Annotated in this window: 205 protein-coding genes, 5 tRNA genes and 1 pseudogene (2 of these 211 cut by a window edge); 120 read left to right on the top strand and 91 right to left on the bottom strand. The window is 67.1% G+C overall.

The annotated features are described in order from the left end of the window. Positions 1–291, bottom strand: partial view of a Crp/Fnr family transcriptional regulator gene (locus tag GQR91_RS03330; RefSeq protein WP_160146727.1) — the 5' end (the start) only. The gene continues 444 nt to the left of window position 1, outside the view; only the first 291 of its 735 coding nucleotides appear in the window; the start codon lies at positions 289–291; the stop codon falls past the left edge of the window. Positions 292–550: 259 nt separating this feature from the next. Between GQR91_RS03330 and GQR91_RS03325 the strand changes: the two genes are divergently transcribed. From GQR91_RS03325 to GQR91_RS03270, 12 genes are all read left to right on the top strand, one after another. Then, positions 551–1,624, top strand: coding sequence for a catalase family protein (locus GQR91_RS03325; protein ID WP_149681158.1), 1,074 nt, complete (start codon positions 551–553; stop codon positions 1,622–1,624). 164 nt (positions 1,625–1,788) lie between these two features. Beyond that, entirely contained in the window at positions 1,789–2,148 is a 360-nt protein-coding gene (locus tag GQR91_RS03320) for a hypothetical protein (RefSeq protein ID WP_149681157.1), read from the top strand. A 332-nt stretch (positions 2,149–2,480) separates the two neighbouring features. After that, positions 2,481–3,857, top strand: a complete 1,377-nt coding sequence (locus GQR91_RS03315; protein WP_235903851.1) for a methyl-accepting chemotaxis protein — start codon at positions 2,481–2,483, stop codon at positions 3,855–3,857. Between the two features lie 47 nt (positions 3,858–3,904). Beyond that, a complete protein-coding gene (locus tag GQR91_RS03310; protein ID WP_149681155.1) occupies positions 3,905–4,165 on the top strand; it encodes an STAS domain-containing protein in 261 nt (86 codons plus the stop codon). A 16-nt stretch (positions 4,166–4,181) separates the two neighbouring features. After that, entirely contained in the window at positions 4,182–6,380 is a 2,199-nt protein-coding gene (locus tag GQR91_RS03305) for a chemotaxis protein CheA (protein ID WP_149681154.1), read from the top strand. Next, positions 6,377–7,228 (top strand): CheR family methyltransferase, encoded by an 852-nt coding sequence (locus GQR91_RS03300; protein ID WP_149681153.1) that lies wholly within the window; start codon positions 6,377–6,379, stop codon positions 7,226–7,228. Before GQR91_RS03305 ends, GQR91_RS03300 begins: the two co-directional genes overlap by 4 nt. Next, positions 7,225–8,235, top strand: a complete 1,011-nt coding sequence (locus GQR91_RS03295; RefSeq protein ID WP_282957541.1) for a protein-glutamate methylesterase/protein-glutamine glutaminase — start codon at positions 7,225–7,227, stop codon at positions 8,233–8,235. Before GQR91_RS03300 ends, GQR91_RS03295 begins: the two co-directional genes overlap by 4 nt. Then, entirely contained in the window at positions 8,232–8,807 is a 576-nt protein-coding gene (locus GQR91_RS03290; RefSeq protein ID WP_235903850.1) for a chemotaxis protein CheD, read from the top strand. Before GQR91_RS03295 ends, GQR91_RS03290 begins: the two co-directional genes overlap by 4 nt. A 14-nt stretch (positions 8,808–8,821) precedes the next feature. Further along, entirely contained in the window at positions 8,822–9,187 is a 366-nt protein-coding gene (locus GQR91_RS03285) for a response regulator (protein WP_112381462.1), read from the top strand. Positions 9,188–9,210: 23 nt separating this feature from the next. Then, the gene (locus GQR91_RS03280; protein ID WP_112381461.1) at positions 9,211–9,645 is read left to right on the top strand and encodes a chemotaxis protein CheW; all 435 of its coding nucleotides are present in this window, start codon (positions 9,211–9,213) and stop codon (positions 9,643–9,645) included. Positions 9,646–9,689: 44 nt separating this feature from the next. After that, positions 9,690–10,709 (top strand): chemotaxis protein CheB, encoded by a 1,020-nt coding sequence (locus tag GQR91_RS03275; RefSeq protein WP_149681151.1) that lies wholly within the window; start codon positions 9,690–9,692, stop codon positions 10,707–10,709. Continuing rightward, positions 10,702–10,965: a hypothetical protein gene (locus GQR91_RS03270; protein ID WP_149681150.1), complete on the top strand. Its 264-nt coding sequence runs from the start codon at positions 10,702–10,704 to the stop codon at positions 10,963–10,965. The genes GQR91_RS03275 and GQR91_RS03270 overlap by 8 nt, the downstream gene beginning before the upstream one ends. 242 nt (positions 10,966–11,207) lie before the next feature. Here GQR91_RS03270 and gloA read toward each other — a convergent pair whose 3' ends face one another. From gloA to GQR91_RS03245, 5 genes are all read right to left on the bottom strand, one after another. Continuing rightward, entirely contained in the window at positions 11,208–11,729 is a 522-nt protein-coding gene (gene gloA / locus GQR91_RS03265) for a lactoylglutathione lyase (RefSeq protein ID WP_149681149.1), read from the bottom strand. Between the two features lie 11 nt (positions 11,730–11,740). Next, positions 11,741–13,123 carry an efflux transporter outer membrane subunit gene (locus GQR91_RS03260; RefSeq protein WP_149681148.1) on the bottom strand — a complete coding sequence of 461 codons (1,383 nt, stop codon included), beginning with the start codon at positions 13,121–13,123 and terminating at the stop codon, positions 11,741–11,743. Beyond that, positions 13,120–14,280 carry an HlyD family secretion protein gene (locus GQR91_RS03255; RefSeq protein WP_149681147.1) on the bottom strand — a complete coding sequence of 387 codons (1,161 nt, stop codon included), beginning with the start codon at positions 14,278–14,280 and terminating at the stop codon, positions 13,120–13,122. Before GQR91_RS03255 ends, GQR91_RS03260 begins: the two co-directional genes overlap by 4 nt. Next, positions 14,277–15,938, bottom strand: coding sequence for an MFS transporter (locus GQR91_RS03250; protein WP_112381455.1), 1,662 nt, complete (start codon positions 15,936–15,938; stop codon positions 14,277–14,279). Before GQR91_RS03250 ends, GQR91_RS03255 begins: the two co-directional genes overlap by 4 nt. A 128-nt stretch (positions 15,939–16,066) precedes the next feature. Then, positions 16,067–16,924: a peptidylprolyl isomerase gene (locus GQR91_RS03245; RefSeq protein WP_149681146.1), complete on the bottom strand. Its 858-nt coding sequence runs from the start codon at positions 16,922–16,924 to the stop codon at positions 16,067–16,069. A 92-nt stretch (positions 16,925–17,016) separates the two neighbouring features. Between GQR91_RS03245 and GQR91_RS03240 the strand changes: the two genes are divergently transcribed. From GQR91_RS03240 to GQR91_RS03220, 5 genes are all read left to right on the top strand, one after another. Beyond that, positions 17,017–17,107 (top strand) — tRNA-Ser (locus GQR91_RS03240). A 164-nt stretch (positions 17,108–17,271) separates the two neighbouring features. Continuing rightward, entirely contained in the window at positions 17,272–18,819 is a 1,548-nt protein-coding gene (locus GQR91_RS03235; RefSeq protein ID WP_149681145.1) for an FAD-dependent oxidoreductase, read from the top strand. A gap of 73 nt (positions 18,820–18,892) precedes the next feature. Continuing rightward, positions 18,893–20,068 (top strand): DUF47 family protein, encoded by a 1,176-nt coding sequence (locus GQR91_RS03230; protein WP_149681144.1) that lies wholly within the window; start codon positions 18,893–18,895, stop codon positions 20,066–20,068. A 15-nt stretch (positions 20,069–20,083) separates the two neighbouring features. Next, positions 20,084–21,097: an inorganic phosphate transporter gene (locus tag GQR91_RS03225; RefSeq protein WP_112381447.1), complete on the top strand. Its 1,014-nt coding sequence runs from the start codon at positions 20,084–20,086 to the stop codon at positions 21,095–21,097. A 465-nt stretch (positions 21,098–21,562) separates the two neighbouring features. After that, entirely contained in the window at positions 21,563–22,675 is a 1,113-nt protein-coding gene (locus GQR91_RS03220; protein ID WP_149681143.1) for a mechanosensitive ion channel family protein, read from the top strand. Here the strand turns inward: GQR91_RS03220 and GQR91_RS03215 are convergent. The 5 genes from GQR91_RS03215 to GQR91_RS03195 all read right to left on the bottom strand — a co-directional run bounded on the left by GQR91_RS03215 (position 22,663) and on the right by GQR91_RS03195 (position 30,416). Next, positions 22,663–24,762 (bottom strand): TonB-dependent siderophore receptor, encoded by a 2,100-nt coding sequence (locus GQR91_RS03215; RefSeq protein WP_149681476.1) that lies wholly within the window; start codon positions 24,760–24,762, stop codon positions 22,663–22,665. The two genes, GQR91_RS03220 and GQR91_RS03215, sit on opposite strands and share 13 nt — an antisense overlap. Positions 24,763–24,872: 110 nt before the next feature. Next, positions 24,873–26,285 carry an alpha,alpha-trehalose-phosphate synthase (UDP-forming) gene (locus tag GQR91_RS03210; protein ID WP_149681142.1) on the bottom strand — a complete coding sequence of 471 codons (1,413 nt, stop codon included), beginning with the start codon at positions 26,283–26,285 and terminating at the stop codon, positions 24,873–24,875. Further along, entirely contained in the window at positions 26,282–28,060 is a 1,779-nt protein-coding gene (locus GQR91_RS03205) for a glycoside hydrolase family 15 protein (RefSeq protein WP_149681141.1), read from the bottom strand. Before GQR91_RS03205 ends, GQR91_RS03210 begins: the two co-directional genes overlap by 4 nt. Then, on the bottom strand, positions 28,057–28,800 hold the full coding sequence (gene otsB / locus GQR91_RS03200; RefSeq protein ID WP_149681140.1) for a trehalose-phosphatase: 744 nt from the start codon (positions 28,798–28,800) through the stop codon (positions 28,057–28,059). The genes GQR91_RS03205 and otsB overlap by 4 nt, the downstream gene beginning before the upstream one ends. 326 nt (positions 28,801–29,126) lie before the next feature. Next, positions 29,127–30,416 carry a Gfo/Idh/MocA family protein gene (locus GQR91_RS03195; protein ID WP_149681139.1) on the bottom strand — a complete coding sequence of 430 codons (1,290 nt, stop codon included), beginning with the start codon at positions 30,414–30,416 and terminating at the stop codon, positions 29,127–29,129. A gap of 114 nt (positions 30,417–30,530) precedes the next feature. Between GQR91_RS03195 and GQR91_RS03190 the strand changes: the two genes are divergently transcribed. The 11 genes from GQR91_RS03190 (at position 30,531) to GQR91_RS03140 (ending at position 44,339) form a co-directional block, all read left to right on the top strand. Continuing rightward, the gene (locus tag GQR91_RS03190; RefSeq protein WP_149681138.1) at positions 30,531–32,057 is read left to right on the top strand and encodes an acyl-CoA carboxylase subunit beta; all 1,527 of its coding nucleotides are present in this window, start codon (positions 30,531–30,533) and stop codon (positions 32,055–32,057) included. Next, positions 32,054–32,860, top strand: a complete 807-nt coding sequence (locus GQR91_RS03185; protein ID WP_149681137.1) for a hypothetical protein — start codon at positions 32,054–32,056, stop codon at positions 32,858–32,860. The genes GQR91_RS03190 and GQR91_RS03185 overlap by 4 nt, the downstream gene beginning before the upstream one ends. Positions 32,861–32,870: 10 nt before the next feature. Then, positions 32,871–33,281: a methylmalonyl-CoA epimerase gene (mce, locus tag GQR91_RS03180; protein WP_112381781.1), complete on the top strand. Its 411-nt coding sequence runs from the start codon at positions 32,871–32,873 to the stop codon at positions 33,279–33,281. Further along, positions 33,278–34,060: an enoyl-CoA hydratase-related protein gene (locus tag GQR91_RS03175; RefSeq protein ID WP_149681136.1), complete on the top strand. Its 783-nt coding sequence runs from the start codon at positions 33,278–33,280 to the stop codon at positions 34,058–34,060. The genes mce and GQR91_RS03175 overlap by 4 nt, the downstream gene beginning before the upstream one ends. Positions 34,061–34,166: 106 nt before the next feature. Beyond that, a complete protein-coding gene (gene scpA, locus GQR91_RS03170) occupies positions 34,167–36,320 on the top strand; it encodes a methylmalonyl-CoA mutase (RefSeq protein WP_149681135.1) in 2,154 nt (717 codons plus the stop codon). Beyond that, positions 36,317–37,348: a biotin synthase BioB gene (gene bioB, locus GQR91_RS03165; protein WP_149681134.1), complete on the top strand. Its 1,032-nt coding sequence runs from the start codon at positions 36,317–36,319 to the stop codon at positions 37,346–37,348. Before scpA ends, bioB begins: the two co-directional genes overlap by 4 nt. Before the next feature lie 114 nt (positions 37,349–37,462). Beyond that, on the top strand, positions 37,463–39,454 hold the full coding sequence (locus GQR91_RS03160) for an acetyl-CoA carboxylase biotin carboxylase subunit (protein WP_149681133.1): 1,992 nt from the start codon (positions 37,463–37,465) through the stop codon (positions 39,452–39,454). A gap of 80 nt (positions 39,455–39,534) precedes the next feature. Next, on the top strand, positions 39,535–41,013 hold the full coding sequence (locus GQR91_RS03155) for an efflux transporter outer membrane subunit (protein ID WP_149681132.1): 1,479 nt from the start codon (positions 39,535–39,537) through the stop codon (positions 41,011–41,013). Further along, entirely contained in the window at positions 41,013–42,389 is a 1,377-nt protein-coding gene (locus GQR91_RS03150) for an efflux RND transporter periplasmic adaptor subunit (protein ID WP_149681131.1), read from the top strand. The genes GQR91_RS03155 and GQR91_RS03150 overlap by 1 nt, the downstream gene beginning before the upstream one ends. 43 nt (positions 42,390–42,432) lie before the next feature. Then, positions 42,433–43,131 carry an ABC transporter ATP-binding protein gene (locus GQR91_RS03145; protein WP_149681475.1) on the top strand — a complete coding sequence of 233 codons (699 nt, stop codon included), beginning with the start codon at positions 42,433–42,435 and terminating at the stop codon, positions 43,129–43,131. Further along, positions 43,131–44,339, top strand: a complete 1,209-nt coding sequence (locus tag GQR91_RS03140; protein WP_112381434.1) for an ABC transporter permease — start codon at positions 43,131–43,133, stop codon at positions 44,337–44,339. The genes GQR91_RS03145 and GQR91_RS03140 overlap by 1 nt, the downstream gene beginning before the upstream one ends. Here GQR91_RS03140 and GQR91_RS03135 read toward each other — a convergent pair. From GQR91_RS03135 to GQR91_RS03115, 5 genes are all read right to left on the bottom strand, one after another. Further along, a complete protein-coding gene (locus tag GQR91_RS03135; protein WP_149681130.1) occupies positions 44,308–44,931 on the bottom strand; it encodes a nucleotidyltransferase family protein in 624 nt (207 codons plus the stop codon). The two genes, GQR91_RS03140 and GQR91_RS03135, sit on opposite strands and share 32 nt — an antisense overlap. Continuing rightward, on the bottom strand, positions 44,918–45,841 hold the full coding sequence (locus GQR91_RS03130) for an XdhC family protein (RefSeq protein ID WP_149681129.1): 924 nt from the start codon (positions 45,839–45,841) through the stop codon (positions 44,918–44,920). Before GQR91_RS03130 ends, GQR91_RS03135 begins: the two co-directional genes overlap by 14 nt. A 92-nt stretch (positions 45,842–45,933) precedes the next feature. Next, positions 45,934–48,165, bottom strand: coding sequence for a xanthine dehydrogenase family protein molybdopterin-binding subunit (locus tag GQR91_RS03125; protein ID WP_375781590.1), 2,232 nt, complete (start codon positions 48,163–48,165; stop codon positions 45,934–45,936). 2 nt (positions 48,166–48,167) lie between these two features. Continuing rightward, entirely contained in the window at positions 48,168–49,148 is a 981-nt protein-coding gene (locus GQR91_RS03120; protein ID WP_149681127.1) for an FAD binding domain-containing protein, read from the bottom strand. Then, positions 49,145–49,681 carry a 2Fe-2S iron-sulfur cluster-binding protein gene (locus tag GQR91_RS03115; RefSeq protein WP_112381429.1) on the bottom strand — a complete coding sequence of 179 codons (537 nt, stop codon included), beginning with the start codon at positions 49,679–49,681 and terminating at the stop codon, positions 49,145–49,147. The genes GQR91_RS03120 and GQR91_RS03115 overlap by 4 nt, the downstream gene beginning before the upstream one ends. 115 nt (positions 49,682–49,796) lie before the next feature. On the opposite strand from GQR91_RS03115, the gene GQR91_RS03110 reads away from it, so the two are divergent. Both GQR91_RS03110 and GQR91_RS03105 read left to right on the top strand, forming a co-directional pair. Further along, positions 49,797–50,798, top strand: coding sequence for a glycerophosphodiester phosphodiesterase (locus GQR91_RS03110; RefSeq protein ID WP_149681126.1), 1,002 nt, complete (start codon positions 49,797–49,799; stop codon positions 50,796–50,798). After that, positions 50,799–51,077 carry a hypothetical protein gene (locus tag GQR91_RS03105; RefSeq protein ID WP_149681125.1) on the top strand — a complete coding sequence of 93 codons (279 nt, stop codon included), beginning with the start codon at positions 50,799–50,801 and terminating at the stop codon, positions 51,075–51,077. Between the two features lie 4 nt (positions 51,078–51,081). Here the strand turns inward: GQR91_RS03105 and GQR91_RS03100 are convergent, their stop codons facing one another. Beyond that, complete coding sequence (locus tag GQR91_RS03100) at positions 51,082–51,888, bottom strand: TIGR02117 family protein (RefSeq protein WP_311732262.1); 807 nt, start codon at positions 51,886–51,888, stop codon at positions 51,082–51,084. A 37-nt stretch (positions 51,889–51,925) separates the two neighbouring features. Here GQR91_RS03100 and GQR91_RS03095 point away from each other — a divergent pair, with 37 nt between their 5' ends. From GQR91_RS03095 to GQR91_RS03050, 10 genes are all read left to right on the top strand, one after another. Further along, positions 51,926–53,131, top strand: coding sequence for a DUF445 domain-containing protein (locus tag GQR91_RS03095; RefSeq protein ID WP_149681124.1), 1,206 nt, complete (start codon positions 51,926–51,928; stop codon positions 53,129–53,131). A gap of 97 nt (positions 53,132–53,228) precedes the next feature. Further along, positions 53,229–54,335 carry an ABC transporter permease gene (locus GQR91_RS03090; protein ID WP_149681123.1) on the top strand — a complete coding sequence of 369 codons (1,107 nt, stop codon included), beginning with the start codon at positions 53,229–53,231 and terminating at the stop codon, positions 54,333–54,335. Further along, positions 54,335–55,267 (top strand): ABC transporter ATP-binding protein, encoded by a 933-nt coding sequence (locus tag GQR91_RS03085; protein WP_149681122.1) that lies wholly within the window; start codon positions 54,335–54,337, stop codon positions 55,265–55,267. Before GQR91_RS03090 ends, GQR91_RS03085 begins: the two co-directional genes overlap by 1 nt. Beyond that, a complete protein-coding gene (locus tag GQR91_RS03080; RefSeq protein ID WP_112381424.1) occupies positions 55,267–56,229 on the top strand; it encodes an MlaD family protein in 963 nt (320 codons plus the stop codon). Before GQR91_RS03085 ends, GQR91_RS03080 begins: the two co-directional genes overlap by 1 nt. 8 nt (positions 56,230–56,237) lie before the next feature. After that, complete coding sequence (locus GQR91_RS03075; RefSeq protein ID WP_149681121.1) at positions 56,238–56,822, top strand: ABC-type transport auxiliary lipoprotein family protein; 585 nt, start codon at positions 56,238–56,240, stop codon at positions 56,820–56,822. A gap of 107 nt (positions 56,823–56,929) precedes the next feature. Continuing rightward, entirely contained in the window at positions 56,930–57,445 is a 516-nt protein-coding gene (locus GQR91_RS03070; protein ID WP_149681120.1) for a CinA family protein, read from the top strand. Between the two features lie 138 nt (positions 57,446–57,583). Further along, positions 57,584–58,162, top strand: coding sequence for an SRPBCC family protein (locus GQR91_RS03065; RefSeq protein ID WP_249042510.1), 579 nt, complete (start codon positions 57,584–57,586; stop codon positions 58,160–58,162). A 4-nt stretch (positions 58,163–58,166) separates the two neighbouring features. Next, a complete protein-coding gene (locus tag GQR91_RS03060; RefSeq protein WP_112381420.1) occupies positions 58,167–59,348 on the top strand; it encodes a zinc-dependent alcohol dehydrogenase in 1,182 nt (393 codons plus the stop codon). Between the two features lie 13 nt (positions 59,349–59,361). Beyond that, positions 59,362–60,147: an SDR family NAD(P)-dependent oxidoreductase gene (locus tag GQR91_RS03055; RefSeq protein ID WP_149681118.1), complete on the top strand. Its 786-nt coding sequence runs from the start codon at positions 59,362–59,364 to the stop codon at positions 60,145–60,147. A gap of 15 nt (positions 60,148–60,162) precedes the next feature. Next, positions 60,163–60,648, top strand: a complete 486-nt coding sequence (locus tag GQR91_RS03050) for a DUF4142 domain-containing protein (RefSeq protein WP_235903848.1) — start codon at positions 60,163–60,165, stop codon at positions 60,646–60,648. A 6-nt stretch (positions 60,649–60,654) separates the two neighbouring features. Here the strand turns inward: GQR91_RS03050 and GQR91_RS03045 are convergent, their stop codons facing one another. Further along, entirely contained in the window at positions 60,655–61,488 is an 834-nt protein-coding gene (locus GQR91_RS03045) for an HpcH/HpaI aldolase/citrate lyase family protein (RefSeq protein WP_149681117.1), read from the bottom strand. A gap of 85 nt (positions 61,489–61,573) precedes the next feature. Here GQR91_RS03045 and GQR91_RS03040 point away from each other — a divergent pair, with 85 nt between their 5' ends. From GQR91_RS03040 to cyoD, 5 genes are read left to right on the top strand one after another with little or no spacing between them, the layout of a single operon-like run. Further along, a complete protein-coding gene (locus GQR91_RS03040) occupies positions 61,574–62,002 on the top strand; it encodes a hypothetical protein (protein ID WP_149681116.1) in 429 nt (142 codons plus the stop codon). 38 nt (positions 62,003–62,040) lie between these two features. After that, the gene (gene cyoA, locus GQR91_RS03035; protein ID WP_149681115.1) at positions 62,041–62,910 is read left to right on the top strand and encodes a ubiquinol oxidase subunit II; all 870 of its coding nucleotides are present in this window, start codon (positions 62,041–62,043) and stop codon (positions 62,908–62,910) included. Then, positions 62,907–64,919, top strand: a complete 2,013-nt coding sequence (gene cyoB, locus GQR91_RS03030) for a cytochrome o ubiquinol oxidase subunit I (protein ID WP_211368560.1) — start codon at positions 62,907–62,909, stop codon at positions 64,917–64,919. The genes cyoA and cyoB overlap by 4 nt, the downstream gene beginning before the upstream one ends. Next, entirely contained in the window at positions 64,916–65,563 is a 648-nt protein-coding gene (locus GQR91_RS03025; RefSeq protein WP_149681114.1) for a cytochrome (ubi)quinol oxidase subunit III, read from the top strand. The genes cyoB and GQR91_RS03025 overlap by 4 nt, the downstream gene beginning before the upstream one ends. After that, a complete protein-coding gene (gene cyoD, locus GQR91_RS03020) occupies positions 65,560–65,970 on the top strand; it encodes a cytochrome o ubiquinol oxidase subunit IV (RefSeq protein WP_149681113.1) in 411 nt (136 codons plus the stop codon). The genes GQR91_RS03025 and cyoD overlap by 4 nt, the downstream gene beginning before the upstream one ends. A 7-nt stretch (positions 65,971–65,977) precedes the next feature. Here the strand turns inward: cyoD and treF are convergent, their stop codons facing one another. The 9 genes from treF to GQR91_RS02975 all read right to left on the bottom strand — a co-directional run bounded on the left by treF (position 65,978) and on the right by GQR91_RS02975 (position 80,540). Next, entirely contained in the window at positions 65,978–67,504 is a 1,527-nt protein-coding gene (treF, locus tag GQR91_RS03015) for an alpha,alpha-trehalase TreF (RefSeq protein WP_149681112.1), read from the bottom strand. Then, positions 67,501–69,270: a glycogen debranching protein GlgX gene (gene glgX, locus GQR91_RS03010; RefSeq protein WP_375781588.1), complete on the bottom strand. Its 1,770-nt coding sequence runs from the start codon at positions 69,268–69,270 to the stop codon at positions 67,501–67,503. The genes treF and glgX overlap by 4 nt, the downstream gene beginning before the upstream one ends. Before the next feature lie 182 nt (positions 69,271–69,452). Further along, positions 69,453–71,066 carry an alpha-D-glucose phosphate-specific phosphoglucomutase gene (locus GQR91_RS03005; RefSeq protein WP_149681110.1) on the bottom strand — a complete coding sequence of 538 codons (1,614 nt, stop codon included), beginning with the start codon at positions 71,064–71,066 and terminating at the stop codon, positions 69,453–69,455. Continuing rightward, on the bottom strand, positions 71,066–72,514 hold the full coding sequence (glgA, locus tag GQR91_RS03000) for a glycogen synthase GlgA (RefSeq protein ID WP_149681109.1): 1,449 nt from the start codon (positions 72,512–72,514) through the stop codon (positions 71,066–71,068). The genes GQR91_RS03005 and glgA overlap by 1 nt, the downstream gene beginning before the upstream one ends. Then, positions 72,511–73,773: a glucose-1-phosphate adenylyltransferase gene (glgC, locus tag GQR91_RS02995; protein ID WP_149681108.1), complete on the bottom strand. Its 1,263-nt coding sequence runs from the start codon at positions 73,771–73,773 to the stop codon at positions 72,511–72,513. The genes glgA and glgC overlap by 4 nt, the downstream gene beginning before the upstream one ends. Before the next feature lie 52 nt (positions 73,774–73,825). Beyond that, the gene (glgB, locus tag GQR91_RS02990) at positions 73,826–75,994 is read right to left on the bottom strand and encodes a 1,4-alpha-glucan branching protein GlgB (protein WP_149681107.1); all 2,169 of its coding nucleotides are present in this window, start codon (positions 75,992–75,994) and stop codon (positions 73,826–73,828) included. Continuing rightward, on the bottom strand, positions 75,991–78,423 hold the full coding sequence (locus GQR91_RS02985; RefSeq protein ID WP_149681106.1) for a glycogen/starch/alpha-glucan phosphorylase: 2,433 nt from the start codon (positions 78,421–78,423) through the stop codon (positions 75,991–75,993). The genes glgB and GQR91_RS02985 overlap by 4 nt, the downstream gene beginning before the upstream one ends. 95 nt (positions 78,424–78,518) lie before the next feature. Beyond that, entirely contained in the window at positions 78,519–79,829 is a 1,311-nt protein-coding gene (locus tag GQR91_RS02980; RefSeq protein ID WP_149681105.1) for an Nramp family divalent metal transporter, read from the bottom strand. Positions 79,830–79,910: 81 nt separating this feature from the next. Then, complete coding sequence (locus GQR91_RS02975) at positions 79,911–80,540, bottom strand: DNA-3-methyladenine glycosylase family protein (protein ID WP_149681104.1); 630 nt, start codon at positions 80,538–80,540, stop codon at positions 79,911–79,913. A gap of 60 nt (positions 80,541–80,600) precedes the next feature. On the opposite strand from GQR91_RS02975, the gene GQR91_RS02970 reads away from it, so the two are divergent. Further along, positions 80,601–80,918 carry a 2Fe-2S iron-sulfur cluster-binding protein gene (locus GQR91_RS02970; protein ID WP_112381775.1) on the top strand — a complete coding sequence of 106 codons (318 nt, stop codon included), beginning with the start codon at positions 80,601–80,603 and terminating at the stop codon, positions 80,916–80,918. Between the two features lie 40 nt (positions 80,919–80,958). Here GQR91_RS02970 and rlmB read toward each other — a convergent pair whose 3' ends face one another. Then, positions 80,959–81,720, bottom strand: a complete 762-nt coding sequence (gene rlmB, locus GQR91_RS02965; RefSeq protein ID WP_149681103.1) for a 23S rRNA (guanosine(2251)-2'-O)-methyltransferase RlmB — start codon at positions 81,718–81,720, stop codon at positions 80,959–80,961. After that, positions 81,720–83,324, bottom strand: a complete 1,605-nt coding sequence (locus GQR91_RS02960; protein ID WP_149681102.1) for a M20/M25/M40 family metallo-hydrolase — start codon at positions 83,322–83,324, stop codon at positions 81,720–81,722. Before GQR91_RS02960 ends, rlmB begins: the two co-directional genes overlap by 1 nt. A gap of 158 nt (positions 83,325–83,482) precedes the next feature. Between GQR91_RS02960 and GQR91_RS02955 the strand changes: the two genes are divergently transcribed. The 3 genes from GQR91_RS02955 (at position 83,483) to GQR91_RS02945 (ending at position 85,038) form a co-directional block, all read left to right on the top strand. Continuing rightward, a tRNA-Tyr gene (locus GQR91_RS02955) sits at positions 83,483–83,568 on the top strand. Between the two features lie 41 nt (positions 83,569–83,609). After that, positions 83,610–83,683, top strand: a tRNA-Gly gene (locus tag GQR91_RS02950). An 83-nt stretch (positions 83,684–83,766) separates the two neighbouring features. Then, a complete protein-coding gene (locus GQR91_RS02945; RefSeq protein ID WP_149681101.1) occupies positions 83,767–85,038 on the top strand; it encodes a methyltransferase family protein in 1,272 nt (423 codons plus the stop codon). A gap of 101 nt (positions 85,039–85,139) precedes the next feature. On the opposite strand, the gene GQR91_RS02940 is transcribed toward GQR91_RS02945, so the two are convergent. Both GQR91_RS02940 and GQR91_RS02935 read right to left on the bottom strand, forming a co-directional pair. Then, positions 85,140–86,513, bottom strand: a complete 1,374-nt coding sequence (locus GQR91_RS02940) for a glutamate--cysteine ligase (RefSeq protein WP_149681100.1) — start codon at positions 86,511–86,513, stop codon at positions 85,140–85,142. 45 nt (positions 86,514–86,558) lie between these two features. Then, complete coding sequence (locus tag GQR91_RS02935) at positions 86,559–87,302, bottom strand: 16S rRNA (uracil(1498)-N(3))-methyltransferase (RefSeq protein ID WP_149681099.1); 744 nt, start codon at positions 87,300–87,302, stop codon at positions 86,559–86,561. Between the two features lie 57 nt (positions 87,303–87,359). On the opposite strand from GQR91_RS02935, the gene ppk2 reads away from it, so the two are divergent. Next, on the top strand, positions 87,360–88,115 hold the full coding sequence (gene ppk2, locus GQR91_RS02930; protein WP_149681098.1) for a polyphosphate kinase 2: 756 nt from the start codon (positions 87,360–87,362) through the stop codon (positions 88,113–88,115). 6 nt (positions 88,116–88,121) lie between these two features. On the opposite strand, the gene GQR91_RS19090 is transcribed toward ppk2, so the two are convergent. Further along, on the bottom strand, positions 88,122–88,343 hold the full coding sequence (locus GQR91_RS19090) for a hypothetical protein (RefSeq protein ID WP_170295642.1): 222 nt from the start codon (positions 88,341–88,343) through the stop codon (positions 88,122–88,124). An 18-nt stretch (positions 88,344–88,361) separates the two neighbouring features. Here GQR91_RS19090 and ubiA point away from each other — a divergent pair, with 18 nt between their 5' ends. The 4 genes from ubiA to GQR91_RS19085 all read left to right on the top strand — a co-directional run bounded on the left by ubiA (position 88,362) and on the right by GQR91_RS19085 (position 91,971). After that, the gene (gene ubiA / locus GQR91_RS02925) at positions 88,362–89,270 is read left to right on the top strand and encodes a 4-hydroxybenzoate octaprenyltransferase (protein ID WP_149681097.1); all 909 of its coding nucleotides are present in this window, start codon (positions 88,362–88,364) and stop codon (positions 89,268–89,270) included. Positions 89,271–89,302: 32 nt separating this feature from the next. Continuing rightward, positions 89,303–90,649, top strand: a complete 1,347-nt coding sequence (locus GQR91_RS02920) for a TldD/PmbA family protein (protein ID WP_112381398.1) — start codon at positions 89,303–89,305, stop codon at positions 90,647–90,649. Further along, positions 90,642–91,421, top strand: a complete 780-nt coding sequence (locus GQR91_RS02915) for a 3'(2'),5'-bisphosphate nucleotidase CysQ (RefSeq protein ID WP_149681096.1) — start codon at positions 90,642–90,644, stop codon at positions 91,419–91,421. The genes GQR91_RS02920 and GQR91_RS02915 overlap by 8 nt, the downstream gene beginning before the upstream one ends. Positions 91,422–91,806: 385 nt before the next feature. Further along, the gene (locus tag GQR91_RS19085; RefSeq protein WP_162527070.1) at positions 91,807–91,971 is read left to right on the top strand and encodes a hypothetical protein; all 165 of its coding nucleotides are present in this window, start codon (positions 91,807–91,809) and stop codon (positions 91,969–91,971) included. 3 nt (positions 91,972–91,974) lie between these two features. Here GQR91_RS19085 and GQR91_RS02910 read toward each other — a convergent pair whose 3' ends face one another. Continuing rightward, a complete protein-coding gene (locus GQR91_RS02910; protein WP_149681095.1) occupies positions 91,975–92,700 on the bottom strand; it encodes a hypothetical protein in 726 nt (241 codons plus the stop codon). A 6-nt stretch (positions 92,701–92,706) separates the two neighbouring features. After that, positions 92,707–93,915, bottom strand: coding sequence for a toxic anion resistance protein (locus GQR91_RS02905; protein ID WP_149681094.1), 1,209 nt, complete (start codon positions 93,913–93,915; stop codon positions 92,707–92,709). A gap of 165 nt (positions 93,916–94,080) precedes the next feature. Between GQR91_RS02905 and typA the strand changes: the two genes are divergently transcribed. Next, a complete protein-coding gene (gene typA / locus GQR91_RS02900) occupies positions 94,081–95,922 on the top strand; it encodes a translational GTPase TypA (protein ID WP_149681093.1) in 1,842 nt (613 codons plus the stop codon). A 288-nt stretch (positions 95,923–96,210) separates the two neighbouring features. Continuing rightward, complete coding sequence (locus GQR91_RS02895) at positions 96,211–97,023, top strand: shikimate 5-dehydrogenase (protein ID WP_149681092.1); 813 nt, start codon at positions 96,211–96,213, stop codon at positions 97,021–97,023. Here the strand turns inward: GQR91_RS02895 and GQR91_RS02890 are convergent. Continuing rightward, positions 97,020–97,418, bottom strand: coding sequence for an EVE domain-containing protein (locus GQR91_RS02890; protein ID WP_149681091.1), 399 nt, complete (start codon positions 97,416–97,418; stop codon positions 97,020–97,022). The two genes, GQR91_RS02895 and GQR91_RS02890, sit on opposite strands and share 4 nt — an antisense overlap. A 130-nt stretch (positions 97,419–97,548) precedes the next feature. On the opposite strand from GQR91_RS02890, the gene GQR91_RS02885 reads away from it, so the two are divergent. Both GQR91_RS02885 and GQR91_RS02880 read left to right on the top strand, forming a co-directional pair. Continuing rightward, positions 97,549–97,935 (top strand): hypothetical protein, encoded by a 387-nt coding sequence (locus GQR91_RS02885; protein WP_149681090.1) that lies wholly within the window; start codon positions 97,549–97,551, stop codon positions 97,933–97,935. 77 nt (positions 97,936–98,012) lie between these two features. Next, a complete protein-coding gene (locus GQR91_RS02880; protein WP_149681089.1) occupies positions 98,013–98,273 on the top strand; it encodes a DUF3297 family protein in 261 nt (86 codons plus the stop codon). A 39-nt stretch (positions 98,274–98,312) separates the two neighbouring features. Here GQR91_RS02880 and GQR91_RS02875 read toward each other — a convergent pair whose 3' ends face one another. The 7 genes from GQR91_RS02875 to GQR91_RS02845 form a co-directional block, all read right to left on the bottom strand. Next, positions 98,313–100,169 carry an ABC-F family ATP-binding cassette domain-containing protein gene (locus GQR91_RS02875; RefSeq protein WP_149681472.1) on the bottom strand — a complete coding sequence of 619 codons (1,857 nt, stop codon included), beginning with the start codon at positions 100,167–100,169 and terminating at the stop codon, positions 98,313–98,315. 112 nt (positions 100,170–100,281) lie between these two features. After that, positions 100,282–101,088: a LytR/AlgR family response regulator transcription factor gene (locus GQR91_RS02870; protein WP_112381389.1), complete on the bottom strand. Its 807-nt coding sequence runs from the start codon at positions 101,086–101,088 to the stop codon at positions 100,282–100,284. Then, positions 101,085–102,206 (bottom strand): sensor histidine kinase, encoded by a 1,122-nt coding sequence (locus GQR91_RS02865; protein WP_112381388.1) that lies wholly within the window; start codon positions 102,204–102,206, stop codon positions 101,085–101,087. The genes GQR91_RS02870 and GQR91_RS02865 overlap by 4 nt, the downstream gene beginning before the upstream one ends. 102 nt (positions 102,207–102,308) lie before the next feature. After that, entirely contained in the window at positions 102,309–104,915 is a 2,607-nt protein-coding gene (locus GQR91_RS02860; protein WP_149681088.1) for a TonB-dependent receptor, read from the bottom strand. A gap of 207 nt (positions 104,916–105,122) precedes the next feature. Continuing rightward, positions 105,123–107,252, bottom strand: coding sequence for an NAD-dependent DNA ligase LigA (gene ligA / locus GQR91_RS02855; RefSeq protein ID WP_149681087.1), 2,130 nt, complete (start codon positions 107,250–107,252; stop codon positions 105,123–105,125). Positions 107,253–107,324: 72 nt separating this feature from the next. Next, positions 107,325–108,989 (bottom strand): DNA repair protein RecN, encoded by a 1,665-nt coding sequence (gene recN / locus GQR91_RS02850; RefSeq protein WP_149681086.1) that lies wholly within the window; start codon positions 108,987–108,989, stop codon positions 107,325–107,327. 357 nt (positions 108,990–109,346) lie between these two features. Continuing rightward, positions 109,347–110,297, bottom strand: coding sequence for an outer membrane protein assembly factor BamD (locus GQR91_RS02845; RefSeq protein WP_112381384.1), 951 nt, complete (start codon positions 110,295–110,297; stop codon positions 109,347–109,349). Between the two features lie 115 nt (positions 110,298–110,412). Here GQR91_RS02845 and GQR91_RS02840 point away from each other — a divergent pair, with 115 nt between their 5' ends. Further along, positions 110,413–111,237, top strand: coding sequence for a class I mannose-6-phosphate isomerase (locus tag GQR91_RS02840; protein ID WP_149681085.1), 825 nt, complete (start codon positions 110,413–110,415; stop codon positions 111,235–111,237). 45 nt (positions 111,238–111,282) lie between these two features. Here GQR91_RS02840 and GQR91_RS02835 read toward each other — a convergent pair whose 3' ends face one another. Then, positions 111,283–112,713 (bottom strand): S41 family peptidase, encoded by a 1,431-nt coding sequence (locus GQR91_RS02835; RefSeq protein ID WP_174236581.1) that lies wholly within the window; start codon positions 112,711–112,713, stop codon positions 111,283–111,285. A gap of 128 nt (positions 112,714–112,841) precedes the next feature. Between GQR91_RS02835 and GQR91_RS02830 the strand changes: the two genes are divergently transcribed. Then, positions 112,842–114,026, top strand: coding sequence for a glycosyltransferase (locus tag GQR91_RS02830; protein WP_149681084.1), 1,185 nt, complete (start codon positions 112,842–112,844; stop codon positions 114,024–114,026). On the opposite strand, the gene GQR91_RS02825 is transcribed toward GQR91_RS02830, so the two are convergent. From GQR91_RS02825 to yajC, 4 genes are read right to left on the bottom strand one after another with little or no spacing between them, the layout of a single operon-like run. Next, the gene (locus GQR91_RS02825; protein WP_149681083.1) at positions 114,008–114,379 is read right to left on the bottom strand and encodes an Mth938-like domain-containing protein; all 372 of its coding nucleotides are present in this window, start codon (positions 114,377–114,379) and stop codon (positions 114,008–114,010) included. The two genes, GQR91_RS02830 and GQR91_RS02825, sit on opposite strands and share 19 nt — an antisense overlap. After that, positions 114,379–115,359 (bottom strand): protein translocase subunit SecF, encoded by a 981-nt coding sequence (gene secF, locus GQR91_RS02820; RefSeq protein ID WP_149681082.1) that lies wholly within the window; start codon positions 115,357–115,359, stop codon positions 114,379–114,381. The genes GQR91_RS02825 and secF overlap by 1 nt, the downstream gene beginning before the upstream one ends. 16 nt (positions 115,360–115,375) lie before the next feature. After that, on the bottom strand, positions 115,376–116,980 hold the full coding sequence (gene secD, locus GQR91_RS02815; protein WP_112381381.1) for a protein translocase subunit SecD: 1,605 nt from the start codon (positions 116,978–116,980) through the stop codon (positions 115,376–115,378). Positions 116,981–116,984: 4 nt separating this feature from the next. Next, a complete protein-coding gene (yajC, locus tag GQR91_RS02810) occupies positions 116,985–117,323 on the bottom strand; it encodes a preprotein translocase subunit YajC (RefSeq protein ID WP_160146726.1) in 339 nt (112 codons plus the stop codon). Positions 117,324–117,516: 193 nt separating this feature from the next. On the opposite strand from yajC, the gene GQR91_RS02805 reads away from it, so the two are divergent. The 11 genes from GQR91_RS02805 to GQR91_RS19455 all read left to right on the top strand — a co-directional run bounded on the left by GQR91_RS02805 (position 117,517) and on the right by GQR91_RS19455 (position 130,940). Then, a tRNA-Pro gene (locus GQR91_RS02805) sits at positions 117,517–117,593 on the top strand. 286 nt (positions 117,594–117,879) lie between these two features. Further along, the gene (locus GQR91_RS02800; protein WP_149681080.1) at positions 117,880–118,479 is read left to right on the top strand and encodes a hypothetical protein; all 600 of its coding nucleotides are present in this window, start codon (positions 117,880–117,882) and stop codon (positions 118,477–118,479) included. Positions 118,480–118,828: 349 nt separating this feature from the next. Continuing rightward, positions 118,829–119,509 (top strand): hypothetical protein, encoded by a 681-nt coding sequence (locus tag GQR91_RS02795; RefSeq protein WP_149681079.1) that lies wholly within the window; start codon positions 118,829–118,831, stop codon positions 119,507–119,509. A gap of 1 nt (position 119,510) precedes the next feature. Next, entirely contained in the window at positions 119,511–120,152 is a 642-nt protein-coding gene (locus GQR91_RS02790) for a hypothetical protein (RefSeq protein WP_149681078.1), read from the top strand. Then, the gene (locus GQR91_RS02785; protein ID WP_149681077.1) at positions 120,149–120,547 is read left to right on the top strand and encodes a hypothetical protein; all 399 of its coding nucleotides are present in this window, start codon (positions 120,149–120,151) and stop codon (positions 120,545–120,547) included. Before GQR91_RS02790 ends, GQR91_RS02785 begins: the two co-directional genes overlap by 4 nt. A 69-nt stretch (positions 120,548–120,616) precedes the next feature. Then, positions 120,617–121,117 (top strand): hypothetical protein, encoded by a 501-nt coding sequence (locus GQR91_RS02780; protein WP_149681076.1) that lies wholly within the window; start codon positions 120,617–120,619, stop codon positions 121,115–121,117. A 204-nt stretch (positions 121,118–121,321) separates the two neighbouring features. Continuing rightward, entirely contained in the window at positions 121,322–121,990 is a 669-nt protein-coding gene (locus GQR91_RS02775; RefSeq protein ID WP_149681075.1) for a hypothetical protein, read from the top strand. Between the two features lie 14 nt (positions 121,991–122,004). Then, positions 122,005–123,171, top strand: a complete 1,167-nt coding sequence (locus GQR91_RS02770; protein ID WP_149681074.1) for a helix-turn-helix domain-containing protein — start codon at positions 122,005–122,007, stop codon at positions 123,169–123,171. A gap of 237 nt (positions 123,172–123,408) precedes the next feature. Further along, positions 123,409–126,582: an RNA-directed DNA polymerase gene (locus GQR91_RS02765; RefSeq protein ID WP_149681073.1), complete on the top strand. Its 3,174-nt coding sequence runs from the start codon at positions 123,409–123,411 to the stop codon at positions 126,580–126,582. 257 nt (positions 126,583–126,839) lie between these two features. After that, positions 126,840–127,742, top strand: a complete 903-nt coding sequence (locus GQR91_RS02760; protein ID WP_149681072.1) for an HNH endonuclease — start codon at positions 126,840–126,842, stop codon at positions 127,740–127,742. A gap of 261 nt (positions 127,743–128,003) precedes the next feature. Further along, positions 128,004–130,940, top strand: a complete 2,937-nt coding sequence (locus GQR91_RS19455) for a MobA/MobL family protein (protein WP_149681071.1) — start codon at positions 128,004–128,006, stop codon at positions 130,938–130,940. A 174-nt stretch (positions 130,941–131,114) separates the two neighbouring features. On the opposite strand, the pseudogene GQR91_RS19450 reads toward GQR91_RS19455, so the two are convergent. Next, a pseudogene (locus GQR91_RS19450) lies at positions 131,115–131,516 on the bottom strand (recombinase family protein); the annotation flags it as partial. 148 nt (positions 131,517–131,664) lie between these two features. After that, positions 131,665–131,916 carry a hypothetical protein gene (locus GQR91_RS02745; protein WP_149681069.1) on the bottom strand — a complete coding sequence of 84 codons (252 nt, stop codon included), beginning with the start codon at positions 131,914–131,916 and terminating at the stop codon, positions 131,665–131,667. A gap of 518 nt (positions 131,917–132,434) precedes the next feature. Here GQR91_RS02745 and GQR91_RS02740 point away from each other — a divergent pair. From GQR91_RS02740 to GQR91_RS02720, 5 genes are all read left to right on the top strand, one after another. Then, positions 132,435–133,754: an AAA family ATPase gene (locus tag GQR91_RS02740; protein ID WP_149681068.1), complete on the top strand. Its 1,320-nt coding sequence runs from the start codon at positions 132,435–132,437 to the stop codon at positions 133,752–133,754. 81 nt (positions 133,755–133,835) lie between these two features. After that, complete coding sequence (locus GQR91_RS02735; RefSeq protein ID WP_149681067.1) at positions 133,836–134,159, top strand: helix-turn-helix domain-containing protein; 324 nt, start codon at positions 133,836–133,838, stop codon at positions 134,157–134,159. After that, complete coding sequence (locus GQR91_RS02730) at positions 134,156–135,400, top strand: type II toxin-antitoxin system HipA family toxin (RefSeq protein WP_149681066.1); 1,245 nt, start codon at positions 134,156–134,158, stop codon at positions 135,398–135,400. The genes GQR91_RS02735 and GQR91_RS02730 overlap by 4 nt, the downstream gene beginning before the upstream one ends. Positions 135,401–135,448: 48 nt before the next feature. Beyond that, entirely contained in the window at positions 135,449–135,862 is a 414-nt protein-coding gene (locus tag GQR91_RS02725; RefSeq protein ID WP_149681065.1) for a hypothetical protein, read from the top strand. Between the two features lie 8 nt (positions 135,863–135,870). Beyond that, on the top strand, positions 135,871–136,872 hold the full coding sequence (locus GQR91_RS02720) for a hypothetical protein (RefSeq protein ID WP_249042509.1): 1,002 nt from the start codon (positions 135,871–135,873) through the stop codon (positions 136,870–136,872). Between the two features lie 330 nt (positions 136,873–137,202). Here the strand turns inward: GQR91_RS02720 and GQR91_RS02715 are convergent. Next, a tRNA-Val gene (locus GQR91_RS02715) sits at positions 137,203–137,277 on the bottom strand. Positions 137,278–137,337: 60 nt separating this feature from the next. Next, positions 137,338–137,715, bottom strand: coding sequence for a cell cycle two-component system response regulator CpdR (gene cpdR, locus GQR91_RS02710; protein ID WP_149681470.1), 378 nt, complete (start codon positions 137,713–137,715; stop codon positions 137,338–137,340). Positions 137,716–137,814: 99 nt separating this feature from the next. Between cpdR and GQR91_RS02705 the strand changes: the two genes are divergently transcribed. Next, positions 137,815–138,681, top strand: a complete 867-nt coding sequence (locus tag GQR91_RS02705; protein ID WP_149681064.1) for an N-formylglutamate amidohydrolase — start codon at positions 137,815–137,817, stop codon at positions 138,679–138,681. Positions 138,682–138,935: 254 nt separating this feature from the next. On the opposite strand, the gene GQR91_RS02700 is transcribed toward GQR91_RS02705, so the two are convergent. From GQR91_RS02700 to GQR91_RS02690, 3 genes are all read right to left on the bottom strand, one after another. Further along, the gene (locus GQR91_RS02700; protein WP_160146725.1) at positions 138,936–139,079 is read right to left on the bottom strand and encodes a hypothetical protein; all 144 of its coding nucleotides are present in this window, start codon (positions 139,077–139,079) and stop codon (positions 138,936–138,938) included. Positions 139,080–139,172: 93 nt separating this feature from the next. Then, on the bottom strand, positions 139,173–139,946 hold the full coding sequence (locus GQR91_RS02695) for a SapC family protein (RefSeq protein ID WP_149681063.1): 774 nt from the start codon (positions 139,944–139,946) through the stop codon (positions 139,173–139,175). Between the two features lie 56 nt (positions 139,947–140,002). Further along, positions 140,003–141,448, bottom strand: coding sequence for an FAD-binding oxidoreductase (locus tag GQR91_RS02690; RefSeq protein ID WP_149681062.1), 1,446 nt, complete (start codon positions 141,446–141,448; stop codon positions 140,003–140,005). 69 nt (positions 141,449–141,517) lie between these two features. On the opposite strand from GQR91_RS02690, the gene GQR91_RS02685 reads away from it, so the two are divergent. The 3 genes from GQR91_RS02685 (at position 141,518) to GQR91_RS02675 (ending at position 143,749) form a co-directional block, all read left to right on the top strand. After that, positions 141,518–141,958 (top strand): hypothetical protein, encoded by a 441-nt coding sequence (locus GQR91_RS02685; protein ID WP_112381355.1) that lies wholly within the window; start codon positions 141,518–141,520, stop codon positions 141,956–141,958. Between the two features lie 114 nt (positions 141,959–142,072). Beyond that, a complete protein-coding gene (locus GQR91_RS02680) occupies positions 142,073–143,500 on the top strand; it encodes a DEAD/DEAH box helicase (protein ID WP_149681061.1) in 1,428 nt (475 codons plus the stop codon). Positions 143,501–143,524: 24 nt separating this feature from the next. Further along, a complete protein-coding gene (locus GQR91_RS02675; RefSeq protein ID WP_211368559.1) occupies positions 143,525–143,749 on the top strand; it encodes a DUF1289 domain-containing protein in 225 nt (74 codons plus the stop codon). Between the two features lie 7 nt (positions 143,750–143,756). Here GQR91_RS02675 and GQR91_RS02670 read toward each other — a convergent pair whose 3' ends face one another. Together GQR91_RS02670 and GQR91_RS02665 are read right to left on the bottom strand one after the other, a co-directional pair. Further along, on the bottom strand, positions 143,757–144,386 hold the full coding sequence (locus GQR91_RS02670; RefSeq protein WP_149681060.1) for a glutathione S-transferase family protein: 630 nt from the start codon (positions 144,384–144,386) through the stop codon (positions 143,757–143,759). 47 nt (positions 144,387–144,433) lie between these two features. After that, positions 144,434–145,309 carry a dienelactone hydrolase family protein gene (locus tag GQR91_RS02665; RefSeq protein WP_149681059.1) on the bottom strand — a complete coding sequence of 292 codons (876 nt, stop codon included), beginning with the start codon at positions 145,307–145,309 and terminating at the stop codon, positions 144,434–144,436. 155 nt (positions 145,310–145,464) lie between these two features. Between GQR91_RS02665 and GQR91_RS02660 the strand changes: the two genes are divergently transcribed. The 4 genes from GQR91_RS02660 to GQR91_RS02645 are packed head-to-tail and all read left to right on the top strand — an operon-like array spanning position 145,465 to position 149,293. Continuing rightward, a complete protein-coding gene (locus tag GQR91_RS02660; protein WP_149681058.1) occupies positions 145,465–146,508 on the top strand; it encodes an enoyl-CoA hydratase/isomerase family protein in 1,044 nt (347 codons plus the stop codon). A gap of 13 nt (positions 146,509–146,521) precedes the next feature. Next, positions 146,522–147,298: an enoyl-CoA hydratase gene (locus tag GQR91_RS02655; RefSeq protein ID WP_149681057.1), complete on the top strand. Its 777-nt coding sequence runs from the start codon at positions 146,522–146,524 to the stop codon at positions 147,296–147,298. A 50-nt stretch (positions 147,299–147,348) separates the two neighbouring features. Continuing rightward, positions 147,349–148,227, top strand: coding sequence for a 3-hydroxyisobutyrate dehydrogenase (gene mmsB / locus GQR91_RS02650; protein ID WP_149681056.1), 879 nt, complete (start codon positions 147,349–147,351; stop codon positions 148,225–148,227). A 37-nt stretch (positions 148,228–148,264) separates the two neighbouring features. After that, on the top strand, positions 148,265–149,293 hold the full coding sequence (locus GQR91_RS02645) for an alanine racemase (RefSeq protein WP_235903886.1): 1,029 nt from the start codon (positions 148,265–148,267) through the stop codon (positions 149,291–149,293). Here GQR91_RS02645 and GQR91_RS02640 read toward each other — a convergent pair. The 4 genes from GQR91_RS02640 to GQR91_RS02625 form a co-directional block, all read right to left on the bottom strand. After that, entirely contained in the window at positions 149,290–150,270 is a 981-nt protein-coding gene (locus GQR91_RS02640) for a 2OG-Fe(II) oxygenase (RefSeq protein ID WP_149681054.1), read from the bottom strand. The two genes, GQR91_RS02645 and GQR91_RS02640, sit on opposite strands and share 4 nt — an antisense overlap. 74 nt (positions 150,271–150,344) lie before the next feature. Beyond that, positions 150,345–153,632, bottom strand: a complete 3,288-nt coding sequence (locus GQR91_RS02635) for a TonB-dependent receptor domain-containing protein (protein WP_149681053.1) — start codon at positions 153,630–153,632, stop codon at positions 150,345–150,347. Positions 153,633–153,813: 181 nt separating this feature from the next. Beyond that, positions 153,814–154,986: an acetyl-CoA C-acetyltransferase gene (locus tag GQR91_RS02630; RefSeq protein ID WP_149681052.1), complete on the bottom strand. Its 1,173-nt coding sequence runs from the start codon at positions 154,984–154,986 to the stop codon at positions 153,814–153,816. Positions 154,987–155,008: 22 nt separating this feature from the next. Further along, entirely contained in the window at positions 155,009–156,004 is a 996-nt protein-coding gene (locus GQR91_RS02625) for an alpha/beta fold hydrolase (RefSeq protein WP_375781586.1), read from the bottom strand. 92 nt (positions 156,005–156,096) lie between these two features. On the opposite strand from GQR91_RS02625, the gene phaR reads away from it, so the two are divergent. From phaR to hslU, 3 genes are all read left to right on the top strand, one after another. Next, on the top strand, positions 156,097–156,648 hold the full coding sequence (gene phaR, locus GQR91_RS02620; protein ID WP_149681050.1) for a polyhydroxyalkanoate synthesis repressor PhaR: 552 nt from the start codon (positions 156,097–156,099) through the stop codon (positions 156,646–156,648). A 115-nt stretch (positions 156,649–156,763) separates the two neighbouring features. Then, entirely contained in the window at positions 156,764–157,306 is a 543-nt protein-coding gene (gene hslV / locus GQR91_RS02615) for an ATP-dependent protease subunit HslV (RefSeq protein ID WP_112381765.1), read from the top strand. Positions 157,307–157,376: 70 nt separating this feature from the next. Beyond that, a complete protein-coding gene (gene hslU, locus GQR91_RS02610) occupies positions 157,377–158,675 on the top strand; it encodes an ATP-dependent protease ATPase subunit HslU (protein ID WP_112381341.1) in 1,299 nt (432 codons plus the stop codon). A gap of 75 nt (positions 158,676–158,750) precedes the next feature. Here the strand turns inward: hslU and GQR91_RS02605 are convergent, their stop codons facing one another. Genes GQR91_RS02605 through GQR91_RS02590 form a run of 4 tightly spaced genes read right to left on the bottom strand, consistent with a single transcriptional unit; the run spans position 158,751 to position 160,723 of the window. Beyond that, positions 158,751–159,116: a hypothetical protein gene (locus GQR91_RS02605; RefSeq protein ID WP_149681049.1), complete on the bottom strand. Its 366-nt coding sequence runs from the start codon at positions 159,114–159,116 to the stop codon at positions 158,751–158,753. Beyond that, on the bottom strand, positions 159,116–159,535 hold the full coding sequence (locus GQR91_RS02600; RefSeq protein WP_149681048.1) for a hypothetical protein: 420 nt from the start codon (positions 159,533–159,535) through the stop codon (positions 159,116–159,118). Before GQR91_RS02600 ends, GQR91_RS02605 begins: the two co-directional genes overlap by 1 nt. A 34-nt stretch (positions 159,536–159,569) precedes the next feature. Beyond that, on the bottom strand, positions 159,570–160,289 hold the full coding sequence (gene gloB, locus GQR91_RS02595) for a hydroxyacylglutathione hydrolase (RefSeq protein ID WP_162853747.1): 720 nt from the start codon (positions 160,287–160,289) through the stop codon (positions 159,570–159,572). Further along, positions 160,289–160,723, bottom strand: coding sequence for a VOC family protein (locus GQR91_RS02590; protein WP_149681046.1), 435 nt, complete (start codon positions 160,721–160,723; stop codon positions 160,289–160,291). The genes gloB and GQR91_RS02590 overlap by 1 nt, the downstream gene beginning before the upstream one ends. An 84-nt stretch (positions 160,724–160,807) precedes the next feature. On the opposite strand from GQR91_RS02590, the gene GQR91_RS02585 reads away from it, so the two are divergent. Continuing rightward, positions 160,808–161,524, top strand: a complete 717-nt coding sequence (locus GQR91_RS02585; RefSeq protein ID WP_149681468.1) for an SIMPL domain-containing protein — start codon at positions 160,808–160,810, stop codon at positions 161,522–161,524. Positions 161,525–161,638: 114 nt separating this feature from the next. On the opposite strand, the gene GQR91_RS02580 is transcribed toward GQR91_RS02585, so the two are convergent. From GQR91_RS02580 to GQR91_RS02570, 3 genes are read right to left on the bottom strand one after another with little or no spacing between them, the layout of a single operon-like run. Next, entirely contained in the window at positions 161,639–162,322 is a 684-nt protein-coding gene (locus GQR91_RS02580) for a tetratricopeptide repeat protein (protein WP_149681045.1), read from the bottom strand. Continuing rightward, positions 162,319–163,041, bottom strand: a complete 723-nt coding sequence (locus GQR91_RS02575) for an alpha/beta hydrolase (RefSeq protein ID WP_149681044.1) — start codon at positions 163,039–163,041, stop codon at positions 162,319–162,321. The genes GQR91_RS02580 and GQR91_RS02575 overlap by 4 nt, the downstream gene beginning before the upstream one ends. Positions 163,042–163,094: 53 nt before the next feature. Further along, the gene (locus GQR91_RS02570; RefSeq protein WP_149681043.1) at positions 163,095–164,489 is read right to left on the bottom strand and encodes a UDP-N-acetylmuramate--L-alanine ligase; all 1,395 of its coding nucleotides are present in this window, start codon (positions 164,487–164,489) and stop codon (positions 163,095–163,097) included. A 66-nt stretch (positions 164,490–164,555) separates the two neighbouring features. Here GQR91_RS02570 and GQR91_RS02565 point away from each other — a divergent pair, with 66 nt between their 5' ends. The 4 genes from GQR91_RS02565 (at position 164,556) to GQR91_RS02550 (ending at position 171,230) form a co-directional block, all read left to right on the top strand. Then, on the top strand, positions 164,556–165,371 hold the full coding sequence (locus GQR91_RS02565; protein ID WP_162853742.1) for an LD-carboxypeptidase: 816 nt from the start codon (positions 164,556–164,558) through the stop codon (positions 165,369–165,371). 143 nt (positions 165,372–165,514) lie between these two features. Beyond that, on the top strand, positions 165,515–167,515 hold the full coding sequence (gene thrS / locus GQR91_RS02560) for a threonine--tRNA ligase (protein WP_149681042.1): 2,001 nt from the start codon (positions 165,515–165,517) through the stop codon (positions 167,513–167,515). 118 nt (positions 167,516–167,633) lie between these two features. Beyond that, positions 167,634–168,167, top strand: a complete 534-nt coding sequence (infC, locus tag GQR91_RS02555) for a translation initiation factor IF-3 (RefSeq protein WP_112381333.1) — start codon at positions 167,634–167,636, stop codon at positions 168,165–168,167. Between the two features lie 258 nt (positions 168,168–168,425). Further along, positions 168,426–171,230, top strand: coding sequence for a TonB-dependent receptor (locus GQR91_RS02550; protein WP_149681466.1), 2,805 nt, complete (start codon positions 168,426–168,428; stop codon positions 171,228–171,230). Between the two features lie 33 nt (positions 171,231–171,263). On the opposite strand, the gene GQR91_RS02545 is transcribed toward GQR91_RS02550, so the two are convergent. Continuing rightward, positions 171,264–171,962, bottom strand: coding sequence for a glycine-rich domain-containing protein (locus GQR91_RS02545; protein WP_149681041.1), 699 nt, complete (start codon positions 171,960–171,962; stop codon positions 171,264–171,266). A gap of 127 nt (positions 171,963–172,089) precedes the next feature. Here GQR91_RS02545 and GQR91_RS02540 point away from each other — a divergent pair, with 127 nt between their 5' ends. From GQR91_RS02540 to gmk, 3 genes are all read left to right on the top strand, one after another. Then, complete coding sequence (locus tag GQR91_RS02540) at positions 172,090–173,694, top strand: ATP-binding protein (protein ID WP_149681040.1); 1,605 nt, start codon at positions 172,090–172,092, stop codon at positions 173,692–173,694. After that, positions 173,691–174,275: a response regulator transcription factor gene (locus tag GQR91_RS02535; RefSeq protein WP_174236579.1), complete on the top strand. Its 585-nt coding sequence runs from the start codon at positions 173,691–173,693 to the stop codon at positions 174,273–174,275. Before GQR91_RS02540 ends, GQR91_RS02535 begins: the two co-directional genes overlap by 4 nt. 79 nt (positions 174,276–174,354) lie before the next feature. Continuing rightward, positions 174,355–175,002, top strand: a complete 648-nt coding sequence (gene gmk / locus GQR91_RS02530; RefSeq protein ID WP_112381331.1) for a guanylate kinase — start codon at positions 174,355–174,357, stop codon at positions 175,000–175,002. 305 nt (positions 175,003–175,307) lie between these two features. Here gmk and GQR91_RS02525 read toward each other — a convergent pair whose 3' ends face one another. The 6 genes from GQR91_RS02525 to GQR91_RS02500 are packed head-to-tail and all read right to left on the bottom strand — an operon-like array spanning position 175,308 to position 179,147. Beyond that, positions 175,308–175,994 (bottom strand): ATP12 family chaperone protein, encoded by a 687-nt coding sequence (locus tag GQR91_RS02525; protein WP_149681039.1) that lies wholly within the window; start codon positions 175,992–175,994, stop codon positions 175,308–175,310. After that, positions 175,991–176,209 carry a hypothetical protein gene (locus tag GQR91_RS02520; protein WP_149681038.1) on the bottom strand — a complete coding sequence of 73 codons (219 nt, stop codon included), beginning with the start codon at positions 176,207–176,209 and terminating at the stop codon, positions 175,991–175,993. Before GQR91_RS02520 ends, GQR91_RS02525 begins: the two co-directional genes overlap by 4 nt. Continuing rightward, on the bottom strand, positions 176,206–176,874 hold the full coding sequence (locus tag GQR91_RS02515) for an HAD-IA family hydrolase (RefSeq protein ID WP_149681037.1): 669 nt from the start codon (positions 176,872–176,874) through the stop codon (positions 176,206–176,208). Before GQR91_RS02515 ends, GQR91_RS02520 begins: the two co-directional genes overlap by 4 nt. Positions 176,875–176,891: 17 nt before the next feature. Next, a complete protein-coding gene (locus tag GQR91_RS02510) occupies positions 176,892–177,986 on the bottom strand; it encodes an RluA family pseudouridine synthase (RefSeq protein WP_149681036.1) in 1,095 nt (364 codons plus the stop codon). Further along, positions 177,983–178,357, bottom strand: a complete 375-nt coding sequence (gene crcB, locus GQR91_RS02505; protein ID WP_162853741.1) for a fluoride efflux transporter CrcB — start codon at positions 178,355–178,357, stop codon at positions 177,983–177,985. The genes GQR91_RS02510 and crcB overlap by 4 nt, the downstream gene beginning before the upstream one ends. Before the next feature lie 55 nt (positions 178,358–178,412). Further along, positions 178,413–179,147, bottom strand: coding sequence for a hypothetical protein (locus GQR91_RS02500; protein ID WP_149681035.1), 735 nt, complete (start codon positions 179,145–179,147; stop codon positions 178,413–178,415). Positions 179,148–179,237: 90 nt separating this feature from the next. Between GQR91_RS02500 and GQR91_RS02495 the strand changes: the two genes are divergently transcribed. Next, positions 179,238–179,459: a hypothetical protein gene (locus GQR91_RS02495; protein WP_112381325.1), complete on the top strand. Its 222-nt coding sequence runs from the start codon at positions 179,238–179,240 to the stop codon at positions 179,457–179,459. 39 nt (positions 179,460–179,498) lie between these two features. Here GQR91_RS02495 and GQR91_RS02490 read toward each other — a convergent pair whose 3' ends face one another. The 3 genes from GQR91_RS02490 to GQR91_RS02480 form a co-directional block, all read right to left on the bottom strand. Next, positions 179,499–180,065 (bottom strand): glycine zipper 2TM domain-containing protein, encoded by a 567-nt coding sequence (locus GQR91_RS02490; RefSeq protein WP_112381324.1) that lies wholly within the window; start codon positions 180,063–180,065, stop codon positions 179,499–179,501. An 82-nt stretch (positions 180,066–180,147) separates the two neighbouring features. Next, the gene (locus GQR91_RS02485; protein WP_149681034.1) at positions 180,148–180,579 is read right to left on the bottom strand and encodes an OsmC family protein; all 432 of its coding nucleotides are present in this window, start codon (positions 180,577–180,579) and stop codon (positions 180,148–180,150) included. A gap of 77 nt (positions 180,580–180,656) precedes the next feature. Beyond that, on the bottom strand, positions 180,657–180,965 hold the full coding sequence (locus GQR91_RS02480; RefSeq protein ID WP_235903844.1) for a glycine zipper 2TM domain-containing protein: 309 nt from the start codon (positions 180,963–180,965) through the stop codon (positions 180,657–180,659). Positions 180,966–181,088: 123 nt separating this feature from the next. On the opposite strand from GQR91_RS02480, the gene GQR91_RS02475 reads away from it, so the two are divergent. Beyond that, a complete protein-coding gene (locus GQR91_RS02475) occupies positions 181,089–181,718 on the top strand; it encodes a trimeric intracellular cation channel family protein (RefSeq protein ID WP_112381321.1) in 630 nt (209 codons plus the stop codon). Positions 181,719–181,721: 3 nt separating this feature from the next. On the opposite strand, the gene GQR91_RS02470 is transcribed toward GQR91_RS02475, so the two are convergent. After that, on the bottom strand, positions 181,722–182,294 hold the full coding sequence (locus GQR91_RS02470; protein ID WP_149681033.1) for a GNAT family N-acetyltransferase: 573 nt from the start codon (positions 182,292–182,294) through the stop codon (positions 181,722–181,724). Then, positions 182,291–184,255: a signal peptide peptidase SppA gene (sppA, locus tag GQR91_RS02465; protein WP_149681032.1), complete on the bottom strand. Its 1,965-nt coding sequence runs from the start codon at positions 184,253–184,255 to the stop codon at positions 182,291–182,293. The genes GQR91_RS02470 and sppA overlap by 4 nt, the downstream gene beginning before the upstream one ends. A gap of 253 nt (positions 184,256–184,508) precedes the next feature. On the opposite strand from sppA, the gene groES reads away from it, so the two are divergent. Both groES and groL read left to right on the top strand, forming a co-directional pair. Next, positions 184,509–184,796 (top strand): co-chaperone GroES, encoded by a 288-nt coding sequence (gene groES / locus GQR91_RS02460; RefSeq protein ID WP_112381318.1) that lies wholly within the window; start codon positions 184,509–184,511, stop codon positions 184,794–184,796. 50 nt (positions 184,797–184,846) lie between these two features. Further along, positions 184,847–186,487, top strand: a complete 1,641-nt coding sequence (gene groL, locus GQR91_RS02455) for a chaperonin GroEL (RefSeq protein WP_112381317.1) — start codon at positions 184,847–184,849, stop codon at positions 186,485–186,487. A 124-nt stretch (positions 186,488–186,611) separates the two neighbouring features. Here the strand turns inward: groL and GQR91_RS02450 are convergent, their stop codons facing one another. Next, positions 186,612–187,655, bottom strand: coding sequence for a mannose-1-phosphate guanylyltransferase/mannose-6-phosphate isomerase (locus GQR91_RS02450; RefSeq protein ID WP_149681031.1), 1,044 nt, complete (start codon positions 187,653–187,655; stop codon positions 186,612–186,614). Between the two features lie 177 nt (positions 187,656–187,832). Between GQR91_RS02450 and GQR91_RS02445 the strand changes: the two genes are divergently transcribed. The 3 genes from GQR91_RS02445 to GQR91_RS02435 all read left to right on the top strand — a co-directional run bounded on the left by GQR91_RS02445 (position 187,833) and on the right by GQR91_RS02435 (position 192,126). After that, entirely contained in the window at positions 187,833–189,221 is a 1,389-nt protein-coding gene (locus GQR91_RS02445; RefSeq protein ID WP_149681030.1) for a TIGR03013 family XrtA/PEP-CTERM system glycosyltransferase, read from the top strand. A gap of 67 nt (positions 189,222–189,288) precedes the next feature. Then, a complete protein-coding gene (locus tag GQR91_RS02440) occupies positions 189,289–191,313 on the top strand; it encodes a tetratricopeptide repeat protein (RefSeq protein ID WP_149681029.1) in 2,025 nt (674 codons plus the stop codon). Between the two features lie 9 nt (positions 191,314–191,322). Then, positions 191,323–192,126, top strand: a complete 804-nt coding sequence (locus GQR91_RS02435; protein ID WP_149681028.1) for an ATP-binding protein — start codon at positions 191,323–191,325, stop codon at positions 192,124–192,126. Between the two features lie 189 nt (positions 192,127–192,315). Here the strand turns inward: GQR91_RS02435 and GQR91_RS02430 are convergent, their stop codons facing one another. Continuing rightward, on the bottom strand, positions 192,316–194,097 hold the full coding sequence (locus GQR91_RS02430; protein WP_149681027.1) for an ABC-F family ATP-binding cassette domain-containing protein: 1,782 nt from the start codon (positions 194,095–194,097) through the stop codon (positions 192,316–192,318). Positions 194,098–194,229: 132 nt separating this feature from the next. Between GQR91_RS02430 and GQR91_RS02425 the strand changes: the two genes are divergently transcribed. Genes GQR91_RS02425 through GQR91_RS02415 form a run of 3 tightly spaced genes read left to right on the top strand, consistent with a single transcriptional unit; the run spans position 194,230 to position 196,630 of the window. Continuing rightward, positions 194,230–194,541 (top strand): hypothetical protein, encoded by a 312-nt coding sequence (locus GQR91_RS02425; RefSeq protein ID WP_149681026.1) that lies wholly within the window; start codon positions 194,230–194,232, stop codon positions 194,539–194,541. A gap of 27 nt (positions 194,542–194,568) precedes the next feature. After that, complete coding sequence (locus tag GQR91_RS02420) at positions 194,569–195,243, top strand: response regulator transcription factor (RefSeq protein ID WP_112381310.1); 675 nt, start codon at positions 194,569–194,571, stop codon at positions 195,241–195,243. Between the two features lie 19 nt (positions 195,244–195,262). Beyond that, positions 195,263–196,630 carry a sensor histidine kinase gene (locus tag GQR91_RS02415; protein WP_149681025.1) on the top strand — a complete coding sequence of 456 codons (1,368 nt, stop codon included), beginning with the start codon at positions 195,263–195,265 and terminating at the stop codon, positions 196,628–196,630. Between the two features lie 36 nt (positions 196,631–196,666). On the opposite strand, the gene GQR91_RS02410 is transcribed toward GQR91_RS02415, so the two are convergent. Next, complete coding sequence (locus GQR91_RS02410; RefSeq protein WP_149681024.1) at positions 196,667–197,665, bottom strand: LLM class flavin-dependent oxidoreductase; 999 nt, start codon at positions 197,663–197,665, stop codon at positions 196,667–196,669. A 50-nt stretch (positions 197,666–197,715) separates the two neighbouring features. Then, positions 197,716–200,025 carry a S8 family peptidase gene (locus GQR91_RS02405; RefSeq protein ID WP_268878311.1) on the bottom strand — a complete coding sequence of 770 codons (2,310 nt, stop codon included), beginning with the start codon at positions 200,023–200,025 and terminating at the stop codon, positions 197,716–197,718. Positions 200,026–200,142: 117 nt separating this feature from the next. Here GQR91_RS02405 and GQR91_RS02400 point away from each other — a divergent pair, with 117 nt between their 5' ends. The 4 genes from GQR91_RS02400 to GQR91_RS02385 all read left to right on the top strand — a co-directional run bounded on the left by GQR91_RS02400 (position 200,143) and on the right by GQR91_RS02385 (position 203,384). Beyond that, positions 200,143–200,805: a pyrimidine 5'-nucleotidase gene (locus tag GQR91_RS02400; protein ID WP_112381307.1), complete on the top strand. Its 663-nt coding sequence runs from the start codon at positions 200,143–200,145 to the stop codon at positions 200,803–200,805. A gap of 3 nt (positions 200,806–200,808) precedes the next feature. Beyond that, positions 200,809–201,636 (top strand): 2,3,4,5-tetrahydropyridine-2,6-dicarboxylate N-succinyltransferase, encoded by an 828-nt coding sequence (gene dapD / locus GQR91_RS02395; RefSeq protein ID WP_149681023.1) that lies wholly within the window; start codon positions 200,809–200,811, stop codon positions 201,634–201,636. A gap of 87 nt (positions 201,637–201,723) precedes the next feature. Continuing rightward, positions 201,724–202,689, top strand: coding sequence for a class II fructose-bisphosphatase (gene glpX, locus GQR91_RS02390; protein ID WP_112381305.1), 966 nt, complete (start codon positions 201,724–201,726; stop codon positions 202,687–202,689). Continuing rightward, entirely contained in the window at positions 202,689–203,384 is a 696-nt protein-coding gene (locus GQR91_RS02385) for a CPBP family intramembrane glutamic endopeptidase (protein WP_235903883.1), read from the top strand. The genes glpX and GQR91_RS02385 overlap by 1 nt, the downstream gene beginning before the upstream one ends. Positions 203,385–203,603: 219 nt before the next feature. Here the strand turns inward: GQR91_RS02385 and GQR91_RS02380 are convergent, their stop codons facing one another. The 5 genes from GQR91_RS02380 to GQR91_RS02360 all read right to left on the bottom strand — a co-directional run bounded on the left by GQR91_RS02380 (position 203,604) and on the right by GQR91_RS02360 (position 210,220). Next, on the bottom strand, positions 203,604–204,365 hold the full coding sequence (locus GQR91_RS02380) for an ABC transporter permease (RefSeq protein ID WP_149681021.1): 762 nt from the start codon (positions 204,363–204,365) through the stop codon (positions 203,604–203,606). After that, positions 204,362–205,309, bottom strand: coding sequence for an ABC transporter ATP-binding protein (locus GQR91_RS02375; RefSeq protein WP_112381302.1), 948 nt, complete (start codon positions 205,307–205,309; stop codon positions 204,362–204,364). The genes GQR91_RS02380 and GQR91_RS02375 overlap by 4 nt, the downstream gene beginning before the upstream one ends. 31 nt (positions 205,310–205,340) lie before the next feature. Beyond that, the gene (locus tag GQR91_RS02370; protein ID WP_375781585.1) at positions 205,341–206,027 is read right to left on the bottom strand and encodes a DsbA family protein; all 687 of its coding nucleotides are present in this window, start codon (positions 206,025–206,027) and stop codon (positions 205,341–205,343) included. After that, positions 206,024–207,370: a M48 family metalloprotease gene (locus GQR91_RS02365; protein ID WP_149681020.1), complete on the bottom strand. Its 1,347-nt coding sequence runs from the start codon at positions 207,368–207,370 to the stop codon at positions 206,024–206,026. Before GQR91_RS02365 ends, GQR91_RS02370 begins: the two co-directional genes overlap by 4 nt. Positions 207,371–207,526: 156 nt before the next feature. After that, positions 207,527–210,220, bottom strand: a complete 2,694-nt coding sequence (locus tag GQR91_RS02360; RefSeq protein WP_235903843.1) for an Rne/Rng family ribonuclease — start codon at positions 210,218–210,220, stop codon at positions 207,527–207,529. A 518-nt stretch (positions 210,221–210,738) separates the two neighbouring features. On the opposite strand from GQR91_RS02360, the gene GQR91_RS02355 reads away from it, so the two are divergent. The 5 genes from GQR91_RS02355 to GQR91_RS02335 all read left to right on the top strand — a co-directional run bounded on the left by GQR91_RS02355 (position 210,739) and on the right by GQR91_RS02335 (position 217,394). Beyond that, positions 210,739–211,926: an N-acetylmuramoyl-L-alanine amidase gene (locus GQR91_RS02355; RefSeq protein ID WP_235903842.1), complete on the top strand. Its 1,188-nt coding sequence runs from the start codon at positions 210,739–210,741 to the stop codon at positions 211,924–211,926. 49 nt (positions 211,927–211,975) lie between these two features. Next, on the top strand, positions 211,976–212,917 hold the full coding sequence (gene trhO / locus GQR91_RS02350) for an oxygen-dependent tRNA uridine(34) hydroxylase TrhO (protein ID WP_149681019.1): 942 nt from the start codon (positions 211,976–211,978) through the stop codon (positions 212,915–212,917). Between the two features lie 45 nt (positions 212,918–212,962). Continuing rightward, positions 212,963–215,446, top strand: a complete 2,484-nt coding sequence (locus GQR91_RS02345; protein ID WP_149681018.1) for a penicillin-binding protein 1A — start codon at positions 212,963–212,965, stop codon at positions 215,444–215,446. Positions 215,447–215,536: 90 nt separating this feature from the next. After that, a complete protein-coding gene (prfB, locus tag GQR91_RS02340) occupies positions 215,537–216,664 on the top strand; it encodes a peptide chain release factor 2 (protein ID WP_149681017.1) in 1,128 nt (375 codons plus the stop codon). Between the two features lies 1 nt (position 216,665). Continuing rightward, entirely contained in the window at positions 216,666–217,394 is a 729-nt protein-coding gene (locus GQR91_RS02335) for a class I SAM-dependent methyltransferase (protein ID WP_149681016.1), read from the top strand. Here GQR91_RS02335 and GQR91_RS02330 read toward each other — a convergent pair. Then, positions 217,386–217,856 (bottom strand): JAB domain-containing protein, encoded by a 471-nt coding sequence (locus tag GQR91_RS02330; RefSeq protein ID WP_160146724.1) that lies wholly within the window; start codon positions 217,854–217,856, stop codon positions 217,386–217,388. The two genes, GQR91_RS02335 and GQR91_RS02330, sit on opposite strands and share 9 nt — an antisense overlap. On the opposite strand from GQR91_RS02330, the gene GQR91_RS02325 reads away from it, so the two are divergent. The 6 genes from GQR91_RS02325 (at position 217,855) to GQR91_RS02300 (ending at position 223,970) form a co-directional block, all read left to right on the top strand. After that, positions 217,855–218,649 (top strand): thymidylate synthase, encoded by a 795-nt coding sequence (locus GQR91_RS02325; protein ID WP_112381293.1) that lies wholly within the window; start codon positions 217,855–217,857, stop codon positions 218,647–218,649. The genes GQR91_RS02330 and GQR91_RS02325 overlap by 2 nt on opposite strands. Next, positions 218,646–219,116: a dihydrofolate reductase gene (locus GQR91_RS02320; protein WP_149681014.1), complete on the top strand. Its 471-nt coding sequence runs from the start codon at positions 218,646–218,648 to the stop codon at positions 219,114–219,116. The genes GQR91_RS02325 and GQR91_RS02320 overlap by 4 nt, the downstream gene beginning before the upstream one ends. 22 nt (positions 219,117–219,138) lie before the next feature. Further along, on the top strand, positions 219,139–220,065 hold the full coding sequence (locus GQR91_RS02315) for a bifunctional riboflavin kinase/FAD synthetase (protein ID WP_149681013.1): 927 nt from the start codon (positions 219,139–219,141) through the stop codon (positions 220,063–220,065). Between the two features lie 63 nt (positions 220,066–220,128). Beyond that, the gene (ileS, locus tag GQR91_RS02310) at positions 220,129–223,068 is read left to right on the top strand and encodes an isoleucine--tRNA ligase (RefSeq protein ID WP_149681012.1); all 2,940 of its coding nucleotides are present in this window, start codon (positions 220,129–220,131) and stop codon (positions 223,066–223,068) included. After that, positions 223,061–223,567 carry a signal peptidase II gene (gene lspA / locus GQR91_RS02305; RefSeq protein WP_149681011.1) on the top strand — a complete coding sequence of 169 codons (507 nt, stop codon included), beginning with the start codon at positions 223,061–223,063 and terminating at the stop codon, positions 223,565–223,567. The genes ileS and lspA overlap by 8 nt, the downstream gene beginning before the upstream one ends. After that, positions 223,560–223,970, top strand: coding sequence for a DUF3035 domain-containing protein (locus GQR91_RS02300; RefSeq protein WP_112381288.1), 411 nt, complete (start codon positions 223,560–223,562; stop codon positions 223,968–223,970). The genes lspA and GQR91_RS02300 overlap by 8 nt, the downstream gene beginning before the upstream one ends. A gap of 76 nt (positions 223,971–224,046) precedes the next feature. Here the strand turns inward: GQR91_RS02300 and GQR91_RS02295 are convergent, their stop codons facing one another. Continuing rightward, positions 224,047–224,871: a TorF family putative porin gene (locus GQR91_RS02295; protein ID WP_149681010.1), complete on the bottom strand. Its 825-nt coding sequence runs from the start codon at positions 224,869–224,871 to the stop codon at positions 224,047–224,049. A 187-nt stretch (positions 224,872–225,058) separates the two neighbouring features. Next, positions 225,059–226,092 carry the 3' portion of a mechanosensitive ion channel family protein gene (locus GQR91_RS02290; protein ID WP_149681009.1) on the bottom strand. Its footprint extends 259 nt past the window's final position, so only the last 1,034 of its 1,293 coding nucleotides appear in the window; its start codon lies off the right edge, out of view — the gene reads right to left on this strand; the stop codon is at positions 225,059–225,061.

Here is a 226,092-nt window from a genome sequence, read left to right as displayed (position 1 = left end):
GTGCAGCCAGCGGTCGTCGCCCAGGAGAAGCGGCCAGCCGACAAACCCCTCCGCCCCGACCAGGCCGACCGCGAGGCGACGATCCCCCTCCGTCCGGTCGAGCACCGCGGCGATCCCCGCCTCCGGAAACCAGATCGTGTCGATCGACGTCCCGGCGTCGGCAACGTTGTCGTCCACCGCGAAGGATACGCGTTCCAGATAGGGCGCGATCGCCATGAAATCGGATGGGTCGAGCGAACGCAGAAGCGTATTGCCAACCTGATCCTGCTGCATCGCGCGTTCCGCGAACATATTCGTCGCGTGCGCAAAACCGTCTGTCGTCCCCCGGTGCATGATCCCTGCCTATGACCTGTCGCCGATGCAAATCCAGAGAATGAACGCACGACTTGGCATTTCGACCGATACCGTACCGAAACTAGGCCGATATTCCGCCGGTTTGCGAGAACACAACAACACTTGGGCGTAGGCTGCGACGGCAGACCCGCCTGTGTTGCCAACGACACGGCGACGCCGGGTGGCGGAACCGTTCCGTTGTTGCAGGAGAACCGCCATGACTGCCCCCGCCATCCGCTACACCCCCGATATCGAAGACGTGCAACCCGACGAGCGCGAGACGATCGCGCAACTGAACGACACGTTCGACGTGATCCTGGAGCGGACCGCCGAGGATTATGGCCATGCGGTGCGATCGGTGCATGCCAAGTCGCACGGCATCCTGGAGGGTGAGCTGATCGTCGACGACGGCCTGCCGCCCGAACTGGCGCAAGGGCTGTTCGCGACGCCGGGACGCCACAAGGCATGGCTCCGCATGTCGACCAATGCCGGCGACATCCTGCCCGACGCGATCAGCCTGCCCCGCGGGCTGGCGGTGAAGATCGCGGGGGTGGAGGGCGAACGGTTGCCGGGGGCCGAGGGCGACACGCAGGATTTCGTGATGGTCAACGGCACGGTGTTCCAGGCGAAGACCGCCGACAAATTTCTGGGCAATCTTAAGATGCTGGCCAAGACCACTGACCGGATGGAGGGCACCAAGAAGGCGATGTCCGCCGTGCTGCGCGGTGTGCACCATGCGCTGGAAGCGGTGGGCATCGAGAGCCCGGCGGTCGACTCGCTGGGCGGTGCGCCCAATGTCGATCCGCTGGGCGAGACCTATTACAGCGTCACGCCGTTCCGCTACGGCGACCATGTCGCCAAGTTCAGCATTGCCCCGGTCGCGCCCGCCCTGACCAGCCGGACGGGTACGATCATCCCGGTCGACGGGCGCGAGGACGCGATCCGCGAGGATGTGCAGGCCGAGATGTGGGACATCGATGCCGAATGGGAGTTCCGGGTCCAGCTGTGCCGTGACCTGGAGCGCCAGCCGATCGAGGACCCGACGGTGGAATGGGACGAAAGCGAGGCGCCCTTCATGCGCGTCGGCGTCATCCGTGCCGCGCCGCAGGACAGTTGGGATGCGGGCCGGGTCCAGGCGGTGAACGAGGAAATGCGCTTCAGCGTCTGGACCGGCATCACCGCGCACCAGCCGCTGGGCAACATCAACCGTGCCCGGCGCGAGCCATATCGCCACTCGGCGGATTTCCGGGCGCGTTACAATGGCTGTCCCTATCACGAACCGACCGCGTGATCGGCGGGCCCATGCGCAGGACGGCGGCGACGTGCGCGCTGTCCCGCATGGCGGGCCGTTCGTCGTATCGGTGGATCGCCGCCCCGATTGATAGCCAAAGGCGCGTTGACGGGGACGGTGACGGCTGTTACTGACAATCATTCTCATAAAGAGAGCGATTGCGCATGTACGATCTCATCGACCGTCCCGTCCGCGAACTGCCGGCCTTTGAAGCGGCCGTGCTGGCCCGGACCCGCCGCTGGGTCCATGCCCTGACGGTGGCCGGTGCCGTGATCGAGCCGGAGGATGACGCCTTCGGCATGGCGATGCGGGCGCTGGATAGCGGCTCGCAGGACATGCTGGTCATCGAGCGTCCCTGCCACGACATGGTGAGCGAAACCGAGGCGGTGCTGCTCGGTCTGTGGCGGCTGGTGCGGGCCGACCGCATCGGCATGGCGGACGCGGTCGCCGCGGAACTGACCGATGCTCATGCCGGGCGGGCGATGGTGGCGGCCATGGCACGGGCGATTCCCGCAATCGGGTGATTCGCGAAAACGGGGGCTGTTTCAGGGGCTTGTAAGAATCTGGCCGATCTTTTTTTTGAAATATTTCGCTCGGCGCGATGAGGCGGGTGTCGGTCCCACGCACCCGATCAACCCCATTTCGGTATGTTTTCTGCCGTTTACATCCGGAATATGGATAATTCCGATCCGGCCGCGTTAACGAATCATGTACGGCCGATAGGGTCGATCTTTACCATCCAAGCCTAATTCCGACGGGCAACGCGCTCGGCTCGGGGAGGGGACCGTAAGCGCTCCTTAAAGGAGTTACCCTGATGCTTGGATGGTTTACACGGAATGCCCCGATCCGCACGAAGATGCGGATCCTTTCCATCATCTATGGTACTCTGGCGGCGACCTCGCTGGCGCTGATCGTTTTTCGTGACACGCTGGGCGTGCAGACTGCGATCGCGATCGGCACCGGGATCACCGCACTGACCCTGTTGATTGCCTGGGGGACGGGACGCGCCGTCGTGATTCCCTATGTGGCCACGGTGGTGCGCATGGAGGGTCTGGCCGCCGGCGACCTGGATGCGCCGATCGCCTATACCGACCACCGCGACTGCGTCGGCCGGATGACGAAGGCGATGGCGGTGTTTCGCGACAATGCGGTGGCGGTCTCCGAAGCGCGCGCCGCGCAGGAGATCGTGATCACCGCGCTCGGCACCGGGCTGGAGAACCTGGCGGCCGGCGACCTGAGCCGGCCGATCCCGACCGTCTTTCCGGCGGATTACGAGAAGCTGCGCCGGGATTACAACAACGCGCTGCACGCGCTGAGCGGAACGCTGAGCGCCGTCACCCGGTCGATGGACGGCATCCGCACCGCATCGTCCGAGGTCAGCACCGCCTCCGACGACCTGTCGCATCGCACCGAGCAGCAGGCGGCCAGCCTGGAGGAAACCGCGGCGTCGATGGAGGAGATCACCACCACCGTGCGCGAGGCCGCCGATGGTGCGTCGCGGGTCAACGGCGTGGTCGATGCCGCCAAGTCCGAAGCCGAGGAAAGCGGCCGCATCGTGCGCGAGGCGGTGTCGGCGATGGGCGGGATCGAGCGGGCCAGCCAGGAAATCTCCGAGATCATCTCGGTCATCGACGGCATCGCGTTCCAGACCAACCTGCTGGCGCTGAACGCCGGCGTGGAAGCGGCGCGGGCAGGCGACGCCGGCAAGGGTTTCGCGGTGGTCGCCTCCGAAGTGCGCGCGCTGGCGCAGCGCTCCGCCGATGCGGCCAAGGACGTGAAGACCCGCATCCTGACCAGTTCGGAGCAGGTGGGCAACGGCGTGACGCTGGTCAACCGCACCGGCCAGTCGCTGGAGCGCATCGTCGCGCGCATCGGCGAGATCAGCACGCTCGTGTCGCAGATCGCGGCATCGGCGGCGCAGCAGGCGCTGGGGCTGTCGCAGGTGAACACCGCGGTCGGCGAGATGGACAATGTGACGCAGCAGAATGCGGCGATGGTGGAGCAGTCGAGCGCGGCGGCGCGCTCGCTGGCGAACGAGGCGGACGAACTGGCGCGGCAGGTGGCGCGGTTCCGCCTGTCCGACACCGGCGAGGCGGAGGCGCCGCGCATGCCGGTAAGCGTCCCGGCGCCGCGTGCCCCGGCACCGACGCGGGTGGTGGCGCGCCGTGCGGCCACCCATGGATCGCTGGCGCTGGCGGTCGAGCCGGACGCGGACGACTGGTCGAATTTTTAACGCCTGCCGCCGTACATCGTCTCGCTCGTTAAAGGAAAACCCCTCGCATGACGCGTCTTGCGCTGCCCTCTACCCTGGACCTCGCCGCCGCCACGTCGTTGCTCGACACGCTGCGCAGCGCGACGGACAACATCGTGCTGGACGCCGGCGGGGTGGAGCGCATCGGCGTCGCCGGCATCCAGTTGCTGTTGAGTGCACAAGGGACCGCCGATGGCGGGGGCCACATGCTGACCATCGAGGCGCCGAGCGAAGCCTTTTGCACCGCCATCCGCATCGCGGGCGCCGACGCGCTCCTTGCCGACCGCTGATCCAGGACCCGTTCCCATGCAGCTCGACGAAATCCAGGCCATCTTCTTCCAGGAATGCGAGGAAGGACTGGCCGTCATCGAAACCGACCTAGCCGACCTGCGCGACGGTGCGCCGTCGGACGAGACGATCAACACCATCTTTCGCGCGGTGCACTCGATCAAGGGTGGCGCGGGGGCGTTCGGCTTCGACGCCCTGCAGGGCTTTTCGCACCAGTTGGAGACGGTGTTGGACCTGTTGCGCACCGGCGAGTTGACGCCGGAGCCGGACCTGGTCGCGTTGCTGTTCGCGGCGTTCGACGGGCTGACCGATCACGTATCCTGTGCGCAAGGGGGCGGCGGCGCGCCCGACGATGCGGCGTTGATCGCGCGCCTGACCGCGGCGGCGGGCCGCGCGGGTGCGGCCCATGATGTCGCCGAACCGGAGGCGGCGCCGGAGCCGGTGGTGGTCGCGGAGGTGGTGGGCGATGCCTTCGACCTGGACGCGCTGCTCGCCGATATCGGGCTGGGCGATCCGCCGGCGACGGCGACGGCGGGGGGGGCGATCCCGTGGCGGGTACGCTTCGTGCCGGGGCGCGGGGCGTTCGACAATGGCGGCGACCCGCTGCCGTTGCTGCGCGAACTGGACGCGCTGGGCGGCCAGGTGGTGGCGATCGACCGGAGCGGCCTGCCGTCGCTGGACAGCCTGAGCGTCGACGAATGCTATCTGGGCTGGACGCTGAGCGTGCCGGGCGAGGTGGCGCGCGACGATATCGCCGCGATCTTCGACTTCGTGTCGGACCAAGCCGAACTGGAGATCGTGGCCGAAGGCGACGAGGCGCCGCTGCTGATCGCGGAACCGGTGGCCGAGCCGGTGGAGGAGGATCTGTTGGCCGCCGTGCTGGCGATGGTCGAGCCGGCGCCGGCGCCGGTGGCGGAGCCGCAGCCGCAGCCGGTGGTGGTGGTGCCCGTCGTCGCGGAGGAGCCGGTCGTGATCGCGGCGGTGGTGGAGGATGGTGCCAACCGTCCCGCCGGCGCGGCGGCTGCTGCCGCCGCCGCCGGGGGAGCGACGATCCGGGTGGAGCTGGAGAAGCTGGACCGGCTGGTCAATCTGGTCGGCGAGCTGGTCATCACCCAGGCGATGCTGGCGCAGCGGCTGTCGATCCACGGCGTCGGCGCGATCGATGAGCTGTCCGACCTGGATCACCTGACCCGCGAATTGCAGGACAGCGCGATGTCGATCCGCGCGCAGCCGGTCAAGTCGGTGTTCAGCCGCGTGCCGCGCATCATCCGCGAACTGGAGGCGAGCACGGGCAAGCGCGTCCGCCTGGAGGTGGAGGGCGAGATGACCGAGGTCGACAAGACCGTGGTCGAGCGCATCGGCGAGCCCCTGACCCACATGATCCGCAATGCGGTCGACCACGGGCTGGAGACGCCCGACGAGCGGGTCGCGGCGGGCAAGCCGGCGGAAGGCGTGGTGCGGCTGGCGGCCGAGCATCGCTCGGGACGGATCGTGATTTCGGTATCCGACGACGGGCGCGGGATCGACCGCGCGCGGGTGCGGGCCAAGGCGGTGGAGCGCGGCATCGTCGCGGCCGACGCCAACCTGTCCGACGAGGAGATCGAGAACCTGATCTTCGCCCCCGGATTTTCCACTGCTGCAACGATTTCGAACATTTCCGGGCGCGGCGTCGGTATGGATGTGGTGCGCCGCAACGTGCAGGCGCTGGGCGGGCGGATCGGGATCAGCTCGAAATTCGGGCTGGGATCGACCTTCACGCTGACGCTGCCGCTGACGCTGGCGATCCTGGACGGGATGGTGGTGAGCGTGGGCGGGCAGACCTATGTCATCCCGCTGGCGCATGTGGTGGAGAGCCTGCGCCCGCGCGACGGCGAGGTGCGCGGCCTGGGGCCGGGGGCGGGCGTGCTGGACGTGCGTGGCACGTACCTGCCGATCCTGCCGATCGGGCGGCTGCTGAACGTGGCGGATGCGTGCGTGGACCCGACCAATGCGGTGCTGGTGGTGGTGGAAACCGATGCCGGCCAGTCGATCCTGATGGTCGACGGCATCCAGGACCAGCGGCAGGTGGTGGTCAAGAGCCTGGAGGCGAACTACGCGCCGGTGGCCGGGCTTGCCGGCGCGACGGTGCTGGGTGACGGGCGCGTCGCCCTGATCCTGGACGTCGAGACGCTGGTCCAGCGGCACCGTTCCGAAACGCCGCGGGCGCTGGCCGCATGAGCGCCGCCGCTGCGCCCATGCAGGGCGAGTTTCACCTGAGCGACGGCGATTACGAGACGATCGCACGCATGGCGCATGCCCATGCCGGCATCATGCTGGGCACCGGCAAGCGGCAGCTGGTCTATTCGCGGCTCGCCAAGCAGGTGCGGCGTCGCGGGATGGCCGATTTCGCCGATTACGTCGCACTGCTGCGCAACGATGCCGACGCACGGCGCGAGGCGATCTTCGCGCTGACCACCAACCACACCAAGTTCTTTCGCGAAGACCACCACTTCACCCACTTTGCCGAGCATGTGCGACCGGACCTGCTGGCCCGGTCGGAGCGGGGCACGCCGGTGCGGCTGTGGTCCGCCGCCTGTTCGAGCGGCGAGGAGCCCTATACGCTGGCGATGACGCTGCTGGGCGAGGACAGGGCGGGCGGGGGCCGTATCGCACAGCGCGACATCGCGATCCTGGCGACCGATCTGGCGCCGCATGTGATCGCGACCGCCAAGGCCGGGCGCTATCCGGCGGACATGGCGCGCGACATTCCCGACCGCTTTCGCCGCACCTGGGTGAAGCCGGTCGGCGACGAGATCGCCATGGCGCCCGAACTGCAGCGCGTGATCGCCTACAAGCACCTCAACCTGCTGGAATCCTGGCCGATGCGGGGGCGGTTCGACGTGATCTTCTGTCGCAACGTCATGATCTATTTCGACGAACCGACCAAGGCGCGGCTGCTGGAGCGCTTTGCGGGACTGATCCCGGCGGGGGGGTATATGTATATCGGCCATTCGGAACGGTTGATCGGACCGGCCGCGACGATGTTCGATTCGGTCGGCCACACCATCTATCGGAGGCGCGGCTGATGACCCGCGTGCTGGTGGTGGACGATTCGGCGACGATGCGCGGGCTGGTGCGCATGATGCTGGCCAAGGACCCCGAGATCACCGTGGTCGGCGAGGCGGGCGATGCGCAGGAGGCGCGCGCCAAGATCAAGGCGCTGAACCCCGACGTGGTGACGCTGGACATCGAGATGCCGGGGATGAACGGCCTGGATTTCCTGGACAAGATCATGGCGCTCAGGCCGATGCCGGTGGTGATCGTGTCGACGCTGACCGAAAAGGGGGCGAGCGCCACGGTGCGCGCGCTGGCGGCCGGCGCGTTCGACTGCTTCCCCAAGCCCGCCTCGATCGCGGCGGTGCGCGACGATGCGACGCTGGCGCGGATCGTGCGCGCGGCGGGACGCTCGTCGGTGCGGCGTGGGCCGGTCGCGGCTCCGGCGATCGCGGCGCTGGCCCGTGGAGGTACGCCCGGCGGATTGATCGCGATCGGCGCATCGACCGGGGGTGTCGAGACGCTGCTGCGCGTGATCGGCGGCTTTCCGGCGGATTGTCCGCCGACGGTGATCGTGCAGCACATGCCCGCGCTGTTCACCGCCAGCTTTGCCGACCGGCTGAACCGTTTCTGCCCGCCACAGGTGGAGGAAGCGCGCAGCGGCACGATCCTGAAGCCCGGCCATGTCTATCTGGCGCCGGGCGGCGAGCAGCATATGGAGGTGGTGGGCGCGACCATGCCGCGCATCCGGCTATATGAGGGGCCGACGGTCAGCGGGCACCGGCCATCGGTGGACGTGCTGTTCCGGTCGGTGGCCAGGCTGGGGCGGCCGGCGGTGGGCGTGCTGCTGACCGGCATGGGGGCGGACGGCGCGGCGGGCCTGCTGGAGATGCGGCAGGCAGGCGCGCGGACCATCGGGCAGGACGAGGCGACCAGCGTCGTCTACGGCATGCCCGCGGTCGCCCATTCGCTGGGCGCGGTTGAGCGGCAATTGCCGGTGCAGCGCATCGCCGCATCGGTGATGGAGATGGCGGCATGACGCCGGCCACCGGCCGTACCGCGATGCTGCGCGCCGATGGCTTTCGCCATGTCAGCGTGGTGCAGGGCGAACGCGGCGTTTCCGCCGATCCGCAGGTGCTGTTCGCGACGGTGCTGGGCAGCTGCGTCGCGGCCTGCCTGTACGATCCGGATGCGAAGGTGGGGGGGATCAACCATTTCCTGCTGGCCGAGCCACAGCCCGGCCAGGTGGTCGATGCGACCGCGGCGCAGCGTTACGGCGTGCATGCGATGGAATTGCTGATCAACGACATGCTGCGCCAGGGGGCGCGGCGCGACCGGTTGCGCGCGCATCTCTATGGGGGCGCGAACCTGCATCAGGGGATGCGGCCGATCGGCACCGCCAATGCGGAATTCGCGGTCCGCTTCCTGCAACAGGACCGCATCCCGCTGATCGTGCGCGACCTGGGGGGCCATGCCGCGCGGCGGGTGGAGTTCCAGGCGGCGCTGGGCCGATCGCGCGCCAAGATCGTGCGTGATGCGCCGCCCGAGGCCCCGGTCCGCGCCCGTCCCGTGTTCCAGCCTGCCGCCAGCGGCGACGTTGAACTGTTTTGAAGGATTTAGAGAGCATGACCAGAACCATCATGACCGTGGACGACTCCCCCAGCATGCGTGCGCTGCTGCGCCATGCACTGTCCGGCGAAGGCTATCAGATCGCCGCCGCCGAGGACGGGGTGGACGCGCTGGAGCGAATCGACGCGGCCGCGCCCGACCTGGTCATCACCGACATCAACATGCCGCGCATGGACGGGTTCGGCCTGATCGAGCAGTTGCGCGGCCACCCGCGCTGGAACGGCGTGCCGATCCTGGTGCTGACCACCGAATTTTCCGACGAGAAGAAGGCGCGGGCGCGCGCCGCCGGTGCGACCGGATGGATCGTCAAGCCCTTCGACCCCGCCAAATTGTCCGCGGCCGTGCGCCGCGTGCTCATCTGACCGACCCGCAAAGGACGTTATTCATGGCCCGTCAGCTCATCACCTTCGAACTCGGCGACCAGTCGCTGGGCATCGACATCATGGCGATCCGCGAGATCCGTGCCTGGTCGCCGGCGACCCCGCTGCCCAACGTGCCGGCGCATGTGCGCGGCGTGGTGAACCTGCGCGGCGTGGTGCTGCCGGTGCTGGACCTGCGCATGCGGATGGGCTGGGGCCTGACCGATCCGACCGCGCGCCACGTCATCATCGTGGTGCGCATCGGCGAGCAGTTGCAGGGCGTGATCGTCGATGCGGTGAACGACATCGTGACGATCAACCCGGATGACATGCAGCCGCTGCCCGATGTCGGCACCATGCAGGCGGCGGGCCTGCTGGAAGGGCTGGCCACGGTGGAGGATCGCATGATCCTGGTGCTGGACCTGGAGCGGCTGGCGCCGCCGATGGCCGACGCCGCCTGATTTCCTACCCGAACCCCGCGTATCTGTTTCAAAGGAATGCCGACATGGCCAAGGCCAGAGTTCTAGTCGTCGACGATTCGTTGACCATGCGTGCGCTGGTCGCCGGCATGCTGGAGAAGGACAAGAACATCGAGATCGTCGGGTTGGCCGACGGGGCCGCAGAAGCGCGGCAGATGGTGCGCGACCTGAAGCCCACGGTGATGACGCTGGACGTCGAGATGCCGGGGATGAGCGGGATCGAGTATCTGGCGGAAATCATGGAAACCGCGCCGATGCCGGTCATCATGTTCTCGACGCTGACCGCCAAGGGGGCGGACAGTTCGATCGAGGCGCTGCGGCTGGGGGCGCTGGACTGTTACCCCAAGCCGACGCGCGCGACGCCGGACGAGGTGCAGAAGGCGATCGGGCAGCTGGCCAAGACGGTGAAGGAGGCGCCGGCGCGGTTCCGGGCGCTGAACGACGGGGCCAGGAAGCCGTCGGCGAAGGCGGCGACGGATGCGCCGTTCAACTGGAACGGCAAGCTGCTGGCGGTCGGCGCCGATGTGGGCAGCACCAAGCCGCTGTTCGACCTGCTGGGCGACATTCCCAAGGACGGACCGCCCGCGCTGGTGGTGCAGCATATGCGCGACGAGCTGGCGGACGGGATGATCGCCAAGCTGTCCGCGGCGCTGGGGCCGCGGGTGGTGGAGGCGAGCGACGGGCTGAAGCTGGAGCACGGCATGATCGTGGTGGCGCGGCCGGGCACGCATCATGTGTATGTCGACCGCTGGCCCGACGGCGTGGTGCGGATGCTGGACAAGCCCCCCTTTGCCGGACACCGCCCGTCCATCTCGCTGATGATGGCGACGATCGCCAAGACGGCGGCGGAGCAGACGGTGGCGGTGCTGCTGGCCGAGGGCGAGGACGGCGTGGCGGGCGTGCAGGCGATCCGGGCTGCGCGCGGCTATGCGATCGCGCCGGCGGGCGACGGATCGGGCGGGCTGGAGATCGGTCGCGGCATGGCGGTGCAGCCGATCAAGGCGGGCGCGATCAGCGAAACCGTATTGGGCCTGTGTCGTGGCTGATTTCGGCGGCCCCGTCGCGCACGGCCTGGCGCAGGAACTGGACGCGGCGCGCGGGGTGCTGGAGGCGCTGGCAACCGCGCTGTGCCTGGACCCTTTGGTGTTCGAGCGGCACGGGGCGGCGTTGCAGGAGTTCGATCGGCTGGGGCAGGTGATCGGCGAGGTGGCCGGGGTTTTGCGGCATTCCGGGCCGGTGAATGACGCGCTGGTGGGGGTTCGGCTGGAGGCGGTGAAGGATCGTCTTCACGCGGTTATTTAGTTCACGCGAAGACGCGAAGACGCGAAGATTTTTGGTTCACGCGGAGGGGCGGAGGCGCGGAGGCGCGGAGGCGCGGAGAGGGTGCGTCGGCCGCACCCGCGCGTGACGTTTCGGCCGGGAGACAAGCCTTCGCCGGTAATGGAGAGTGAGCCTTCGGCTCGCGGAACATCTCCGCGCCTCCGCGTCTCCGCGTGAATGAAACCTTCTTCTTTCTCTTCGCGGCTTCGCGGCTTCGCGTGAGATCAAACCTTCTGCTGCGCGACCATGGTGGGGGTCATGCCGGCGGGTGACAGAATCTCGATCCAGTAGCCGTCGGGATCGGTGATGAAGGCGATGTCCTTCATCGTGCCGTCCTGCGGGCGTTTCTTGAAGGGGGTGCCCAATTCCTCGAAACGGGCACAGGCGGCGGACACGTCGGGGACGCTGATGCCGATATGGCCGAAGCCGCGCGGATCGCTGTTGCCGCTGTGATAGCCGGCGAAGTCCGTATCCTCCTCGGTGCCCCAATTGTGGGTCAGCTCCAGCGTGGTTTCGCGGGTAAAGAGGAAGCGGGCGCGCTCGGCGGGGTCGGCCGGGATCGTCTCGCCCTCCGCCAGATAGGCGAGAAAGAAGAGCGAGAACTTCATGTCCGCGAAATCGAGCTGCTGGATCAGCGTCATGCCGAGCACGCCCTGGTAGAAGGGGAGCGACGCCTTCGGATCGCGGATGCGCAGCATCGTCTGGTTGAGGGCAAAATCCTCTGTGCCGGCGGGGCGGGTGGTCATGGGCGGGCCTTTCAACGGGTGGTGGCGGCGATGTCGGCGGGGGTCCAGCCGCCGCCCATCGCCTGATAAAGGCCGGCATAGGCGGTCAGGCGATCGGCCTGCGCCTGGGCCAGCGACAATTCGGCGGACAGGAGACCGCGCTGCGCGTCCAGTTGTTCCAGATAGCTGGAATAGCCGGCGCGGTAGCGGTTCGACGCTATGCGCAGCGCATCGGCAAGTGCGGCACGCTGGCGATCCAGCGCCACCACCTGCTCGCCAGCGCGCTGCACCCCGGCGAGGCTGTCGTTGACCTCGCGAAAGGCGACCAGCGCGGTGCGGCGATAGGCGAAGGCGGCCTGGTCGCGGCGGGCGGTGGCGGCGTCGACCTGGGCGCGCAGGCGGCCGGCGTCGAAGATCGGCGACAGGATGCTGGCGCCGAGCGAGAAGACGCCGACCGGATGGTCGAGCGCGGTGGACAGGACGAGACCGGCCGAGCCGGTGAGGCCGAGGCTGGGGAGCATGGCGGCGCGCTGGCTGTCCAGCGTGCGGTCGGCGGCGACCAGCGTCTGTTCGGCCTGGAACAGATCGGGCCGCCGGCGCAGCAGATCGGCAGGCAGGCCATCCGGAATGGGTGGCTGCGCGATGCGATCGATCGGCAGGCCGCGCGCAATAGGGCCGGGGGCATCGCCGATCAGTTGCGACAGCGCGTTTTCCTGCCGGGTGACGGCAAGCTGCGCGGCCGAGACGAGCTGTTCGGTGGCGCGGTATTCGCTTTCGGCCTGACGCAGTTCCAGGCGCGAGGTGTAGCCGGTATCGGCGCGGCGGCGGGCGATGCGCAGCGCATCGGCGCGCGCGACCAGCGTTTCGCGGGCGATGCGCAGGCGGTGGTCGAGCGCGCGCAGGGTGACGTAGCTGGTCGCCACCCCGGCGGCGAGCGCCAGGCGGACGGTGTCCTCCGCCGCCTCCGTCGCGAGCAGGCTGGCGCGCGCGGCATCCTCGGCACGGGCAAGACGGCCGAACAGGTCGAAATCGTAGCTGGCCTGAAGCAGCGGTTGCGAGCCGATATTGGTGGCGCCGACGCCCAGCGCGCTGACCGAGCGGGCATCGGTAAGGGGCACGCCGCCGGTGAGCGACGGAGCCCGCTGCGCCTGCGCGAGCCGGGCCTGTGCGCGCGCTTCCTCGACGCGGGCGGCGGCGCTGCCGATATCGGGACTGTTGGCGAGTGCACGGGCGACAAGCGCGGTGAGGACGGGATCGCCGAACCCCTGCCACCAGTCGGCGCGGATCGGCGTGCCGGGGCCGAGCGCGGTGCGCCATGCCGGCGGCGGCGTGATCGTGGCGGCAACCGGCGCCGGCGGGCGCGGGCCGATGCAACCGGCGAGCAGCAGGAACAGGGCGAGCGCGGTGATCCTCACGGGAGGCGTGGCCCCTGCGAGACATCGACACGCGCCTGCACCGACATGCCGGGGCGCAGGCGCGCGCCCAGCGACTGGCCGGGGTCGACGCGGATGCGCACCGCGATACGCTGCGGCACCTTGGTGAAGTTGCCGGTCGCGTTGTCGGCCTTGAGCACCGCGAATTCGGAGCCGGCGGCGGGCGAGATGCGCTCCACCCGGCCGGTCAGGCGGGCATTGCCCAGCGCATCGACGGTGAAGGAGGCAGGCTGGCCGACGATCATGCGGGCGGTCTGCGCTTCCTTGAAATTGGCGATCACCCAGGTTTCGGGGGGCACGAGGAACAGGAGTTGCGACCCGGCGGTCACGTACTGGCCGACGCGCACCCCGACCTCGGACAGGCGACCGCCCTCCGGCGCGCGGATCAGGGTGTTGGACAGGTCGATCTGCGCCAGTCGCCGGGCGGCGACCGCACCGGCGACCCCGGCCTGTTGCCCGCCGCGCCCGACCTCCACGGTGCGGACGTCCTGACGGGCGATCTCGGCGGCGGCCTGTGCCTGGCGCACCGCAGCCTGGGCCTGACGGAGCGCGGCAAGCGTCTGGTCGCGCTCCCGCAGGGATACCGAGCCGTCAGTGACGAGATCGTTGACGCGCGCCATGTCCGCCTCCGCGCGCATCAACTGGGCACGGGCATTTTCCACCGCGGCTCCTTGCGCGGCGAGATTGGCGGCGCGCGAGCGTTCGGATTGCTGGCTGTTGGCGAGCGTCGCCTGATTGGCGGCGACCTGTGCCTCGGCCTGTTCGACGCGCTGCCGGTAGATGCGGTCGTCGATGCGGACCAGCGGCTGGCCGGCGGCGACCTGCTCGAAATCGCGGACCAGCACCTGCGACACATAGCCGCTGACCTGTGGCGCGATCACCGTGGTGCGGCCACGGACATAGGCGTTGTCGGTCGATTCATAGCCGCTGGTGAAGGGCGGCAGGCGCCATGCGGCCAGCACGACCGCGATGCCGGCGACGACGAGCAGGATGATGAACAGCAGCGAGCGCCGGCCGCCGGTGGGCGGTCGCCAGCCGGACGGCGTGGGCGGCGGCGGCGGCGCGGCGGCCTGCGCCTCCGCGATCGCTTCCTCGGTGCGGGGGGTGGGAGAGACGGGCGGCGTACGGGCGTCGGTCATGATGCGGTTCCGGTTCGGCGCATACGCCGGTTGCGGCGCCAGAGCAGCCAGCCGAGGTACAGCGTGGTCAGAGCAGCCAAACCCGCGATCAGCCGGAAAGTGTCGTTATAGGCGCGCACATTCGCCTCGCGCGTGGCGGCCTGCGACAAAAGGGCAGCGCCCTCCGCGCGTTGCAGCGCCGGATCGGCGATGACACGGCCGACGCTGCTGCCACCCGCGGCAATACGCTGCGACACGATGGGGTTGGTGGGATCGACCTCCTGCACGATGGCGGCGCTGTGCGCCTTTTCGCGGATCGTCTGGAAGGTGCCGAGAAAGGCGGTGCCGCCGAGCGCGCCGATCGAGTTCAGCATGCCGAACAGCGCCACGAAGCTGATGACGTGGCCGGCACCCTGTTGCAGCGCGCGGGTCATGCCGAACAGCAGCGAGGGACCGATGAAGAAGGTGGCGGAAAAGGCGATCAGCGCCTGCGTCACGTAGAATTGCTGCGGCCGGGTGAGGTTGGTCGAGAAACTGTCGGCATAGGCTGCGACCGCGACGAGCGCGATGGCGAACATCACGGGGTGGGTCAGCCGCTGCACGTCCAGCGTCACCGCGCTGGCGACGACGCCGGCGACCGAGGCAAGGACGATGATCGCGAACAGCGTGCCGAACTGGTCGTTATTCTGCCCCAGCGTGGTGAGCAGCCCGACCGCGCCGAACGTCTGTTCGGACAGGGCGATGCGCATCATGATGGTGACGATCGCAAAGCGGATGATGTCGGCCGAGCCCAGCCAGCGGGTGTTGAGCAGCGGATTGGCGCGGTAATGTTCGAGCAGCAGCGCGCCCGCCAGCAGCGGGATGGCGGCGGCCAGCGCCCAGCCGATCCACGGCGCCTGCGTCCACCAGACGATGCGCCCCTGACCCAGCACCGCGCAAAGCAGGCCGATGGCCGGCGCGTAGAGCGCAAAGGTCAGGAAATCGAGGGGCTCGAACGCCTTCTGCCGCTCGGTCGGGGGCAGGCGCAGCCAGCTTACCGCGGCCATGCTGAGCAGGGCCAGCCCCAGTTCGAACAGGTACAAGGTGCGCCACTGCGACATGGCGAGCAGTTCCGGCGAGAACAGCCGGGCCATCGGCGTCGCGCATTGCGGCACGCCGATGCCCAGGACGATCGCCTTCAGCCGCCAGCGCGCGGGCAGCGCCTGCATCATGTAATACAGGCACAGCGACGACAGCGCGGCGGCGGCCATGCCGCTGGCGGCGCGCACCGCGATCGCCGACCAGAAGCCGTGAACGAACAGGTGCGCAAAGGTGAGCAGCACATAGATGCCGACAAAGATCAGTGCGAAGGGCCTGAGCCCGAATTGCTGGCGGAACTTGATGAGCAGCAGGTTGATCGACGCGTTGGTCATCACATAGACGGTGGGAAGCCATGCGATCTCGGTAGGATCGAAGCCGAGCGCCCCCTGCAACTGCGCGGTGTTGGCGGAGACGAGGGCATTGCCCAGCCCGCCGGTCAGCCCGACCAGCACCGCGATCAGCGCATAGGCCCAGCGGCGTGCCAGCGGATGATCGGGACTGCCCGGCGATCCGGGAATGGCGGGGCGTTCGTGGGGGGCGAACTGCCACTCCTCCTCGCGCAGGAAGGTGCGCAGCCGCCCGATCGTGCCGATGCTCATCGGGCAGGGGGCGGCGCGGGGACGGAGCGAACGGGTGCGGGCACGATATCCCCAGGAAGGGCAGGCAGATAGGCCTGCTTAGCGCGGCGCGGCATGGGCGACCAGCATGTGGATCATGCCGCGCGAGATCAGGGCGCGGGGCGGACGGGGGGCAGCGCGGCGCAGATGTCCACCCCGCCGGCGGGCACGGTGAAGAAGGCGTTGTTGCGGTTTTCCCGCTCGCGAACCCAGGCGGCGAAGCGGGGATTGGCGGTGGCGCGGTACTGGAAATGCGGGCGCGTCGCCGCGGGCAGGTCGCTGGCGAGGCGGGCGGAGACGATCGGGCTGCGCTCCCCTTCGGTCTTGTAGAAGCCGAGATCGCCGGTGCCGCGCGGCAGGGTGGTCAACGCCTCCATCCCCTCCACCACGCGGCCGACGACCGCGATGTTGCGGTCGAGCGCGCGCGGGCTGTGGCCGATAAGGGTGTAAAGCTCCGCGCCGCTGCCCGTACTGGGCGCCAGGTCGCGCGCGACGCCGACCATGGCATAGCAGTGCGGCAGCCATTGCCGAGTGGCGTCGCCCGCGAGCGGCCAGCCATCGGCGGAATAGCCCGCCCAGGCGGCATAGGGGTCGGGCCGCGACAGACGCTGCGCGGGCGCGGTGCGGTTCTGCACATATTCGGGCGGCGGGTTGGCGACGATGCCGGGGGGCAGCGGCTTCTTCTCGGTAGGATCGCCCCACTGCGCGACATAATTTTCCTGCACGCGGTAGACGCTGGTGCCCTGGTCCCACCAGTGCGCGCGGGCCAGCACGCGGATATTGGCCACGTGCACCGGTGCCGCCTGCGGCGCCAGCCGCACCACGACGCGGCGGCCGTTCGCCAGCGAGAAGACGAGCAGCTCGTCATCGGGAATGGCGACCCAGTCCTGTGCCTGCGCGTCCGCCGGGCCGGGCGGGGCAGGCGTGGTCTGGATGGCGGCGGCAAGGGCGAGGAGGATCGCAAGCATGGCGCCAAGCGTGCCCGAGCGACGATATGCACGCAAGCGCTTGCGCGAACCGCCGGACCGCTTTAGGGGCCCCGTCTCCAGGCTTTACCTGCGGAGCGGTGGCCGAGTGGTCGAAGGCGCTCGCCTGGAAAGTGAGTATACGCCAAAAGCGTATCGAGGGTTCGAATCCCTCCCGCTCCGCCATTTCCTCATTTCCGATACCGGGCAGCAGGCGCCGCGAACGTCCCGGCTCTGCGCAGGCTCCCGCCATTATCCGCAATAGCCGGGAACACCTCGCCTGGGTGCATGGTCCGGGTGCGCGGGTGGCGTAGGCTGACGGGATCGGGTGTTGCTGGTGGCGAGGGGGTATGGCCGGGGCTGGGGCGTATGACGTCATCGTCGTCGGCAGCGGGGCCGGTGGGGGGACGATCGCCCATCGCCTGACGCACGAAGGCATGCGCGTCCTGTTGATCGAGGAGGGGCGCTGGCTGCAGCCGGGTGCCCACAGCCGCTACATTCGCCATGTCCATCCCGACCGGACGCAGCCGATCGCCTGTGTCGGCGGGCAGACCAAATTCTACGGCGCGGCGCTGTACCGGCTGCGCGAGGCCGATTTCGAGGCGGTGGCGCATGAAGCGGGCGTGTCGCCGGCTTGGCCCATCCTGTACGACGATCTGGAGCCTTATTACGATCAGGCCGAGCGGCTGTACCGCGTGCACGGCGCGACCGAGGCCGATCCGACCGAGCCGCCTCATGCGCGCGCCTATCCTCACGGCGCGATCGCGTCGCATCCGCGCATCGGCGGGCTGGTGGAGCAGCTGGCGGCGACCGGACTGCACCCCGCGCCCATTCCGCGGGCGCTGGACCGGCGGGACGGCCTGGGCGCGTGCCGGATGTGCCCTGCCTGCGATGCGCATCAATGCGGCTTCGATGCGAAGATGGATGCGGAGACCGCGGCGATCCGCCCGGCGATGGCGACGGGCCGGTTGACGGTGGCGGATGGTACGCGGTGCGTGGCGGTGCTGACGGAGTCCGGGGGGCGGGGCGTGCGGGGGGTGCGGGTGGCGTGCGACGGGGTGGAGGAGGAGATCGCGGCCGGGGTGGTGGTGGTGGCGGGCGGGGTGCCGCGCAGCGCGATGCTGTTGCGGCGGTCGCGGACCGCGAAGCATCCGGAAGGACTGGGAAATGCCGGCGGCGCGCTGGGCCGGTATCTGGCCGGGCATTCGGCCGGCGTCGTCTTTCCGCTGGTGCGCTGGCCCGAGCTGGCGGAGATCCACACCAAGAGCTTTTCGATCAACGATTATTATCACGGCAGCGCGGAATGGCCGTTTCCGCTGGGCATCATCCAGACCGCCGGACAGATGCCGTTCTGGACCGAACTACCGCGGTCGCTGCGCCCGGTGGCCAAGGCGATCGGGCGGCATTCGCTGATCTGCTTCTGCATGTCGGAGGCGCTGCCGACGCGGACAAGCGGATTGCATTTCGACGGCGATGCGGTGTCCCACACGGTGGAGCCGACGGTGAGCGCGGTCAGCTTCCGCCGGCTGACGCGGCTGGCGACGGAGGCGTTCCGAAACGCGGGCTATCCGTGCATCGCGCCGCCGCGCGCGCCGCAGCTATGGCATCAGGTGGGCACCGCGCGGATGGGGCTGGATGCGGGCGACTCGGTGGTCGATGCCGACCTGCAGGTGCATGGCATCAGGGGGCTGTATGTCGCGGATGCGTCGGTGCTGCCGAGTGCGGGTGCGGTGAACACCAGCCTGACGATCATGGCGCTGGCGCTGCGCTGCGGCGACCATATCGCCGGGCGGCGCTATGCCGCGTTCGACCGGCGCGTGCCGGCGCATCGCTGTGCCGGCGGCGTGCCCGAACTCGTCGGTGCGCGAGGCGAGATGCCGCCGTCCACCCGGCCCTGATCCGGGACCGTCGCCGCTTCGTTTCCGGACGGTGCGTTACCGCGCCATCTTGCGCGCGGCGACGTTTCACCCCATGCGCGCGAGGTGCCAGCGCCCGACCCCGGGCGATGCGCCACGGGAGTGCAGGACCATTCGCCAGATTGCCGCCTTTCCGTACCGGACTGAGGCCACCTCGCCCGACGGGGTGATCCGCGTCCTGCTGGTCACTTCGCGCGCGTCGGGGCGTTGGGTGATCCCGAAGGGCAATATCGGGGGCGGGGCCCGGCCGCATGAGGCGGCCGCGCAGGAGGCCGAGGAAGAGGCCGGTGTGCTGGGTGCGATCTGCCCCACGCCGCTGGGCAGCTTCCGTTATCGCAAGAAGCGCGGTAGTGGCGCCTCGCTGATGGTCGACGTGGACGTGTTCCCGCTGGCCGTCACCCAAGAATTACAGAGCTGGAAGGAGCAGCCGGAGCGGCAACGCCGCTGGTTCACCTTGTCCGAGGCGGCCGCCGCCGTGGATGAGCCGGACCTGCGCGACCTGATCCGGTCCTTCAGCCCCGCCGAGTTCAGGGCGGCCGCCCGGAGAGGGGCGGGTATCCCAGAAAAATCGAAGGTAGCACCGATGTTCGCATGGTTCCAACGCCTGCTCCCCCGGACAGGCAATTTCTTCGAGATGTTCGAGGCGCATGCCCGAACGGTGACGGCGGGCGCCGAGGCCATGGCGCGGCTGATGGCGGCCGATGGCACGGCGCGTGCCGAGCACATCACGGAGGTGATCGAGCGCGAGCATGATGCCGACGAGATCACCCGCGACGTGCTGCAAACCGTGCGCAAGACGTTCCTGACGCCGTTCGACCGCGGGGCGATCACCAGCCTGGTCGGCGCGATGGACGACACGATCGACGAGATGCAGGCCGCCGCCGCGGCGATCGACCTGTATCAGGTGAGCGACTTCGCGCCGGAAATGCGCGACATGACCGCGATCATCGTCGATGCCGCGCGCCTGACCGCCGAGGCGATGCCGCTGCTGCGCAACGTCGCGCAGAACGGCGCGCGCCTGCACGAGCTGACCGAGCGGCTGGTGCGCATGGAGGGGCAGGCGGACGACATCCACGCCGCCGGCCTGCGCCGGACGCTGGCCGACCATGGCAGCAGCGACACGCTGCGCTTCGTGGTCGAGCGCGAGATCTACAAGCATCTGGAACGCATCGTCGACGCGTTCGAGGATGTCGCGAACGAGATCGACGGCATCGTCATCGATCACGCCTGATCGGACCCACAGACCATGCATGAACTGGCCCTTCCGCTCCTGATCGGCCTGATCGGGGTCGCGCTGGCGTTCGATTATCTGAACGGCCTGCACGATGCGGCGAACTCCATCGCGACGGTGGTCGCGACGCGACTGTTGTCGCCCGTCAAGGCGGTGCTGTTCGCGGCCGCCTTCAACTTCGCCGCCTATTTCCTGACCATCGCCTTTCCCAGCCTGCACGCGGTGGCCGAGACGATCGGCAAGGGGCTGATCGACAAGGACCTGGTGACGCCGGCGGTGATCTTTGCAGCACTTGGCGGCGCGATGTTCTGGAACGTCGTCACCTGGCTGCGCGGCATCCCGTCCTCCTCCAGCCATGCGCTGATCGGCGGGCTGATCGGGGCGGGCGTGGCGCATGCGGGGCTGGGCGGTATCCAGTGGGGCGGGCTGAACAAGACGCTGCTCGCCATCGTGCTGTCGCCGACGCTGGGCATGATGCTGGCGATGCTGGTGATGCTGCTGTCGAGCTGGGCGCTGGCGCGGGCCACCGCGGTGCAGGCGGAGCGCAGTTTCCGCGTGCTGCACCTGTTCTCATCGGCCTGTTATTCGCTCAGCCACGGCCTGAACGATGCGCAGAAGACGATGGGGATCATCACCGTGCTGCTGTATTCGACCGGGCGGCTGTCCGGCCCGTTCGAGGTGCCGCACTGGGTGGCGATAAGCTGCTATGTCGCGATCGCGCTGGGCACGATGACCGGCGGCTGGAAGATCATCGAGACGATGGGTAGCCGCATCACCAAGCTGTCGCAGCACCAGGGCTTCAGCGCGTCGATGGCGGGTTCGGTCGTGCTGTTCGGCGCATCGGCGCTGGGCATTCCGGTATCGACCACGCACACCATCACCGGATCGATCATCGGTGCGGGCGTGGCGCGGCGCGCCTCGGCCGTGCGCTGGGGCGTGGCGCGCACGGTGGTGACGGCATGGGTCATCACCATCCCCGCCTCCGCCGCGGTGGGCGCGGGGTTCTACGGGCTGACCCGGTTGTTCTGAGGCGTTCAGATTTGTCCAACCTTGCGTTTCGGGGGTGGACGCGGTGCGCGGGGCTGGCCTTATAAGTCGGTCGCGGCGGGCGCTACTATCGTGCTCGTCACACGAGTCCGTCGCGGCACGGATCTTCGGAAGAAGGTTGGTTCACGCGAAGACGCGAAGACGCGAAGAGGTTGCGCCTGCCGCGCCGGCATGGATCGGTTCGACCGGGAGACAAGCCTTCACCTGTGATCGGGAGTGAGCCTGCGGCTCGGTGCCTCTCTCCGCGCCTCCGCGCCTCCGCGCGAACAAAAATCTTCGCGTCTTCGCGTCTTCGCGTGAACCGATTGGCCGCACAGGAGCAGCGACCTTGGTCGTGCCCTGGGGTTTTGCCGGCACGAACGGATCGGGATAAACCGATCGTCGCCCTGACGGTATGCGCCCACCGCGGATCATGGAACCTTCGCGGGTGCGAGCCTTTTGCGGGGGATGCACTGGTTACGCTCGCTCGATATTCCCCCCGAATGGCAATGGGTGGAAAGCGTCGCGATCATCGCGGCGGCGGTCCTGCTGGGCCTGTTGGTCCATGGCATCGCGATGCGCATCGCCGATCATGCCGCGCGGCGCACCGCCAGCCGGGGCGACGATCTGGTGCTGGCGCATGTCCGCCGGCCGCTGCGCTGGGTCGCGGTGGCGATCGCGGTGAGTTTCGCGATGCGCTTCGTGCCGATGGACTCCGATGGTCGCGATCTGTGGCGGCAGATACTGGGGTTCACGGTGCCGGCGTTGCTCGGCTGGCTGGGGGTGTCGGGGGTGCGCGCGTTGCAGGCGGTGATCGACCTGCGCGCGGACGTGACGGTGGAGAACAACCTGCGGGCCCGGCGCAAGCGGACGCGCGCGGCGATCCTGGGGCGGATCGGCGTCTTCTTCATCATCTTCCTGACGATCTGCCTGATGCTGCTAAGCGTACCGGGCATCCGCACGATCGGCGTCACGCTGATGGCGTCGGCCGGTATCGCGGGCCTGGTCGTCGGTGCCGCCGCGCAGCCGGCGCTGAAGAACCTGTTCGCGGGCATCCAGATGGCCTTTACCGAGCCGATCCGACTGGACGACGTCGTCATCATCGACGGCGAATGGGGGCGGATCGAGGAGATCCGGCTGACCTTCGTCGTGGTCAAGGTGTGGGACGAGCGGCGGCTGGTGGTGCCGGTCGCCAAATTCCTGGAGAACAGCTTCCAGAACTGGACGCGCGAGACCAGCCAGTTGCTGGGATCGGTATTCTGGTATCTCGATCCGGCGGCGGACATTCCACGGCTGCGCGCGAAGCTGGAGGAACTGGTGCGCGCCAATCCGCGCTGGGACGGGCGCTTCTTCAACCTGCAGGTGACCGATACCGCCGCCGATGCGATCCAGGTGCGCGGGCTGATGACCGCCAAGGATGCGTCGGTGGCGTTCGACCTGCGCTGCGACATTCGCGAAGGGCTGCTCGGCTATATCCGCGAGGCGATGCCCGAGGCGCTGCCCCGGCGGCGCGTGGCGGTGGACGGGGAGGGCGCAACCTTCAGGGAAGACCGCGCCCCCGTCATTCTTCAGAACCGGTAGCCGAGCGTCGCCATGATGTTGCGCGGCGCGGAGACGAAGCAGTCGCCGCGCGCGAGGCAGGAGGCGAAGGCGCGGTTGTCGAACAGGTTGGTGGCGTTGACCGCGATACGCCACTGGTCGCGGTTCAATTCGACCAGCGCATCGGCCATGACGCGATCGGGGGTGACGATCGTCCAGACGCTGCTGCTCGACACCTGCTTGCCGAGATAGCGGACGCCGGCGCCGACGCGCACGCTGGTCGCCTCGTCCAGCGTCACCGTCTTGGTGCCCCAGGCGGCGGCGGTGTGCTTGGACAGATAGCCGCTGGCGGCGCTGTCGCCCGACAGGTCGTTATAGCCGTAGGAGACGGTCAGGTCGTAATTGCCGGGCAGGGTGCGGGTCGCCTCGAACTCGAAACCCTTGGTGGTCAGTTCCCCGGCCTGGATCTGGAACAGGGGGTTGGTGGGATCGGGGATGGGGCGGTTCTGTTCCTTGATGCGGAAACCGGTGAGCGTGACCAGGGTTTGCGGATCGGGTTGCCACTTCAGGCCGGTTTCATACTGGGTGCCGGTCTGCGGACGGAAATTGGTGCCGTTGGACAGGGTGCCGGCGACCGGCTGGAAGCTTTCGGTGTAGCTGAAGAAAGGCGAGAGGCCGGCGCCGATCTCGCCGATGATGCCGGCGCGGAAGGTGGTGGCCTTGTCGATCACGTCGGGCGCGGTGGCGCCCCGGGTACGCAGGCGATCGTTGCGGACGCCGAGGACGACCGAGACGCGGTCCCAGAAGCGGATCTGGTCCTGCGCATAGACGCCGCGCTGGCGCTGGGAGGTGGTGGCGAAGGGCGCAACGATCGGCGGCTCGACGATCGAGGCATAGTCGATGTCGTACAGGTCGATGACCTGCGAGAAGTCGTAATTGTCGCTCTTGCGGACCTTGTTCCAGCTATAGTCGAGCCCGAGCAGCAGCGTGTGTTCGACCGCGGCGCCGGTGTTGAACTTCGCCTGCACATTGTTGTCGGTGGAAAAGACGTTCAGCCGCGCGACCGACGATCCGGCGGTAAGGCCGATGCGGCGGCCATTGCTGCCCGTGACATAAGGGTTAGTCGGTTTGGCGTAGCTGTTGGGATAATGCGTGAAATAATCGAGATCGCTGTCGATGTAGCGCGCCTTCAGGCTGAGCTTCAGCGCGTCGGTGAAGCGATGCTCGAACAGGCCGGCGCCTTGCAGCAGGCGGCCGTCATAGCGGTCGTAGCCGGGCTTGCCGACGAACAGGTAGCGGGGCAGGCGGGGATTGCCGGGATTGTCGCGCAGCGTGCCGACGAGCGGCAGGAAGTTGGCGGTCGAGCCGGTGTCGTCCTCCTGATACAGGCCGAGCAGGGTGATGTCGGTTTGGGTCGAGGGGCGCCAGGTGATCGAGGGGGCGATCATCACGCGGTCGTCGGGCACGTGGTCGACATAGGTGTCGGCATCGCGGACGCGGGCGACGAGGCGGACGGCGAGGTCGTCGGTGACGAGGCGGTTGACGTCGGCCATGACCTCCTTGCGGTCGTAGCTGCCATAAACGAGGTTCACCTCGCCCGCATTGGTGAAAACCGGCGTCTTGGAGACGAGATTGACGATGCCGCCGAGCGAGCCCTGGCCGAACAGCACCGAGGCGGGGCCGCGCACGACCTCGACCCGCGAGAAGTTGTACGGGTCGGAGGTGATGCTGGCGTAAAAGCTGTAGATGTCGCGCATGCCGTCGCGGAATTGCAGCGCGTCGACGCCGCGGATCTGGAAGCTGTCGACGCGGGTGTCACGGCCATAGGCGTCGGCGTTGACGCCGGCTGCGTAGCGGACGGTATCGGAAATGGTGATCGCGCCCTGGGACAGGAACACGTCGTCGGTGATGACGGTGATCGGCTGGGGCACCTGGATCAGCGGCGTGTCGGTTTTGGTGCCGGCAAAGGATTCGTCGATGCGGTGGCCGTCAACGGTGATCTCCTCGGCCGGATCGGCACGGCGCTGGTCATCGACGGGGTCGGCCGGGACCGGCACCTCCGCCCATGCCGCGCTCGCCGCGGTGAGCCCGGCAAGCGCGACGCCCGCCATCTTGATCGCCCTGAACATCATGAACCCCTTTCGTTGTCGGCGGGGCCATAGTGCTATTGCGGGTGACTCTCAACTGCAGAAATGCGTAAGGGCCTGTTTCGACGTGGAAGCTGCGCACCCGGTCGGGGTCAGGCGCGTTCCTCCTCGCGGGCGGCGGCCTCCGCGCCGGCATCGCCGCGCAGCGCCGCGAGGAACAGGTCGCACCACCAGAACACATCCTCGCGCCGGACATTGTCGATCAGCGCCTCCCAGCGGCGGATGCGCTCGGCACGCGGCATCTCCAGCGCCTTGACGATCGCGTCGGACAGTTCCTCGGCGCTGTAGGGATTGACCAGCACCGCTTCCTTCAACTGGGCGGCGGCGCCTGCGAAGCTGGACAGGATCAGCACGCCGGGATCGCTGGGGTCCTGTGCTGCGACATATTCCTTGGCGACGAGGTTCATGCCGTCGCGAAGCGGCGTGACGAGGCCGATGCGCGCGGCGCGGTAGATGCCGGCCAGCGTCTGGCGGGGAAAGCCCTTGTTGACGTAGCGGATCGGTACCCAGTCGATATCGGCATATTCGCCGTTGATCCGCCCCGACAGCGCATCGAGATTGGCGCGGATCTCCTGATAGGTGTTTACCTTCTCGCGGCTGGGCGGCGCGATCTGGAGCATGTAGACGAGGCCGTTGCGCTCCGGATTCTGTTGCAGGAAGCGTTCATAGCCCAGGAACCGCTCGGTCAGGCCCTTGGAATAGTCCAAGCGATCGACGCCGACGATCAGGCTGCGCCCGGTGGAGGACATGTACATCCGCTCGCGCGCGAAGCGTGCGTCGTTGCCGGCGGCGGCTTCCTCGAACTCCTTGGTCTCGATGCCGATCGGCGCGGCGATCGCGCGGATCGTGCGGCCTTCATAGGTGACGGTGTCGTTCGGGCCGAGCGTGCCGCCAAGCTGCTTGGTCACATAGTCTCGGAAGCTGTCCAGCCAGTCCTCGGTATGGAAGCCCACCACGTCATAGGCGAACAGCGTTTCCACCAACTTGCGGTGGCTGGGCAGCGACAGGAGCAGGCGCGCCGGCGGCCAGGGGATGTGGAGAAAGAAGCCGAGCCGGTTGCGGAAACCGCGGTCGCGCAGCTCCTGGCCGAGCGGCATCAGGTGGTAATCATGCACCCAGACCAGATCGTCATCCTCGATCAGCGGGCGGACGGTGTCGGCAAAACGCTGGTTCACCCGGCGATAGCCGCTGCCGAAATCGCGTTCGAACTCGGTCAGGTCGATCCGGTAGTGGAAGAGCGGCCACAACGTGCGGTTGGCATAGCCATTATAATATTCGTCAACGTCCTGCGGCTCCAGGTCGATCGTCGCGGTAGTGACGCCGCCACCCTGCTGGAAGTTGATATGGCCGGAAAATTCCTCAGTGGTCTCGCCCGACCAGCCGAACCAGATGCCGCCCTGTTCACGCAGCGCCGCGAGCAGCGCGACCGCCAACCCACCCTGGTTGCCGCCCGGCCCGGTCTTGGGCGGCTGCACCCGGTTGGAAATGACGATCAGGCGACTCATCGTACGGCACTCCATGGTTTACTCAGCAGAACGGCGCAGTTGATCAGGCCGACCAGCGAATAGGTCTGGGGATAATTCCCCCACAGCTCTCCCGTATTGGGGTCGATATCCTCGGACAGCAGGCCCGCGGGCGTGCGCCTTGCGACCATTTCCTCGAACAGTTCGCGCGCATCCGCGGTCCGGCCCGTGGCATGCAACGCCTCGATCAGCCAGAAGGTGCACACATTGAACGCGGTATGCGGCAGGCCGAAATCATCCTCGGTCGCATAGCGCAGCATGTGACTGCCGCGGCGCAGGCCCTTTTCGACCGCGTCCAGGGTCGAGAGGAAGCGGGGATCGTCGGGGGCGAGGAAGCGCAGGTCGAGCAACTGGATGATGCTGGCGTCGAGATCGTCGCCGCCAAAGGTGGCGGAGATGCGCTGCGTCTTGTCGCGCCAGGCGGCATGCTCGATCGCCTCGCGCATCTGGTCGGCGCGCTCCTGCCAGAAGGTTTCGCGCTCCTCCAGACCCAGCGCCTGCGCGGCGTTGGCGAGGCGGTCGCACGCCGCCCAGCACATCGCGGCGGAATAGGTGTGGACATGGCTCTTGGTGCGCAGCTCCCACAGGCCGGCATCCGGCTGATCGTATTTGGCCCAGGCCCGCTCGCCGACGCGCTCCAGCGAGTGGAAATCCTCCATGCCCGACATGCGGAACAGGCGGCAGTCGAAGAATGCCTGCACGTCGGACAGGACGATCTGGCCATAGGCGTCATGCTGGATCTGCTCATAGGCCTGGTTGCCGACGCGCACCGGCCCCATGCCGCGATAGCCGGGCAGCTTGTCCTCGATCCGCTCGATCAGGGTCGATTCGCCGCCGACGCCGTAGAGCGGCTGGATATGGCCGCCGCGCGCAGCATCGACGATGTTGCGGAGATATTCGAGATAGCCCTCCAGCACGTCGAGCGCGCCGAGCCGGTTGAGCGCCTGCACCGTGTAATAGGCGTCGCGTATCCAGCAGTAGCGATAATCCCAGTTGCGCCCGGAATCGGCATGTTCGGGAAGCGAGGTGGTGAGCGCGGCGACGATCGCGCCGGTTTCCTCATGCTGGCACAGCTTGAGCGTAATTGCCGAACGAATGACGACGCCCTGCCATTCGACCGGGGTGGCAAGGCCCCGGACCCATTGGTGCCATTCATGGGTGGTCCGCTCCAGCATGCCGTTCAGCGCCTCGGACAGCACGCCCGAAAAGCTCTCGTCAGGGCCGAGGAACAGGTTGATCGGCCGTTCCAGCCGGAACCACTGCTCGCGCGTGATGTGGCCGACGGGGGCATCGGTGGTGAGACGCAGCGTCTGGTGCGTCATCAGGTACCGGATGTGGTTCGACCCTTGCGTCTGGCTGGTCTGCGCGCCCCAATCAGTGGCGACGCGCAGGCGGATGCGGATGCGCGGCGAGCCGATCGGCTTGACCATGCGCACGAAGCTGGTCGGGCGATAGATGCGCTGGTCGCGCGAGAAGCGCGGGCAGAAATCGGTGATCTCGATCGCGTTGCCACGGTCGTCCTGATGGCGGGTGACCAGGATCGGGGTGTTGCGCAGATAGCCTTGCGTGGTGGTGACGCAGTCCTCCAGCTCGATCGACCAGAAGCCGGTGTCCGGCTCCTCCTCGCCCAGCAGCGCGCAGAACGCGGGATCGCCATCGACGCGCGGCACGCAGCCCCAGACGAAACGGCCGGTGGAGTCGATCAGTGCGGAAACCTGGCAATTGCCGATCGGCCAGAGATTCATGTCGGGGGTCATGCACGGGCCTCCATGGCAGCGGCGATCCAGGTGTGGAGGGCGGACACGCTCTCCAGACGATACAAGGCGGCGGTTTCGCGCAAGGGGCCGATCAGCACGCCGGCGCCGCCGGACGCCGCGGCGGCGACGAAGCCGTCCTCGTCGGTGACGTCGTCCCCGAAGAACAGGGGGCGGGTGCCCTGCATGGCGGACGTTTCCAGCAGGCCGAGGATCGCATCGCCCTTGTCGCCGGACAGGCGCACCTCGGCCATCATCTTGCCGCGTTGGAGAACAAGGCCGTGCGTGTCGGCGACCGCGGCGGCGGCGGCGTTGGCATCGTCCTCCAGCTCCGGGCGCTGGCGGTAATGGATGGCCGCGCCGAAGCTCTTGGCCTCGAACACCAGGCCGTTGGTGTCGGCATAATCGCGCAGCGATTCGGCGGCGAGGGCGAGCGCCTCGGGCGGCTCGGGGCTTTCATAGCCATGTTCGGGAGTGCGGCGCTCCGCCCCGTGGCTGCCGGCCAGCGCGAAGTGCCGGGCCTGCGGGCCCAGCATCGCGTCCAGCTGCGCGATCGACCGGCCGCTGACGATCGCGACGCGGCCGGGCATGGTGGCGGCGAGGCGATCGAGCATGTCGACCAGCGACGGCGCGACCACCACCGCATCGGGGCGCTCGGCCAGTTCGACCAGCGTCCCGTCGAAATCGAGGAAAAGGCTGTCGGTGGTGGACAGGGCGGGCGGGGGGGGCACGAGTTCGGCCATGGATGGCGGCATAGCGAGGGCAGGCATGCCACGTGAACCCCCCGCCGCGCCTGCCGTTCCGAATCGCGGGCGAAATGATCCGTTCGCGATCGGGGCAATGCTTGCGGCTTTGTGCGTAGCGGGACGCGGTGAGGTCATCCTTATCCGTTCGTATCGAGGTACCGTTCCGTGTGCCAACCTGTCTCTCGATACGTCGTCTCGATACGCGGCTTTGCCGCTACTCGACGTCTACTGGAGACGAACGGGCAGATGGTTCAACCTCGTGTCGTTCTTCAAAGGAGGATGAAACAGATTTTGCGTGTCCTGCGGTCCCGCGAACGCCGCCCCTATCCCTCCGGCGGCAAGGGCGGGCCGCGGAACACGTCCTTGCCCTCATAGGCCTTCAGCTTGACGGGGCGGCCGGTCTTCGCGCTTTCGTAGATCGCTTCCATAATGACATGGTCCTGCACGCCCTCCTCGCCGGGCGTGCGCGGCTGGCGGTTGGACAGGACGCAGTCGGCCATGTGGTCGATCTCCTCGGCGAACTGGTTCTTTTGCGGCAGGATCACCTGCTGCCGCTCGTCCATGTCGCCCTGGTTCTGCGCGACGTAGAGTTGCTGGCCCTGATATCTGTACGCGTTGGGCATATCCACGGTGGCGGTGGCGAAGTTCAGCCGCTGGTGCTTGTCGTCGCGCGCGCCGTAGCTGGTCAGGCACTGCGCCAGGAAGTTGGAGGGGAAGCGCATCGTCCAGGCGACGGTCTCCTCCACCTGCGCGTAGCGCGGGTCGCCGGGCGGGCTGAACTGTTCGGCATAGACCTCCGTGGGCTCCTCACCGGTCAGGAAGCGGGCGGTGTTGATGCAGTAAAGGCCGATATCGGGCAGGGCGCCGCCGCCGGCCTGTACCCGCTTGTGGCGCCACTGCTTCTCGCCATCGGGGGCGACGGTCTGCACATTGGTCATCGTCGCCCCGACGAGGCGGCCGAAGGTGCCCTCCTGCACGAAGCGGGCCGCGCGCTGGTTATAGGGTTCGTACTGGATGCGGTAGGCGATCATCAGGCGGACATTGGCGCGCTTGCACGCCTCCACCATCGCGCGGGCGTCGGCGGCACTGGTGGCCATCGGCTTTTCGCACAGGACATGCTTGCCGGCCGCCGCGGCGCGCTCGACATATTCGCGGTGCATGCCGTTGGGCAGGACGATGTAGACGACTTGGACCGCCGGATTGTCGCGGATGCGGTCGAAGCCGGCATAGTCATAGCAGTTTTCGGGCGCGATCCCGTATTGCTGCGCGGTGGTGCGCAGTTTCTCCGGACTGCCCGACACGAGCGCGACGAGCTTGGCCTTTTTGCACTCGCCGAACGCGGGCAGCAGTTCCTCCAGGCTGAGGCGGCCGAGCGCGACGATGGCGAAGCCGACGCGTTGTTCGGGGGGAAGCGGGGCCGGGGGTGGGGGCGTCTTGGGGTCGGCCTGGCTGCGCCATTCGGGAAAGGTGACCTTGCCGTTTTCGACGCGGCCGCGGTCGACATCGCTGGGCGGCGGATATTTCTGCGCATCGGCCCCGCGGGCGCCGAGCACCATGCCGGCGGCGGCACCGCCCAGTTTCAGCATCAGGCGGCGATCGATCGAATCGGGCATAAACGGCGCTCCTAGCGATGGTCGCGGGGGGAACGCATGAAAGCCACTGAAGACGCAGGCATTTGCATTTGGCATCGGAGGCAGGGCAGAGAGGCTGACAAACAAGGAGAGGCCATGTCGTCGACGATCGCCGAATTGGAACGCCGCCGCGCCGCCGCCCGCATGGGTGGGGGGCAGAAGCGGATCGATGCGCAACATGCCAAGGGCAAGCTGACCGCACGCGAGCGGCTGGACGTGCTGCTGGACGAGGGCAGTTTCGAGGAACTCGACATGTTCGTCGAGCATAACTGCACCGATTTCGGCATGACCGAGCAGGTGGTGCCGGGTGACGGCGTGGTCACCGGATCGGGGACGATCAACGGCCGGCTGGTGTTCGTATTCTCCCAGGATTTCACCGTGTTCGGCGGGTCGCTGTCCGAGCGGCACGCACAAAAGATCTGCAAGATCATGGACATGGCGATGAAGGTCGGTGCGCCGGTGATCGGCCTGAACGATTCGGGCGGCGCGCGCATCCAGGAAGGCGTGGCGAGCCTGGGCGGCTATGCCGAGGTGTTCCAGCGCAACGTGCTGGCATCGGGCGTGGTGCCGCAGCTGTCGCTGATCATGGGGCCGTGTGCAGGCGGCGCGGTCTATTCGCCGGCGATGACCGACTTCATCTTCATGGTGAAGGATTCGAGCTACATGTTCGTCACCGGGCCGGACGTCGTGAAGACGGTGACGAACGAGGTGGTGACCCAGGAGGAACTGGGCGGCGCGGTGACGCACACCACGCGCACCTCGGTGGCGGACGTGGCGTTCGAGAATGATGTCGAGGCGCTGCTGGCGGCGCGCGACTTTTTCGACTTCCTGCCGCTGACCAATCGGACGGGGGTGCCCGAGCGGCCGACCTCCGATCCGTGGGACCGGGTGGAGGACAGCCTGGACACGCTGGTCCCGGCCTCTGCCAACCAGCCCTATGACATGCACGAATTACTGTCCAAGGTGGTGGACGAGGGCGATTTCTTCGAGATCCAGCCCGCGCATGGCGGCAACATCATCTGCGGCTTCGGCCGGATCGAGGGGCGTACGGTCGGTTTCGTCGCGAACCAGCCGATGGTGCTGGCGGGCGTGCTGGACATCAATGCCAGTCGCAAGGCGGCGCGCTTCGTGCGCTTCTGCGACGCGTTCGAGATCCCGATCGTGACCTTTGTCGACGTGCCCGGCTTCCTGCCCGGCACCGCGCAGGAGCATAACGGCATCATCAAGCACGGCGCCAAGCTGCTGTTCGCCTATGGCGAGGCAACGGTGCCCAAGATCACGGTCATCACGCGCAAGGCTTACGGCGGCGCCTATGACGTGATGGCGTCCAAGCATCTGCGCGGCGACCTGAACTATGCGTGGCCGACCGCCGAGATCGCGGTGATGGGCGCCAAGGGTGCGGTGGAGATCATCTTCCGCGGGCGCACCCCCGAGGAGATTGCCGAGCGCACCGCGGAATATGAGGCGCGCTTCGCCAATCCGTTCGTCGCGGCCAGCAAGGGCTTCGTGGACGAGGTGATCCAGCCGCATTCCACCCGCCGCCGCATCGCGCTGGGCCTGCGCAAGTTGCGCAACAAGAGCCTCGCCAATCCCTGGAAGAAGCACGATAACATTCCGCTATGAGCGGAGGTAAGCGAGCGCGGGCAAAGGGTGGCGGGCGCAGGCTGCCATGGCTGACGCTGCTGTTGCTGGCGGCGGTGGTCGTGCTGGCGGTGCTGTGGTGGCGCGAGCGGGCGGCGAACGAGGCGCCGCGGCCCGCCGCGACGCCGGCCGCCACTGCAGACGTGCCGCCCGCGACGCCCAATGTCGCGGGGCTGCTGCCCGACGAGCGGCTGGCGGCGGCGGTGAAGGCCGCGTTCCCGGCGGGCAACACGGCAGAAAGCGAGTCGGGCGAGCATTATGTGTTCGACGAACACCGGCTGGTCGATACGCCGTTCGGCCCGGTGCTGGTCAGCGAGGGGCAGGTGGCCGAGCCCGCGCATGTTTCCTCCGGGCGGCTGGACATCACCTATCTGAAGCCGGACGGCGAACGCTATGCGGTCGATCGGCGCTTTCCCGAAGCGGTGCTGGCCGGCACCATGGGGCGGATGAGCGACTGGAGCGTGTCGAACAAGTTCGGCCGCCTGCCGGTGGTCCAGGCGCAGGGTGGCGGGACGTGGCAGGGCTATACCTGCGGGCGCACCACGCTGGTCGAGCTGCAGCCGACCGGGCCGGTGAAGCTGGCCGATTTCCTGGACAGCTATGATGATGGCAGGGCGGCGGTCGGGCGGCCGCAATCGAGCCAGGGGAAGATCGTGAAGATCGTGCCCGATCAATCCTTTATCGTTCGTTTTACCGGCACGCGGGCGTTTGAGGCGCGGTATGTGCGGGTGGGGGATGCGTATCGGGTAGAGGGCGGCGAGGCGAACATGCTGCAAGGCTGTTGAGGAGATGAAGATGGCGTTGGGGCGGTTGAATCATGTGGGGGTGGCGACGCCGTCGATCGCGGCGTCGATCGAGATGTGGCGGGACCTGTTGGGGGCCGAGGCGATCGGGGAGCCGTTCGACCTGCCGGCGCAAGGGGTGAAGGTGTGTTTCATCGATGCGCCCAACACCCAGATCGAATTGATCGAACCCTATGACGAAGCCTCGCCGATCGCAGGCTTTTTGAAGAAGAACCCGGCAGGCGGGCAGCATCATGTCTGCTTCGAGGTGCCCGACATCCATGCCGCGGTCGCGGCGATGAAGGCAAAGGGCGCGACCGTGCTGGGCGAGCCGCGCATCGGCGCGCACGGCACGCCCATCGTGTTCGTCCACCCGCGCGATACCGGCGGCATGCTGGTCGAACTGATGGAAAGCCACGCATGAGCGCGCCCCTGGTCCTGAGCGAGCGGCGCGGCGACGTGCTGGTGCTGACGCTCAATCGTCCCGATCGGCTGAACGCGGCACCGCCCGAGATGTTCGAGGCGCTGACCGGTGCGCTTCGCGATCTGGCGGGAGCGCGCGCGGTGTTGCTGGCGGGCGCGGGGCGCGGCTTCTGTTCGGGGGCGGACGTGGCCGCGGTGGCGCTGCGCGAGGGTGATCCTGGCGAGGCGACCGAGGCGGCGCTGACCCGCAGCTACAATCCGGCGCTGCTGGCGATCGCGGACCTGGGCGTGCCGGTGGTCAGCGCGGTTCGGGGCCCCGCGGCCGGCATCGGATGCAGCCTGGCGCTGGCCGCCGATTTCTGCGTGGCGAGCGACAGCGCCTATTTCCTGCACGCCTTTGTCAATATCGGGCTGGTCCCCGATGGCGGCGCGTCGTGGATGTTGCCGCGGCTGATCGGCCGGGCGCGCGCCGCGGAGATGATGATGCTGGGCGAGCGGGTGCCGGCTGCCCGCGCGCTGGAATGGGGCATGATCCACCGCGTGGTCGCCGACGATGCGCTGGACGCCGAGGCGCTGGCGCTGGCCGGGCGGCTGGCGGCAGGGCCGACGGTGGCGCTGGGGCTGATGCGGCGCGCGCTGCACGACGGGTTTTCAAGCGACTATGCCGCGGCGATGACCCGCGAGGCGGCCGACCAGCGCCTCGCACGCGGCAGTGCGGACGCCACCGAAGGGGGCATGGCGTTCCTGAACAAACGGGCGCCGGCGTTCCGCGGGGCGTGATCCCGGCCCGGCTTGCCTCGGCACGATTGTTCCGGTTTAAGGAAACAAAATAAGCATGGACGATGCGGCAATCCGCCGCGGCCGGGACATTGGAGCAGGAGGCGTAATGGCCGACAAGCCGACGCTGGACGATTGGGCCGCCGCCGCGGCGAAAGAGGTCAAGGGCGCCGATCTCACCTGGCACACGCCGGAGGGGATCGCGGTCAAGCCGCTCTACACGCCCGAGGATGTGACCGCCGACCCCGGCCTGCCCGGTTTCGCGCCGTTCACCCGCGGGGTGCGCGCCAGCATGTATGCCGGGCGGCCGTGGACGATCCGGCAATATGCCGGCTTCTCCACCGCGGAGGCCTCCAACGCCTTTTACCGCCGCAACCTGGCGGCGGGGCAGAAGGGGCTGTCGGTCGCCTTCGACCTGGCCACGCATCGCGGTTATGATTCGGATCATCCGCGCGTCGTCGGCGATGTCGGCAAGGCGGGCGTCGCGATCGATTCGGTCGAGGACATGAAGATCCTGTTCGACGGCATTCCGCTCGACCAGATGTCGGTATCGATGACGATGAACGGCGCGGTGATCCCGATCCTCGCCTTCTTCATCGTCGCGGGCGAGGAGCAGGGCGTGCCCCGCGCAAAGCTGGAAGGGACCATTCAGAACGACATCCTGAAGGAGTTCATGGTCCGCAACACCTATATCTATCCGCCGGCGCCCAGCATGCGGATCGTGTCGGACATCATCGCCTATACCTCGGCCGAGATGCCGAAGTTCAATTCCATCTCGATCTCCGGCTACCACATGCAGGAGGCCGGGGCGACGCAGGTGCAGGAACTGGCCTTCACCATTGCCGATGGTCGCGAATATGTGCGCGCGGCGATGGCGGCGGGGCTGGATATCGACAAGTTCGCCGGGCGCCTGTCCTTTTTCTTCGCGATTGGCATGAACTTCTTCATGGAGGTCGCCAAGCTGCGCGCCGCGCGCACGCTGTGGCACCGGGTGATGACCGAGCTGGGGGCAAAGGACGAGCGCTCCAAGATGCTGCGCACGCATTGCCAGACCAGCGGGGTCAGCCTGCAGGAGCAGGACCCGTACACCAACGTCATCCGCACCACGATCGAGGCGATGGCGGCGGCGTTCGGCGGCACCCAGTCGCTGCATACCAACGCGCTGGACGAGGCGATCGCGCTGCCCACCGACTTTTCCGCGCGGATCGCACGCAACACGCAACTGGTGTTGCAGGAAGAGGCGGGGATCACCCATGTCGTCGATCCGCTGGGCGGCAGCTATTATGTCGAGGCGCTGACCCAGGACCTGGTGACGCGCGCGACCGAATTGCTCGACCGCGTGGAGGCGGAGGGCGGCATGGCCCGCGCGGTGGACGCCGGCTGGCCCAAGGCGATGATCGAGGAAGCCGCCGCCGCGCGCGCCGCACGTGCGGACCGCGGCGAGGACGTGATCGTGGGGGTGAACAAATACCGGTCGAGCGAGGAGTCGCCGATCGATATTCTGGACGTCGACAATCATGCGGTGCGCGAGGCGCAGGTCGCGCGGCTGGCACGGTTGCGCGAAACGCGGGACGAGGCGGCGTGTCAGGCGGCGCTGGCGGCGTTGCGGGATGCGGCGCGGGAAGCCTCCGGCCGGTACGAGCATAATCTGCTGGCTTTCGCGGTCGAATGCGCGCGCCACCACGCGACGCTGGGCGAGATTTCGGCGGCGATGGAAGACGCCTTTGGTCGCTATGGGACGCAGCCGGTGCCGGTAAAGGGCATCTATGGCGGCGCTTACGGCGAGGACGTGCGCTGGGTGCGGTTGCAGGAGGGCGTGTCCGCGACCGAGCGGCGGCTGGGGCGTCGCCCCCGGATGCTGGTCGCCAAGATGGGGCAGGACGGGCATGATCGCGGCGCCAATCTGGTATCGTCGATGTTCGGCGACCTGGGGTTCGATGTCGTGTCCGGGCCGCTGTTCCAGACGCCCGACGAGGCCGCGGTGCTGGCGATCGAGAAGGATGTCGACGTGGTCGGTGCCTCCAGCCTGGCGGCGGGGCACAAGACGCTGATTCCCGAGTTGATCGGCCATCTGCGGGAGGCCGGCCGCCCCGATATCAAGGTGATCGCGGGCGGGGTGATCCCGGCGCAGGATTACCAGGCGCTGCGCGATGCCGGGGTGCAGGCGATCTTCGGCCCGGGCACCAACCTTGTGAAAGCGGCCGAAGAAGTGTTGAGGCTGCTGGGACATAACATGCCACCCGAACAGGACGCTGCCGAATGATTGCCGATACGCTCGAACGCCCCGCCGCCCCGGCGACGGCCTTGCGCACAGACTGGACCCGCGCGGAGATCGCAGGCCTGTTCGACCTGCCGTTCACCGAACTCGTCTTCCGCGCCGCCGAGGTGCATCGCCGCCATCATGCCGCGGACGAGGTGCAGCTTTGCACCCTGTTGTCGATCAAGACCGGCGGTTGCCCGGAGGATTGCGGATATTGTTCGCAGTCGGCATCGGCCGAGAGCGACGTGAAGGCCGAGAAGCTGATGGACGTGAACGCCGTCCTGGCCGCGGCGGCCGAGGCCAAGGCGGCCGGATCGCAGCGCTTCTGCATGGGCGCGGCGTGGCGAAGCCCCAAGGACCGCGACATGGACAAGGTCGTCGCCATGGTCGAGGGCGTGAAGGCGATGGGGCTGGAGACCTGCATGACGCTGGGCATGCTGGATGCACCCCAGGCACAGCGGCTGAAGGCGGCGGGCCTCGACTATTACAACCATAACATCGACACCTCGCCCGAGAATTACGCGAACGTCATCACCACGCGCTGCTTCGAGGACCGGTTGCAGACGCTGGACCATGTGCGCGAGGCGGGGATTTCGGTGTGCTGCGGCGGCATCGTCGGCATGGGCGAGAGCCGAAGCGACCGGGTCGGCTTCGTCCATGCGCTCGCCACCCTGCCGCGCCATCCGGAAAGCGTGCCGGTGAACGCGCTGGTGCCGGTGAAGGGCACCGTGCTGGGCGACATGCTGGCCGATACGCCGCTGGCCAAAATCGACGATATCGAATTCGTCCGCACCGTGGCGGTGGCGCGGATCACCATGCCGCTCAGCATGGTGCGGTTGTCCGCAGGGCGCGAGAGCATGTCAGAGGCGACGCAGGCCTTGTGCTTCATGGCGGGTGCCAATTCGATCTTCACCGGCGACAAGCTGCTGACCGCGGGCAATGCCGGCGACAGCGCGGACGCGGCGCTGTTCGCCAAGCTGGGCCTGTCGCCGATGGCGGGCGAGGAGCCGATGCGCGTCGCGGCGGAATGACGGACGTCCCTTCCCTTGCGGGAGGGGCAGGGGAGGACAGCGCCTCCCCCCATGACAACGACGCTCACGGGCAGGCACGCAGGTGTCGCCCGTGAAGCGGGAGGGGAGCCAAGCATGTTCAAGAAGATCCTGATCGCCAATCGCGGCGAGATCGCGTGCCGCGTCATTCGTACCGCCCGCGCGATGGGCATCGCGACGGTGGCGGTCTATTCGGATGCCGATGCACGCAGCCCGCATGTGATGCTGGCCGACGAGAGCGTACGGCTGGGGCCGGCACCGGCGGCGGAAAGCTATTTGAAGGCGGAGCTGATCCTGCTGGCGGCCAGGGAAACGGGGGCGGATGCCATCCATCCCGGCTATGGCTTCCTGTCGGAGCGGGAAAGCTTTGCGCGGGCCTGTGCCGAGGCGGGGATCGCGTTCATCGGCCCGCCGCCGAACGCGATCGCGGCGATGGGCGACAAGATCGAATCGAAGAAGCTGGCCAAGCAGGCGGGCGTCAACGTCGTTCCGGGCTTCCTGGGCGAGATCGCGGATACCGAGCATGCAGTGCGCATCGCCGGCGAGATCGGCTATCCGGTGATGATGAAGGCGTCGGCCGGTGGTGGCGGCAAGGGGATGCGGCTCGCCTGGAGCGAGGCGGACGTGCGCGAAGGCTTCGAGGCGACCAAGCGCGAAGGGCTGGCCAGTTTCGGCGACGATCGCGTGTTCATCGAGAAGTTCATCCAGGACCCGCGCCATATCGAGATACAGGTGCTGGGCGACCAGCATGGCAAGGTCCTGTACCTGGGCGAGCGCGAATGTTCGGTGCAGCGCCGTCACCAGAAGGTGGTCGAGGAAGCGCCGTCGCCTTTTGTCACGCCGGCGATGCGCCGGGCGATGGGCGAGCAGGCGGTCGCGCTGGCACGCGCGGTGGGCTATTATTCGGCGGGTACGGTGGAGCTGATCGTGTCGGGCGCGGACCCGACGGGGGAGAGCTTCTACTTCCTGGAGATGAACACCCGGCTTCAGGTCGAGCATCCGGTGACCGAGGAGATCACCGGGCTGGACTTGGTCGAGCAGATGATTCGGGTGGCGGCGGGCGAGCCGCTGTCGATCGAGCAGGACGATGTGCGGCTGAACGGCTGGTCGGTGGAAACGCGCGTCTATGCCGAGGACCCGTATCGCGGCTTCCTGCCGAGCATCGGCCGGCTGGTACGCTATCAGGCGCCCGAGCCGGTGGCGGACGAGGCCGGCCGGGTCCGCGTCGATGACGGCGTGGCCGAGGGCGGCGAGGTCAGCATGTTCTACGACCCGATGATCGCCAAGCTGGTGACCTGGGCGCCGACGCGCGAGGGCGCGATCGATGCGCAGGTGGCGGCACTCGACGGGTTCCGGATCGAGGGGCCGGGCACGAATCTCGATTTCCTGTCCGCACTGATGCAGCATCCGCGCTTCCGCGACGGCGCGCTGACCACCGGCTTCATCGCCGAGGAATATCCCGAGGGCTTCCACGGGGCACCGGCCGAACCCGAACTGCTGCGCATCCTGGCCGCGGTCGCCGCATTCGTTGCGACGGCGGAGGCGGACCGGGCACGGCGGATCGACGGGCAACTCGGCCGCCGCCTGCCGCCGCCGGGCGAATGGCAGGTGCGGATCGGGGGCGAGGATCGCCATGTCGTGGTCGATACCGATGCGGTGACGGTGGACGGCGTGGGCGTCGAACTGGAGATGGAATATACGCCGGGCGACCGGATCGTCACGGTGGAGGCGCCCGAGGCGCTGACCATCCGGCTTGCCCGGACGCGCGGCGGCTGGCGTTTGTCGACGCGCGGGGCGGCGCATGAGGTGCGCGTCGTGCCGGGCCATGCGGGCGCGCTGACGCGGCACATGATCGAGAAGGTGGCGCCGGATCTGTCGCGCTTCCTGATCGCGCCGATGCCGGGGCTGCTCGTGCGCCTCGACGTGGGCGAGGGCGACCGGGTCGAGGCGGGGCAGGCGCTGGCGGTGGTCGAGGCGATGAAGATGGAGAATATCCTGCGCGCGGCCAAGAGCGGGACGGTGAAGGCGGTGAGCGCACGGACGGGCGACAGCCTGGCGGTGGATGCGGTGATCCTGGAGCTCGAATAGTCGCGCATGTCCGGCGTGACACAGGTTGCGACATAATAATGCTGGACGTCGGGCGGGGCGATGCCGCATCCCTCCGCCCCATGTTCCGCGCTCGCGCCCTGTTCCTCGCGCCCCTGGCGCTTGCCGGCTGCACCGTCGGCCCCGACTATCGGCCCGCGGCGCCCGCCGAACTGGGCGTGCCGGACGGATGGTCGGTGCCCGCCACCCAGGCCGAGGTCGCGGACCTGACGCGCTGGTGGCGGCGCTTCGACGATCCGCTTCTGGGCGAACTGGTCGAGCAGGCGGCCGCCGCCAACACCGATGTCGCACAGGCGGTTGCCCGGCTGCGGCAGGCGCGCGAAAGCCTGGTGCAGAGCCGGGCCTCGCTGCTGCCGACCCTTTCCGGGTCGACCGGATACCAGCGCAACGAGAATGTGGTGGGCGGCGGGCGTTCGTTCACGCTGCCCGACGGCACCGTGGTCGATACCGGCGGCGGCGGTCGCAACGCCTATACGGTGGGCCTGTCGGCGCGCTACCAGCTCGGCCTGTTCGGCGAGGTGCGCCGCACCGTGGAGGCGACACGCGCGCAATATGAGGCGTCGGGCTTCGACTATGCCGCGACGCTGCTGACCGTCGAGAGCGAGACGGCACGCAACTATGTGCTGGCGCGGCTGTATCAGGCGGAACTGGCCAATGCGCGCGCCAGCCTGGCGTTGCAGGACGACAATCTGGAGATTGCCGGTTTTCGCGTGCAGGCGGGCCTCGTCTCGTCGCTGGACAACGAACAGGCGCGGGGACAGCGGGCGCAGACCGCCGCGACGATCCCGGCGCTGGCGCAGCAATATAATGCGGCGGTGTCGCGGCTGGGCGTGCTGACCGGGCAGGCGCCCGGTGCGGTGAAGGGGCGGATGGAGGCGGTGCGCCCGATCCCGGGGGGCTCTGCGGCGATCGGCGTCGGCCTGCCCGCCGACCTGCTGCGTCGGCGACCCGATGTGCGCGCCGCCGAGCGCAACCTGGCGGCGGCCACCGCGCAGATCGGCGTGGACAAGGCCGCGCTCTATCCGGCGCTGGCGATCAGCGGCAACCTGAACACCAACGCGACCAGCATCGGTTCGATCGGCGAGGCGATCACCGGCAGCCTGTTCGCCGGCCTGACCCAGGCGATCTTCAACGGCGGCCAGTTGCGCAGCCGGGTGCGGTCGAGCGAGGCGGCGGCGGATGCCGCGCTGGCCGCCTATCGCGGCACCGTGCTGAACGCGCTGGAGGATGTCGAGGTGGCGGTGGTCGCGCTCAACACCGCGCGCGAGCGCGAGCGCGAGTTTGCGGTGGCGCTGGATGCGGCCAACAATGCCGCGATCCTCAGCCGCAGCCAGTATCGCTCCGGCCTGACCGATTTCACCACCTTGTCGCAGCAGGAGGCCGCGTTGTTCAACGCGCGCAACAGCGAGGCGAGCGCGCGCAGCGACGCCGCCACCGCGCTGGTCACCCTGTTCGCGGCGCTGGGCGGCGGCTGGGATGCCGATGTGACGCCCGAGGCGCCGCGCGCCGGCACCACCCTTTCCACCACCGGGAACCCCTGATGGCCGACGAAGCGCTCGACAATTTTCTGGGGATGAAGCCGCAGCCGCGCTGGCGGCGATGGGTGAGCTGGGGTGCGGTGGCGGTCGGCGTCGTGCTGCTGTTGCTGCTGCTCAAGAACTGCCTGGGCGGATCGGATGCGCCGCAATATGCGACCGCGCCGGTCAGCCGCGGCAACCTGACGGTGACCGTCTCGGCCACGGGCAAGCTGGCGCCGACCAACCAGGTGACGGTGGGCTCGCAGCTGTCGGGTCTGGTCACCCGCGTCGTGGTGGACGTGAACGACCGCGTGACCGCAGGACAGGCGCTGGCGCTGATCGATCCCGAACAGATCGACGACCAGATCCGCGCCGGCCAGGCGACGCTGAACGCCAATCAGGCGCAGGTGGCGCAGGCGCGTGCCACCCTGTCCGAATCGCAGGCGCAGCTTGCCCGGCTGGAGGAAGTGTATCGACTGTCCAAGGGGCGCGTGCCGTCCGGCACCGAGCTTCAGGCCGGGCGTGCGGATGCGCAGCGTGCGGCGGCGGCCCTGCGCGTGGCGGAGGCCAATGTGGCCGCGGCGCGCGCGCAATTGGCGCAGTCGCAGACGCAGCGGGCGCGGGCGATCATCCGCTCGCCGGTATCGGGCGTGGTGCTGGCGCGGCAGGTCGATCCCGGCCAGACGGTGGCGGCCTCGTTCAACACGCCGACGCTGTTCGTGATCGCCGAGGACCTGACCCAGATGAAGCTGGAGGTCGCGATCGACGAAGCGGATGTCGGCGCGGTGCAGGTGGGGCAGAAGGCGAACTTCACCGTGGACGCGTTTCCCGGCCGTACCTTCCCGGCGAAGATCACGCGCGTCGACCTGGGATCGAACCTGACGGTCAGTGCGGCCACGGCCTCTTCCTCGACCACCACGACGACAGCGACCAACCAGGTGGTCAGCTATGCCGCGGACCTGACGGTTGCCAACCCGACGCTGCAACTGCGCCCCGGCATGACCGCGACCGCGGATATCGTTACCTCGGACAAGCAGAACGCGCTGCTCGTCCCCAACGCCGCACTCCGCTTCAAACCGACCACCGGCGCCGCCGGCGACCAGAGCGGCGGCATCGCCGGCTCGCTGACCTTCCGCCCGCGCCGCGACCGGCCGGCACGTACCGCGACGCTGGGCCGTGGTGCGACGCAGACCGTGTATGTGCGCGGCGGCGATGGTCAGCCGCAGCCGGTGCAGATCGTGACCGGCGACACCAACGGCAGCATGACCGAGGTAACCGGCGGCGACCTGAAGCCCGGCATGCAGGTCATCACCGGGCAGTTGACGGGCGGCAGCGACACGGCGGGCGGCCAGCGTCGCGGCGGCGGCCAGCGGCGGCAGGGAGGGGGCGGTGGCCAGTAATCCACCGCTCATCTCGCTGCGCGGCGTCACCAAGACCTATGGCATGGGCGCGACGCAGTTCCAGGCGCTGAAGGGTGTCGATCTCGACATCGCGGCGGGCGACTTCGTTGCGGTGATGGGGCCGTCGGGATCGGGGAAATCGACCACGATGAACATCCTGGGGTGCCTGGACGTGCCCAGCGGCGGCACGTTCCTGTTCCGGGGCCATCATGTCGAGACGCTGGACCGCGACCAGCGCGCGCTGCTCCGCCGGCAATATCTCGGCTTCGTGTTCCAGGGGTTCAACCTGCTCAGCCGCACCTCGGCACTGGAGAATGTCGAACTGCCGCTGCTCTACCGCGGCGAGGATCGCAAGACGCGGCGCGACATGGGCATGGCCGCGCTCGACAAGGTCGGGCTGGCGGACTGGTGGGACCATACGCCCGCCGAACTGTCGGGCGGGCAACAGCAGCGCGTGGCGATCGCGCGGGCGATCGTGACCAGTCCGGACGTGCTGCTGGCCGACGAGCCGACGGGCAATCTCGACTCGGAGCGCTCGGTGGAGATCATGCAGCTGCTTACCGGCCTCAACCGCGACAGCGGGATCACCGTGCTGATGGTGACGCACGAGCCCGACATGGCCGCGTTCGCGCGCACCGTGGTGCATTTCAAGGACGGGCTGGTCGAGCGGATCGAGGCGCAGCATGCGCAAGGAACGATGCCCGAGGACATGCCCCCCCGCCTGCCGGAGGAACGCGCCTGATGTTCGGCACCACGCTTACTCTCGCGATCCGGTCGATCCGGCGGCACCTGTTGCGCTCGTTCCTGACGATCCTGGGTATCGTCATCGGCGTCGGCGCGGTGGTGACCATGGTCACGCTGGGCAAGGCGACGACCTCGGCGGTGCAGCAGCAGATCTCGGCGCTGGGCACCAACATCCTGCAACTGCGTCCCGGCCAGGGCTTTGGCCGGGGCGGCGGCGGCCCGCGCCCGCCCGACTTCAAGCCCGAGGATGTGGAGGCGATCAAGAACCAGATCGCCGGCGTCACCGGGGTCGCGCCGCAGGCGTCGTCGGCGGTGACCGCGATCTACGAGGGGGCGAACTGGTCGACGACGGTGCGCGGCACCACCAGCGACGTGTTCAAGGTGCAGCCCTGGCCGCTGGTATCCGGGCGCTACTGGACACCGGCGGAGGAGGAAGCGGGCAAGGCGGTGTGCATCATCGGCAATACCGTGCGCACCAACCTGTTTCGCGGCGGCGAGGCGGTGGGCCAGCGCTTCCGGGTCGGCAACATCAGCTGCGACGTGATCGGCGTGCTGTCGACGCGCGGGCAGGCGGGCTTTGGCGGCGACCAGGACGACACCGTCATCATGCCGATCAAGGCGGTGCAACGCCGCTTTACCGGCAACCGCGACATTCAGTTGATGCTGATCGGGGTCGACCAGGCCTATTCCACCGCGGCGGTGCAGGCATCGCTCACCGACCTGCTGCGCGAGCGGCGCAACATCACGGGCGGCAAGGAAGATGACTTCAACATCTTTGACACGAAGCAGATTTCCGACACCCTGACGGGGACGACGACGCTGTTGACGCGGATTGTGGCGGCGGTGGCGGCGATCAGTCTGGTGGTGGGGGGGATCGGCATCATGAACATCATGCTGGTGTCGGTGACGGAGCGGACGCGCGAGATCGGGATCCGGCTGGCGATCGGGGCGGTGGCGCGCGAGGTGTTGATGCAGTTTCTGGTCGAGGCGGTGGCGCTGTCATGCCTGGGCGGGATCGTCGGGCTGGTGCTGGCGCAGCTCATCATCCTGGCGCTGGCGCCGTTGATGCAGGTGCCGTGGACGTTCGATCCGCAGATCAACATGATCGCGTTCGCCATCTCGGCGGTGATCGGCGTGGTCTTCGGCTATTTCCCGGCGCGGCGCGCCGCGGCGCTCAATCCGATCGACGCGCTGCGCCACGAGTGATCGTGCGCTCGGGCGCATGGACGAGCTGGCGTAGGCGCTCCAGATCGTCCGGCGTGTCGATGTCGATCAGCTCGGTCGGGGTAGTCACGACATGGCGGCCGGCGGCGACCAGCTGGCGCGCGCCCGCATCGCCCTGCAACTGCATCAGCGTGTCGAACCGGTCGCGGCCGAAGACGCCGGGCGGGGTGGGATGCACGCCATTGCTGGACACTACCACGGCATCGTCGCCATCGGCGGTGTCGAGCAGGCGGTAGATATGGGTGGCGGTGACGCGCGGCATGTCGGCCAGTGCGATCACCACGGCGCGCGCCTCCAGCGACATGGCACAGGCGACGCCGAGGCGGACCGAATGCGACATGCCGCGCCCGACCGCATCGTTGTGGATCACGCGGTAGCCGCGGCTTGCAAAGTCCAGCCGGCAGCCATCGACCACCGCGACCCGCGCCTTGAACGGGATCGCCTCCAGCGCGGTGGTGACGTGGAAGCCGACCGGCTTGCCCAGAAACTCGGCCTCCAGCTTGTTTTCCGATCCGAAGCGATCCGAGCGGCCGGCGGCCAGAAGGACAAGAACGGTGTCCTCAGCGGCGATCATGAAATGCCCCCACCATGGCGGCGGCGATCGACAGCGCGATCTCGGACGGGCCGATCGCGCCGATATCGATCCCGACGGGGCCATCGATGCGGTCGATCGCCGCAGCCGAAAGGCCCGCCGCCGCGAGACGTTCGCGCCGGGCGGCATGGCTGCGCCGGCTGCCCAGTGCGCCGACATAGGCGGCGTCGCTGGCAAGCGCGGCGATCAGCGCGGGATCGTCGATCTTGATGTCGTGGCTGAGCGTCACCACCGCCGTGGCGGGGCCGGGGCGCCATGCCGCGATCGCCTCGTCGGGCCAGCGATCGTCCAGCGTGACGCCGGGGAAGCGTTCCTCGGTCAGGAAGCGGCCGCGTGGGTCGATCACCACCGTGGCGATGCCCAGTGTCGCGGCCAGCGCGGCGAGGCTCTGCGCGATCTGCACCGCGCCGACGATCAACAGGCGCCGGGGCGGATCGTAGCGGTTGGCGAAGATTTCTCCTGTCTCTACAGGCCGCAGGTCGGAATGGCCGGTGGCGAGGTCGGTGGTGACGGTGAGCGAGCGGCCATCCTCGCGCGCTTCCGCGATCCGGTCGAACAATTCGGGATCGAACCCTTCGGCCGAGACGGGCTGTACCATCACCGCGATCTCGCCGCCGCAGGGCAGGCCCACCTCCCACGCCGCAGCATCGGCGACGCCGTAGCGTTTGACCTGGAAGGGGGCACCGCCGATCACCTCGGCCGCGGTTTGCAGGATGTCGCTTTCGACGCAGCCACCGGACACCGACCCCTCGAACCGTCCATCGGCGTGGACCAGCATGTGGCTGCCGCGGGGGCGCGGGGCCGACCCCCAGGTGGATACCACCGTGGCGATGGCCAGTTTTTCGCCCTTCCAGGCGCGTGCGGCGGAGAGGACGGAGTCGTTTTCGGCCATCTATCGTTCCTGTCTTCCCCCAGGGCGTTGGGGGAGGGATCGTCCATGTCATACTCCGTCCGTTGATGCCGAGCGAAGCGGGAAGCGCCCGATCAGACGGGCGGCAGTCCGTCGAGCAGCTTGTCGAGCGTGATCGGCAGGTCGCGGACGCGGATGCCGGTCGCGTTGTAGATCGCGTTCACCACCGCCGGGGCGGCGCCCGAAATGCCCAGCTCGCCGATGCCCTTGGCATGGATCGGGTTGGCGTGGATGTCCCGTTCGTCGAGGAAATGCACCTCGAGCTGCGGCACGTCGGCATTTACCGGCACATGATATTCGGCAAGGTCGTGGTTCACCAGCTTGCCGTTGCGCGTGTCGTGGATCAGCTCCTCGGTCAGGGCGGTGCCGATGCCGAAGGTCATGCCGCCCAGGCACTGCGACCGCGCCGTCTTGGCGTTGAGCACGCGGCCGGCCGCGAACACGCCCAGCATCCGCCTGACGCGGACCTCGCCGGTGACGACGTTGACGCCGACCTCTGCGAAATGCGCGCCGTAGCTGGCCTGGGTGTGCGTCTTTTCCTGCTTGCCGGGCTTGATCTCGCCGGTCGCCTCGATGCCGTCGCCGACCAGATCGGAAATCGCCACCTGCCGGTTGCCGCCGATCGCCTGTCCGTCCTTGAGCGTCAGGTCGGCGGGATCGACCTCCATCGCCTTGGCGAGCTTCTCGCGCAGCAGTTCGCAGGCCAGATAAACCGCCGAACCGGCCGACGCCGCGCCCCAGGAGCCGCCCGAGCCGGCCGCGGGCGGATCGTTGGTGTCGCCCAGCTTCATGGTGATGCGGTCCACCGGGATGCCGAGGATCTCGGAGGCGATCTGCGCCATGATGGTGTAGCTGCCCGTGCCGATATCGGTCATCGCCGACGAGACCGTGGCGCTGCCATCGGGATGGATCTCGGCCTTGGCGGAGGATTGCTGCAACTGGTTGTTACGGGTGGCGGCGGCCATGCCGATGCCGACCAGCCAGTCGCCCTCGCGCCGCGAACCGGGCACGGCATTGCGCTTGTCCCATCCGAACCGGCGTGCACCCTCGTCCATCGACTGGGTCAGCTTGCGCGACGAGAAGGGGACCTGCTTTTCCGGGTCCTGTTCGGGATCGTTGATCCGGCGCAGTTCGATCGGGTCCAGCCCCAACGCCTCGGCCAGCTCGTCCATCGCACATTCGACGCCGACCATGCCGACCGCCTCGCCGGGGGCGCGCATTGAGCCCGAGAGCGTCAGGTTCACATCCACCGTGTCGTGGTTGATGCGGCGATTCTCGCTGGCGTAGAGCGAGTGGGTGCCGATGCCGACGGGTTCGAAGAAGGATTCGCCCGGCAGGTTGGAGACGAGCGAGTCGTGCACCAGTGTGGTCATGCGCCCGTCGCGCCCGGCGGCCAGTTTCACGCGCTGCTCGGTGTTGGACCGGCGCACCGTCGCGTCGAACACCTGCTGGCGCAGCATCACCGCCTTGACCGGGCGGCCGAGCCGCTTGGCGGCGATCGCTGCGGCGACGCTTTCGGGTGCGATGCCCAGCTTCGATCCGAAGCCACCGCCGATATAGCGCGAGACGATGCGCACCTTGTTCTTCGACACGCCCAGCGCGTCGGCAAGCTGCGACGCGTCCGAGGTCGGCATCTGATAGGCGCCGTAAAGCGTCAGCGCGCCGTCTTCCCATACCGCGATCGAGGCATGGGGCTCCATCGCCGCCGAGTTCTGGCTGGGGGTGATATAGGTTACGTCGACCTTTACCGGGGCTTCGTCGAACGCCTTGTCCGGATCGCCCTGGCTGTAGTGCGGCGGGATCATCGCCTTGGGCGGCTTGTGCGCTTCGTCTCTGTGCGCCTCGAAATTATAGACGCCGGACTTGTAGTCATATTCGACCGGGATCGACAGCGCGGCCTCCCGTGCGGCCTCAAAGGTTTCGGCCAGGACGATCGCCACGATCTGGCCGAAATAATCGACCTGCTTGACGCCCTGGGTCGGGGCCTTGGTCTCGCCGCCCTGTTGCGAATTGCGCAGAAAGGAGTCGTAGTCGGTGATGACGTCGATGACGCCCGGCATCGCCTTGGCCGCGTCGATGTCGATAGACCGCACCTCGCCGTGACCGATCTTGGCGGAAACGAGAACGCCGTGCACCGCATTCGGAATGTCGTATTCGGCGGCATAGGTGGCGGTGCCGGAAACCTTGAACGGTCCATCGACGCGGTCGAGCGGCTTCGAGATGACGCCCTGCACCCCGGTGTCGAGCAGACTGTCCGGATAAGGCTGATTCATCGTCAGCGACTTGGTGTCGGAATTGCCGAACATGCTCATGCCTCCGTCAGCTCGCGCAGGCTCGCAATCAGTGTGCGGCGTGCGAGCGGAATCTTGAAATCGTTGCTGCCATAGCCCCTGGCATTGGCGAGCAGCGCATCGGCGGCGGCGCCGAACGCGATGTCGTCGGGCGCCTTGCCGACCAATGCCGCCTCGACCCCGGCATCGCGCCAGGGCATCGGCCCCAGCCCACCAAAGGCCAGCGATGCGCTGGCGATGCGGCCGTCGGCCACCTCGACCACGCCCGCGACCGAAACCAGCGCAAAGGCATAGGATGCGCGGTCGCGGACCTTGCGATAGATCTGCTTGCCCCTGGGCGGTGCCGGCAGTTCGACATGGGTGATGAGTTCACCCGCCTCCAGTGCGGTTTCGATATGCGGCGTGTCGCCGGGCAGGCGGTAGAAATCGGCGATCGCGATCCGGCGCCGGTCGCCATCCGCCTTCAGCGTGACGATGGTGGCGTCCAGCACGCGCATCGCCACCGCCATGTCGCTGGGATGGGTCGCGATGCAGTTCTCCGAAGTGCCGAGTACCGCCAGGATACGGTTGAAGCCCTCGCGCGCCGAGCAGCCCGTCCCCGGCTCCCGCTTGTTGCAGGGCATGGCAGTGTCGTAGAAATAATAGCAACGCGTCCGCTGAAGCAGGTTGCCGCCGGTCGAGGCCTTGTTGCGCAACTGCCCGCTGGCGCCGGCCAGCAGCGCGCGCGACAGCACCGGATAGCGCTCGATCACGCGGGCATCGGCGGCAAGGTCGCTGTTCGGGACCAGCGCGCCGATGGTCAGGCCGCCATCCTCGCGCTCCTCGATCTCGGAGAGCGGCAGACGACTGATATCGACCAGCGTTTGCGGCGTCTCGACCTGAAGCTTCATCAGGTCGAGAAGGTTGGTGCCGCCGGCGATGAACTTCGCGCCGGCGGTGCCGGCTTCGCGTACCGCGACCTCCGCGCTGTCGGCACGCTCATAGGCAAAGGGCTTCATGCCGCGACCTCCCGACCCACCTCGGCATTGGGATCGCGGTTGCCCTTGCCAGCAACCTCGCGGATCGCATCGACGATGTTCGGGTAAGCGGCGCAGCGGCACAGATTGCCGCTCATCCGTTCGGAAATCTCCTCGTCGCTCAGCTCGACGTCGCTCAGGTCCGCGCTGACATGCGAGGGCCAACCCTTGCTGGCCTCGTCCAGCATGCCGACCGCCGAGCAGATCTGGCCCGGCGTGCAATAACCGCATTGATAGCCGTCATGGCGCACGAACGCGTCCTGCAGCGGGTGGAGGTCGCCGACCTGACCCAGCCCCTCGATCGTGGTGATCTCGTCATCCTGGTGCATCACCGCCAGCGACAGGCAGGAATTGATCCGCCGGCCGTTCACCAGCATCGTGCAGGCGCCGCACTGACCATGGTCGCATCCCTTTTTTGACCCGGTCAGGCCCAGATGCTCCCGACACAGGTCGAGCAGCGAGGTGCGCACATCGACATCGATGTCATGCGATTGACCATTGATCGTGAAATGCATTGCGGAAAGCTCCCGAGGACCGAGAACAAACGCCATGATTCATATTGGTTTCCCGTTGCGAACCACTCTCACCACTTTGCTTGCCGCGGCCGGAATGACGGGGCAGGCTGGTGCCATGACGCTGCGATCCGGTCCATTGTCGCCTCCGATCGTGATCGCCCATCGCGGCGCCAGTGGAGAGCGGCCCGAACACACCATCGCCGCCTATGATCTGGCGATCGCGCAGGGCGCCGATGTGATCGAGCCGGATCTCGTGCCGACCAGGGACGGCGTGCTGGTCGCCCGGCACGAGAACGAGATCGGGGGCACGACCGACGTGGCACAGCATCCCGAATTTGCGGATCGCCGGGCGACCAAGACGATCGACGGCCAGCCGGTGACGGGCTGGTTCACCGAGGATTTCACGCTGGCCGAATTGAAGCGGCTGCGCGCGCGCGAACGCCTGCCGCAGATGCGCTCCACCGCGCATGACGGGCAGGAGACGATCCCGACGCTGGACGAGATCATCGCACTGGCCAAGGCGCGCTCGACGCAGACGGGGCGGACCATCGCCATCTATCCGGAGACCAAGCATCCGACCTATTTCGCCGGCATCGGCCTGAACACCGATCGTCCCTTGCTGGCGGCGCTGAAGAAGGCGGGATGGACGACGGCGGCGGCACCGGTCTTCATCCAGTCGTTCGAGGTGGACAACCTGAAATGGCTGCATGCGCATACCGGCGTGCGGCTGATCCAGCTGGTGGCGGCGGAGGGGGCCCCCGCCGATCATGCCGCGCCGTCCTATGCGGCGATGGTCACGCCGGCCGGGCTGCGCGCGGTCGCGCGCTATGCGTGGGGTATCGGACCGGACAAGGCGATGCTGTGGGATGTGGAGGGTGGTGCCACGACGCTGGTGGACGATGCGCATGCGGCGGGCTTGCGCGTTCACCCCTGGACGTTTCGGGCCGAGAATGCGTTTCTGACGCCGCCTTTTCGGCGCGGCACTGCCCCCGCCGGGCACGGTGATCTGGGCGGTGAGATCGCATCGGCACTCCGCCTTGGAATCGACGGATTCTTCACGGACTATCCGCTAATCGGTGTTTCCACGCGCGATGCGGTGCGATCCGGAGTTGAGTGAATGCGTAAAGTCGGTCTGTGTCTTGCGTTGATGGTGCCGTTGTTGGCGGGGGGGTGCGTGCGGACCGCCGTGGGGGTGGTGAAGGCGCCATTCCAGGTGGCGGGGCAGGTGGTCGACTGGACGACGACCAGCCAGGACGAGGCCGACCGCAATTACGGGCGCAAGATGCGCAAGAAGGAAGCCCGCGAGGGCCGCGAGCGTCGCGATTACGAGAAAAGGTGCCGCAAGCACCCCGAGGAGTGCCGCGGCTATGACGGCTATCAGGCGGCGAACGACTGACCGGTCACAGCCACCACATCACCGTGGTGGGAAAGGGCGTCCACCGCCCCATGCGCACGCCGGCATGGCGCAGCGCCGCCCCGGTCCATGCATTGCAGGTCGTGATCGCGGAATAGCGACCACGGGCCGTGTAGAAGGCATCGTAAGCGCCGTAGCCGCGATGGACCTGCCCCCGCGGCGCCAGGCTGGCGGCGATATAAGCCGCCAGCCGCCGATACCCGGCTTCGCTCAGCAGCACGGCGCGCGCGCCGTCCCCCGGCCGGGGGCGCGGGAGATGATCGACATGGATCAGCGAGCGATCGCTGCCGATCGCGGCCGCGGCGATCGTCGCCGGCCGGATGTCGCGCCAGCGCGGCGTTTCCAGAAAGAACGCCGCCTCGCCCCAGCCGATCGCCAGATGATCATAGCCGCCATAGCGCGGGTCGGCGAGGTCGCGGGCGGGGAAGACGCGGCGCCAGTCCACGCCGGCGGCCCGCTTGGGCACGATGATCGCGGTATGGATGCCGTTCGATTCGATCCAGATGGTCACCGCGCGTGACGAAGGTCGTGGTTCCGCGCCGCCGGCCGGGATCGATCCGCCGATCGCGCCGGCCAGCGCATAGCCGAACAACAGCACGCACAAGGCCGCCGCCAGCCGCCCGGTCGCAGTGGCCGCAGTGCGCAGCGGGGCGGGAATATGGGTGGGAACGGCAGCCTCCTGACGATGTCCGGTCCTGTCTGGCACAGGAATGATTGCGGTGCGATCGATACGCAGCTTGAACAATCCCGCGGTTCGGGGATTGTCGTTGGTGATGAACCGCCTGCATCGCACCGGGGCCAAGGAGCCCGCTCCTCCGGCTCTTGTGCGCATGCGAATCGTCGCCACCGGATTGCTGGTGGCGATGGCGATCACCTTTTTCATCAGCCGCGCGCTGGTTCCGGTGCATCCCGGCTGGGGCTTCGTGCGCGCGTTTGCGGAGGCGGCGATGGTCGGCGGACTGGCCGACTGGTTCGCGGTCACGGCGCTGTTCCGCCATCCGCTGGGTCTGCCCATCCCGCATACCGCGATCGTCCCGCGTAACAAGGATCGCATCGGCGACACGCTGGCGCAGTTCCTGCGCTCCAATTTCCTGGTGCCGCGGGTCGTCGCGCGGCGGATGCACCGGGTGGACGTGGCGCGTGCCGCAGGGCGCTGGCTGGCGCAGCCGCCGGGCGAGGGCGGGCGTATCCGGCGTGGCGCCTCCAAGCTGGCGGCGGAAATGTTGCAGGCGTTCGATCCGCAGCGGCTGGGCGGGATGGTCAAGGCGACGATCGGGACGCGGCTGCGTGCGACGGAGGTTTCGCCGATCCTGGGCCAGTTGCTGAAGGCGGCGGTGGCGGAAAACCGCCATGCGCCGCTGCTGGATGGGGGCATTCGCTGGGCCGCGCGCGCGCTGTCGTCGAACGAGGCGCTAATCCGGGCGATGGTGCACGAGCGGGCGGGGGCGTTGCTGCGCTGGACCGGGCTGGACGAGACGGTGGCGGACCGCCTGATCGGTGGTCTGGACAAGCTGTTGAACGACATGGCGGAGGATGCGGAGCATCCGTTGCGGCTGAAGATGGAGGAAGGGCTCGATCGGCTTGCCTGGGATCTGCAACATGACCGGGAGACGCGCGAGCGGGTCGAGGCGCTGAAGGCGGAGATGATCGCCAATCCGGCGATGCAGCGCTGGCTGGACGGATTGTGGGAGCAGGCGCGCGAGGCGATGCTGAAGATCGCGCGCGATCCGGAAGCCGCGATGGCGGGCAAGCTGGGAGAGATGCTGCGGCAACTGGGCGGCACGGTGCAGGCCGATCCCGGCCTTGCCCGGACGATCAATCGCTTCGTTCGCCGTACCGTGGTCGGCGTCGCGGCGGATTATGGCGACGGCATCGTGCGTCTCGTGTCCGAAACCGTACGCGGATGGGATGCGCGCACGATCACGACGCGGCTCGAAAACGCGGTGGGACGCGATCTTCAGTATATCCGCGTCAATGGTACGCTGGTCGGCGGCATCGTCGGGCTTGCCATCCACGGCGTGGACGTGCTGTTGTGACAACGGCACAGTCTGGTGCCGTTTCAATGCAGCAGCGGTTCGTCGCGGGTGCGAGCCGCCTTGCCGTTCGCGGCACTTTCCCGCAAAGAGACACGCGATGAGCGCCAAGGCCGATTTCAGCCAGGACGATGCGGACGGCGGAGCGCTGCGCTTCACGGGCGATCTGTCGCTGGCCTCGATGGGCGACCTGCCCGACCGGCTGGAGCGGCACGAGGGCCGGGTGCGCCGTGTCGATCTGTCGGGCGTCGACCGGATCGATACCGTCGGCGCATGGGTAGTGCACCGTTTCGCGGCGCGCAACGATGCCGAGGTTTCTGGCCTGAGCGACGCCAGCCGCTCGCTGTTCGACGAAGTGGTGAATGCCGACAAGCCGGTGGCGATGCGCCCGCAGCCGGTCAGTCCGTTCGCCCGCGTGGCAGGCGAGATCGGCGATGCCGTCGTCACCTCGTTCCGCACCCTTTATGGCCTGCTCGGCTTCATGGGGGCGACGACCATGGCGATGCTGGCCGTGATCCGCCATCCGCGCCGGTTCCGCTTCAACGCGGTGGTGCACGAGTTCGAGACGGTGGGCGTGTCCGCGCTCGGCATCGTCGGGCTGATGAGCTTCCTGATCGGGATCGTCATCGCGCAGCAGGGCGCGGTGCAGCTGCGCCAGTTCGGTGCCGAGGTGTTCACGATCAACCTGGTCGGCCGGCTCACTTTACGCGAACTGGGCGTGCTGATGACCGCGATCATGGTCGCGGGGCGCTCCGGTTCGGCCTTTGCCGCGCAGCTCGGCACGATGAAGCTGACCGAGGAGATCGACGCAATGCGCGTCATCGGCGTGTCGCCGATGGAGGCGCTGGTGCTGCCGCGCACGCTGGCGGCGGTGACGCTGATGCCGCTGCTCGGCTTCTACGCTTCGCTGATCGCGATCATCGGTGGCGGTTTCCTGGCCGCGGTGTCGCTGGGTATTCCACCCGTCACCTTCGTTGCCCGCATCCGCGAGGTCGTACCGATCACCGACCTCTATGTCGGCCTGATCAAGGCCCCCGTCTTCGGCGCGATCATCGCGATCGCCGGGTGCTTCCAGGGCATGTCGGTGGAGTCGGACGCCGAGCAGGTCGGCCTGCGCACCACGTCCGCGGTGGTGCAGGCGATCTTCCTGGTCATCGTGCTCGACGCGTTCTTTGCGGTGTTCTTCACCTGGGTGGGCTGGAACTGATGGCGGCGCGCGACGAGCACATCATCAGGGTCCGTGGCATCCGCAACAGCTTCGGCGACCAGGTGATCCATGACGGACTGGACCTGGACGTGCGGCGAGGCGAAATTCTGGGCGTGGTCGGCGGATCGGGCACGGGCAAGTCCGTGCTGATGCGCTCGATCATCGGCCTGCAGACGCCCGATACCGGCGAGATCACCGTGTTCGACGAACCGACGATCGGCCGTGAGGAAACGGAGGCGGTGTCGATCCGCAAGCGCTGGGGTGTGCTGTTCCAGGGCGGGGCGCTGTTCTCGACGCTGACCGTGGCGGAAAATGTCGCGGTGCCGCTGCGTGAGTTTTACCCGGAGCTGTCGCCGGCCCTGATGGACGAGATCGCGTCCTACAAGGTGGTGATGACGGGCCTGCCGGCGGATGCGGGGCCGAAATATCCGGCCGAGCTGTCCGGCGGCATGAAGAAGCGCGCCGGGCTGGCGCGGGCGCTGGCGCTGGACCCGGAACTGTTGTTCCTGGACGAGCCGACCGCGGGGCTGGACCCGATCGGCGCGGCGGCATTCGACCAGTTGACCAAGTCGCTGCAAAAGACGCTGGGGCTGACCGTTTTCCTGATCACGCACGATTTGGATACGCTCTACGCGATCTGCGACCGGGTCGCCGTGCTGGCCGACAAGAAGGTGATCGCGGTGGGCACGATCGACGAGTTGCTGGCGCTCGACCATCCGTGGATCGAGGAATATTTCAAGGGGCCGCGCGGTCGCGCCGCCGTCGCCGCCAAGGAAAACCATGCGCAGGGCTCGGCCGATGCGCAGGCAGACGCGCATCCGACCGAGGTGTCGGCGCGGACCACCGGCCAACCTTCGCTGGGCGGGGCGGTGGACAATGCAGCGCGCGGTGAGACACAGGATAACGCTCGGGGCGAGCGAGGGACAGGCTGATGGAAACGCGATCAAACCATGTTCTCGTCGGCACCGTCGTGCTGATCCTGCTGGCCGTGCTGGCGCTGTTCACGGTGTGGATCGCGCGGCTGGGCGGCACGTCGGAGAAGGAATATGACATCTTCTTCCGCCAGTCGGTGGACGGGCTGGCGAAGGGGTCGGCGGTCACCTATTCGGGCGTGCCGTCGGGTCAGGTGAAGGAAATCGCGCTGTGGCGTCCCGACCCGCAATATGTGCGCGTACGCGTTGCGGTGAACGAGCAGACGCCGATCCTGCAAGGCACCACGGCATCGATCTCGGCAAGCTTCACCGGCACCAGCACGGTGGCGCTGGATGGCGCGCGCAAGGGTGCACAGCCGATCGCCTGCCCGGAGGAGAATCGCCGGCAGCTCTGCCCCTATGACGTGCCCGTCATCCCGACCAAGCAGGGCGGTATCGGCGCGATCCTGAATTCCGCACCGCAGCTGCTGGAGCGGCTGTCGACGCTGACCGAGCGGCTGACCGGGCTGTTGTCGGATCGCAACCAGGCATCGATCGCGGGTATCCTCGACAACACCAACCGCCTGTCCGACGCGCTGGCGGATCGTGGGCCCGAAATCGCCGCGACGCTGGCGCAGACGCGGGTCGCAATTCAGCAGGCGGGCGACGCGGCACAGTCGATCGGGCAACTGGCGCAGACCACGAACGGCGTCCTAGCCGAGGATGTGAAGCCGGCCATGGCGAATTTGAACAAGGCGATCCTGTCGGCGCAGGAAAGTGCCGAGACACTGAACGCGGCGGTGGGCGATGCGCGGCCGGGCCTGCAGGCCTTTTCCAAGCAGACGGTGCCGGAGGTCGGGCAGTTGGTGCGCGATCTGCGCGTGACCGCCGCCTCGTTCGCCTCGATCGCCGAGAAGATCGACCAGCAGGGCGCAGGATCGCTCGTCGGGCAGCAGAAGCTGCCGGATTACAAGGGTAAGTGAGGGCCGCCATGAAGAAGACGCTTCTCTGCCTGGCGGCGATGCTGCCACTCGCCGCCTGCATACGTTTCGGTGCCGAACCGCCCCCCTCGCTGATGACGCTGAGCGCGCAGACCGCGGTGCCGGTCGGGCAGGAGCAGGATTCAGGCGCGGCCAAGTCGATCACCATCCAGGTGCCGGCGGTGCCCCAGGCGCTCGCCAGCGGCCGGGTGCCGGTGCAGGTGTCGCCGACCTCCATCGCCTATATCAAGGATGCGCAGTGGTCAGAGCCGCCGGCACGGCTGTTCGCACGGCTGATGTCCGATACGGTTGCGGCGCGGACCGGTCGGGTGGTCCTGTCCACCAGCCAGTCGGTGAGCGATCCGGGTGCGCGGCTGAACGGCGAATTGCGCGCGTTCGGCGTTGAAGAGGCGACGCGCGAGGCGGTGGTGACGTTCGATGCGGCGCTGACCCGCGTCGGGCAGAGCAATGTCGAGAAGCGCCGTTTCGAGGCACGGGTCCCGGTGACGGCGATCGATGCACAGAATGCCGGGCCGGCGATCAACCAGGCGGCCAATCAGGTGGCCGTGCAGGTCGCGGACTGGATCGGCCGCTGATCCTGCCGCCTTGGCAGGTAACATATTGATCGTGAACAATTCCGCCGCAACCTGAGGCGGGGCGCTTCCGTTGTCGGGCAACAGCCTGACAGTGGGAGAGCAGAAGCATGAGCGAGACCCTGGCATCGGTGCCGGATGCCGTCGAGGCGGCGGCGAGACGCGTGCTGGAGGCGGCATGCGCGGCGGAGCGGTCGATCGTCACCGCGGAAAGCTGTACGGGCGGTTTGCTGGCATCGTTGCTGACCGATGTGGAGGGCGCGAGCCACGCGTTCGAACGCGGCTTCGTCGTCTACAGCGAAAAGGCGAAATGCGAGTTGCTCGGCATCGCGTCCGACAAGATCGACCGCTGCGGCGCGGTCAGCCGGGACGTGGCGGTGGCGATGGCGGAAGGGGCGCTCGCCTATAGCCACGGCGACATCGCGGTGGCGATCACGGGGTTCGCCGGGCCGGGTGCACCGGGTGACGAGCCGGGGCTGGTCCATTTCGCCTGTGCGGTGCGCGGCGGCGAGGCCGATCATCGCGAGGCGCATTTCGGCGATATCGGGCGCGGGCCGGTGCGGCTGGCCTGTCTGGGGGTCGCGCTGGAGATGCTGGAACGACAGCTTAGCCCCACAGCATCGTGATCTGGATCAACTTTCCAGGTCATTGAAACTGATTGAGATCATGTTTCGGGTGATATTTGCTCGATCGTCGGAACCGATGGGGTCGACCACGCGGTTGGATGCTCATCTGGCAATCCGGAGGACCCGATGGGTGACGATATGGCAACTCGCCAATCCGACGATGCGCCGCTGGCCGCATCGAAACGCAGCGATGCCGCGGCCGCTGCCATTGCCGATCTGATCGAGGGCAAGGGCGGCACGATCATCGGCCGTGCGGTGACGATCAACCGTCCGGTCGGCGAAGTGTACAGCTATTTCCGCGACTTCAACAATCTGTCGACCTTCATGGGCAATGTGGAGCGGATCGATATCCTGGACGATGCCCGCTCGCACTGGGTGGTGAAGGCACCGGCCGGCAAGACGGTGGAATGGGACGCGCGCGTCACGCAGGAGGAAAAGGACCGGCTGATCGCCTGGACGTCCGAGCCCGGCGCGGACGTGGAGAATTCCGGCGTGGTCGAGTTCCGCGATGCAGGCCCGCGCGGCACGGTGGTGACGGCGACGATCGTCTATGATCCGCCGGCGGGCGTGATCGGCAAGCTGGTCGCCAAGGTGTTCCAGCGCGAGCCGGCGATCCAGGCCCGGCGCGACCTGCGCCGCCTGAAGCAACTGCTGGAAACCGGCGAGATCGCCACGGGCGCGCATACGCACGCCGAACTCGAACAACGAAAGGGTTGAGCCGATGCGTGCACTCACCTGGCACGGCAAGCACGACGTCCGCATGGACACGGTTCCGGACCCCGAGATCCTGAACCCGCGCGATGCCATCATCAAGATCACGTCCACCGCGATCTGCGGATCGGACCTACATCTGTACGACGCCTATATCCCGACACTGAAGGCCGGCGACATACTGGGCCATGAATTTATGGGCGAGGTGGTCGAGACGGGTCCCAAATCGACCTTGAAGAAGGGGCAGCGGGTGGTGGTGCCGTTCACCATCTCGTGCGGGAGCTGCTACCATTGCGGCAAGCACCAGTATTCGGCGTGCGAGAACAGTCTGCCGGCCGATAACCAGGACATCTCGATGGAGCTGTACGGCACGCCGATGGCGGGCCTGTTCGGCTACAGCCACATGACCGGCGGCTATGCGGGCGGTCAGGCGGAATATGTCCGCGTGCCGTTCAGCGATGTCGGGCCGATCGTGATCCCGGACGGGGTTTCGGACGACAAGGTCCTGTTCCTGTCCGACATCCTGCCCACCGGCTGGCAGGCGGCGGAATATGCGCAGATCGAGCCGGGCGATACGGTGGCGGTCTGGGGCTGTGGCCCGGTCGGGCTGTTCGCGGTGCAGTCGGCGTTCCTGATGGGGGCCGAGCGGGTGATCGCGATCGATCATTTCCCGCACCGGCTAGAGTTGGCCAAGAGGTTCGGCGCAGAGACGATCAACTTCGAGGAATCAGCGACCTATGAGGCGCTGATGGAGATGACCGGCGGGATCGGGCCCGATGCGGTGATCGACGCGGTCGGCCTGGAGGCGCATGGCCTGTTCGTCGACAACGTCATCGACCAGATCAAGGCATCGACCTTCCTCGGCACGGATCGGCCGCATTCGATCCGTCAGGCGATCATCGCGTGCCGCAAGGGCGGGCGCGTGTCGATGCCGGCGGTCTATGGCGGCTATGTCGACAAGTTCCCGCTGGGCGCCTTCATGGAAAAGGGGCTGACGCTGAAGACCGGGCAGACGCATGTCCAGCACTACATGCCCGCCCTGCTGAACGCGATCATGGAAGACAAGATCGATACCGAGTTCATGATCTCGCACCGCATGCCGCTGGAGGACGCCCCCAAGGGGTACAAGATGTTCCACGACCAGCAGAACGAAGTGACCAAGATCGTGCTGAAGCCCGGCATGACCGCCTGAAGGAGACAAGAGGATGGCTGACAAATTCGCGATCGTCACCGGTGCCTCGACGGGCATCGGGTTCGAGCTGGCGACGCTCGCCGCCAAGGATGGCTATGACCTGATCGTCGTCGCCAACGAGAACCTGATCGAGGCAGCCGCGACCGACCTCCGCCAGTTCGGCACGCAGGTGCAGGCGGTGGAGGCGGACCTGTCGACGCTGGAAGGCGTGGACAGCGTGCTGGCGGCGGCGGGCGGGCGGCAGATCGACCTGCTGTGCGCCAATGCCGGGCACGGACTGGGCAAGGGCTTCCTGGACCAGGAGGTGAAGGACTGGCGCCTGGTGGTCGACACCAACATCACCGGCACGCTGTACCTGCTGCAAAGGGTTCTGAAGCCGATGGTGGCGCGGGATGCGGGCAAGGTGCTGGTGACGGGGTCGATCGCCGGCTTCATCCCCGGCAGCTTCCAGGCGGTGTATAACGGCACCAAGGCGTTCATCGACAGCTTCGTCGCGGCGATCCAGGACGAGTTGAAGGATGCCAAGGGCGTTACGCTGACCAACCTGTTGCCGGGGCCTACGGATACCGAATTTTTCGCACGTGGCGACATGATGGACACCGATGTCGGCACCGACCCCAAAAAGGACGATCCCGCCAAGGTGGCCAGGGACGGATGGGATGCGTTGATGTCGGGCAAGGCGTCGATCGTGTCGGGCTGGAAGAACAAGCTGCAGGCCGCGGCGGCGCATATCGTGCCCGACGCCGTACTCGCCAGCCAGCATCGTGGCATGGCCGAGCCCGGCACCGCAAAGAACTGATAACAGGAGGAGAAGATGAGGATGCTTCGCATGATGACCGTGGCGGCCCTGGTTGCCGCCGTCCCGACCGCCGCGTTCGCGCAGACGGTGACCCCGGCTCAGTTCGTCGCCAAGGCAGGCGCCAGCGACCTGTACGAGAAGGAGTCGAGCCAGCTCGTCCTACAATCGACGAACCCGAAGATCCGGACCTTCGCCCAGTCGATGATCCGCGATCATTCCAAGAGCACCGCAGATGTGAAGGCGGCAGCGACCAAGGCGGGCGTGCGGCCGGCGCCGCCCAAGCTGGAGCCGATGCAGGCCGACATGGTCGCCAAACTGCGCCAGGCGTCGGGCACGCAGCGCGACCAGCTGTACGTCCAGCAGCAGAAGACCGCGCATCAGAAGGCGCTGGCGCTGCATCAGGGCTATGCCCAGTCCGGCACCGCCGCACCGTTGAAGGCGGCGGCGGGGAAGATCGCGCCGGTCGTCCAGCATCATATCGAGATGCTGAACGGGATGTGATGCCGGTCAGGCGAGCGCCAGCAGGCGCTCCGCCTGCGCGAGATGGAGCCGCTCCACCATCTGCCCATCCAGCCTGATCGCGCCAAGCACGGCATTGGCAGGATCGGCGAAGGCGGCAACGACGGCCCGGGCCCAGGCGATCTCGTCGGGGCTCGGGCCGAACGCCGTGTTGGCGGGTGCGATCTGTGACGGGTGGATCAGCGTCTTGCCATCGAACCCCAGCATCCGCCCTTGCGCGCATTCGGCACCGAGGCGATCGCCGTCGTCGAGCGCATTGCACACACCGTCCAGCACGATCAGGCCATAGGCGCGGGCGGCGACCACCATCTGGACGAGTAGCGGCATCAATGCGGCGCGAGCCGGATCGGCAGGCAACCGCATTTCCTTGGCCAGATCGTTGGTGCCGGCGATCAGGCCTTCCAGACGTAGCGCAGGGGTGTCCGCGCAGAGATCGGCAAGGGCCAGCACGCCGCAACAGGTTTCGATCATCGCCCATAGCGGCGGCCCCTCCTCGCCGAGCAGCGCGCGGGCGCGGCGTGCGGCCGCCGGCCCATCGACCTTGGGAAGCAGAACGGCATCGACCGGGGAGTCACGCAGCGCGGCGCAGTCGACCTCCCCCCACGGCGTATCGAGGGCGTTGGCCCGGATGACGAGCCGGCGCTCGCCAAAGCCCTGCGCCGCCGCCTCCAGCGCAGCCGCGCGGGACTGCGTCTTGGCATCGGGCGCGACCGCGTCCTCCAGATCGAGGATCACCACATCGCAGGGCAGGGTGCGCGCCTTGGCGATGGCGCGGGGGTTGGAGGCGGGGAGGAACAGGGCGCTGCGGTGGGGGTGGGGCATGCGGGCAGCATAGGTTTGTGGGTGGCGCGGGGCTAGTATGGCAGATGGGGTGTCGCCATCTTCGCGGGCAGAGGGGGGATGCGCGATGCTGTTGATGGTGATGCTGTATCTGTGGGGGCTGCTGATCATGGTGCCGGACACGCCGGTGGGCCGTGCGGTGCATCGCTGTCTGGTGGAGGCGTCGGCGAGAGTGTTGCTGCGGGTGCAGCGGGCGCATGTGATGCTGGGGATCATCGTCGCGACCGTGCTGCTCGCGGGATGGATGCTGGAGGCGGACGAGATCCGCATGGTGCTGATGGCGGCGCCCGACATCATGGGGCTGGCGCCGTGGATCGAGATGGGGACGCTGGCCGATCTGGTTGGGGTTCTGGTGGGGGCGTCGGTGCTGGGGCGGATGCGCGGGATGAGGCAGTGGGTGCGGGCTCGGCTGGGGCGAGGGCAGAGGCGGCAGCGGCGTGCGCGGGGGCGGCGGGACGACGAGCCTGGACCGGTCGCCAGCCTGGCCTGGGCGTAGCAGGGAACGAACGACGCGCGGCATCGTTGACGCGCGGAATGACCGCGCCCCCCCGTCTTGGCAGCGTGCCCGCGCTGTGCCTGTTGGCGCTTGTCGGCTGTCGTTCGGGTGTGCTCGATCCGGCGGGGCCCATCGCCGCTGGCGAGCGGTCCTTGCTGTTCAATTCGCTGGCGATCATGTTGATGATCGTCATCCCCGTGATCGTGATGGCGATCGGCTTCGCATGGTGGTTCCGCGCGAGCAACGAACGGGCCAAACATCTGCCGAAATGGGCCTATTCGGGGCGGCTGGAACTGCTTGTCTGGTCGATCCCGGCGCTGGCGATCATCTTTCTGGGCGGGATCGGCTGGATCGGCAGCCACGAATATGATCCGCCCAAACCCATCGCATCGCGTGCACGGGCGATGACGGTCGAGGTGGTATCGCTCGATTGGAAATGGCTGTTCATCTATCCCGAGCAAGGCATTGCGACCGTCAACCGGCTGGTCCTGCCGGTGGGCGTACCGGTGCGGTTCCGCATCACCTCCGCCACCGTGATGAACAGCTTCTTCGTGCCGCAACTGGGCAGCCAGATCTATGCGATGGCGGGGATGGATTCGACGCTGCACCTGCGCGCCGACCGACCGGGACGGTATCGCGGGCTGTCCGCGCATTATAGCGGCGAGGGATTTGCCGACATGGATTTCATCGCGCAGGCCGTCCCCCCTGCGGCCTTTGCGCAGTTCGTGGCGGCGGCGCGGGGGCAGGGGCCGGCGCTGGACTGGCCCGGCTTCGTGGCCCTGAACAAGCAGAGCACGGATGTGACGCCCTATAGCTACCGTGCGGTGCAGCCGCGGCTGTACGACATCATCGTCGCCCGCTCGGGTGCGCCGGTGAGCGAGACCGCGCATGACGGGCGGGAGCATTGAGCGTGCTCGGCAAGCTGGGCTGGGACGCGATCCCGTTTCACGAGCCGATGCCGCTGATCGCGTTCGGCGTGGCGGTGACGGGCATCTTGGCGCTGCTGATCTGGACGTGGCGCGCCGGGCACTTCCCCTATCTGTGGCGCGAATGGATCACCTCGGTCGATCACAAGCGGATCGGGGTGATGTATTGCCTGCTGGCCGGCGTGATGCTGCTGCGTGGCTTTTCGGACGCGCTGCTGATGCGGTCGCAACAGGCGATCGCGCAAGGGAATGGCGGTTATCTGCCGCCCGAGCATTACGACCAGATATTTTCCGCGCACGGCACGATCATGATCTTCTTCGTGGCGATGCCGTTCATGATCGGGCTGATGAACTTTGCTGTGCCGCTGCAACTGGGCGTGCGCGACGTGGCGTTCCCGACGCTCAATTCGGTCAGCTTCTGGCTGACGGCAAGCGGGGCGCTGCTGCTGAACCTGAGCCTCGTCATCGGCGAGTTCGCCAAGACGGGGTGGCTGGTCTATCCGCCGCTGTCCGAACTGCGCTTCTCCCCCGGTGTCGGCGTCGATTATTATCTGTGGTCGCTGCAGATATCGGGCGTCGGCACGCTGTTGTCGGGGGTGAATTTGGTCACCACCATCCTGAAGATGCGTGCGCCGGGCATGGGCTATACGCGCATGCCGATGTTCTGCTGGACGTCGCTGGCGTCCAACCTGTTGATCGTGGCGGCCTTCCCGATCCTGACCGCGACGCTGGCGATGCTGATCCTCGACCGGTATCTGGGGTTTCACTTCTTCACGAACGAACTGGGCGGCAACCAGATGATGTTCGTGAACCTGATCTGGGCCTGGGGGCATCCGGAGGTCTATATCCTGATCCTGCCGGCGTTCGGGGTGTTTTCCGAGGTGGTCTCGACCTTTTCGGGCAAGCCCCTGTTCGGATACCGGTCGATGGTGATCGCCACCATGGTGATCTGCATCCTGTCGTTCATGGTGTGGCTGCACCATTTCTTCACCATGGGGGCAGGGGCGGACGTCAACGGCTTCTTCGGCGTGACGACGATGATCATCGCGGTGCCGACGGGGGTGAAGGTCTTCAACTGGCTGTTCACCATGTATGGCGGACGCATCCGCTTCACCTCGATGATGCTGTGGTCGATCGGGTTCATCGTCACCTTTGCCATCGGTGGAATGACGGGCGTGCTGCTGGCGATCCCGCCAGCCGATTTCGTGCTGCACAACTCGCTGTTCCTGGTCGCGCATTTCCACAATGTCATCATCGGCGGCGTGCTGTTCGGCGCCTTTGCCGGCTTCACCTACTGGTTTCCCAAGATGTTCGGCTTCATGCTCGACGAACGCTGGGGCAAGCGGGCGTTCTGGCTGTGGCTGTCGGGTTTCTACCTCGCCTTCATGCCGCTCTACGTACTGGGGCTGATGGGCATGACGCGGCGGATGCAGCATTATGACGTACCCGAATGGCAACCCTGGCTGATCGCGGCGGGCGCGGGTGCGCTGCTGATCGCGGGCGGCATCGCGTGTCAGGTGATGATGCTCTATGTCTCGATCCGCGATCGCAAGCGGCTGATCGACGAAAGCGGCGACCCCTGGGACGGGCGGACGCTGGAATGGATCACCGCCTCGCCGCCGCCGACCTTCAACTTCGCCGCACTGCCCGACGTGACGGGCGAGGATGCCTATTGGGAACTGAAGTCCAAGGCGCGCGAGAAGAAGGTGTTGAGCGAGCGGCCGGACTATGAGCCGATCGAGATGCCGCGCAACTCGCCGACCGGCATCATATGCGCCGTGTTCGCCACCGCGATGGGCTTTGCGCTGATCTGGCACATCTGGTGGATGGTGATCGCCGGCTTCCTGGGGGCATGGGCGACCTTTGTCGTCTTCGCATGGCGGGACGAGCCCGAATATGTGATCTCTGCCGACGAGGTGAAGCAGCAGGACGATGCGCGGCGCCAGGGCAAGGCGACGCTGTTGGACCTGCCCGAAGAGGCCGCGACATGAGCGGCGCGGCCGACGCCAGCCGGCATGGCGACCCGCACAAGCTGGGGCATGGCGAGCGCCCGGCGAGCGAGCGGGGCCCCGCGCCCAAGCGGATCGTGGTGTCCTACGGCTTCTGGATCTTCCTGCTGTCGGACTTCATCATGTTTTCCGGCTTCTTCGCGGCCTATGCGGTGCTGGTCGGCGAGACGGCGGGCGGACCGACCGGGCGCGACATCTTTGAGGTGCCGCTGGTCGCCACCGAGACGGCGCTGCTGCTCGCCTCCAGCTTCACCTGCGGGCTGGCGGGAATCGCGATGCTGGCGGAGAGCCGGCGCTGGTTCCAGGTCGCGATGGCCGCGACCGCGCTGTTCGGGTTCGGCTTCCTCTGCCTGGAGGCCTATGAGTTCCTGCACCTGATCGGGGAAGGGCATGGGCCGTCGCGCAGCGCTTTCCTGTCCGCCTTCTTCGCGCTGGTCGGGTGCCACGGCGTGCACGTTACGCTGGGCCTGTTGTGGCTGACGACGATGATGGCGCAAGTCTGGGCCAAGGGATTTCGCGAGGATATCGCGCGGCGGATGATGTGCTTCAGCCTGTTCTGGCATGCGCTGGACATCGTCTGGGTCGCGCTGTTCACCATGGTCTATCTGATGGGAACGCACGGATGAGCGACACCCGCACCCAGGACAGCGGCAGCGGCGGGCTGGACGAAACCCCGCAGGACGACAAGGCGCCCGGCAGCCGGTCCGCCGAGCATGACATTCCGGCGGCGCTGCGCAGCTATGCGATCGGTTTCGGACTGGCGGCGATGCTGACCGCGGCGAGCTTCTATGTGGCGACGAGCGACCTGGTATGGGAGCCGGGCATTCCGGTCGCGCTGGTCGCGCTGGCGATCGGCCAGATGGGAGTGCACCTCGTCTTCTTCCTGCACATCACGACGGGGCCCGACAATACGAACAACGTGCTGGCGCTGGCGTTCGGCGTGTTGATCGTCGGGCTGGTGCTGATCGGATCGCTGTGGATCATGAACCATCTGGATCACAACCTGATGGGCCATGGCTTGATGCAACCCTAGCGGAGCGTCAGCGCTCCGCCAGCAGGGCGCGGGTGACGCCGTTGGTCCAGCCGAAGCCGTCCTGATTGGGATATTCGCCGCCGCCGCCGGGGCGACGTTCGCGCACGTCATATTTTTCCAGCAGCTTGCCGCTCGATGCATATTCGCGCTGCACCGAGGCGAGCCATGCCGCCTTGATCCGGTCGGCGGGGGCGGCGTGGCCGTAGCGGCGCAGGCCCTGGATCGCGATCCATTGCAGCGGTGCCCAGCCATTCGGATCGTCCCATTGCTGGCCGCTGGCGGTCAGCGTGGTACGCAGGCCCCCCTGACCGATAAAGGGTGCGAGTGCCTGGGCGGTGGCGGTCGCCTGGTCCGGGCTGGCCGCGCCGACGAACAGCGGAAAGGCCATGGCGGCCGTGCGGGCATCGGCCGGGCGACCGGTGTCGAGATCATAATCGGCGAAATAGCCGTTCGGGTTCCACATCAGCCGCCGGATCGCAGCCTCGCGCGCAGTGGCGCGGGCGGCGAAGTCGGTGGTGCAGGCGGTGTCGCGCAGGGTGCGGCAATTGTCGGCGATGGCGCGCTCCATCCCCAGCATCAGGCTGTTGAGATCGACGGGCGCCAGCCGCGTGGTGCGGATGGTGGCAAGGGTGCGACCGTCCGCCAGCCAGCGCGAGGAAAAGTCCCAGCCGCTTTCCGCCGCCGCGCGCAGGTCGCGGTAGAGCTGCCCGGCGTCACGGTTCGGGGTGGCGGCGGCCAGTTCGGCATCCTCGCGGTAGCTTTCGTCGCGCGGATCGGCGCGGTCGTCCCAATAGCGGTTGAGGAGCGTGCCATCGGCGAGGCGCACGGCGCGGGCATGCTGCTCGCCGGGCTTCAGCCGATCGGCGTCGGCCATCCAATAGGCGTGTTCGGCGCGCAACTGACGGGTGCGGGTCGCCAGCGTCTTCGCATCCCTCGACATCGCCTGGATCAGGTAGAAGACGGGTGGCTGCGAGCGGCTGAGATAATAGGTGCGCGTGCCGTTGGGGATATGGCCATAACGGTCGATCAGGCTGCCGAAATTGCGCACCTGATCCTCGACCAGATCCTGACGCCCGGCCAGCGGCAGGCCGAGCATCGAGAACCAGCTGTCCCAGTAATACATTTCGCGGAAGCGTCCGCCGGGCACGACATAGCGGTGCGGCAGCGTCAGCGCGGACGAGCCGGGTGCGACCCTGGTGGTGACGCGGGTGAGTTGCGGCCAGAGCCGGTCGATGTGCTGCGCGATGGGCAGGCGTTGCTGGGTGGTGCCGCTGGGTGTGATCGGCAGGGTGAAGTTGGCGAGGACGAAGGCGCGCAGCTTCGCCTTGTCGGTGGCGCAGTCGCAGGCGCGGTAGGCGGCGAGGATCGCGCGGTCGCCGCGGCGGGGCTCGGCATCGGCAAAGGTCTTGGAGTCGGGAAAAAGCTGCGCCATCTGCACGTCACGATAGAGCGCGCCGTAGCGTTGGGCCGGCGACAGCGGGGTGGCGGCCAGCGCGACCAGGGTGAGCGGCAGCAGGGCGAGGCGGGTCTTCAAGGGCGGCTCTCCAGCAGGGTGGCGCGCGACAGCGTCACGCGGGCATTCGGTCGATCGATGCGCAGGACGAGCGTTTCCGTCGCCATCGGGAGGCGCAGGACGAAGCCTTGTGCATCGGCCCAACGCTCCGGCGTCATCGGTCGGTCCGACAGGTCGCGCCAATCGGCCGCCGCCAGCCATGCGGGATCGGCGAGCGGCGTGCCGCGGCGGAAGGCGGAGAGCGCGGCGACGAACGCCTCAAGATCGGTGTCCCGGGCCGTCCAGTCGATCCACGTCGTGGCGTTGTCCTGGGCGTAGGCATTGTTGTTGCCGTGCTGGCTGCGGGAGAATTCGTCGCCGGCGGTGAGCATGGGGGTGCCCTTGGAGGCGAAGAGGATGGCGAGCAGGGCGCGTGCCGAGGCGTCGCGAGAGGCGCGGATGGCGGGGTCGTCCGTCGCGCCCTCGGTGCCGTGGTTCCAGGCGATTTCGTCGGCATGGCCGTCGCGATTGTGTTCGCCATTGGCGTGGTTGTGGCGGTGGGCGTGGGCGAGCGTGTCGGCGAGGGTGAAGCCGTCATGCGCGGCGAGGAAGTTGACGGAGCGGGTGGCGGCGCCGGAGAAGAGGTCGGACGAGCCGGCGACACGGGTGGCAAGCGTGCCGGCGGCGCCGTCACCGCGCCAGAAGCGGCGAACGTCGTCGCGGTAGCGGTCGTTCCATTCGAGCCATGTGTCTGGAAACTGGCCAAGTTGATAGCCGCCCGGGCCGATGTCCCAGGGTTCGGCGATCATGAGGCGGGAGGCGAGGTGGGGATCGGCGGCGAGGTCGGTGAAGAGGGGCGCCTGGGGGTCGAAGCCGGGGTCGCGGGCGAGGATGGGGGCGAGGTCGAAGCGGAAGCCGTCGACACCGGCGCGGGCGAAGTGGCGGAGGGTGTCGAGGATCAGCGCGCGGATGTGCGGGCGGCCGGTGGCGAGCGTGTTGCCGGTGCCGGTGTCGTTGATGAGCGTGCCGTCGGCCGTGGTGGCGTAGGCTTCCGGGTCGTAGCCGCGAAAGGAGAGGGTGGGGCCGTGGATGTCGCTTTCGCCGGTGTGGTTGAAGACGAGATCGAGGATGGTGCCGATCCCTGCGTCTCGCAGCGCGGCGACCGTGGCGACCAGTTCGGCGACGCCGCCAGGGACGAGGCGTGGGTCGAGCGCCATCGGCACAACGGGGTTGTAGCCCCAGGCGTTGGTGAGGCCGAGGGTGCCGAGATGCCGTTCATCGATCCAGGCGGTGATCGGCATGAGTTCGACCGTGGCGACGCCGAGCTTTTGCAGATGGGCGACGATCGCGGGGTGGGCGAGCGCGGCGAGCGTGCCGCGCTGCTCGGGTAGCACGTCCGGATGGCGCATGGTGAAGCCGCGGACGTTCAGTTCGTAGATCAGGCCACCGGGCTGGAACAGGCGGGGCGGAGGCGGGGCGGTGAGGGGCGGCGTCAGGATCGCCCTGGGGACGATATCGGCGGTGTCCTCGCCGTATGTGGAGAGGCGGGGGGAGTAGGTGAAGGGGGCGTCTAATTCGCGTGCGTGCGGGTCGACCAGGAGTTTGGCGGGGTCGAACCACTGGTTGTTTGCGGGGTCGTAGGGGCCGTGGGCGCGGTAGGCGTAGCGTTGGCCCTCCGGCAGGTCGAGAGTGATGGACCATGTGGCCTCGCCGGTGCGGGTGAGGGGGTGGCGGGTCTCCTGCGGGCTGGTGAAGAGGCAGAGGTCGATGCGCTCGGCGGTGCTGTGAAGGTGGAAGGTGTGTTGCATTCTCATCCTCGTGCCGGGGATGAAGGGGCAAGCAGTGTTGCGCTTCGTGGCGGCCCCTCACCTTCCCACTGCCTTTGGCAGTGGGCCCCTTCAGCATCAAGTCGTCCATGCCCCCGGCATGGACTAAATAGCGCAGGGCGCTATTTCCTTGATGCTCCCCGGAGGGGAGAGAAGATCAGGGGTCAGGTTATGACGTCCGGTTCGGTGCGGGCGGTGTGGCGGGTGATACCGGCGATATCGTCCGCCGCGGTGATGATGTCGGCGAGCATGTCGGGGGTTTCGCGGTCGAGTTCGTCCGCCGAGTAGCGTTCGAGATAGACGCGCAGCGTGGCGCCGCTGGTGCCGGTGCCCGACAGGCGGAAGACGACGCGGCTGCCGCCTTCGAACAGGATGCGGACACCCTGGTTGCGGCTGACCGACTGGTCGGTGGGGTCGGTATAGGCGAAGTCGTCCGCCGCCTCGACGGTCAGGTCGCCGAAACGCGTGCCGGGGAGCGAGGCGAGCTTGCCGCGCAATTCGGCCATCAGCGCATCGGCGCGTTCGCTCTCCACGCCTTCATAATCGTGGCGGGCATAATAGTTGCGGCCATAGGTCGCCCAGTGATCGCGCGCGATGTCGTCGACCGACTTGCCCGTCGCGGCAAGGATGTTGAGCCAGAGCAGCACCGCCCACAGCCCGTCCTTCTCGCGGACGTGGTCGGAGCCGGTGCCGGCGCTTTCCTCGCCACAGATCGTCGCCATGCCGGCATCGAGCAGATTGCCGAAGAACTTCCAGCCGGTTGGCGTTTCGAAGGCGGGGATGCCAAGCTTCTCGGCGACACGGTCGGCGGCGGCGCTGGTCGGCATCGAGCGGGCAATGCCCTTCAACCCGCCGGCATAGCCGGGGGCGAGATGCGCGTTGGCGGCAAGCATCGCGAGGCTGTCCGACGGGGTGACGAAGCGGCCCCGACCGATGATGAGGTTGCGGTCGCCGTCACCGTCCGAGGCGGCGCCGAAATCGGGGGCGCCCTTGCCCATCATGTGGTCGTAGAGTTCGCGGGCGTGGACGAGATTGGGGTCGGGGTGGTGGCCGCCGAAATCGGGAAGCGGCGTGCCGTTGCGCACGGTACCACGCGCGAATCCAAGGCGGTTTTCGAGGATTTCGGTGGCGTAGGGGCCGGTGACCGCGCTCATCGCGTCGAATGCCATGGTGAGGCCCGCACCCCGGATCGCGTCGAAATCGAACAGCGTTTCCATCAGGGCGGCGTAATCGGTGACGGGATCGACCACCTCGACGGTCAGGTCGCCGACCTGCACCTCGCCGAGCGTATCGAGGTCGATATCGTCGCCCTCCACGATCAGATAGCGGTCGATCGTCTTCGTGCGGGCGTGGATCGCCTCCGTCACCTTTTCGGGCGCCGGGCCGCCATTGCCGATATTATACTTGATGCCGAAATCCTCGTCCGGGCCGCCGGGATTGTGGCTGGCGGAGAGGACGAGGCCGCCGAGCGCCTGGCGCTGGCGGATCAGGTTGCTGGCGGCGGGCGTGGACAGGATGCCGCCCTGGCCGACGACGACGCGGGCGAAGCCGTTGGCGGCGGCCATGCGGATCGCGACCTGAATCACCTCGCGGTTGAGGAAGCGGCCGTCACCGCCGATGACCAGCGTCGCGCCATCCTTGCCGTCGATCGAATCGAACACCGACTGGACGAAATTTTCCGCATAATGCGGCTGCTGGAACACCCGGACCTTTTTGCGCAGGCCGGACGTGCCCGGCTTCTGGTCGTCATAGGGCGTGGTCGAAACGGTGGTGGTCATCAGTCCCCCAAAAGCGATCGATAAAGGTCGGCGTAACGCAGGCCGCTGTGATCCCATGAGAAATCGGCGGCCATCCCGTTCAACTGCATCATGCGCCACGCTTGGGCGTCCGCATAGAGCGTCGTTGTGCGGTGCAGCGCGCGTTTGAGGGACTCCGTCGAAACGCCGGCGAACTGGATGCCCGTCGCAACGCCGGCGGACAGCGCCGCCTCGTTGGCGTCGATCACCGTATCGGCAAGGCCGCCGGTGCGCGCGACGACGGGGACGCAGCCATAGGCAAGGCCGTAAAGCTGGGTCAGGCCGCAAGGTTCGAAGCGCGACGGGATCAGGATGGCGTCGGCGCCGCCCTGCAACAGGTGGGACAAGGCCTCGTCATAGCCGATGCGCACGCCGATGCGGCCCGGGTGGCGAACGGCCGCGTCGCGAAACGCACGTTCCAGCCCGGCATCGCCCGAGCCGAGCAGGGCGAGCCGCGCACCGGTGGCGACGAGATCGTCGAGCACCCAGGCGAGCACGTCCATGCCCTTTTGCCAGGTCAGGCGGCTGACCACGGTGAAGATGGGACCTTCGCCGGGTTCGAGGTCGAACGCCGCCTCCACCGCGCGCTTGTTGGCGATGCGGGTGTCGAGCGTGTCGGCGGTGAAGCGCTGGGCAAGCGCGGCGTCGTTCGCCGGGTTCCACACCGCAGGGTCGATGCCGTTGACGATGCCGTGGACGCGGCCGACGCGCGAGCGGATCAGACCGTCGAGCCCCATGCCGAAATCGGGGCCGTGGATTTCCTGCGCATAGGTCGGGCTGACCGTGGTGATGGCATCGGCGGATTCGAGTCCGCCCTTCAGAAAGCCGACCTGGCCGTAATATTCGACGCCATCCAATGAGAAGCTGCCATGCGGCAGGCCGAGTTCGAAGAAGATCGAGGCGTCGAACGCGCCCTGGAACGCGATGTTGTGCACGGTCATCACGCTTCTGGCGATGTCCGTACCGGTGGGCGCGAGGCGCAGATAGGCCGGGCCCATCGCCGCCTGCCAGTCATGCGCGTGCAGGATGTCGAAACGGAAGCCGGGCACCGCGCCCGAGGCGAGATCGGCGGCGGCGCGGCCGAGGGCGGCGAAACGGCGCCAGTTGTCGGGCCAGTCCTTGCCACCGATATCGGTGTAGAGCGGCCCTTCGCGCATGAAGAATTCGGGCGCGTCGAGGACGAGCAGGGGGTGGCCGTCGACCTCGCCACGCCGCAGCCATGCCTGTGCGCCAAGCAGATCGGGCCAGTGATGCACCGCCTCCGCCCCGTCGATCGCACGCGCGACCGCGGGGAAGCCGGGGATCAGCGTGGTGACCTGCACCCCGTGCGCGGCGAGCGCGGCGGGGAGCGCGCCGACGACATCGGCGAGCCCCCCGGTCTTGACGAGCGGATACGCCTCCGAGGCGACGGACAGGACGGTGGTGGTCATCCGCCCAGACGGTCGATCATCGGCTGGGTGATGAGGCACACGCCCTTTTCCGTGCGACGAAAACGCTGTGCGTCGAGGACGGGATCGTCGCCGACGACGAGGCCGTCAGGGATGCGCACGCCGCGATCGACGATCACCCGGCGCAGGCGCGAGCCACGGCCGACATGGACCTGGGGCAGCACCACCGCCTCGTCCAGCATGGCGAAGCTGTGGGCCCGCACGCCGGTGGACAGCAGCGACCGGTGGATCGACGCGCCCGAGATGATGCAGTCGCCGGCGACGAGGCTGGCGACCGCGGAGCCGCGGCGGCCGTCGACATCGTGCACGAACTTGGCGGGCGGCGTGATCTCCGAATAGGTCCAGAGCGGCCAGCTACGGTCGTAGAGGTCGAGTTGGGGCACGACGTCGGTGAGGTCGATGTTGGCTTCCCAATAGGCGTCGACGGTGCCGACGTCGCGCCAGTAGGCGCCGGGTTCGCCGCTGGAGCGGACGCAGGAGGCGGAGTAGCGGTGCGCCTGCGCCTTGCCGTGCTGGACGAGGTAGGGGATGATGTCCTTGCCGAAGTCGCGGGCGGAGCCGGGGGTGTCGGCGTCGCGGCGAAGCTGTTCGAACAGGAAGCGCGTCGAGAAGACGTAGATGCCGAGCGAGGCCAGCGCGATGTCCGGATTGCCGGGAATGGCGGGCGGATCGGCCGGCTTCTCGACGAAATCGATGATCCGGTCGCTTTCGTCGACATGCATCACGCCGAAGGCGACCGCCTCCATCCGCGGCACCTCCAGACAGGCGACGGTGACGTCGGCACCGCTGTCGCAATGCTGCTGGAGCATCAGCTCATAGTCCATCTTGTAGACGTGATCGCCTGCCAGGATGACCATGAATTCGGGGGCGTAGCTCTCGATGATGTCGATATTCTGGTACACCGCGTCGGCGGTGCCCTCATACCATTGGAACTCGCTGATCCGCTGCGAGGCGGGCAGGATGTCGAAGCTTTCGTTGCGTTCGTCGCGCAGGAAGTTCCAGCCGCGCTGCAGATGGCGGATCAGCGAATGCGCCTTGTATTGCGTCGCGACGCCGATGCGGCGGATGCCCGAATTGATCGCGTTCGACAGCGCGAAATCGATGATCCGCGCCTTGCCGCCGAAATACACCGCCGGCTTGGCGCGCGTATCGGTCAACTCCATCAGGCGGCTGCCACGGCCGCCGGCGAGAACATAGGCCATCGCATCGCGTGCCAGTGGTTGTCCGCGCCTCAAATCCATCCGTCTTCTCCCCTCAACCTCTTTTTGCAACGCGCGGTGATGCCGTTTGGCTTCACTGCGCATCCTTGTCCGTTTCCAACTGCAGCATCACCGTGGCGAGCGGCGGCAGCGTGACCCAGGCGGCGCCGTCTTTCGCCTCCACCCCGCCAAGATTGCCGAGCCCCGACCCCCAATAGTGATGGGCATCCGAATTGATGATCTCGCGCCAGTGTCCGTCCACGGGCAGCGGCACGCGGTAGGGCGCGCGGGCCACCGGCGTCATGTTGGCGATGATCGCGACGGGCGCGGCGCCGGGCGCCTTGCGCAGCCAGGCGAAGACCGACTGGTCCGCATCGTCCGACACCAGCCATTCGAACCCCTCCGGCTCGCAATCGCGGGCATGCAGCGCGGGCGTGTCGCGGTAAAGCCGGTTGAGGTCGCGCACCAGATTGCGCACGCCCTCATGCGCGTGGCTGCACCTCAGATGCCAGTCGAGGGCACGCTCCTCCGACCATTCCTCGCGCTGGGCGAATTCCTGGCCCATGAACAGCAGCTTCTTGCCGGGATAGCCCCACATGAAGGCGTAATAGGCGCGCAGGTTCGCGAATTTCTGCCAGTCGTCGCCCGCCATCTTGGTGAGCAGCGACCCCTTGCCATGGACAACCTCGTCATGGCTGAGCGGCAGGACGAAATTCTCGTCAAAGGCGTAGTGGAGGCCGAACAGGATCGACCCGTGATGGTGGCGGCGATGGATGGGCTCCAGCGCCATGTACTTCAGCGTGTCGTGCATGAAGCCCATGTTCCACTTGAACCCGAAGCCGAGGCCGCCGGCATAGGCGGGGGCGGAAACGCCCGGCCATGCGGTCGATTCCTCGGCGATGGTGAACACGCCGGGATGCTGGCCGTACACTTCTCGGTTGACGTCGCGCAGGAACTCCACCGCTTCCCAATTCTCGCGGCCGCCCTGTTCGTTGGGCACCCATTCGCCGGCCTTGCGCGAATAATCGCGGTACAGCATCGAGGCGACCGCATCGACGCGCAGGCCGTCGACATGATAGCGTTCCGGCCAGAACAGCGCGTTGTTGACGAGGTAGCTCGCCACCTCGCGCCGGCCGAAATTGTAGATCGCGGTGTTCCAGTCGGGGTGGAAGCCCTGGCGCGGGTCCTCATGCTCGTAGAGCGCGGTGCCGTCGAAATGCGACAGGCCGTGCGCGTCGGTGGGGAAGTGCGCGGGTACCCAGTCGAGCAGCACGCCGATGCCCGCCTGATGCGCGCCGTCGACAAAGCGGGCGAACCCCTCATGGTCGCCGAAACGGGCGGACGGCGCGTAGAGGCCGGTCGTCTGATAGCCCCAGCTCGGGTCGTACGGGTGTTCGCTGATCGGCAGGAATTCGATATGGGTGAAACCCATCTCGACCACATAGGGGATCAGCTTGTCGGCAAGCGCATCCCAGGTGAGATACCAGCCATTTTCGTCGCGATCCCAGGAGCCTGCGTGCACCTCGTAGATGCTCATCGGCACGCGGCGGGGATCGACCTGGGCCCAGGCGGCGCGGTGGGCGTCGTCCTGCCATTCATGCGACAAGGGCGCGGTGGTGATCGAGGCGGTGTGGGGGCGAAGTTCGGCGGCAAAGGCGAAGGGGTCGGCCTTTTGCGGCTGGCGGGTGCCGCCGGGGCCGACGATCTCGAACTTGTAGGCGCGGCCGGCGCCGATGTCGGGCAGGAAGATCTCCCACACGCCGACGTCATTGCGGCGACGCATGACGTGGCGGGCGCCGTTCCAGTCGTTGAAGTCGCCGACCACCGACACGCGCTCCGCATTGGGAGCCCAGACGGCGAAATGGACGCCACGGGCGCCCTGATGCTCGATCAGGTGCGCGCCCATCTTGTCGTAGAGACGGCGGTGCGTGCCCTCTCCCATCAACAGGTCGTCGATGGGGCCAAGCACGGGGCCGAAGCTGTAGGGATCGGTGATCCACCATTCGGCGCCGTGCCCTTGCGCACGGTATTTCACCGGTTGCGGATCGCCGTCGACGACCCCCTCGAACAGGCCGTTCGGATCGACGCAGGCGAGGTCGCCGAGCGGATCGCCGGCCAGGTCGAACACCGCCACCGCCTGCGCGCCCGGCACGAGCGCGCGCAGGAACGTGCCGCCGGGCCCCGCATGGGGACCGAGCAGCGCGAAGGGATCGGCGTTGCGCCCTTCGATCAGCGCCTGAATGGCGGTGGCGGGTGGTTTCACATCACCTTCCAGATGTCCGAGGCATATTGACGGATCGTGCGGTCCGAGGAGAACCAGCCGACCTTTGCGACATTGTGGATCGCCGAGCGCACCCAGCCGTCCCGGTCCTCCCAACGCCGGTCCACGCTGCGCTGCGCGGCGTGATAGGCGTCGAAATCGGCGGCGACCATGAACCAGTCCCCGTCATAGAGGCCGCCCATCAGCCCGGCATAACGGTTCGGATCGTCGGGCGAGAAAACGCCGGAGGCGATGGCGGAGACGGCCTGGCGCAATTCCGGGCTCGCCTCGATCACGCTGCGCGGATCATAGCCGTCGCGGCGCTTGGCGGCGACCTCGTCCGCGGTCAGGCCGAAGATGACGATATGGTCGTCGCCGACATGATCCCGGATCTCGACATTGGCGCCGTCGAGCGTGCCGATGGTGAGCGCACCGTTCAGCGCGAACTTCATGTTGCCGGTGCCCGACGCCTCCATGCCCGCGGTCGATATCTGTTCGGACAGGTCGGCGGCGGGGATGATCTTCTCGGCGAGGGAGACATTGTAGTTCGGCACGAAGCCGACCTTGAGCAGATGGCCGACCGACGGATCGGCATTGATCCGGCGCGCCACGTCATTGGCCAGCTTAATGACCAGTTTGGCATTGTGGTAGCTGGAGGCCGCCTTGCCCGCGAACAGCTTCACCCGCGGCACCCAGTCGCGCTCGGGATGGCTGCGGATCTGGTCGTAGAGCGCCACCGTCTCGATGATGTTGAGCAACTGGCGCTTATATTCGTGAATCCGCTTGATCTGGACGTCGAACAGCGCGTCCGGATCGATCGCGAGGCCCATGTCGGTCTTGAGGTGTTGAGACAGTGCCACCTTATTCAAACGCTTCACCTTGGCGAAACGCTCCCGAAACGAAGCGTCTTGCCCAAATTTTTCCAGATCGATCAAAGCCTCGGCGTCGTCGAGGAATTTGGGGCCGATCGCCTCGCGGATCAGGGCGGTCAGGCCGGGGTTGCATTGCTGGAGCCAGCGGCGCGGGGTGATGCCGTTGGTCTTGTTGTTGATCCGGTCCGGGAACAGGTGGTGCAGGTCGGCGAACACCGTCTGTTTCATCAGTTCGGTATGGAGCGCGGCGACGCCGTTGACGCTGTGGCTGCCGGCAAAGGCGAGGTTGGCCATGCGCACGCGCCGCTCGCCACCTTCGTCGATCAGGCTGATCGCGGCGATGGCGCGGTCGTCCACACCCTCGACCTTGCGCGCCTCGCGCAGCAGGCGGGCGTTGATCGCATAGACGAGCTGCATGTGACGCGGCAGCAGCCGTTCGAACAGCGGCAGCGGCCAGCTTTCCAGCGCCTCGGGCAGCAGCGTGTGATTGGTATAGCCGAAGGTGGCGCGGGTGATCTCCCACGCTTCGTCGAAGTCGAGGTCGTGATGGTCGATCAGGAGCCGCATCAACTCGGCGACGGAGACCGCCGGGTGGGTGTCGTTGAGCTGGATCGCGGCCTTGTCGGCGAGCGTGCGGATGTTGCCGAAATACTGGATGTGGCGGCGGACGATGTCCTGGATCGAGGCGGAGGAGAAGAAATATTCCTGCCGCAGCCGCAATTCCTGACCGGCGGGCGAACTGTCGGAGGGATAGAGGACGCGGACCAGCGTTTCGGCGGCAAGCTGGCCGGCAAGCGCGCCCTGGTAATCGCCGGCGTTGAAGCGGTCGAGGCGGATGGGATCAAAGGCGCGCGCGGTCCACAGGCGCAGCGTGTTGACCCGCCTGCCGCGCCAGCCGACCACGGGGGTGTCGACCGCAACCGCCTCCACCGCTTCCTGCGGCTTCCAATGGACGGCGCCATCGTCGGTACCGGTGACCTCGCCGCCGAAGCCGACGAAATAGGCGCTCTCGCGGCGCTCGAACTCCCAGGGGTTGCCGTGGGCGAGCCAGGTTTCGGGCAGCTCGACCTGCCAGCCATCGTCGATGCGCTGGCGGAACATGCCGTTCACATAACGGATGCCATAGCCGTAGGCCGGCACGTCGAGGCTGGCGAGGCTTTCCATGAAGCAGGCGGCGAGCCGGCCGAGGCCGCCATTGCCGAGCGCGGCATCGGGCTCGATCTCCTCGATCTCGGCAAGGTCGACGCCGAGCGAGCGGAGCGCGGCGGATACCTGTTCCATGACGCCGAGGTTGGACAGCGCATCGCGCAGCAGGCGGCCGATCAGGAATTCGAGGCTGAGATAATAGACGCGCTTGGCACCGGCGGCATGCGCCGCCTTGGTGGAGGCCATCCACCGCTCGATGATCTCGTTGCGGACGGTAAGGATCGTCGCGGCCAGCCAGTCATGCGTCCGGGCGGCCTGCGCGTCCTTGCCGATGCGGTGGACCAGGGTGTCAAGAATCGCGTCGGCGAGCGGCTGGGGATCGTCGACATGGAGGGTGGTGATGGATGCTGTCACGAACGGCCCGTTCAGGATGGTGGAAACGGCAGATTAGTGTGGTGCGGATCGATGTCACGCATCCATTGCAGGCACGGGCAGGGGAGAGGGGCGGATCAGCCGAAGACGGCACCCCAGAGCAGCATGATGTTGAGCACGATGATGACGCTGGCGATCGTCCAGGCGAGGATGCGGAGCCAGACCGGGCTGGCGAAGCGGCCCATGAGCGCGCGGTCGCCGGTGAACTTGACCAGCGGCACGACGGCGAAAGGCAGTTGCAGGCTGAGGATCACCTGGCTGAGGACGAGCAGGCGGGTCGCGCCGGCGTCGCCCATCGCCCCCACCACCAGGACCGCAGGGATGATGGCCAGCGCGCGGGTGATCAGGCGGCGCGCCCAGCCGGGGATGCGCAGGTCGAGGAACCCCTCCATCACGATCTGCCCGGCCAGCGTGCCGGTGACCGTGGAATTCTGCCCCGAGGCGAGCAGTGCCACCGCAAAGACGATGCTGGCCGCGCCCACGCCCAGCATCGGGGCGAGCAGGCGATAGGCTTCGTCGATCTCGGCGATGTCGGTGCGGCCGGCGATGTGGAAGGTCGCGGCCGACACGATCAGGATGGCGGCGTTGATGAAAAAGGCGAAACCCAGCGCCACGGTGCTGTCGATGGTGGCGAGGCGCACCGCCTCGCGCTTGCCCTTGTCGTCCTCGCCGAATGCGCGCGTCTGCACGACCGAGGAGTGGAGGTACAGGTTGTGCGGCATTACGGTGGCGCCGAGGATGCCGATGGCGAGATAGAGCATCGCGGGATCGGTGACGATGCGGCTGGTGGGCACGAGGCCGGCGGCGACCGCGGCCGGATCGGGGTGCGACGCGAAGAGTTCGAACAGGAAGCAGCCGGCGATCACCAGCAACAGGGTGACGATGAACGCTTCCAGCTTGCGGAAGCCGAAGCGTTGCAGCGCCAGGATGACGAACACGTCGAGCGCGGTGATGAGCACGCCCCAGGTGAGCGGCAGGCCGAACAGCAGCTTGAGCGCGATGGCGGTGCCCAGCACCTCGGCCAGATCGCAGGCGATGATCGCGATCTCGCACAACAGCCACAGGACGCGCGAGGTGGCGCTGGAATATTGCGCCCGGCACGCCTGGGCGAGATCGAGCCCGGCGGCGATGCCGAGCCGCGCCGACAAGGCCTGCAACACCATCGCCATGAGGTTGGACAGCAGGATGACCGAGAGTAGCGCATAGCCATAGGCCGAGCCGCCGGCGATGCCGGTCGCCCAGTTGCCCGGGTCCATATAGCCGACCGCGACCAGATAACCGGGACCGGCAAAGGCGAACAGGCGCCGCCAGAAGGAGGCGCCTTCGGGGATGGCGACGCTGCGATGGCTTTCGGCGAGCGAACGGCGGACGGGTGCAGCGGCGGTCATGTCTTCCCGGTGTGACGGAGAAGCCTGAACGTAACAAGGGTGCAACCGTTTCGTGAGGGTGCAGATAATCCTTTTGCCGGATCAGACCGGGGCGGCATCGGGCCCGGCGCCGTAATGATGCCAGGTGAAGATCGCCAGTGCGCCGCGATGGGGGCGCCAGTTTTCGGCAAGGGCGCGGGTGAGTTTTTCGGACGGGCGCACGTCATGGCCGAGGATGCGGCCGATCTCGACCTGTACCGCCAGGTCGCCCGCCGGCCAGATGTCGGTGCGGCCCTCTGCGAACAACAGGTAGACCTCTGCCGACCAGCGGCCGATGCCTTTCACGCGGACGAGCTGCGCGATCGCTTCCTCGTCGTCGGCGGGCAGGTCGGCCAGGTCGAGCCGGCCGCTGGTCACCTCCTCGGCAAGGCTGCGGGCATAGCTGGCCTTTTGGCGCGACAGGCCGGCGGCGCGGAGTTGCTCGTCGCTGGCGGCGGCGAGGATGGCCGGGTCCTCCGGGTTGCCGAGGACGGTGGAGAGTTTCAGCCAGACCGCATTGGCGGAGGCGACGGAGACCTGCTGGCCGATGATGGTGCGCAGCAAGGTGCCGTAGCCGCGTTCGCGGATACGGGGTTCGGGGTAGCCGACCCGTTGCAGCGCGGCGGCGATCGCCGGTTCGATCGCGGCGAGCGCATCCATGCTGTCGCGGATCTGCTCGGCGCTCAGCCCCATGATGCTTGATCCGGACAGGCGGGACCGGCAGAGCGGCGCGAAATCGCAAGGAGCATGATCATGGCCAAGCTTATCGTCGTCACGCGCGAGGGGGAAGAACGCGAGATCGAAGGGCAGGCCGGTTTTTCGGTGATGGAAGTGATCCGCGACGGCGGGATCGACGAGATCCTGGCGCTGTGCGGCGGATGCTGTTCGTGCGCGACGTGCCATGTGCATGTCGACCCGGCCTTTGCCGACAAGCTGCCGCCGATCGGGCCGGATGAGGACGACCTGCTGGATTCGACCAGCGATCGCGACGCGTTTTCGCGGCTGTCGTGCCAGTTGCCGTTCGGGCCGGCGTTCGACGGGATGCGGGTGCGGATCGCGGCGGAGGATTGATTCGTCTTTGCCCTCTCCCCCTCCGGGGAGAGGGTTTCGTTCACCGCGCCGCTACGGCGTAGAGCGCGATGGCGGCGGCGTTGGAGACGTTCAGGCTTTCGACCCGGTCGCTGATCGGCAGCTTGGCGAGTTCGTCGCAGTGCGTCTCGGTATTGGCGCGCATGCCTTCGCCCTCGGCGCCGAGCACGATCGCGATGCGCTGCGTGCCCATGGTCTGGGCGAGCGTCTGCTCGGCATGGCCGGTCAGGCCGATGCGCCAGAAGCCGGCCTCCGCTATCTCTTCCAGCGCGCGCGCGAGGTTCACGACGCGCACCCAGGGCACCGTTTCCAGGGCGCCCGAGGCGGCGCGCGCCACCGTGCCCGATTCGGGGGGCGAGTGGCGGTCCTGCGTGACGATGCCGAGCGCGTCGAACGCCGCGGCCGAGCGCAGGATCGCGCCGACATTGTGCGGGTCGGTCACCTGGTCGAGGATGATGAGCGGGCGCTGGTCGCCCTCACCCTGTTGCAAGAGGTCGCCCAGCCAGATGTCCTCCAGCGGATCGACGTCGATCACCAGCCCCTGGTGCGGCGCATCGCCGGGCACGAGGCGGCCGAGATCGGCGGCGTCGGCGAAGGTCACCGGGATGCTCGGATCGATCTCGGCATCCAGCTGGCGCAGCGCCTCGTGCGTGCCCCAGATCTTGCGCACGGTGCGCGCCGGGTTGGCAAGCGCGGCGGTGACCGCGTGGCGCCCCCAGAAGCGGGGGCGGTTCGCGATACCCGTGCTGGGGCGGTGCCCCCGGCGTCCGGTCTGTCGTGCCATCAGTCGTCATCGTCCGTATAAGCAAAGGGATCGGTCACCACCGGCTGCGTCGGCAGCGGCGGTCGCGGCAGCGCCTTGTCCGCATTTGCGGCACCAAGCAAGACACCGGCGAGAACGATCGAGGCCTGGCGCATATCCTCCGCCTTCAGATGGTCGAAGGTGTCTGCCGAACTGTGATGGATGCGGCTGCCATAATCCAGCGGGTCCTGGATGAACTGAAAGCCCTGCACACCGATCGCCTGCATGAAGACATGGTCGGTGCCGCCGGTCGGGCGCAGCGCCACCGTACCGGCGCCCATGCCGGCATAGGGCGCGAGCCATTCGCGCAAGGTCGGCACCGCCGCCGGGTTGTTCTCCGCATACAGGCCGCGCAGCTTGCCCGAGCCGTTGTCGATGTTGAAATAGGCGGCAAGGTCGCCGTAGCCGGGCAGGGGCGTCACCGGCCAGCGCTGCGTCCAGCCATAATAGCGGCGCAGCCCGGTCTGCGGCGCGTCATCGGGGCGGCCGCGGGTCGCCAGATGCTTCTCGACATAGGCCATCGAGCCGAGAATGCCCTGTTCCTCGCCCGACCAGAGCGCGAAGCGGATCGTGCGGCGGGGGCGCTGGCCGGTGGCGGCGAGGATGCGGGCGGCCTCCATGATCATCGCCGAGCCCGCGGCGTTGTCGGCGGCGCCGTCGCCCGCCACCCAGCTGTCGAGATGCGCGCCGGCCATGACATAGCCAGCCTTGGGATCGGTGCCGGGGATTTCGGCGATGATGTTGTACGCGTTGATGTCCGTGTCGTCGTAGCGGACGTCGCTCAGCACCTCGATCGTCGGGGCGGTGCCCGACTTGGCGAGGCGGGCGAGGCGGCGATAATCCTCGGCGGCGAGTTCGACGCCGGGCACCTGCGGCGTTTCACCGCGGCCGAACAGATAGCCCTCGCCGTGGAGCAGCTTGCCGTCGCGATAGGACTGGGTGACATAGGCGACCGCACCCTCCGCCTTCAGAAAGGCGTCGAGCTTCTTGGCGAAGTCGAGGCGCTTCAGGCGGCGGTCGGCGGTTTCGGGGTCGTTGGTCGGTTGCACGAACACGTCGAGCTTGCCGAGATCCTCGCCCGACAGGCGGCGGAAGGGCGGATTGCCGGGCTCGTCGCCGGTGCCGGGCAGCGTCACCATGACGATCTTGCCGTTCAGCTTGCCGCGCCACTGGTCGAAATCACGCTCGCGCTTCATCGGCGCGACGATGACGGGGGCGGTGACGGCGCCGTTCGTGGCGGGGGTCCAGGCGATCGGGATGGCGGTGAGGGCGAGCGGGCGGGGGGTGACCATGCGTACGCTGGCGCGCTCGATCGACCAGCCGCGGCCGAATTCGAAGCCCTCCTTGTGGACGTTCTTCAGGCCCCATTCGCGGAACTTGCCCGCGGTCCAGTCCTCGGCGCGGCGCATTGCGGGGCTGTTGGTCATGCGCGGGCCGATCACGTCGGTCAGATGCTGCGCGGTGACCATGACCTGGCTGTGATTCGTGCCTTCGTCGATGATGCGGTTCACCGAACCGCGATCCTGCGCGACGGCGGGCGAGAAGGCCGCCACCGCGGCGGCGGTGACGAGCAACAGGCGCTTCATGAAGATCCCCCTGAAAGATTGTTGCGCCGGACGCTAAGCATCTGCCGCACCGTGCGCAAGCGTCCAGACCCCCGACCCAAACCCCGTCACCCAAACCCCGTTGACAGGGCGGCATCGAATCGGCATTGGGCGCCCTCGCTCTTCGGGAGCGACACCCCGGAAGGGTGGCCGAGTGGTTAAAGGCAGCAGACTGTAAATCTGCCCGCGTGAGCGTACACTGGTTCGAATCCAGTCCCTTCCACCATTATCGCCGATGGGCTATGCGTGTGTCGGCGTCGAATGCGGGCGGGTATAGCACAATGGTAGTGCAGCAGCCTTCCAAGCTGAATACACGGGTTCGATTCCCGTTACCCGCTCCAACTTCCCCCCATCGATGACCGATGCCTCGCGGCGTGACGCGGCTTCACGCGATGCTTACCAAATGCCGGTTATGCCGGGTGCCATGCTGCACGATCCCACGCTCCAGCCTTGCGCAAAAAGGCCCGCATCGGCGGTGAGCCATGGTGTCGGCCTCGCCGGTCTGGCCGGGGCGGTGGCGTGGATCGCGACGGCACGCGCGCTGCACCTGGACGGGCCTTATGCGGCGCTGGTCAATCTGGTGGCGTGCGGCGTGCCGATGGTGTTGTGGCTGCTGATCGTGGACAAGGTGCACCGGCGGCCATCGACCGGCCTCGACTGGGGGATGCGCAAAGCCTGGCGCGACACGCTGGACATCAGCCTGACCAAGCTGGCCGGTCTGTGGGCGACCTGGGGCGGGATCGCGATCATCTATGCCACCGGGCGATTCTATTGGCAGGGGCATTTCGCCTTTGCCATGTGGTGCTTCACCCACGCCGCCCCGGTGCTGCTCGTCGCATCGATCGCCTATGTGCTGTGGATCGACCGCTATCTGGTCGCGCCGCGCGACGGGGCGTGGCACCTGGGGGCGTGGCTGACCGGGCAAAGCGGGGTCGATCGCGATGCCATTTACGGCCATTTGCGCGCCTGGGGCGTGAAGGCGTTCTTTCTGGCGTTCATGGTGGCCGTCGTGCCGCCGGGGTTCGGCGAGTTCGTGCGCGGGGACACGGCCACCGTGCTGCACGACCCGGTGGCGCTGGCCAACTGGCTGATCACGCTGATGTTCCTGATCGACGTGGCGTTTGCGACCGTCGGCTATGTGCTGACCATGCGGCCCCTGGATGCGCATATCCGTTCCGCGACGCCCTATGCGGCCGGGTGGACGGCGGCGCTGATCTGCTACCCGCCGTTCATCCTGATGTCGGATGGCGGTCCGCTGGATTACCGGCCGGGCACCGCCGAGTGGAGCCACTGGTTCGCCGGGCATCCGGTGATCCTGAGCGTGATCGGCGCGGTGCTGGTCGCGCTGACCGCCATCTATGCCTGGGCGACGGTGGCGTTCGGCGTGCGCTTTTCGAACCTGACCCACCGCGGCATCCTGACCCATGGGCCTTACGCCTTCTCCCGGCATCCGGCCTATCTGTCGAAGAACCTGTTCTGGTGGATCTCGACCATCCCGGTCCTGTCGACGGGCAGCGTCGTGGATGCGGGGCGGGCGACGATCCTGCTGGGGGTGGTCAGCGGGGTCTATTACTGGCGGGCCAGGACCGAGGAGCGGCATCTGGGCGCCGATCCGGACTATGTGGCGTATAGCGCGTGGATGGCGCGGTATGGGACGGTGCCGCGGTTTTTTGGGTGGGTTCTTCGGAAAGGGTGAGCAGCGAGCCGAGGGGCCACGCCCCGTGACGACCCCTCACCCTCCCACTGCCTTACGGCAGCGGGCCCCTCCCTCTCCCCAAGAGGGGGAGAGGGTAGAAGTCAGAAGCTTTCTTCTTCGTAGACCCTCGACAGGTCGCCGTTCCATGCGCCGTTGTAGCGGTCGAGTAGCGTCTGGGCGGGGACCTTGCCGGTGCGGACGATTTCGCGCAGCGGATCGAGGAAGCCGGTTTCGTTGTCGCCGGCGCCGTTGAAGCGGGCGCGGGCGGCAAGGCCGGCATGGGCGATGTCGAGCACCGGCGCGGCGATATCGCGCAGGCGTCCGCCGCCGGGGATGGGTGCGTCAAGCGCCTGGGCAGGAACCGCGTCGCGCAGCGCCTGGCGTTCGTCCAGCGTCCAGTGCTTGACCATGTCCCATGCCGCATCCAGCGCGGCATCGTCGTAGAGCAGCCCGACCCAGAGCGCCGGCAACGCGCAGATGCGGTTCCACGGGCCGCCATCGGCGCCCCGCATCTCCAGAAAGGTTTTGAGCCGCACTTCGGGGAAGGCGGTGGAGAGATGGTCGTTCCAGTCGTCCAGCGTCGGCTTCTCGCCGGGCAGGACGGAGAGTTCGCCCTTCAGGAAATCGCGGAACGACAGGCCCGCCGCGTCGATATACCGGCCGTCGCGGTAGACGAAGTACATCGGCACATCGAGCATATAGTCGGCGTAGCGTTCATAGCCGAAGCCGTCCTCGAACACGAAGGGCAGCATGCCGGTGCGCGCGGGATCGGTATCCGACCAGATATGGCTCCGATAGGACAGCAGGCCGTTGGGCTTGCCCTCGGTAAAAGGCGAGTTGGCGAACAACGCAGTGGCGAGCGGTTGCAGGGCCAGGCCGACGCGGAACTTCTTGGCCATGTCGGCCTCGGACGCATAGTCGAGATTCACCTGGATCGTGCAGGTGCGCAGCATCATGTCGAGGCCGAGGCTGCCGACGCGCGGCATGTGGCGGCGCATGATGTCGTAGCGACCCTTGGGCATGATCGGCAATTCGGCGCGGGTCTTGTCCGGCCACATGCCGAGGCCCAGGAAACCGATCCCCAGCGTCTCGCCCGCGGCCTTGACCTGAGCGAGATGGCGGCCGGTTTCCGCACAGGTCTGGTGCAGATTGTCGAGCGGGGCGCCCGACAGCTCGAACTGGCCCGCGGGCTCCAGGCTGACCGTGCCGTCGCTGCCGGCGAGGGCGATGACCTTGCCGCCTTCCTCGACCGGCTGCCAGCCATATTGGGTCAGCTCGCCGAGCAGGGCGCGGATGCCCGATGGTTCGTCATAGGACGGGGCATGGTGGTCGCCGAGCGCATAGACGAATTTCTCATGCTCGGTGCCGATCCGCCAGCGGTCGCGCGGCTTCTCGCCACGGGCGAAGCTCTGAATGAGCTGATCGCGCGATTCGATGGGATCGCTCTTGCTGGCCGAGGCGGATTTGGTCGTCATGGACGGGCCCTTACGCGTGGGGAAGGGGCTGCGCCATAGGGTGAATCAAGCCCAATCGCCCGATACCCCCATCCACAAGGCAACAGCGGCGGCGGCAGCGGTGTCGGCGCGCAGGATGCGGGGGCCAAGACCGATGCCGACGGCCTGGGGCAGGGCGCGAATCGCGTCGCGCTCATCGGCGTCGAAGCCGCCTTCGGGGCCGATCAGGACGGCCGCGGGGCCGGGGTGCGCGGCAAAGGCGGCGGCCGCGGGGGTGCCGCCGGTCTCGTCCGCGAAGAACAGGGTGCGCTCCTGCGGCCAGTCGCGCAGCAGGGCGGGCAGTTTCACCGGCTCGACCAGTTCGGGCAGCGCGGTGCGGGCGCATTGCTCGGCCGCCTCGATCATATGGGCGCGCAGCCGCTCGGTATTGGGCTTGTCCACCACGGTGCGGCGGGTGACGACGGGGGTCAGGCGGGCGACGCCCAGTTCGCACGCCTTTTCCGCCATCCAGTCGACCCTGTTCTTCTTGAGCGGTGCGGCGCACAGCCAGAGATCGGGCACGGGTTCGCGCGGACGAAGCAGCTCGGTCACGTCCAGCGTCAGGTCGCGCTTGCCCGTCACGGCGGCGATGCCCAGCCATTCGCCCGTGCGATCGTCGAACAGCTTGACCGGATCGCCGACTCGGGTGCGCATCACGGACAGGAGGTAATGGGCGGCGGGGCCGTCGATGCGGACGGTGCCGGGGGCGAGCGGCTGGTCGATGAACAGGCGCGGCGTCGATTGCGGCGGCCAGGCGGGGGTGGCGGGCATGGCGGTGCCTTTACACGGCCGACGCACCTTTTCGAAGCCTGCGCGTTCTGCCCAGCTATGGGAAAACATTACGACCGCGATCTCGCCGCGCTGCAACTGGCGCTTGTCCGCACGCAGGCCGCGATGACGCAGTCGGGCGAGCGGGTCGTGCTGGTACTGGAAGGGCGCGACGGCGCGGGCAAGGACGGCGCGATCAAGCGGATCACCGAGCATCTGTCGGTCCGTTCGACGCGGGTCGTGGCGCTGCCCAAGTCGTCCGACCGGGAGCGGACGCAGTGGTATTTCCAGCGTTATGCCACGCATCTGCCGGCCGCGGGCGAGTTCGTGATCTTCAACCGGTCCTGGTACAACCGGGCGGGGGTGGAGGTGGTGATGGGCTTTTCCACCGCCGCCGAGCAGGAGGCGTTCCTGCGCGATGCGCCCGATTTCGAGCGGATGCTGGTGGAAAGCGGCATCAAGCTGGTCAAGCTGTGGCTGGACATCGACAAGGACGAACAGGCCGATCGGCTGGAGGCGCGGCGTACCGATCCGCTCAAGATGCTGAAGGTGTCCGACATGGATGCGGTGGCGCAGGACAAATGGACGGACTATTCGGCGGCGCGCGACACCATGCTGACCCGCACGCATACGCCGCTCAGCCCCTGGTATTGCGTGCGGGCGAACAGCAAGAAGGCGGCGCGGCTGGCGATCATGCGCCACCTGCTGAAAAGCGTCGCGCCGGCCGAGATCGCCGATACGGTGAAGGCGCCCGACCGCGAGGTGCTGTTCCCATTCGACATCGACGCGATCACCGACGGCCGGCTGGCCAGGTAGGACCGGTCAGCGACGACGGCGGCGGCGGATCAATACCCAGGCGACGACGATCACTGCCGCGACCAGCAGCGCGACGCCGCCGATCAGCCCGGCGACGCGCAGGATCGCCCAGAACAACGCTTCGACGAAACGGCCGACCGCGACCGACAGGCCAATCACGGAAGAAGGGGGGCAGGGGGCGGCATCGTGCCACCATAGCCGCACGCGCCCTTGCGTACCACGTGCCACGCCCATAACCCGTTGCGCATGCATATCGACATCGTTCCCGACAGCGAGCATCGCGGCCTGGTGGGCCGCCTGCCACCGACCATGCGCGGGCTGGCGCTGCTGGCGCGGTTCGACCGGCCGATCGGGTGGTGGTTGCTGTTCTGGCCCGGGGCGTGGGGCGTGGCGCTGGCGGGGGGGGCGATGCAGCGGTGGTCGCTCATCCTGTGGCTGCTGCTGGGGTCGATCGCGATGCGGGGGGCGGGGTGCGTGTTCAACGACATCGTCGACCGCGATCTGGACGCGCAGGTGGCGCGGACCCGCGCACGGCCGATCCCCAGCGGGCTGGTGTCGGTGAAGCTGGCCTGGGCGTGGCTGGTGGCGCTCAGCCTGATCGGGCTGGTGGTGCTGGTGCAGTTGCGCCCGCTGGCGGCCGGGGTGGCGCTGGCCAGTCTGGCGCCGGTGGCGGCCTACCCGTTCATGAAGCGGATCACCTGGTGGCCGCAGGCCTGGCTGGGGCTGGTATTCTCATGGGCGGCGCTGGTCGGGTGGGCGGAGGTGGCGGGCGACCTCGCGGCGCCGTTGTGGCTGCTCTATGCCGGGTCGATCGCGTGGGTGATCGGGTATGACACCATCTATGCGTTGCAGGACCGGGAGGACGATGCGCTGATCGGGGTGCGGTCCTCGGCGCTGCGCATGGGGTCGCGGGTGAAGGCGGGGGTGGCACTGTTCTACCTGGTCGCGCTCCTGTGCTGGGCGGGGGCGGTGTGGATGGTCAGGCCCGATCCGCTGGCGCCGGTCGCGCTGGTGCCGGTGGCGGGGCATCTGGCGTGGCAGGTGGCGACGCTGGCGCCGGACGACGGGGCGGGCGCGCTGCACCGCTTCCGCTCCAACCGCTTTGCCGGGCTGTTGATGTTCCTGGCATGCTTCGTGGTGGGCACCGCAGGGTAGCAACAGGGCCGGGCACCCCCTAAGTGCTCCTTATGCTGACCCCCGACCAGGCCCGCGACCGGGCACATGACATCGTCTCCCGCGCCCGCGCCGCCGGCGCCGATGCCGCCGATGCGGTGTTTGCCGCCGATGCCGCGCTGGACGTGTCGGTGCGGCTGGGCAAGCTGGAGGATGTCGGGCGCTCCGAAAGCGAGGAGCTGGGCTTGCGCGTCTTTGTGGGGCGACGATCGGCAAGCGTTTCCACCTCCGACCTGTCGGGCGATGCGTTCGACCGGATGGTGGAGCGCGCACTGGCCATGGCGCGCGAGGCGCCGGAAGATCCCTGGGCGGGCCTGGCGCCGCAGGACCGGCTGCTGCACGGCACGCCGCCGCTGCTCGACCTGGACGATGGCGGCGAGGCGAGCCCGGAATCGCTGCGCGATGCCGCGCTGGCGGCGGAGGATGCGGCGCTGGCGGTGGCGGGGGTGACCAATTCGGAAGGCGGCGGCGCCTCCGCCTCGCGCAGCGTCTATGCGCTGGCGACGAGCCACGGCTTTGCCGGCGGCTATGCGGCGACCGGATACGGCGTGTCGGTGGCGGTGCTGGCCGGTGAGGGCGGGGCGATGCAGCGCGATTACGCGCATCACGGCGCACGGCGGCGGCGGCATCTGGATGCGCCCGACGCGATCGGGCGGCTGGCGGGCGAACGGGCGGTGGCGCGGGTTGATCCGGGCAAGCTGGCAAGCGGGCCGATGCCGGTGGTGTTCGACCGACGCGTCGGATCCTCGCTGGTCGGGCATCTGATCGGGGCGATCGCCGGGGCCGCGATCACGCGGCGCACGAGCTTCCTGCTGGACGCGCTGGGCACGCAGGTGCTGTCGCCGGGCATCGCGATCCTGGACGACCCGCACCGGCCGCACGGGCTGCGCTCGCGGCCGTTCGACGGCGAGGGGTTGCCGGTATCGCCGACCGAGATCGTGGTGGACGGGGTGTTGCAGACCTGGCTGCTCGATTCGGCATCGGCCCGGCAATTGTCGCTGGAGCCGACCGGCCATGCCGCGCGCGGCGTCGGCGGCGCGCCGGGCGTGTCGACCAGCAACCTCTACATGGCGGCGGGCCATGTTCCGGTCGAGACGCTGATCGCCGACATCGCCGACGGCGTCTACGTCACCGAGCTGATTGGACAGGGCGTGAACGGCGTCACCGGCGACTATAGCCGCGGGGCCGCGGGCTTTCGCATCGTGAATGGCGGGATCGCCGGGCCGGTTGCGGAGTTCACCATCGCAGGCAACCTGAAGGAGATGTTCCGCGCGATGACCCCGGCCAACGATCTGGAATTCCGCCACGGCATCAACGTGCCGACGCTGCGCGTCGACGGGATGACGATCGCGGGTGGCTGATCCGGTCTCCGCCACTCTGACCCCTGCGGTCGCGGAGATCGCGCGCGAGGCCGGCGCCATGGCAATGGCGCGCTGGGGCGGTGAGTTTCGCCGCTGGGAAAAGGTGCCCGGCAGCCCGGTGTGCGAGGTCGACCTGGATGTCGACGCGATGCTGCGCGCACGGCTGATGGCGTTGTTGCCCGAGGCGGGATGGCTGTCCGAGGAAACCGCGGACCGCCCCGACCGGCTGGCGCGGCGGCATGTGTGGGTGGTCGATCCGATCGACGGCACGCGCGACTATATTCGCGGGCGGCCCGGCTGGGCGGTGTCGATCGCGCTGATCGAGGATGGTCGGCCGGTGATCGGCGTGTTGGACGCACCGGCACGCGAAGAAGCCTGGGTCGCCACGATCGGGCAGGGCGCCACGCGCAATCGCGGGCGGATCGCGGTGGGCGAGCGGCACGACATGGCGGGGGCGCGGGTGCCGGTGGACGTGCTGCCCAAGGTGGACCGCGACCTGGTGGCGGTGGCCAAGCCCAATTCGATCGCGCTGCGCATCGCGATGGTCGCGGCGGATGAAGCCGATCTGGTGGCGACGATGCGGTGGGGCAATGAGTGGGATGTTGCCGCCGCCGTGCTGATCGCGGCCGAGGCCGGGGCGGGGGTTTCGGATGCGCGGGGTGGGGCGTTGCGGTTCAACAAGCCCGATCCGCGGGATTTCGGGGTGCTGGTGACGGCGCGCGGGTTGCATGAGGCCGCGGTGGCGCGGCTGGCGGCACGGGGGGCCGGGTAGGCCTGCCTGAATTGCAGTGAGATGAGGACCAACCCTTATCCGTTTGTCTCGAATAACCGTCGAATAGTCATCGAGTAGCGGCAAATCCGCGTATCGAGATGAACAGGTCAGTGCGCGGGGCGGTACCTCGATACGCGCTCTCGATACGCTCCTGCGGAGCTACTCGATCTCTACTCGGCACGAACGGATTAGGTAAAGTCATCAGGCTCTAAACCGTAGCACTGCTGGGCTGCCCCTCACCTTCCCACCGTTTCGCGGCGGGCCCCTCCAGCATCAGGTCGTCCATGCCCCCCGGCATGGACGACCTGATGCTCCCCGGTGGGGAGAGGGGATCGTGTTGGAGCCTGCTTGTCCGTAATGCGTTGATGGGGCGAGGAGAATGTCCATGGCCCAGCAAGCGATCAATCCCGGCGACGTCGCGCCCGAGGGGACGCCCGGCACCGGCGAGAATGTGTGTCCGCGCTGTGGGGGTAGCGGGACGATCGATGATGGCGACTGCCCGAATTGCGGCGGTACGGGTACGGTGGTGGAGGGGATTGGCGGGGCCTGACGGTCAGTTCGTGCCCTCGCCCTCCCGGTACTTCATCTCCAGAAAGCGGCCGCGGGTCGAGAGGCTGTCGAGATCGGTCTGGGCAAGCCGGCCGGTCATATCGGCGATTTCCTGTTCGATCAGGCGCAGGCCGTCGACCAGTTGCGCGTCCGGGGTGCGGCCGTTGCGCTCGACCCGGCGCAGCGTATCGGGGACGCGTTCGTAATCGCGGACAAAGGCGGGAAGCTGCTCGCCGATCAGGCGGCGGACCTCCTGCGCTTCCGCGCTGTCGTTGGAGACGGCGGCCAGTTGCGGCGACAGCGTATCGAGGCGCAGGCCGATGCGGTCGATCAGCGTCGCGGCCGGGGCGGGCAGCATCGGGCGCTGCGCCTCCAGCCAGCGTTCGGTCTGCGCCGGCAGCGCCTTGATGTCGACCTGCGCCAGCTTGGCGGGGGAGGGCGCACGGCCGGCCGGCGCCAGCGCGATGCCCAGCGTCACGGCGACCATCAGGAACATCACCGCCAGCGCGCCGAACAGGCCGATGCCGCCGGGCAGGATCAGCCCGGCGACGATCGCGGCGACGAGCAGCGCGGCATTGGCCAGCGCGATGGCGATCAGCCGGCGGAGCAGCGACGTCGCCTTGCGCCGCACGCGCCGCCCCGCGCCCCGATAATCCTGCGAGATGCGCGCCATGACCTCGCGCGCACGCTCGATCTGCGCATCGACTTCCTGGGAGCGGGGCGTGGGCATCGCGGCTTACAGCGCCTCCAGCTTGAACGACGACGTGCCGCCGCCGGGACCGGCCAGCCGGCCCTGCTGCGCACCCTCGGCGCGGGCGATATATCCCTTGGACTTGTCCACCTCCGAGCCGAGCGCGGTGACGGTGGTCTTCATCGAATCGAGTGCCTTCAGCTTGAAGGTGTCGATCGCGTCCATCGTGTCGTAGATGTTCTGGAAGGCGCGTTGCAGCGTTTCCAGCGGGATGGTGGAGGCCGCCGCCTGTTCGTGGATCTGCGCGGTCTGGCTGCGCAGCAGCTTGCCCGTCGAATCGATGATATTGGCGGTGGTGGAGTTGAGCGCGGTGATCTGGTCGAGCACCAGCTTCTGGTTGGCGAGCGCCTGTGCGACGGTGACCGCGGTGCGCAGCGCCGAGACGGTGGTAGTGGAAGCGCGGTCGACGCCCTTTACCAGCTCGACATTGTTTTTCTTGACCAGGTCGAGCGCCAGATAGCCCTGCACGGTGACCGCCATCTGGGTCAGCAGGTCCTGCGTACGCTGGCGGGTGTAGAACAGCGCCGTCTCGCGGATCGCCTTGGCCTTGGCGGGATCGCTGTGGTCGAGATCGTTGGCGGTCTCCTCCAGCTTGCTGTCCATCGCCTTGGACAGGTGGATCATCTGTTCCAGCCGGCCCATCGCCGCCCACAGATTGGCGCGCTCGGTATCGATCGCGGCATTGTCCATCAGCAGTTCGTCGCGACCCGAGGACAGGCTCTTAAGGATGGCGGCGATATGCGTCTGCGACGAGCGATAGCCATCGAAATAGTCGCGCATCTTGTTGCCGAAAGGCAGGATGCCGAGCAGCTTCTTGGGTGCGGACAGATTGCCCTGCCGGCCCGGGTCGAGACTTTCGACCAGCCGGCGCAGCTCGGTCAGGTCCTTGCCGACGCCCGATTCCTGATCCATCGCGCGCACCGGGCGATCGAGGAAGCGGTTGGACTGGCCGGCGGCCTCGCGGATCTCCTTTTGCCCCATGGCGGTGATCGCATCGACGCGGCGGCCGAATTCGGGGCTGTTCACATCCTGCGCGACCAGATCGGCGACGAAGCCGTCGACGCGGGTATCGAGCTGGCTGCGCGTCTTTTCATCGACGGGGACGAGCCCCGCGGCCTTGGCGGGTGCGACGCTGGGCACCGGATCGGGCGGGGTAAGCTTCAGCTCCTGCACGGTTTCGGGGGTCGTCGCCATTTGCTTTGCGTCTCCAGTGCCTTTGCGCAGAGTCTGGCGAGGAACGGCGCGCGCTTCAAGTGTATTGCTTCAATATATCGCCAGAGATCGTTCACCGCCCTTCCCACGGGCGGGCATTTCGGCTATGGGCGCGCGCAACATCCCTTTTCCGAACAAGAGAACCTTATGAGCCTCCGCAACGTGGCGATCATCGCGCACGTCGACCACGGCAAGACGACGCTGGTCGATCAGTTGTTCCGCCAGTCGGGCACTTTCCGCGACAACCAGCGCGTCGAAGAGCGTGCGATGGATTCCAACGACCTCGAAAAAGAGCGTGGCATCACCATTCTGGCCAAGCCGACCTCGGTCGACTGGACCCCGCCGAACGGTGGCGAGAGCGTGCGGATCAACATCGTCGACACCCCCGGACACGCCGATTTCGGCGGCGAGGTGGAGCGCATCCTGTCGATGGTCGACGGCGTCGTCCTCTTGGTCGATTCGTCGGAAGGCGCGATGCCGCAGACGAAGTTCGTGACCGGCAAGGCGCTGGCGCTGGGCCTGAAGCCGATCGTGGTGGTCAACAAGGTCGACCGCCCCGATGCGCGCATCCAGGAAGTGCTGGACGAGGTGTTCGACCTGTTCGTGTCGCTGGACGCCAATGACGAACAGCTCGACTTCCCCGTGCTCTACGCCTCGGGCCGCAACGGCTATGCCTCGACCGACATGGACGCGCGCGAAGGCACGCTGATCCCGATGTTCGAGACGATCGTGAACCATGTGCCGCCGCCCAACCTGGACGTGGATGCGCCGTTCACCTTCCTCGTCACGCTGCTGGACCGCGACAACTTCCTGGGCCGCATCCTGACCGGCCGGGTGAATTCGGGCACGGTGAAGATCAACCAGCCGATCCATGCGCTGGATAACGACGGCAACATCGTCGAAACGGGTCGCGCGTCCAAGATCATGTCGTTCCGCGGGCTGGACCGCGTGCCGGTGGACGAAGCCAAGGCGGGCGACATCATCTCGCTGGCCGGCCTGACCGTGGCGACCGTGGCGAACACCATCGCCGACATCAGCGTGGCCGAGGCGCTGCACGCGCAGCCGATCGATCCGCCGACGCTGTCGATGCGCTTTGCCGTGAACGACTCGCCGATGGCGGGCCGCGAGGGCAGCAAGGTGACGAGCCGCATGATCCGCGACCGCCTGTTCCGCGAGGCCGAGTCGAACGTCGCGGTCAAGGTGACCGAGGCCGCGGACCGCGACAGCTACGAAGTCGCCGGGCGCGGCGAGCTTCAGCTCGGCGTGCTGATCGAGACGATGCGCCGCGAGGGCTTCGAGCTGGGCATCAGCCGTCCGCGCGTGCTGTTCGGCACCGACGAGGACGGAAAGCGGACCGAGCCGTACGAAACCGTCATCATCGACGTGGACGAGGAGCATTCGGGCACCGTCGTCGAGAAGATGAACCTGCGGAAGGCCGAATTGACCGACATGCGTCCTTCGGTCGGCGGCAAGACGCGCATCACCTTCTCCGCGCCCAGCCGCGGCATGATCGGCTATCACGGCGAGTTCCTGTCGGACACGCGCGGCACCGGCATCATGAACCGGCTGTTCGAGCGTTACGGGCCGTACAAGGGCGTGATCGAGGGCCGCAAGAACGGCGTGCTGATCTCCAACGGTGCGGGCGAGGCGCAGTCCTATGCACTGGGGCCGCTGGAGGATCGCGGCATCCTGTTCGTCGGCCACGGCGAGGCGCTCTATGAGGGCATGATCATCGGCGAGAACGCCAAGACGGATGACCTGGAGGTCAATCCGATGAAGGCGAAGCAGCTGACGAACTTCCGCGCGAGCGGCGGCAAGGACGATGCGATCCGGCTGACCCCGCCCAAGAAGATGACGCTGGAACAGGCAATCGCCTATATCGACGACGACGAGATGGTGGAGGTGACGCCCAAGTCGATCCGCCTGCGCAAGCGCCATCTCGACCCGCACGAGCGCAAGCGCGCCGCGCGCTCGAAGGAAGCGGCATAAGGTTAAGGGGCCGGGCGGAAACGTCCGGCCTTTTTTGTTCACGCGAAGACGCGAAGGCGCGAAGAAGGTTCGGGTCACACGGAGGCGCGGAGAGCGTGCGTCCGGTCTCGCCGTAGCGGACCCGTTCGGCCGGGAGACATGCCGCGCCGGTTGTCGAGCGTGAGCCTTCGGCTCGTATTTCTCTCCCCACGCCTCTGCGCCTTAGAGCGAACACCATGTCTTCGCGTCTTCGCGTCTTCGCGTGAACCGGATTTTCCGAACCGCGCCTGATCCGCTAAAGGGCGGGGCATGACGCAGAAACCTCCGATCGGGCGCGATACGCGTCTGTGCATGTCGCTGTCCGCGCGGCCGGGCAATTATGGATCGCGGTTCCACAACCGGCTCTATGAGCTGACCGGGCTGGACTATGTCTACAAGTCGTTCAGCACGACCGACCTGCCGGCGGCGATCGGGGGGATCCGCGCGCTGGGCGTTCGCGGTTGCGCGATTTCGATGCCGTTCAAGGAGGCGGTGATTTCGCTGATCGACGATCTGGCGCCGAGCGCGGCGGCGATCGACAGCGTGAACACGATCGTCAACGACGACGGGCGCCTGACGGGCCACAACACCGATTACGGCGCGGTGCGCACGCTGATCGCCGATATCGATCCGGCGACGCCGTTCGTGCTGCGCGGATCGGGGGGCATGGCCAAGGCGGTGGCGGCGGCGTTTCGCGATGCGGGCTTCGCGCACGGCACGATCGTCGCGCGCAACGAGGAGGCAGGGCGGGGGCTGGCCGCGCTATACGGCTTTGCGTGGCGCGGGGAAGCGGAGGGGGCGGCGCCGATCCTGGTCAACGTGACGCCATTGGGGATGACCGGCGCCGATGCCGAGAGGCTGGCGTTTCCCGCAGCGATGATCGAACGGGCCGCGATCGCCTTCGACGTGGTGCAATATCCGCCGGAGACGCCCTTCCTGCGCGCCACACGCGCGGCGGGCGCGCGGGTGATCACCGGTACCGAGGTGGCGACCCTGCAGGCGCTGGAGCAGTTCGTGCTCTATACGGGTGTGCGGCCGACGGACGCGCAGGTGGACGAGGCGGCGGCGTTCGCGCGCGGCTAACCCGCCAGGCGCATCAGCACCTGCCATGCGGCATCGGTGACCGGCGAGACGGACAGGCGCGACTGGCGAAGCATCGCCATGTCGGCAAGCGCCGGTTCGGCCTTCATCGCGGCAAGCGTGACGGGGCGGGGCAGGGGGCGGACGGGTTCGACGCGGACGGACACCCAGCGCCCGTCGTCGCCGTCAGCCCGTGCCGCGCGGGCGATACGCGCGATGCCGACCGCCGCCTTGTCCTTGCCGCTGTGATAGATCAGCGCTTCGTCGCCCGCCGCCATGGCGCGGAGATGCCCGGCGGCCGCGTTGTTGCGTACCCCGTCCCATTCGGTGCCGCCGTCGCGGACCAGATCGTCCCAGCCATAGCTGTCCGGCTCGGACTTCAGCAGCCAGTGACCCATCGCCTGAACCCCATCTAAACACCCAGTTCCGCGACCATTCAGCCCGAAACCGGCATGACAGGCAACACGCTCGCACCTTTACGCGTTTTTGTCTCCAGCGGACCGGGCGTGTCAGTATCGGAGGTTCGAGATGATCCATGGATGGAAGAAGGCAGGGTTTGGACTGACGCTGGCCGCGACGGTCCTTGCCGCGGCGGCGCCGGCGGATGCGCAGCGCTGGCGCGGGCGGGGCTATGGCGGCGGGTGGCATCACCGCGACCGCGGCGGCGATGTTGCCGCAGGCGCGCTGCTTGGCGGCATATTGGGACTGGGCGTCGGTGCGGCGATCGCGTCGAACAACCGCAATCGCTATTATGATCGCGGTTATTATGACCGCGGCTATTATGCGGATCGCGGTTACGCCTATGATCGCTATTACGCGCCACCGCCGCGCGCCTATTATCAGCCGCGCTGCTGGAATGACTGGCGGTGGGACCCCTATTGGGGCCGCAACGTCCGCGTCCGGATCTGCGACTGATAGCCTCGGGCGGCGTCGGAGCGATCCGGCGCCGCTTTTGCTTGGCAAGCCGATGGGCCCGAGGCTAAGCGCGGGGCATGACCGATACGCCTCCCGATCGTCTTTCGACGAACCCCGACAGCCCCTATTTCGACCAGGACCTGCTCCAGCGCGGGGTCGGCATCCGCTTCAAGGGGCAGGAACGCCGCGACGTCGAGGAATATTCGATTTCCGAGGGCTGGATCCGCGTTGCGCTGGGCAAGAAGATGGACCGGCACGGCCGGCCGCTGACGATCAAGCTGACCGGCCCGGTGGAGGCGTGGATCGAGAATCCGGCTGCGGGTGACGCGGACGAGTAAGTGTATGTGCCCTCTCCCCTTTGGGGAGAGGGAGTAAGTTCAGGCGGCTTCCAGCGCTTCGCTCGCTTCCATCCAGCGGGTTTCGGCGGCCTCCAGCTGATCCTGTAGCGCTGCGCGGCGCTTCATCAGGTCCGACATCGTCAGTTTGGCAAGCGCGGGTGTAGCGGTCGAGGGATCGAACATCGCGCGGTCGATCTCGGTCAGCTCGGCGGTGAGCTTCGCCGTTTCCGCCTCGGCTTCGCGGATCAGCTTCTTTCGGGCCTTTTCGGCTTCCTTGTAGGCCGCCGACGCCTTGCGATCCGCCTTGTTGGCGGGCTTGGACTCGGCAGGCTTGCTGTCGCCCGACAGCACGAAGGCGATATAATCGTCCAGCGTCCCGTCGAACTCGCGCGCGGTGCCCTGATCGACCAGTACCAGCCGGTCGGCGGTCATTTCCAGCATGTGGCGATCGTGGCTGACCAGCACGACGGCGCCCTTATAGCCGTTCAGCGCCTGGACCAGCGCCTCGCGCGCATCGACATCAAGGTGGTTGGTCGGCTCGTCGAGGATCAGCATGTGCGGGGCGTCCCGCGTGATGAGCGCCAGCGCGAGGCGGGCACGCTCGCCGCCCGACAGCTTGCCGACCAGCGTCGTCGCCTTGTCGCCCGAGAAGCCGAAGCGGCCGAGTTGGGCACGCACCGCCGCCGGGCTGGCGCCGCGCATGGTGCGGGTCATGTGTTCGAGCGGCGTGTCCGTCGCGTCGAGTTCCTCCACCTGATACTGGGTGAAATAGCCGACGCGCATCTTGCCGGACGCGTTCATCTCGCCGTCCATCGGCGCCAGTTGCGCGGCGAGCAGGCGGGCAAGCGTCGTCTTGCCGTTGCCGTTGCGACCGAGCAGGGCGACGCGGTCGTCCGGATCGAGGCGCAGGTTCAGCCGCTTCAGGATCGGGGTTTCGGCATAACCGACGGTCGCCATGTCGAGCGTGATGAGCGGCGGGCGCAGTTCGTCGGGATCGGGGAAGTCGAAGGACAGCGACGGGTCGTTCGCCAGTTCCGCGATCGGCTGCATCTTGGCGAGCATCTTCTGCCGGCTCTGCGCCTGCTTGGCGGTGGAGGCGCGGGCGGAGTTGCGCGCGATATAGTCCTGCAACTTGGCCCGCTGCACGTCCTGATTCGCCTTGGCGGCGGCCAGTTGCGCCATGCGCTCGGCACGCTGCCGCTCGAACGAGTCGTAGCCACCGACATACAGCGTCACCTTGCCCCCCTGCAGGTGCAGGATGTGATCGACGACGTTGTTGAGAAAATCGCGCTCGTGGCTGACCAGCAGGATGGTCGCGCGGTAGGATTTCAGGAAATCCTCCAGCCACATCACCGCTTCGAGATCGAGGTGGTTCGACGGCTCGTCGAGCAGCAGCACGTCGGGGGCGGAGAACAGCAAGGCGGCGAGCGCGACGCGCATCTTCCACCCGCCCGAGAAGCTGTCGAGCGGGCGGCCCTGCATCTCCTCGTCGAAGCCGAGCCCCTTCAGGATCGTCGCGGCGCGCGCCGGGGCGGTATAGGCGTCGATCGCGATCAGCCGTTCGTAGATGTCGCCCAGCTTGTCGGGATCGGTTTCCGTCTCGGACGCGACCATCAGCGTGGCGCGCTCGGTATCGGCCTCCAGCACCGTGTCGAACGGGGTCGCGGTGCCCGAAGGCGCCTCCTGCGCGATATAGCCGAGGCGGCTGCCGCGCGGCATCTCGGCGGCACCCTCGTCCGCCTCCAACTGCCTAGCGATGACGCGGACGAGCGTCGACTTGCCGGTGCCGTTGCGGCCGATCAGGCCAACGCGGCTGCCGGGCGGGAGCGCGGCCGATGCGCGGTCGAGGATCGTGCGGCCGCCGAGCCGCACGGTGATGCCGTTGAGATTGAGCATGCGCGCGCCGTTAGCATTTTGCAGGCCCGGCGTCACGGGGGGTGCGGCAAGGCAAAAGGGGCCGGCCATCGCTGGCCGACCCCCCTCCGGATGCCCTCAGGACAGGGATGCCTTAGTGGACGAAGCGCGCCACCACGTCGCGGTAGGAGCGCGAGACCTTCACCTGCGCGCCCGAGTCGAGCACCAGGAAGCATTCACCATTGGTGTGCGGCTTCACCTGCTTGACCAGATCGAGATTGACGATGGTCGAGCGGTGCACGCGCTGGAAGCGGCGCGGATCGAGCCGCTTTTCGAGGTCCTTCATCGTTTCGCGCAGGACCAGCGAATTGTCGCCGGTCTTGATGACCATGTAATCGCCGGCCGCCTCGATCAGTTCGATCGTGTCGACATCGACGCGGAAGATCTGGCCGCGATCCTTGATGTTGATGAGCTTTTCGAACCGGCTGGAGGCATGCTCGCCGCCGGGGCCGTCGGCGGTCAGGTCGGCCGCTGCCTCGGGGGCATGCTCGGCCAGCGCCTCCTTCAGCTTTTCGGTCTCGTTGGCGCCGCGCTTTTCGGCCAGGCGCTGGCGGACGCGGTCGAGCGTGTCACCGAGTCGCGATTCGTCAACCGGCTTCATGAGATAATCGACCGCCTGCGCCTCGAACGCGCGCAGCGCGTGATCGGAATAGGCGGTGCAGAAGACGAAGAGCGGCGGCTCTACCTCCATCAGCCCCTGGACGACCGAAAAGCCGTCGAAACCGGGCATCTGGATGTCGAGAAAGACCAGATCGGGCTTGTGCGTCTTGATCGCGCGGATCGCCTCGCGCCCGTTCATGCATTTCTCGATGATCTCGACGTCGTCGTGCGCCTGGAGGCGAAGCTCCAGTCCCTGGATCGCCAGAGGCTCGTCGTCGACGAGGATGGTACGGATGGTCATGCGGCCTCTCTATTCACAGTCTCGAGCTGGAACGGGATCTCGATATGGACCGAAAACCCGCCAGCGGGCGCGGAGCGCGTCTCGAAGCGGTGGTGCAGGCCATAAGCCTGCGCCAGCCGCTCCCGGATATTGGAGAGCCCCACACCGGTTGAAAGGCTTGGCGAATGCCGCACCTCGTGCAAGCCGGGACCGCTGTCCGATACGCCGATCTGCACCCATTGCCCGGCGAGCCGCACGCTGACCGCGATCTCGGCGCCTTCCTCCTGCGGAGTGACGGCATATTTGATCGCGTTTTCAACAAGCGGCTGGAGGAGCAGCGAGGGCAGGCGGGCGCGTTCGGCGCGGGGATCGATCTCGAAGCTGGGACGCAGGCGTTCCTCGAAGCGCATCTTCTCGATTTCGAGGTACAGCTTCAGCGTTTCCACCTCCTGCGCCACCGTCACATGCGCGGTCGGCTCGTTGGCGAGCGTGTAGCGCAGGAAGGACGACAGCCGGCTGAGCATCGCATTGGCCCGCTCGGTCTGTTTCAGCAGCACCAGCGTGGAGATGGAATTGAGCGTGTTGAACAGGAAATGCGGGTTCAACTGGTAGCGCAGCATCGCCAGTTGCGCGGACGACGCTTGCAGCTCCAGCGCGCGCATCTCGTCCATCTGGTCCTCGACGATCAGGTAATAGTTGATCGCGAAATAGAGTGCGGACCAGCCGGCTAGCACCACCAGGTTCAGGAACAGCGTGCCGAGCAGCAGGACCAGGGTGACGCCGGGTGTGGGTTTGGTGATGAACGAAAAGGAAAAGGCGTTGAGTGAGGCGTATAGGAACGTCGCCGCGCTGAGCGTCGCCAGCGTCAGGAACACGCCCGCGATGCGCGGGATGCGCCGGTAATAGCCATAGAGCGTCGAGAGCAGCAGCGTGATGCAATAGCCCAGGATCGCCTCGATGATGACGGGGATGATCTTTTCGAGCGAGAAGCCGTTCGAGATCGCCACCACGCTGCGCAGGACGAGATAGCCGGTCCACCCGGCCGCCTGCAAAATCCAGAAGGCGCGCGCCTTGTTCTCGAAAAACGGCCGTGCGGACAGCGGCGGACGCGAAGGGGCAGCGAGCGAAGACGTGGCCATTGCAATGCCGGCTCTACACGCACCCGGGCGCCGGTGCAAAAACGGCGAAGGCCGCCGCTCCGGTCAAGGGAGCGACGGCCTTCGGTCAGGCGGTGGCGCGGATCAGAACTCGAAGTGGATCGTACCAATGAAGGTCCGCGGTGCGCCGAAGGTGAAGCGCGGCGTACCGGTCGAACCGTTCGCGACCAGCGGGAATGCGTTGCCTGCCGTCGTCAAGTTGCCGAAATACCGCTCCTTCAGAAGGTTGCTGACGTTCAGCTGAAGGAAGGTGCGGTCCAGACCTGCAAAAGCGAGGTCGATGCGCGCATCCAGATCGACAAGCGTGTAGCCCGCCGACTTCAGGTCGTTCACGTCGGTGACCCAGCGGTCGCCGGTGTGCTTGGCCTGGACGCCGATCGAGACAGGTTGGAAGTCGAACTGCGCACGGCCACCATATTGCCACTTCGGCGTTTCCACGACGAACTTGCCGGCGGTCGGGAGGATCACCGCAGTGGTCAGCGGATCACGAGCGTCCTCCTGGAGACGAGCAATGGTGTAGGAGCCGAAGCCATACAGCGAGAAGTGACGGCTCGGGCGGATACCGATATTTGCATCGACACCATGGCTCTTCACCGCACCCACGTTGCGATCGACGCTGAGCGTCTGGTTGCCTTCGAGCAGGGTCGTGGTCGAAATGATGCGGTTCTTGTACTTGATGTACCAGCCCGCGACCTGAGCCTGGATCAGGCGATCCGTGTAACGCAATCCCAGGTCGAAAGAGTCGGTCTTTTCCGGTTCCACCGCCTGCACCGGGGAGATGGTGACGTCATCGAACCCATAGAGGTTGTCGGTACGCGGTACCGACAGGCCCTTCGAATAGCTGCCGAACATGCTGATTGCGGACGTGAAGTCGTAGGTGAAGCCCACGTTCGGGAGGATCGCATCATAGGTCTTGATGCGATTGGCGTAAGGAGCGCCCAGCGTTACCGACGTGAGGCGCGTGTCTAGCGCCGTGACCTGCGCCGACGTCTGTGAGGTGCAGTACGCGTCGTTTGACTGGCCGCCGATGGTGTAACAATAGTTGGTCAGATTACGGCGGAAGAACGGTACGCGAAGGCCGGCAGCGACCTTGAAGCTGTCCTCGAAGAACGACCCGCGATACTCGCCGGAGATCTGGTGGAGGATGGCGTAGGACAGGCGGTTACGCTTGTTCAGAACATTACCCTGTGCATCCAGGATCGCACCGGGGCCCTCGCCGTCCAGCGCGCTAAACGGACTAAGCGGGCGTCCGTCCCCCCGCAGCAGGCTCGCTTCGCCCGTCTGACGATGACGTGCGCGATCCCAGGTGTAGGCCAGACGAACGAGGTTGTTGTCATCGATCTGATAGCGCACGCCCGCAATCGCCGTGAAGCGCTGCGTCCGCGTGTTCGACGGGAAATAGGCGCGGACGAAATCCCGCAGATCGCCGTCACCATTCAGGTCCACGCCCGTCGCAACGCCGGCGCCCAAGCGCGAATATTGGTAGGAATTGACCCCCGATGCATTTGAGGTGCCGGCTGCGTTGAACGCGGCTGCATCCTGCTCGGCAAAGATGGTCGAACCGCCGCCGTTTGCGCGCGTCCAAGAATAGGCGCCGTCAAACGAGACGAGCAGCTTGTCGCTGATCGTGTAGCGTGAGTTCAGGCGGACGTTGCCGGTGTTCGAAGGATTATAGGCGGTGGTGTAGACGTTGCCGCATGCAGCGCGGTCGTCCTGTACGGCGTTGTTGCCCGCAGTGGCCGAAGCGGAGGGCAGCGAGCAGGTATAATCATAGCGAAAGGCGCTGCTGCGGTCGTCGAACACTTGATCGTATTGGGCGCGATCAAGGTCGATCGTCACAGGCGAAGCGCCGCTGCCTGCGGCAGGCACCGTTGCGGCGGAGAGTACGGTGCGCAGATTTGCCAGACTCGGATTTGAGTAAAAGTAGCTGCGGTTCTGATTGTAGTGTGCCGCAACCGAAATGAAGTCGCCCCGATCGTTCAGCGGCTGGTAGATCTTGCCGTTATATTGCTGCTTGTAGATCGTGCCCGGCCCACGGAATTGGTCATACTTCTGGCTCGACGCAGAAACCCAGGCCTTCGTGCCGAACGATGTGAGTTCACCGGTCTGAAGCAATACGAACGCACGATTCATGTCGTTGGTACCGCGCGAGTAGACACCAGTCGCGCTGAGCTTGTCCGATGGAACGAGCGAGCGATAGTTGATGGTGCCGCCCGCGGCAGCGGCCGTTGGCGAGTCCACGTCGGTCGAGCCGAAGTTGACGTTCACCTGATCGATCAGTTCGGGGTCGAGCTGTTGATTGGAATAGATGGCATAGTTGCCCGAGTCGTTCAGCGGAATGCCGTCGAACGTCAGCGCGATGCGGTTGCCGTCAAAGCCCCGGATACGGATATTGCCGCCCGAAGAGCCGTAGGCGTCGCTGTTGGTGAAGCTGACACCCGGAACTTGGTTCAGCGTGTCGAGGATCGTCTGGCCGGGCGCGCGGCGCTCGATCAGTTCCTGCGTGATGACCGCGCGTGCCTTGGGCGCATCGGGAATCTGCACGCCGCTGATTGTAACCGGGCCGCCATTGCCAGTAACGACGATTTCGGAGCCTTCCTCGGCCTCGACGGTACCCGTCGATTGCGCAAAGGCAGCAGCAGGAATCATGAGCGCAGCAAAGGCAACGCCGCTGCAGAGCATGGTACGCATGGAATAAGTCCCCTTAGAGCCCGGGCTCCGGATCCGCGGCGTCATCGCCGTTAGAGCGGCCCTTGGCGGGCTTTTATTTCTGTTCCATGACAAAGAAAGCCCAAGTGGCGCAGTCTGGCAGACTTTTCGTCGTTGTCTTTGTTGCGTTGCAAAAAAGCCACGGATTGTGGCGTTTGCAAGGCGAATGGAGCCGAATTGATCATTTTGTCAGCCGGTTGCCGCCACCAGCGCGTTCCATTCCGCCTCGTCGATGACCTTGATGCCTAAGTCGCTGGCTTTCTTCAGTTTCGATCCGGCGCCGGGGCCGGCGATCACCAGATCCGTCTTGGCGCTGACCGAGCCGGAGACGCGGGCACCCAGCGCCTCGGCCTGCGCCTTGGCCTCGTCGCGCGACAGGGTCTCCAGCGTACCGGTGAAGACCAGCGTCTTGCCGCTGACATCGGAGGTACGCGTCTGCCACACGATGTCGGCAGGCGTGACCTGCGTCAGCAGATCCTGCACCGCTTGCCTGTTATGCGGCTCCGCAAAGAAATCGACCAGCGCCAGGGCGACTTCGGGGCCGACCTGTTTGGTGTCGACCACGGCGGCGAGCGCCTTGGCGACGCGGGCGAGGTGCTTGTCGTCGGATTCGGCGAGGGCGGGGGGGATGGAGTCGCGCTCGGACAGGGCGCGGGCGATCATGTCGGTGAGGGCGGCCCAGCTGGTCCAGCGACGGGCAAGGTCGCGGGCGGTGACTTCGCCGACGTGGCGGATGCCGAGCGCGAAGAGGAAGCGGTCGAGGGGCGGTGCGCGGCGGGCGTCGATCGCCGCGATCAGATTGCGTGCGGATACCTCCGCCCAGCGCTCGCGGCCGAGGAGCACGTCCTCGGTCAGGCGGAAGATATCCGCGGGCGTCTGGATCAGGCCGTCCCGAAAGAACGCCTCGATCGTGGTGATCCCCATGCCGTCGATGTCGAGCGCATGGCGCGAGACGAAATGGCGGAGCCGCTCGACGCGCTGCGCCGGACAGACAAGGCCGCCCGAACAGCGCCAGTCTACCTCGCCCGGCGCGCGCTCGGCCGCCGATCCGCATTCGGGGCAGTGGGTGGGAAAGGGCCAGGGCGCGCGTGCGTCGTCGCGCGACAGATTCTCGACGATTTGCGGAATGACGTCGCCGGCGCGTTGCAGGACGACGCGGTCGCCGGGATGCACGCCCAGCCGGCCGACCTCGTCGGCATTGTGCAGCGTGGCGTTGGTGACGACGACACCGCCGACCGTCACCGGCTCCAGCCGCGCGACGGGGGTCAGCTTGCCGGTGCGGCCGACCTGGATATCGATCGCGTTCAGCGTGGTCTGCGCGCGTTCGGCGGGGAATTTATGCGCCAGCGCCCAGCGCGGGGCACGCGCGACCTGACCCAGCCGCTGCTGCCAGTCGAGCCGGTCGACCTTGTAGACGACACCGTCGATATCGAAGGGCAGGTCGGCACGCTTCGCCTCGATCATGCGATATCGGGCCAGGGCATCGTCCACCCCTTCGCACCGGGCAAAGTCGTCGGCGACGGGAAAGCCCCAGGCGCGGATCGCCGCCACGACGCCGCCCTGCGTATCGGCGGGCATCGCGCTGACCTCGCCCCAGCCATGCGCCAGGAAGCGCAAAGGGCGGGTGGCGGTGACCGCAGCGTCCTTCTGGCGCAGCGATCCGGCGGCGGCATTGCGCGGGTTGGCGAACTGCCGCGCCTTTTCCGGACTGTCCGCCTCGGCAAGCAGGCGGGCGTTGAGCGCGGCAAAATCGGCCTTGGCCATATAGACCTCGCCGCGAACCTCGAAAATGTCGGGCGCGTCGCCGTGGAAGGTGGCGGGGATGTCGGCGATGGTGCGGACATTGGCGGTGACGTCCTCGCCCGTGGTGCCGTCGCCGCGGGTGAGTGCCTGGACCAGATGGCCACGCTCGTAGCGCAAGGAGCAGGACAGACCGTCGATCTTGGGTTCGGCGGTAAGCGTGACGGGCACGTCCTCCGCCAGCTTCAGATAGCGGCGGACGCGGGCGACGAACTCGGCGACCTCGTCATCGGCAAAGGCATTGTCCAGGCTCATCATCGGCCGGGCATGCGCGACCTTTGCGAGATGGCCGGCAGGCGCGGCGCCGACCCGGCGACTGGGCGAGTCGGCGCGCACCAGATGCGGAAAGGCAGCCTCCAGCGCGGCATTGCGACGGACCAATGCATCATAGTCGGCGTCGGAAATCTCCGGCGCGTCGTCGGTATGATAGAGCCGGTTGTGGTGCGCGATCGTCTGGCTGAGCGATTCGAGCTCGGCGGCGGCCTGAAGATCGGTGGTGGGGAGGGGGGCTTTGGTCACGGATCGGTTGCTAGGCCAGTCGGTGCCCGGCGATCAAGCCGCCAGCCCATCCAGCCAGCCCCATCAACAGGTTCAGGCCGTCTCCAGCAGCCGTTCGGCCTGGGCGCGCGCCTCGTTGGTGATCGTCGCGCCGGACAGCATTCGGGCGATCTCCTCGCGCCGTTCGGCATCCGACAAGGCCCGCACGCCGGTGCGCGTCACCGTGCCGTCATGCGACTTGGCGATCAGCAGATGCGCCGCGCCACGCGCGGCCACCTGCGGGCTGTGGGTGACGACCAGCAACTGGGTGCGCGTCGCCAGCCGGTGCAGCCGCTCACCGATCGCGGAGGCGACCGCGCCCCCGACGCCGCGGTCGATCTCGTCAAAGACCATCGTCGCAGCACCCCCCTCCTCGGCCAGAGCGACCTTCAGCGCGAGGATGAAGCGCGACAATTCGCCGCCGCTGGCGATCTTGACCAGGGGCGCGAAGGGCGCGCCCGGGTTGGTCGCGATCTCGAATTCCACGCGGTCCTTGCCGGCGCCGGACCAGCCGCTTTCCTCCAGCGCCACGACGACGGTGCGGAAACGGGCGGCGTCCAGCTTCAGCGGGGCCAGCTCGCCCTTCACCGCGGCGTCGAGGCGCTGGGCGGCGGCATGGCGTTGCTTGGACAGGGCAGCGGCGGCGCTGTCATAGGCGGTGCGGGCGGACAGGGCGCGCTTTTCCAGCTTGGCGATGCCGCCTTCGCCCGTCTCCAGCCGCTCCAGACGGCCGCGCAGATCGTCGGCAAGTGCTGCCAGGTCGTCGGGCTGGACTCGGTGCTTGCGCGCCATGCCGCGCAGTTCGAACAGCCGCGCCTCGTCATCCTCCAGCGCGCGGGGATCATAGGCGAGCGACAGGCGCGCCTCGGCCAGTCTTTCCTCGGCCACCGACGCCTCGATCACCGCGCGGTCGACCGCGGCCAGCGCGTCGCCCAGCGCCGGGTGATCCTCGGCAACGCGCTCCAGCACGCGGGCGGCCTGACGCAGGCGGGCAAGGCCGCCATCCGATCCTTCCAGATATTCGTCGATCGCCGCCAGTTCGCCGGCGATCTTTTCGGAACGCTGCATGGTGCGACGCTTGTCGGCCAGCGCCTCCTCCTCACCGGGCTCGGGCGCAAGCTTGGTCAGCTCGGCGACCGCATGTTCCAGCCATTCGCGGTCGCGCGCCGCGGTCTCGATCTCGGCACGGGCGGCGTCCAGCTCGGCCTCCGCCGCACGCCATGTCCGCCAGGCGGTGGCGGCGGCGCCGGTATCGATGCGGGCGAAGCTGTCGAGCAGGGCGCGGTGGCCGCGGGGATTGAGCAGGCCGCGATCGTCATGCTGGCCGTGGACCTCGACCAGGAAGGGCGCCATTTCGCGCAGCAGGGCGGCCGATGCCGGCTGGTCGTTGACGAAGCCGCGGCTGCCGCCATCGGCCTTGACGAGGCGGCGGACGAACAGCGGCTCGCCGGGTTCGATCTCAACCCCGGCATCGTCCAGGATCGTGGCGAGGCGGCTGCCGGGCACGGGGGGCTCGAAGGTGGCGGTCACCACCGCCTGCGCCGCGCCGTGGCGGACCAGCCCGCTGTCGCCGCGGCCACCCAGCGCAAGGCCCAGCGCATCGAGCAGGATCGACTTGCCCGCACCGGTCTCCCCGGTCAGCACGCCCAGGCCGAAGCCGAAATCAAGATCGAGCGCCTCGATCAATACCACGTCGCGGATGGACAGCGCAGTCAGCATGACGCGCGATATAGGCGGTTTTCGCGGCCGCCGTTATCCCTTTTGCGCATCCATGGTCACGATTTGTTCGGGGCGGCGCCGAGGCGGGATGGCATCGGTCTGATCCGTTCGTGTCGAGTAGAGATCGAGTAGCTCCGTAGGAGCGTATCGAGAGATCGTATCGAGACGGTGTCACATGCGGCGGCGTGTCTCTCGATACGTCGTCTCGATACGCGGCTTTGCCGCTACTCGACGACTACTCGAGACGAACGGGGGGGCAATCCGGGACGAACGGTGGGAGATCGCTCGGACGTCACCCTTCCGAGATACGGCCCCGCCCCGGCCGGGCGGCGGGGGCGGGGCCGTCGATCAGGTCGATCAGTTGGTGCGGCCGCCGGTATTGGGGCTGCTGTTCGGGCCGACGGTGGAGGGCTGGGTGGCGGGGCCAGTGGTCGGCGTGCCGCTGCCGCTTTCGCCGGGCAGGCCGGTGTTGACCGATCCGGGCGTGCCGTCCGGCACCACCGGCTGGCCGGGGGCGACCGGCGGGAGCGGCTTGGCGGGATGCTGCTCCATCAGGCGATAGGCGCGCTTATACCAGTCGGAACCCGGATAGTTCCTGCCCAGCACGGCCGCGGAGCGCTGTGCCTCGTTCGGGACGCCGAGCGCCAGATAGGTTTCGGTCAGGCGCATCAGCGCCTCTGGCGCGTGGGTCGTCGTCTGATACTGGTCGATCACGGTGCGGAAGCGCATGGAGGCGGCGAGCCACTGGCCGCGCCCCTCGTAGAAGCGGCCGATCTCCATTTCCTTGCCGGCGAGATGGTCGTTGACGAGATCGACCTTCAGGCGGGCATCGGCCGCATAGCGCGTGTTGGGATAGCGGCGCATCAGCTCGCCCAGCGCATCGAGCGCCTGACGGGTGATCTTCTGATCGCGGGTCACGTCGGTGATCTGCTCGTAATAGCTTAGCGCGATCAGGTAATAGGCATAAGGCGCGTCGCGGTTGCCGGGGTGAACCGACAGGAAGCGCTGCGCCGACTGGATCGCCTGCGTGTAATCGCGCGACAGATAATAGCTGAACGCGCTCATCAACTGCGCGCGGCGGGCCCAGATCGAATAGGGATGCTGACGCTCCACCTCGTCGAAGAGCAGCGCCGCTTCCTTGAAGCGTCCCTGGTCCAGCCGATTCTTGGCGGTAGTGTAGAGCGTGCCGACGTCGCGCGCGACATAGGGCAGGTCGGTGCGGGCACGGTTGCGCGCGCAACCGGCGATGGGAAGGGCCAGGGCGGCGATCAGCGCCAGCGACAGCGCTCGGGACTGGGGGATACGCATTGCGGGGATTTCCTTAGCCGAGCGTTGGCGAGCCGAACAGTCCCCTTGCATGACCGCGGGATCAGGGCAATGCGGGGGCCACGTTCCTATCGTCTACCCGCAAAGGATGTTCGCCATGCCGGCTACGCTGCTCCACACCCACCGCGTCGAAAAGCCCTGGGGTCGCCATAGCTTGTACCCCGGTTTCGAGGATGCGCCCGAGGGCGGCGCGCCGATCGGCGAGGTTTGGTTCCAGGAGCCGGGCGACACGACGCCCGACCTGCTGATCAAATATCTGTTCACCAGCGAGAAGCTGTCGGTGCAGGTCCACCCCGACGACGCGCAGGCACAGGCCCGCGGCCTGCCGCGGGGCAAGGACGAGTGCTGGACGATCCTGGCGGCACAGCCCGATTCGACCATCGCGCTCGGCCCCAAGCAGCCGATCAGCAAGGACCAGCTCCGTGCGCACGCGCAGGACGGGTCGATCGAGCAGGATCTGGACTGGGTGCCGGTCAAGGCGGGCGATTTCTACTATGCGCCGTCGGGCACGGTGCATGCGATCGGCGGCGGGCTGACGTTGATCGAGGTGCAGCAGAATTCGGAAACCACCTATCGCCTGTACGATTATGGCAGCGAGCGCGAACTGCACCTGGTCGACGGCGTCGAGGTCGCGCATCTGGAGCCGTACCAGCCGATCACCTCGCCCGGCCCGGTGGGCGAGGGGCGCACCATCCTGGTCGAAGGGCCGAAATTCGTGCTGGAGCGCTGGTCCGCGGGCGAACACGCGGTGACGCTGCCCGAAGGGCGGACCGGCTGGCTGGTGCCGATCACCGGCGCGGGCGAAGTCGCGGGCGTGGCGTTCTCCGCCGGTCAGTGCGTGACCGTGACGGGCAGCGAGACGGTGTCGCTGGGCGAGGGCGGCGATGCGCTGTTCGCCTATCCGGGCACCACGCGGCTGTAATCGGGCGGCATCGGCCCTCCCGACAAGGGGAGGGCCGATGACCGGTCAGAACAGGCCGGGCACCTCGCGTTGTGGGGCCGTCGGCCGGGTCGGGGTCAGCAGGCGGTAGGACGAGGCCGGGAGGCTTCGTGCCGCGGCATTGCCTGAGGTATTGATCGGCGTGCAGGTGCGGCCGGCCAGGAAATCGAGCGCCGCGCGCACCGAAGCCTCCTGCGGATCGCCAAGCGGACGGGACAGGTCGTCCCCCGCCTGGCAGCTTGCCTTCACGAAGCCGGCGAGCCCGGTGTAATATTCCCCCTGGCGGTCTGCATTCTGCGTCGCCAGCGCGACCACGCGCAGGCGATCGTCGCACTCGGCACGGTCCAGCGCGATCTGTCCCACCGGTTTGCCATAGGTGTTCGTCCCGATCAGCGCGGCATTCGCGCGGAAATAGGGAATCGCGGCATTGATCACCAGCTCGCTGGCCGAGGCGGTGCCGCCGGTGCCGATAAAGGCGATGCGGGTGGGCGCGATCGACTCGGGCTGTGGCTGGAACAGGCGCGTGGTGTTGCGGCTCGCCTTGTCGGGGCGGAAGCTGGTGTAGCTTTGCACCTCGCTCGACTGGCGGGCGCCGCCCAGCAGGTCACTGAACAGCTCCGCGGTGTCGATCAGGCCGCCGCCATTGTAGCGCAGGTCGATCACCACGTCCGTGACCCCCTGCTGCTTGAACGTCGCAAAGGCGGCGCGCAGTTGCGGGTCGGCGGTGTTGATGAAGGTCCGCAGGTTCAGATAGCCGACGCGCCGGCCCTCATCGTTGATGATCTGCGTGCCATAGCGCGGCGATACCGGCTGCAGCGCGAAATTGGCCTTGGTCACGCTGATGTCGCGGGTGGTGCCGTTGGCGGCGATGCGCAGCACGCGGGTCGTGCCGGCGGTATCGGGGCCGAGTGCATCCTCCAGCCCGGTCTGCCGGTTGGCGGTAACGATATCCTGAATGCTGCGCACATTGCCGGTGGTGGTGCCGATGCCGACCAGTTCCGCACCGCGGTCGATGCCCGCAGCCAAGCCCGGTCCGCCCTCGAACGCCTCGGCGATCATCAGGCGCGTCCGGCTGGCGTCCAGCGTGAAGCGAAGGCCGAAGCCGGCACTGGCGCCCGACTCGTAATAGGCATTTTCTTCGCGAATTGAGGTGATGTGGGTGAAGTAGCGATCCTTGCTCTGGCTGCGCGCGGTGGCGGTCAGCGCATCGATATAGTCATCGATGGTGGTGTAGGCGCCCGAGTTCAGATTGGCCGGCAGCGTTTCCGGGAACAGATACCATTCGCGCAACTGCTGCGCGGCCCATTCCTGGCGCGCCGCCAGCGAGCAGCCGTTGACGGTCGTACCTGTGGCAGTCCCGCCGGCAGACGTTCCGGCGCCACTGCCGCCGTCGTCGCCGCCGCAGGCCGACAGCATGGCGGCGATCGTGATCGCCGCACCCGATTTCCGAAACTTCATGCAACATATCCCCCGTATGTTGCGGACCACGATATGGCCGCGACCGCATTTTGTCAGGTGCGAACTTGCCTACCCGTGAACGGCCGTACGGCAGGCGCGGTTAACGCTTTGGCGCTAGGATGACGGCGATGCTGCACGTCCTGACCCTGTCATCGCTGTTTCCCGATGCGACCCGGCCGAATTTCGGCATCTTCGTGGAGCGGCAGACGGCCGGGCTGGCGCGGCGAGAGGGCGTGGCGGTGACCGTGGTCGCGCCGATCGGCCTTCCGGTGTGGCCGCTGCGCCGGGGCGCGCGCTTTGCCGCGATGGCGGCCTTGCCACGTGAGGAGATCTGGCGGGGGCTGAGGGTGTACCGGCCGCGCTTCACCACCGTGCCAGGAACGAAGGGACGCTGGCACGTTCGCGCCCTGGTCGCGGCGTTGATCCCGCTGCTCGACCGGCTTCACGGCGAAATGCCGTTCGATGTCATCGACGCATCCTTCTTCTTTCCCGACGGGTCGGCGGCCGTGGCGCTCGGGCGTCGCTACGGCGTGCCGGTGTCGATCAAGGCGCGGGGGGCCGACATCCACCTGTGGGGCCGTGAGGGGGCGACCGCCGGGCAGGTGCTGGCCGCGGCGCGAGGGGCGGACGGCATGCTGGCGGTCAGCGGGGCGATGCGCGACGACATGATCGCGCTGGGCATGCCGGGCGAGCAGATCGCGGTGCATCATACCGGCATCGACCATGACCGCTTCCGCCCGCAGGATCGCAGCGGGGCGAAGCGGGCGGCGGGGGTGACCGGGCCGCTGGTCGTGTCGCTGGGGGCGCTGATCCCGCGCAAGGGGCATGACATCGTGCTGGGTGCGGTGGCGCGGCTGCCCGGCGTCAATGTGTGGATCGCGGGCGAGGGGCCGGAGCGCGCCAGCCTGACCGCGCGGATCGCTTCACTCGGGATTGGCGACCGGGCAAGCTTGCTGGGCGGCGTGGCGCATGACGAGATGCCGCGCCTGCTGGCGATGGCGGATGTGATGGCCCTTGCCTCCTCCTCCGAAGGGCTGGCCAATGCCTGGGTGGAGGCGCTGGCCTGTGGCACGCCGATCGTGATTACCGGGGCCGGCGGGGCGGGGGAGGTGGTGACCGGGCCCACCGCCGGCCGGATCGTCGCGCGCGATGCCGCGGCCTTTGCGGCGGGGATCGCCGCGGTGCTGGCCGATGCGCCCGATCCCGCCGCGGTGCGCGCCAGTGTCGAGGGCTTCAGCTGGAACACCAATGCCGCAACGCTGCACGCGCATCTGGCCGGACTGGTGGCGCGGCGTCAGGCGTCCAGCGGGTAGAGCGCGGCGCCGATCTGGCGACCCTCGCCGCGCAGCACGCCCCAGTCGCGCGCGGCGGTGCGGCTGTTCAGCACCTCCACGTCGATGTTCCGGTCCTCCAGCGCGCGCACCAGCGCCTGGGGCGGACGACGAAGTGTCGCGCCGGTGCCGATCAGGATGAATTCGGGGCGTTCCGCGATCAGCCCCGCCAGCGCCTCGACCGTCAGCGCATCCAGCGGCGGCGGCGCCCAGTCCTCGTGCCAGTCCGGGCTGAGGAGCAGCGCCGGATAGGCGATCTCGCCCACCCGGAAGCCGTTGCCGGAGAAACCGGCCACGATCGGGCCGGGCGCCAAGGGATCGCGGGTGACGCGCATCAGCGCTCCCGCGGGGTAATGCGCTCCGCCTCCGGCACGGGGCGCTTGTCGGTGGTGCCCGGTTTTTCGCGGTTCGGCTCGGCGCGCAGGCCCAGCGTGATGAGCAGCGAGGACGAGACGTAGATCGACGAATAGGTGCCGACCACGATGCCCAGGATCATCGCCGCGGTGAAGCCGCGCAGCACATGGCCGCCCAGCATCAGCAGCGCGAACAGCGCCAGCAGGATGGTGACCGAGGTCATCACCGTGCGGGGCAGCGTTTCGTTGACCGACAGGTTGATGATGTCGCGCATCTCCATCTTGCGATAACGGCGCATGTTCTCGCGGATGCGATCGTCGATGACGATCTTGTCGTTGATCGAATAGCCGATGATGGTCAGGAAGGCGGCGATGATCGTCAGGTCGAGTTCGAACTGCGTGATCGCGAAGAAGCCGAGCGTGACGAGCAGATCGTGGACGATGGCCACGATCGTCGAGATGCCGAACTGCCATTCGAAGCGGAAGATGGCGAACAGGCCGATGCCCAGCACCGCCAGCACGACCGCGAGCAGGCCGTTGCGGATCAACTCGCCGGACACCTTGCCCGACACGGTGTCGTAGCGCGAGAAGGTGGCGCCGGGGAACGCCTTGCCCACGGCGGCTTCCACCTTGCGGACGACGGCGTTGGTCGCACCTTCATCGGTGGAGGAGGGGACGGGCAGGCGGATGGTGACGGTGCGACCGTCGCCCACCGCCTGCAGGTTCGCCTCCCCCACGCCCAGGTCGTCCACCACCGTGCGCAGCCGGTCCATCGACGGCTTGGTGGGGAAGCTTTCCTCGATCATCAGGCCGCCGACGAAATCGACGCCCAGATTGAGGCCCTTGGCAAAGGTGACGCCGACCGCGAGCACGGTCAGCAACAGGGTGAGGCCGAACGCCCAGCCGCGCAGGCGGACGAAATCGATGTTGGTATCGTCGCGGACGAGTTTCAGGAGACGCATGGGTTCTTCTCCCGCCTCAAATGTTGATCGTCTTGGGCTTGGTGCGGCGGAGCCACAAAGCCACAAGCATGCGGGTGAAGGTGACGGCGGTGAACACGCTGGTGACGATGCCGATCAGCAGCACGACCGCGAAGCCCTTGACCGGGCCGGAGCCCAGCATCAGCATGATCACGCCCGAGATGGCGTGGGTCGTGTTCGCCTCGAAGATCGTGCGGCTGGCCTCCTTGTAGCCCAGCTCGACGGCCTGCACGACGTTGCGCCCGCGTCGTCGTTCCTCGCGAATACGCTCGTTGATCAGCACGTTGGCGTCGACCGCGGTGCCGATGGTCAACACAAAGCCGGCAATGCCGGGCAGGGTCAGCGTCGCGCCGATCATCGCCATCACCGCCAGGATGATGAGGACGTTGATGACCACCGCCAGGTTCGCATAGAAACCGAAGCGACCATAGGTCACCAGCATGAAGATGACGACCGCGACCACCGCGACGATCGAGGCGAGCACGCCCGCGCGGATCGAGTCGTTGCCCAGTTCGGCGCCGACGGTGCGCTCCTCGATCACCTTGAGCGCGATCGGCAGCTTGCCCGAGCGCAGCGCGATGGCGAGCTCGTTCGCGGTCTGCACGGTGAAATTGCCCGAGATCGACGCGCGACCACCCAGGATCGGCTCGTTGATGTTGGGCGCGGAAATCACCTTGTTGTCGAGGATGATCGCGAACGGTTTGTTCGTGTTTTCCTGCGTCACGCGGGCGAACTTGCGGCCGCCCTGGCTGTCGAAGGTGATCGCCACCTGCGGCGCGTTGGTCTGCTGGTCGAAGGTCTGTTGCGCATCGACCAACTGGTCGCCGGAGATGATGACGGGCCGCGTGACCGCGATCACCGGCACGCCCAGCGGATTGTCGGGATAGGGCAGGATCTGGCTGCCCGGAGGCGCATTGCCCTTGAGCAGCTCGGCCGGGTTCGCGGTCGTGTCGACCAGCTTGAACTCCAGCCGCGCGGTCTTGCCGAGCAGGTCCTTCAGCGCCTGCGGATCCTGAAGACCCGGCACCTGCACGACGATGCGGTTGGCGCCCTGACGCACGATCGTCGGTTCGCGCGTACCCAGTTCGTCGATACGGCGACGCACGACCTCGGTCGCGTCGCCCATCGCGGTGTTGACCGCCTGGTTGAGCCCGGCCTGGGTCGGCTTCAGCACGAAGCGGCTGGTGTCGACCACCTGGATATCCCATTCACGCTGGCCGGTCATGCCCGCCCCGCCGCCGGTGATCGCCAGCAGGCGCTCGCGCGCGGCATCGACCTGGGACGCGTCGCGCAGCATGAAGCTGAGCTGCCCGCCGCGGGTCGAGATGTCGCCGATCGCGATGCGCGGATTCTGGCGACGCATCTCGGTCGCCACCTGGTCGCGCATCGTCTCCAGCCGCGAATTGGCTAGATCCTGCGTGTCGGCCTCCAGCAGCAGATAGCTGCCGCCGGCAAGGTCGAGTCCGAAATTGACCTTAGGATGCGGGAACGCGCCCCACCCGTTGGTGATGCGCTCGGGCAGGAAGCTCGGAATGGAAAGCGCGCACAGGACCGCGATCAGGGCGACGATCGAGGCGACCTTCCAGCGGGGGAAGTCCAGCATGGGATCAGTCGTTCGCGGGCTTGGCGAGCGGATTCGCGACGTCGGTCAGCGTCGCCTTGACCACGCGGACGCGGACATTGGGGGCGATCTCCACCTCGACCAGCTTGTCCTCGACGCGGGTCACCCGGCCGACGATGCCGCCGGCGGTGGTGACCGAATCGCCCTTCTTCACGCCCTCCACGGCCGCCTGAAGCTGCTTCATCCGGCGCTGCTGCGGGCGGATCATCAGGAAATAGAAGACAACAAAGACGAGGAGCAGCGGTGCAAGGCTGAGGAACGAGGCGAACCCGCCCGGTGACGCGGCGCCGGCGGCGCCCTGTGCAAATGCGGTGGAAATGAACATCGGACCCGTTCGTGACTGGTAGGCATGGACGTCGCGAAACGGCCAGGCGATTAAGCGGTGCCCGCTACCATTGCCGGGGCAAACGCGCAATGGACGGCCGCATAAGCGGGGCATCCCGGCGACGGTTGCAGCTGTCCCACACGCTTGGGGCTTGCGTTGCACGCAAACTGGGCCTAGAGGCGCCGGCTCTGGTCGGGGCGTAGCGCAGCCTGGTAGCGCATCACACTGGGGGTGTGGGGGTCGCAGGTTCGAATCCTGTCGCCCCGACCAATCTTACCGAGCCGCAGCGATGACCGTGCGGGGCGGTCGGCAAGGTCCAAGGACCTGGCTCCTTAGCACTATAAATTCTCATCCGCCGGATGCGAATGCTTGGCTTGATCGTCAGGCAACGGGATCGTCCGTGACTTGTCTTGTTCCTCGTTCAGTAAAGGGGGGGCGAGTTGTTATCCCGGCGCGTACCGTGTTCTTAAATGCATCGCTTACGCCTGCGCAGCGATAGATGCCTTCCGCTCAAACCTGGCGGCACAAGCCAGTGTACGGAAGGAAGCAATCATTCATGAACATGCATGTGTCGGTGAATATCGCGGCGTCGACTTCTGCTCGGGATTTGTGGTATAAGGCCCTTGCCGAGCAGGAAGCGGCAAAGCAGGCCCTCGAGCACTATAATTCTGCAATTTATGATCCCATATATGAGGAAATCGAACGCATATCTCCACGCCCGGATCTCTGCTTCGAGATCGAGGCGCTGAATGGTCAGATCACTCAGTATCGTGTCGATCCAACGAATTTGCACGCTTGGGATGATCATTGGTCTCCGGTTTTCCGGCGAAAAGCGGCAGAGGTCAGGGACGCTTGGCTGGCGTATCGACGTGATAGTGAGCGATTGGGCGCTGACGCCGCCGGTTTGGAGAGCGATCGACTCTGTGACGTTCAGTGCGCGATCGAGAATGGTCTGATCCAGACGCCTGCGCCAGATTGCCCCGCACTGCTTTGGAAGTTGGAAAAACTGTTCGGCCCGGAAGCGCGCGATGAAGACGATTACGCTCCGGCTTGGTGTGCCGAGTGGATAAATGTCGTGATGAACGACGCGCGTCGCTTTCTTGCTGCGAGCATGAGCGTCCAGGTGGTCGAGCACAGTGCCTGTTCCAGGGGGTAAGCGACGGCTGGCTTTGTCAAATGCATCGCTTCCGCGTGGCACCGGCATTGCTTGGCCGATGACCGAAATCTTGGAACCAGTGTCCGATCAGGTGCTAAAAAGCCCCGGAAGTCCGAAGACATCCGAGGCTTTTTGAAGTGGTGGGCGTGGCAAGGATTGAACTTGCGACCCCTGCGATGTCAACGAAGATGGGATGACCTAAGTCATTGATTTTACTTCGTTCGAACGTGCGAATGCAAGAGAACGAGACGAGAACAGGCCGTGAATGACGGTTCTTTTCACGCAAAACACACGCAAGTCGAATTTTGAGCCAGTATCTTCCTAAATCAGTAACTTATGCACTCGCCCGATGCTGGACCTCGTTGGTGAATGTGGCCCGAGCTGCCAGCAGCGCGGTCAAGGATATAGGGCAAATGAGGGGTGCAGCGAAGCTGCTGACCAAAGGAAAAAGTCAGGCGGCCTGATCCGGACCCGCGACGGGCCGGTGATCCTCTCGCCGAAAGTACCCAAGATGTTGACGTCCCCGATCGAGCCGTCGCTCGATCCCTCGTTGCGTGTCCTGTCGCTGCCCCTCGCCGCCATTAACGAGGCACCCCTGCCGATCGGCGCGTTGGCCGGCCTGCCTGCCGGAGCACTGGACATCGCCTCGGCCAATCTCCTGATGGCAGCGACGCCGTGCGACGCGCCGCTGTTCGACGCGAATGTGGAGGCAGCCTGCGCCCGCTTCAAACGTGACGTCATGCTGGTACGGACCGGGCTGTTTCCGGAAACCATGAACCCCGTCACGGTCGACATCGCACTGGTCGGGCCCGACGGGCCGTTCACGATGAAGGGCCTCACCTTCATGCGGAAATGCGACGGCGGCCTGTGGCTGGTGCCAGGCCAGGCTGGCGCGTTCGTCGAGATCAGTAGCAAAGGGCTGGCGCTACACACGGCACCGCCATTCGTCACTTGGGATGAGCGTTGCGACGGGGTCTGTCGTGCGGCGGGCGAGATCGTCTGCATCGTGACCGGCCGGCGAGGCCGCTGACATGGCTACGCGCAAGCCCCGCAAGCTGCCAAGCAAGCCGACGCCCACCGACGTCGATCCGCAGAGCTGGCTCTACCTCAACCCAGCCGGGCCTTCTCCGTCGGGCACCGTCTTCGCCGTCCTGCGCCGTGCCTATGCCGGTCGGATCAATAGTGCGCTGGAGTTCGGCTATCGCAAGGCGCATCTCGGTCCCGCCAACGCGAGTGCAGACACCACTGTCTGGTCGCCGAATGTCGAGCGGATCGAGGTGCTTCTCCCCGCGGGAGCCGACGATGGACTTGCCGATCCGGCAACCCTCCTGGGTCAAATGGACGCGCATGCCGTCGAGCGCGAGAAGGCGTTGCTCACCTACCTGACGCTGCCGCTGGGCGACGTCGACCGGGTGCATATCGGCTGGGAACGCGCACGCGCCTTCCTGCGCGAACGGTTCGCTCGCGACCGCGATCTCGCATCGGTCCTGATCCTGCATGCGCCGGGGACGATCAACGCGGCCTTCCCGCTGCATGCGCACGCCCTGATCGTTCCAAGGCGCGTTACAGGCCTCGGCATCCGGCAGGGCCTGTATGACGAGGATATGATCCATGATCGCGGACAGGCGATCATCGAGGCGATGTGGGCCGACCACCTGGCGAGCTTCAGGTGACCGGCTTGCAGGACGAAGCCCACGCCGCGCTGGTCGATCTTGCCGGCCGGATCATGCTGACCCACGATATCGATTCGGACCACGCCATGCGCCTGCTCAGCATCGACAGGGCTGAGGCGGAGGATATGATCCATCTCGGTCGACTGTGGTCGCCCGTAGGTGTTGTTCGCGCAGAGCGACTGCGGCTGTTCATCAACATTCTCATACGCCTGGAATGGCGCCTCAATCACGACAGCCGCGCGATCCGCCATGCCATGAACCTACCGCTCGATGCGTTGGGCGGAGCAGCACCCGCTGACCGATTTGGCGGCAGCCTGGAGGACCTGCGCGAACTGCGCAGTGCGATCGACACTGTCGCCGCGCCCACAATTAAATGGTGGCGGGTCGGTCACTGACCGCCCGCCTTGATGGGGAGGGGGTGAATGCGATCCCGGATTTCAAGATGAAAAAAGGAGCAAGTGACCATGACTCAAGACGACGACGCCATCCTCCAGGCTCACACCGTCGCAGCGACCCGGCTTCTGCTCGGCAAGCACAAAATGCGACACGGCGTCGTCGTCACTGGTGGCAAAGAACTCGATTTCGAAGGTCGGACGGAGATGGCTCATGCTGTGCTGCGATCGAACCTCGACATGGTCGCGCTGGAGTTCGGCACCACGGCAAACGGTCAATTCGGCCGGACGGGCATCACGATCTACCTGCCACGCGACGGTTTCTGCCGCGTCTACGCCAACTGCAACCTTTGGCTGAGCAAGGCGGGAAACCGCGCTGTGATCCTGCCGCAGCCGAAATCGCGCGGCCACTTCCGCTTGTCTCCACGCGAACTGATTCACATCGACGGCAAGCCGACCGACGATACGGCCGATGGCGTTCAGCGAGCCGACGCTTGGCTGATGCGTCGAATGGGGACGAAGTTTGCCGAACCGGCGAACGCAAACTTTATTAACCTTCGTGAAGTGGCGTGATTGTCTTATCTGCCCCAGGCGGTGCGTCGGAAACCTGCGTCGAGCTAAATGGCATCGACCGCGCCTCCATCAAGGTCAGCGGTTCGCTGGCGGGCACAAGGAAGCTAGACCGCACGGATACCGGATTGGTTTAAAATCCGAGAAATCACTTGACCCGAGATCAGTGATTCGGGAATGTGCTTGCGATCAGGTATAAGGGCAGACATGGTTCCGTTTCAGCAGCTTCTCGACGACGCGTTTCCGCCCAGCACCGACAGAGCGCTGATGCGTTCGGTGTCTCAAGCGGTCGCACTGGCCAGCGATGTGATGGAAAACGAACTATTCCTCAAGTCGCTGATCGGCATGGATATCAGGGGGCATATCCGCCGCGCCGCCGTCCTGTTCAGCGTGCACGAGGCCTGTAAATCTGGCGACCTGCCATTCGAGTCGGAGATGACGAGGATGCCGCTGGGTGGTGGGCATTGGGTCGAGCTGCGGTCTGGGCAGTTCCGCGCCCATGTATGCAGGACGGATGGCCCCGTGGCCTTCCCGGAAGAGACGCCCACTCGCCAGGATCAGCGACTCAGCAATCAGCTTGAATTGTTCGATAGGAATCCTGTCGTCGTGCCGCTCCACGGTGCGTTGACGCAGGAAATGTATGCTTGGCTGACCTTCGGCGCCAATGGTTCCGACCTCACTCATTTGTGCTGGGGCATGCCCGAGGCCGGGCGGAACAGCTGGCTTGCACGGGCAAACGTGCTCAGCCGCTTGGGTCCGATTGAGGTGGTGCCAGTCGACGTGCCAACATCGGGCCTCGTGCTTCGCTTTCGCGACCACATCGAGGAAGCGTTGCGCAAGAACGACCATGAGTCCAATCTCAACATCAAATCCTGACTACAGGTAGCGGGATGAGCAACGATCGTGGTGCTCCGGCCTCGGCCGGAGCTAAACCGATTCCGGAACGGATCAGAGAAGCACGAGAGGCACGCGGGTTCACCGGTGAGGCGTTCGCAGACGCAATTGGCGTCAGTCGACAGGCCGTCGCTCAGTTCGAGACCGGCCAAGCGTCCCCGAGCGGCGAGACTATGAGTAGAATCATCGGCGAGACCGGTCAGCCGATCTCGTTCTTCACCAGCCTGCCGTCGCGCGCTGGCGAGCCGCGGTCGCCGTTCTTCCGCAGTCTTAAGCGGATGGAGCAGCACCATCGCCGTCGAATTGTCCGGCGCATGCAATGGGCGGGGGATATCGGCACCCTACTCGAACGCTTCATCGCCTTACCGGACGTGAACTTTCCGGGCTTCGAGTTCGATGCCGAGCACGGCGACGAAGACGACATCGAATGTGCTGCCGAGAGGCTTCGCGATCACTGGGGTCTCGGCCGTGGCCCCATCCGCAATCTCGGCGCCACCATCGAGGCGAACGGGATTCTGTTGGTGCGCGAACCGGTCTGCTGTCAGGACATGGACGCCGTTAGCTGCTGGATCGGCGGTCGGCCCATCGTCCTAATGTCCGAGGAGGTCGTCGGGGGACCACGCGACTTGTTCAACCTTGCGCACGAACTTGGTCACTTGGTGCTCCATCCCGACATAGAGGTCACCAGTTCGAATCTCGACATGATCGAGAAACAGGCAAATCGGTTTGCTAGCGCGTTCCTGCTTCCACGCGAGACCTTCAGCCGCGAAGTACTCGGCAGCTCGATTGCCTACTTTAAAGCGTTGAAGGCACGCTGGGGTGTGTCGATAGCATCGATGGCATATCGCAGCCGAGATCTTGGAATTCTGTCCGAAAACCAATTTTCCTACCTTTTCCGGCAGATGAACAGTCTTCGAATCCGCAAAGTCGAGCCGCTCGACGACGCTTTCCCGGTCAACAGGCCGACGATGCTTGCCGAGGGCCTGCGGATGCTGGTTGAGCATGGAGTCTACACGCGTGCACAGATCGAGGCTGCTCTTGGATTGAACCTGCGCGACGTCGAAGGACTAGCGGGACTGACGGAGGGATATTTAGACCAGCGAGTGGTGCCTATCCGGCTGAAGGGCAACTTCACACCAGATGTTCGCGTAGACGATGCATGAGGCTAATCACGTAGTAAACAGTCAAAGCTATTTTTTGACGGGGAAATTAAATTCCTGCTAGGATAGCAGCTCTTGATCCGTTAACAGCCCGTCTGCTCTCGGAGCTGCTGGTGCTGAAGTGGAAACAGGGCGGTGATCCTCGCAGCACTTGTGCAACCGCGACGCCTTCGTATAGGGTGGAGCCCTGATAATTGACGCCATCACCGATAACGTGATCGTCATTAAAGCGGAGGCAACGTGGCAGATAAAGATTTAGTCGATTGGAGCGACCTGTCACTCTCCGCCCTGTTCTTCGCGTATCGCAAAGCCAAGGTCGATTGCTTTTATGAGTCATCCATCAGAGTAGCTGAACCTTTCGTCGCTTACGAACAGTCGCTACCTGACAAGCTTGCGGCACTGCTGGTACGACTGCAGGCAGGCGAAGCCGCCACCATATTAACCGAGGGCATCAATCAGCCGATCATCTTTCCCAAACGGCTACATTTTGAGCAACATGTGAGCGAGATGCCAGACGCGGACGCGTCGACGGCGCACGCCTTTTTCTCCGACGCGGAACGGGCCTTCCGACGGTCCACGGATCAGCGAACACCGCTTCCCGAATTCCGGCTCATCGGCGACTTCAGCGTCGAGGCCCATGTGCTATCGGCACTGTGGGTCAACTTGGTCGGCCATAAGTTCGACGCATGTCTGTCCAATCGTGCGCTCGCTTCGCGTGTTCGGCGCTATCGCGCGGACAAGGACCGCAAGTGGGTCGGCGACTATCACCTAGAATCTCTGGGTTCATTTGAGCCCTATTTCGAGCCTTACCGCAAGTGGCGTGATGATGGCCTCAATGCCATGCGCGACGCCATAAAGCGGGAGCAGCCGATTATCGCGATGACGCTTGACGTCGGCAATTTCTATCATAGCATTGACCCCAACTTCTTCGTTGACGCCCGATTTCTAGAATATCTTGGTGTCGAGCTAAGCCCGTTTGAATTGGCGTTCAGTCAGCTAATAAGCGCCGCGCTGAGTGAGTGGTCGGTGCGCTGCCGTGAGAGGCTGTCCGCACTCGGCTGTCCTATCGATACCGAGGAACATGCCGGTATACCTATCGGCTTGTCGGTCGTCCGGGTGATTTCGAATGTGCTCCTCGCGTTTTTGGATCGACAGGTCGAGCGGCAACTATCCCCAATTTACTATGCTCGTTATGTCGACGACCTATTCTTGGTGCTCCACGATAGTGATGACATTAGGTCGCCGAAAGACCTTTGGAAATTTATCACGCAGCGGGTTTCCGCGTTTGACCGGGATTCGACCGGAAACGTTAGGCTAGCGTTGCCCGAATGGGCTGGCAGAACTCACCTGACGTTACAGGCCGCAAAACAAAAGACGTTCTTCTTAAGCGGACGATCAGGCGCCGATTTGCTTGACCATATCGCCTCGCAGATCCGAGAAGTTTCCAGCGAGCGGCGGACGATGCCGCTGCCTGAGCATATCGACAAGTCGCATGCTGCGCGGGCGTTGGCCGCAACCGACTCTGCCGACGACGCCGACAGTCTGCGGCGGGCAGACGGATTGACCCTTCGCCGCCTCGGATGGTCGGTGTTGCTACGCGCAGTAAACACACTGGCGCGAGACCTTCAACCGCAGGATTGGAAACCGCAACGCGAAGACTTTTACGAGTTCTCTCACGAACACGTTATCCGCGCCGACAAGGTGTTGGAGCAGGTCGATCACTTGCCACGATTGCTGTCGTTCGCGGTGTCGCTCGGTGACTGGGCACCGGCGAGACGAGTGTACAAAGAAACCATTGCCGCCGTCTTCAAGCTGCAGGAGTCCACTCAGGCGGCACGGATGAAAATCAATGGGATCTATGCTGGAACTGTGCCACCGGAAGTCTGGAATGACACTCGCGAGCAGGTCACACGCTTCTTTCGCGAAGCGTTGATTCGTGCCTATCCTATTTCATCCACGCCGCCGCGAGCGAGAGCATTCGCAGCTCTGGTCAAAGACTTAGGGCTAACCATGCACGAGCTGACGCAGTTGGCGCGGCGGACGCGTGAGGCAGACTGGGCCAGGATACCTTATCGTGAGCACCTCCGTACCGATGCGGTGACGCAGCCAGCCCAGCAGCCGAACGAGGCATTGCTGGCAGGTCGCTATCAGCACGTCGACTGCCTTCGTCAATTTCTAGAACGCACTGAGCGCAATGCCAGTGGACCACCGCCGCGTCGCGTGGCGCTGTCTGCGCTTCAGGCGGAGGACGATCCAGCACCACGGTCGATTTTGCCGTTCTTATTCCCAACAAGGCCATACACCCCCGAGGAGATTGCGCTCTACTTGCCCGACGAGTGCGTTTTTGACGAGCCTGTCACCGCTGCCCATAAGTGGGCTGATTACACGCGCGCGGTACGTGGAGTTTGGGTGCGCGGCGATCTAGCGGAAGAGCTGGACGCGGAACCGTTTGATGTCGGACATGGGACCGGCGCAGGGAAGAAGCCCGCTCCCGCAATTGCAGCCGACAGCCACAATCGTTCCCTACCGATCATTGTGAAGCACTCAGCGCTAGGCCGCGCCGTAAGGCTGGGACTGACCAGCTTCGAGGTGACCGACAAAAGCTGGGAGGAAGGAGCGGCGGGAAACCCCGACTTGTCGCTGCGGCGATACCGACAGCTCGCAAGCATCGTGAACACCGCAATTCTCACGACACCCAAGCCAGATTATCTGCTTCTGCCCGAACTATCGGTGCCTGAGCGCTGGATTAGTACCATTGCTGGACGTTTGCGTGCCAGCGGGATCAGCCTGATAGCTGGAGTCAATTACGTGCATCATCCAGACAAGCAGATCGACAGCTCGGCGGTACTCGTTTTGACAGATGATCGGCTGGGCTACCCGTCTTCGATCCAAGTACGGCAACGCAAGTCGCTGCCGGCGCCAGGAGAGGAGGAGCAGCTTTATGCCAGTCACGGTCTGAGCTGGGCCCAAGGAACTGACCCCAAGCGGGTGTACCAGCACAACGGGCTTTACTTCGGCATCCTCGTTTGCAGCGAACTCCAAAACATGGGGTATCGGGCAGGTTTTCAAGGCCAAGTTGACTGTCTGATCACACTTTCATGGAACAAAGATCTGGACAGCTTTTCTGCCTTGATTGATGCCGCTGCGCTCGATGTTCATGCCTATATGGCGCTAGTTAATAATCGTCGCTACGGTGATAGCAGGCTGCGACGGCCGGCTAAGAGGTCGTTCGAGCGTGACGTGTGCCGGGTACGCGGCGGGTTAAATGACCAACTGGTAGTCGTGGAGATCGAGCCGACTCGGCTACGCCGGCAACAGAGTCGCGAGAAGCGCTGGTCGCGCGCGACGGACGCTTACAAGCCGGCGCCCGAAGGCTTCAACATCTCCTCGGCGCGTAGGTGTATCCCCGACTAATTGCTGCGCGGTTTGGACGAATGGCAGCTTTTCAGTCGCCAACAATGTTATCGAGAACGAGCCAAATAGGGTGCGTCGCTACCTTCTCCCTGTCTGATGAAATATGGTCTACATTTTGGAGGCAGCCGAACGATTCTGATTGTAGCTTTTTGGGTCTTAATGATGGCAACGGCTGGATTGTCGCTCCTGCAATTACCCTCGAAGACAAAAAGCTGATACCGATTTGCATGGATCGGCGGCCCCGCTAAGCCATGCTCATGGCGTTCGGCGTTTTCATCCATAGGTTTGACTCGATCTACGACGACACGCCAGCGGAGCGTTACCAGTTTCCGGGCCAGTATCTGAGCCGGGCCCAGGCATGTCTCGGTGACTGGATAATCTATTATGAGCCTCGCAAGATTCGAGACACACGCGGCTATTTCGCCGTTGCCAAGATCGAACAGATCGTGCCGGACGCGACGGCACCCGGTATGTATCTCGCGCTGGTGGAGCCGGGCAGCTATCTCGATTTCGCTATGCCGGTCTCCTTCGCGGACGCCGATGGCCAAGTCATAGAGCGTGGCGTTCTCAACGAAGCTGGCAGGATTTCTGGTCGCGCCCAGGCGGCTGTACGATCGCTGTCTCCAGCGGACTTCAGTCGGATCGTATCCGCCGGACTTGACGACATCAGCCCGCTCCTGCCACGCACCGGCGATGTCGGCCTGCCAACCGCCGTGCAGGAGGAGCGCGCGCCCTTCATCTTCGACGAAGCACGCGAACGTGTCGCGACACTGGTTTCGCGGGTCGTGCGGGACCGGGTGTTCCGCCGCATCGTTCTGCGCGCGTATGACGAACGCTGTGCGGTGACCGGGCTGAAGCTGATCAACGGTGGCGGACGCGCCGAGGTCGAGGCGGCCCATATTCTGCCGGTTGAGGCGAACGGTCCCGACATCATCAGCAACGGCATGGCGTTGTCGGGCACGGCGCACTGGATGTTCGACCGGGGCCTGATCGGTTTCGACGACGACATGCGGATTTTGGTGTCGCGCCAGGTCAACGATCCAGACAGTGTCCGCTCGATCATCAACCCGTCTGGAGGCGCGATCCTGCCCGCACATCTGGCAAGCCGGCCGCACCCGGAATTCGTGCGCTGGCACCGAGAGCACCGCTTCAAACAATAGCGGGCATCTTCCCGACTGGTCCGTCGAGGTGGAGTAGTGAGCAGGATGATTTGTTGAGGCGCAATTCCGCAAACGTGAATCCTTCACATTTGCGTGCAACGCCATGCGGCGAGGCGGTTCCAGGACGCCGGGGTCGGCGTCCCCAAGGGCGCGCTGGGGCGCGGCCCGTCGGCGGCTGAGCCCCCTCGGGGAAAATAAGAGGGGGTGATTCACCCCGTGATTCGCGTCCTGTACCATGATGCCGGCAACAGGAGCCCGGCCATGTCGATCCAGCGTCCCCTCGGTCCAATAGGTCATTGTTCCGCACGGCTGCGACTCGCGCTCGCGATCGAAGAGGAAGAAGCGCTCGGTCGCGCGGTGCGCGTCCGTAAGGATGTTCGTGACCAGGTCAAGGACCTGAAGGTCCGTGGCAATCGCTGGTTGCGCTCCCCCAACTTCGCGGTGCCCGGTGCTTTTCATGAACGCTTCGTCTCCGCCGGAGGCAAGGTCACCTTCCATTTCGAATTCCAGGCGATCAGCAAGACAAGCGACGGCGGGTGCCGCATCACGACGCCGGAGGGAAGCAAGCGCTTGGCGGTTGGCGCACCAGCGGCGCATGATGCCTATATCGATCGGCCGGAAGCGGTGGAGGTTACGATCTCTCCGGACGGCTTCGACCGCTATGCCGTGCGGCCATCCGCCACCGAGGCGATCAATGGCGAGCGCGCGGTCTTCACAAATATCTCGCAGGATCCCCAGGAGCGGCAAGCCTATTGGCGTGCCGTGCATCGCCATGAACGCACACCAGGCGCGGACCGGCTGACCCTGGTGCCCGAGAGGGCGTCCCGTGCGGCGTGGCGTGTACTGGCAGATGCACAGGACGTTCCCTGTGCCGTGCGTGACGTGGCAGCAAAATTCGCGAATGAAAGAGGCAAGCGCAGGCCCCATACGGTCCCGCTCGATGATCTGGCGATCGACCGTGTTGCCGCACGCAAGCTGGCGAAGACGCTGGCCAGCATTCTCGGGACCACGAAAGGCAAGCTGCCGGTTCGGCTCTCGGAGGCGCGCGGTGGACGGTCGCAGTATCGGCTGACGGCAGAGTTTCCAGATGGCCTTGATGCCGCTGGTCGGCGGGCGGTGACCGAAGCGATGTGCGCAGAACTGGAAGAAATCGGCATGATGTACGTCGCGGCGATCCATGCGCCCGATCACCATAATGACCGCCGCAATCATCATCTGCACATCGCCTGTCATGACCGACCGGCCAGCAGGATGGGGGACCGATGGGACTTCGAGATCGCCGAGCCGGTTGAGGGTCAGCATGAACGGGTGCGTTATCCGTACGCGCAGAAGAAGATCGCGGAATGGTCGCGAGACAGCGATGGGGGAAATTATCGCGCCTATGGCACCGCTTCGATCGCCGACATGCGCCGCTTCTTCGCCGAGCGGTGCAACGAAGAGCTCGACCGGTTGGGAGTTACTCGCCAGCTCCATCCGGGTGATCTCCGCTCGCTGGGTTGCGAGCGCCAGGCGCAGAAGCCGCTTGGCACCCGCGCGGCTCCACTCGACGCGGTCGGCGTGTTGACCGGCCGCGGCATCGAGAACGCCGAGATGCTCTGGTCCGCGCTGCTACGCGAGGCGTGGACCGCAGCCGAGGAGCGGGCGAAAGCCCGGGCGGACCTTCGGCGTCGGCTGCTAGAGGCGGAGCGCCTCTGCGCGGAAGGATCGGTCATTGATCAGGCACGGATGGCCTCCATCCGCGATCTGATCGTCCGGTTCGATGCGGCCAACGTGGTCCTGCAACAGCATGATGCCGAATGCGCCGAGTATGACGTCACGCTCACCATGGCACGGGCTCGGCCGGACAAGACGATCGCCGTATGCCGCCGGATACTGGAGGCTATCGAGGGCGGGACGGCGGACCGGGCGGAGCAGCGAGCGAAAGGAGCGATCGTCGCGCGCGCAGACGAGGCAGAGGCATTTCTTGCTGGCATCACTGCGATCGAGCGAGACCATGCCCCGGTCCTGACTGGGCATCGAACCGCCGTCGCGAAGGCACAGGCGGCGATCGACGAGATCACGTCAGCGGCCACGGCACTGAAGGAGCGCCGGGAGCCTCGGCGCGCGTCCAAGGCCGCCCGCCTGGACGCGCGGGCGACGCTTGATGCGCTGTTCGACAGGATCATGAAGGACGACGTCCCTGTCCTGCCGCCGGAGGGGGGAGTGACCGAGTATCGGGTGCCCGGTATAACTCGTGCTGAATTCACTGCCCTGACCACGCCCGCACTGATGGAAATGGCGCAGAGGCGTCTCGCCGCTTTCGCCGACCTCCAGGCCAAACGGATGATCGCCGCAGCAACAGACGTGGCAGCGGTAGGCTTGGACAGCCTGAGACTCGCCGCCGCAGATGGTGATGTGAGTGCGGCGCGAACGCTGAAACATGTTCGCGCCTATGGCGAGCATCCCATCTATCAGCGCGCCCTGGCAGAGAAGCGGACTGTCGAGCCAGTCATCGCCGTCGGTACATCGGAAACCGGTCGTGGCTGGCGCGATTGGATCGGAGGGCTGCTGGGCCGTAACCCGCCGATCCAATCGCGTAGGCCGCTCGAGCCGGCGCGGCCGCATCCGATGCCGGAACCGGCGAAGGATGCGGCGCGATCCCAGCGCGAGGAGGCCGTGGCAGCGCTAGCCGCCGCGCTGTTCTCCGAACCTGCCCTGCGGGTCGTCGAAGGGGAGCATGGGCTCGTCATCGACGCTACCCACGCTCCCGACTGGCGGTTTGCCGCCAACGCCTTCGCCGACGAGCCTGCTGTCGCCCATGCGATGCGGCGGCGTCATGCGTCGCCGTGGCTTAACCACAGCGTCGCTGAGCGAAACCGCCTGCTGGCCGACCTGCGCGCTGCCCTGATGAGCGCCGCCCGGTCTCCACTCCGGAAGGTCGGGAAAGAGTGGGAGGTCGACCTCGCCGACGAACGGCTCGCCACCCTCGTCACCGCGTGGCGTGGGTACAGGCGCCTGGAGGACCTGCTCGCCGACGTCGATCGTCAGCGGCACGGATCCGGGACCGACCGATACGTCGTGGTGGAGTCCATCGGCGCCAGTGTCAGCGATGACGTGGTCAGCCGCGCCGGCGATCTCGTCGTCAGCCATAGCGACATGCCGAGCGACGATCTCGCCACCGTCATCACCGACTGGCGGGGACGTGACCGTGGGCGCTAGATAGCGCTTCACAGTCGCCGCGCTAATGCCGAAATGGCTGGCGGTGGCGGACAGGCTCGCCGCGTTGGCCACGCGCCAGGCGGCGACGCTGGCGGGGTCCGCCTTGAGCGGCCGCCCCAGGCTGGTCTTGCCCCGGTGCGTACGACCGGTGGCAGCGAGCGACTGTTTCGCGACGTCCAGCCCGGCCCGGGTACGGGCGCGGATGGCCTCGCGCTCCATTTCCGCGATCTGCGCCAGCACCGCGAGAATCAGGAGCCCCGCGCCCGACGTGATCGAACCGAGCCCGCACACCACGACCTCGACGCCCTTGTCCATGAGCGCGCGGACCGTCGCCTGGATGTCCAGGGCATCACGGCCCAGCCGATCGATGGCGGACACGTGCAGCCTGTCGCCCTCACGGACATAGCCGAGCATCGCAGAGAAGCCCGGCCGGCTCCGGGCCAGGACCGAGCCGCTGACGCCCTGGTCTTCGAACTCCTTGTCGAAGGGACGGCCCATCGGCCCGGCCAATGCGCCGCGTTGCGCCGCGATCGTCTGGCCTCCGGTCGACACGCGGTAGTAGGCAATATCACTCATTCTTTTTCATCCTGGGGTGAAAGGTACCCCAGCACTTCCAAACCTAGCTCAATTGCCTTCTTCCTACCTTCTGCACCCAAGCCGACGCTGTTCGAAGTCCTGGTGCAAAAGCTCCAAGTTCTGAACAGCGTCGCACGGGCAGCAAGCCTCAGCGCCTTGGCAGCTGGATCATGGGCTGGCCCCGCATCTTGGCCCAGTATCTCGCCGTCTGCTCCTTCATCAGCGTCTGGAACTGAAAGTTACCAACGCGCTCAACGGAGATACCGAACGCGCGTGCGGTTCGGGCGCGGCTGGCCTTGTTGTCGACGATCCAGCGGCAAACAGCCTCTCGAAGCGCGTCGTCGGCATACGCACGGGCTTGGCGGCGGTCTGCGTCGACCTGCTTTGCATTCAGTCTCATCTTTTCCTCCAAAGGATAGTTGCTCCTTTGAAGATCCCATCCTCGCCGCAGGCAGAGCCTTCACTCCCCTCCTGTGGTTACCGCGACGCGTGCATCACAGAACGGAGGGGTCACCTTCTCTGGGTAAGGTGTAGAGGACCGGGTGGCAGCTGAATGGGCACGGCGGTCCTGCAACCAGGCTCGGGAAGCTAGAAAGCAAACGAAATCGTGCACCAGCGCAAAGGGGTTTGCAGGGTCTCAGGGCTGACCTGTTGGATCATGCCGAACGGGCGTGACGCCCCCATCCGTCAGCGACGCGCATCGGACGCAGGTCGGATTAGAGAGGAGGTGGGGTGTAGTCGTTGGACCCGAGTCCTTCGCCTCCACCCCACCTCCCTCTATATCTGAAACGAATCTTTCGTTTTCCTTAACGCCGTCGCCGTTTTGCGACGAACGGTGGCGGCCTATCATCGGCCGTCGATCGTCATATCCCCTTAAGCCCGTGCCCTTAGAACCGCGCATCAAAGGGAGAATGACAGATGACCGATGAAAGCTGGATGGTTCGGGCGCGCAAGGGAGACTATCGGGCGATCGATGCCGCGTCGCAGAACCGCCAGATGGACTATGCCGTGGATGGCCTGATGCCAGCGACCGGTGCGACCATATGGTTCGGAGCCGGATCGACCGGGAAGACGCAGCTACTGCTCTGGATGGCCGCCCATATGGCCGCGACCGGAGATGCCGCACCCCGCCAGTGGCTCGGTGCTGACCTTGGCGTTCGCGGGAACATCCTCGTCCTGACCGCAGAAGATTTGCGGGAGCATCTTCTGCTGCGCATCGGCTCGATCGCACGCCGCCTGATGCGGGAGAACGGCGGTACCGAGGAGGATGCCGTCGCTCTATGCCAGCGCATCCACGTCATGGCGTTCCTGAGCATGACGCAAACCGAGTTCCCGGAGCCGAACGCGTGCCTTTTCCAGCACGGTCCTGGCGGCCGCTGGCAGCCAAGCCCGGTTCTGAACGGCATCGAGGCCTTTCTCGACGAGTGGAACAAGCAAGTCGAGGAGGACGGACGGCCGGAGGATCGCATCGTGGGCGTCATCCTCGACTCTGCGGTATCGATGGCAGGCTTCGAGTTAGCCAACTCGGAGGCGGCCACGAACTTCCTCTTCCATCTGAACAGACTGTCGTACCGGCAGAAGATGTTCTGGGCGGTGATCGGTCATACGCCCAAGGATGCCGCTCGGAAGACCGAGGACGCCGCGATCGAACGACTTCGTGGATCCGCCATGTGGTCTACCACGCCACGCTCGGTGGTCGAAGTTCGGCTCGCCGGAGCGTCCGAAAACCTCGAGACAGTCCGCGCCGTTCATCCGGGTCTGACGGACCGCGATGTCGTCATCGTCGAAGTGGCCAAGGCGAACTCGCTCGGGGCGGATCTTCGACCTCGCGCGCTGCTGCGGCGCAGGGAGGACGGCGCCTATGACCACATCACGGCCGACTTCCCAGGCATCTTCGGTACGGCGTTGCTCCAGCCACGAGGCAAGAAGGGCCTGCATACGGAGGAACTCCGGAAAGCAGTGCTCTCGCTTCTGGCATCCTTCGACGGTGGCAAACCCGACACGGTCATCGAACGGGATGCGCTTCGTGCCGCATTCAACACGACGAAGGCCTCCTGTGCGGTCCTGACCACGATCACCGACGAGGTAGACGGGGAGAAGGCGAAAACGCCAGGCACTCTGGCCAGGGAGCTGGCGCTGATAAGCAAGGACGGCTTGATCGATACGCGCCGGGGCAAAATCCGGATCGTCAACCTCGGCTTCAACCTACCGGAGCCGATTGCAGAGGCTGCTGAATAGCACCGCTGTACTGGCTCATAGGATCGTCCGTATGTGGCCTCTAAAGTTGCCAAACTGGTAATTACGGGCCATAAATGGACAATGATGTATGCGCCGAGCGAAATCTCTGTCGAAATCGGCCAGAAGGTCCAGCGCCGCCGACTGGCGATGAACCTGACACAGGTCGATGCGGCAGCCCGCGCCGGGGTCTCCTATCGCACTTGGCGGCGCCTGGAGGCCGAGGGCAAGGCGTCGATCGACGACCTCGTCCGCGCGGCCGTGGCGCTACGGTGCGAGCAGGATCTGTTCGCTCTCTTCCCGGAGCCGGTGGCCAGTTCGATGGATGCCCTGCTGGAGCAAAACCGGATGACCGAACGCACCGCGCCGAAGCGCCGCCGCCGGGCCGCGTCGAGGGCCACGTCGTGAAGCTGAGGCCGGGGGCACCGCTAGGGCTCGCACTGGCATTCGACGATGCCGCGCCCGCTGCGCCAGCTGGCCGGGTCGTGATGGCCAGTGGTGTCGCCCAGCTCGAATGGTCGCCCGACGTCATCCTCAGCGACTTGCCCGTCGCCCCGCTGCTCTATCCTCCGGAGCCGGGCCTGCATGCTGCACGGAGTCGGTCCTTCGGCGGGCTGCACGGCTTCCTGGCGGACAGCCTGCCAGATGCTTGGGGACGGCTGCTGCTGCGGCGTCGCCTCGCCAGGATCGACGTCCAGTTCGACACGCTGAACCCAGTCGATCAGTTGGCCATCATCGGCGCAGGTGGCCGTGGCGCGCTGGTCTATCAGCCAGCCACCACACCCGACGACGCGATCGGAACGATCGACCTCGATGCCCTGGCCGAGGAATCGCGGCTGCTTCTCGCCGGAGACGAGGGCGCGCTGACCGATACGCTGGCGGCGCTGGGCGGCGCATCGGGCGGGGCTCGTCCCAAGGTCCATGTCGGCTTCGCCCCCGATGGCGCAATCAGCGTCGGCGAGGCCGCGGAGGGCCATGACGCCTGGATCGTCAAGTTCCGCGCGACCGGCGACCCGATCGACATCGGCCCGGTCGAGGAAGCCTATGCGCGCATGGCCCGGACAGCCGGACTGACGATCGCGGAGTCCCGCGTCCTGCCCGAGCGCGACGGGCCTGGCTATTTCGCGACGCGCCGCTTCGACCGACCGGCCCCCGGACGCCGGCTGCACATGGTATCCCTCGCCGGGGCAGCCGAAGCCCCGTCCGAGATGCCGAGCCTCGACTATGACGGATTCCTGCGCGCCACCCTGGCGATCACCCGCCATGCCGGCGACGTCGAACAAGCCTTCCGCCGCATGGTCTTCAACGTCCTGGCACACAACCGCGACGATCACACCCGGCAGCACAGCTATCTGATGGGACCGAGCGGCGAGTGGCGGCTAGCCCCGGCCTATGACCTCACCTTCTCGGTCGGTCCAGGCGGCGAACACTATCTGGCAGTCGAAGGCGAAGGCCGCACGCCGACCCGCGCGCACGTCCTCGCACTGGGCCGTCGCCATGGACTCTCGGATCGCGTCATCACCCAGATCATCGACCGGACGCGCGGCGCGCTGGCCGAATGGCCCGTCATCGCTGCCGATGTCGGCGTCACCGTCTCACAAAGGGAGATCGCGGATCGTCTAAAGGCCACCGACGACCGCTTCGGATGAGAAGAAGGCCCTGCACGTGGGGGTAACCCACGCCAGGAAGGAAAAGACATGACGAGCATCGACGCGGACGCCGGCGGCACCGTCGCGATGACCCCGGGGACCGGCTCGGTCCTCCCCCAGGATATGACCGACGCGGCAACCGCCGACGCCATCCTGCAGCTCGACCGCAAGATCGCCCGCGCGATCCAGACGAACCGGGGCATCAACCTGAAGTCGGAGGATCTCGACCTCCTCACCCTGGTAGGCGCAGTAAAACTGATCGGAGAGGCGCGAAGCGAAATCCTAAAGGAAAAAGCGCAGTGCCGTCACCGGAAGACCTCTATCGCCGCGGCGAATTCTACCTCGATCGAGTCCGTGGCAAGGACGGCGAGGTCGTCAGCCCGAACCTCTACATCTGCTGGTACGATCCGGTCACCGGCCGGATGCAGCGGCGCAGCACGCGCACGGCTGATCTTCGCCTAGCGGTCGAGGTGCTCGACCGTCACTATCTGGCGTTCCACCAGCCTGCTGACGACGACAAGGTAGCCTACACGGTCCATCAGGCGATGACCGACTATTGGACGCTGCACGGCGCCGGGCAGGCCAGCGCCGACGCGATCCGCGCCCGGCTGAAACTGGTGAACCGGTTCATCGACCATGAGATCGCGATCGGTGTACTGCGTGAACCCGTGCTGCCGACGGTGCTGGACGCCGAATGGCTGATGCGTTTTCGAAAATGGGGGACCGAGATCGATCCCGTGACCCAGCGGCGGCGTGACCCGGAGACCGGCGAATGGACCGTGTCGACACGCAAACGGGCGAAGTCGACGGTCGAGGAGAGCATCATCCAGCTGAAGGCAGCCTTGCGGTTCAACGTGAAGCGCATGGAGGCGGTGCCCGAACTGAAGCACCTGCCCCGCGCCGCCGTGACGCCGGAGCGCAACTTCCGCCTCTCGCTCGAGCAGATCGCCGAGATGCTCGACTATACGGCGGAAGGAGACCCGGAGCTCAGCCCGGCGCATCCGGCACGACTGATGCCACTGCGCCGCTACCTGATCGGTGCGATCTGCACGCTAGCGCGGCCGGACGCGCTCTACGATATCTCGGTGCGGCCCGACCGGCAGCAATGGCACCGCGACGCCGGCGTACTCGACCTCAACCCAGCGGGGCGGATCCAGACGCGCAAAAACCGACCGGCGCTCCCCGTCACATCACTTCTGGCGAACTGGCTGGAGGCGACGGAGGATCGGCTGGTCTGTCATGAAAGCGTGTTCGAGGACGATGAGGACCGTTGGGTGGTCCAGCGGCCCGTCGCGGACATCAAGAAGGCGTGGAGAGTCATGGCGGATCAGTTCGGTGTACCGGTCGGCTTCGGCCCCAAGCTGATGCGCCACAGCATGGCGACCCTGATCGCACAGCGCGGCGTCTCGCAACAGGAGATCCCGCTGGCGCTGGGCACGTGGTGCTGCCCCCGTCGACGCGGCGTTACGTGATCTTCAGCCCGGCTTATCTCTCCGAGACCCGGCAGGCGCTGGAGGACATCGCCTCCGAGCTGGCGCGGAAAATGTCGACGCCGCTCCACGCAAAACACACGCAAGTCGGTCCCGATGGACGGCGGCGGTGGGTGTGATGGCCGGTCGCTTTCACGCCATCGCTATCGGTCCCAATCCGCTGGCGCAGCCGCCCTAGCGCGTCCGAGGACCCCGTGAGCCCGGATGTTCCACTCGGCATGACACGCAAAAGGCACGCAAAACCGCGACGCGCAACTCGGGGGACTAAAAACCAAAAACCCCGCTAAGCCGAAGGCCTAGCGGGGTTTTCGATGGTGGGCGTGGCAAGGATTGAACTTGCGACCCCTGCGATGTCAACACAGTGCTCTACCACTGAGCTACACGCCCGCCGGAGGTGGCGCATTAGCCGGGGTGTTTCGGGTGCGCAAGTCCTAAATCGCTCCGGTGCTAAATTGTGCCGCCGGCATGATCGGCCTCGAAAAGCCGGTCGACCTCCATCACCAGGTCGCGCAGGTGGAAGGGTTTGGACAGGACCCGGGCGTTGGGCATCGCCTGGCCGGCCTTGAGCGTGACCGCGGCGAACCCGGTGATGAACATCACCCGCAGGTCCGGCACCATCTCGCCCGCGCGCTGGGCCAGTTCGATGCCGTCCATTTCCGGCATCACGATGTCGGTCAGCAGCAGATCGAACCGTTCGGTCTGCAACAAGGGGATGGCGGCGGTGCCGCGGTCCACCGCAGTGACCGCATAGCCCGACTTCTGAAGCGCGCGGGTCAGATATTCGCGCATGATCTGGTCATCTTCGGCCAGCAGGATTTGGATCATCATTGGGCCCCGGTGAAACTCGGCCCCTCTTAGGGGAGGGCCCCTTAATATTTCCAGAGCGATTGCGGCAGCGTACGGTCGCGCCTAGCGTGACGGGCGATGGCGAGCCCTTCCTTCGAGCGCCTTGATGCGATGCCGGGCGACCGGAATTTTGCGCGACGGGGCCCGGTGATCCTGTCGGTGCCGCATGCCGGGCGCGACTATCCGCCCGCGCTGGACGAGGCGTTGCGTGTGCCGGCGGCGGCGCTGCACCTGCTGGAGGATCGCTTCGTCGACATGGTGGCGCGCGCCGCGCGCGATCGGCAGCCGACGCTGATCCAGACGGTGCCGCGTGCCTGGATCGACCTCAACCGCAGCGAGCAGGAGCGCGATCCCAAGGTTGATGCGGGCGCCGACTGGACGACGCAGCCGCGTGCCTCGGCCAAGTTGCGCAGCGGATTGGGGTTGGTGCCGCGGCGGACGGGGGCGGCGGGCGATCTGTGGCGGCGGCGGTTTTCAGGTACGGAGGTGGAGGCGAGGATCGTGGCGGACCACCGGCCCTATCATGCGGCGCTGGCCGGGTTGCTGGAGGGGGCGCGGGAACGGTTCGGGGTGGCGGTGCTGCTCGATCTGCACTCGATGCCGCCGCTGGGGACGGGGGAGGGGGCGAGGGTCGTCCTGGGGGACCGGTTCGGCAAGGCGGCGGGGGCGCGGTTCGTGGCGCGGGCGGAGGAGGAGGTGCGGCGCTGCGGCGTGCCGGTGGCGATCAACACGCCCTATGCCGGCGCCCATATCCTGGAGCGGCACGGTGCGCCGGCCCGCGGCATTCATGCCATCCAGCTGGAACTGGATCGCAGCCTGTATCTGGACGCGGCACTGGATCAGCCGGGGCCGGGGTTCGGAGAGACGGCGGCGCTGGTCGCGCGGGTGTTGTCGGCACTGGCGGACGAGGCGCTGTCCGCCGCATGCCAGATGGCCGCCGAATAAAAAAACCACCCCGCGCATTGGTGCGCGAGGTGGCCAAGGTTCAGGGAGGAGACACGCTGAAAGCGTGTCATACGACACCGCGAAAGGGGGGACACGGCGTCGTACAGGGTATAAATAGGCGAGCCGGCTTTTGGTTCAACCCCGCCGCGCACGATCCGTCATTTTTCCGTCACGCCCCGGCGCCGGCAGCGGGCGCGCCATGATATCGTCTCGCAGGATCAGATGGCGGCGGGTGTACGTCCCTGCCGGTAGCTTCAGTCAGCGGTGTCAGCGGCGTGCCCGGGATCGATAAGAGACAGCGCGATACGGCCGATCGCCCCCTGTATCGTCATCCCGCCGCCGGGCAGGGCGCCCGCCAGCGCATTGAGGAAGACGCCGATCACCGGACTGGCGATCATCGGTGCAGCGATCGTCCGGTGAAGCCCAGTCGCGACCATGGGGTGGCGACTGGACCGGTGATCGGCGTCTTCGATTTCCTGAAAGAGCCGCCTTTACTGAGCCGGCTGGAACTGCGGCTGCGGCTGCTTGCCCTGCTGAACCTGACGGGCAAAGAGGTCGCGCATCAGGGACAGGGAGAACAGATGGGCGTAGAGCAGCGGCAGCATGCCCGACTGGCTCATCTTGCGCAGCTGATCGCCACGCATGTCGACCAGCTTCTCTTCATTGATCATCTGGAAGCCGCGATAGACGAAGGGCTGCGCGGCGCCGTCCGGCTGGATGGAGACTTCGCCGTCCATCAGCAGGTCCATTTCCTGCAGTTCCTTCATAAAGTTCTGCGTGCGGGCGCCCGCCTGCTCGAACGACTCGGCGAATTGCAGGATGTTCTGCGTCAGCTGCGACGGCTGATTGCCCTCGAACAGCGCCTCGCCCTCGTCGAACGCGCCGATCGTCGGCGAGGTCGGGTCGAAGCACAGCGACAGCTCCTCCGCCTCGGGACGCAGGCGTGCCAGCATGTAGGGATAGCGGCGGACATAGGCGGGAACGTAGAAGCTGGTCTCGTTCAGCTTGCCGTCCTCGTCGACGAAGACGTTCACGCCCTCGTTCAGGCCCATCAGCGCCAGCGGGATCGCCTCCGGACCGACCGAGAAGACGATCGGCATGAAACGCTGCACCAGCGGGAATTCGTCCACGGTCACGGGGATCGCATGCTGGCCGACCAGGAAGGGCGCGGTATCCTGCGGGCGCACCTTGTAATTGGCATGAACCTCGCTCGAAAGCGGTTCGAGGCCATTGTAGAAAAGCGGAAGCGACGGCGCGCTGGCCATGAAGACTCTCCAGAAGATGAAACGGCGGCGGCGAGCCGCGCGCGACCTGCCGGTGTCTATGGGGCCTTGGGGTCAGGTGCAAGCGCGACCAGTTTGCCCGGGTTCAGCAGCCCGGCCGGATCGACCGCGCGCTTGATCGCCGCCAGCGTCGCCACGCGGGCGGGGGACAGCCGGGCCAGTTCGTCGCGCTTCATCTGGCCGATGCCGTGTTCCGCCGAGATCGACCCGCCCCAGGCGACCACCAGGTCATGGACGAAGCGGGTGATTGCCGGCGCCTGTTCCGCATAGAACCGGTCGCGATCGGTGCCGGGGGCGCTGCGGACATGGAAATGGATGTTGCCGTCGCCGAGATGGCCGAAGCCCGATGCATGGGTGCCGGGGAAGCGGGCATCGCAGGCGGCGGCCGCCTCGATCATGAAGCGCGGCATCGCGTCGACGGGAACGGACAGGTCGTGCTGCGTCGCCGGCCCCAGCGCGCGCTCCGCATCGGACAGCGAATCGCGCAGCCGCCAGAAGCCCTGCGCCTGCGCCTCGCTGGCGGCGATCACCGCGTCGGCGATGACATTGGCCTCCAGCGCGCGGGCGAGGAGCGTTTCCAGGAGGTGCGACGGCGGCTCGCCCCGCGCATCCGCCGCGGTCGCCTCGATCAGGATGTGCCAGGCGTGATGGCCGGCGAGCGGCGGACGGGCGCCGGGAACATGCGCCACCGCCGCGGCCAGCGTTTCGGCGGGCATGATCTCGAAACTTTCGATCGCGTCGGTCGCGGCCTGCAGGCGACGGAGCAGCGCCAGCCCGTCCGCCGGGCTGGCCACCCCGACCCAGGCGGTCGCCGCCTGCGCGATGGCGGGCACCAGATGCAGCGTCGCGGCGGTGACGACGCCCAGCGTCCCCTCCGCCCCGATCAGCAGCTGGTCGAGATCATAGCCGCGATTATCTTTTTTCAGAGCGGACAGGCCGTCATGGATCGTGCCGTCGGGCAGCACCGCTTCCACGCCGGCGACCAGCCCCCGCATCGTGCCGAACCGCAGGACCTGCGTCCCCCCCGCATTGGTCGAGACCAGTCCGCCGATCGTGGCATTGCCGCGCGCGCCCAGCGTCAGCGGGAAGCGCCGGCCTTTGGCGAGCGCCGCATCGTGCAGGTCGGCCAGGATCACGCCCGCCTCCGCCACCGCCAGCCCTGCGGCGGCATCGATGTGGCGGATCCGGTTCATCCGGCGCAGCGACAGGATCAGCGCGCTGCCGTCGGCCGGGGGTGTCGCGCCACCGACCATCGAACTGTTGCCGCCCTGCGGGACGAGGGGCACGCCGTGCGCGGTGGCGGTCGCCAGGATCGCGGCGACATCGTCACGCGTCGCGGGCGCCAGGATCGCGGGCGCATGGCCGTGGAAGCGACGGCGCCAGTCGGTTTCCCACGGCGCGATCGCGTCGCGATCGGTGATGATGGCTTTGGCGTCCAGCAGCGGGCGAAGCGCGTCGATCAAGCGGGTTTGCGCAGGGGTCATGACGGTCGCGGATTTAGGTCGAGTTCATGAGACGTTCAACGATCGGGCTTATGCGGAAGTCATCTTGTCATGATTCGCCCACCGATTCGCCTTCTTGCCGCGCTTGCCACACCTGCCCTGATCGGGGCGGCGGATGGTCCGCATGTGCGGGTGACGCAGATGACGGTGCGCGAGCGGATCGTGGTGCGGGTGCCGCGCGTCGGCATGGCGATGCGCCAGCCGATGGCACCGGCGAAGTGGAAGGAGCGCAAGGGGCCGAAATGCATTGCGGCCTCCACCCTGGCCGGCGCGTTGGTGAGCGAGACGGGCTCGGTCGATCTGGTGCTGACCGGTGGCAGCAGGGTGCGCGCCAAGCTGAGCGGCGAATGCCGGCAGCTCGACTTCTATTCCGGCTTCTATCTGCGGCCCGCGCCCGACGGGCGTGTCTGTGCCGACCGGGACGCGATCCGCATGCGATCGGGCGCGGCCTGCGAGATCGACCGGTTCCGGACGCTGGTTCCCGCCAAGTGATCTCGTGCCGCGCGGCGGCAAAGCTTGACAAATCGGCTGAAATCCGCGAGCGCGCGACGAACGTGTGCATGGGGCCGTGTCGTCCCCCCAGCGCCATTATTTCCGGACCCCTGCATGAGCTTTGCCGATCTCGGCCTATCCGACGAACTTCTCCAAACGGTGACGGATGCCGGTTATACCGAGCCGACGCCGATCCAGGCGTCCGCCATCCCGTCGGTGCTGATGATGCGCGACATCATCGGCATCGCCCAGACGGGGACCGGCAAGACGGCATCGTTCGTGCTGCCGATGATCGACATTCTGGCCCAGGGGCGCAGCCGGGCGCGCATGCCGCGCTCGCTGATCCTGGAGCCGACGCGCGAACTGGCCGCGCAGGTGGCCGAGAATTTCGAGAAATATGGCGCGAACCACAAGCTGTCGATGGCGCTGCTGATCGGCGGCGTGTCGATGGGCGACCAGATCAAGGCGCTGGAAAAGGGCGTCGACGTGCTGATCGCGACGCCCGGGCGGTTGATGGACCTGTTCGGGCGGGGCAACATCCTGCTGACCGGCTGTTCGATGCTGGTCATCGACGAGGCCGACCGGATGCTCGACATGGGGTTCATCCCCGATATCGAGGAAATCTGCACCAAGCTGCCCAAGCAGCGCCAGACGCTGTTGTTTTCCGCAACGATGCCGCCGCCGATCAAGAAGCTGGCGGACAAGTTCCTGGAAAATCCCAAGACGATCGAGGTCGCGCGCGCGGCGACCACCAACGCGAACATCACCCAGTGGGTGGTGCCGGTCGCGGCGCAGGCGTCCGAAAAGCGCAAGCGCCTGCGCCAGGTGTTGCAGCAGGAGGGGATGCGCAACGCAATCATCTTCTGCAACCGCAAGACGACGGTGCGCGAACTGAACAAGTCGCTGAAGCGGCATGGCTTCCGCTCCGGCGAGATTCATGGCGACATGGAGCAGCCGCAGCGGCTGGCCGAACTGGACCTGTTCAAGCGCGGTGACGTGAACATCCTGGTCGCCTCCGACGTCGCGGCGCGCGGACTGGACATCAAGGGTGTCAGCCATGTCATCAATTTCGACGCGCCCTGGCATCCCGACGATTATGTGCACCGCATCGGCCGCACCGGTCGCGGCGGCGCGACGGGCATCGCCTTCACCTTCGTGACGCCGGACGATGCCGACAACATCGCCAATATCGAGAAGCTGACCGGCCAGAAGATCGCGCCGCTCGACCTGCCGCCCGCGGCCGAGGAAGAGGAGCGTCCCAAGCGTGTCCGGCGCGAGCGGCCTGCGCGCGAGGATCGGCCCCGTGAGGATCGTTCGGCGCGTGAGGAACGGCCCCGCGAGGACCGCCCGGTGCGTGACGATCGCCGCGAGGACGGCGAACGGCCCCCAGCGGAGGCACCCGCCTATCGCGGCGAGGATCGTCGCCCGCCGCGTGATGAACGCCGTGATCGCCGCCCGCGCCGCGACGAGCGCGACGAGGGGCCCGATGACGGTTGGAACGGACCGATCCCGGAATTCCTGATGGTCTCGCTCAACCGGTAAGCGATTTCGAGGCGTTTCGTGCCGTTGGACGACATCCTCAGCTTTACCGTGCCACAGCCGGTCAGCCTCGCCTCGCCGTGCGTGAACATATGCCGGATGGACCAGAGCACCGGATGGTGCGTGGGATGTGCGCGGACGATCCGCGAAATCTCGAACTGGAGCGCCAAGCCGGCGGAGGAGCGCCGGGCTATCCTGGCTGCGCTGCCCCCGCGCAAGGCGGCCCTGGCCGCCCGCGCCAAGGCGTCCTGACCGGCACTCAGCCGGCGTCGGCCTTTGCCGGCATCAAGGCATCGTCGATCTCGCTCGCGCGGCGATGCGCCGGGCGATCCGCGATCCGCGCGATATAGGCCATGAACGGTGCCGACTTCGGCAGCAGGCCGAACCCGGTGTACCACATCAGGCTCGACCCGACATACACGTCCGCCGCGCTGAAGCGGTTGCCGGCGATATAGTCCCGGTCCTTCAGCATCGATTCCAGCGTTCCGGCGGTCAGTTCGAGCGTGCCGTAGCCAGCCATCTGCTGCTGCCGCGCATCCGGCTCCACGCCCATCGACCGGTTGGTGATCGCCGCCTCCAGCGGACCGGCGCCGAAGAACAGCCAGCGATAATAATCGGCGCGCTCGGCCGGTGCCGGCGCCAGCCCCGCTTGTGGAAAGGCATCCGCCAGATAGGCGCAGATCGCCGCCACCTCGGTCACCACCATGCCCTGATGGACGATCGCCGGCACCTTCATCATCGGATTGATCGCGCGGTAGGCATCGTTCTTCATCGTCGTGCCATAGTCCAGCACAACCGTTTCATAGGGGGCGCCGACCTCTTCGAGCATCCACCGGGCAATGCGCCCCCGCGACATGGGGTTGGTGTAGAGCGTGAGATCGGCGGCCATTGGTGCTGCTCCTGATTCGTTGGAACAGGAGTGGAACATCGATGCCGCTACCGGTCAAGCCGGGCATGGAGGAAGCGGGTCGTGCGATCCCAGGCGAGCGCCGCCGCCGCCGCGTCGTAACGCTGTGCCGACGTGTCGTTGTTGAACGCATGATCCACGCCGGGATAGGTGAACGCCTCGACCGATTTGCCGGCGGCCTTGAGCGCGGCGACCCAGGGCTCGCCGGTGGCGTTCACCCGCGCATCCTTGCCGGCATAATGCAGCATCAGGGGCGCCGACACGCGCGCGGCCTCCGCCGGATCGGGTGCGGGACCGTAATAGGCGATACCCGCAGCCAGGGCCGGACCCGCCGCGACCGCGAGCCGGTTCACGAACGCGCCGCCCCAGCAGAAGCCGACCGCGCCGACCTTGCCCGTGCCGGTCCGCTGCGTGGCCGCACGCGCGATAAAGGCGCGGGCCTGTTTCAGCGCGAGATCATAGTCGAGGGTGCCGATCATCGCGCGGGCCTTGTCCTCGTCGGCAGGCGTGCCACCCTGCGGCGCGAGGAAGTCTGGGGCGATCACGCGAAAGCCGGCCAGGGCCAGGCGGCGCGCGACATCCTGGATATGCGGGGTCAGGCCGCGATTCTCGTGGATGACCAGGACGTAGCCGAGTTTCGCCTTTGGCTGGCGGGGGGCTGCGAAATAGGCGATCGAGGGGGCGCCGCCCTCGGTACCGACGCTGCGATCGGTGACGAGGCGGGGGTCCTTGGGATCAATCTGTGCGGCGGCGGCGGGACTGGCGGCGATCGACAGGATCAGCGCCTCCGCCGCGGTCGCCGATCCGGCGAGCAGCGTCATCTGGCGCAGCAGGGTGCGGCGATCGTGATGCTCGTGGGTGAAGGCGTCGTAGATCTCGACGGCGCGGTCGCGAAGATCGGTCATGCGGCAACTCCCATGATGCGGTCCGTGATCGGTGGAGGTTACGCAGCGGGATCATCTGTGCCAAGGGAGCGCAAGATTGTTTCTTCGGCTGGTGACACCGACCCGAGATCGGGCACCAGCCGAGGGGAGACCGTGAGAGGAGTAGCAGCGTCCCCATGACCACCGACCTGATCGTCGAGACGAGCGGCGCCGTCGGGCGCCTGCGACTGAACCGGCCCAAGGCCCTTCATGCGCTGAACGCCGGGATGTGCCAGGCGATATTGGACGCGCTGGAGGACTGGCGCGGCGATGCCAGCATCCGCGCGGTGCTGATCGACCATGCCGAGGGCAGGGGGTTTTGCGCGGGCGGCGACATCCGCCTGCTGAGCGAAAGCGGTGCCGGCGACGGCGCGGCGGCGCGGGCGTTTTTCCACACCGAATACCGGATGAACCACCGGCTGTTCACCTATGCCAAGCCGATCGTCGCGGTGATGGACGGGATCACCATGGGCGGCGGCGTGGGCGTGGCCCTGCCATGCGCCAAGCGCATCGCGACGGAGAATACGCGCCTTGCCATGCCGGAAACCGGGATCGGCCTGTTCCCGGACGTCGGCGCGGGCTGGTATCTGTCGCGCCTGCCGGGGCGGATCGGACAGTATCTGGCGCTGACCGGCCACCGGTTGAACGGTGCGGAATGCTGCGCGCTGGGCCTTGCGACTCATTACATCCCGTCCGCCGATCTGGACGAGGCCAAGCGGCATATCCTGGCCGATCCGACCGCGCTGGATGCGATCCTTTCCGACCTGTCGGTGCCGGCGCCGGAGGCGGAGATTCTGGCGCATCGCGGCGATATCGACCGGTTGTTCGCGGCGGACACGCTGGAGGACATAGCGGCCGCGCTGGCGGCGGATGGCGGGGCATGGGCACGCCAGCAGCAGGAGTTGCTGGCGACGAAATCGCCCCAGGCGATGAAGGTATCGCTGCGTCTGTTGAGGGACGGCGCCGAGATGGCGAGCTTTGCCGATGAGATGGTGCAGGAATATGCGGTCGCGACGCGGGTCGTGCAGCGGCACGACTTTCTGGAGGGCGTACGCGCGGTGATCGTGGACAAGGATCATGCGCCGCGCTGGAACCCCGCCACCCCCGATGCCGTGACCGATCACGTGATCGACCAGATTTTTGCGCCACTGCCCCCGGCAGAGGCATGGACCCCCGCCTGACGGAGTATAGCCGATGTCCGAATACCAGACCCTTATCATCGAGCAGCGCGGCGCGGTGACGCTGGTGACGCTGAACCGGCCGGAGGCGCTGAACGCGCTCAACGCGCAGGTGCTGGCCGACCTGCTGGCCGCGATACGCGCCTTCGATGCCGACGATAGCCAGGGCTGCGCGGTCATCACCGGCAGCGCCAAGGCGTTCGCGGCGGGGGCCGACATCAAGGAAATGCAGGCGATGGACTTCGCCGCCATGTATGGCAGCGACCATTTCGCTGGCTGGGACGTGTTCACGCGCACCCGCAAGCCGGTGATCGCGGCGGTCGCGGGCTATGCGCTGGGCGGCGGATGCGAGCTGGCGATGATGTGCGACTTCATCCTGGCCGCCGACACCGCCAAGTTCGGCCAGCCCGAGATCAAGCTGGCCGTGACCCCCGGCATGGGCGGATCGCAGCGGCTGGCGCATGCGGTGGGCAAGGCCAAGGCGATGGAGATGTGCCTGACCGGCCGGATGATGGATGCCGAGGAGGCCGAGCGCGCCGGGCTGGTGGCGCGGATCGTGCCGGCCGCCGATCTGGTCGAGGAGGCGGTGAAGACCGCCGCGACCATCGCCGGCATGGCACCGCTGGCGGTCAAGGCGAACAAGGAAATGGTCAACGCCGCATTCGACATGGGGCTGTCGCAGGGCGTTCAATTCGAGCGGCGCCTGTTCCATGGCCTGTTCGGCACCGCCGACCAGAAGGAAGGCATGAACGCCTTTGTGGAGAAACGCCCCGGCAACTGGCAGGGTCGCTGACACGTACATCCACCCGCTGAAGGCGGGGGATAGCGAGAGGAACTGGAGCAATGGCACGCATCGCCTTTATCGGACTGGGCAATATGGGCGGCGGCATGGCCGCGAATCTGGCGAAGGCGGGGCATGACGTGCGCGCGTTCGACCTGTCGGCCGAGGCGCTGGCGCGCGCCGGCGAGGCGGGATGCCTGGCCGTGGATAGCGCCGCCGCAGCGGTCGACGGGGCGGAGGCGATCGTCACCATGTTGCCGGCCGGCACCCATGTCGAGCGCGTCTACACCGAGGCGGTGCTGCCCCATGCCAGTCCATCGGCGGTGTTGATCGACTGTTCGACGATCGACGTCGCGACGGCGCGCCGGCTGGCGGAGATCGCGGCCGGCCGCGGCTTCCTGGCGGTGGATGCGCCGGTATCGGGCGGTATCGCCGCGGCGAATGGCGGCACGCTGACCTTCATGGTGGGTGGCACCGAACAGGCGTTCGCCGCCGCGCAGCCGATCCTGGAGGCGATGGGCAAGGCGGTGATCCATGCCGGGGCGAGCGGCGCGGGGCAGGCCGCCAAGATGTGCAACAACATGATCCTGGGCGCGACGATGATCGCGACGTGCGAGGCCTTTGCGCTGGCCGATCGGCTGGGGGTCGATGCGCAGACCTTTTACGACATCGCCAGCGTGTCGTCGGGCCAAAGCTGGTCGATGACAACCTATTGCCCGGTGGCCGGCGTCGGTCCCGTAAGCCCGGCCGACCGCGACTTTCAGGGCGGGTTCGCCGCGGCGCTGATGCTGAAGGACCTGCGCCTTGCCATGGCGGCGGCGGGCGAGGCGGGGGCGACGGTGCCGATGGGCACGCGCGCAACCGAACTCTACGAAGCGTTTGTCGAGCGCGATGGGCAGGCCACAACCGATTTCTCCGGGATCATTCGCACCTTGGCCTGAGCGCGAAGAGCGGCGTAAGGGGCGACGGGTGATCGACATCCCCGCGCCCCTTCGCCTGCGTCTCGATGAAAACGCCCTCGTCCACAACTGGCGGTCGCTGGCACGCGCGAGCGGCAGGGCGGCCTGCGGCGCGGCGGTGAAGGCAGACGGCTATGGTCTGGGCGCAACCGATGTCGCGCGTCGGCTGGCGGTGGCGGGATGCCGCGATTTCTTTGTCGCGACCTGGGCCGAGGCGGAGCGACTGGCGCCGCTGGGGCTGCCGGTTTCCGTGCTGCACGGGGTACGGGCCGAGGACATGGCCGCCGCCCGCGCCGGTTTCGCGCGGCCGGTGCTGAACACCGCGGCACAGGTCGCCCGCTGGCGCGGGGCCGGCGGGGGCGCGTGCGACGTGATGGTGGACACCGGCATGAACCGGCTGGGGGTGTCCGCCGAGGCGATCGCGGGCGGGCTGCTGGACGGACTGGCGATCGAGACACTGATGAGCCACCTTGCCTGTGCCGACGAGGACAGCGCGATGAACGAAGCGCAGCGGGCGCGTTTCTCCGCCCTGCGGGGCGCGACCGCGGCCCGGCGGATGAGCCTGGCCAATTCGGCGGGGATCGGGCTGGGCGAGGATTATGCCTTCGACCTGACGCGTCCGGGGCTGGCGCTCTATGGCGGCGTGCCCCGCGCGGACATGGGCGCGATGATCCGGCAGGTCGTCCATCCGGAGGCACAGATCCTCCAGCGCCGCCGCGTCGGGGCGGGCGAGGCGGTGGGCTATAATGCGACCTGGATCGCGCCTGCCGAAACCGAGGTGGCGATCATCAACCTGGGCTATGCCGATGGCTATCGGCGCGCCTTTTCGGGCGTGGGCGCGGCGATGCATGACGACGTGATGCTGCCCGTGCTGGGCCGGGTGTCGATGGATCTGGTGGCGATCGACGTATCGGCCTGCCCGGACCTGGCCGAGGGGGATTGGCTGCGCATCGACTATGCGCTGCCGGCGGCATCGCAGGCGTCGGGCGTGTCGCAATATGAGTTGCTGACCGGTTGGGGACGCCGCGCGGAGCGTTTCTGGAATTAGGCCGCTTCCGGCCCCTGCCAGACGTCGAAGGCGCGCGCGCGTATCCAGCGCGTCGCCAGCCATTTCACCCCCGAGCGTACCGGCATTCCGGCATGGCGTGCGGCGGCGGCAGGGCGGCCGGCGGCATCGACATTGGTGAAGATGACCGCGTCCCCGGTACGCGGCGCCACGGTCAGGCCATGGTCCGGGAACACCGTCTCGCCGCCGGTGAAGCCGTCGTTCAGATAGACCAGAACGGTCGTCACCCGCTGGTTGCGGGTTTGTGGCAGAATATCGGAGTGCAGGCGGAACTGCTGCCCCGGCTGGTAGCGCAACACGGTCAGCGCTTCGCCGGCGCCGATCGGCGTCCGGCTGGCCGCAGCGAGCCGGTGGTTGATCGCGCGGATCACCGGGTCCTCGCGCAAGGGGCCGATCACTGCGGCATCGGAGGTGCGGATCGGATGCGGCACGCTGCGCCCGGTGCGCGGATCGACGACAAAGGCAGGGGCAAGCAGGTCGGCCGCGCTGTTGGCGATATGCGCGCATTCCGCCGGGCTGAGCAGGCGCGGAACGCGCGCGACACTGCCATCGGGCGTGAGGGGCTCGATCGGCGGCAGCTGACGGGGGGCGCCCCCGGCGTCGAGCGTCATCGCGTCGAGCAGGTGGAGCAGCGCGGCGGCATCCCGGTCGCTTTCGGCGGCCGAGCGGAGCAAGGCCATCGATCCCGACCAGTCCGCCGGTGCGCCGGTGCCGTTGGCGGCAAGGGTGATCTCCATCAGGCGGGCTTCGCGGTGTCCGCCCGCGACCGCACGCCGCAGGTCGGCACGAGCCCGGGGCAGGTCGCGCGGGAGTGGCTGGCCGACCAGATGCCAGAACGCCCGCTGGAACAATGCACCGGCATCGCCGGTGGCGGCGGCGCGGTCGATCGCGGCAATCGCCTCGTTCTGGCGGCCGGCGGCGAGCAGGGTCTGGGCGGCGGCAATCGGATCCTGGTGCATGTGGCTCATCCTGCACGAAAAAGGGCCGGTGGAAACCACCGGCCCTTCCCATTCGACGATTAGGTGTCGGTGCCTCAGAAGCGAGCGGTGATGCCCGCGTAGAAGCGACGACCGACGTTGTCGAAGATGCCGCTGCCTTCGCCGATACCGGTCGAGCCGAGCGGCGGCAGACGATCGGTGATATTGTCGATACCAAAGTAGAAGTCGGTCCGCTCAGTCACGTTGATGCCGAACTTCGCGCCGATGTAGAGGACATCCGGATAGAACTGGATGTCGTAATCGTCGAGGTTCTGCGGCGGACGACCCTGGACCGTCTCGGTGTTCTCGATCGCGCCCACCGACTGCTTCGACAGGTAGCGGAACGAGGTGTTGATATAGGCCGGGCCAAAGTCGGCATTGATGAATGCCGAGACCTGATGCTTCGGATAGCCCAGTTCCCCATTCAGACGGTTCGCGAAGCCCGGCTGCACCGGGTTCAGGAAGCTGTCGTTCTGGAGGATGTGGGTGTAGATCACCGTCGCGTTCAGGCGCACGTCGCCGACGCGGCGGTTATACGCGACCTGATAGTCGATGCCGCGAACCTGCAGCTTGGCGTAGTTCAACGGGATGGTCAGCAGGCTGCCCTCCACGATGCGGAACGCCTGCTCACCGGCAGGGCCCGTCTGGCCGGCAGCAACGCGGGTAAACTGCGAACAGAACTGGTTGCCCTCGATCGACGGCGAGTCGTAGCACGCGTTGACCAGGTTCTGCGCGCTCGGCGAGGTGATGACGTCGTTCACCTTGATGTTGTAGTAATCGACCGAGAGCAGCAGGCCCGGTGCGAAGCGTGGCTGCACGACCGCACCATAGGTGTACGAGTCCGACTTTTCCGCGTTCAGATTGGCGTTGCCGCCGCTCAGCGTTTCCAGCGACTGCGCATACTGGAAGTTGTAGCCAGTCGGGATGCCAGCGGCAGCGCAGTTGGCGGCGCGGAACTGCGTGCCGCGGGCCAGGTTGTCCGCCGCGCAAGGATCGAGGAAGCCCGGCGCGAAGTTCTGGCCAGCAGCCGAGAACTGCTCGCTCAGGTTCGGAGCGCGCACCGCCCGGCCGTAATTGGCACGGAAGCGGATGTCCTCGATCGGGGCCCATTCACCGCGCAGGTTGTAGCTGTACACGGTGCCGGCCGAACCCTTGTAGTCCGACACACGGCCCGAGGCGCCCAGCGTCACTTCCTTGGTCAGGAAGGTGTCCTTGAGCAACGGAACGCGCAGCTCGCCGAACGCTTCCTTCACCTCGAACGCGGGCGGATCGAACGGTGCCAGTGCGTTATAGAAGGTATAGCCCTGCTCGACGAATGGATCGGCGCGGAACTCGTTCGTTTCACGACGATATTCGCCGCCGATTGAGAAACCGATGCCGCCGCCCGGCAGGTTGAAGAACGCCGAGGTGTCGCCGGCGACGACGCCCAGGATGTCGAGCTGTGTGATCTTGCCCTGCGACGTGGTGTCGCGCAGCACGAAGTTGCGCGCTTCCTGCGAGATGCTGCCCGTGCCGAACGGGTTGATCGGCTGGCAGGCGGCAATGTCGGCCGCCAGATTGGCCGCGTTGCCGCCCAGATCCTGACCAGGCAGACCGATCAGTGCACCCGAGTTGGCGCGGCTGGGATCAAGGCGTGCACCGCAAACAATCTGACCCGTGGTCGGATCGCGCACGGCGTCGAGTGCCATGGCCAGGCGCTGCGTGTCGACGTTGCCGAGAACGCGCGTCTTCTCCTTGAATTCGCCGTAGTTGACGGAGAATTCGTAGTTCAGGTTCTGCGCGAAGTCGCCGCGAACGCCGCCGACGATACGGAAGGTCTCACGCGTCGCTTCCTCGGCACGCGAGCCCAGATCGGTCAGATTCTTGCGGAGGATGAAGCGGTATGCACCGGAATTGATCTGGTCACGCAGCGTAGCTGCCTGCTCTGCCGTTAACGCAGCGCCGTTCGTCGGATTGATGCCGTTGTTCACCGAGGTCAGCGCCTGCGCAGTCAGCGTGGCGCGAGCATCCGAGCTGAGGAACGGGTTGTCGAGACGCGGGCGCTCGAACGTACCGTCGATCGTGCTGCCGGTATAGAAGGCTGGACCCGAACCGCCGAGCGAGACCGATTCGGTGCGGACGTACTTGGCTTCGATGAACGGCACGAAGGCATCGGAGATGTCGAAGTGGCCGATCAGGTTCGCCGCATATCGGTCCAGACGCGGAAGTAACTGAACCAACACGCCTTCGCGGCGGGTGTTGCCGTTGCCACCGATATAGCTGACACCGGCCGGATTAACCGACGGTGCAGTTGCCGAACCCTGCGCAACGCCGACCGCGCTGCCAGTCTGAGTTGCGAGCGCGCCGCCCGGCTGGAACAGATAGTTGCAGGTGAAGGCGCGGCCGAGGCCGTCACGGCCGCAGCGGGCGGGCGTGTTGGCGCCGGGGGCGGCACCGGCGAACGCGACGAGGCCGCCGTCGGAGAAGGTGCCCACGCGGATGTCGCGGAAGAAGGTCGCGTCGGGGCGGCCGTCGAAGTTCAGGTTGCCGTTGACGCCAGCGCCGGCGGCATCGACGTTGGTCGTGATGAAGCCGTCGGTCTGGCGATACTGGCGACGGTCGGACGCGAACAGGTCCTCGGAATGGGTGTATTCCAGGTTGACCGCGATGTTGCCGCGACCCTCGGCGAAGTTCTTGCCGGCGGTGGCGCTGATGAAGTAGCTGCCCGCGTCGCTTTCGTCGGTGACGCCGCCCTGCGCACGAAGCTGCAGGCCCTCGAAGTTGTTCTTCAGGCGGAAGTTGACCACGCCCGCGATCGCGTCCGAACCGTACACGGCCGAGTTGCCGCCGGTGACGAGGTCGACCGCTTCGACCAGGTCGGTCGGGATCGTGTTGACGTCAACGGACACGGCGTTGTTCAGGATGTCCGCGCCGACATGGCGGCGGCCGTTGACCAGCACCAGTGTACGCGAGGTGCCCAGGCCGCGCAGGTCGAGCAGGTTGAGGCCGCCGGTGCCCAGGAAGCGGGTCGAGTTCGACTGGCTGTAGGTGCTCTGAAGCTGCGGCAGGTCGTTCAGCACGTCACCGATCGAGGTGCGTGCCGTTTGCGTCAGCTGCTGCACCGAAATGGTGGTGACCGGAACGGCCGAAATCTCGTTTGGCGTGCGAATGCGCGAGCCGGTGATGACGATCTCGCCGCTACGGTCGGCGCCGGAATTTACGCGCGTGTCGGCATCGTTGGTTTCGACTTCGGTCGCCGCGTCGGCTTCGGGCGTGGTGCCGGTGGTGGTCTGGGCGAGCGCGAACGGGCTCAGGAAAAGAGTACCCGCCAGTGCGGTCGCGCCAAGAAGGCGATGCAGATTCATGGATGTCCCCCAACGGGCGGGGATGCCCGTTGGGAGCAAGGAAGATTTTAAGTGACTCAAACGCAATCGAAAATAATTACACGCTGCAAAAATCGGTCAGTGGTGTTGCAGCTACGTTACATCATTGTAACTTATATGCGTTTTCTTACATTGTGAAATAATCTAATTTCTTTTCGTTGCGTTAGCGTTCCACACACAGAGCGATGCCCATGCCGCCGCCGATGCACAAAGTGGCGAGGCCCTTTTTCGCGTCACGCTTCTGCATCTCATACAGCAGAGTCGTCAGCACGCGGGCGCCCGACGCACCGATCGGATGGCCGATCGCGATCGCGCCGCCATTGACGTTGACCTTGTCCGCATCCCAGCCGAGCTCCTTGCCGACCGACAGCGCCTGGGCTGCGAACGCCTCATTGGCCTCGATCAGGTCGAGGTCGGCGATCGTCCAGCCGGCCTTTTCGAGGGCGCGGCGGGTGGCGGGGACCGGGCCGATGCCCATCACCGACGGATCGACGCCGGCGGATGCCCAGCTTTTGATCGTCGCCAGTACGGGGGTGCCGCGCTTTTCGGCCTCCTCGCGGCTCATGATCACCAGCGCGGCGGCGCCGTCGTTCAGGCCGCTGGCATTGGCGGCGGTGACGGTGCCGTCCTTCTTGAACGCAGGGCGCACGCCCGACACGCTGTCCTCGGTCACGCCGGCACGGATATATTCGTCGTCGGCGACCACCGTGTCGCCCTTGCGGCCCTTGATCGTGACCGGCGCGATCTCATCCTTGAAGCGGCCGTCGGCCCGCGCCTTTTCGGCAAGGTTCTGCGAGCGGACCGAGAACGCGTCCTGCTCGCCGCGGGTGACCTGATACTGCTCGGCGAGATTTTCAGCGGTGATGCCCATGTGATAGCCGTTGAAGACGTCGGTCAGGCCGTCATGGACCATGGTGTCGACCAGGCTGACCGTGCCCATCTTGGTGCCGCCGCGCATCGTCTGCGCATGGGGCGAAAGCGACATCGACTCCTGGCCGCCCGCCACGACGATCGTGGCGTCGCCGGTCGCCACCGCCTGCGCGGCCAGCGCCACCGCACGCAGGCCCGATCCGCAGACCTGGTTCACGCCCCATGCCGGCACCTCCTTGGGGATGCCCGCCGCCATCGACGCCTGTCGTGCCGGGTTCTGTCCCTGTGCGGCGGTCAGCACCTGACCCAGGATCACCTCGGACACTTCCTCGCCCCTCACCCCGGCCTGTTCCAGCGCGGCCTCGATGGCGATGCGGCCCAGCTCATGCGCGGGCGTGGTGGCGAAGGCGCCCAGAAAGCTGCCCACCGGAGTGCGCTTGGCGGCGGTAATCACGATCTCGGTCATGGATACTCCTCTCGTTCCGGTTCTATGTATGCCGTGGCAGTGCCTCGATCCAGTCGGCAAGCGGGGACCATAAATCGCCCATCGCCCGACGACCGACCACCATGCCGACATGGCCCGCCGCCGATATGCGGCGATCGGACAGCCCTGCGGCGGTGGCGGCAGGAACGATACGATCGGTCGATGACACGAATTCGACCGTCGGGCAGTCGATCTGGCCAAGGGTGATGTTTGCGCCGCCCACACGCCACAGGCCGCGACCCGGCCGGTCCTCGCCCACCATCGCCTCGAACAATTCCTGCCCGAAGGCATAGGGCAGGGGCGGGCCGGCATTTGCCCAATCCTCCAGCCGGATGAACGCCTGCGCCGCCGCGCTGCGGGGATCGAGATCGGCAAAGGCGGCATATTTGTCGACCGTGCGCGCCGGATCGATCTGCCAGAAACCGGCCTGCAACGCCTCCATCGGCACCAGACCCAGCGCGTCGGCCACGGCCTGCGTCGCGACCCATTGCGTCCGCATCGCGCCTGCGGCCCCCCCATAGCCGGAGAAATGCCACGGCGCGGCGATCGTCGCGAGCCCGGCCACCTTCGTCCGTGCCGCCGCCGCCAGGGCGAGGGTGCCGCCGAGGCAGTATCCGACCAGGATCGGCGGCGCCGGCAACCGCGCGATCAGCGGGATCAGGATGCGCTCGACATGCGCGGTCATGTCCATGGCGCGGTCCCCGCGCCCCGGTGTGCCCCAGTCGAGCAGCCAGCAGCGATGGCCTCGCGCCGCCAGCCACCGCACCAGCGATGTCTCACGCGAGAGATCCAGGATCGCCGGCGGGTTGATGAGCGAAGGCACGAACAGCACCTGCCGGCCATCCTCGGGACCTGCACCGCGCAGCCGGGCGCGACCCTGGCGCCGCCGGGCGGGCAAGGGCCGCTGCGGTCGAAGCCGCGGCGCATCCTGGAAGGCGCGCAGGCCCGCCAGGGCCCTGGCCTGCCGCTGCGGCTCTGCTGCGGTTTCGCTGCGCAGCAACGCAAGGAACAGCGGTAAAGGCCGAGGTCCGTGTTGCGGTGCGAAATCTATGGCGTTAGGGTTCGGCATGTTCTTGTAAATGGGGAGGGAGCATGAAGAAGGGCCTGGCACCCGACGGTATCGTGATCATCAAGAAATACGCGAACCGACGGCTCTATAATACCGAAACATCGTCCTACATCACGCTGGAGCATCTGGCGGCGATGACCCGCGAGGGACGGGACTTCAAGGTGGTCGACGCCAAGACGGACGACGATATCACGCACAACGTCCTGACCCAGATCATCATGGAGGAGGAAAGCCGCGGGCAGACGATGCTGCCGGTCAGCTTCCTGCGCCAGCTGATCTCGATGTACGGCGATTCGATGCAGGCGGTGGTCCCGGGGTATCTGGAAGCGTCGATGGACAGCTTTCGCCGGAACCAGGAACAGTTCAAGTCGGCCGTTGAGGGCGCGTTCGCGCATACCCCCTTTGCCGACATCGCCAAGCGCAATCTGGCGATGTTCGAAGCGGCGGCGCAGGGGTTCAAGCCGCCGGTGGCCGCGGCGCCGGCGCCTGCACCGGCCGGGGGCAAGGACGAGGAACTGGCCGCGCTGAAGGCCGAGCTGGCGAGCCTGAAGGACAAGATCGAGAAGCTGGGCTGACGCCGGCATGCCCTTCCTCGTGATGGAGGAAGGGCGTCCTTCCCGTTGAACCCGCCCGTTGAACCCGGGCGGATGCACTTCCATATGCGCCGCCATGAGCGGGAATGAGAACGCCATGCCCGTCTGGCATGGCACAACGATTTGTTCGGTCCGGCGTGGCGGCCGGGTGGTGATCGGCGGCGACGGCCAGGTCTCGATGGGGCAGACGGTGATGAAGCCGAACGCCCGCAAGGTGCGCCGGCTGGGCGACGGCTCCGTGATCGGCGGCTTTGCCGGTGCGACCGCGGATGCCTTTACGCTGTTCGAGCGGCTGGAGGCCAAGCTGGAGCGCCATAACGGCCATCTGATGCGCGCCGCGGTCGAACTGGCCAAGGACTGGCGCACCGACAAGTTTCTTCGCAACCTGGAGGCGATGATGATCGTCGCCGACAAGGAGGCGACGCTGATCCTGACGGGCAACGGCGATGTGCTGGAGCCGGAAGGCGGCATCTGCGCGATCGGGTCGGGCGGTAACTACGCGCTCGCCGCGGCACGCGCGCTGTCCGACTATGAGCAGGACGCCGAGACGATCGTGCGCAAGGCGATGGGCATCGCCGCCGAGGTGTGCGTGTACACCAACGATCGCCTGACGCTGGAAACGCTGGACGCGGTCGCCTGAACCCTTCCGCCCATTCGTGGCTTTCTCCTCCCCAGCCTTTCCCGCCGAGCGGGAAAGGAGTGAGTATCACATGAACGACCAACTGACCCCCAAGGCGATCGTCGCGGCGCTGGACGCGCATATCATCGGCCAGACCGAGGCCAAGCGTGCCGTGGCGGTGGCGCTGCGCAACCGCTGGCGCCGGCAGCGGCTGGGCGCGGACCTGCGCGACGAGGTGACGCCCAAGAACATCCTGATGATCGGGCCCACCGGCTGCGGCAAGACCGAAATATCACGTCGTCTGGCGAAGTTGGCGGATGCGCCGTTCGTGAAGGTGGAGGCGACCAAGTTCACCGAGGTGGGGTATGTCGGGCGGGACGTTGAGCAGATCGCGCGCGATCTGGTCGAGGAGGCGATCCGGCTGGAGAAGGAGCGTCGGCGGGCCGCGGTAAAGGACAAGGCGGAGGAGGCGGCGCTGAACCGTCTGCTCGACGCGCTGGTGGGCAAGGATTCGAGCCAGGCGACGCGTGAAGCGTTTCGCCAGCGTTTCCGCGACGGCCATCTCGACCAGACCGAGATCGAGATCGAGCTGGAACAGGCGCCCTCTATGCCGTTCGAACTGCCCGGCGGCGCGCCGCAGATGATCAACCTGTCCGAGATGATGGGCAAGGCGTTCGGCGGCGGCCAGCAACTGAAGCGGCGCAAGCTTACCGTGCAGGCGGCCTGGGAGAAGCTGGTCGAGGAAGAGGCGGACAAGCGCCTGGACCAGGACGACGTCAACCGCACCGCGCTGGCGGATGCGGAGGCGAACGGCATCGTCTTCCTGGATGAGATCGACAAGATCGCGGTCAGCGACGTGCGCGGCGGATCGGTCAGCCGGGAAGGCGTGCAGCGCGACCTGTTGCCGCTGATCGAGGGCACCACCGTCGCCACCAAATACGGCCCGATGAAGACGGACCATATCCTGTTCATCGCCAGCGGCGCCTTCCACGTCGCCAAGCCGAGCGACCTGTTGCCCGAACTGCAGGGCCGCCTGCCGATCCGGGTCGAGCTGAAGGCGCTGACCGAGGCCGATTTCGTGTCGATCCTGTCCGACACCAAGGCGTCGCTGCCGGCTCAATACAAGGCGCTGATTGCGACCGAGGGCGTCGAGGTGACCTTTACCGAGGAAGGCATCGCCGCGGTCGCGCGCATCGCCGCGGAAGTGAATGGCGAGGTCGAGAATATCGGCGCCCGTCGTTTGCAGACGGTGATGGAAAAGCTGCTGGAAGAGGTGAGCTTCGAGGCGGAGGATCGTCAGGGCGAGACGCTGACCGTCGATGCGGCCTATGTCGAGAAGCAGTTGGCGGCGGTGGCGCGCAACACCGATCTCAGCCGGTTCGTGCTGTAGAGGCAGAACGGCAATCCGGCACTGCCGGGTGTCTTCTTACCCTCTCCCCGGCGGGGAGGGGGGGACAGGCAGCGTCTACTTCTTCACCCGGTCATAGGGGGTGAAGGCGTCGAACCGGCACACGGCGGAGGGGATCGACACGCCCGGTTCCAGCACGCGGAACCGGTCGTTGCGGCAGAGCTGGCTGCCATATTGGATCACGATCAACGTGGTCAGCGGGCGCAGCGCGGGGCAGGCGCCGATGGGCGATGTCTTCCAGGTCCGCCGGCCGCGCTGGTACAGGATCGTCTTGTTGTCGACGATGATCGGGCCGTTGCCGACCATGCCGGTGTCGATGCAGTTGACCGGCTTGCCGGCCACCCGCCCGGCGAGCGGGTCCTTTGCTGCGGCGCCGAGCGCGAACGGCAGCGCCAGCGCGGCGAGGAGCCAGGGCGCGCGCATCACTTGCCCCGCCGATAGGGGGTAAATTCCCCGAAGCTGCAACTGCCGGTGAAGAAGCCGGATACCCGGTCCACCGTCTGCGCGATATCGCCGGCGCAAAGCTGGCCGATCGGGGTACGTGTCACCAATATGTCGTTGCGGCCATTGGTACTGAGGCTTTCGCATCCTCCTTGCGTCTGGCTGACATATTTCAGGCGCGGACTGACCGTGTAGACGATGGTCGGGCCATAGGCGCGCACCTGACGCGTCGGGAATTGCGGCATGCAGTTGCGTGGCTGGTCCGGGGTCAGGCCTTGCAGCGCCTTGGCAAGTTGCGTCCGCTCGGTTTGTGCACGCTCGGCCTGTGCCTCCTGCTGCGCCGCGGTGGGGGCACAGGCGGCCGCTAGCGAGAGGATGGAGAGTAAGCCGATGACTTTCATAAGGAAAAATCTCCGTCCATCCCGCAGCATGGTATCAACCGACGAAGGCGTCTTTGGCTGCACGGTGGCGGGCCAATTCCTCCGGGTCCACCGAGCGTAGGAAGGGATTGGTTGCCCGCTCCAGACCGATGGTGGTGGGAATGGTCGCTTCCCCGGCCGCGCGGGCGGCGTCCACCGTCGCCATCCGTTCGACGATCGCGAGATTGTCCGGCTCGGCGACCCGCGCATAGCGGCCATTGCCTTGCGTATATTCATGCCCACAATAGACATGCGTCCCGTCGGGCAGTTGCGCGTAGCGGCGCATATTGCCGTGCATCTGTTCGGCGGTGCCCTCGAACAACCGGCCGCAGCCCATGGCGAACAGCGTGTCGCCGGTGAAGATCGCGGCGTCGTCCTCCAGATGGAAGGCGATATGGCCGGCGGTATGCCCCGGCACCTCCCAGACGCGGGCGACGGTGCCGCCGACCCGTACCGTGTCGCCCTCGGCCAGCAGCGTATCGAGGCCGACGATCTTGGCCGTTTCCGCCGCGGGTCCGAAAAGCCGTGCGCCCGCCGCCTTCAACTCGGCATTGCCGCCGGTGTGATCCGGGTGCCAGTGCGTGGTCCATACCTGCCCGATCGCCCAGCCGCGCGCGGCGGCGGCGGCCAGCACGGGCGCCGCCTCACCAGGATCGATCACGACCGTTTCCCCCGCATCGTGCACCAGCCAGGCGTAATTGTCGCTGAGCACGGGAACGCGGACGATCTCCACCATCACCAGCTTCCGGTGTTGGGCATCGATGCCCAGGGTTCGGCCGGGGCCTTGGGCTCACCGGCCTGGAGCAGTTCGATAGAAATGCCGTCGGGCGTCTTCACGAACGCCATGTGGCCGTCACGCGGCGGACGATTGATCGTCACCCCGGCATCGGCCAGCCGCTGGCAGGTTTCGTACACGTCGTCGACCCGGTAGGCGAGATGGCCGAAATTGCGGCCACCGCCATAGGTTTCCGGGTCCCAATTGTGGGTCAGCTCGACCTCGACCCGGCGGTCGCCGATCGCCTGATCGTCCTTGCTCGCCAGGAAGATCAGCGTGAATCGACCCTGCTCATTGTCGATGCGCCGCACCTCTTCCAGTCCGAGCAGGGCAAAGAACCGGATCGTCGCTTCCGGGTCGGTGACCCGGATCATGGTGTGGAGGTACCTGGTCATCAACAACTCCATTGTTCTGCATCAGCCGCGGTTCAGGAAGCGGCGCGCAGCATGCCCGACGGCTATATGGGAGGCGGCATGGTGATGGAAAGCCGGGGAATTGCACTGCGTTCGGGGCTGGTGCCGGCGGCGGCGCTGCTGGCGGTCGGGTTGATCGTGGGCGGGTATCTGCTGGGTGACGGATTGACGCGGGCGCGCCATGCCGATCGCTCGGTCACCGTGCGCGGGCTGGCCGAGCGCAATGTCACTGCCGATCTGGCGGTGTGGACACTGAATTATTCCGAACAGGGCACCGATGCCGCGCAGGTGCAGGCGGCGATCGACCGCGATACGCAGACGATCCGTGCCTTCTTCACGCAACTGGGCTTTCCCGCCGATGCGCTGACCGCGGCCGGGGCGGGGGCGAACCAGAATTACATGAACGGCGTGCAGACGGTGACGATCAACCAGCGGCTGCAACTGCGCACCACCGACATCGCGCGCGCCCGGCGGGCGGTGGCGCGACAGTTCGATCTGGTCCGGCAGGGCGTGGTGCTGCAGGAAGGATCGGGCATTTCGTACAGCTTCACCCGGTTGAACGCGATCAAGCCGGCGATGGTGGCGGAGGCGACGCGCGACGCGCGGGCCGCGGCGGAACAGTTCGCCAAGGACAGCGATACCGACGTCGGCGGGATCAAGAGCGCCAGCCAGGGCTATTTCTCGATCGAGGCGCGCGATGGCGAGCAATCCGGCTACGGCGTGGCGGACACCCCGCTGAAGAAGGTGCGGGTGGTGACGACGGTGGACTTCTATCTGGATTGACGACGGCGGGCCGGTCCGACCATGCGGCCCTGTCTCGATACGAGTTCTCGACGCTCCTTCGGAGCTACCCGATCTCTACTCGACACGAACGGATGATGGGAACGCAGTCCGCTTCTACCGCGTCACCGTCGAGGGGATCGGGCCGAATTGCGACAGGGCTGCCCGCGCGCTGATACCTGCGGGCGCGGTGGGAGCGATCCGCATCGCCATGGTCCAGGCGGCGCGGGCGCCCGCCTCGTCGCCGTCGCGGGCGGCGATGTTGCCGGCCTCAAGCTGTACCGAGGCATCGTCGCTCGCCCGTTCCAGCGCGTGGGCGATGTCGGCCTTGGCACGCGGCAGGTCGCCCATCCGCCGCGCCAGTGTCGCCGACAGCAGCCATGCCAGCGGGTCCTCCGGAGCGTTGGCCAGTGCGGCGTTGAGGTCGGTGCGGGCGCCGGCAAGGTCGTTCTCCGCAACCAGCACGCGGGCATGATCCAGTTGCGCCTCGCCCAGATCGAGGCCGCTCAGCGTGCCGGCGGCAAGCGCGTGGTCGAGCGCCGCCTTCGCCTTGAACGTATCGCCGCCGGCCAGCCAGGCATTGCCGGCCTGCGCCCAATAGGCGGCGGCGCGGTCGCGCGGCGCCAGGGCCGCCGCCTGTTCGAACGCCTGCGCGGCACCCGACCAATTTTTACCCGCGGCCAATGCCAGCCCGCGGCACTGCGTCGCCGCGGCGCGTGCGGCCGGGGTCGGGTCCTTCGGCTCGGTCGCGCAGGATGCGCCGGCCTGCGTGGCGAGGGCGAGCAGCAGGGGCAGGATCATAAGTGGGCCAGAACATCCTCGACGGCGCGGACGAGAAGGGCGATGTCCCCTTCCCGCGACAACCGGTGGTCGCCGTCCTTGACGAGCAGCGTCTGCACATCGGCTGAACGGATCAACTCGGCCAGCCGCACGGTGCGCTGCCACGGCACGTCCTTGTCCTGCTGGCCTTGCAGGAAGCGGACCGGGCCGTCGAAGGCGATCTCGCCGAACATCAGGCGATTGGCCTCACCCGACGACCAGAAATGGCGGGTGTAGAGCGTCGGTTCCGGACCATAAGGGTTGGCGCGGGTGATGCGGCCCTGCTGCAACAGCGCCATCTTCTCCTCCATGGTGAAGCCCCAGTCGGTGAAGTCGGGGGCGGGCGCGATGCCGACCAGCGCCTTTACCCGCTCCGCTCGCGCCCTGGCGGCCAGCAGCATCAGCCAGCCGCCCATCGACGAGCCGACCAGTACCACGGGTCCTTGCGCCACATCGTCCAGCATGGCGCAGACATCATCGCGCCAGTCGGCCAGCGACTGATCCTCGAACGCGCCTTCGGACTGGCCGCAGCCGCCATAGTCGAAGCGCAGAAAGCCACGCCCCTGCCCGCGCGCCCATGCCTCCAGCGCGAGCGCCTTGGAACCTTGCATGTCGGAGGCATAGCCCGGCAGGAACACGATCGTGGGACCGGTGCCGGGGGTGTGATGATAGGCGAGGCGGGGGCGTTGAGGCGTCGTCATGGCCCGTGCTTCTACGGGAGCGGGGACGGCGAAGGCAACGCCTGCGCGGGGCGCTAGCTGCGCGTGGCCAATCGCTCCACCATGTCGGCGGCGAGCAGGCTGAGCGTGTCGTCGCGCGCGCCCATCACGATGATGCGGTCGCCGGTCCGCGCCTCGGCGATCAGGCGGTCGGCGGCGGCGGCGCGGTCGGCGATGTGGTGCGCGTCGCGGCCTGCCGCGCGGATGCCCGCGACGATGTCGCCGCTGCCGACGTCGCGGGTGACGGTGCCGCCGAAATAGACCGGATCGGGCAGGACCAGCAGGTCGTCGGGGGCCAGGCGTTCGGCGAAGGTGCGGATCAGTTCGTCGCCCATCATCTTCAGGGGGCCATAGCCGTGCGGCTGGAACAGGACGAGCAGCCGACCGGGAAAGGCGTGCAGCGTGTCCAGCGTCGCGGCGATCTTGTCCGGGTTGTGGCCGAAATCGTCGATCACCGACACGCCGCCGGCTGTGCCGACGAGATCGAAGCGTCGACGCAGGCCGGTAAAGCCCTGGATCGTGCGGGCGGCATCTTCGATCGGAACGCCTGCGGCGACGCAAGCGCCGATCGCGGCGAGCGCGTTCGATACGTTATGCCGGCCGGGCACTGACAGATGCACGGGCAGCCGTGTGTTTCCCATGACCAGGTGGAAGCCGATCGCGAAGGGCTCAGGGATCAGGGCCTCGGCGACCAGATCGGCCTCGCCCTCCACCGCGAAGGTGGTGACGTTCGGCAGGCCTGCCAGCAACGCCGCGGTTTCCGGATCGCCGGCATTGGCGACGACGCGCGTCGCATGGCCGGCAAAGCCGGAGAACAGCGCGCGCAGCTCGTCCAGCCCCTTATGGTCGAGGCTGACATTGTTGAGGACCGCGATGCGCGGGCGATAAAGCGCGATGGAGCCGTCGCTTTCGTCCACTTCGCTGACGAACGCGTCGCCGCGCCCGACCAGTGCGCTGGCGAATGGGGCGTCGAGGGCGACGAAGTTCTTCATCACCGCGCCGTTCATCGCGGTGGGGTCGCGCCCGAGCGTGTGGAGGATATAGGCGATCATGCCGGTGACGGTGGACTTGCCGCTGGTGCCGGCGACGCCGATGGGCAGGGGGGCGGCGTTGAACAGTTCGGCAAGCATCTGCGCACGGGTGCGGCGGGGGCAGCCCAGGTGGTTGGCGGCGACGATATCGGGAACGCTTTCCTCCACCGCGGCGGAGGCGATCACTATCTGGTCGGGCGCGGTGACGCCCGATCCGTCCTGGCGGAACAGCGCGATGCCGGCGCGTCGCAACGCATCGAACTTGGCGGCCACGCGCCCCTGATCCAGCCCCCGGTCGGAGCCCGCCACCGTCTTGCCCTTGGCCCGCAGGATCATCGCCAGCGGCATCATGCCCGAACCGCCGATGCCCACCAGGAAACAGGAATTGCCGTCGTCCATGGCGGCGCGCTATCGGCGTTTCGGTCGCGGGGCAACCGCTTGGCGCGTGCGGGGAACAAGGCATTCATGAAAATCGGCATCCTGGCGCCGTCCAGCATCGGCAACCCGGCGGCCGAAGCGCCGGTCAGCGCCTTCGCCGCGATCGCCTATCCCGAGGTCGACCTGATCTTTCATCCGCAATGCTATGAGGCGGACGGCCATTTCGCCGGGTCGGACGAGCGGCGTGCGTCGGCGTTTCTGGAGTTCGCCAACGATCCGGGGATCGACGCGATCTGGTTCCTGCGCGGCGGCTACGGCTCGAACCGTATCCTGTCGCGGGTGATGCCGAACCTAGGCGCGGCGGCACGGCACAAGACCTATATCGGCTATTCCGACCTCGGCTTCGTGCTGGGGGCGCTCTATGCGCGCGGTATCGGGCGGCCGGTGCATGGGCCGATGGCCAGCGATATCCGGCGGGAGGGTGGGGACGTGACGGTGGCGCGGTCGCTGGGCTGGCTGGCGCGGGGGGACAGGCAGGGGCTGGAGCCCGGGCTGGACGGGCGGCCGGCGGCGGCGTTCAACCTGTCGATCCTGGCCGCGCTGATCGGCACGCCGTGGTTGCCCGACCTTGCCGACCATGTGCTGCTGATCGAGGAAGTGTCGGAGCCGATGTACGCTGTCGACCGGTTGCTGTTCACCATGGCCAATGCGACGCAGTTGAAGGGGCTGGCGGGCGTCCGTCTGGGGGGCGTGACCGCGGTGCAGCCCAACGAGCCCGAATGGGGCGAAAGCCTGGAGTTCATGATCCGGCGCTGGTGCGGGGACATGGGGGTGCCCTATCTGGGGCGCGCCGAGATCGGTCATACGCAGACGAACCGTTTGGTGCCGTTCGGGATCGCCTGAGATCGGGAGACGATTTTGCGCGCATAGTATTTCACCGAAAACCGATGGCAAAACGCGGGACGTGACCAAAGGCGCCAATCCGCCTATACGGCCCCCGCGCGCGGGCTTTGCCGTGTGCATCCTTCCATCATGAGAGTCGCATAATGTCCGCCATGTTCCGCATCACGCTGCCCGACGGTTCCGTCCGCGAGGTCGCGCCCGGAACTACGCCCGCGGACGTGGCCGCCGCGATCGGCCCGGGGCTCGCCAAGGCGGCGATCGCGGCGCGGGTGGACGGCGAGGTGCGCGACCTGTCGCGGCCGTTCGCCGGGGATTCGCAGCTTGCGCTCATCACCTTCAAGGACGAGGCCGACGCGCTGGAGCTTGCCCGCCACGACTTCGCGCACGTCATGGCGGAGGCGGTGCAGCACCTGTTTCCCGGCACGCAGATCACCTTCGGCCCGGCGACCGAGGACGGCTTCTATTATGATTTCGCCCCCAATCCCGAGCGCGGACCGTTCACCGACGAGGACCTGCCCGCCATCGAGGAAGAGATGCGCCGCATCATCGCCCGCAACGAGCCGTTCGTGCGCGAGGTCTGGTCGCGCCAGGATCTGATCGACCGCTGGACCGAGCAGGGCGAGACGTTCAAGGCGGAATGGGCGGCCGAACTGCCCGAAGGCGAGGAACTGACCATCTATCGCCAGGGCGCGTGGCTGGACATGTGCCGCGGCCCCCACATGCCGACCACGGGCAAGCTGGACCCGGCGGCGTTCAAGCTGACCCGCGTTTCCGGCGCCTATTGGCGCGGCGACCAGGCGAATGCGATGCTCAGCCGCATCTACGGCACGGGCTGGCTGACCAAGAAGCAGTTGCAGGAGCATCTGACCCGGCTGGAGGAAGCCGCCAAGCGCGACCATCGCAAGATCGGCGCGGAGATGGACCTGTTCCACCTTCAGTCGGAGGCGCAGGGGTCGGTCTTCTGGCATCCCAAGGGCTATATGCTGTGGCGCCAGCTGGAGGCCTATATGCGCCGCCGACTGGATGCGGCGGGCTATGAAGAGGTGAAAACCCCGCAGCTGATGGACGCGCGCCAGTGGGAGCAGTCCGGCCACTGGGGCAAATATCGCGAGAACATGTTCGTCGTGCCCGACGAGATCCCGAACACGGAGGACGAGGGCGCGGTCATTTCCGGCGATGCCGACCTGATGGCGCTGAAGCCGATGAATTGCCCCGCGCATGTCCTGATCTTCCGTCAGGGGATCAAGTCGTACCGCGACCTGCCGATCCGCATGGCCGAATTCGGCTGCTGCCACCGCAACGAGCCGCACGGCGCGCTGCACGGCATCATGCGCGTCCGCCAGTTCACCCAGGACGACGCGCATATCTTCGTGCGCGAGGACCAGCTGGTCGAGGAAGTGCGCAACTTCTGCGAGTTGCTCGATTCGGTGTACCGCGACCTCGGCTTCGAGGATTATGCGGTGAAGCTCGCCTTGCGTCCGGAAAAGCGCTTCGGCTCGGACGCGATGTGGGACCAGTCGGAGGACGAGCTGCGCCGTGCGGTGCTGCAATCTAGCCTGTCGGAGACGATCAAGGCGAAGTTCGAGGAATTGCCGGGCGAGGGTGCCTTTTACGCGCCCAAGCTGGAGTTCCACCTGACCGACGCGATCGGGCGGACGTGGCAGGTGGGCACCATCCAGTCGGACCGGGTGCTGCCCGAGCGGCTCGATGCGTCTTATGTCGCGGAGGACGGCAACCGGCACCGGCCGGTGATGCTGCACCGTGCGATCCTGGGGACATTCGAGCGCTTCATCGGCATCCTGATCGAGCATCATGCCGGGCGCTTCCCGCTCTGGCTGGCGCCGGTGCAGGCGGTGGTGGCGACGATCGTGTCGGATGCGGACGGCTATGCCGAGCAGGCGGCGGCAACGCTGAGGGCCGCGGGGCTGCGCGTCGAAACCGACCTGCGCAACGAGAAGATCAACTACAAGGTGCGCGAGCACAGCCTGGCCAAGGTGCCGGTGTTGCTGGTCGTCGGCAAGCGCGAGGCGGAGGAAGGCAAGGTCGCCATCCGCCGTCTCGGCAGCCAGGCGCAGGAGATCGTGACGCTGGACGAGGCAGTCGCGATGCTTAAGGGCGAGGCGACCCCGCCGGATCTGCGGTGATCCAAGCTCCCTCTCCCCGACGGGGAGAGGGAGTTTTTCACACCATCTTTCAAATCAACCGCATTTGCCCTATATTGAGAAGGCAACTGCCACAGGAGAAATACCCATACGTCCTCCCATGATGCGCCGCCCGATGCAGGCGCCGCCGATGAATGGTCCCCGCTTCAACGAGTGGATCCAGAGCCAGAAGGTTCGCGTGATCGACCATGAGGGCGAGAATCTCGGCGTGATGTACACTCGCGAGGCGATCGCGCAGGCTCAGGAAGTCGGCCTGGACCTGGTCGAGGTGTCGCCCAACGCGGACCCGCCCGTCGCCAAGTTCCTGGACGTCGGCAAGTATAAGTACGAGGCGCAGAAAAAGGCGAACCTCGCCCGCAAGTCGCAGAAGACGCAGGAGATCAAGGAGATCAAGATGCGTCCGAACATCGACGATCACGACTATGACACCAAGATGAAGAAGGTGGTCGAGTTCATCGGTGAGGGCGACAAGGTGAAGGTCACCATGCGCTTCCGCGGCCGCGAGCTTTCGCACGGCCAGCTTGGCATGAACGTGCTTCAGCGCGTCGCCGAGCAGGTGAACGAGGTCGCCAAGGTGGAGGCCTATCCGCGTATGGAAGGCCGCCAGATGCTGATGGTGCTGGCACCCAAGTAAGCCACGGCGAATCCGTCGAACGGGGCGCGCGCAGCAATGCGGGCGCCTTTTTCGTATGCGGCACCATCGACGCCGCTGCGGATATGGCCGAACCAGCCGGTGTGGCGCCCCGGTGACACACCAAAAAATCCGATACTCCATCTTCGAAATAGATAGACTTTATCACCGGTGCGCACGTAGCCTGATCCCGAACTACAAAAACGAAAAGGCGGATCGGCAAAAGCCGGCAGCCGGGTTCAGGACAGGAGAGTGAAGCCGATGCGCGCGAGTGCGTTCCTGCTATCTGCCGCCACCTTTGCCATTGCGGTTCCCGCCTCGGCGCAGGATGTTCCCACCACGCCCGCCGAGGCCCAGGTGCCGGCCCAGGGCACCGCCAACGCCGCGGTCGGCGAGCAGACCAGCGACGCGACCGATGCCGACACGACGCGCGCCGCCGCACAGGCGCCGCTCAACGCCGGCGATATCGTGGTGACCGCCACCCGCCGTGCCGAACGACTGTCCGACGTGCCGATCGCGGTATCCGCGATCGGCCAGGAGTCGCTGCAGAATTCCGGCGCCACCGACATTCGCGCGCTGGGCCAGTTGGCGCCGTCGCTGCTGGTATCCTCGACGGGCAGCGAGGCGAACGCATCGGCGCGTATTCGCGGTATCGGCACGGTGGGCGACAATCCCGGCCTGGAAAGCTCGGTGGCGGTGTTCATCGACGGGGTCTATCGCAGCCGTACCGGCTCCGGCCTGAACGATCTGGGCGAGGTCGACCGGATCGAGGTGCTGCGCGGACCGCAGGGCACGCTGTTCGGCCGCAACGCGTCTGCCGGCCTGATCAACATCATCACCAAGGCGCCGTCCTACACCTTTGGCGGCTATGGCGAGGCGACCTACGGCAATTACAACAATGTCCGGCTGGCGGGTGCGGTGACCGGGCCGATCATTCCCGACATGCTCGCCTTCCGCATCGACGGAGTGTTCAACAAGCGTGACGGCTTCCTGTACGATGTCGTCAACAATACCGATTACAACGACCGCAACCGTTATTTCGTGCGCGGGCAGCTGCTGTTCGAGCCGTCCAGCGACATCGCGGTGCGCCTGATCGGCGACTTCACCCGCCGCGACGAAAAGTGCTGCGGCGCGGTCTATGTCGACCTGCGCGAAAAGATCGATCCCACCCCCGGCGTGCCCGGCGACTTCGCGATCAACCCGGCGGGCAACCGCATCGTGCAGGTGATGCAACAGCTCGGCGCCGTGTTCCCGAGTGCGGGCGATCCCTATAACCGGCGCATCGCCAACTCGCCGGGCCGGGCTTACGGCAACGTCACCAAGGATTATGGCGGGTCGATGCAGATCGACTGGAATCTGGGCGGCGCTTCGCTGACCTCGATCACCGCATATCGCGAATACAAGTCGGGCAACGCCGCCGATATCGATTATGGCAGCCTCGACATCGGCTACCGGGACGATGACGGCAACGCGTTCCGCCAGTTCCACACCTTTACCCAGGAACTGCGCCTGCAAGGCTCGGCCTTCGACGGCAAGCTCGACTGGCTGGTCGGCGGCTTCTATTCCAACGAAGACCTGGTGGTGCGCGACAATCTGCAGTTCGGCAGCCAGTACGGCCTGTTCGCCGCCTGCCGCATCGTCGCCACGGTGAACCCTGCCGCTGCCCTGCGCAGCACCACGCCCGGCTCCGGCTGTCTCAGCCCCATCGGGCAGGGCGCGCTGACCCAGCAGCTCGGTGCCGCCGCGCCGCTGATCATCGGCAATCTGCGCCGCCTGTCCACGCTCAACAATCTGGGCGATACCCGCGCCGATTATTATCAGGACAGCGAGAATTACGCCGCGTTCACCCACAACATCTTCCGCCTGACCGATACGATCAGCATCACCGCCGGCCTGCGCTACACACGCGAGCAAAAGGCGTTCCGCGCGTTCTTCAACAACACCAACACCCTGTGTCCGCAGCTTCAGGCGGGCACCGCGCAGGGTGGCCTGGGCGGCCTGCTCGCCAATCCGGCGCTGGCCAGCCTGGCCGGCGGCATCATCACGCTTGGCTGTACCGGCAACAGTTCGTCCGCGCTCAACGCGCTGAACCTGAACGACTCCTTCAAGGAGGATCAACTGACCGGCACCGGCGTCCTGTCGTGGAAGCCGAACAACAACTGGCTGGTCTATGCCAGCTATTCGCGCGGGTACAAGGCGGGCGGATATAATCTCGACCGGTCCGACCTCGGCACCGCGCTGTTCCCGCGCAGCAATGCCGATGTGCGCAACCTGCGCTTCGACCCCGAACTGGTGAATGCCTATGAAGCGGGCTTCAAATTCACCTCGGCCGATTTCACGCTGAACGTCGCCGCCTTCCGCTCCGACTTCGACAACTTCCAGTTGAACACCTTCAACGGCACCAACTTCGTGGTGGAGAATATCGGCAGTTGCTCGACCAGCCTGAACGGCGGCGATCGCGACGCCAGCGCCACGACTGGCGCCTGTACGTCCGACGTGAAGTTCGGCGTGCGCAGCCAGGGTGTCGAGGTGGAGGCGGGCCTGTATCCGGCGCGCAACTTCTCGGTCAACATGGGCTATACCTTTGCCGACACGCGCCTGCGCCGCAATCTGGTGGGCAGTGCCGCCGGGGCGCCGCTGGACCCCGCGCTGTTCCTGTTGCCCGGCAACCAGTTGTCGAACGCGCCGCGCAACGTCGTCACCCTGTCGGCGAGCTGGACGCCGGAGCTTGGATCTTCCGGGTTGTCGGCGCTGTTCTACGCCGATGGCCGGATGAGTTCGGACTATAACACCGGGTCGGATCTGTTCTTCGAAAAGGAGCAGGACGGCTTCTTCGTCGCCAATGCGCGCATCGGCCTGCGCGGGCCCAACCGTGCCTGGGCGGTGGAGGCGTGGGTGATGAACCTGTTCGATCAGGACTATCAGCAGGTCGCCTTCAACGCGCCGTTCCAGGGTGCCGGATCGCAAGGGCAGGTGCAGCGCTTCGGCGGGGTGGGGAACCAGATCTTCACCTCCTATCTGGGCGAACCGCGCACCTATGGCCTGACGCTGCGCACCCGGTTCTGATCGGATCGCCGGGCCGAAATCGTTTCGGCCCGGTCAATCGCCGCCACAGCCACTGCACCCATCGACGCCGTCGTCGTCGCCAAAGTCGAGATCGCATTCCCCGTCGTGATCGCGCTTCTTGCGCCGGGCAGCGCGCAGCGCGGCGATCACGACCGCAGCGATAGTCACCGTCAGGATCACGGGCATCAACCCTGCCAGCGGAAAGGCTGCGGTCGTGAGCATCGCCGCCAGGGGCAGCGCGGTCAGCGCCAATGTCCGCTTTTCGACGACCAATGTCTTCGACCGGTCGACACGCATGCCCTGAATTGCGAAACGGCGTTCCGGCGCGGGCCAGATGGCGGCGGGCGGTGCATGGCCAAAGACTGCGGCGTATCGCGCCAGCGTCGCGCTATAGCGGTCGTGATAATATTCCTTCGCATCCCGCCCTCCGGGTGTCGGGCCATGATGCAGCGGGCGGCGCAATATGCGACCGCACAGATCGTCCCAATAGCTGCGCGTATAGGTCAGATGCAGGTGCCATGCCTGATCCACCGCATCGGAGGGCGTCATGGGATGATCGATGGTCGCGGCGAGGTAGAGAAAGCGGCGATATTCACGATCGACGGCCACCGCATGGCGACGCGACCAGCCCTGTTCCCGTGCCAGCCGATCGGTGAAGCGCAGCGCCGCATTCGGTGGATCCACGTCCAGCGCTTCAATGGCGGCCAGCAGCGCGCGCGCATCATCGTCCATCGTCGCCATCCCCATCCAACCTGTCACCGCATGACGCTACCATGTTCGGCTTGCCGAAAGATGTTCGCTTGCCGCATCCGGGATTTTCCCGGCTTCGGTTCGGGCGCACTTCCTGTCACAAGGGTTCATGGCCACCATGCCGTTCGATCATCCGGCCATGCATTTCGGTCTTCACACATGGCTGCCCCGACGGAGCGATGCAGTTGCGCTTTCGCTGTATGCGGCCGGGTTTGCGTTGGCGCATGCGGTGGCGGTGTGGTGGAGCGGGGAGGGGTTCTATTCGCTGTGGTTCCCCGCGGCGGGGTTGCGGTTTGCGCTGTTGTGGCGGCTGGGGGCGCGGCTGACGCCGGCGGTGGCGTTGATCGAGTTGGCGGTCGATGTGGCGAAGGGGGTGATCGTCTTTGCGTCGCCCGACTGGCCGATAGCGGTGGTGGGCATCGTGCGGCCGGTGCTGGCCTATGGTCTGGTCGTGGCCGCGATCCGCCGGCTGGCGAGCGGGCGGCGGGCCGAGTTGCTGGTCGCGCCGATGCCGTTCGGGCTGGCCGCGGTGGCGGCGCCGCACTTCGCGGCCCTGGTCGCCTTGCCGCAGGCGATGCTGCGGCCGGACATGACCGGGGTGGCGGGCGCGCAGTCGATCGTGCTGTCGCTGACCGCCTTTACGGTGGGCGACCTGCTGGGCGTGCTGATCGTGGCGCCGCCCGTTCTGTGGGCAGCAGGGCTCGGCGCCCGTCGTGCCGCCCCGCAATGGCCGCGGATGCGAACCGCAGCGCTGGTGGAGGCGGTGCTTACGCTGGGCGGTGCGATCGGCATCGTCGCGGCGCTCGACCTGTTGGGGCTGGGGTGGCAACCGATGCCGGTGCTGCTGGCGGTGGCGTGGATCGGGCTGAGGTTCGGGCGGCATGCGGCCTGGGCGGCGTTGCTGGTCGTCGTCGTGCTGACCCTGTCGCGCACCGCTGGCGCGGTGGCCACGCCGCAGCGCCTGAACCTCCACCTGGGATTGAGCATGATTGCGGTGGTCGGGTATCTGGCGGGCAGCTTCGCCGACAGCCAGCGCCGTGCCCGCACCGATGTCGCCCGGCGCGACCGGCTGTTGTTCCAGGCCGAACGGTTGAAGACGCTGCGCGCCATGTCGGTCGCCGTGATCCATGAGATCAGCCAGCCGCTGTCCACGCTGGCGATAGAGGCGCGCCACCTGAACGCGATCGCGCGCGACGCAGGGCCGGAGATCGCCGCCAGCGCAGAACTGATCGATCGCAAGGCCGATACGTTGTCCGCCCTCGTCCGCCGGCTGCGCCGTTTCGGCGGGCGCGTGGTGGACGAGCCGACGCCGCTCCCGCTCGTCGCCCTGATGGACAGCGTGGTCGGGCTCGCGGCGCCCGAGGCGAAGGCGGCGCATGTCCGCCTGAACGTGGCGCCGGTCGATCCGGACCTTGCCGTCCTGGGGCAGGAAGTGGAACTGGCGCAGGCGGTGATGAACCTGCTTCGCAACGCCATCCAGGCCTGCGGGGATGCGACGGTCGACCTGAGCGTCGACGCCGTCGGGGATCGCGCGCGCGTGACGATCACCAACCGCTGTTCACCGAGCCGCGCGCCACAGCCCGGCATGGGGGTAGGCACGCTTGTCGCGCGTGCGATCGTGGCGGCGCATGGCGGTTCGCTGGACCGCGACATCGACACCCGCGGCACCGTCCGCGCCATCCTGACCCTGCCGCTGATCGGAGATCCTGCATGACCGTCTTGTCGCCCGGCACCGTCTATGTCGTGGACGATGACCGCGATCTGGGCGCCAGCGTCGCCCGGCTGCTCGGTCGCCATGGCTTCGATGCGGAGCCGTTTCTGGATCCGGCCCTGTTGCTGGAGGTCTATCCACAGGCGCCGGCGCACTGCATCGTCACCGATGTGATGATGGGCGATCTGGATGGTTTCGGCTTTGCCGACCGGGTACGGGCGATCGACCCCTGTGCGGCGATCATCTTCATGACCGCATGGCCGACGACCGCCAATGCGGTCGATTCGGTGCGGCGGCATGGCGGCCTGGATTATCTGGAAAAGCCGCTGGACGAGGCGCGGCTGCTCGCTGCCGTCGCCGAGGGGGTGGCCTGGTCGAGAGGACGGCGCGAGCAGCATGGCCGCACCATGACGCTGTCGCCGCGCGAACGGCAGGTGTTCGACCTGCTGGTCCAGGGGCACAGCAACAAGGCGGTGGCCGCGCTGCTCGGCCTGAGCCCCAAGACGGTGGAGGATCACCGCGCCGCCGTGTTGGCGAAGACCGGCGCCAATGGATTGGCGCAGCTGATCGCGCTGGTGGCCTGAAGGACACGCGGCACAGGGCATTTGCCCCGTGGTTCTTCCAAAGCTTGACGTGGCGGCGGCCCCCGCGCCAAAGGCGGCCATGCCCAGCACGCCCAACGATCCGCACGGCTTCAAGCGCCGCGGCGTCCTGTTCGTCCTGTCCTCGCCGTCGGGCGCGGGCAAATCCACCATCGCGCGCATGCTGCTCGCCGCCGATCCGGAACTGGCGATGTCGGTGTCCGCGACGACACGGCCGATGCGACCCGGTGAGGTGGACGGCAAGGACTATCACTTCGTCGATCTGGAAGAATTCCGGCGCATGGCGGCGGAGGACGAATTCCTGGAATGGGCGCACGTCTTCAACAATCGCTACGGCACGCCGCGCGCGCAAGTGGAGGAGATGCTGGCGGCCGGCAAGGACGTGCTGTTCGACATCGACTGGCAGGGTGCGCAGCAGCTGTTCCAGATCGCCGGCGGCGATGTGGTGCGCGTGTTCATCTTCCCCCCGTCGATGGAGGAGCTGCGCCAGCGGCTGGAGCGTCGCGCGACGGATGCGCAGGAGGTGATCGACGCCCGCATGGCGCGCGCCACCAACGAGGTCAGCCACTGGGACGGCTATGACTATGTGCTGGTCAACGACGATGTGGAGCGCTGTTTCGAGGGCGTCCGCACCATCCTGGCGGCCGAGCGCCTGAAGCGGTCGCGCCAGACGGGCCTGATCGGCTTCATCCGCAAGCTGACGCGGTAGGGGGCGGGGGCGTGGCGACGCCCCTGTTTCCTCGATTCCCCGGCGATGTCGCTGTCTAGCGGCTGGAGCAGGATCACATTACCTTGGTCCGTTCGTGTCGGGACAGGGCCGCGGGCAGCGAGGTGTCTCTCGATACGTCGTCTCGATACGCGGCTTTGCCGCTACTCGACGACTACTCGAGACGAGCGGGAGGGGGGATCAATCCGGTGTCATCAGTGTCAGGCGTGACGGACGGGCGGGTCGTTCAATCCGGTGTCGTCAGCGCCAGGCGAGACGAACGGGGACCAGCGGGACGTGCGGCCTGCTTAGCCCCGCACCGCACGCAGAAAGCGGAGCGCGGCATCGAATTCGGCGCGCCGGGCGGTGCGGCGCTCGGCGGCCAGGATGTCCTCGCCCCAGCGTTCGACCTGCCAATCCTCGTCGACATGGGCGGCGGCCCATATCGTGTCGGCGTCGAACGCCTCTTCGACCAGCGCGAGGGCGAGCAGCAGCGAACCGGTCAGCGTGACCAGCGGCGACAGGGCGGCCATGGCGAACGGATCGAGGGCGGCGACCGCATCCCCCAGCCGTGCCAGCGTCGCCGGCGGCTGCGGCCGGTGGATGATCCCCGCGGTCGTCTCCACCGCGATATCGTAACGGGCGCGGGCCCAAGCGATCACCGGGTCCCACGCCGCCGCCTGTCGCGCCGCCAGTTCCACCGGATCGTCCGCACGGTAGCAGAGCAGATCGCTCTCGCCATAGCGCGCCAGCCCTTCGGCAAAATGGGCGGGGTCAGGCGCGATCCGGTCGATCGCGGCATTGGCCAGTCCGGTCAGTGGCATTGCGCGCGGGTCCACCATGTCGGCAACCGCGGCCCATTCCGCCGCCACCGCCTCTGCCGCCGCCTGGGTCGGCAGCGCCAGCGGGGTGCGCCCCGGTGTGCGCACCGGGCGATCGTCCAGCCGGATCACCCGGTCATCGTCCACCGAAACCTGGCGCCAGAACCGCTTCATTCCCCACCACTCCGCCAACGCTGCGCCAGGCTGGCAGGCACGGTCGCCACCACCAGCAGCGCGGACAGCACGATCGCGATGCCCAGGATACGCGGCGCCAGCGTCGGCGCGCGCGATACCAGCACGAGGCCGAACACCGCCCCGGCGATCCCCATCATCCGCACGCCGACAATGGCCATCCAGCGGCGCCGGGCCTGGGCGTCGACGGGGCTCATGCCGGCACCAGCAATGCGGGCAGGTCCGCCACCCGCTCCGCCACGACATCGGCACCGGCGTCGATCATCTCGCGGATGCCGTGATAGCCCCAGGCGACGCCCACGGCGCGCACGCCGGCCGCCTTTGCCATCGCCATGTCGAAACTGGTGTCGCCGATCATCACCGTATCCTGCGGGGTGGTCCCTGCCTCTGCCATCGCGGTCAGCAGCATCGACGGATCGGGCTTCGAGGGATGCCGGTCCGCGGTCTGCAACGTCACGAAATGCCGGGCGAGGCCGTGATGGTCCAGCACATGCGCCAGCCCGCGATCGGATTTGCCGGTGGCGACGCCGAGCAGCCAGCCCTGCGCGTCCAGCCGGGCCACCAGCGCGCCGATCCCCTCGAACAGCGGCTCTTCGTCCAGCGTGCCGGCATGCCGCATGGCAAAGAACGCGTCCTTGTAATCGGCCGCCAGCCGGCGCTGCATGGCATCGTCCTCCGCCGGCGCCAGTACGCGCATCGCCTCGACCAGGCTCAGCCCGACGATGCTGCGCACCGCCTCTCGCGGTGGTGCGTCGAGGCCAAGGCCGCGAAACGCCTGCTCGGCGGCGCGGCAGATATTGGCCTGGCTATCGACCAGGGTGCCGTCGCAATCGAACACGGCGAGACGAAGGGGAGGGGACATGCCGGCGGGCGCGGGGGTCAGTCGCGGCTGCCGCGCCCGCGCCGTTCGCCGCGGCGTTCCTTGCGCACCGTCTTGGCATGCGCCTTGGCACGCGCCTTTGTCTGCTCGCGGGTGGGCGGGCCCTTGCCCTCGTCCAGCGGCAGCGCGTCGCCGCGTGCTTCCTCGAAGCCCAGGCTCGCCAGGCTTTCGGCGAAATGGGTCGGCAGGCTGGCGGTTTCGTCGATGCGCCCGGCATCGGGGTGGTCGACGCGGATCCGCCTGGCATGCAGGTGCATCTTGCGGCTGATCCCGCCGGTCAGGAACGCCGCGGCGCCGCCATATTTGCCGTCGCCGACGATCGGGTGGCCGATCGCCGCCATGTGGACGCGCAACTGATGTGTGCGGCCGGTAAAGGGCTGCAACTCGACCCAGGCGCAGCGATTGCCGGCGCGTTCGATCACACGGTACCGGGTGCGGGCGGGCTGGCCGTTCTCCTCGTCGACATGCATCTTCTCGCCGCCGCTGCCCGGTTGCTTGGCGATTGGCAGTTCGATCATGCCGTCCTCGATCGAGGGGACATCGACGATCAGCGCCCAATAGACCTTGCGCGCGGTGCGGCCGGAAAATGCCTTGGCAAAGAATGCCGCGGCGCGCGAGGAGCGCGCGACGAGCAGCGCGCCGCTGGTGTCCTTGTCCAGCCGGTGGACCAGCTTGGGACGACCCTCCGCCTCGAACTGCAGGGCGTCGAGCAGGCCGTCGACATGCTCATGCGTCTTGGTGCCGCCCTGCGTCGCGAGACCGGGGGGCTTGTTCAGCACCAGGGCCTGGGCGTCCTTGTAGATCACCATGTCGCGCGCGAAGGCGATCGCGTCGTCGCTCAGCGGCGGGCGTTCGCGGCGCGGTCGTGCCTCCTCGTCGCGCGGCGCCTCGGGCGGGGGGACGCGAAGAAGCTGGCCGGCGGCGATGCGGTCGCCCGGCGTGGCGCGGCTGCCATCGACGCGAAGCTGCCCGGTGCGGGCCCATTTGGCGACGGTGGTGAAGCTGGTATCGGGCAGATGCCGCTTGAACCAGCGGTCGAGCCGGATGCCGTCATCGTCATAGCCGACGGTGAATTCGCGAACCTTGTCCGTCATGCCAGCCCCCGCGCCAATGATAGTCCGGCGACCAGCGCCAGGAGCGAACCTGCGACCGAGGCCGCGACATAGCCGATCGCCGCCAGCGACCGGCCCGCGTCCACCAGCATCACCGTGTCCAGCGAAAAGGACGAAAAGGTGGTGAACCCGCCCAGCACGCCGACGCCGACGAACAGGCGCCAGCCCTCCGCACCGCCGGTGCGGGCCAGCACCCCGGCGAGCAGCCCCATGGCGAGCCCGCCGACTAGATTGACCGTCAGGGTGCCGGCGGGAAAGCCGGGGCCGGCCAGCGCGAGCATCGTGCGCCCGGTCAGGTGCCGGGCCCCCGATCCAAGCGCGCCACCCAGCATGACGAGAATAAGCGATTGCATCGCGGCGCCCTAGCGCAAGCGGCCCCGCTTCGCAAAAGGCAACGCGCGCGGTCGATCAAATGCCTGCGTTGGTGATGAAATCCACGTCGCTGCCCCCGCCCGGGCGGGGCGAGACATAGACGATATAGGCGGCAGGCCCCCGCGTGCCGCCGATGACGTGGCGAGGCCCTTCCGCCTTGTGCTCGGCGGAATAGCCGCCCTGCCGGGCATGGGTGAAATACCAGTCGATCACCCGCGCCGGCGTGCCGCCCGCCCGGAAGGTGACCACGCGCAGCGCACAACCGTCGGCATCGGCGCCCGCCGCCTCGCTGACCTGTGCGCCGGGGTAGAGGGGGAGGGTGGGGGGCAGGCGGTTGGCGTAGGTGGCGGAGTAGCGGACGTTTCGGGCACAGGCGGCGGTAGCGGATTGGGTACCGGCCAGCGCGCCGGCGGTCAGGGCGCCGTCCCTGGCGCGGCATTCCGGGCAGTTTGCGGAGGGCGCCGGGGCCTTGCGCAGCGTGGCGGGGTCGACCGGGTCGGCGGGGCGGGTGCCGGCGGGAACCGCGCCCGGATCGGGGCGGGCGGGCGGGCGGACCGCATTGCCGTTCGACGACTGGGCGAGCGCCGGATCGACCATGATCTGGTCGCGCAGGGCGGCGGTCAGCGCCGGATCGCGGGCGGGGTCGTCGCCATTGGCCTGGGTCAGTTCGCGGTCCAGCTGGTCGAGGTCATTCTGCGTCGTCGGTGCACTGCGATTGCAGGCGGAGAGCGAGAGCGCGGCCAGCGAGGCCAGGAGGAGCGGGCGGATCATGGTGCCGGTGGTAGCATCAACCGGTCGCAGGCGGGTTAACGGGACGCGCGGCGCTTGTGCCATGATGGGGCAGGGACCATAATCGGGAGCATGCTGAACATAGTCTCAATCCTGATCGGCCTCGTCGCACTGGTGCTGGGCATCGTGCCGTTCCTGCCATTCATGGCGTGGGGATACTGGTTCGTCATCCCGATCGCCATTGTCGGCGCCGGCATCGGTGCGCTGTCGTCGCGCAATTCGGGACGAAACCTGAACCTGGTGCTGATCGTGATCTTCGCGCTGCGCCTGATGCTGGGCGGCGGCATCATCTGAGGGGAATGGGGGCCGGCGGTGCTGCCGGCCCCGTGCCTGTCAGCGGCAGGAAACCTGACCGCGATCGATCTCCCGGCCGAGCAGCGCGCCACCGCCGGCACCGATCAGCGTGCCGAGCAGGCTGGACCGGCCATTGCCGATCAGGTTGCCGAGCACGCCGCCACCGAGTGCGCCGACGATCAGCCCCGTGGTGCCATCGTTGCGGCGGCAATAATAGCGGCCATTGTAGCCGCGATAGATGCGGTCGTTGCGGCCGAGCCGGCGCGGCTGGTAATAGCGCCCGTCCCGGTAATAACGCTCGGCGTAGTAGCCGCGCTGACCGGGTTCGAAGCGGTTATAGTCATAGTTGCGCCAGCGATTGATGTTGCGCACGTCGCGGCGATGATCCTGGCGCGCGTCGCGGATGTCGCGGCGATAGTCGCGCCGCGCCTCGCGCACGTCGCGGCGGCTGTCGGCGCGGCGCATGTCACGGCGATAATCGCGCTGCGCTTCGCGCACTTCCTGACGATATTCGCGGTCCGCCTGCCAGCGCGTATTCTGCGCAGCGGCGGGCACGGCGCCTATCGTGGTCATGGCCAGAGCGGCAAAAAGGACGGTGGTACGCATGGTTACACTCCTTTTGGCATAGGTGGGATGAAGAACCCGTCCCATCTATGCCAGGTTGCGTGAACCGGAAACTACGTCTTGTTCAGGCCTCGGTCAGCGTGACGTCGAGCGTGATCTCGGCATTCAGGACCTTGGACACCGGGCAGTTCTTCTTGGCGCCGTCGGCGATCCTCTTGAACTCGTCTTCCTCGATGCCTTCGACACGTGCGGTGAGCGCAAGCGCGGACTTGCTGATTGTGAAGCCGTCGCCGTCCTTGACCAGCGTCACCTTTGCCGTGGTCTCCAGCGTGCCGACCGAATGGCCCTCGCCGGCCAGCGCGAAGCTGAGCGCCATGGTGAAGCAGCTGGCATGCGCCGCGGCGATCAATTCCTCCGGATTGGTGCCGGGCGAATCCTCGAACCGGGTGTTGAAGCCGTAAGGGCTGTTGGAGAGCAGGCCGGAACCGAGCGAAACCTGTCCCTTGCCGTCCTTGCCAAGTCCTTCGTAGCGGGCCGAAGCCGAGCGGGTGGTCATATGTCCATTCTCCTGAAATGAAACGGGCGCCGCGATCCAACGATCGCGGCGCCCGCCGGTTCAGGGTAGATGTGCTTTTAGCGGCAGCGGCGCGAGCTGGAGCCGCGATCGATCGCGCGGCCGGCCAGTGCGCCGGCGGCAGCACCGCCCAGGGTGCCGAGCGTACGGTCGCCGCGGGTGTCAATGGTGCGGCCGAGCAGCGCGCCGGCCACGCCGCCAACGACGAGGCCCGTGGTGCCGTCCGGCTTGCGGCAACGGACACGGCCGCGGTCGTCGCGCCATTCCCGATACTTGCCGCGGCGCTGCGCATCGGCGGCGGAAACCGGCAGGACGACCGTCGGCACGACCATCGCGGTGCAGCCCAGTGCGAGCATCAACTTACGCATCGAATATACTCCCTTAGAATCTTGATCTGCTGGCGTAACGTGCCCCGGATAACGGGGGTTGCATGAACGGAGAACAACAAGCTGTTCATGATCCGGGCGCATGCCGCTAAAGCCGGAAAAGCGATGATGCCGTCTGTTGAAATCCTGCCCGTTGCGGCGCCGTGGCTCGATCTGGCCGGGTTGGCGGTGTTTGCCATTTCGGGAGCGTTGGCGGCGGCGAAACGGGCGCAGACCATGGTGACGCTGGCGTTCTTTGCGCTGATTACCGGGGTGGGGGGCGGCACGGTGCGCGACCTGTTGATCGGGGCGCCGGTGTTCTGGATTCACGACGCGCGTGCGGCGGCGGTCTGCCTGTCGGCGGCGCTGGTGGTGTGGGTGACGCCCGAGCGGTGGTGGCGGGGGGCGGCGCTTGCGTGGTTCGACGCGATCGGACTGGCGGCCTATGCGGTATATGGCGCGGCCAAGGCATTGAAATACGGGGTTCCACCCATTCCGGCCGTGGTGATGGGGGTGGTGACGGCATGTGTCGGCGGCATCATCCGCGACGTGCTGGCCGGCGAGCCGTCGATCCTGATGCGGCCCGAATTATATGTCACCGCGGCGGCGCTGTCGTCGGCAAGCTTCGTGGTGCTGGTGGCGTCGGGGATGCCGGTCGGACTTGCCGCGCCGGTGGCGGCCACCGCCGGCTTTGCGCTGCGCGCGGTGGCGATCCATTTCCATCTGGCGCTGCCCGCCTATCGCGGACAGCGCTGAGCATCAGCCGCGAATCACGCCGACCTCGGCAAAGCGGCGCGGCTCGGCCGGGGGTACAGCGGCATCCGCCAGCTCGCACTGCCAATAGCCGACATCGATCCAGCGGCCATGCTTGTAGCCGATCTCGCGAAACACGCCGGCCCGGCGAAAGCCGACCGCCTCGTGCAGCGTGATCGAGCGATCGTTGGGAAGCGCGATGCGCCCGATCGCCTGGGTAAAGCCTTGCTTGCGCAGCGTGGCGACCAGCGCCTGGTAGAGCAGCCGGCCGAGGCCCTGGCGCTGTGCCCCGTCGGCGACGTAGATCGTGGTTTCCACCGCCCAGCGATAAGCCTCACGCGGGGAGAATTGCGCGGCATAGGCATAGCCCAGCACGCGTTCGTCCATATCGCCGGCGCCCTCGCTGACGGTGGCGACCATCCAGGGATACAGGCCACCGGACGCCGCCATGCGATCCTGCATGACCGCCGCATCCGGCGCCTCGGTTTCGAACGACACCACGCCCGCCAGCACATGGGGAGCGTAGATCGCCGCGATCGCCGCGGCATCGTCCGGACGGGCGGCGCGAACCCCGATCACAGACCGATCCGCGCCAGGATCAGGTCGAGCAGGCGCGTGTCGGACGCCGATGCGGTCGCACCGAAGCCGCCGCATTCCAGGCAGCGTGCCTGGATCGAGCCGCCGCGGGTCAGTCGTGCCACGTCGCCCAGCGCGCGGGCGAGCGTCGCGCGGCGGTCGGCGGCGACGCGCGCGAAGATGTCGCCGGCGGGTCCCGCCGTGTCGTCGCCATCGTCACCGCCGAAGCTGTCCGCCAGCTTCGCCGCGAAGCCCGGTTCCTTTTCCAGATATTCGGCATGGACCTTGGCGGGATCGAGCTTGGCCTGACGCGCGGCCCAGGCGATGGCGTCCGACAGGTTGCCGAACTGGTCGACCAGGCGCAACTGGTGGGCGGTGCCGCCGTCCCAGACGCGACCCTGCGCGATTTCGTCGACGCGTGCGGGCGTCATCCGGCGGGCGGCGGCGACGCGGCCGATGAACTGGCGATAGCCGTTTTCGATGCCCGCCTGCAGGATGGTGTCGAGCATCGGCGTCGTGCCGCCCAATATGTCGGGCTGACCGGACAGGGGGGTGGTCTTCACGCCGTCGCTGGTGATGCCGATCTTGGCCAGCGTGTTCTCGAATGTCGGGATCAGGCCGAAGATGCCGATCGATCCGGTGATCGTGCCCGGTTCGGCAAAGATGCGATCGCCCGCGGTGGAAACCCAGTAGCCGCCGGACGCGGCAAGGCCGCCCATCGAGATGGCCACGGGCAGTCCGCGCTTCTTGGCTTCAAGGACGGCCAGGCGGATCTGTTCGGAGGCCAGCGCCGAGCCGCCGGGCGAATCGACCCGCACGACCAGCGCCTTCAGCTTCTTCTTGGCGAGACCGTCGAGCATCGCCTTGCTGATCGTGTCGCCGGCCGCGGTGCCGGGGCCGCCCTTGCCGTCGACGATCTCGCCGGCGACGGTCAGCACGCCGATGGCGTCGCCGGCGGTGGACAGCGGGTTGGCGCGCACCCATGCGTCGTAGCCGACCGTGTTGAAGCTGCCGAGCGGGCGATCATTGGCGACGCCGGCGATCTGCGCGACGCGGCGGCCAAAGGCGATCCGGTCACCCAGCTTGTCGACGATGCCGGCGCCCAGGTTCGCGCGGGCGGTGTCGCCATTGGCGGCCAGCACCAGTTCGTCGGGCTGGACAAGGAAGCGGGCGACCTGCGCCTTGGGACGCGCCTTGGCGATCGATTCGCGCCACTGGGCGAACAGGGAGCCATACAGCGCCTGGCTGGCGGCGCGCGCGTCGGGGCTCTGGTCGGCGCGGGTATAGGGTTCAACAAAGGACTTGTAGCGGCCGACGCGGTAGACGTGCGTCGTCACCCCGAGCTTGTCGATCAGCCCCTTGTAATAAAGCTGGTTGCCGCCCGGCCCAGTGAACAGCGTGCCGCCCATCGGGTTCATCCAGATCTCGCTGGCCTGCGCGGCCAGGCGATAGTCGCTGTCGGTATAGCCGGTGGCATAGGTCAGGACCGGCTTTCCGGTGGCGCGGAAGCGGCCCATCGCGTCGGCGACCTCCTGGATCACCGCCGGATAACCGCCGGAAAAGCCGTCCAGATCGAGCACCAGCGCCTTGACCCGGTCATCGCCGCGCGCCGTGTCGATCGCGCGCACCACATCGCGCAGGCGATACTGGCGGGGCATGTCCTGACCCGACAGCATCGAGAAGGGGTCCATCTCCTCGGGCTGTTCGACGATCGAGCCGCGCAGGTTGAGGAGCAACGCGCCGGGCTTGATCGCCTTGGTACCCGGCCGGGCATTGAGTGCGGCGAACAACAGGCCGAAAAAGATCAGCATGGCGATCAGGACCAGCAGGTCCTTGATTCCGACCAGCAATTTCCATGCGCCCCGCACCAGTCGCCAGCCGCCGCGTCGGCGCCTGGATGGTGCCCCGCTGGGCGATCGGCTGAAATCCTGGTCGAGTGGCGAAGCGGCGCGAGCGTCGGTCATGCGCGGGACGCTAGAACAGCGGAGCGCGCGCGTAAATGGCCTGTATTAGCCTTCCAATACAGAATGGGCGGCGACATGAAGCCGACGAAAACGGCAATTGCCGCTGGTTCCGCACGGCCGGCCCCCGCCCGCAATTTTTTCCGGCCGGGCCCGTTGACGCATCAGGACCCCCGCCACATATCCGGCGCGTTGGCACTCGCATTCGCCGAGTGCCAAAAAAGTGTCACACGTACTTAAAAGAGGGACATCCGCGATGAACTTTCGTCCGTTGCATGACCGCGTCCTCGTCCGCCGTGTCGAGGCGGAGGAGAAGACGGCCGGTGGAATCATCATCCCCGACACCGCCAAGGAAAAGCCGCAGGAAGGCGAAGTCGTCGCTGCCGGCACCGGGATCAAGGCCGAGGACGGCAAGGTGACGCCGCTGGACGTCAAGGCCGGCGACCGCATCCTGTTCGGCAAGTGGTCGGGCACCGAGGTCAAGGTGAATGGCGAAGACCTTCTGATCATGAAGGAATCGGACATTCTGGGGATCGTCGGCTAACCTGCCGTACGCCTCCTCTTCTTATTCAACACATCTGAAAGGGTAGCCACATGGCAGCCAAGGACGTGAAATTCGGCCGCGACGCGCGCGAGCGCATCCTGCGCGGCGTCGACATCCTCGCCGATGCAGTCAAGGTCACGCTGGGGCCGAAGGGCCGCAACGTCGTGATCGACAAGAGCTTCGGTGCACCGCGCATCACCAAGGACGGCGTCAGCGTCGCCAAGGAAATCGAGCTCAAGGACAAGTTCGAGAACATGGGCGCGCAGATGGTGCGCGAAGTGGCCTCGAAGACCAACGACATTGCCGGCGACGGCACCACCACCGCGACCGTTCTCGCCCAGGCGATCGTGCGCGAGGGCATGAAGTCGGTGGCCGCGGGCATGAACCCGATGGACCTGAAGCGCGGTATCGACCTGGCGGTGACCAAGGTCGTCGAGGACGTGCAGGCCCGCTCGAAGCCCGTGTCGGGTTCGTCGGAAGTGGCGCAGGTCGGCATCATCTCGGCCAATGGCGACCGTGAAGTCGGCGAGAAGATCGCCGAGGCCATGGAAAAGGTCGGCAAGGAAGGCGTCATCACCGTCGAAGAGGCCAAGGGCCTCGAATTCGAGCTGGACGTCGTCGAGGGCATGCAGTTCGACCGCGGCTATCTGTCGCCCTACTTCATCACCAACCCGGAGAAGATGACGGTCGAGCTGAACGACCCGTACATCCTGATCCACGAGAAGAAGCTGTCGAACCTACAGGCGATGCTCCCGATCCTGGAAGCGGTCGTGCAGTCGGGTCGTCCGCTGCTCATCATCGCCGAGGACATCGAGGGCGAGGCGCTCGCCACGCTCGTCGTCAACAAGCTGCGCGGCGGCCTGAAGGTCGCAGCGGTCAAGGCACCGGGCTTCGGCGATCGTCGCAAGGCGATGCTGGAAGACATCGCGATCCTGACGGCTGGCGAGCTGATCTCGGAAGATCTGGGCATCAAGCTCGAGAGCGTCACCGTCGGCATGCTGGGCACCGCCAAGCGCGTCACGATCGACAAGGACAACACCACCATCGTCGATGGGGCCGGTGAAGCCGACGCGATCAAGGGCCGCACCGAGGCGATCCGTGCGCAGATCGAGAACACCACCAGCGACTATGACCGCGAGAAGCTCCAGGAGCGTCTCGCCAAGCTCGCCGGCGGCGTTGCCGTGATCAAGGTCGGTGGTGCGACCGAGGTCGAGGTGAAGGAGCGCAAGGACCGCGTCGACGACGCGCTGCACGCGACCCGCGCGGCCGTCGAAGAGGGCATCGTTCCCGGCGGTGGTACGGCGCTGCTGTACGCATCGAAGGCGCTGGAAGGCGTGACCGGCGAGAATGACGACCAGACCCGCGGCATCGACATCGTTCGCAAGTCGCTGACGTCGCTGGTTCGCCAGATCGCGCAGAATGCCGGCCAGGACGGCGCCGTGGTCTCGGGCAAGCTGCTCGACGGCAACGACACGACGATCGGCTTCAACGCGGCGACCGACACGTACGAGAACCTGGTTGCAGCCGGCGTGATCGACCCGACCAAGGTCGTGCGCACCGCCCTCCAGAACGCGGCCTCGGTCGCCGGCCTGCTCATCACCACGGAAGCCACCGTGTCCGAGCTGCCGGAAGACAAGCCCGCAATGCCGGCCGGCATGCCCGGCGGCGGCATGGGCGGCATGGACTTCTAAGTCCAAAATGTCCCCGGTCGGCTCCGGCCGGTCGGGGATGTTGCAGGCGCCAGCCGAACGAGAAAGGGGCCGGAGGATCGTTCCTCCGGCCCCTTTCTCGTTGGGGATGTCTGCGGGGAAATACCTAGCGCTTCATGGCTTCCAGCAGGCGCTTGACCTCCTGGCTGCGTCCGCGCGGCAGGATCAGGATGTCGTCACCGCTGGCCACCACGATCAGGTCGGACACGCCGATCGCCGCGACGCGTACCCGGTCGGTGCGGATCAGGCAGTCCTTGGTATCGACCGCGATCACCTCGCCGCGGTGCGCGTTGCCGAAGCCGTCCAGGTCGCTGATCGCGTGAAGCGCGTCCCAGCTGCCCACGTCGTTCCAGCCCATGGTGACGGGCACCACTGCGACCCGCTCGGCCTTTTCCATGACCGCATAGTCGATCGAATCGGACGGGCAGGTGGCAAAAGCCTCCGCATTGGGATGGATGCGTGTTCCCTCACGCAGCGCCGAACCCATCGCCTTTTCGGCGGACACCAGCATTTCGGGAGCGTGCTGGGCAAGCGCCTGAAGATACATGTCGGCGCGGAACAGGAAGATGCCGCCGTTCCAGACATGGTCGCCCGATGCCAGCATCGCCTCGGCCCGCTCGCGCCGGGGCTTTTCGACGAAGCGGGCGACCTTGTGGACGCCGGTGCCGATCGCATCGCCGACCTGGATCCAGCCATAGCCGGTCTCCGGCGAGTCCGGGGTGATCCCGAAGGTGACGAGCCATCCATTGGCCACCAGCGGGAGCGCGGCGTCGATCGCGCGGTGGAAGGCGTCGACATCGGCGATGACGTGGTCGGACGGCATGACGAGCAGCGCATCCTCCGGCCGTGCGGCCAGGGCGGCGAGTGCAATCGCCGGCGCGGTGTTGCGCGCCATCGGCTCCAGGATCAGCGACTGGGGCGGTGCACCGGCAACCGTCAACTGATCCTCGACCAGGCTGGCGTGACGCGCACCCGCCACCACGATCGGCGCGGCATAACGGTCGCCCTGCGCGCGCTTTGCGGTGAGCTGAAGCATGGTGTCGTCCGCGGTCAGCGGCAGCAATTGCTTGGGCATCTCCGGCTTGGACATCGGCCATAGGCGCGTGCCCGACCCGCCGGACAGGATCACCGGAACGATCATGCTTTGCATCTTTTCCCTTTCGACGGCGCGCCGCAGATCGCGGGCGCTTTTATATCGTCAATAGCGCTCAACGCCCATCTTCACGCTTCGTTGTCGAATATATGCAAAAATCCTGTTGATTGCCAAATGGGTCGGACCGGCACCCCGTTGGGCGAACATCATCCGGCGGCGTGACATGGGAGCGTGATGGTTCGGCTGTTCAAACATTACGTGTCGCACGTCGTGCTGTTGCTCGGGTGCATCGACTTCCTGCTGCTCGTTCTATGCGCGGAATTGGGCTGGATCATCCGTGCGCGGCAGATCGGCATGGCGGTGGAGCCCTTGTCGACCCGGCTGTTCCAGCTGGCGAGCTTCGCGATACCGCTGCAGGTCGCGCTGGTCGCCGTCGGGGCTTACGGCGCGGCCTCCTTCCTGTCGCTGCGGTTCGCCGCGGCGCGGCTGTCGGTGGCCGTGTCGCTGGGCGTGATCCTGTTGTCGCTGATCTTCTTCTTCCTGCCTTCGCTCAGTTTCTGGCGGTCGAACCTGTTCTACGCGATGATGCTCGCCATCCCGACGCTGGTGATGGTGCGGGCGCTGCTGGGCCGGACGCTGGGCGGCGACCTGTTCAAGCGGCGCGTGATCGTGCTGGGCGCGGGCGCGCGTGCGGCGCAGTTGACGGCGCTGGCCGAACAGCCGGGCGCCCGCTTCGTCGTCGCCGACGTGATCGCCATGGGGGAGCCCAATCCGGTACTCCATCGCACCACGCCGCGGGACACCATTCCCAATCTGGCCGCGCATGTGATGGACCGGAATGCCGGCGAGGTCGTGCTGGCCCTGGAGGAACGGCGCAACGCCCTGCCGTTCAAGGATCTGTTGCGGGTGCGGACGACGGGCGTGCGGGTCAGCGAGATATCGAGCTTCCTGGAGCGCGAAACGGGGCGCATCGACCTGAAGACGGTGAGCCATAGCTGGCTGATCTTCTCGGACGGCTTTGCCAGCGGCCGGATGGTGTCCGGCGTCGTCAAGCGCGTGTTCGATGTCGTCGTCAGCTTGATCCTGCTGGCAGTGACGTTGCCGGTGATGCTGCTGGCCGCGATCGCGATCAAGCTGGAGTCGAAAGGCCCCGCCCTGTACCGGCAACAGCGTATCGGGCTGTACAATCAGCCCTTTCATATCCTGAAGCTGCGTTCGATGCGCCAGGATGCCGAAGTGGGGGGGCAGGCGGTCTGGGCCGAGAAGGACGATCCGCGGATCACCCGGATCGGGCGCTTCATCCGCAAGGTGCGGATCGACGAACTGCCGCAGACCTGGACCGTGTTGAAGGGCGAGATGAGTTTCGTCGGCCCCCGGCCCGAACGCCCTTCCTTTGTGAGCGAACTGGAACGCGAACTGCCCTTCTATGCCGAGCGGCATATGGTGAAGCCGGGCATCACCGGCTGGGCGCAGATCAACTATCCTTACGGCGCGTCGATCGAGGATGCGCGGCACAAGCTGGAATATGACCTGTATTACGCTAAGAATTATTCGCCGTTTCTGGACGCGCTGATCCTGTTGCAGACGCTGCGCGTGATCCTGTGGCCCTCGGGCGCACGCTGACCGGGATGACGGTGACGCCTGTGTATAGCCGTGCGCGGGGCGCCGATGTAGGACGGCGCGCTGAGCCATGAGCGAACCCCGTCCATCCCGCTATCCGCTGTTGCGTCGTCGCCGCCGGGCGCGGGGAGGGCGTCGTGTCTGGCGCCCCGGCCCCCGGCTGCGTCTCGGCATCGTGCTGGTCGCGGCCCTTGTCGTGCTGGGCGGTGTGGTGGCGCTGGCACTGCGACCGAGCCCCCCGTCGGCGGATCAACTGTTTGCGCGGTCGCTGGCGGCGCTGGAGCGGGGCAACATCCATGCCGCCTATGCCGATGCGCAGGCCGCGGCGCGTGCGGCACCGCAGGCGGGCATCGTGCAGGCGGTGCTGGCCCGGACACTGATCGACCTTGGCGAAGGCGCGGCTGCCGAGGCGGCGCTGGACCGGGCGGTCGCGGTCGGTTTTCCAAACGGGCGCCTGCATCAACTGCGTGCCGCCGCCAGCCTGTTGCAAGGCGATCCCGACGCCGCCCTGGCGCATGTCGCGCAGGCCGAACCGGCTTATGCCGATTATGCCTTGCGCGTTCGCGCACGCGCCCTGGCCGCCAAGGGGCAGGGTGCCGCCGCACAGGCGGAACTGGGCGATCTTCTCTCTCGATCGCCGGGCGACGGGGCGGCCTGGGCCGATCTTGGGCGTATCCGGCTGAGCGCGGGCGAGGTCGGCGGAGCCGCGGCGGCAGCGGCGCAGGCGGTGCGTATGGCGCCGCGTGATCCGGCGGCGCTGACCCTGCAAGGCGAGGTGGTGCGCAGCCGCTACGGTCTGGTGGGGGCATTGCCATGGTTCGAGGCGGCACTGCGTTCGGATGCCTATTACCATCCCGCCTTGATCGAATATGCCGGCACGCTGGGCGATGCCGGGCGGGCAACCGATGCCCTCGCTGCAACGCGGCGCGCGCTGGTGTCGCGGCCGGGCAGCCAACAGGCCTATTATCTGCAAGCCGTGATCGCGGCGCGGGCCGGCAACCGGGTATTGGCGCGGCGATTGCTGCAACTGACCGGCGGAGTCATCGGCGACATCCCCGGCGTGATGCTGCTGGACGGGGCGCTCGCCTTTGCCGACCGGCAGGACGAGCAGGCCGCGGGCATCTGGCGCCGGCTGGTCGCCGCGCAGCCGATGAACGTCACCGCGCGACGCCTGTTGGCGAACGCGCTGTTGCGTTCGGGCGACGCGGCGGGCGCGCTGGACGTGATCAGGCCGATCGTGCTGCGCGGAGACGCCGATGGCTATGCCCTGCGGCTGGCGGCGCGTGCCAGCGCGACGCTGGGCCAGCATGCGCAGGCGGCGCAACTGCTGGACCGGGCGGCATCCGGCCAGCGTGGCCCGTCGACCATCTTCCAGAGTGCCGATGCACTCGGGGCATTGCAGGCGGAGGCCTCGCGCGCAGCGGGCGATCCCACCTATGCGCTGGGCGTGATCCGTGGCCTGGCGAGCGGCGGCAACCTGCCGCAGGCGGTTGCGCAGGCGCGGGCATTGGTGGCCGCGGCACCCGGCGCCCCCGCGGCGCAGCTGGCCTACGGGGATACGCTGGCGGCATCGGGCCGCTATGCCGAGGCGGTCGCCGCCTATGGACGCGCGGCCGATCTGAGCTTCGACGAACCGGCCTTGCTGCGCCTGCTCGATGCATATGGTCGTTTGAACCGTCCCCGCGACGCCGCCGCGACGCTTGCCCTGTACCTGTCGCAAAACCCGCAAAGCATTGTTGGGGCACGCATTTTGGGTGGGTGGCAGCTGGGCGGGGGTGAGGTCGGGGCGGCGATCGAGACGCTGGAGGGGGTGCGGGCGGCGGCAGGGGATCGCGAAGCGGGACTTTTGGCCGATCTGGCAAGGGCTTATGCCCTGATCAGCGAAGGGGCGGTGGCGCGGATCTATGGCCGTGCCGCCTATGCACTGGCGCCGATGAGCGCAGCGGTGACGGACGCTTACGGCGTCGCCCTGATCGCGGCGGGGGACAGGAACGGCGCGCGGCAGTTGCTCGACAAGGCGGTCGCGCTGGCGCCGGGGGACGCGGCGATCCGGGCGCATCGGGCAGAGATTGGCGGGGCCGCCGCAGCCCGCTAGGAGGCGGGGATGATCGATCCCCTGGACCGTATCGCCGCTGCGCTGGAGCGGCTGTCTCCACCGCCGGCGCCTGATGCCGACCTGCTGGCGCATCCGGCCTATCTGTGGCGGGACGGCGCGCTGAGCTCGGCGCGCGCCTTCGATCCCCTGCCGCTCGACCTGATGCTGGGCGTGGAGCGGCAAAAGGCGGCGCTGCTGGCGAATCTGGAGCGGCTGGCGGCGGGGCATGCCGCGCAGGACGTGCTGCTGTGGGGCGCACGCGGGACGGGCAAGTCGGCGCTGGTGAAGAGCGCGGTGGGCGCGGTGCAGGCCGCAGGCGGGCCGCTGGCGCTGGTCGCGGTGGATGCCCTCGCCAGCCTGCCGCGGCTGTTCGACCGGCTGGGTGGGCAGAACCGCGCCTTTGCGCTGTTCCTGGACGATCTGGGCTTTGACGAGCCGGGCGAGGCACGCGTGCTGCGTTCGCTGCTGGATGGCGGGACCGAGGCGCGGCCCGCCAATGTCCGCCTGCTGGTGACGGCGAACCGGCGGCATCTGGTGTCGCGCGACCTGAGCGAGCAGGACAGTGCGATCAACCCGCGCGACGTGGTGGACGACCAGCTGGCGCTGTCGGACCGCTTCGGGCTCAGCCTGGGGTTCCATGTGCTGGACCAGGACGGCTATCTGGCGATCGTGCGCGCTTATGCCGCACGATACGCTTTGCCATTCGACGGGGCGGAGGCGGTGAATTGGGCGACGCGGCGGGGTAGCCGGTCGGGGCGCGTGGCGTGGCAATATGTAGTGGATCTCGCGGGGCGCGAGGGGCGGGCGGTTTAGGGGGAGCGGCTTTTGCGGCTGTCTCTCGATACACCGTCTCGATACGCGGCTTTGCCGCTACTCGACGGTTACTCGAGACGAACGGGGTGGGATTGGAGGGGTTGCAGCTGTGCTTCGACTTCGCTCAGCACGAACGGAAGTTTGGAGGGTAGGGGCGGACGCGGGTAGAGACGGGTGGCGCCGGGCCGATCAGCCCAGCGCCTCCACCTGTTCGGCCAGTTCCAGCCAGCGCATTTCGGCTTCGTCCTTCTCCTCACGCGCCTTGCCGATCGCGGCGGACAGGCGGGCGAAGCCGGCGGGGTCCTTTGCGTAGAAGTCGGGATCGGCGAGCCTGGCCTCGTCGCGGGCAATGCCCGCCTCGATCTCCTCGATCCGGCCGGGCAGCAGGTCGTAGTCGCGCTGGTCCTTGTAGCTGAGCTTGGTGCGCGCCTGCACCGGGGCGGCGGGAGCCGATATGGCCTTGGTGGCAGCCTTCTTGCCCTCGGTGCGCGGCTTGCGCTTGGCGACCCAGTCCTCATAGCCGCCGGCGACGACGTCGATCGTGCCCGAGCCGTCGAGGCCGAGCGTCACGGTGACGGTGCGATCGAGGAAGTCGCGGTCGTGGCTGACGATCAGCACGGTGCCGTCATAGTCGCCGATCACCTCCTGCAGCAGATCAAGCGTTTCGAGGTCGAGGTCGTTGGTCGGCTCGTCCAGGACCAGCAGGTTGGATTCGCGGGCGAACTCGCGCGCGAGCAGCAGGCGGGAGCGTTCGCCGCCGGACAGGGTGCCGATCCGCGCCTCGGCCAGGCTGGGGTCGAACAGGAATTCCTTGAGATAGCCGTGGACGTGCTTGCGGACCCCGCGCACGTCGATCCAGTCGCCGCCGTCCGCCAGCACCTCGCGCACGCGCTTTTCGGGCGCCATCAGGCGGCGTTGCTGGTCGATGATGACACCGTCCAGCGTCCTGGCCAGCTTCACCTCGCCCTCGTCGGGCTGGATCTCGCCGGTGAGCAGGCGGAGCAGCGTCGTCTTGCCGGCGCCGTTCGCGCCGACGATGCCGATGCGGTCGCCGCGCGTCACCTTCAGGCTGAAATCCTTGATGACGGTGCGGTCGCCATAACGCTTGGTGACATGCTCGGCCTTGATGACCTCCTTGGTCTTCACGTCGTCCGACGCGATGCCGAGTTTGGCGGCCCCCTGCGGCCCGATCATCGCGGCGCGGGTGGCGCGCATCTGGTGCAGCTTTTCGAGGCGGCCCTGGTTGCGCTTGCGCCGGGCGGTGACGCCACGGTGGAGCCAGTGCTCCTCGATCTTCAGCTTGGCGTCGAGCTTCTCGGCGGCGCGGGTCTCCTCGGCATAGACCGCCTCGGTCCAGGCGTCGAAGCCGCCGAAGCCGACCTCGTTGCGGCGCAGGTTGCCGCGGTCGAGCCACAGCGTCGAGCGGGTGAGGCGGGTCAGAAAGGTGCGGTCGTGGCTGATGACGATAAAGGCGCCGGTGAAGCGCTTCAGCCAGTCCTCCAGCCATTCGATCGCGGCGAGATCGAGATGGTTGGTCGGCTCGTCGAGCAGCAGCACGTCCGGGTTCATCGCCAGCGCGCGCACGATCGCGGCGCGACGACGCTCGCCCCCGGAGGCGGTGGCCGATTCGCGCGACAGGTCGATGCCGAGCTGGTCGGCGATCGCCTCGGCCTCATGGGGCTGGGGCGCGTCGTTGCCGGACAGGACGTAATCGCGCAGCGTGGGAACGCCGGTCAGGTCCGGTTCCTGTTCGAGATAAACGACGTGCGTGCCCGGCACGAGCGTGCGGCGCCCCTCGTCCGAATCGAGAATGCCGGCGATCAGTTTCAACAGCGTCGACTTGCCCGCGCCGTTGCGGCCGATCAGTGCGAGCCGGTCGCGCTGGCCGACATGGATGTCGAGGTGGCGGAAAAGCCAGCCGGAACCCTGGATGACGCCAAGGTCTTCGAACGAGAGAACGGGTGCTGCCATGATGCACCGCCACGTAAGCGCCCGCCCGGAACCGGGCAAGTTGTCATGCGCTTTTGCGGGCGCGCCCCGGCACCGACATTGCCATCGCGCTCATTCAGAGGGTGTTCAACGCATGCGGGCTATGCCAACTCCATGAAGATGACCGTCCTCCTGGCACTGTTGGCCGCAAGTCCCGCACTGACGGCACCGGTGATGGCACAGGCCCCGGACCAGCGGCGGGGCGATCAGATGAAGGCATTGCAGGCACGCAAGCAGGGGCGCATCCTGCCCATGCCGGAAATTGAGCGCCGGGTGCTGCCCCAGATGGAGGGGGCGCAATATCTCGGCTTCGACTTCGACGCGAGCGCGGCGATCTATACGATGAAGTTCCTGCGCAACGGCACGGTGATCTGGGTCGAGGTCGATGCTCGATCCGGCCAAATCGTCGGCCGTACCGACCGCTGACCCCATTTCCCAAGGAGACCCACATCGATGCGCGTTCTGATCGTCGAGGACGAACCCCATCTCGGCCAGCAGTTGAAGAATACGCTGGAGGGCGCCGGCTATGCCATCGATCTGGCAACCGACGGCGAGGAAGGCCATTTCCTGGGATCGACCGAAAGCTATGACGCGATCGTCCTCGACCTGGGCCTGCCCGAGATCGACGGGCTGACGGTGCTGGACCGCTGGCGCAAGGAGGGCAAGACCACCCCGGTGCTGGTGCTGACCGCACGCGACAGCTGGTCCGACAAGGTGGCCGGGCTGGATGCGGGGGCGGACGATTATGTCGCCAAGCCGTTCCAGACCGAGGAGCTGATCGCGCGGCTGCGTGCGCTGATCCGCCGCGCGTCGGGCAATGCCTCGTCCGAGTTGACCGCGGGCGACGTGCGGCTGGACACGCGCAGCGGCAAGGTGACGCGCGCGGGCGAGCCGGTGAAGCTGACCGCGCAGGAATACAAGCTGCTCAGCTACCTCCTGCACCACAAGGGCAAGGTGGTGAGCCGCACCGAACTGATCGAGCATATCTACGACCAGGATTTCGACCGCGATTCGAACACGATCGAGGTGTTCGTGACGCGCATCCGCAAGAAGCTGGGCCAGGACGTGATCACCACGATCCGCGGGCTGGGCTATAGCCTGGAAGATCCGGAGGGCGCCGCCGCCTGAGGCGGGACGGCCGATACGCATGACGGACGCGGACCCTCCCAAACGGAAATGGCGCACGGGATCGCTGTCGCGCCGCATGATCCTGATCTCTGCGGCGTGGATCTCGGTGCTGCTGGCGGGCGGCGGCTTCGCGCTGGACCGCGTGCTGACCAGCGCGGTGACGCAGAATACCGACAACCAGCTGCAATATATCCTGAAATCGCTGCTGGTCGCGGCCGAGATCGGCCCGGATGGCGAGGTGATCTTCGGACGCGATCTGGTGGGCGATCCGCAGTTTCTGGAGCCCTATTCAGGCCTCTACTGGCAGATTTCGGCGCCGGGCAAGGAGGTGTTCCCCTCGCGCTCGCTGTGGGACCGGCAACTGGCCTATGGCGCCCCGCATGACGACAAGGGCGTCCATACCTATACCAGCAACCAGTTCCCCGACCAGAAGCTGAGGATCGTCGAGCGCGACGTGAAACTGCCGGGATCCAACGTTCGCTGGCGGTTCCAGGTCGCACAGAGCCGGGAAGGGCTGGACGCGCAGATCGCGTCGCTCCGACGCACGCTGGTGCGCAGTTTCGCGCTGCTTGGCCTGGGGCTGGTGGTGCTGGCCTGGTTGCAGACCTTTTACGGGCTGTGGCCGCTGCACCGGGTGCGGCAGGAGATTGCGCGCATGCGCGCCGGGCAGGCCAACCGGATCTCGTCGGAGATGCCCAGCGAAGTGGCGCCGATGGTCGAGGAACTGAACGCGCTGATCGAACATAATGAGCGGCAGGCGGAGGAGGCGCGGCGCCACGCGGGCAATCTGGCCCATGCGCTGAAGACGCCGTTGACTGTCATCATGAACGCGGCGACCGCGCAGGCCGACGATCTGGCGGATACGGTGGTGCGCGAGGCGCGGACGATGCGGCGGCAGGTGGACCATCATCTGGCGCGGGCCCGCGCGGTCGGGCGGCGCGGGTCGGCGCACAGCCGGGCCGAGGTGTGGCCCAGCCTGGAATCGGTGGAACGCGCGGTGGCGCGCCTCTACCGCCATGTGCGCATCGACGTGACGGGCCCGAAGGACCTGGCCGTGCATGTCGAGCGGCAGGATCTGGACGAGCTGCTCGGCAACCTGATCGAGAATGCCGCGAAATATGGCGGCGGCAGCGTGTTCGTGACCGTGGGTGCCGAGGCCGGCTATGTCGAGTTCCTGATCGAGGACGATGGCGCCGGGATCGCGGAGGCGGACCGGTTGCGCATCTTCGATCGCGGCGTGCGGCTGGACAGCGGCAAGCCGGGCACCGGGCTGGGGCTGGCGATCGTGCGCGACGTGGCGGAAATCTACGAGGGCACGGTCAGTTTGGAGGAAAGCGAGGACCTGGGCGGGTTGATGGTGCGGCTGCGCCTGCCGGCGGCGGCCTGAACCCCGCCGGCCCCAACCCGTCGAAAGGTCGGTGTATCACGCCGCCTTGGCGAGATCCTGGGCGACCTCGGCGGCGATCGCGATCGAGCGCTTGCGCGCCTGATGGTCGTAGATCGCACTGGTCACCATCACCTCGTCCACCTGCGTGCGCTCGACAAAGGCGGCAAGCTGACGCGCGACGGTCGCGGGGCTGCCGGTGGCGGAGCAGGACAGGACCTGGTTCAGCACGGCGGCGCCCTGCGGCCCCAGGCTGTCGCGATAGCCGGCGACGGGGGGCGGCAGGCGGCGCGGGTTGCCCGTGCGCAGGGCAATGAACGCCTGTTGCTGCGAAGAGGCGAGATATTCGGCCTCTTCGTCCGTGTCGGCGGCAAAGATGTTGAAGCCGGCCATGGCATGGGGCCTGGAAAGCGTCGCGGAGGGGCGGAACTCGCGTCGATAGACGCCAAGCGCCTGATCGAGCGCGTCGGGCGCGAAATGCGAGGCAAAGGCATAAGGCAGGCCGAGCGCGGCGGCGAGTTGTGCGCCGAACAGGCTGGAGCCGAGAATCCACATTTGCGGGCTGGCACCGGCACCGGGGGTGGCGGTGATGCCGGTCTGGCCGTCATCGGCGAAATAGCTTTGCAGTTCGAGGACGTCGCGGGGGAAGGCGTTGGGGTCGCTGTCGAGGGTGCGGCGCATGGCGCGGGCGACGCGCTGGTCGGAGCCGGGGGCGCGGCCGAGGCCGAGATCGATGCGGCCGGGGAAGAGCGCGTCAAGGGTGCCGAACTGTTCGGCGATGACGAGCGGGGCGTGGTTGGGCAGCATGATGCCGCCCGCGCCGACGCGGATGGTGCGGGTGGCGGCGGCGACATGGGCGATCACCACCGCAGTGGCGGCCGAGGCGATGCCCTCCATGCCGTGATGCTCGGCCACCCAATAGCGTTGATAGCCGAGCGATTCGGCATGGGCGGCGAGGTCGGCGGCATTGGCCAGCGATTGCGACACGGTGCCACCTTCGACGACGGGCACCAGATCGAGCAGGGAAAGACGGGTCATGCCTTAGCAGATGGGAAGCGCGGCCGCCGCTCGCAAATAAAGAACGGCTATCAAAGGCCGAAGGCCCAGCGCAGCGCGAGCCCGTAATCATCGGGAAGTGCGGCGATATTGCCGGGATCGCGGCGCCAGAACAGGTTGGTGTGAAGGTCGCCGGGACCGAGCGGCAGGGTATAGCGCGCCTCCATGTCGATCTCGCGGCCGGTGGGGGCGAGATTCAGACGCTGCACGGTCCAGGCGGATACGCCCGCGCCGGCATAGTCCCAGCCGGTGGGCAGGCGATAGTCGATGCCGCCGCGCGCGACGCGCAGCGGCTGGGCGATGCGCAGGCCCAGCGAGTCGCGGCCGAAGATGCCTGCCTTGCCGATGTCGGCGGCGAAGGCGGTGGTGCGGAGGCGCGCGGTGCCGGCAAGGCCGTGGCGCGCGCTGGCGTGCGTCCAGCCCTGAAGCCATGTCGCGCCCAGCGTCCAGCCATCCGCATTCCGCCAGCGCGCGGCGGCATCGGCGAACCAGCTCGTCGCGCCCATGCCGCCCAGCCCCGGCCCGAAACGGGCGCCCAGCAGCGTGTCGCCTTCCATCAGGCGGCTGGCGGTGAGGGTCGTCAGAAGATCGCCGAAGCGGCGGTCGAGGGTCAGCGCGGCGCGGTCGTAGCGGCTGCGGTTCCAGCCGTCGGCGACGGGGCGGAGCGCATCGCGGCGGGTGAGGACCTGCCCGCTGTCGATCGCGGCGGTGATGCCGAGTCCCTGCCATGCCTGGCGGATGGCACCGGTACCACGGGCGACGCTGTCGAAGCCCATCGAGCCGGCAGGCGCGATCAGGAAAGCGGGTTCGGCCTGACCGGTAAGCTGGGCGGTCAGCGCCCCGCCGCCGCTGCCGAAGCCGAAGCCAAACGACAGCGAGCGGCCGAGCGCCTGCGTGACGGTGCCGGCGATGGCGCGGGCGCCCTGTGCGTCGGTGACGGTGAGATAGCTGGGACGTAGCAGCACGTCGCCGCGTGGACCTTGCGGCGCGAGCGTCATCGACACGGTGGTGCCGCCGGCCTGCATGCCGACCGCGCGAACGCGGTGCAGGAGCGCGGGAGCGAGGCCGGGGATGGGCGCGGCGCGGCTGATGCCGTGGGCGAGATCGGTGGCGAAGGCGCGACCATAGCCGTCAAGGATCACCGCGCCGAGCCCGGCGCTGCGTGCGTCGCCCATCGGGGCGGACAGGACGGCGTTGTTGCCGAACGAAACCGCCGCCGCCGTTCCCGCCACGCTGGTGCCGCCTACCGGCTGGAATGCGGCGGACAGGTTGAGGATGCCGCGGCCATAAACGGCGTCGATGCCGGCGGCGCCCGCATCCTGCGCGGTCCGGTAGAGAATGTCGACGATCTGCGCGCCGGTCAGGTTCGGAAACGCCTGGGCGAGCAGCGCGACGGCGCCCGAGATCTGCGGCGCGGCAAAGGACGTGCCCGACCAGAGGAACAGGGTGCCGGTCTCGTCGGGCGCGCGCACCTGTTCGCCGACCGCGGACAGGAAATGCGGCGCGCTGGAGCCGGCAAGATTGGTAAAGGTCGAAATGGTCCCGGTGGCACCGACCGAGCCGGCGATGATCACCTGATTGCGCGCATTCGCAGTGTCGTTGGCGATCTGCGCGAAGAGATCGGGGTCGTTGGCGCCGTCATTGCCGGAGGCGATGACGACCACGATCCCCGCCGCGGTGGCCCGGTTGATCGCGGCGACGAGGCCGGACGGCATGGCCGAGCTGCCGCCGAGCGAAATGTTGACGACCCGCGCACCCGCGCTCCGTGCGGCATCGAGGCCGCGGGCGATGGCGCTGGTCGGGAACTGGCATCCGGTCGAGTCGGTGCCTGTGTCCTGGGTAGCGCAGCTTCCCGGCTGGTCGGCGCGCAGCACGATCAGCGACGCATCGAAGGCGACGCCGTGCGTGCCGGTGCCGTTGCGCCGGCCGGCGGCGGTGAAGGCGACCGCGGTGCCGTGGCCATCCTCGTCATCGATCGTGCGGGTGCTGGCGACGTCGGTGGAGGCAGCGGCAATGCGGCCGGTGAACTCGGCCGAATCCAGATCGATGCCGCTGTCGATGATGCCGATGCCGATACCGGCACCCGTCGCGCCGCGGTTGTACGCAGCGAGTGCATTCATCGACACGGCGCCCACGGTCGCACGGTATTCGGCGGTGTCGTAGTTGATCGGGGGGGAAGGCGCCGGCGTGGGGGCGGGTGTCGGGGCAGGCGTCGGCGTCGGAACGGGGTTAGCGACCGGCGGCGTCGGCGTGCTGCCGATGCCGCCACCGGCACCACCACAGGCCGCGAGCAGACCGGCCAGACCGATCGCAGGTCCGTGCCGCCAGTTCCGCTTCATCATGATGTCTGATTCCCCCAGGTCCTCACCGCCAGATAGTTCTATCCGGTTCGCAGAGGGTTAAAAGAGGCCGGCGGCGCGCGCTTGCCCCGTCGCACCCGCAGCTTTAAGCGTCCGCCGATGCTGGCGCGCCTATCCCATATCGACTGCTGGATCTTTGATCTGGATAACACGCTCTATCCGGCGCGCGCGAACCTGTTCGCCCGTATCGATGCCCGGATGACGGCGTTCATCGCCGATCTGCTGGGCGTGGACGAGACGGAAGCGCACCGCGTGCAAAAGGCCTATTTCCATGGTCATGGCACGACGCTGGCGGGGCTGATGGCGGATCACGGCGTCGATCCGCACGCGTTCCTGGCCTATGTCCACGATATCGAGATGGACGTGCTGGAGGCGGATGCCCCGCTGGCCGCCGCCATCGCGCGGCTGCCGGGGCGCAAGCTGGTCTTCACCAACGGCGATACGCCCTATGCGCTGAAGGTGCTGGACCGGCTGGGACTGGGCGGCAGTTTCGAGGCGGTGCACGACATCCATGCCATGGATCTGGTGCCAAAGCCGCATCCGTCCGCCTATGCCGGCCTGTGCGCCGCGTTCGACATCGACCCGACCCGCGCTATCTTCTTCGAGGACATGGCGCGCAACCTGGCGCCGGCCAAGGCGATCGGCATGACCACCGTCTGGGTCGACAACGGGTCCGAGCAGGGGCCGGGCGAGGACCGCAGCTTCATCGATTTCACCACCGCGGCGCTGGCGCCGTGGCTAGACAGCATATTGGAGGATTGACGCATGAGCCAGGATCTGGCCGCCACCATCGACGCCGCCTGGGAAGACCGGGCGGCCCTGGGCTTCGACACCGCGGGCGAGGTGCGCGTGGCGGTGGACCGCGCGCTGGCGCTGCTCGACAAGGGTGAAGCGCGCGTCGCCGAGCCCGACGGCGCGGGCGGCTGGCGCGTCAACCAGTGGCTGAAGAAGGCGGTGCTGCTGTCCTTCCGCCTGAACGACAATGTGCTGATCGACAATGGGCCGGGTGCCGGCCACTGGTTCGACAAGGTGCCGTCCAAGTTCAGCGGCTGGTCGGAAGCCGAGTTCCGCGCCGCCGGCTTCCGCGCGGTACCGGGATCGGTGGTGCGTCGCGGCGCGCATGTCGCCAAGGGCGCGATCCTGATGCCGAGCTTCGTCAATATCGGCGCGCATGTCGGCGAGGGCACGATGGTCGACACCTGGGCGACCGTCGGAAGCTGCGCGCAGATCGGCCGGAACGTCCACCTGTCGGGTGGTGCCGGCATCGGCGGCGTGCTGGAGCCGCTGCAGGCCGATCCGGTGATCATCGAGGACGGCGCGTTCATCGGCGCGCGCGCCGAAGTGGCCGAGGGCGTCCGCGTCGGCGAGGGCGCGGTGCTGTCGATGGGCGTGTATCTGGGCGCATCGACCAAGATCATCGACCGGGAAACGGGCGAGGTCTTCCGCGGCGCCGTGCCGCCCTATGCGGTGGTGGTGCCGGGCACGACGCCGTCGGTGGACGGCAAGCCGGGCCTGTACTGCGCGGTGATCGTCAAGCGGGTGGACGCGCAGACGCGGTCCAAGACGAGCATCAACGACCTGCTGCGCGACTGACGCGAAGGCTTGCCACCCCGCCCCGGCGGGCCTATCTCTGAGCATGTAAAACATGTTCAACGGCTAGGCCCAGCCCAGGGGAATTCCATGACCGCGACCGCCAGCAACGTCCTCGACCGCGTCCTCGTTCTTGAAATGGTGCGCGTGACGGAGGCGGCGGCGATCGCCGCCTCCACGCTTACCGGCCGCGGTGACGAAAAGGCCGCCGACGCCGCCGCCGTGGAGGCGATGCGCGCCGCGCTCAACGAACTCGACATGGACGGCACCGTGGTGATCGGCGAGGGCGAGCGCGACGAGGCGCCGATGCTATTCATCGGCGAGAAGGTGGGCACCGGCAACGGCCCGGCGATCGACATCGCTCTCGATCCGCTGGAGGGCACCACCATCTGCGCCAAGTCCGGCCCCAACAGCCTGGCCGTGCTGGCGATCTCGGAAGGCGGCGGGCTGCTCAACGCGCCCGACGTCTATATGGACAAGATCGCGGTCGGCCCCGGCTATCCGGACGGGGTGATCGACCTGGACCGCAGCCCGACCGAGAATGTGAAGGCGATCGCGGCGGCCAAGGGTGTCGAGCCGAAGGACATCATCGCCTGCGTCCTCGATCGTCCGCGTCACGAAGCGCTGATCGCGGAGCTGCGCGGCATCGGCTGCGGCGTGGTGCTGATCGGCGACGGCGACGTGGCGGGCGTGATCGCGACGAGCGATCCCGACACGACGATCGACGTCTATATGGGATCGGGCGGTGCGCCCGAGGGCGTGCTGGCCTGCGCCGCGCTGCGCTGCGTGGGCGGGCAGTTCAAGGGCCGCCTGCTGTTCCGCAACGACGACGAGATTGCGCGCGCGCACAAATGGGGCGTCAGCGACCTGAACAAGCAGTACGACCTGACCGAGCTGGCGCGCGGCGACTGCATCTTTGCCGCCACCGGCGTGACCGACGGGTCGCTGCTGGAGGGCGTGAAGCGCAAGGGCAAGGTGATGACCACCGAAAGCGTCGTCATGCGTGCCTCGTCCGGCACGGTGCGCTGGGTGAAGGGCGAGCATCGCATCGGTTGATGCTGCTGCCGGGGGCGCTGCTGGCGCTGGTGCTGGCGGCGCAGGTCTGGTTCCTGCGCGGGCGATCGCGGGGGGCGGCGGGGCGGTATCGGCGGTGGCTGATCCGCGCGCCGCTGGCGATGCTGGTGCCGGCGCTGGTGGCGCTCGCCGCACTGGGGCGGCTGGATGCGCTGTGGCGGTTTCCGCCCGAGTTCATGGGACTGCGCGCGCTGCTTCCGGCGATGGAGGCGTCCGCGGTCGCGATCGGCAGCCTTGCCGGGGTGACGGGCGGCCTTGCCATCATCGCGCTACGCGCGCGGTTCGGACGGCCTTTGCCGGCGGCGTTGCGGCGGATGATGCCGGCGCCGGGCGAGCGGGGCTGGGCCGCGCTGGTCGCGGCGATGGCCGGGGTGGTCGAGGAACCGCTCTATCGGCTGGTGCTGCCCTTGCTGGTGACGATGCTCGGCGGCAGCGCGCTGGCGGGATTTGCCGCCGCGTCGATCGTGTTCGCGCGGGCGCACCGCTATCAGGGGATACGCGGGATGGCGCTGTCGGGCAGCTTCGGGCTGGTGCTGGCGGGGCTGTACGTGCTCAGCGGGCAATTGTGGCTGGTGGTGGTGTTGCACGCGCTGAACAATGCCGGGGCGCTGGTGGTGTGGCCGGCGGTTGCTGGGGCGCGGGGAGCGGCATCCACCACAGCCGTTCGTCCCGAGTAGCCGTCGAGTAGCAGCAAAGCTGCGTACCGAGATGAACAGGTGAACATGCTCCCAGCATGTTCAGGATCGTCCGGGGGACGATCCGACCTGTTCATCGTATCGAGAGACACATCCCCGCATGTGGCGATGTCTCGATACAAGCTCTCGATACGCAGCTTCGCTGCTACTCGATCTTTACTCGACACGAACGGATAAACTCATGTTTCCGTCCGTGAGACTTCAGCTTTTCAGGCGCCAGCCGGTCCTGAAGATCCAGGTGATCCATGCAAGGCAGGCGAGCAGGAACAATGCGGTGACGCCAAGGCTGATGCCCAGCGCCACGTCGGCGGTGCCGAAAAAGGTCCAGCGGAAGCCGTTGATGAGGTACACGACCGGGTTGAACAGCGTGATCGTGCGCCACGGTTCTGGCAGGATGGTCACCGAATAGAAGGCGCCGCCGAGAAAGGTGAGGGGGGTGACGACCAGCAGCGGGATGACCTGCAACTGTTCGAACCCCTTGGCCCAGATGCCGATCGCGAAGCCGAACAGGCAGAAGGTCGCGGCGACCAGCACCAGATAGGCGAGCATCGCCACGGGATGTGCGATGGGCAGGTCGACGAACAGATGCGCCGTCGCCAGGATGACGAGGCCGATCACCACCGACTTGGTGGTCGCCGCCCCGACATAGCCGAGGATCGTCTCCATCGGCGACAGGGGCGCGGACAGCAGTTCATACATGGTGCCGGTGAATTTGGGCATGTAGATGCCCAGCGACGCGTTCAGGATGCTTTCCGAGAAGATCGCGAGCAGCATCAGCCCCGGCACGATGAAGGCGCCGTAGGGCACGCCCGACACCTCCGTCATGCGGCTGCCGATCGCGGAGCCGAAGACGATGAAATACAGGGACGTGGTGATGACCGGGACCATCAGGCTGGTCCAGATGGTGCGGCCGAAACGCGCCATTTCGAAGCGATAGATCGCCCAGATACCGTGCAGGTTCATGCGGCTTGCTCCTCGGCGCGACGGCCTTCGACCAGATCGACGAAGATGTCCTCCAGGCTGGACTTGAAGGTTTCGAGGTCGGTGAAGGCGATATCGAGTTCCTGAAGACGGCGGAGCAGCGAGGGGATGCCGGTGCGCTCGCCGCGCGCGTCGAAGGTGTAGCGCAGACGGCGGCCTTCATCCTCCAGCGCTGGGTGCCATTCGGCGAGTTCGGCGGGCACGCTGGTCATGGGTTCGGCCAGCGTCAGCACCATTTCCCGCTTGCCCAGCTTCTGCATCATCGCGGTCTTGTCCTCGACCAGCAGCAGGCGGCCCTTGGTGATGACGCCGACGCGGTCGGCCATCTCCTCGGCCTCCTCGATATAATGCGTCGTCAGGATGATGGTGGTGCCGCGTTCACGCAGGCGGTGGACCAGCTTCCACATGTCGCGGCGAAGCTCGACATCGACGCCGGCGGTGGGCTCGTCCAGGAACAGGATGTCGGGTTCGTGCGCCAGCGCCTTGGCGATCAGCACGCGGCGCTTCATGCCGCCCGACAGCTCGCGGATTTTGGCGTGGCGCTTGTCCCACAGCGACAGGTCGCGCAGTACCTGCTCGATATGCCCGGCATGGCCCGAGCGGCCGAACAGCCGGCGGCTGAAGGTGACGGTGGCGAGCACGGTTTCGAACTGGTCGGTCGCCAGCTCCTGCGGCACGAGGCCGAGGACGCGGCGTGCGGCCTTGTAGTCGCGCACCGCATCATGGCCGGCGACGGTGATCGTGCCGGTCGACGGCGTGACGATGCCGCAGACGATCGAAATCAGCGTCGTCTTGCCCGCGCCATTGGGCCCGAGCAGGGCGAAGATCTCGCCGCGCCGGATGTCGAGATCGACCGGGTGGAGCGCGGTGGTGCCGCCGGCATAGGTTTTGCCCACGCCGGCAATGGACAGGATCGTATCGGTCATGCCGCTGTTTTGCCGCCTTTAAAGAGGTCGGTCACCGCCGGGCGTCGGCAATGGCCTTTTGCAGTTCCTCTAGCGGAAGCGCACCGGAAAGAACACGGCTCCCGACGATCCAGGCAGGCGTGCCGTTCAGCCCCAGGCGGCCGGCGGTTTCCATGTTGCGGACGATCTCCGCATCGGCGGTGGGGGTGAAGGCGGCGAGCTTGCCGGTGTCGACGCCCGCGGTGCGCGCCGCAGCCGCGATCGAGGCGTCGGTGACCTGACCACCGGCATAAAGGGCATCGTGAAACGCCTGGAACTTGCCCTGTGCGGCGGCCAGCAGGCTCATGCGTGCGGCGTCGCGGCTCGACTCGGCGAGGATCGGCAACTCGCGGTAGACGATGCGCAGTTTGGAATCGGCATCGGTCAACTGCTTGAGCAGCGGCAGGCTGGCGCGGCAATAACCGCAATTATAGTCGTAATATTCGACCAGCGTGACATCGCCCTTCGGGTTGCCGCTCCAGGCGCTGCCGAACGGTTTGGTCACCTGATCCGCCACTTGCGCGACCGCCTTGCCCGATTCGCGTTCCTGCAACCGGGCCATCGCCTCCGGGATCACTTCCGGGTGTTCGAGCAGATAGGCACGCACATCGGTTTCGCCCCGCGTCTGGACCAGGAGCATGCCGAGCGCGCCGACCGCCAGGCCGAGCGCGGCGACGAGCGCCAGAACGAGGCGGTTCAACGGCGGCGCTTCCGGGTGGTGTCGGCGGCGTCCTGCGATGTCATGGCAATGTCCTGCGCCCTGATCCAGTCGGGCGTGTTGGAGGGGATGTTGGCGAGCGCGTAGCGCGCGCTCTGGATGGCGGTGCGGGTGTCGCCCATCATGCTGGCACGCTCCGCCGTGGCGAGGGCGGCGCGCGCGGTGTCGCCGGTCTGCTCATAGGCGGTGCCGAGCTGCACCCAGGCGAACGGGTTTTGGTCGTCGCGCTGGGTGGCGATGCGCAGGACCTTGATCGCCTCGGGCAGATGCTGCTTCTGTTCGGTGGCGATCAGCGCATGGCCGAGCGTGGTGGCGATCAGCGGATTGTTGCGTGACCCCTCGGTCGCGGCGCGAAGCGGGGCCAGTGCCGCCTCCGGCTCGCCCGCTTCCAGCAGGATCTGGCCGCGGATTTCCTGGAAATAGGGGTCGTTCGGATCCTTGACCATCAGGGCGCGGCTCTCGGCATCGGCTTTGTCCGGGTAGCCGGCCTTGTGATAGGCATAGGCGCGCGCATAATGGGCGTAGACCGACTGGTCGGCGGACGGGAAGGCGTTGAGCGTGGACGCGGGCGTGCCGACATAGCCCTGAAGCTTGGCCTTCACGCGCCGGAAGCGTTCCTCCAGCGGCCCATTGACGGGGGCGTTCCACGAGGGGGCGGCCTGAAGATCGGCGGTCAGCGTCGCGATGCGCGTGCCGGACAGCGGGTGGGTCTGCGCGAACGGATCGATATTGGTGTAGCCGTAGCGGAATTCCTGGTTCTGCAGCTTCTTGAAGAAGCTCAGCATGCCCTTGCCGCTGATCCCGGAGGTGGTGAGATAGCGCGCGCCGGCGGCGTCCGCGCTCGACTCCTGCGTGCGGGTATAGCCTAGCACCTTGCCCATCGCCGCCTGCTGGCCGAGCGCCATCATGCCGGCGCCCGCCTCGCCGCTGCCCGCCGCCATGGCGGCCAGCCCCAGCACCATCGAGAGCAGATACATGCCCATCGCGGGCTTCATCGCCTGATCGGCAAGGACGACATGGCCGTCGGCGATATGGCCCAGTTCGTGCGCGATGACGCCCTGTACCTCGTTGGCGTTGTCGGCCGCGGCGATCAGGCCCGAATGCACGTACACCGTCTGGCCGCCCGCAACGAAGGCGTTGATCGACCCGTCGTTGATCAGGACGATGCGCACGTCGCGCGGCGACAGCCCCGCCGCCTTGATCAGCGGCGCGGACATGTCGGCGAACATCGCCTCCGTTTCCGCATCGCGCAGGATCGACTGGGCGGCCGCGGGCTGCGCGAAGGCGAGGACCGAAAGGGTGAAGGCGGCGAGGAGACGCTTCATGGGCGTGATTATCGTGACCTTGGGGGCGCGCGGCAACCTGCTTTGCGAAGCGGTGTGCATGGGCGGGGGCGGATGAACCGCAGCGGAATGAGAAACGCCCGCCATTCCGGGGGGAATGGCGGGCGTCTCGTCATCATCTGTCGGCGTGTCGGCCTGTCAGGCGCCGAACGTCCGCTGCCACCAGCCGCGACGCGGCGTATCGGCGGTGTCCTCGGCCGCAGGCGCCGCCGCCGGTGCGGCATCCGCTGCGTCCGGCTGGACCTCGGCTGCGACCGGCTCGGCGGGAGCCAGCGTCGCGGCGGCCGAGGGGCCCTCGTCGGCGGCATCGGCGACGGGCGCCTCCACCTTCTTCTTGCGGGTGCGCTTCGGCTTGGGGGCGGGGGCCTCCTCGACGACGGGGGCTTCGGCCGGAGCCTCCTCCACCTTCTTCTTGCGCGTCCGCTTCGGCTTGGGCGCGGGCTCCTCGGCTGCGACCGGCTCGGCGACGGGCGCCGGCGTCGCAACCGTTTCCTCGGCCGCGGCCGCGGCCGGGGCGGTGGCGGCGCGGGCACGCGGGCGGCGACGCGTCTTGGGGGCGGGGGCCTCCTCGACCGCGGGCGCTTCCTCGGCGACCGGCTCCGGCTCGGCTACCGGCAGCGGCTCCGGCAGGGTGTCGGCGATCGGCGGGGCCGCTTCGGGCTCCGCTTCCGGTTCGGCGGTGTCGGCGATCGGTTCGTCCGCCTGCACCTCGACCGCTGCCTCGCCGCGGTTGCCACGACCACGACGGCCGCGACGGCCACGACGACGGCGACCTTCGCCGCCCTCGGCCTCGGCTACGGGTTCGGCGTCCTGGGTATCGGCCTCGACCGCGTCGACATCCTCGGCCTGCTCGGCTTCGTCGGTGTCGACCGCCTCGTCCTCGCCCTCGGCTGCCTCGTCCTGCTGGCCCTCGTCCTGACCACGACCGCGACGTCCGCGACGACGGCGACGGCGCTTGCGACCATTGCCTTCGCCCTCGCCCTGCTCGGCCCGCGGGCGCGCTTCCTCGGCGCGCTCCTCGACCTCTACCTCGTCCTCTTCTTCCTCGATCTCATCGATCAGGTCGCTGTCGTCTTCCTCGACCGGCAACAAAGCATCGATACGCGGCGGATGCGCGGGCGGCGGACCGGACGCTTCGACCGACATGCGCGCGCCCTCTTCCTCGCGATCGGGCAGGATCTCGACGGACACGCCATAGCGTTCCTCGATCTCGGCGATGTCGGCGCGCTTCTTGTTGAGCACGTAGACGGCGGCTTCCTGGCTGGCGCGCAGCGTGAGGATCGAGCCGCGACCGCGGGCGGCCTCGTCCTCGATCAGGCGCAGCGCCGACAGGCCCGAGGACGAGGCGGTGCGGACGAGGCCGGTGCCCTCGCAATGCGGGCACTGGCGGGTCGATGCCTCCAGCACGCCGGTGCGCAAGCGCTGGCGGCTCATTTCCATCAGGCCGAAGGACGAGATGCGGCCGACCTGGATGCGGGCGCGGTCGTTCTTCAGCGCCTCCTTCATCGCCTTCTCAACCTTCCGGACATTGGAATGATTGTCCATGTCGATGAAGTCGATGACGACGAGGCCGGCCATGTCGCGCAGGCGAAGCTGACGCGCGATCTCCTGTGCCGCCTCAAGGTTCGTCGCGGTGGCGGTCTGCTCGATATTATGTTCGCGGGTGGAGCGGCCGGAGTTGATGTCGATCGAGACCAGCGCCTCGGTCGGGTTGATGACGAGATAGCCACCCGACTTCAACTGGACGACGGGATTGTACATCGCCGCCAACTGATCCTCGACATGCGCGCGCTGGAAGAGCGGCACGGCATCGGCATATTGCTTCACGCGGCGGGCATGCGCCGGCATCAACAGGCGCATGAAGTCCTTGGCGTGGCTGTATCCTTCCTCGCCTTCGACGATCACTTCCTCAATCTCGCGATTATAGATGTCGCGGATCGCGCGCTTGATGAGATCGGAGTCGCCATAGACGAGCGCCGGCGCCGACGAGGTCAGCGTCTTTTCGCGAATACCGTCCCACAGGCGGGCGAGATAATCGAAGTCGCGCTTGATCTCGGTCTTGGTGCGCTGAAGCCCGGCGGTGCGGACGATGCAACCCATCGACGAGGGGAGCGCCAGATCGGCCATGATCGACTTCAGCCGCTTGCGATCGGCCGCGTTCGAAATCTTGCGGCTTATGCCGCCGCCATGGCTGGTGTTGGGCATCAGCACGCAGTAGCGGCCGGCGAGAGACAGATAGGTGGTGAGCGCCGCACCCTTGTTGCCGCGCTCTTCCTTTACGACCTGGACGAGCAGCACCTGACGGCGGCGGATCACGTCCTGAATCTTGTAGCGGCGGCGCAGGGACTGGCGACGCGCCCGCAGCGCCTCGACCTGGTCGTCGTTGACGGTCGCCTTTTTCGGGCGCGGCGCGTCCTCGCCCTCTTCGCCTTCGCTCAGATCGGCGTCGTGGTCGCCCGGCTCATGGTCGTGATCGTCCTCGCCGTCGAAATCCTCGTCATCCTCGGCGTCGAGTTCGGCGCGCAGGGCGGCTTCCTCGGCGGCATGCTCGGCCTCTTCGCGGAGCAGCGCCTCGCGATCCTCCTTGGGGATCTGGTAGTAATCGGGGTGGATTTCCGAAAAGGCGAGGAAGCCGTGGCGGTTGCCGCCGTAATCGACGAACGCCGCCTGCAGCGACGGCTCGACGCGGGTCACCTTGGCGAGATAGATGTTGCCCTTGAGCTGCTTGCGCTCGGCGGACTCGAAATCGAATTCTTCGATGCGGTTATTCTTGACGACCGCCACCCGGGTCTCTTCCCGGTGGCGTGCGTCGATCAGCATACGCGTGGTCATTATATGGTCTCCACGCGCGCGCCGGGCCTGTGGGCTGCCGTCGCGCGCGGTAAATGGGTGCGGCGGCGCGGGGCGCCGGGTCGCAACGATGTAGGCGGAATGTGTCTGCGCGCTGCGCCTGCCCGGTGGGAGTTCCGGGCGCGACCCACGACGCCGCGACCCCGCCGGCAAAAGCCGGTCGGTCAGCGTAGTGGGGCAATTGCGGCATGCGAGCGTCAACCTGGTTGGCCGCGACGGGAAATCGCGCGGGCCGTGATACCCCCTTCGGTGCCGGAAAACGGCGTGACCCAAGGGTGCAAATCGAAGGCTAGCATCTCCGCGATATGACCGCAACCGGAACGATTCGGCCGACACTGCCGGCAATAATTTGCCGAATGACGGATTAACCCCATTCCGCAACCCTGGAGACAGGTAGGCAGGTTATACTCTCCCGATCGATCCCAGGGTCGAAAAAGGGTAATGCGTTGATGGCTTTTCGCTGGACCGTCAGGACCAGATCGCGGCATGACCGAAGGGGCATGGCGACGCTGCTGGTTTTTCTCCTCGGGTGGTTTCTGCCCGGCCCCGCGCTCGCCGCGGTGGTGGAGCGCGTGAGCGTGGCGGAGGGACGGATCGCGATCCGCTTCGACGGCGCGGTGAAGCGTGCGCGAAGCGTGATGCTGGGCGAGCCACGGCGGATCTCGGTGGACGTGGTGGGTGCCTCACCCGGGCATCTGCGCGTCCGCGACGGCTTCGTGCGCGCAGTGGAGCAGCAGCGTATCGCGCCGGATACAACGCGCATCACCTTTCAGCTGGCGCAGGACGCGGTGGTGCATGACGGCGGCTTTGACGGCGAAGGACGCGAGCTGACGCTGTCGCTCCGGGCGGTGCCCGCAGGCTATACGCAGGCCAGTCTGGGCGGAGCGCTGGACTTCTTCCCTTTCCGTTTCGGCAGCGAACCGCGCTACAAGCTGTCCATCCCGGTGCCGCCGCCCACCAAGGCGCAACCATTGCCCAAGGTCGCTGGCAACGACAACCGCCCGCTAGTGGTGATCGATGCCGGACATGGTGGCGTCGATCCCGGCGCGATCAATCCGGAAACGGGCCTGCGCGAAAAGGATGTGACGCTGAAGATCGCCAAGGCGATCCGCGACAAGCTGCTGGAAAGCGGGCGCGTGCGCGTGGCCTTGACCCGCAGCGACGACCGCTATCTGGTCTTGCGCGAACGATATGGCATCGCACGACGCCTGCATGGGGATTTGTTTATATCGGTGCATTGTGACAGCGTGGGGTCCGGGGAGGCGAGCGGGGCGTCGGTTTACACGCTGTCCGAGGTGGCGTCCGACAAGGAGGCGGCGCGGCTGGCGGCGCGGGAGAATAAGGCGGACGTCATCGCAGGCGTCGACCTGGGGGACGAGGCAGCGGACGTGTCGTCGATCCTGATCGACCTGGCGCAGCGCGAAACCATGAACAATTCCGCAGGGTTCGCCCGGTTGCTGGGGCGCGAGGCGCGGCCGTTGATCCCGACCAAGACGGTGTTCCACCGCATGGCATCGCTGATGGTGCTGAAGGCCCCCGACATGCCCTCCATCCTGTTCGAGACCGGCTATATCTCCAACGCGCGCGACGCGGCGTTCCTGGACAGCCGCGAGGGGCGCAACAAGATCGCCGAAAGCGTCACGCGCGCGGTGGAGATCCATTTCGCGCGCAAGATGGCGGCGCGCTGACCGGCGGAGGTGGATAAGCGCGACCGGAGGCCGTAAAGCGCCGCGCATCATGATCCGCGTCTGTGCCCTGTACCGCTTTGCCGCCTTTCCCGACCCTGCCGCGCTGCGCGCGCCCCTGCTCGCCGCAGCCGAGGCAGCGGGGATCAAGGGCACCCTGCTGCTGGCGGGCGAGGGCATCAACGGCACGATCGCGGGCACGCATGACGGCATCGAGGCAGTGCTGGCGCATATCCGAGGCCTGCCCGGCTGTGCCGACCTGGAGGTAAAGGATTCGGCTGCCGAGACGATGCCGTTCCACCGCCTCAAGGTGCGCCTGAAGGCCGAGATCGTGTCGATGGGCGTGGCGGGCATCGATCCGACGCGCGAGGTGGGCACCTATGTCGCACCGGCCGACTGGAACGCCCTGATCGCCGAGCCCGACACGCTGGTGATCGACACGCGCAACGATTACGAGGTCGCGATCGGCACCTTCGCCAATGCGGTCGATCCGGGCACCGCCAGCTTTCGCGACTTTCCGCAGTGGTTTCGCGAACATCGCGACGCATTGCTGGCAGGCAAGGCCCGCGTCGCGATGTTCTGCACCGGCGGCATACGCTGCGAAAAGGCGACCGCATTCCTGAAGGCCGAGGGGGTGGACGGGGTCTATCACCTGGACGGCGGCATCCTGAAATATCTGGAAACCGTGCCCGAGGCGGAGAGCGCATGGGCCGGCGAATGCTTCGTGTTCGACCACCGGGTCGCGGTGCGCCACGGACTGGAACAGGGCGAGCATCAGCTATGCCATGGCTGCCGCATGCCGGTCAGCCCGGCCGATCGCGCGTCGCCGCTGTACGAGGAAGGCGTGTCCTGTCCGGCCTGCCACGGGCAGCGCGACGAGGCGACGCGCGCGGGCGCGGCGGAGCGGCACCGGCAGGAGATGCTGGCGCGGGCACGGGGCACCGCGCATGTCGGCGCACGGTTCGACGCAGCGCCGCGGCGCGACGACCGCTGATGGGTGGCAAGCGGGTGCGAACCTGCTACACGCCGGCGCGGTAACATGGCGTCCGATCCTTCCTCCACCGCATCCCCGACCCCGCGCCGCCGCCTTTTCGCGCGGTGGTGGGTCAAGGCGCTGGCCGCGCTGGCGCTGCTCGCCGCGATCGGTGCGGGCGTGTTCTGGCTGATCTTCATGCGCGACCTGCCCTCGGTCGATGCGCTGAAGGCCTATGAGCCGCCGCTGCCGACCCATGTGCGCGGGATCGATGGCGCGCCGATCCAGTCCTATGCGCGCGAGCGGCGGGTGGAACTCTCCTACGCCGAATATCCGCCGATGCTGATCCGCGCCTTCCTGGCGGCGGAGGACAAGACCTTTTTCGAGCATGGCGGCGTCGATTATCCGGGACTGGCCGGTGCGGTGCTCGATTATGTGCAGAAGTTCGGCAGCGGCCGGCGCGCCAAGGGCGGATCGACGATCACCCAGCAGGTCGCCAAGAACCTGTTGATCGGCAACGAATATTCGCCGACGCGCAAGGTGCGCGAGGCGATATTGGCGTACAAGATCGAGGATACGCTGACCAAGCCGCAGATCCTGGAATTGTACCTCAACCAGATCGCGCTGGGCCGCAACGCATTCGGCGTGGAAGCGGCGGCGCATGCCTATTTCGACAAGGAACTGGACGAGCTGACGCTGGGACAGCTCGCCTATCTGGCGATCCTGCCCAAGGGGCCGTCCAATTACGATCCGGTGCGCCACCCGGACCGGGCGCTGGCCCGTCGCAACTATGTGCTCAGCGAAATGCTGAGGAACAACTTCATCACGCGCGCGCAATATGAAAGCGCCAATGCCGAGCCGCTGGGCACCGTGCTGCGCCGCACGTCGAAATACGAGACGGTGGGCGGCTATTTCGTGGAGGAGGTGCGCCGGCAACTGCTCGACAAGTTCGGCGAGACGGCCAAGGACGGACCGTACAGCGTCTATTCGGGCGGGCTGTGGGTGCGGACCTCGCTCGACACGCGGTTGCAGGACCTGGCGGCCAAGGCGCTGCGCGACGGCCTGATCCGCTATGACGGCGGGCGCGGCTGGTCCGGGCCGATCCGCCATGTCGATATCGACGGAGACAAATGGCTGCAGGCGCTGCTCAACACCAATATCGGCGTCGATTACGAGGATTGGCGCGCCGGCATCCTGATCGCGCGGCAAGGCGGCGAATGGTCGATCGGCTTCGCCAATGGCCGGACGGGCAGTGTGCCGCGCGCCAATGCGCAGATGCCGGTGCGCGGCAAGGGCGGCACCGCATTCGCCGCGTTCAAGGCCGGCGACATCGTCGCGGTGGCGCCGTCGGGCAGCAGCTTCGCATTGCGGTCGATCCCGCGCATCTCCGGCGGCTTCGTCGTGGAGGAACCGGCGAGCGGCCGGGTGCTGGCGATGCAGGGCGGATTCGACGCGCGGTTGCAGGCGTTCAATCGTGCGACGCAGGCGCAGCGCCAGCCGGGATCGACGATCAAGCCGATCGTCTATTCCGCCGCGCTGGACAATGGCATGACGCCGGCGTCGATCGTGGTGGACGGCCCGTTCTGCGTCGATCAGGGCGCGCGGCTGGGCACCAAATGCTTCCGCAATTTCGGCGGATCGCGCGGCGCGGGGCCGCACACGATGCGCTGGGGCATCGAACAGTCGCGCAACCTGATGACGGTGCGCACCGCCGCGACGGTGGGGATGCCGCGCGTGGTGGCGACGATCAAGAAGATGGGGATCGGCGATTTCCCGCCCTATCTGTCCTATGCGCTGGGGGCGGGGGAGACGACCGTTTCGGCGATGGTCAATGCCTATGCGATCCTGGCGAACAACGGGCGCGGCGGTGCGCCCAGCCTGATCGATTTCGTGCAGGACCGTCACGGCAAGGTGATCTGGCCGGAGAACTGGCGCGCCTGCGACCGGTGCAACGCGGCCGATTATGACGGCAAGCCGATGCCGCGCCCGCAAAGCCGCCAGCGCCAGGTGCTGGATGCGATGACCGCGTTCCAGATGGTGCACATCACCGAGGGCGTGGTCCAGCGCGGCACCGCCACCGTGCTGCGCGACCTGGACCGGCCGATGTTCGGTAAGACCGGCACCAACAACGGCCCCACCGACGTGTGGTTCATCGGCGGCACGCCACAGTTCGTCGGCGGCCTGTATATCGGGTACGACTCGCCGAGGAGCCTGGGCGGCGCGGCGCAGGGTGGGACGCTGGCCGCGCCGATCTTCAAGCAGTTCGCGGTGAAGGCGTATGAGGGGATGGACAAGCTGCCCTTCCGCGCGCCGGCCGGCATCCGCATGGTGCGGATCGACCGCGGCAGCGGGCGGCCGGTCTATGGCACCTTCCCGACCGGGAACGATCCCAAGCCCGGGGTGATCTGGGAAGCGTTCAAGCCGGCCAGCGAGCCGCGCCGCGCGCGCCGCCGTGCCGGCCCGGCCCCGACCGCGACGCCGACGACCACGCGCACCGACACACCCCCGCGCGACAGCGACTTCTTGCAAAGAGAAGGCGGAATCTACTAGCGCGCGTACCTATATATTGCCGGCCGTGCGGCCGATCCCGTCCGTGACGTTTCGCGAACCGGGCCGCACGACCACATAGGAGAATAGTTCATGCGCGCCGAAGCGCAGGCTCATGTCGATTCGATCAACGAAGCGCTGGCGCTGCTGCGCCAATCCCTCGATTGGGACCGCGCGCTGCGTCGGCTCGACGAATTGAATGCGCGGGTCGAGGACCCGACGCTGTGGAACGACGCCAAGCAGGCGCAGGACGTGATGCGCGAACGCCGCCGGCTGGACGAGGCGATCAGCGCGACGCGCGCGATCGAAAGCGAAATGGCGGGCACGGTCGAACTGATCGAGCTGGCCGAGGCCGAGGGCGACCAGGAACTGGCCGACGAGGGCGCGCGGTCGCTCGCCGAACTGGCCGAGCGTGCCGAAGCGGACAAGGTGAAGGCGCTGCTGAACGGCGAGGCCGATGCCAACGACACCTATCTGGAGATCAACGCGGGCGCCGGCGGCACCGAAAGCCAGGACTGGGCCGAGATGTTGCAGCGCATGTATACGCGCTGGGCCGAGCGCCACGGGATGAAGGTGGAGCTGGTCGATTACCATGCAGGCGAACAGGCGGGGATCAAGTCAGCCACGCTGCTGGTGAAGGGCGAGAACGCGTACGGCTATGCCAAGACCGAGTCGGGTGTGCACCGGCTGGTGCGGATCAGCCCGTACGACTCGTCGGCGCGGCGGCACACCAGCTTCTCGTCGGTGTGGGTCTATCCGGTGATCGACGACAATATCGAGGTCAATTACAACGAAAGCGACCTGCGCATCGACACCTACCGCGCATCGGGCGCGGGCGGCCAGCACATCAACACGACCGATTCGGCGGTGCGCATCACGCATATCCCGACCGGCATCGTCGTGCAGTGCCAGAACCAGCGTTCGCAGCACAAGAACAAGGCGGAGGCGTACAACCAGTTGCGCGCCCGCCTGTACGAGCGCGAACTGGCCGAGCGCGAGGCGGCGGCGAATGCGCAGAACGCCACCAAGACCGATATCGGCTGGGGGCACCAGATCCGCTCCTATGTGCTGCAGCCCTATCAGCTGGTGAAGGACCTGCGCACCGGCGTGACCTCCACCGCGCCCGGCGACGTGCTGGACGGCAAGCTGGACGATTTCATGGCCGCCGCCCTGTCGCAGCGCGTCACCGGTGAGACGGTGGCCGTGGACGACGTCGACTGAGATGCCGCGCGTGCGCGCCCTTGTGCTTCTGGCCCTCGCCCTTGCCGGGTGCGACGGCTCCAAGCCGCTGATCAAGAACGAGCCCGACAAGCCCGGCCCGTTTCCGGCGGCGGACCGGCCGGTGGCGCATATCGTGTCGTCGCGCTGGTCGAACGAGGATGCGCGCGACCGGCTGCGCGAGGCGGACACGGTGATGGACCGCGCCAATATCCGCCCCGGCATGACGGTGGCCGATATCGGCGCGGGCGAGGGTTATTATACGGTGCGCCTCGCCGCGCGCGTCGGCCCCGAGGGGCGGGTGCTGGCCGAGGACATCATGGCGGACACGCGCGACAGCCTGGCCGAGCGGGTGGCGCGCGAGCGGCTGGACAATGTGAGCGTGCGGCTGGGCGAACCGGCCGATCCCAAGCTGCCCGACAACAGTTTCGACCGGGTGCTGATGGTGCACATGTACCATGAGATCGCGCAGCCCTATGAATTCCTGTGGCGGCTGTTCCCGTCGCTCCGCAAGGACGGGCTGGTCGTGGTGGTCGATGCCAAGCGCGCCACGCGCGACCATGGTACGCCGCCCGCCCTGCTGAAATGCGAGTTCGAGGCGGTGGGCTTCGAGCAGGTGGCGATGATGGAGATGCCGTCGGCCGGCGGCTATCTGGCGACCTTTCGCGCGGTGGGGCCGCGGCCCGAACCGGAGGCGATCCGGCCGTGCAGGATGCAGCAGGGTTCAGAGTAGCCCCTCGTCGCGAAAGCTGGTGACGGACGTGGGCGTGACGATCCAGTGTTCCGCCAGCCGGATGCCGAGCGTGTCGAGCCCCGTGGCCAGGCGGCGGGTGTAGCGCAGGTCGGCCATGCTGGGGCGGGGATCGCCGTCCGGGTGGTTGTGGGCCAGCATCACCGCGGCGGCGCCGAACAGCAGCGCGTCGCGCGCGATGCGGCGGATCGGCAGGTGCACGCCGTCAGCATGGCCGGCGACGTGGCGCAGCGCCAACAAGCTCCATTGCGGATCGAAATAGCCGATCGCGGCCAGCTCGAACCGGGCATCCGCCAGCCCGCGGTGCAGCGTTGCGGCCGTGATAGGGGGTGCAGGGCGGGGTAGGGGCGGCACCCCCCGCCGTGCCGGGACGCGCAGCGCGGTGCACGTGCAAGCCCAACCATAATGGACGAGCGCGCCGCGTGCCGCTACGCGGAGAGCCATGCGCCAGTATCTTGATCTCATGGAGCGCGTGCTCAACTCCGGCAGCCGCCAGATGGACCGGACGGGCACGGGCACGCTGTCCGTCTTCGGGCACCAGATGCGCTTCGATCTGCGCGAAGGCTTTCCGGTGCTGACCACCAAGAAGCTGCATCTGCGATCGATTATCGTCGAGCTGCTGTGGTTCCTGCGCGGCGACACCAATGTGCGCTGGCTGCAGGAGCGCCGGGTGTCGATCTGGGACGAGTGGGCGGATGCCGAGGGCGATCTCGGGCCGGTTTACGGCAAGCAGTGGCGCGACTGGGTGGCGGCCGACGGGCGGCATATCGACCAGATCCGGGAGCTGGTGGAACAGATTCGCACCCAGCCCGCCTCGCGCCGGCAGATCGTGACCGCGTGGAACCCCGGCGACCTGCATGCGATGGCGCTGGCGCCGTGCCACTGCCTGTTCCAGACGCATGTCGCGGACGGGCGGCTGTCGCTGCAACTGTATCAGCGATCGGCGGACATCTTTCTGGGGGTGCCGTTCAACATCGCTTCCTATGCGCTGCTCACCCATATGCTGGCGCAGCAATGCGGGCTGGAGGTGGGCGAGTTCATCTGGACCGGCGGCGATTGCCACCTGTACCTGAACCATCTGGAACAGGCGCGCACGCAACTGGCGCGCGAACCGGGCGCGCTGCCGCGGCTGGAGATCACCCGCCGGCCGGATGCGATCGACGGGTATGAGGCGGAGGATTTCGTGCTGCACGATTATGTGGCGCAGGCCCATATCAAGGCGCCGGTGGCGATATGATCGTGATGGTGCTGGCCCGCGCGGAAAACGGTGTGATCGGGCGCGACGGGGCGCTGCCCTGGCACATCCCGGCCGACCTGAAGCGCTTCAAGGCGCTGACCATGGGCAAGCCGATGGTGATGGGGCGCAAGACGTTCGAAAGCTTCCCGGCGCCGCTGCCCGGGCGGCGGCATATCGTGTTGACGCGCGATCCGGCGTGGCGGGCGGCGGGCGCGGAGGTGGCGCATGATGTCGAGGCGGCACTCGCGCTGGTGGGCGGGGGCGAGGTCGCGGTGATCGGCGGGGCGGAGGTGTTCGCGCTGTTCGAGGCACGGGCCGACCGGATCGAACTGACCGAGGTGCACGGCGCGCCGGAGGGGGATGCGGTGGTGCCGCCGTTCACCGGCTGGCGCGAGGTGGCGCGCGAGGATCACGGCGCGGAGGGCGACCGGCCGGCGTACAGCTACGTCACGCTGGTGCGCGGGTGACGGGCGTTCTATAGCGCGCGCCATGCAGCGTCTTGACGGTGACGCGCCCGTTCCGCCGATGCTGGCCGGCGGGATCGTCGCGCTCGGCAATTTCGATGGGTTTCACCTTGGTCATCAGGCGGTGGTCGGGGCGGCGGTGGCGCGCGCGCGGGGCGAGGGGCGACCGGCGATCGTCGCGACCTTCGACCCGCATCCGGTGCGCCTGTTCCGACCGGACACGCCGCCCTTTCGCCTGACCACGCTGGCACAGCGCGCGCGGTTGTTCGCGGAGGCCGGCGCCGATGCGATGGTGGTGTTCCGCTTCGACGAAGCGCTCGCGGCGCTGTCGGCGGAAGCGTTCGTCACCGAGCGGCTGATGGAGCGCTTGCGCGTCGGCGGGGTGGTGACGGGAGAGGATTTCACCTTCGGCGCACGCAAGAGCGGCAATGTCGCGATCCTGCGCGCGCTGGGTGCCGTGCACGGCTTTTCGACGCAGGCGATCGGCCCGGTGACGCTGGACGGAGAGCCGGTATCCTCCAGCCGCATCCGCGCGCACCTGCGCCTGGGCGAGGCGCGCGCCGCGGCACGGCTGCTGACCCGGCCGTTCGCGATCCAAGGATTGGTGCAGCACGGCGACAAGGTGGGGCGCACGATCGGCTACCCCACCGCCAATGTCGACATGGGCAAATATCTGCGCCCGGCCTACGGCATCTATGCGGTGCGCGGGCGGCTGGCGGACGGGCGCGTGCTGGACGGCGCGGCCAATCTGGGCATCCGGCCGAGTTTCGACCCGCCCAAGGAATTGCTGGAGCCGCATTTCTTCGACTTTGCCGGCGACCTGTACGGCGAGCGGATCGAGGTGGAACTGGTCGACTATCTGCGGCCCGAGGCGAAGTTCGACAGCCTGGACGCGCTGGTGGCGCAGATGGATGCTGACTGTGCCCGCGCCGGAGCGATCCTGCGCGCCTGATTTCGCGGGCCTGATTCTGAAGGGCTGACGGCGCCCGGCAAAGCCGCTAAGGGCGGCAGACTTATGACCGACACGCCCGAGGCCGCCAAGGATTGGCGCGACACCGTCTTCCTGCCGAAGACCGATTTCCCCATGAAGGCCGGGCTTGCCGCCAAGGAGCCGGCGATCCTGGAGCGCTGGGCGAAGATCGGGCTGTACCAGCGGCTGCGCGCCGAGCGGCAGGGACGCGAGCGCTTCATCCTGCATGACGGCCCGCCCTACGCCAATGGCGACATCCATATGGGTCACGCCATGAACAAGGTGCTGAAGGACATCATCGTCCGTTCGCAGACCCTGGCCGGTAAGGACGCGCCCTATGTGCCCGGCTGGGACTGTCATGGCCTGCCGATCGAGTGGAAGGTCGAGGAAGCCTACCGCGCCAAGAAGCAGAACAAGGACGAGGTGCCGGTCGCGCAGTTCCGCGCCGAATGCCGCGCCTATGCCGACAAATGGGTCGGCGTGCAGCGCGCGCAGTTCGAGCGGCTGGGGGTAATGGGCGATTGGGCCGACCCGTATCTGACGATGACCTATGCCGCGGAAGCGACGATCGTCGGCGAGCTGTTGAAGTTTGCCGAGTCGGGGCAGCTTTATCGCGGCGCCAAGCCGGTGATGTGGTCGCCGGTGGAAAAGACCGCGCTGGCCGAGGCCGAGGTCGAGTATGAGGATATCGTCTCGACCCAGATCGATGTCGGGTTCGAGATCGTGGAAGCGCCGAACGCGCCGGACCTGGTCGGCGCGCATGCGGTGATCTGGACGACGACGCCGTGGACGATCCCGGTGAACCAAGCTTTGGCCTATGGCGAAGCGATCAATTATGTCGCTGTCGAAATCGTCAGCGTCGGGGAAGTCGGCAGCAACGTCGAGCCCAATGTCCAGCGACTGATCGAGGCGCATTCGGCATGGTCGGGCCGGCGGTTCGTTATCGCGGAGGCTTTGGTCGATCAGTTCAAGGACCGGCTCTCCAAGCAAATCTCGCTGGATAAGGGTGGCCTGTTCTTCCCCGTTTTGCGAGCCGTTTGGAATGGCACCGGGAAGCAACTCGCCGGCGCCGTCGTCCGCCACCCGATGCACGCGCTCGGCGGCTTCTTCGCCAAGCCTCGGCCGATGCTGCCGGGCGAATTCGTCACCACCGATGCGGGTACGGGTCTGGTCCACATGGCGCCCGATCACGGCGAGGACGACTTCCTGCTGTGCAAGGCGCATGGGATCGAGCCGGTGTTCGCAGTCGATGGCGCGGGGCTGTACCGTGCGGACTGGGCCTGGCTGGGTGGCCAGGGATCGGTGATCAACAAGAAGTTCGTCGCATCCGATGGGCCGATCTGTTCGGACCTGCGCGATGCCGGCGCGCTGCTGGCGGCGTCGGACGACTTCAAGCACAGCTATCCGCATTCGTGGCGGTCCAAGGCGAAGGTGATCTTTCGCGCGACGCCGCAGTGGTTCATTCCGATGGACCGCGCCGAGCAGGCTGAGCGCGCCGCTCCTGTTCTGACCACCGGTGACCCGGCCGACCTGCAACTTGGCCATGCCCAGGGCAACGGTGCCACGCTGCGCGAAACCGCGCTGGATGCGATCGGGCGGACGCGGTGGGTGCCGGCGCGTGCCGAGAACCGTATCCGGTCGATGGTCGAAGGGCGGCCCGACTGGGTGATCAGCCGCCAGCGCGCCTGGGGCGTGCCGATCGCGCTCTACGTGCACCGCGCGACGGGCGAGTATCTGAACGATCCGGCGGTCAATGCGCGGATCGTGGAGGCCTTCCGCGAAGGCGGGGCGGATGCGTGGTTCACCGCCGATCATCAGGCGCTGCTGGGCAGCGGCTATGATCTGGCCGAATATGAGCCGGTCAACGACATTCTCGACGTGTGGTTCGATTCGGGTTCAACCCACGCCTTCGTGGTGGAGGCGCGGTTCGGCGAGGGAACGCGCGCAAACCTGTATGTCGAGGGGTCCGACCAGCATCGCGGCTGGTTCCAGTCGTCGCTGCTGGAGAGCTGCGGCACGCGGGGGCGGGCGCCCTATGACGCGGTACTGACCCACGGCTTCGCGCTCGACGGGCAGGGCCGCAAGATGTCCAAGTCGCTGGGCAACGTCGTCGATCCGTTGAAGGTGATCGGCGAGTCGGGTGCCGACATCCTGCGCATCTGGGTGGCCTCGGTCGATTATTTCGAGGACGTCCGCATCGGCAAGGAAGTGCTGGCGACTGCATCGGACAGCTATCGCAAGCTGCGCAACACTTTCCGCTATCTGCTCGGTGCGCTGGACGGGTTTGCGGAGGAAGAGCGCGTCGCGGTGGAGGCGATGCCGGAGCTGGAGCGCTATGTGCTGGCGCTGCTCGGGCAGCTGGACGCCGAATTGCGCTCGGCGGCGGATGCGTTCGAGTTCAACCGCTACTTACGCGCGCTGACCGATTTCGCGAACGAGGACCTGTCGGCCTTCTTCTTCGATATCCGCAAGGACGCGCTCTACTGCGATGCGGCCGACTCGCTGCGCCGTCGTGCCTATCGCACCGTGCTCGACACGCTGTTCCACGCGCTGGTCCGTTATGCCGCGCCGATCATCTGCTTCACCGCCGAAGAGGTGTGGCAGGCGCGCTATCCGTCCGAGGACGGATCGGTGCACCTGCTGGAATGGCCCGAGCTGCCGGCCCTGCCGGGGGACGATGCGCTGTCAACGCGCTGGGCCGAGGTGCGGTCGCTGCGCACGCGGGTGACCGAGGCGATCGAGCCGCTGCGCCGTGAAAAGACCGTGCGGTCGTCGCTGGAGGCGGAGGTGTCCGTGCCGGCGCTGCCGCTGGACGAGGATGCGCTGGCCGAGGCGTTCATCGTCGCGGCGGTCCGCCCCGGCGACGGCGTGAGCGTGTCGCGCACCGACTACGCCAAGTGCGGGCGCTGCTGGCGGCACCTGCCCGAGGTGAGCGCCGATGGCGGCCTGTGCGACCGGTGCGACGCGGTGGTGTCGCATGGCTAAGCTTCCCCGTACCGGGCTTCTCGTCGCGCTGGCGCTGTTCATCGCCGACCAGGCGAGCAAGCTGTTCGTCACGCACGGGCTGGGCATCCGCTATCTGGGTGACGTGCGCGACGTGCTGCCGATCTTTGCGCTGCGCTTCGTGCCCAATTACGGCATCTCGCTGGGGCTGCTGACCGCGGACGGGACGTTGCAGCGCTGGGCGCTGGTGGCGTTGACCAGCGCGATCGCGGTGGGCGTGGCGGTGTGGATGACGCGCGAGCGCAACCGGGCGGATCAGATCGCGCTGGGATGCGTGCTGGGCGGGGCGCTCGGCAATATCCTGGACCGGGCACGGCTTGGCTATGTGGTCGATTTCGCCGACCTGCACTTCGGTGAATGGCGTCCCTTTTTGGTCTTCAATGTCGCCGATGCGGCGATTACGATAGGCGTTCTGGTTCTGCTGGTCCGCGCCCTGTTGGTGCGCGACAAGGCTGCCCCTGTGGAGAATAGCAATGCGTAAGTTGGTGCCCGTGATCGCAGGTCTGTCCTGCGCCGCGCTGCTGGCGGGCTGTGGTGGCCGTGGGGGTCTGGACCGGGCGCGGCCCGACGAGTTCGCGGTGGCGCGCCAGGCGCCGCTGGTGATCCCGCCCGATTTCGCGCTGGTCCCGCCGCAGCCGGGTGCCGCGCCGCAGGCGACGGGCGGGCAGCAGCAGACGCTGGACGCACTGTTCGGTGGCCGGGCGCAGCGCAGCGCCGGCGAGCAGGCGGTGGTTGGCGCCGCGGGCGACGATGCGGCGGATGCCGGCATCCGTTCGTCGGTGGGCGATCCCGAAACCAATGTGGTCGACAAGGGCACCACGACCCGCGACATCGTGGCGGCGCCCGAGGGTGACGGCCAGGACGCACGCGCCGGCGCCCAGTAAGCTTTCCGGGGCAAACGAAAAGGGGGCGGCTTCCGCTATGGGAAGCCGCCCCCTTTTTCGCGTCCTGCCGACAGGATCAGAACGCGGCGGTCAGCGAGAACAGCACGGTGCCGTTGGCGATCGACTTGCCGCCCGGTTCCTGGAACTTCGAGAAATTCGGCTGGAGATAGGCGGATTCGGCGCGGGTGATGTCGGTATCGATATAGGAGACGTTGAACGTCAAGTTCTTGTACGCGACCACGTCGGCGCCGACGCCCCAGTCCCAATATTCGCCGGTGGGGGCCAGGCTGGTGCCGTTGGGGCCGAGGCCGGGATTGCCGTCCGAATAGCCGATATGCGCCTTCAGCGTGACGGGCGTGTTGGGGACGGCCACGACGCCGTCGCCGGTCAGGTAGACATTGTGCTGGCGCTGGCCGCGGCTGAACGGGGTGTTGGAGAAATTGCCGAGCGAGGTCTGCTTGGGCGCGTAATAGACGCCGGCGGTCAGCGTGGCGGGCCCCGCGACACCGGACAGGCGACTGAAGAATTCGACCACGTCCGACTCGGACGCGCCGCCCGGATAGGTGTACCAGGTCACGCCCGCATCGACGGTGGCGGAGCCGACCGTGGTCTTGTAGCCGCCGATCGCATCGAGTTCGAGATTGGCGCCGCCGAACGTGCCCCAGCCGGCGAGGTTCGAGGCGAAGGTGCCGATATAGAAGCCGCTTTCATGGGCGACGGTCAGTGCGCCCTGCACGGCGGCGTTCCTGTTGGTCTGGGATATGCCGCGCAGGCGATAGTCGGTCAGCACCGCGACGCTGCCGCTGACCGTGATCGGCTCCGGCGGGGCGGTGTCCTGGGCGAAGGCGGGGGTGGTGGCCGCCAGCATGAGGCCGCCCAGGAGTAGAGTGGAGAAGCGCATCGTTTCCCTTCCAAACGGAGAAGTCGATGTTCTCACCTGCATATCGCCGGATGCAGCGTCTGTTGGCGGCTGGAAGCCGCCTGCGCTGTCTATTCGGCGATGTTCGATTTGTGACAGCGGCTGTTGCGGTGCACAAGACGATTCTTGCGTCGGTACGCTTGTGGCGTGACTGGATGTTGCGCCGGGGTCACAGCGGAGGCGGCGTGTCTCTCGGAGCATGTGGCGCGGTGCGGATGTGCACGTCGCGCTGCGGATAGGGCAGGGTGATGTCGTGCTCCTTGAACAGCCACCAGAGGCGGTTCAGCACGTCGGAGCGGACGTTGCCGACGCCGCTCTCGGGATCGCTGATCCAGGCGAGTATCTCATGTTCCAGCGCATAGTCGCCATAGGACATCAGCCAGATGGTGGGCTTGGGGCTTTTCAGGACGCGGGGCGACTCGGCCGCGGCGCGCAGCATCAGTTGCTGGGCCAGGCGCAGGTCGGCGTCATAGGATACGCGAACGGGGATGCGGACGCGCACATTACGGTCGGAATAGGACCAGTTCTCCACCTCCTGCGTCATCAGGTTCTCGTTGGGGATCAGGTGTTCCTTGCCGTCGCGGGTGACGATGGAGACGGCGCGCACGCCGATCTTGTTCACCCAGCCGATCTCCTGCCCCAGCGCGATGACGTCGCCGGGCTTGATCGAGCGATCGAGCAGCAGGATGATGCCGGCGATGAGGTTGCCGATGGTCTTTTGCAGGCCGAAGCCGACGGCAAGGCCGAGGCCGCCGGAGAAGATGGCAAAGGTGGTCAGGTCGATTTCGAGGAGGTCGGTGCCGAAGAAGAAGGCGGCGACGACGATGGCGATGCTGGCGAGCTTCTGGCCGAGCAGGCGCTGGGTGGGGTCGAGGCCGCGGGCATGGGCGATCCAGTGTTCGACCACGCGGTTGGCGAGCCGGACGACCGCGTAGAGCGCAACGACCGTGACCAGCATGGTGACGAGCAGCATCAGCGAGAAGCGGCGGGTGCCGATGTTGAAGCCGATCGCCTCCAGCACGCGGATGATGGGGGCAAGGCCGCCGACCGCCTGGCTGAACAACCCGACGAACAGCATCGCCGCGGCCGTCCACGCCATCCACCGCGGCAGGCCGAGGCCGCGCAGCATCTGCACCGCGGCCAGCGCCGCCGTCACGCCCAGAGCCAGCCCGATCGGTGCCTGCGCCCAGGGCGACCAGCGCC

Source organism: Sphingomonas carotinifaciens, assembly GCF_009789535.1.
Classification (GTDB): Bacteria; Pseudomonadota; Alphaproteobacteria; order Sphingomonadales; family Sphingomonadaceae; genus Sphingomonas; species Sphingomonas carotinifaciens.
The sequence above is the reverse complement of the archived record's forward strand: the minus strand, read 5'-3'. Positions and strand labels throughout refer to the sequence as shown.

Coding starts and splice junctions, on each gene's coding strand:
- GQR91_RS03120 (WP_149681127.1), bottom strand. CDS start 49,148: ATGAAGCCCTTTGCCTATGAGCGTGCCGACAGCGCGGAGGTCGCGGTA.
- GQR91_RS02770 (WP_149681074.1), top strand. CDS start 122,005: ATGAGCAACGATCGTGGTGCTCCGGCCTCGGCCGGAGCTAAACCGATT.
- GQR91_RS02435 (WP_149681028.1), top strand. CDS start 191,323: ATGATCGATCCCCTGGACCGTATCGCCGCTGCGCTGGAGCGGCTGTCT.
- GQR91_RS02415 (WP_149681025.1), top strand. CDS start 195,263: ATGACGGACGCGGACCCTCCCAAACGGAAATGGCGCACGGGATCGCTG.
- GQR91_RS03135 (WP_149681130.1), bottom strand. CDS start 44,931: ATGATCGCCGCTGAGGACACCGTTCTTGTCCTTCTGGCCGCCGGCCGC.
- crcB (WP_162853741.1), bottom strand. CDS start 178,357: ATGCAATCGCTTATTCTCGTCATGCTGGGTGGCGCGCTTGGATCGGGG.
- GQR91_RS03285 (WP_112381462.1), top strand. CDS start 8,822: ATGACCAGAACCATCATGACCGTGGACGACTCCCCCAGCATGCGTGCG.
- GQR91_RS02795 (WP_149681079.1), top strand. CDS start 118,829: ATGCTGGACCTCGTTGGTGAATGTGGCCCGAGCTGCCAGCAGCGCGGT.
- GQR91_RS02910 (WP_149681095.1), bottom strand. CDS start 92,700: ATGCCCACGCCCCGCTCCCAGGAAGTCGATGCGCAGATCGAGCGTGCG.
- GQR91_RS03245 (WP_149681146.1), bottom strand. CDS start 16,924: ATGCTTGCGATCCTCCTCGCCCTTGCCGCCGCCATCCAGACCACGCCT.
- GQR91_RS03225 (WP_112381447.1), top strand. CDS start 20,084: ATGCATGAACTGGCCCTTCCGCTCCTGATCGGCCTGATCGGGGTCGCG.
- GQR91_RS03290 (WP_235903850.1), top strand. CDS start 8,232: ATGACGCCGGCCACCGGCCGTACCGCGATGCTGCGCGCCGATGGCTTT.
- GQR91_RS02640 (WP_149681054.1), bottom strand. CDS start 150,270: ATGCACCAGGATCCGATTGCCGCCGCCCAGACCCTGCTCGCCGCCGGC.
- GQR91_RS02960 (WP_149681102.1), bottom strand. CDS start 83,324: ATGAAGCGCCTGTTGCTCGTCACCGCCGCCGCGGTGGCGGCCTTCTCG.
- GQR91_RS02880 (WP_149681089.1), top strand. CDS start 98,013: ATGACCGATACGCCTCCCGATCGTCTTTCGACGAACCCCGACAGCCCC.
- GQR91_RS03255 (WP_149681147.1), bottom strand. CDS start 14,280: ATGACCGACGCCCGTACGCCGCCCGTCTCTCCCACCCCCCGCACCGAG.
- ppk2 (WP_149681098.1), top strand. CDS start 87,360: ATGGGAAAACATTACGACCGCGATCTCGCCGCGCTGCAACTGGCGCTT.
- GQR91_RS02475 (WP_112381321.1), top strand. CDS start 181,089: ATGATGCCGTCTGTTGAAATCCTGCCCGTTGCGGCGCCGTGGCTCGAT.
- GQR91_RS02905 (WP_149681094.1), bottom strand. CDS start 93,915: ATGGCGACGACCCCCGAAACCGTGCAGGAGCTGAAGCTTACCCCGCCC.
- GQR91_RS02870 (WP_112381389.1), bottom strand. CDS start 101,088: ATGACCATCCGTACCATCCTCGTCGACGACGAGCCTCTGGCGATCCAG.
- GQR91_RS02775 (WP_149681075.1), top strand. CDS start 121,322: ATGGTTCCGTTTCAGCAGCTTCTCGACGACGCGTTTCCGCCCAGCACC.
- GQR91_RS02665 (WP_149681059.1), bottom strand. CDS start 145,309: ATGACCGATCTTCGCGACCGCGCCGTCGAGATCTACGACGCCTTCACC.
- GQR91_RS03080 (WP_112381424.1), top strand. CDS start 55,267: ATGGAAACGCGATCAAACCATGTTCTCGTCGGCACCGTCGTGCTGATC.
- GQR91_RS03070 (WP_149681120.1), top strand. CDS start 56,930: ATGAGCGAGACCCTGGCATCGGTGCCGGATGCCGTCGAGGCGGCGGCG.
- GQR91_RS02425 (WP_149681026.1), top strand. CDS start 194,230: ATGAAGATGACCGTCCTCCTGGCACTGTTGGCCGCAAGTCCCGCACTG.
- GQR91_RS02545 (WP_149681041.1), bottom strand. CDS start 171,962: ATGGACGATGATGCGCGCGCGCTGCTGGCCGCCATTGAAGCGCTGGAC.
- GQR91_RS03175 (WP_149681136.1), top strand. CDS start 33,278: ATGAGCGCGCCCCTGGTCCTGAGCGAGCGGCGCGGCGACGTGCTGGTG.
- GQR91_RS03185 (WP_149681137.1), top strand. CDS start 32,054: ATGAGCGGAGGTAAGCGAGCGCGGGCAAAGGGTGGCGGGCGCAGGCTG.
- GQR91_RS03145 (WP_149681475.1), top strand. CDS start 42,433: ATGGGCGCGACGCAGTTCCAGGCGCTGAAGGGTGTCGATCTCGACATC.
- GQR91_RS03310 (WP_149681155.1), top strand. CDS start 3,905: ATGACGCGTCTTGCGCTGCCCTCTACCCTGGACCTCGCCGCCGCCACG.
- GQR91_RS03205 (WP_149681141.1), bottom strand. CDS start 28,060: ATGACCCCCGACATGAATCTCTGGCCGATCGGCAATTGCCAGGTTTCC.
- GQR91_RS02510 (WP_149681036.1), bottom strand. CDS start 177,986: ATGACGGACAAGGTTCGCGAATTCACCGTCGGCTATGACGATGACGGC.
- GQR91_RS02330 (WP_160146724.1), bottom strand. CDS start 217,856: ATGGCTCTCCGCGTAGCGGCACGCGGCGCGCTCGTCCATTATGGTTGG.
- GQR91_RS03140 (WP_112381434.1), top strand. CDS start 43,131: ATGTTCGGCACCACGCTTACTCTCGCGATCCGGTCGATCCGGCGGCAC.
- GQR91_RS02325 (WP_112381293.1), top strand. CDS start 217,855: ATGCGCCAGTATCTTGATCTCATGGAGCGCGTGCTCAACTCCGGCAGC.
- GQR91_RS02695 (WP_149681063.1), bottom strand. CDS start 139,946: ATGGCCAGCGCGCCGTCGCTTCCGCTTTTCTACAATGGCCTCGAACCG.
- GQR91_RS02355 (WP_235903842.1), top strand. CDS start 210,739: ATGGCGACGCTGCTGGTTTTTCTCCTCGGGTGGTTTCTGCCCGGCCCC.
- GQR91_RS02840 (WP_149681085.1), top strand. CDS start 110,413: ATGCCGGCTACGCTGCTCCACACCCACCGCGTCGAAAAGCCCTGGGGT.
- mce (WP_112381781.1), top strand. CDS start 32,871: ATGGCGTTGGGGCGGTTGAATCATGTGGGGGTGGCGACGCCGTCGATC.
- GQR91_RS03085 (WP_149681122.1), top strand. CDS start 54,335: ATGGCGGCGCGCGACGAGCACATCATCAGGGTCCGTGGCATCCGCAAC.
- GQR91_RS02865 (WP_112381388.1), bottom strand. CDS start 102,206: ATGGCCACGTCTTCGCTCGCTGCCCCTTCGCGTCCGCCGCTGTCCGCA.
- GQR91_RS02655 (WP_149681057.1), top strand. CDS start 146,522: ATGTCCGAATACCAGACCCTTATCATCGAGCAGCGCGGCGCGGTGACG.
- GQR91_RS03025 (WP_149681114.1), top strand. CDS start 64,916: ATGAGCGGCGCGGCCGACGCCAGCCGGCATGGCGACCCGCACAAGCTG.
- cpdR (WP_149681470.1), bottom strand. CDS start 137,715: ATGATCCAAATCCTGCTGGCCGAAGATGACCAGATCATGCGCGAATAT.
- mmsB (WP_149681056.1), top strand. CDS start 147,349: ATGGCACGCATCGCCTTTATCGGACTGGGCAATATGGGCGGCGGCATG.
- GQR91_RS02300 (WP_112381288.1), top strand. CDS start 223,560: ATGCGTAAGTTGGTGCCCGTGATCGCAGGTCTGTCCTGCGCCGCGCTG.
- GQR91_RS02485 (WP_149681034.1), bottom strand. CDS start 180,579: ATGACCACCCGCTCGGCTTCGGCCCGCTACGAAGGACTTGGCAAGGAC.
- GQR91_RS02605 (WP_149681049.1), bottom strand. CDS start 159,116: ATGCGCGCGCCCTGGCTCCTCGCCGCGCTGGCGCTGCCGTTCGCGCTC.
- GQR91_RS03110 (WP_149681126.1), top strand. CDS start 49,797: ATGACGCTGCGATCCGGTCCATTGTCGCCTCCGATCGTGATCGCCCAT.
- yajC (WP_160146726.1), bottom strand. CDS start 117,323: ATGTTCATTTCCACCGCATTTGCACAGGGCGCCGCCGGCGCCGCGTCA.
- GQR91_RS02345 (WP_149681018.1), top strand. CDS start 212,963: ATGGCGTCCGATCCTTCCTCCACCGCATCCCCGACCCCGCGCCGCCGC.
- GQR91_RS03275 (WP_149681151.1), top strand. CDS start 9,690: ATGGCCAAGGCCAGAGTTCTAGTCGTCGACGATTCGTTGACCATGCGT.
- GQR91_RS02600 (WP_149681048.1), bottom strand. CDS start 159,535: ATGAAAGTCATCGGCTTACTCTCCATCCTCTCGCTAGCGGCCGCCTGT.
- GQR91_RS02585 (WP_149681468.1), top strand. CDS start 160,808: ATGGAAAGCCGGGGAATTGCACTGCGTTCGGGGCTGGTGCCGGCGGCG.
- GQR91_RS03075 (WP_149681121.1), top strand. CDS start 56,238: ATGAAGAAGACGCTTCTCTGCCTGGCGGCGATGCTGCCACTCGCCGCC.
- thrS (WP_149681042.1), top strand. CDS start 165,515: ATGTCCGCCATGTTCCGCATCACGCTGCCCGACGGTTCCGTCCGCGAG.
- prfB (WP_149681017.1), top strand. CDS start 215,537: ATGCGCGCCGAAGCGCAGGCTCATGTCGATTCGATCAACGAAGCGCTG.
- GQR91_RS03220 (WP_149681143.1), top strand. CDS start 21,563: ATGCACTGGTTACGCTCGCTCGATATTCCCCCCGAATGGCAATGGGTG.
- GQR91_RS02430 (WP_149681027.1), bottom strand. CDS start 194,097: ATGGCAGCACCCGTTCTCTCGTTCGAAGACCTTGGCGTCATCCAGGGT.
- scpA (WP_149681135.1), top strand. CDS start 34,167: ATGGCCGACAAGCCGACGCTGGACGATTGGGCCGCCGCCGCGGCGAAA.
- GQR91_RS02335 (WP_149681016.1), top strand. CDS start 216,666: ATGCCGCGCGTGCGCGCCCTTGTGCTTCTGGCCCTCGCCCTTGCCGGG.
- hslU (WP_112381341.1), top strand. CDS start 157,377: ATGAACGACCAACTGACCCCCAAGGCGATCGTCGCGGCGCTGGACGCG.
- GQR91_RS03060 (WP_112381420.1), top strand. CDS start 58,167: ATGCGTGCACTCACCTGGCACGGCAAGCACGACGTCCGCATGGACACG.
- GQR91_RS03160 (WP_149681133.1), top strand. CDS start 37,463: ATGTTCAAGAAGATCCTGATCGCCAATCGCGGCGAGATCGCGTGCCGC.
- GQR91_RS02830 (WP_149681084.1), top strand. CDS start 112,842: ATGCTGCACGTCCTGACCCTGTCATCGCTGTTTCCCGATGCGACCCGG.
- groL (WP_112381317.1), top strand. CDS start 184,847: ATGGCAGCCAAGGACGTGAAATTCGGCCGCGACGCGCGCGAGCGCATC.
- GQR91_RS02700 (WP_160146725.1), bottom strand. CDS start 139,079: ATGATCGCCAGTCCGGTGATCGGCGTCTTCCTCAATGCGCTGGCGGGC.
- GQR91_RS03045 (WP_149681117.1), bottom strand. CDS start 61,488: ATGCCCCACCCCCACCGCAGCGCCCTGTTCCTCCCCGCCTCCAACCCC.
- GQR91_RS02490 (WP_112381324.1), bottom strand. CDS start 180,065: ATGCGTACCACCGTCCTTTTTGCCGCTCTGGCCATGACCACGATAGGC.
- GQR91_RS02375 (WP_112381302.1), bottom strand. CDS start 205,309: ATGACCGATACGATCCTGTCCATTGCCGGCGTGGGCAAAACCTATGCC.
- GQR91_RS02420 (WP_112381310.1), top strand. CDS start 194,569: ATGCGCGTTCTGATCGTCGAGGACGAACCCCATCTCGGCCAGCAGTTG.
- lspA (WP_149681011.1), top strand. CDS start 223,061: ATGGCTAAGCTTCCCCGTACCGGGCTTCTCGTCGCGCTGGCGCTGTTC.
- GQR91_RS02885 (WP_149681090.1), top strand. CDS start 97,549: ATGATCCATGGATGGAAGAAGGCAGGGTTTGGACTGACGCTGGCCGCG.
- GQR91_RS02515 (WP_149681037.1), bottom strand. CDS start 176,874: ATGTCCCCTCCCCTTCGTCTCGCCGTGTTCGATTGCGACGGCACCCTG.
- GQR91_RS02690 (WP_149681062.1), bottom strand. CDS start 141,448: ATGACCCCTGCGCAAACCCGCTTGATCGACGCGCTTCGCCCGCTGCTG.
- typA (WP_149681093.1), top strand. CDS start 94,081: ATGAGCCTCCGCAACGTGGCGATCATCGCGCACGTCGACCACGGCAAG.
- glpX (WP_112381305.1), top strand. CDS start 201,724: ATGACCGCGACCGCCAGCAACGTCCTCGACCGCGTCCTCGTTCTTGAA.
- cyoD (WP_149681113.1), top strand. CDS start 65,560: ATGAGCGACACCCGCACCCAGGACAGCGGCAGCGGCGGGCTGGACGAA.
- GQR91_RS02315 (WP_149681013.1), top strand. CDS start 219,139: ATGCAGCGTCTTGACGGTGACGCGCCCGTTCCGCCGATGCTGGCCGGC.
- GQR91_RS03195 (WP_149681139.1), bottom strand. CDS start 30,416: ATGCCCGATTCGATCGATCGCCGCCTGATGCTGAAACTGGGCGGTGCC.
- secD (WP_112381381.1), bottom strand. CDS start 116,980: ATGCTGGACTTCCCCCGCTGGAAGGTCGCCTCGATCGTCGCCCTGATC.
- GQR91_RS02380 (WP_149681021.1), bottom strand. CDS start 204,365: ATGAACCTGCACGGTATCTGGGCGATCTATCGCTTCGAAATGGCGCGT.
- GQR91_RS02385 (WP_235903883.1), top strand. CDS start 202,689: ATGCTGCTGCCGGGGGCGCTGCTGGCGCTGGTGCTGGCGGCGCAGGTC.
- GQR91_RS02875 (WP_149681472.1), bottom strand. CDS start 100,169: ATGCTCAATCTCAACGGCATCACCGTGCGGCTCGGCGGCCGCACGATC.
- GQR91_RS02525 (WP_149681039.1), bottom strand. CDS start 175,994: ATGAAGCGGTTCTGGCGCCAGGTTTCGGTGGACGATGACCGGGTGATC.
- GQR91_RS02535 (WP_174236579.1), top strand. CDS start 173,691: ATGACCGTCTTGTCGCCCGGCACCGTCTATGTCGTGGACGATGACCGC.
- GQR91_RS02980 (WP_149681105.1), bottom strand. CDS start 79,829: ATGACCGCCGCTGCACCCGTCCGCCGTTCGCTCGCCGAAAGCCATCGC.
- GQR91_RS02540 (WP_149681040.1), top strand. CDS start 172,090: ATGGCCACCATGCCGTTCGATCATCCGGCCATGCATTTCGGTCTTCAC.
- GQR91_RS02970 (WP_112381775.1), top strand. CDS start 80,601: ATGGCCAAGCTTATCGTCGTCACGCGCGAGGGGGAAGAACGCGAGATC.
- GQR91_RS19455 (WP_149681071.1), top strand. CDS start 128,004: ATGTCGATCCAGCGTCCCCTCGGTCCAATAGGTCATTGTTCCGCACGG.
- GQR91_RS03300 (WP_149681153.1), top strand. CDS start 6,377: ATGAGCGCCGCCGCTGCGCCCATGCAGGGCGAGTTTCACCTGAGCGAC.
- GQR91_RS02725 (WP_149681065.1), top strand. CDS start 135,449: ATGACGAGCATCGACGCGGACGCCGGCGGCACCGTCGCGATGACCCCG.
- GQR91_RS02500 (WP_149681035.1), bottom strand. CDS start 179,147: ATGATCCGCCCGCTCCTCCTGGCCTCGCTGGCCGCGCTCTCGCTCTCC.
- GQR91_RS02565 (WP_162853742.1), top strand. CDS start 164,556: ATGAAAATCGGCATCCTGGCGCCGTCCAGCATCGGCAACCCGGCGGCC.
- glgA (WP_149681109.1), bottom strand. CDS start 72,514: ATGACCACCACCGTCCTGTCCGTCGCCTCGGAGGCGTATCCGCTCGTC.
- GQR91_RS02740 (WP_149681068.1), top strand. CDS start 132,435: ATGACCGATGAAAGCTGGATGGTTCGGGCGCGCAAGGGAGACTATCGG.
- GQR91_RS02480 (WP_235903844.1), bottom strand. CDS start 180,965: ATGCGTAAGTTGATGCTCGCACTGGGCTGCACCGCGATGGTCGTGCCG.
- GQR91_RS02670 (WP_149681060.1), bottom strand. CDS start 144,386: ATGGCCGCCGATCTCACGCTCTACACCAACCCCATGTCGCGGGGGCGC.
- GQR91_RS02590 (WP_149681046.1), bottom strand. CDS start 160,723: ATGACCAGGTACCTCCACACCATGATCCGGGTCACCGACCCGGAAGCG.
- GQR91_RS02685 (WP_112381355.1), top strand. CDS start 141,518: ATGATTCGCCCACCGATTCGCCTTCTTGCCGCGCTTGCCACACCTGCC.
- GQR91_RS02405 (WP_268878311.1), bottom strand. CDS start 200,025: ATGATGAAGCGGAACTGGCGGCACGGACCTGCGATCGGTCTGGCCGGT.
- GQR91_RS02760 (WP_149681072.1), top strand. CDS start 126,840: ATGGCGTTCGGCGTTTTCATCCATAGGTTTGACTCGATCTACGACGAC.
- GQR91_RS03315 (WP_235903851.1), top strand. CDS start 2,481: ATGCGGATCCTTTCCATCATCTATGGTACTCTGGCGGCGACCTCGCTG.
- GQR91_RS02705 (WP_149681064.1), top strand. CDS start 137,815: ATGGCGAGCCCTTCCTTCGAGCGCCTTGATGCGATGCCGGGCGACCGG.
- glgC (WP_149681108.1), bottom strand. CDS start 73,773: ATGGATTTGAGGCGCGGACAACCACTGGCACGCGATGCGATGGCCTAT.
- GQR91_RS02575 (WP_149681044.1), bottom strand. CDS start 163,041: ATGACGACGCCTCAACGCCCCCGCCTCGCCTATCATCACACCCCCGGC.
- GQR91_RS02450 (WP_149681031.1), bottom strand. CDS start 187,655: ATGCAAAGCATGATCGTTCCGGTGATCCTGTCCGGCGGGTCGGGCACG.
- GQR91_RS02520 (WP_149681038.1), bottom strand. CDS start 176,209: ATGAGCCCCGTCGACGCCCAGGCCCGGCGCCGCTGGATGGCCATTGTC.
- secF (WP_149681082.1), bottom strand. CDS start 115,359: ATGCGTCTCCTGAAACTCGTCCGCGACGATACCAACATCGATTTCGTC.
- GQR91_RS02845 (WP_112381384.1), bottom strand. CDS start 110,297: ATGCGTATCCCCCAGTCCCGAGCGCTGTCGCTGGCGCTGATCGCCGCC.
- bioB (WP_149681134.1), top strand. CDS start 36,317: ATGATTGCCGATACGCTCGAACGCCCCGCCGCCCCGGCGACGGCCTTG.
- GQR91_RS03190 (WP_149681138.1), top strand. CDS start 30,531: ATGTCGTCGACGATCGCCGAATTGGAACGCCGCCGCGCCGCCGCCCGC.
- GQR91_RS02445 (WP_149681030.1), top strand. CDS start 187,833: ATGGTTCGGCTGTTCAAACATTACGTGTCGCACGTCGTGCTGTTGCTC.
- GQR91_RS02895 (WP_149681092.1), top strand. CDS start 96,211: ATGACGCAGAAACCTCCGATCGGGCGCGATACGCGTCTGTGCATGTCG.
- gloB (WP_162853747.1), bottom strand. CDS start 160,289: ATGGTGGAGATCGTCCGCGTTCCCGTGCTCAGCGACAATTACGCCTGG.
- GQR91_RS03155 (WP_149681132.1), top strand. CDS start 39,535: ATGTTCCGCGCTCGCGCCCTGTTCCTCGCGCCCCTGGCGCTTGCCGGC.
- GQR91_RS02440 (WP_149681029.1), top strand. CDS start 189,289: ATGAGCGAACCCCGTCCATCCCGCTATCCGCTGTTGCGTCGTCGCCGC.
- GQR91_RS02680 (WP_149681061.1), top strand. CDS start 142,073: ATGAGCTTTGCCGATCTCGGCCTATCCGACGAACTTCTCCAAACGGTG.
- otsB (WP_149681140.1), bottom strand. CDS start 28,800: ATGGCCGAACTCGTGCCCCCCCCGCCCGCCCTGTCCACCACCGACAGC.
- GQR91_RS02920 (WP_112381398.1), top strand. CDS start 89,303: ATGCTGACCCCCGACCAGGCCCGCGACCGGGCACATGACATCGTCTCC.
- GQR91_RS02360 (WP_235903843.1), bottom strand. CDS start 210,220: ATGACCACGCGTATGCTGATCGACGCACGCCACCGGGAAGAGACCCGG.
- GQR91_RS02780 (WP_149681076.1), top strand. CDS start 120,617: ATGACTCAAGACGACGACGCCATCCTCCAGGCTCACACCGTCGCAGCG.
- hslV (WP_112381765.1), top strand. CDS start 156,764: ATGCCCGTCTGGCATGGCACAACGATTTGTTCGGTCCGGCGTGGCGGC.
- GQR91_RS02935 (WP_149681099.1), bottom strand. CDS start 87,302: ATGCCCGCCACCCCCGCCTGGCCGCCGCAATCGACGCCGCGCCTGTTC.
- GQR91_RS02580 (WP_149681045.1), bottom strand. CDS start 162,322: ATGATCCTGCCCCTGCTGCTCGCCCTCGCCACGCAGGCCGGCGCATCC.
- groES (WP_112381318.1), top strand. CDS start 184,509: ATGAACTTTCGTCCGTTGCATGACCGCGTCCTCGTCCGCCGTGTCGAG.
- GQR91_RS03055 (WP_149681118.1), top strand. CDS start 59,362: ATGGCTGACAAATTCGCGATCGTCACCGGTGCCTCGACGGGCATCGGG.
- GQR91_RS02735 (WP_149681067.1), top strand. CDS start 133,836: ATGATGTATGCGCCGAGCGAAATCTCTGTCGAAATCGGCCAGAAGGTC.
- GQR91_RS02945 (WP_149681101.1), top strand. CDS start 83,767: ATGCTGCACGATCCCACGCTCCAGCCTTGCGCAAAAAGGCCCGCATCG.
- GQR91_RS02410 (WP_149681024.1), bottom strand. CDS start 197,665: ATGACCCGTCTTTCCCTGCTCGATCTGGTGCCCGTCGTCGAAGGTGGC.
- gloA (WP_149681149.1), bottom strand. CDS start 11,729: ATGACCACCCGCCCCGCCGGCACAGAGGATTTTGCCCTCAACCAGACG.
- GQR91_RS02835 (WP_174236581.1), bottom strand. CDS start 112,713: ATGAAGTTTCGGAAATCGGGTGCGGCGATCACGATCGCCGCCATGCTG.
- GQR91_RS03090 (WP_149681123.1), top strand. CDS start 53,229: ATGAGCGCCAAGGCCGATTTCAGCCAGGACGATGCGGACGGCGGAGCG.
- GQR91_RS02550 (WP_149681466.1), top strand. CDS start 168,426: ATGCGCGCGAGTGCGTTCCTGCTATCTGCCGCCACCTTTGCCATTGCG.
- sppA (WP_149681032.1), bottom strand. CDS start 184,255: ATGACCGACGCTCGCGCCGCTTCGCCACTCGACCAGGATTTCAGCCGA.
- GQR91_RS02825 (WP_149681083.1), bottom strand. CDS start 114,379: ATGCGCGTCACCCGCGATCCCTTGGCGCCCGGCCCGATCGTGGCCGGT.
- phaR (WP_149681050.1), top strand. CDS start 156,097: ATGAAGAAGGGCCTGGCACCCGACGGTATCGTGATCATCAAGAAATAC.
- GQR91_RS02495 (WP_112381325.1), top strand. CDS start 179,238: ATGCTGAACATAGTCTCAATCCTGATCGGCCTCGTCGCACTGGTGCTG.
- GQR91_RS02975 (WP_149681104.1), bottom strand. CDS start 80,540: ATGGGGCTGAGCGCCGAGCAGATCCGCGACAGCATGGATGCGCTCGCC.
- GQR91_RS03210 (WP_149681142.1), bottom strand. CDS start 26,285: ATGAGTCGCCTGATCGTCATTTCCAACCGGGTGCAGCCGCCCAAGACC.
- GQR91_RS03105 (WP_149681125.1), top strand. CDS start 50,799: ATGCGTAAAGTCGGTCTGTGTCTTGCGTTGATGGTGCCGTTGTTGGCG.
- GQR91_RS03325 (WP_149681158.1), top strand. CDS start 551: ATGACTGCCCCCGCCATCCGCTACACCCCCGATATCGAAGACGTGCAA.
- GQR91_RS02320 (WP_149681014.1), top strand. CDS start 218,646: ATGATCGTGATGGTGCTGGCCCGCGCGGAAAACGGTGTGATCGGGCGC.
- GQR91_RS03040 (WP_149681116.1), top strand. CDS start 61,574: ATGCTGTTGATGGTGATGCTGTATCTGTGGGGGCTGCTGATCATGGTG.
- GQR91_RS02660 (WP_149681058.1), top strand. CDS start 145,465: ATGACCACCGACCTGATCGTCGAGACGAGCGGCGCCGTCGGGCGCCTG.
- GQR91_RS19085 (WP_162527070.1), top strand. CDS start 91,807: ATGGCCCAGCAAGCGATCAATCCCGGCGACGTCGCGCCCGAGGGGACG.
- GQR91_RS02745 (WP_149681069.1), bottom strand. CDS start 131,916: ATGAGACTGAATGCAAAGCAGGTCGACGCAGACCGCCGCCAAGCCCGT.
- GQR91_RS03250 (WP_112381455.1), bottom strand. CDS start 15,938: ATGAGCATCGGCACGATCGGGCGGCTGCGCACCTTCCTGCGCGAGGAG.
- GQR91_RS03050 (WP_235903848.1), top strand. CDS start 60,163: ATGAGGATGCTTCGCATGATGACCGTGGCGGCCCTGGTTGCCGCCGTC.
- GQR91_RS02365 (WP_149681020.1), bottom strand. CDS start 207,370: ATGAAGCGTCTCCTCGCCGCCTTCACCCTTTCGGTCCTCGCCTTCGCG.
- GQR91_RS02800 (WP_149681080.1), top strand. CDS start 117,880: ATGAACATGCATGTGTCGGTGAATATCGCGGCGTCGACTTCTGCTCGG.
- GQR91_RS02635 (WP_149681053.1), bottom strand. CDS start 153,632: ATGAATCTGCATCGCCTTCTTGGCGCGACCGCACTGGCGGGTACTCTT.
- dapD (WP_149681023.1), top strand. CDS start 200,809: ATGAGCCAGGATCTGGCCGCCACCATCGACGCCGCCTGGGAAGACCGG.
- GQR91_RS03230 (WP_149681144.1), top strand. CDS start 18,893: ATGCGCGCGAGGTGCCAGCGCCCGACCCCGGGCGATGCGCCACGGGAG.
- cyoA (WP_149681115.1), top strand. CDS start 62,041: ATGACCGCGCCCCCCCGTCTTGGCAGCGTGCCCGCGCTGTGCCTGTTG.
- GQR91_RS02295 (WP_149681010.1), bottom strand. CDS start 224,871: ATGCGCTTCTCCACTCTACTCCTGGGCGGCCTCATGCTGGCGGCCACC.
- GQR91_RS02570 (WP_149681043.1), bottom strand. CDS start 164,489: ATGGACGACGGCAATTCCTGTTTCCTGGTGGGCATCGGCGGTTCGGGC.
- GQR91_RS03320 (WP_149681157.1), top strand. CDS start 1,789: ATGTACGATCTCATCGACCGTCCCGTCCGCGAACTGCCGGCCTTTGAA.
- GQR91_RS03280 (WP_112381461.1), top strand. CDS start 9,211: ATGGCCCGTCAGCTCATCACCTTCGAACTCGGCGACCAGTCGCTGGGC.
- GQR91_RS03130 (WP_149681129.1), bottom strand. CDS start 45,841: ATGGCCGAAAACGACTCCGTCCTCTCCGCCGCACGCGCCTGGAAGGGC.
- gmk (WP_112381331.1), top strand. CDS start 174,355: ATGCCCAGCACGCCCAACGATCCGCACGGCTTCAAGCGCCGCGGCGTC.
- GQR91_RS03305 (WP_149681154.1), top strand. CDS start 4,182: ATGCAGCTCGACGAAATCCAGGCCATCTTCTTCCAGGAATGCGAGGAA.
- ubiA (WP_149681097.1), top strand. CDS start 88,362: ATGCATATCGACATCGTTCCCGACAGCGAGCATCGCGGCCTGGTGGGC.
- infC (WP_112381333.1), top strand. CDS start 167,634: ATGATGCGCCGCCCGATGCAGGCGCCGCCGATGAATGGTCCCCGCTTC.
- rlmB (WP_149681103.1), bottom strand. CDS start 81,720: ATGGCACGACAGACCGGACGCCGGGGGCACCGCCCCAGCACGGGTATC.
- recN (WP_149681086.1), bottom strand. CDS start 108,989: ATGCTGACTGCGCTGTCCATCCGCGACGTGGTATTGATCGAGGCGCTC.
- GQR91_RS03065 (WP_249042510.1), top strand. CDS start 57,584: ATGGCAACTCGCCAATCCGACGATGCGCCGCTGGCCGCATCGAAACGC.
- GQR91_RS02940 (WP_149681100.1), bottom strand. CDS start 86,513: ATGACGACCAAATCCGCCTCGGCCAGCAAGAGCGATCCCATCGAATCG.
- GQR91_RS02890 (WP_149681091.1), bottom strand. CDS start 97,418: ATGGGTCACTGGCTGCTGAAGTCCGAGCCGGACAGCTATGGCTGGGAC.
- GQR91_RS03215 (WP_149681476.1), bottom strand. CDS start 24,762: ATGTTCAGGGCGATCAAGATGGCGGGCGTCGCGCTTGCCGGGCTCACC.
- GQR91_RS03095 (WP_149681124.1), top strand. CDS start 51,926: ATGCGAATCGTCGCCACCGGATTGCTGGTGGCGATGGCGATCACCTTT.
- glgX (WP_375781588.1), bottom strand. CDS start 69,270: ATGCAACACACCTTCCACCTTCACAGCACCGCCGAGCGCATCGACCTC.
- GQR91_RS02860 (WP_149681088.1), bottom strand. CDS start 104,915: ATGCGTACCATGCTCTGCAGCGGCGTTGCCTTTGCTGCGCTCATGATT.
- GQR91_RS02790 (WP_149681078.1), top strand. CDS start 119,511: ATGGCTACGCGCAAGCCCCGCAAGCTGCCAAGCAAGCCGACGCCCACC.
- trhO (WP_149681019.1), top strand. CDS start 211,976: ATGATCCGCGTCTGTGCCCTGTACCGCTTTGCCGCCTTTCCCGACCCT.
- GQR91_RS03125 (WP_375781590.1), bottom strand. CDS start 48,165: ATGTTCGGCAATTCCGACACCAAGTCGCTGACGATGAATCAGCCTTAT.
- GQR91_RS03235 (WP_149681145.1), top strand. CDS start 17,272: ATGGCCGGGGCTGGGGCGTATGACGTCATCGTCGTCGGCAGCGGGGCC.
- GQR91_RS03115 (WP_112381429.1), bottom strand. CDS start 49,681: ATGCATTTCACGATCAATGGTCAATCGCATGACATCGATGTCGATGTG.
- ileS (WP_149681012.1), top strand. CDS start 220,129: ATGACCGACACGCCCGAGGCCGCCAAGGATTGGCGCGACACCGTCTTC.
- GQR91_RS02630 (WP_149681052.1), bottom strand. CDS start 154,986: ATGACCGAGATCGTGATTACCGCCGCCAAGCGCACTCCGGTGGGCAGC.
- GQR91_RS03150 (WP_149681131.1), top strand. CDS start 41,013: ATGGCCGACGAAGCGCTCGACAATTTTCTGGGGATGAAGCCGCAGCCG.
- GQR91_RS03005 (WP_149681110.1), bottom strand. CDS start 71,066: ATGACCACCACCGTTTCGACCACGCCCTATGACGACCAGAAGCCGGGC.
- GQR91_RS02400 (WP_112381307.1), top strand. CDS start 200,143: ATGCTGGCGCGCCTATCCCATATCGACTGCTGGATCTTTGATCTGGAT.